Source organism: Pseudomonas sp. zfem001, assembly GCF_032621725.1.
GTDB lineage: Bacteria > Pseudomonadota > Gammaproteobacteria > Pseudomonadales > Pseudomonadaceae > Aquipseudomonas > Aquipseudomonas sediminis.
The window spans coordinates 552,830-779,423 of record NZ_JAVYJI010000001.1 but is presented as its reverse complement, the minus strand read 5'-3'; the positions used below and the strand labels follow the sequence as shown (position 1 = coordinate 779,423).

The following is a 226,594-nucleotide window of genomic DNA, read 5'->3' as shown; positions in this document are numbered from 1 at the left end:
GAAACCATGAATTCCAGTCGTCCCTATCTGGTTCGCGCCCTCTATGAGTGGATCGTCGACAACGATTGCACGCCGCATCTTCTGGTCAATGCCGAGTATCCGGGGGTCCAGGTGCCGCCTGGCTTTACCAGCGACGGCCAGATCGTGCTCAATGCGTCGCCCAGTGCGGTGCGTCACCTGCACATGGACAATCAGGCGGTGAGTTTCGAAGGGCGCTTCGGCGGCGTTGCGCACAGCCTTTACATTCCGGCGGCGGCGATTCTGGCGATCTATGCGCGGGAGAATGGCCAGGGCATGGTTTTCGACATGGAGCCGTCGATGGCGGGCAGCCCTGAGGAATCGGGGCCGGACGATGATGGGCCGTCTGATGACGAGCCGCCGCGTCCCAGCGGCCGGCCGAGTCTGAAGGTGGTCAAGTAAACAATGAAAAGGGCGCCCATGGGCGCCCTTGTCGTTTCTGCGTTTGGATCAGTTGGTGTATTCGAACAGGCGCACGACCCGCTGCACACCTGACACGCTCTGTACCACGCGGGTAGCGGCGTTGGCTTCTTCGCGGGTGACCAGACCGAGCATGTAGACGATGCCGTTCTCGGTGACGACCTTGACCCGTGCGCTCGGTACGCTGCTGTCGGCCAGCATCTGCGTCTTGATCTTGGTGGTCAGCAGCGAATCGTTGCTGCGTGCCAGCAGGGAGGCGGGTTGCTGCACCTGCAGTTCGTTGTAGACCTTCTTCACGCCCTGTACACCGCGGGCGGTCTGAGCGGCGCGATCCTTGAGTTCGCTACGCGGGGTTTGCCCGGCAAGCAGTATCACGCCGTTATAGCTGGTGACTATGATGCGCGAGGTCGGGGTGGACAGGTCGGCGTGCGCATTGCTGATGCGTGATGCGACTTCCGGACCGAGGAACTGGTCATCGATCTTGTTGCCGATGCTGCGGCTGCCGCAGCCCGCCAGGGTCAGGGTAACGGCCAGAGCGGCCAGAATCAGGGCGGAACGCTTCATTCTTCACTCCCAAACAATTGACTATCGATCAGGTCGCAGAGGCAATGGATAGTCAGCAGATGGACTTCCTGAATGCGTGCGGTGACTTTGGCTGGAACACGGATTTCGACGTCTTCCGGCAGCAATAGCGACGCCATGCCGCCGCCGTCGCGGCCGGTGAGGGCGACCACGGTCATCTCGCGATCATGTGCAGCTTGAATGGCCTGGATGACATTCGCTGAGTTGCCGCTGGTGGATATCGCCAACAGCACATCGCCGGGTTGGCCGAGTGCGCGGATCTGCTTGGAGAATATCTCGTTGTAGCTGTAGTCGTTGGCGATCGAGGTAATGGTCGAGCTGTCGGTGGTCAGGGCGATGGCCGGCAGGCTCGGACGTTCACGCTCGAAGCGGTTGAGCAGCTCGGATGAGAAATGTTGGGCATCACCGGCAGAGCCGCCGTTGCCGCAGGTGAGAATCTTGCCCTCGTTGAGCAGGGCCTGGACCATCACCAGACTGGCGTGCTCGATATAGGGTGCCAGGACGTCCATGGCCTGTTGCTTGGTGTCGATGCTGGCTTGGAACAGTTGGCGGATTCGGGATTGCATGTCCATCGGTTAAACCTTGAATGTACGGCCGTCAGGCATCGAAGGCGTTTTTGATCCAGTCGAGGCGAGTGGCGCCGCCAGTGCTGATGGCGACCACATCGAAGCGGCAGGGGTAGCGGGCCCAGCGTGAGTGTTGCTGAAGGAAGAGTTCGGCGGCGATGACCAGCTTGCCACGCTTGCGCGCATCGATGCTCTCCAGGGCGCCGCCCCAGGCGCTGTGGCGACGGGCGCGGACCTCGACGAATACTACTGTATCGCCGTCAAGCATGACCAGATCGAGCTCGCCACGCCGACAGCTCCAGTTCTGTTCGATCAGTTGCAGGCCGTTACGTTCCAGATGCTGGCGAGCCGCCTGTTCGGCGGCTCGTCCCAGATCGTTGTGTGCGCTCAATTGATGCTGTCGGGGAGGCGTTGCACCTGGCCGCCACGGAACTCGGCCCAGGGCAGCTGGCGCTCGATGCGCTGGGTGGCGTTCAGACTGAGGCTGCCCGACAGGCCGTCGATACGCGACTCCGGCAGTGCCTTGAGCTGGCCCAGACGTGGTGCCAGGCGGTAGGCGTCGGCACCCATGGCATAGAGGCGGCCGAGGCTGCCGCCGGCCTGCGGCCACTGGTTGCTGACCTCCTGACGCAGTGGTGCGTGGGTATCGAGCAGCCAGGGGGTTTCGCAGAAGCGGATGCCTTCCAGGTCCTGATACTGGGCCTGGCTATGAGCACCGGTGAACAGGTGCGAGGTGGCGTAGACCGGCACGTCGCCGGCGTACTGGAAGGCCAGGGTCGGTTTGATCTGCTGGGCCTGTTGCGGGGTGGCGGCGAGGAAGATGAAATCGATGTCCTGGCGGCGCGCCGGCTGTGCATCCAGGCTGGTGCCCAGGGTGTTCTGCAGGCGGCGGGCGCGGGCTTCGCTTTCACGCAGCTGGAACAGATCGGCGATCTGGCGGGCCAGCTCGACCGGTTGATCGACGTGCTCGGCGGCGATCAGGGTGCCGCCCTGCGCCTGCCAGCTCTGGCGGAAGGCATCCAGCACACGGTCGCCCCAGTCGCCGCGCGGCACCAGGGCCACGGCGCGGCGCATGCCGTCGTTCCAGGCGCGGCGAGCTACTTCGCGGGCTTCGTCCTCGGCGGCCAGGCCAAACTGGAACAGTTGTGCCGGACCTTCCTGGCCTGCATCGCTGTAGTTCAGGGCAAGGGTGGTGATTGGCAGTTGCTCGCGGTCGCTGAGCTGCTTGACCAGCGGTTTTTCCAACGGGCCGACTACCAGTTGCACGCCGTCGGCTTGTGCCTGTTGGTAGAAAGCGTCCAGCGAGCCGATGCGGGAGCTGTCGTACAGTTTGATGTCTGGCGGATTCTGTCCAGCTTGCTGGGCTTCGTAATGCGCGGCGAGGAAGCCGTCGCGCAGGGCGCGGGCAACGCTGGCCAGTTGGCCTTCCTGCGGCAGCAGCAGGGCGATGCGGGTCAGTGGCTGGCTGGCCAGTTCGCGCAGTTTGCCGAGGGCCTCGGGCAGTTGTTCGGCAGCCGGGTGCTGCGGATTCTGTGCTACCCACTGGTCGATGGCCGCTTGCTGCTGCTCCAGTGTGGCGCTGCTTTTGGTCACTTGGGCCAGCTCCAGCCAGCCAGCCAGGTCACTGTCGGCCCCGGCGGAGGTTTGCGCCGGCAGGGTGGAGACCAGAGCCCAGATATTCTCGTGGTTGTCGTGGGCGGCCTGGCCGCTCAGCAGGGGGGCGATGAATACGCGTTCGCGGGCGGCGGCCAGGGTCTGACCGTCGGCTTCGAGGGCGCGGGCACGGACCAGTTGGGTGCGGATCTGCTGCTCGACCGGCAGCTCTGCGAGGCGTTCGAAGCTGGAGTGTTGCAGGGCTTTAAGCGCGCTCTTGGGTTGCTTGCGGGCCATCGCCAGCTCGGCCTTGAGGGTGCTGGCGAAGATCTGTTGGGCAGGTTGCAGGCTGGCGATGTCGACCTGCTCGAGAATGCGGGTGGCGCGCGCCACGTCATTCTGCTGGTAACTCTGGTCAGCTGCCGACAGGCGTAGCAGGGCAGCCTGTTCCGGTTTGCTCTCCGCGGCTTGCTGAAGCATCTGCTCGATGCTGGCTTGTGGCGTGCGCGGCAGTTGGCCCAGATTGTTGGAGGGCGAGCTGGCGCAGGCGGCGAGCAGGCCGGCCAGAAAAAGAGCAGACAGAGGGCGCAGGCTAGCGATCATCGGGTCATCCTGATACTTGAGCAAAACGAGCGGCGATTGTACCCAAGGGGCGACATCCGTGCGATGCCACTGGGGCGGAACCGGCTAGAATGAGCGCTCTTTCAATTAACGAGGTGTTTCCAGTGAGTCAGCCCGCAGTCGCAAGCGTCCAGCCAGGCAGCCTATATGTGGTCGCCACGCCTATTGGCAATCTGGATGACATCAGCGCGCGGGCCTTGCGGATTCTGCGTGAGGTGGCGCTGATCGCGGCGGAGGACACCCGGCACTCGGCGCGCCTGCTGCAGCATTTCGGCATCGAGACGCCTCTGGCTGCCTGTCATGAGCACAACGAACGCGATCAGGGTGGCCGCTTTCTGGCGCGGCTGCAGGCAGGCGAGGATGTGGCGTTGATTTCCGATGCGGGCACGCCGCTGATCTCCGATCCGGGTTATCACCTGGTGCGTCAGGCGCGTGCCGCAGGCGTCGCGGTGGTGCCGGTGCCCGGTGCCTGTGCCTTGATCGCGGCACTGTCGGCCGCTGGTCTGCCGTCGGATCGCTTTATCTTCGAGGGCTTTCTGCCGGCCAAGGCGGCGGGGCGCCGTGCGCGTCTGGAGCAAGTGCGGGAAGAGCCGCGTACGCTGATCTTCTATGAGGCGCCGCACCGTATTCTCGAATGTCTGCAGGATATGCGTGATGTGTTTGGCGGTGATCGCCCTGCACTGCTGGCGCGCGAGCTGACCAAGACCTTCGAGACCCTGCAGGGGCTGCCGCTGGCCGAGCTGAGCGAGTGGGTGGCTGCAGACAGCAATCAGCAGCGCGGCGAGTGCGTAGTGCTGGTGGCAGGCTGGCAGGCGCCGGAGGGCGAGGAAGCAGTCAGCGCCGAAGCCCTGCGGGTGCTCGATCTGCTGATGGCGGAAATGCCGCTCAAGCGGGCCGCGGCGCTGGCGGCGGAGATCACCGGAGTGCGCAAGAATCTGCTTTACCAAGTCGCCTTGGAGCGTAAGGCCTAGCGCGTTCGCCATCGGTCTAGCTTGCAGCTTGCCATCACGCCCGGTACCCTTGCCGGCGGAGAGTCGATCGGACAGTCGCTGCCTTCGCAAGAAGGGGGAGGAAAGTCCGGGCTCCATAGGGCGGAGTGCCAGGTAACGCCTGGGGGGCGTGAGCCTACGGAAAGTGCCACAGAAAATAACCGCCTAAGCGCTTCGGCGCCGGTAAGGGTGAAAAGGTGCGGTAAGAGCGCACCGCACGGCTGGCAACAGTCCGTGGCTAGGTAAACCCCACTCGGAGCAAGACCAAATAGGGTTCCATCGGCGTGGCCCGCGCTGGAACCGGGTAGGTTGCTAAAGGCGTGCAGTGATGTACGTCGTAGAGGAATGACTGTCCTCGACAGAACCCGGCTTACAGATCGACTCTCCTCCTTCCTTTCTCGTGTTGTGCTTCTATCTCCCTCCTGTTTGATACCGAAAAATTCTTACTCTTAACAAATTACTTTAAGTTCGAATTTCAGCTGGCTGGAATGGTTGAGATTTATCTGCAAAAAGCCGGTTCCGGCATCCCTTTTCCCCTCGCTTTTGTTCGCTAAATCTCCGTCCTGTAAGGATTTTTCCCTTCTGGAGCGCCTTGACGGTGGGGCGTGCGCGTTCCTATAGTGTGCGCAAGTGGTAAGAAGTGGCACGAAGTGGGTTTTTTTGGGCATGGAAAGCTAATTACAGGGGAAGCGCAGCCGTGTTTCGCGGAGCTAACGCCATCAGTCTCGACGCCAAAGGGCGCCTCGCGATGCCGAGTCGGTATCGTGACGAGCTCGTTGCGCGTTGCAGTGGCCAGCTCATCGTGACCATCGACGCCGTTGACCCCTGTCTTTGCGTTTATCCACTGGCCGAGTGGGAGCTGATCGAGAACAAGCTGCGTGAGCTGGCTTCCTTTCGTGAAGAGAACCGCCGCCTGCAGCGTCTTCTGATCGGTAATGCCGTCGATCTCGAGCTGGATGCCAGTGGCCGCTTTCTGGTGCCGCCGCGTTTGCGTGAATACGCCAAGCTGGACAAGCGAGCGATGCTCGTCGGTCAGCTGAACAAGTTTCAACTCTGGGATGAAGATTCCTGGAATGCCGTAGCCGAAGCCGACCTCGCTGCCATCAAGCAGCCGGGCGCCCTTTCCGATGACCTGCGTGACCTGATCCTGTGACCATGACCGATAGCAACTTCCGCCATATCACCGTGCTGCTCGACGAAGCCGTCGAGGGGCTGGCTGTGCGCGGTGATGGTCGTTATATGGATGGCACCTTCGGCCGTGGCGGGCACAGTCGGCTGATCCTGCAGAAGCTCGGGCCAGATGGACGGCTCTTGGGGTTCGACAAGGATCCCCTGGCGATAGCCACCGGAGAAGCATTGGCGGCCGAAGACGGCCGCTTTGTCGTTGTGCAGCGCAGTTTTGCGGAACTTGGCGAAGAAGCTGTTGTCCGCGGCATCAGTGGTCAGGTCTCCGGCATTCTTCTCGATCTCGGAGTGTCGTCGCCGCAACTGGATGACCCTGAGCGTGGCTTCAGCTTCCTTAATGACGGCCCGCTGGACATGCGCATGAATCCGGACGTCGGCGTCAGCGCCGCTGACTGGATCGCCACGGCGGATGAAGACGAAATCGCCCGTGTGCTCAAGGATTACGGCGAGGAACGCTTCGCCAAACGTATGGCGCGTGCCGTGGTGCAGCGCCGCGCCGAGCAGCCATTCACCCGCACCGCTGATCTGGCGCAGGTGCTGACCGTTGCCAATCCGGCCTGGGAAAAGGGCAAGAATCCAGCCACTCGCGCCTTCCAGGGCATCCGCATATACGTCAACAACGAGCTCGGTGATCTCGAGCGCGGCCTCGAAGCAGCGCTCGAGACGCTGGAAGTAGGCGGCCGTCTGGTGGTGATCAGCTTCCACTCGCTGGAAGATCGCATCGTCAAACAGTTCATGAAGCGTCAGGCCAAGGGCGAGGCGGACAAGCTGCCGCGTGACCTGCCAATCATTCCGAAAGCCTTCGAGCCGCGTCTGAAGCTGATCGGCAAGCCGGTCTACGCCGCTGAGGCCGAACTCAAAGCCAATCCGCGCTCGCGCAGCGCGGTGATGCGCATCGCGGAGAAGTTGCGGTGAGCCGTCGGCTGATCAAGTCCATGCCCAACGGCAGCTTCCTGATGCTGCTGTTGTTCATCGCCATCCTGGTTTCCGCAGTGGCGGTGTCGTACAGCGCGCATTGGAATCGTCAGCTGCTCAATGATCTGTACGGCGAGCTGAGCGTGCGCGATAAGACTCAGGCCGAGTGGGGGCGACTGATTCTCGAACAAAGTACCTGGACCGCACACAACCGCATCGAAGCGCTGGCCAGCGAGCAGCTGAAAATGCACATCCCTGACCCTGCCGCCGTGCGCATGGTGCGTCCATGATCGGGCTCGAAGGCGCACTCTACCCGTGGCGCTTCCGTCTGGTGCTGGTGTTGCTGGCGCTGATGGTCGGCGCCATCGCCTGGCGCATGCTCGATCTGCAGGTGCTCGATCATGACTTCCTCAAAGCGCATGGCGATGCCCGCAGCGTCCGGCATATCCCGATTCCTGCGCACCGCGGCCTGATCACCGACCGCAATGGTGAACCGTTGGCCGTCAGTACCCCTGTCACCACGCTCTGGGCCAATGGCAAGGAACTGCAGGCTGGTCGTGAGCAGTGGCCAGCGTTGGCTGCTGCCCTGGGGCAGGACCCGGCCAACTTCGCCGCACGTCTGGAGCAGAACAAAGAGCGCGAGTTCATGTATCTGGTGCGTGGCCTGACCCCGGAAAACGGTCAGCGCGTGCTGGACCTGAAAGTGCCGGGCGTTTATGCCATCGAAGAATTCCGCCGCTTCTATCCGGCTGGCGAAGTGGCGGCTCATGTCGTCGGCTTCACTGATATCGATGATCGCGGTCGTGAAGGCATGGAGCTGGCCTACGAAGACTGGCTGGCCGGTGTGCCAGGCAAGCGTCAGGTGCTCAAGGATCGCCGTGGCAAGTTGATCAAGGATGTCCAGGTCGCGCAGAACGCCAAGGCTGGCAAAGCCTTGGCGTTGTCCATTGACCTGCGTTTGCAGTATCTGGCCCATCGTGAGCTGCGCAATGCGCTGCTGGAAAACGATGCCAAGGCCGGCAGCCTGGTGATGGTCGACGTGAAGACCGGCGAAGTGCTGGCGATGGTCAACCATCCCACCTACAACCCGAACAATCGCCGCAACCTGACCCCGGCAGCCATGCGCAACCGCGCCATGATCGATGTGTTCGAGCCCGGCTCTACCATCAAGCCGCTGTCGATGTCCGCTGCGCTGGAGACCGGTCGCTGGAAGCCCAGCGACATAGTTCAGGTTGGCAACGGCACCCTGCAGATCGGCCGGTACAGCATTCGTGACGTTTCCCGCACGCAAGGCCCTGCGTTGGACCTGACCGGCATCCTGATCAACTCCAGCAACGTCGGCATGAGCAAGATCGCGTTCGACGTGGGTGGAGAGAATATCCATCACGTGCTGAGCAATCTGGGCTTCGGTCGCGATACCGGCCTGGGTTTCCCGGGTGAGCGTGTCGGCAATCTGCCCAACCATCGCAAATGGCGTGAGGCGGAGACCGCCACGCTGTCCTATGGCTACGGCCTTTCGGTGACTGCCGTGCAGTTGGCGCACGCCTACGCGGCGCTGGCCAATGGCGGCGGCATGACGCCGCTGTCGATGATTCGCGTGGACAGTAAGCCGAGCGCCATGCAGGTCATGTCACCCGACGTGGCCAAGACCCTGCAGGGCATGCTGCAGCAGGTGGTCGAGGCGCCGCGCGGCGTGTTCCGTGCTCAGGTGCCGGGTTACCACGTGGCCGGTAAGAGTGGTACCGCGCGTAAGACCAATGCTGGTGCCAAGGGCTACCAGAGTAACTCCTACCGGTCTCTGTTCGCCGGCTTCGCCCCAGCGCAGGACCCGCGCATTGCTCTGGTCGTCGTCATCGATGAGCCCGGCAAGGGCGCTTACTACGGCGGCCTGATTTCCGCGCCAGTGTTCAGCCGGGTGATGGCGGGTTCGCTGCGCCTAATGAACATTGCGCCAGACAATCTGCCGCCACCCGAGCAGAAGATGGCCGTTGTTGGACAGGGAGGGCGCAACTGATGCCCATGCCGCTCAATCAATTGTTGCCAGCTGCCGAGGGCAGCGTGCTGATTCGTGAACTGACCCTGGACAGCCGCAAGGTGCGTCCGGGTGACCTGTTCCTGGCTGTGCCGGGCACCCAGCAGGATGGCCGCGTGCACATCGCCGATGCCATCGCCCGCGGTGCGGTAGCAGTGGCCTTCGAGGCCGAAGGCGCTGCGCCCATGCATGCCGAAAGTGCGGTGTTGGTGCCGGTCAAGGGTCTCGCTGGACAGCTGTCTGCCATCGCCGGGCGTTTCTATGGCGAACCGAGCCGTGCCCTGCATCTGGTCGGCGTTACCGGCACCAATGGCAAGACCAGCGTCAGCCAATTGCTGGCCCAGGCATTGGATCTGCTCGGTCAGCCCTGCGGCATCGTCGGTACCCTGGGCACTGGATTCTATGGCGCGCTGGAGCAGGGCAAACACACCACCCCTGATCCGGTCGGCGTGCAGGCCACCCTGGCCTCGCTCAAGCAGGCCGGCGCTCGCGCTGTAGCGATGGAAGTTTCTTCTCATGGCCTGGACCAGGGCCGTGTCGCGGCGCTGGAATTCGATATTGCGGTGTTCACCAATCTGTCGCGTGATCACCTCGATTATCACGGCAGCATGGAGACTTATGGCGCGGCCAAGGCCAAGCTGTTCGCCTGGCCAAATCTGCGTTGCCGGGTGATCAACCTCGATGACGCCTTCGGTCGTGAGTTGGCCGGGCAAGCGCACGAGTCGCGCCTGATCGGCTACAGCCTGAATGATGCCGGCGCCTTCCTTTATTGCAGCGAAGCGCACTTCGACGATCACGGCGTACGCGCACGTCTGGTGACCCCGCGTGGCGAAGGCGTGCTGCGCAGCAATCTGCTTGGTCGCTTCAACCTCAGTAATCTGTTGGCAGTGGTCGGTGCGCTGCTGGGGCTGGACTACGGCCTCGACGAGATTCTCAAGGTTCTGCCGCAACTGCAGGGGCCGGCTGGCCGCATGCAACGCCTCGGTGGCGGCGACAAGCCCTTGGTGGTGGTCGACTACGCGCACACCCCGGATGCGCTGGAAAAAGTTCTCGAAGCCATGCGTCCACACGTCGAAGGTCGCCTGGTGTGCCTGTTCGGTTGTGGCGGTGATCGTGACCGCGGCAAGCGTCCGCTGATGGCTGCGGTTGCCGAGCGGTTGGCCGATGTGGTCTGGGTGACCGATGACAACCCGCGTACGGAAGAGCCGGCGCAGATCGTTGCCGATATTCGCGCAGGCTTCGCCGCGCCGGAGCAGGTGCAATTCATTCACGGCCGTGGCGATGCCATCGCACGGCTGATCGCCCAGGCTGAAGTCGCCGACGTGCTGGTGTTGGCTGGTAAGGGCCACGAGGATTACCAGGAAATCATGGGTGTGCGTCAGCCGTTCTCCGACCTGATCGAAGCGAACAAGGCTCTGACGGCCTGGGAGGCGACTCATGCTTAAGCCTTGGCTGCTCAGCGAAGTCGCCGCCGACCTGAGCGCGCGCGTGATCGGCGCCGATGTGGCGTTCTCCGCCGTTGGTAGCGACAGTCGCACCATCGCTGCGGGTCAGTTGTTCGTGGCGTTGACCGGTCCACGCTTCGACGGGCATGACTATCTGGCCGAAGTCGCTGCCAAGGGCGCGGTCGCCGCGCTGGTCGAGCGTGAAGTGGCGAATGCCCCGTTGCCACAATTGCTGGTGGCTGACACCCGCCTGGCCCTCGGCCAACTTGGGGCGTTGAATCGTCAGGCTTTCACCGGCCCGCTGGCTGCCGTAACGGGTTCCAGTGGCAAGACCAGCGTCAAGGAAATGCTCGCCGCCATCCTGCGTGCCGGCTTGAACGGTGCGGTACTGGCCACTCGCGGCAACCTCAACAACGATCTTGGTGCGCCATTGACTCTGTTGGAGTTGGCGCCGGAGCATCGCGCCGGGATGATCGAGCTGGGCGCCAACCATGTGGGTGAAATCGCCTACACCGTGAGCCTCACCCGGCCGCAGGTAGCGATCATCACCAATGCCGGTAATGCCCACGTCGGCGAGTTCGGCGGCCCGGAAAAGATCGTCGAGGCCAAGGGCGAGATCCTCGAAGGCCTGCCGAACGATGGCGTGGCCGTGCTCAACCTGGACGACAAGGCCTTCATCACCTGGCAGCGCCGCGCAGCCGGACGCAAGGTGCTGAGTTTTGCCTTGCGCGACACCCGCGCGGACTTCCACGGCAGCGATCTGGCCCGCGACGAGCGTGGCTGCCAGGGCTTCACCCTGCGTAGCCCGGCCGGTAGCGCACGCATTCAACTCAACCTGCTGGGCGAGCATAACGTGGCCAATGCGCTGGCTGCCTGTACTGCCGCTCATGCCCTGGGTATGCCGTTGGTCGCCATGGTCGAGGGCCTGGAAAACCTGCAGCCGGTCAAAGGCCGCGCCGTAGCGCAGCTGGCGCCGAACGGCGTGCGAGTCATCGATGACAGTTACAACGCCAACCCGGTGTCCATGTGCGCGGCGGTGGATATACTCGCCGGCTTCTCCGGTCGCACCGTTCTGGTGCTGGGAGACATGGGCGAGCTGGGCGAGTGGGCTGAACAGGGCCATCGCGATGTCGGCCGCCATGCCGCGGGCAAGGTCGATGCACTGTATGCCGTCGGCCCGCTTATGCGTTTTGCGGTCGAGGAGTTTGGCTCAAAAGGCCGTCACTTCGTCGATCAAGCCGAGCTGATCGAAGCGCTTCGCGCCGAGCAGGCCGGCAGCACACTACTAATCAAGGGTTCACGCAGCGCTGCCATGGACAAGGTCGTGGCGGCGCTGTGTGGCGTATCTGGGGAGATTCACTAAATGCTGCTGCTGCTGGCGGAGTACCTGCAACAGTTTCACAAGGGCTTCGCGGTCTTTCAGTACCTGACTCTGCGCGGCATCCTCGGCGTGCTCACCGCCCTGGCGCTGTCGCTGTGGCTCGGCCCGTGGATGATCCGCACCCTGCAGGTGCGTCAGATCGGCCAATCCGTGCGCAACGATGGTCCGCAGTCGCACCTGTCGAAGAAAGGCACGCCGACCATGGGCGGCGCGCTGATCCTCACCGCCATCGCCGTCAGTACCCTGCTCTGGGCCGACCTGTCCAACCGCTATGTGTGGGTGGTGCTGGCCGTGACGTTGGCGTTTGGTGCCATTGGCTGGGTCGACGACTACCGCAAGGTGATCGAGAAGAACTCGCGTGGCCTGCCGAGCCGCTGGAAGTATTTCTGGCAGTCGGTGTTTGGCCTCGCTGCGGCCGTCTTCCTTTATATGACCGCGCAAAGCCCGGTGGAGACCACCCTGATCCTGCCGCTGCTCAAGGATGTCGCCATTCCCCTGGGCGCCGGCTTCGTGGTGCTGACCTACTTCGTCATCGTCGGTACCAGTAATGCGGTGAACCTAACCGACGGTCTCGACGGTCTGGCCATTCTGCCGACCGTGATGGTCGGCGGTGCGCTCGGGATCTTCTGCTACCTGTCGGGCAACGTGAACTTCGCCGAATACCTGCTGATTCCGTACGTTCCGGGTTCTGGTGAGTTGATCGTGTTCTGCGCCGCGCTGGTCGGTGCCGGTCTGGGCTTTCTGTGGTTCAACACCTACCCGGCGCAGGTGTTCATGGGCGATGTCGGCGCGCTGGCGCTCGGCGCTGCGCTGGGCACTATCGCCGTGATCGTCCGCCAGGAAGTCGTGCTGTTCATCATGGGCGGGGTGTTCGTGATGGAAACCCTGTCGGTGATCATCCAGGTCGCCAGCTTCAAGCTGACCGGCAAGCGCGTGTTCCGCATGGCGCCGATTCATCACCATTTCGAACTCAAGGGCTGGCCTGAGCCGCGCGTGATCGTCCGTTTCTGGATCATCACCGTGATTCTCGTGCTGATCGGCTTGGCCACCCTGAAACTGAGGTAATGAGCGTGTCATTGATCGCTTCCGACCAGTTCCGCATCGTTGTCGGCCTCGGCAAGAGCGGCATGTCCCTGGTGCGCTTCCTTGCGCAGCAGGGCGTGCGCTTTGCCGTGGCCGATACGCGCGCGAACCCGCCGGAGCTGGAGACGCTCAAGCGTGATTACCCGCAGGTGGAAGTACGTTGTGGCGAGCTGGATGTGGACTTCCTCTGCCGCGCCTCGGAGCTGTACGTGAGCCCCGGCCTGGCGGTGGCGACTCCGGCGCTGGCCGAAGCGGCGGCACGTGGTGTGAAACTGTCCGGCGATATCGACCTGTTCGCGCGTTACGCTAAGGCACCGATCGTCGCTATCACCGGTTCCAACGCCAAGAGTACCGTCACCACCCTGGTCGGCGAGATGGCGGCTGCGGCTGGCAAGCGCGTGGCGGTGGGCGGCAATCTCGGTACGCCGGCGCTGGACCTGCTGGCGGATGACGTCGAGCTGTATGTGCTGGAGCTGTCCAGCTTCCAGCTGGAAACCACCGATCAGCTCAACGCTGAAGTGGCCACCTGCCTGAACATCAGCGAAGACCACATGGACCGCTACAGCGGTCTGCCTGCCTATCATCTGGCCAAGCATCGAATCTTCCGTGGCGCCCGTCAGGTGGTGATCAACCGTGACGACGCATTGTCGCGTCCGCTGATCACCGATCAGGTGACCAGTTGGGAATTCGGCCTGGGCAAACCGGACTTCAAGCGCTTCGGCCTGCTCGAAGAGAACGGCGAGAAATCCCTGGCGTTTCGTTTCGAGGCGCTGCTGCCGGTGAGCGAGCTGAAGATCCGCGGCGCGCACAATCAGTCCAACGCCCTGGCGGCGCTGGCGCTCGGCCATGCCGTCGGCCTGCCGATGGAGGCGATGCTCGCCACCTTGCGCCAGTTCGCTGGTTTGCCGCATCGCTGCCAGTGGGTCGGTGAGCGCGGCGGCGTGAGCTACTACGACGATTCCAAGGCCACCAACGTCGGTGCGGCGCTGGCGGCCATCGAAGGTCTGGGCGCGGATATCGTCGGCAAGCTGGTGCTGATCGCTGGCGGTGACGGCAAAGGCGCTGATTTCTCTGCGCTGAAAAATCCGGTCGCGCGCTTCTGCCGTGCGGTGGTACTGCTCGGTCGTGATGCCGGGCGCCTTGCCGACGCGTTGGGCGATGCGGCGCCGCTGGTGCGGGTCGAGACTCTTGACGAGGCCGTGCAGCGTTGCGGCGAGTTGGCAGAGGCCGGCGACGCCGTGCTGTTGTCGCCAGCGTGCGCCAGCCTCGACATGTTCAAGAATTTCGAAGAACGCGGGCGTCTGTTCGCCCAGGCCGTGGGAGGGCTTCGCTGATGCTCGGCTTCCTGCGCGTGCGTCCCTCGCCGCTGTTCGGTCGCGGTTTAGATGTCGATTTCCCGATGCTCGCGGGCTGCCTCGGCCTGCTCGGCCTGGGCCTGGTGATGATCACCTCGGCGTCGTCGGAAGTCGCAGCGGCGCTGTCCGGCAACCCGCTGTATCACATGATTCGCCACCTGATTTATCTGGTCATCGGTCTTGGCGCCGCCGGCATCGTGCTGATGATTCCGATGAGCTTCTGGCAGCGCTATGGCTGGATGCTGCTGCTGGCGGCGTTCGGTTTGCTGGTGTTGGTGCTGATCCCCGGCATTGGTCGCGAGGTCAACGGTGCGCGGCGCTGGATCGGCTTCGGCGCGTTCAACGTGCAGCCCTCGGAAATCGCCAAGGTCTTCGTCGTCGTCTACCTGGCCGGCTACCTGGTGCGCCGTCAGGAAGAGGTGCGCGAGAGCTGGATGGGCTTCTTCAAACCGTTCGTGGTACTGCTGCCGATGGCTGGTCTGCTGCTGCTGGAGCCGGACTTCGGCGCCACCGTGGTGATGATGGGCTCGGCCATGGCCATGCTGTTTCTCGGCGGTGTCGGCATGCTGCGCTTCGGCCTGATGGTGGCCCTGGCAGTCGGCGCCGTGTTCGTCCTGGTGCAGACTCAGGAATATCGCCTGCAGCGTCTGATCACCTTCACCGATCCCTGGGCCGACCAGTATGGCTCGGGCTACCAGCTGACTCAGGCACTGATCGCATTTGGTCGTGGCGAGTGGTTTGGTGTGGGCTTGGGTAACAGCATCCAGAAGCAGTTCTACCTGCCCGAAGCGCACACCGACTTCGTCTTCTCGGTCCTGGCCGAGGAACTGGGCTTCGTCGGCGCGCTGGCGACCCTGGCGCTGTTCGTCTTCGTCTGCGTGCGCGGCCTGTACATCGGCCTGTGGGCCGAGAAGGCCAAGCAGTTCTTCTCCGCCTACGTGGCCTACGGCCTGTCCTTCCTGTGGATCGGCCAGTTCCTGATCAACATCGGCGTGAACACCGGCCTGCTGCCAACCAAGGGTCTGACCCTGCCGTTCCTCAGCTACGGCGGCTCGTCGCTGGTGATCTGCTGCGTCAGCCTGGCAGTCCTGCTGCGTATCGAGTGGGAGCGGCGCAACGTACTGGGCAACGAGGATATCGAGTTCAGCGAAGAGGATTTCGCCGAGCCGAACAAGGAGGTCGCCCATGCGCGGTAATGTCCTGATCATGGCTGGCGGCACCGGCGGCCACGTGTTCCCGGCGCTGGCCTGTGCGCGCGAGTTCCAGACCCGTGGCTATAGCGTGCACTGGCTGGGTACGCCGCGTGGCATCGAGAACGAGCTGGTGCCGCAAGCCGGCTTGCCACTGCACCTGATCAACGTCAGCGGTCTGCGTGGCAAGAGCAAGCTGGCGCTGCTCAAGGCGCCATTCCAGTTGCTGCGCTCGTTGCTGCAGGCACGCCGCATCGTGCGCGAGTTGCAGCCGGTGTGCGTGCTGGGCATGGGCGGTTATGTCACTGGCCCGGGCGGCCTGGCCGCGCGCATGGCCGGCGTACCGCTGGTGATCCACGAGCAGAATGCCGTTGCTGGTACCGCCAACCGCTTGCTGTCGCGTATCGCCGTGCGCATCTGCGAAGCCTTCCCGAATACCTTCGGTGCATCCGACAAGCGGCGCACCACCGGTAACCCGGTACGTGAGGAGTTGTTCCTGGAAACGCCGCGCGAGCCGCTGGTCGGTCGCAAGCCGAAACTGCTGGTACTGGGCGGTAGCCTGGGTGCCGAGCCACTGAACAAATTGTTGCCGGCTGCACTGGAGAAAATCCCCGCTGACGTCCGTCCGCAGGTGTTTCATCAGGCCGGTAAACAACATGCCGAAATCACTGCGGAGCGTTATCGCGATGCCGCGGTCGAAGCCGAGGTCGCGCCCTTCATCAAGGACATGGCACGTGCCTACGGTTGGGCCGATCTGGTGGTGTGCCGCGCTGGCGCGTTGACCGTCAGCGAACTGGCGGCAGCAGGTCTGCCATCGTTCCTCGTGCCGTTGCCGCACGCGATCGACGACCACCAGAGCCGCAATGCCGAATACCTGGCGAAGGAGGGCGCCGCTGTCCTTCTTGCGCAACATGCCACTGACGCGGACACGCTTGCCGCGCAGCTCACCGAGGTTCTGATGCACCTGGAAAAACTCAATGTCATGGGCGCCACCGCGCGTCGCTTGGCCAAGCCCGATGCAACCCGCACGGTGGTCGACATCTGCCAGGAGGTGATGCGTGGCTAAGTCTCCTGCTGCGGTCAAGGCTGAAGTACGGCGTATGCGCCGTATCCGCCGCATCCACTTCGTCGGTATCGGCGGCGTGGGCATGTGCGGTATCGCCGAGGTGCTGCTGAACCTGGGTTACGAAGTGTCCGGTTCCGACCTCAAGGCATCGGCCGTGACCGAGCGCCTGGAAAACTTCGGGGCGACCATTTTTATCGGGCACCGCGCGGAGAACGCCGAGCAGGCTGATGTACTGGTGGTCTCAAGCGCCGTCAACACCAGCAACCCGGAAGTCGCCACCGCGCTGGAACGGCGTATTCCGGTGGTGCCGCGTGCCGAGATGCTCGCCGAGCTGATGCGCTACCGTCATGGCATCGCCGTCGCCGGTACCCACGGCAAGACCACTACTACCAGCCTGCTGGCATCCGTGTTCGCCGCTGGCGGCCTGGATCCGACGTTCGTTATCGGCGGTCGCTTGAATGCTGCCGGTACCAACGCCCAGCTCGGCTCCAGCCGCTTCCTGATTGCCGAGGCCGACGAGAGCGACGCCAGCTTCCTGCACCTGCAACCGATGGTCTCGGTGGTCACCAACATCGACGCCGACCATATGAGCACCTATGGCGGTGACTTCAACAAGCTGAAGAAGACCTTCATCGAGTTCCTGCACAACCTGCCGTTCTATGGCCTCGCCGTGCTCTGCGTGGACGATCCGGTGGTGCGTGAGCTGCTGCCGCAGGTTGGCCGCCCGACCATGACTTACGGCTTCGCCGAAGACGCCGACGTGCGTGCGATCAACGTGCGCCAGGAAGGCATGCGCACCTACTTCACCGTGCTGCGCCCTGACTGCGAGCCGCTCGACGTGTCGGTCAACATGCCGGGTAACCACAACGTTCTCAATGCGCTGGCAACCATCGCCATTGCTACCGATGAAGGCATCGATGATGCAGCCATCGTCAGCGGCCTGGCGGGCTTCCAGGGCGTCGGTCGACGCTTCCAGGTCTACGGGGAACTGCCGGTGGATGGCGGCAGCGTGATGCTGGTCGACGACTACGGCCATCACCCGCGTGAAGTGGCTGCGGTGATCAAGGCTGTGCGCGGTGGTTGGCCGGAGCGTCGTCTGGTGATGGTCTATCAGCCGCACCGTTACAGCCGCACCCGCGACCTCTACGACGATTTCGTGCAGGTACTCGGCGAGGCCAATGTGCTGCTGCTGGTCGAGGTCTATCCGGCTGGCGAGGAGCCGATTCCCGGTGCCGACAGCCGTCAGCTGTGCCATAGCATCCGTCAGCGCGGACAGCTCGACCCGATCTATGTCGAGCGTGGCGCCGACCTGGCGCCGCTGCTCAAACCGCTGCTGCGTGCCGGCGACATCCTGCTGTGCCAGGGCGCTGGTGATATCGGCGCAGTGGCGCCGCAACTGATCAAGCACCCACTGTTCGTGGGGGAGTCGAAATGAGTTTGCACAGTACCCTCGATCCCAAGGCTTTCGGTCGCGTCGCCGTGCTGTTCGGCGGCAAGAGCGCCGAGCGCGAGGTGTCGCTGAAATCCGGCAACGCCGTGCTCAGCGCCCTGCGGGCAGCTGGCGTGGACGCCTTCGGCATCGACGTGGGGGATGATTTCCTGCAGCGCCTGAACAGCGAGAAGATCGATCGCGCTTTCATCGTGCTGCACGGCCGTGGTGGCGAGGACGGCTCCATGCAGGGCCTGCTCGAGTGCGCCGGCATTCCCTACACCGGCAGCGGCATCCTCGCCTCGGCGCTGGCCATGGACAAACTGCGTACCAAGCAGGTCTGGCACAGTCTCGGCCTGCCGACGCCGCGCCATGCCGTGCTGACCTCGCAGGCCGACTGCGAGGCTGCGGCTGCTGAGCTGGGCTTCCCGCTGATCGTCAAACCAGCCCATGAAGGTTCGAGCATCGGCATGGCCAAGGTCGAAAGCGTCGAGGCGCTGATCGCTGCCTGGCAGGATGCCGCGCGCTACGACAGCCAGGTGCTGGTCGAACAGTGGATCGCTGGCCCCGAGTACACCATCGCCGTGCTGCGTGGCGAAGTGCTGCCGCCCATTGGGCTCGGCACCCCGCACACTTTCTACGACTACGACGCCAAGTACCTGGCCGATGACACCCAGTACCGCATTCCCTGCGGCCTGTCCCCTGAGAAGGAAGCAGAGCTGAAAGCGCTGACCGCACGCGCTTGCGAGGCTGTGGGCACTCAGGGCTGGGCACGCGCCGACGTGATGCAAGATGCCAGCGGCCAGTTCTGGCTGCTGGAAGTGAACACCGTACCAGGCATGACCGATCACAGTCTGGTGCCAATGGCCGCGCGTGCTGCCGGCCTGGATTTCCAGCAACTGGTGCTGGCGATCCTGGCTGACAGCGTCGAGGCGAGGGGTTAAGCGATGAGCATCGCTCTGCGCCATCAAGACTCGCTGAGGGCTCCGCAACGCGGCAAGCCCGCGCCACGTGGCGCCAGCCGTCTGGTGACCAAGGAGCCGATGCGCCTGCGTCTACCCAAGCCGGATTTCTCCTGGGTGGGCCGCTTGCTCTGGCCGCTGGCGCTGGTCGGTCTCGGTTTTGCTGCCTACGAAGGTGCTCAGCGTCTGCTGCCCTACGCCGACCGCCCGATCGCGCGCATCAGCGTGCAGGGTGATCTGGCTTACGTCAGCCAGCAGGCGGTACAGCGGCGGATCGCGCCTTTCATCGAGGCGAACTTCTTCAGCGCTGATCTGCGCGGCATGCGCGAAGAACTCGAACGCATGCCCTGGATCGCTCATGCCGAAGTGCGTCGCGTCTGGCCGGATCAGATCGACGTGCGCCTCGAAGAGCAGTTGCCTATCGCCCGTTGGGGTGACGAAGCGCTGCTCAACAATCAGGGCCAGGCGTTCGCGCCGCAGGAGCTGGACAACTATCAGCATCTGCCGCAGCTGTCCGGCCCGAAGCGGGCGCAGCCGAAGGTGATGCAGCAGTATCAGATGCTCAGCCAATTGCTGCGGCCGATGGGCTTCACCGTGGTCGGGCTGCAATTGCGCGAGCGCGGCAGCTGGTTCCTCTCGGCCACCGAGAACGCCAGCGGGCAGCGTATCGACATCCTGCTGGGACGTGATCACGTGGTGGAAAAAATGCGTCGGTTCGCCGCCATCTATGAGCGGGAGCTGAAAGAACAGAGCGCGAACATCGCGCGCATCGACCTGCGTTATGCCAACGGCCTGGCCGTTGCCTGGCGTGAGCCGGTGGAGCCGGCTGCGGCCGAGCAGAAAGTGAATTGAGGAGAGGCAGGACTAATGAATAGCGCGCAGAGCGGCAAGATGATCGTTGGCCTGGACATCGGCACCTCCAAGGTGGTGGCGCTGGTGGGCGAGGTGACGGCCGATGGCCAGCTGGAAATCGTCGGTATCGGCACTCATCCCTCGCGCGGGCTGAAGAAGGGTGTCGTGGTCAATATCGAGTCCACCGTGGCCTCGATTCAGCGCGCCGTGGAAGAGGCGCAACTGATGGCGGGCTGCCGTATTCACTCGGCGTTCGTCGGTGTGGCCGGCAATCACATCCGTAGCCTGAACAGCCACGGCATCGTTGCCATCCGTGATCGCGAAGTTAGCCCGGCCGATATCGAACGCGTGCTCGATGCCGCTCAGGCCGTCGCCATTCCGGCGGACCAGCGCGTGCTGCACACCCTGGCGCAGGATTACGTGATCGACAACCAGGAAGGCGTGCGCGAGCCGCTGGGCATGTCCGGAGTGCGTCTGGAAGCCAAGGTGCACGTGGTTACCTGCGCCGTGAACGCCGCGCAGAACATCGAGAAGTGTGTGCGTCGCTGCGGTCTGGAAGTCGACGACATCATCCTCGAGCAGCTGGCATCCGCGTATTCGGTACTGACCGAAGACGAGAAGGAGCTGGGCGTGTGCCTGGTGGATATCGGCGGTGGCACCACCGATATCGCCATCTTCACCGAAGGTGCGATTCGTCATACCGCGGTGATTCCGATTGCTGGTGACCAGGTTACCAACGACATCGCCATGGCCCTGCGTACGCCGACCCAGTACGCCGAGGAAATCAAGATTCGCTACGCCTGCGCCCTGGCCAAGCTGGCCGGTGCTGGCGAAACCATCAAGGTGCCGAGCGTAGGTGATCGTCCGCCGCGTGACCTCTCGCGTCAGTCCCTGGCCGAAGTGGTCGAGCCGCGTTACGACGAGCTGTTCACCCTGGTTCAGGCCGAGCTGCGCCGCAGCGGCTACGAAGACCTGATCCCGGCCGGCATCGTCATGACTGGCGGCACGGCGAAGATGGAAGGCGCGGTCGAACTGGCCGAGGAAATTTTCCACATGCCGGTTCGACTGGGCGTACCGCACAGCGTCAAGGGCATGGGCGATGTGGTGCGCAACCCGATTTATTCCACCGGTGTGGGCTTGCTGTTGTATGGGCTGCAGAAGCAGAACGACGGCATTTCCATGTCGGTGGGCAGTCCTTACCAGGACGAAAACAAAACCCCGGTACTCGAACGCATCAAGCGTTGGGTGCAAGGCAATTTCTAAATTTGCAGTAGGCGTTACAACTAGAAAGGAAGGAGAGGGATCATGTTCGAACTAGTAGATAACATTCCGCAAAGCGCGGTTATCAAAGTAATCGGTGTCGGTGGTGGCGGCGGCAACGCAGTCAATCACATGGCGGTCAGCAACATCGAGGGCGTCGAGTTCATCTGCGCCAACACCGATGCGCAGGCGCTGAAGAACATCGGCGCACGTACCGTGCTGCAACTCGGCCCGGGCGTGACCAAAGGCCTGGGCGCTGGCGCCAATCCGGAAGTCGGTCGTCAGGCCGCGCTGGAAGATCGCGAGCGCATCGCTGAAGTGCTGCAAGGCACCGACATGGTGTTCATCACCACCGGTATGGGTGGCGGTACTGGCACCGGCGCTGCGCCGGTCATCGCCGAGGTGGCCAAGGAACTGGGCATCCTCACCGTGGCTGTGGTCACCCGCCCGTTCCCGTTCGAGGGCAAGAAGCGCATGGTCATCGCCGATGAGGGCATCCGCGCGCTGTCCGAGAGCGTCGACTCGCTGATCACCATCCCCAACGAAAAACTGCTGACCATCCTCGGTAAGGATGCCAGCCTGCTGTCCGCCTTCGCCAAGGCTGACGACGTGCTGGCTGGTGCCGTGCGCGGTATCTCCGACATCATCAAGCGTCCGGGCATGATCAACGTCGACTTCGCTGACGTGAAGACCGTGATGAGCGAAATGGGCATGGCGATGATGGGCACTGGCTGCGCCAGCGGTCCGAACCGTGCGCGTGAAGCCACCGAAGCGGCCATCCGCAACCCGCTGCTCGAAGACGTCAACCTGCAGGGGGCGCGCGGCATCCTGGTGAACATCACTGCCGGTCCGGACCTGTCGCTGGGTGAGTACTCCGATGTGGGTAACATCATCGAACAGTTCGCTTCCGAGCACGCCACCGTCAAGGTCGGCACTGTGATCGACGCCGACATGCGCGACGAGCTGCACGTCACCGTGGTCGCTACTGGCCTCGGCGCGCGCATGGAGAAGCCGGTCAAGGTGGTCGACAACACCGTTCAGGTCGCTGTCAGCCAGCCGGTTGCCCAGCAGCCTGCCGCGCAGCCGCGCAGCGAGCAGTCGGTCAACTACAAGGACTACGAGCGTCCGACCGTGCAGCGCCAGAGCCACGGTGGCGCCGCCACTGCAGCCAAGCTCAATACCCAGGATGATCTCGATTACCTGGATATCCCGGCTTTCCTGCGTCGACAGGCTGATTGATGGAATTTATCAGGAGCATATGGGTGATTGGTGTTCAGCAAAGGTCGGTTCTGCTATTATTCCCGACCATTGTTGAAAACAATTCGCAACTAGCGATATAGCGGCCAAGCCATGATCAGACAACGCACCCTGAAAAACATCATCCGTGCCACCGGCGTTGGCCTGCATTCGGGGGAGAAGGTTTACCTGACCCTGAAGCCGGCTCCGGTGGATACCGGTATCGTGTTTCGTCGTACCGACCTCGACCCCGTGGTGGAAATCCGCGCGCTGGCCGGGAATGTCGGTGAAACCACCATGTCGACCACGTTGATCAATGGTGATGTCAAGGTGGATACGGTAGAGCATCTGCTTTCGGCCATGGCAGGCCTGGGCATCGATAACGCCTACGTCGAGCTCTCCGCGTCCGAAGTACCGATCATGGATGGCAGTGCTGGTCCCTTTGTGTTCCTGATTCAATCCGCTGGCCTGCAGGAGCAGGAAGCGCCGAAGAAGTTCATCCGCATCCTGCGTGAGGTGACTGTGGAGGAGGGCGACAAGCGCGCCACCTTCGTACCTTTCGACGGTTTCAAGGTGAGCTTCGAGATCGACTTCGATCACCCCGTGTTCCGCAATCGCACGCAGAGCGCCAGTGTGGATTTCTCCAGCACGTCTTTCGTCAAGGAAGTCAGCCGGGCCCGCACCTTCGGTTTCATGCGTGACATCGAGTTCCTGCGTTCGCAGAACCTGGCGCTCGGTGGCAGTGTGGAGAACGCCATCGTGGTCGACGAACATCGTGTGCTCAACGAAGACGGCCTGCGTTACGAGGACGAGTTCGTCAAACACAAGATTCTCGATGCCATCGGTGACCTGTACCTGCTGGGTAACAGCCTGATCGGCGAGTTCAAGGGCTTCAAGTCTGGTCACGCGCTCAACAATCGTTTGCTGCGCACGTTGATCGAACAGACCGATGCCTGGGAAATGGTGACCTTCGAGGACGCCAAACTCGCACCGATCTCTTACATGCGCCCGGTTGCGGCGGTGTAAACACACTCTCTTTCCAGCTTCAATTGAGGCCACCTTCGGGTGGCCTTTTTTATGGCGCGTGGTTGAGTCGGTGGTGAGTGCCGCAACGATTCATGGCGCCAATCATCTGGCGAAAGCGGCAAAAAAGACGTTTACCGACGAACGGAATTAGGGGTCATTCGTCTTTCTGCGTATGGCTGGCCAGGCGCTCAAGCGCGGCGCGTAGCCTGGGATCGCTGATGCCTTCGGCTGTCGCCTGGATGCTTTGTGCGGCGCTATTGGACAAGTGCAGGGTGCGACCGGTTCCACGATTCTGGCCGCCTTGAGGTTGCACCTTGAATATGATTTTCGTTAAGGTCGCGAATTCTTCGAGTGCCTGTAGTTGTCGTTGCAGTCTTCTTTGCTGATAACGCAGGCGTGTTGCCCAGTGGCCATCGGTCACGATCAATAGCAAGCAGCCGTCTCGCCAGGACGCTACATGACAGTGTTCCCGGGCGGCAGGCTGTAGCTGGCTATCGACAAGACGCTGTAGGTGAGTAAGGCGTTGCGCCTGACCGAACAGCGCTTTCAGGGGCTTGGCTTCGCGTAACAGCTTAGCGGGTGCCTGAGCCGGCAAGGGACGAAACGTCATGGCAGGAAGCCTTAAGTTGCAGAGCCGTCATGGTAGCAGAGCGTGCTGCCGGCCTGTGCTCTGCGAAAAGGGGAAGCCATGCATATCATTCTACTAAATAGCCGTCACGGTTCGGCGCGAACGATCAATCTGGACCTGCGCTGGTTGCTGCTGTCGGCTGTCCTGCTGCTGGTCCTGAGCCTCGGTGCCGGTGCTGCAATGGGTGCCAAGTGGTTGACCGCCGAGCCGGTGGTCGACACCTCGCTGGCCGAAGCACTCGATCTGCAGCGTGAACAGGTTGGCGTGGTACGCCAGGACGCACAACGTCAGCTCGACGCCTTTGCCGTGCATGTCGCGGAACTGCAGGCGCGCCTCACGCGGCTCGATGCTCTGGGCGAGCGCCTGACCGAATTAGCGGAGCTGGACGCAGGCGAATTCGATTTTTCCCTCAGTGTCGGGCAGGGCGGCGCGGAAGATGCGTTGGGCGCTTCGGCCTATGCACCGCCACCTTTCATGAGTGCGCTTGACAGCCTGGCGCTGCGAGTGGAAAGCCGCGAGCAGCAGTTGGAAGTGCTGGAGCAACTGCTTGGCGAGCGTCGCCTGAGTGAAGCTGAAACACTTTCTGGTCGCCCGGTTTTGCAAGGTTATGTGTCGTCGCCTTTCGGGCGTCGTGTGCACCCGCTGACCGGTCGCGTGAGTGTCCACAAGGGCGTCGACTTCGCTTCCAAGCCGGGGAGCGATGTGGTGTCGGTGGCGGCGGGTATCGTCACCTTCTCCGGCAAGAAGAATGGTTATGGCAACGTGGTTGAGATCAGTCACGCCGATGGCTACGTCACTCTCTATGCCCACAACCAAAGCAACACTGTGCAGATCGGTGATCTGGTGCAGCGCGGCGAGACCATCGCCAAGGTCGGCCGCAGTGGTCGCTCCACCGGTTATCACGTGCATTTCGAAGTCAGCAAGGATGGCCGACAGGTCAATCCTGCCCTTTATATCGCGCGCGCCAACGGCGTCGAGTGAGTCGGGGCAACAGGCTGACCTTGAATTGCCAGCATTCATCCCCATATAAAGTTTTACGCCGCGCCCCTGGCTGACCGGGGATGCGTGGCCTGCGCCATTATGCGGCAGCAACGGGCTGACAACGTCACTTTCCTCCCTGAGTTTTCCGGGTAGAATGCCCCCTTCGCCCGCAGCCATGCTGGCTGCCAGGTCGCGATTTGCGCCGACCTCCATCCATTCGCCGGAAGATCCTGTCGATATGTTTGCGCCTCTGTTTAAAAAACTTTTCGGAAGCAAGAATGAGCGTGAAGTCAAACGCTTGGTCAAGGCGGTGCAGTCCGTCAACGTCCTCGAAGAGCAGATGATTGCTCTGTCGGACGAGCAACTGCGTGGCAAGACCGAAGAGTTCAAGGGCCGTCTGGCTCAGGGCGAAACCCTCGACAAGCTGCTTCCCGAAGCCTTCGCTGTGGCCCGTGAGGCCGGTAAGCGAGTGATGGGCATGCGCCACTTCGATGTGCAGCTGATCGGCGGCATGGCCCTGCATGAAGGCAAGATTGCCGAGATGCGTACCGGTGAGGGCAAGACCCTGGTAGGTACCCTGGCGGTCTACCTCAACGCGCTGTCCGGCAAGGGCGTGCACGTGGTCACGGTCAACGAATACCTGGCCCGCCGCGACGCCAACTGGATGCGTCCGCTGTATGAATTCCTGGGCTTGTCGGTGGGCATCGTTACCCCCTTCCAGCCGCCGGAAGAGAAGCGCGCTGCTTACGCCGCCGACATCACCTATGGCACCAACAACGAATTCGGTTTCGACTACTTGCGTGACAACATGGCCTTCAGCCTGGAAGACAAATTCCAGCGCGAGCTGAATTTCGCCGTGATCGACGAAGTCGACTCCATCCTCATCGACGAAGCCCGTACCCCGCTGATCATCTCTGGTCAGGCTGAAGACAGCTCCAAGCTGTACATCGAGATCAACAAGCTGATCCCGCGCCTCAAGCAGCACATCGAGGAAGAGGAAGGCGTGGTGACTCAGGAAGGTCACTACAAGGTCGACGAGAAAACCCGCCAGGTCGAGCTCAACGAAGCTGGCCACCAGTATGTCGAAGAGATGCTTACCGCAGCTGGCCTGCTGGCTGAAGGCGAGAGCCTCTATTCCGCGCACAACCTTGGCTTGCTGACCCATGTTTACGCCGGCCTGCGTGCGCACAAGCTGTTCAACCGCAACGTCGAGTACATCGTGCAGAACGGTCAGGTGATCCTGATCGACGAGCACACCGGTCGTACCATGGCCGGTCGTCGCCTCTCCGAGGGCCTGCACCAGGCCATCGAGGCGAAGGAAGGGGTGAACATCCAGGCCGAGAGCCAGACTCTGGCCTCGACCACCTTCCAGAACTACTTCCGCCTTTACAACAAGCTGTCCGGCATGACCGGTACCGCCGATACCGAGGCCTTCGAGTTCCGTCAGATCTACGGTCTGGACGTGATGGTGATCCCGACCAACAAGCCGATTGCGCGTAAGGACTTCAACGACCTGGTCTATCTGACCCAGGAAGAGAAGTACCAGGCGATCATTGCTGATATCAAGGATTGCCAGGCCCAAGGCCGGCCGATCCTGGTGGGTACCGCCACCATCGAGACCTCCGAGTACGTCAGTCAGTTGCTGAATCAGGCAGGCATCGAGCACAAGGTCCTCAACGCCAAGTTCCACGACAAGGAAGCCGAGATCATCGCCCAGGCCGGTCGTCCGGGCGCACTGACCATTGCCACCAACATGGCGGGTCGTGGTACCGACATTCTTCTCGGCGGTAACTGGGAAGTGGAAGTGGCAGCGCTGGAAAACCCCACCGACGAGCAGATCGCGCAGATCAAGAGCGAGTGGCAGAAGCGTCACCAGCAAGTGATCGAAGCCGGCGGCCTGCATGTGATCGCCTCCGAGCGCCACGAATCGCGTCGTATCGACAACCAGTTGCGTGGTCGTGCCGGTCGTCAGGGTGACCCGGGCTCCAGTCGCTTCTACCTGTCGCTGGAAGACAACCTGATGCGTATCTTCGCCTCGGATCGGGTGAAGAATTTCATGAAGGCCCTCGGCATGCAGTCCGGCGAGGCCATCGAGCACCGCATGGTCACCAACGCCATCGAGAAGGCCCAGCGCAAGGTCGAGGGGCGTAACTTCGACATGCGTAAGCAACTGCTCGAATTCGACGACGTGGCCAACGAGCAGCGCAAGGTGATCTACCACATGCGCAACAGCCTGCTGGCTGCCGAGAGCGTTGGCGACACCATCGCCGAGTTCCGCGAGGAAGTGCTGACCACCGCAGTCAACAACCATATTCCGCCGCAGTCGATGCCGGAGCAGTGGGACGTCGCCGGCCTGGAGTCCACCCTGCAGAGCGATTTTGGCATCAAGCTGCCGATCCAGCAGTGGCTGGATGAAGACGACAAGCTGTACGAAGAAACCCTGCGTGAGCGCATCCTTGCCGAGCTGCTGGCTGCCTACAACGAGAAGGAAACCCAGGCCAGCGCCGAGGCTCTGCGTACCTTCGAGAAGCAGATTCTGCTGCGTGTGCTGGACGATCTGTGGAAAGACCACCTGTCGACCATGGATCACCTGCGTCACGGGATTCACCTGCGTGGCTACGCGCAGAAGAACCCCAAGCAGGAATACAAGCGCGAGTCGTTCGCCCTGTTCCAGGAGCTGCTGGAGTCGATCAAACGCGATGCCATCCGCGTGCTCAGCCACGTTCAGGTGCGTCGCGAAGATCCGGCCGAAGAAGAAGCTCGTCTGCGCCGCGAAGCCGAAGCCATGGCCGAGCGTATGCAGTTCCAGCACGCAGACGCCTCGGCACTGGCGGCTGAAGAGAGCGATGGCGCAGAAGGCGACGTTGCCATGGCCGCCGCTCCGGTACGTGCCGAGCAGAAGGTTGGCCGTAACGAGCCGTGCCCTTGCGGTTCGGGTAAGAAGTACAAGCACTGCCACGGTCAGATCGGCTGATCGGATCGCTTGCAGTAGCGGGCGCTTCGGCTATGCTGCCAGCGCCCTGACAACGCCGCGAACGGCCCAGCCGCTCGCGGCGTTTTACCATCTCATTCGGTCGCCGAAGCGATCACCGTTTATCTGAAGGAGCGCATCTCATGGCTGTTGGTCTTGGCCCGCTGTCTACCCTGCACCCGGTTCCTGGTTTCGAGCTGGGTATCGCCTCGGCCGGCATCAAGCGTCCAGGGCGCAAGGATGTGGTGGTGATGCGCTGTGCCGAAGGTTCGCGTATCGCCGGGGTGACCACCACCAACGCCTTCTGCGCGGCCCCTGTGCTGATCACGCGCGAGCGTCTGGGCGGCGAAGTGCGTTACCTGCTGACCAATACCGGCAATGCCAACGCGGGTACCGGCGCTGATGGCCTGGCCCGTGCGCGTCGCTCCTGTGCGCGCCTGGCTGAACTCACCGGTGTTACCGAAAGCGCCGTGCTGCCGTTCTCCACCGGTGTGATCGGCGAGCCGCTGCCGGTCGAGAAGATCGAATCCGCGTTGCAGGCCGCGCTGGATGATCTCAAGGCTGACAACTGGGAAGCTGCCGCCACCGGCATCATGACCACCGACACCCTGCCCAAGGGCGCCAGCCGTCAGTTCCAGCACGATGGCGTGACCATCACCGTGACCGGCATCTCCAAGGGCGCCGGCATGATCCGCCCGAACATGGCCACCATGCTTGGCTACATCGCCACCGACGCCAAGGTCGCGCAGGGCGTGCTGCAGGATCTGGTGCGCGATGCGGCGAACAAGTCGTTCAACCGCATCACCATCGACGGTGACACCTCCACCAACGACTGCTGCATGCTGATCGCTACCGGCCAGGCCGCACTGCCTGAGATCAGCGACGCCTCCGGTGAGCTATTCGCCAAGCTCAAGCAGGCGGTGTTCGAGGTGTTCATGGAAGTGGCGCAGGCCATCGTCCGTGACGGCGAAGGTGCGACCAAGTTCGTCACCGTGCAGGTCAACGGCGGTGGCACCCATCAGGAGTGCCTGGACGTGGCTTACGCCGTCGCCCACTCGCCGCTGATCAAGACCGCGTTGTTCGCTTCCGACCCCAACTGGGGGCGTATCCTCGCGGCTGTCGGCTATGCCGGTGTGCCGCAACTGGATGTGAGCAAGATCGACGTGTTCCTTGGCGAAGTCTGCATCGCCAGCAAGGGTTGCCGTTCGACCACCTACACCGAAGAGCAGGGCGCAGCAGTGATGGCGCGTGAGGAAATCACCATCCGCATCGAGCTGGGTCGCGGCAGCTGCAGCGAGACCATCTGGACCACCGACCTGTCCCACGAGTACGTCAAGATCAACGCCGAATACCGCACCTGATCAGTCCCGGCCGTACACTATTCCCGCGCCTCATGACCCCATGACGCGCGGGAATTTGCTATTCGGTGGTCGGCCTTTTAACGTCGAGCGACTTCGGGGTATTTCCAGGAACGTAGGCGAGGACACGCAAGATGGCACTGCAACTGGTGATTGGCGACAAGAACTATTCCTCCTGGTCTCTACGTGGGGCGCTCGCGGTCGATCTGGCCGGTGCCGACTGCGAAGAGCTGCGGGTACGTTTGTTTCAGCCTGACAGCCGCGCACAACTGTTGCGCTATTCGCCCACCGGCAAGGTGCCGGTTCTGCTGACCGAACAGGGGGCGGTGTGGGACTCCCTGGCGATTGCCGAGTACCTGGCCGAGTGCTATCCAGAGGCGCAGCTGTGGCCGCAGGACTGTCAGGCTCGCGCGCTGGCACGCAGTATCTGTGCAGAGATGCACAGCGGCTTCACTGCGCTACGCAGTCATATGCCCATGGATCTGGCACGGGACAAGGCGCTGGCCGAACTCCCTGACGAGGTACAGGCCGATATCGATCGCATCTGCGCTATCTGGGCCGGCTGCCGTGAGCGTTACGCCAGTACCGGCAACTACCTGTTTGGCCAGGTCAGCATTGCCGATGCCTTCTTCGCGCCGGTCGCCGCGCGACTGCGCAGCTATCGTGTGGCGCTACCGACAGCGGCAGCGGCCTATGTCGAAACCATCTATCGTTGGCCGGCGTTCCAACGCTGGTATCAGGCAGCATTGCAGGAGGTGAAGGAGTGAAGCGTGTTCATGTCGCCGCAGCGGTGATTCGGGGTGTCGATGGACGCATCCTGATTGCCAAGCGCCCGCAGGATAAGCACCAGGGTGGTCTGTGGGAGTTTCCCGGCGGCAAGGTGGAAGAAGGCGAGGCAGTGCACGTCGCCCTCGACCGTGAGTTGCAGGAAGAGCTTGGCATCCGTCCGCAAGCGGCGCGTGCGCTGATTCAGATTCGCCACGATTACCCGGACAAGCAGGTGTTGCTGGATGTCTGGGAAGTCTCGACCTTCAGCGGTGAGCCGCATGGCGCAGAAGGCCAGCCGCTGGCCTGGGTCAGCGAGCGGCAACTGCTGGAGTACGAGTTTCCCGCTGCCAACAAGCCCATCGTCGCCGCCGCGCGCCTGCCAGATCGTTACCTGATCACCCCGGACGGCCTGGAACCGAGCGAGCTGCTAGCCGGCATCCGCAGTGCCCTGGCGCAAGGTGCCCGGTTGATTCAGCTGCGTGCGCCGAACATGTTCGACCCGCAGTACCGCGACCTGGCTGTCGACGTGCAGGGCCTGTGCGCCGGCAAGGCGCAACTGATGCTCAAGGGACCGCTGGAATGGCTGGGCGACTTTCCGGCGGCAGGCTGGCACCTGACTGCCGAGCAACTGCGCAAGCATGCCGCTGGCGGCCGGCCTTTCCCGGAGCATCGCTGGCTGGCAGCGTCCTGCCACAATGCCGAGGAGCTGGCGTTGGCAGCGCAGATGGGTGTGGATTTCGTCACCTTGTCGCCGCTGCAGGCGACCGCAACGCATCCCGAAGCGCTGCCGCTGGGCTGGGAGGCAGCAAGCGAGATGCTGACCCATTTCAACCTGCCGGCTTACCTGTTGGGCGGCATTGGCCCGGCCGATATCGAGCGCGCCTGGCAGATTGGCGCCCAGGGCGTTGCGGGCATTCGCGCGTTCTGGCCGCGGTAGGGTCCGTACCTAGCATTCAGCGCGGTATTTTCCCGGTGCGCACGGCGCACCCTACGGCTTACCGAGTGATCAAGGCTTGTCCGCAGCTTTCCACAGAACTTCGGCAATGCCCTGGCGCTTGGCAATCAGTCGGGCGGCGACGAACAGCAGGTCAGAGAGGCGATTGACGTAGGCCAGGCCCTCGGCGCGTAGCGGCTCGACGGCATTGAGGTGTTGGCAGCGGCGCTCACTGCTGCGTGCGAGGCTGCGGCACACGTGGGCCTGGGCGATCAGCCTCGAGCCGCCAGGCAGGATGAAGTTCTCAAGAGGCCCGACCTCTTCGTTCCAGCTGTCGATGGCGGCCTCCAGGCGCTGCACCTCCCTCTGTTGCAGTGCCTGATACTCGGGCATCGCCAGTTCGCCACCGAGGTCGAACAGGCGGTGCTGGCAGGAGCTCAGCACTTCGCTGATTTCCTTGAGCCCTGGCCAGGTCGTGGCCGCCTCGTCGAGCTCGGCGAGTAGCAGGCCGAGCTGACTGTTGAGTGTGTCCAGCTCGCCGATGGCCTCGATACGTGGGTGGTCCTTGCCGACCCGGCGGCCGTCGGCCAGACCGGTTTCACCCTTGTCTCCGGTGCGGGTATAGATCTTCGAGAGGCGAAAGCCCATGGCTCAGAGTCCTGTGTGCTCGGGCAGCGAGGCGAGCGGCAGGCGCAGGGTGAAACAGGTGCCCTGGCCTGGTGTGGAGTGCACCTCCATCTGCCCTTTGTGATTGTTGGTGATGATGAAGTAGGAGACCGCCAGGCCGAGCCCGGTGCCCTGACCGACTTCCTTGGTGGTGAAGAAAGGCTCGAAGATGCGCTTGCGTACCGCCTCGCTCATGCCGGTGCCGTTGTCTTCCACCTGTACTTCTGCCCAGCTGCCGACCTGCCTCGTGCGCAGGGTGATGCGGCCGGATTCTACACCCTCATCGCGCTGGTGAATGGCCTGGGCAGCGTTCTTCAGCAGGTTCAGCAGTACCTGCTCGAGCTCGTTGGCGGTGCCTGCCACCGGGCCTAGCAACGGGTCGAACTGACGCACGATCTCCAGGGTCTTGAAGTCGAAGCTGTCGGTCAGATCGAAGTCGTTGCCGGCGATCTCCAGGGCCTGATCGATCAGCGCCGGCAGATCGCAAGGCGATAGCTGGCGGTCGCTACGGCGGCTGAAACTGAGCATGTGGCTGACGATTTTGGCCGCACGCTGGCCGGCCTGCTGGATGCCGTCGAGCAGGCGTGGAACCTCGCGCGCCTCCATATAATGCTCAATCGCAGGCAAGCTGACGCCGGCCTGCTCGGCCTGTTCGAGGTTCTTTTCCAGCCCCGGCGACAGGCGCCGACGAATGTTCTGCACGTTATGCAGGATGGCGCCGAGCGGGTTGTTGATTTCATGCGCCATCCCAGCTGCCAGGCCGCCGACCGAGAGCATCTTCTCCGACTGCACCATCATTTCCTCCAGGGCCAGGCGCTGGGTGATGTCGTCGATGCGGATCACCACGCCTCGGCCGGCGCCGCCCATCAGCGGGTAGAAGGTCAGGGCGTAGTGGTGAGGCTCTTCGTCCTTGTGCCAGGTGACGCGCTCGATTTTCTCCACGCGATGCTGCTCGGCGGTGCGTTTGAGCTGCGCGAGAAAGGGCTTCAGCGGCGGGAAAGCGAGAAATACCGGCTGATTCAGCGCTTCTTCCAGGCGTGTCCCGGAAAGGGCGCTGGCTTCCTGATTCCACTGCGTCACGTAGAGCTGTTCGTCGAGGGCGATCAGCGCCGAAGGCATGGAGTCGATGATGCTGTTGAGGTAGTTCTGAAAGCCGGTGAGTTTCTTCTCGATCTTGCTGCGCACCTGCACTTCCAGCTCCAGCTTGCGGTTGGAGTGACGGGTTTCCTCGGCCAGGCTCTGCGCCTGATCGAAGGCCTGCTGGGCGTCGTCGCGGGCACGTTTGAGCTGTTGTTCGCGAGCTTCCATGCGCATCAGCATGGTATTGAACGCATCGGCCAGGCTGCCGATTTCATCCTGGTTGCCGCGATTGGCGCGTAGCGCATAGTTCTCTTCGCGGGTGACCTGGCGTGACAGCTCTTCCAGCCGGCGAATGGGCTTGGTCACCAGGCGTTTGATCTGCCTGGCTACCAGCATCCACAGCAACACGCTGAACGCCAGAATGACCAGGCTGGCTGTCAGCGTTCCGGTATAGAACGCGCCAGGCAATTCGCTGGAAGCCACCAGCAGCAGGGCTCCGGGATGACCGCTGGGGTGCGGCAGGTCGACCAGCAGGTTGGTGCGAAAGGCTGTTTCGCGCCAGTGTGGCAGTTGGCTGAGCTCTTGCGGCAGCTGCAATTTTTCGCCGCGCTGCAGTTGCGCCAGGCTGTCTCCGTTGCTGTCGTAGATCACCGCGGCACGCAATGGCGCGTATTCATCCAGGCGCTTGAGCAGGGCCTGGGCCGAGGCTGGAGAGTTCAGTGCCTCTTTACTGAGCGTCGGGCTGGCGATGAGTCGACCGAGGGTGTGCAGAGCCTGCGGCGCCATGCTCTCCTGGGTGATCCAGTAGGCTGCGCTGATGAAGGCCAGGTTGGCCACCAGCATCACAGCGGCGAGCAATACCAGCAGCGCAGCGAGCAGTTTGCGGCCTACGGGCAGATTTTCGAGGCGCTGACGCAGTCTCATGAGGGTATCGCTGTGGCGAGTTAAGAAGGCAGGTTAGCGCGCCAGGGCTGTCATTGCCACGGCCAGGGCCGCTAGCTCAGGGGCAAGCCGCGTTCGTCGAGATGCCTGAGCAGGCGCTGTTGCAGATGCTGCAGGTGCGGCACATGCAACTGATGACGCTGCGCGGCAGCGCAGGCATAGCCAAGCAGGTAACTGATCTCGGTGCGACGTCCCTGCGCTACGTCCTGGTGCATGGACGAGTAGTTAGCCGCGGTGGCGAGAATCACGCGCTGGACTTCCTCATGCAGATTCTCCGCCGCCGCTGGTTGGCCGCAGCGCTGCAGCAGTTCGCCGAGCTCGGCGCACAGGGTGGCAACTTCGGCCGGATGTTCGCTCAGGCCTCCATTGCGGCAGTCGTGTAATACGCTGAGCGGGTTGATTGCGCAGTTCAGCGCCAGCTTGCGCCACAGGCGCGTGAGAATATCCGGGCTCCACTGGTGAGCGATGCCCGCGTGCTGCAGCTCGTCCAGCCAGGCTGGCGGCTGGGGATCGTTCGGGTCGCCCAGCCAGTTGTAGCCGTTGCCGGCGAACACCACCTGAAAGTCGGCAGGGCGAAAGGCCCCTTCGGTGCTGGAGACGAACAGGCAGCGCTGTCTGGGTAGGCGTTGGGCGACTTCATCCTGGCTGCCCAGGCCGTTCTGCAACAGCAGCAGCTCGGCGCCCGGGGCCAGACGCTCGGCGATGGTCGCCACCGCGCTTTGCGCGTCATAGGCCTTGCACGCCAGCAGCAGGCGATGGATGGGCGCGTCGGCCTGTGGCAACTCCGCGGCAATGGCGTACTGCTGGGCCTGGCCTGCTTCGATCAGGGTTAGGCCGCCGGCCTGCTGGTAGGCTGCGAGGCGTTGCGGGTTGCGCAGAATCAGCCTGACCGGCAGGCCGGCACGGGCCAGGCGTGCGGCCCAGAGGCTGCCGAGGCTACCGGCGCCGAGGATGTGCCAGGTCACGGCAGAGGTAGGCGCATGGCTGCGACCCGGCCGCTGACGTAAGACTCTGGCAGCAGATTTTGCGCATGCTGAATCAGTTGTTCCGGGGTGGTGGGTAGCGCCTTGGCGTCCAGGCCGACCAGGCTGATGCCGGCTTTCAGCGTAATGAACCCTTCGCTGGTCTTGAAGGCCTTGAAGTTGAGCCCTTCGTGCAGGCGCTTGAAGCTGCTAGGCGAGCATTCGTGCAGGTCTTCGAGCAGGGTGATCAGGCCGAAGTGGTTGTCATCCAGGCGGGTCAGCACGTCCAGTGGTCTGACGAGCTGCTGCAGGCGTCGTGCGACGCCATGTAGCAGTTCGTTGAAGAAGCGGTCGCCGTACTGGCTGCGCAACTGACTGGCGTCCTGCAAGCCGATCAACAGGTAGCAAACGGCACCGCCACGTGATTCGATCTGACGCAGGCTGTCGGTGAGCTTCTGCTGCAGGTAGCGTGGGTTGCCCAGGCCGGTGAGCGGATCGACCAGGTTACGCCGCTCCAGGCTGGCGATGTTGTGCGTGAGCATGCGGTTTTCGTGTAACAGGCGCTGCAGGGTGTTGCACAGGCGATCAGCGGCGTACACACGGGGCACCAGCTGTTCGTTCATCGCCGCCTTGCTGATGAAGTCATCGACGCCGCGGTCGAAGGCTTCGCTCAAAACGTTTTCGCCTTCCTTGCCGGTAAGCAGGATGATGTAGGTGTAGTGATCGGCGGTTTCGTCCAGCTGGCGCACCCTGGCGGTCAGCTCCAGGCCGTCGATCTCGGGCATCAGCCAGTCGGCCAGCAGCACGCTGGCGGGGCGCTGCTCGAGCAACTGCAAGGCTTCGCTGGCGCTGTTGGCGAAGCGCACATCCTGATAGCCGGCCTGGCTCAGTGCGCGGCCGATCATGGCGCTGGAGAACTTGGCGTCATCCACCACCAGGATGCTGAGATGGGGGTTGGGCATGGGGCAGGCTCGCAGACAGAGAGGAAGGACGCCAAACGGCGCGTATCAGTCTGGATATAATGGGCTCGCCATAGTTATCGTCAAGTCAGGCGCGTTCACTCCGTGAAGAGGATCGCGCCGTCCATCAGGAGCCCACTCATGCCTTCGTTCGACATCGTGTCTGAACTGGACAAACACGAACTGACCAATGCGGTCGACAATGCCATCAAGGAGCTCGACCGTCGGTTCGACCTGCGTGGTAAATGCAGCATCGAGAGCAAGGACAAGGCGCTGACCTTGACTGCTGAGGCCGAGTTCATGCTCGAGCAGATGCTCGACATCGTGCGCAGCAGCCTGATCAAGCGCAAGATCGACTGCCAGTGTATGGAAACCAAGGAACCCTACGCATCGGGCAAGGTGATGAAGCAGGAGGTCACTTTCCGCGAAGGCATCGACAAGGAACTGGCGAAGAAGATCGTCGCTCATATCAAGGACGCCAAGCTCAAAGTGCAGGCCGCCATCCAGGGTGAGCAGGTGCGCGTTACCGGCAAGAAGCGTGATGACCTGCAGGAAGCCATCGCCCTGCTGCGGGGTCACGAGTTCGGCATGCCGCTGCAGTACAACAACTTCCGCGATTGAACCTTTGTGATGCTGAGTCGTCGCAGGCTAGGTTGCTAGCATTCTGACCGCCATGGCTTGCCATGGCGGTTTCGTTTCATGTACGGGAAAACAGGAGCACCCTATGGAGATGAACGTCGAGGAACTGGTGAAAATGTCCGAGGCCTGGCTGCCGGTGGTGTTGGAGTACAGCGGCAAGCTGACCCTGGCAGTGATCACTCTGCTGATCGGCTGGTGGCTGATCAGCCGGCTGACGTCGAGCATCGAGAGCATGCTCGCAGCGCGTAAGGTGGACCGCGCGTTGAGCAGCTTCATTGGCAGCCTGGTCAGCATCGTGCTGCGTATTCTGCTGCTGATCAGCGTGGCTTCGATGATCGGTGTGGAGACCACTTCGTTCATCGCCATGATCGGTGCCGCGGGTCTGGCCATCGGCCTGGCGTTGCAAGGCAGCTTGGCCAACTTCGCCGGTGGCGTACTGATCATGCTGTTCCGTCCGTTTCGGGCTGGTGATTGGATCGAGGCACAGGGTGTCTCCGGTAGCGTCGACAGCATCCAGATCTTCCATACCACGCTGAAGACCGGCGATAACAAGGTCGTCATCGTGCCCAACGGCAGCCTGTCCAACGGCCACATCACCAACTACTCGCGTGAGCCGCGTCGGCGCGCCGATATCAATATCGGTATCGATTACTCCAGCGACATCAAAAAAGCGCGCGAGGTGCTGCTGGAAATTGCCCAGGACCCGCGCGTACATGTCGATCCTGCGCCGGTGGTGTTCGTGACCGGGCTGGGTGACAGTGCGGTGAACCTGTCGCTGCGTGTGTGGGTGGCTACCGGCGACTTCTGGCCGGTGACCTTCTCCTTTACCGAGCAGGCCAAGGAGCGTTTGACCGAGGCGGGCATCGGTATTCCGTTCCCGCAGCGGGTGGTGCATTTGGCCAAGGCCGAGTGAGGCGCGCTGAAATGAAAAAGCCCCGGTCGATCCGGGGCTTTTTTTGTCTGCCAATCAGGTCTTGTCGAGTGCTGGTGGCGTCGCATCCGGCAACGGCTGGCGTTTGTCACGCCGCCACTGGACGATGATCAGCAGCAGTGTCGGTATACCCATCAGTGCTGTGGCCAGGAAGAAGTGGGCGTAGCCGAGGCTTTCCACCATCACGCCGGAATAGCCGCCGATCAGACGCGGCAGCAACAGCATGATGGAGCTGAGCAGGGCGTACTGGGTGGCGGAGAACTTCAGGTTGGTCAGACTCGACAGATAGGCCACGAACGCCGAGGTAGCCAGGCCGGCGCTGAAGTTGTCGCAGCTGATGGTGACGATCAGCATGTTCAGGTGCGGACCCATGCCCACCAACAGCATGAACATCAAGTTGGTGGCCGCCGATGCTGCAGCACCTATCAGCAGAATCGGCATGATGCCGAAGCGCACGATCAACAGGCCACCGACGCCGGCGCCGAGCAGGGTCATCACCAGGCCGAAAACCTTGCTGACGCTGGCAATCTGCTCCTTGGTGAAACCCTGGTCGATGTAGAAGACGTTGGCCATCACGCCCATCACGGTATCTGACAGGCGATAGGTAGCTATCAGGCTAAGTAGCAGCAACGCTTGCCAGCGATAGCGCACGATGAAGTCGTTGATCGGCGTGAGCACCGGGGCCATGCCGCCCCAGAACAGGCTGGAGACCGACAGGCTGGTGAGCAGGGTATAGAGCAGTGCACGCAGGAAGGCGCGGTCGTAGTAGAGCAACTCCTGCAGGCTTATCTGACCCTGGAACACTAGCATCAGGTCACTTTCGTAGAACTGGGTGACCATGGCCGGGATGGCGATCAGGAGAATGATCAGCAGCAGTACGGAAAGCAGTTGGTGGAAGAACCCGTACCTGGCGGCAGCCGTTTTAAGGACCGGTGCCAGCCCGCCCCAGAACAGCCCGGATGCGCAAACGCAGGCCAGAGTGCTGTAGAGCATGGCGCGCAGGAAGGCGCGGTCGTTGTAGAGCAGCTCGTGCATGCTGACGTCGCCGAGCAGCATGAGCATCAGATCGCTCTGATAGAACTGGATGAACATGGTCGGCACGGCGATGATCAGCACGATGACCGCGCTGATCGCCAGCAACTGGTGGAAAAAACCATGCTTGGGTGGCGCGACATTGATGTGCGGAGGTGCTGGCGGCTCGCGCATCCAGATGGAGGTGAGCAAGCCAGGCAGCATCAGCAGGGCGAAGACCATGTAGGTGCCGGTCCAGGCGCTGAATTGGTAGTCCTTGGCGGTCGAGCCGAAGCCTTCGGCGAAATACAGCGCACCGGCGGTGGCCAGCAGCGCGGCAACCCGGTAGCCGGTCATGTAGGCGGCAGCCAGTGCAGCCTGATGCTCGTCGCCGAGAATTTCCAGGCGATAGGCATCGATGGCGATGTCCTGAGTGGCCGAGGCGAAGGCCACTAGCACGGCGAGTGCGATCAGCGAGGACAGGTGCGTCTGCGGATCGTAATAGGCCATGCCGATCAGACCGATGGCAACCAGCGCCTGTGACAGCACCAGCCAGGAACGGCGCCGGCCAAGTTTGCCCAGTAGAGGCAGGCGCCACTGGTCGAGCATTGGCGCCCACACCCATTTGAAGGCGTAGGCCAGGCCTATGAGGCTGGCGAAACCGATGGTTTCGCGCGCTACTCCGGCTTCGCGCAGCCATACCGAAAGGGTCGAGAACACCAGCATGTAGGGCAGGCCGGCGGCGAAGCCCAGAAGCAGCAGAGCCAGGGTGGCGGGATTGGCGTAGGTCGCGAGGGCTTCTCGCCAGGATTTGCGTGGCATCAGGCTCGAATCTGGGCAGGGGGGAGTCTTGGTAGGGCGCACTCTAACTGCTGTGCTCCATCGGGCGCCAGCCGTGGCGACGTATATCCACACGTTCGTTCAGGATGCTGATGCCCTCTGCGCGCAGACGTGCCCGTTGTTCGGCACCGGAAGGGCTGCCGGCAGCCAGGCTGAGGCGCCCGCCTGCGGCGATAACCCGGTGCCAGGGGAGTGTGGTGCCATCCGGCAACTGGCTCAGCGTGCGGCCAACCCAGCGCGCGGCGCGGCCCAGGCCGGCCAGCTGCGCCAGTTCACCATAGCTGACGACCTTGCCCTCAGGCACCTGCGCCAATACCAGATACAGCGCCTCGCGACGCGCTTCCACGCTTGCCGGTGGTGGTGCCGGCCATGCAGACTCTGGCGGTTTCGTCTTGCCCATAGGGTTCGTCCTTATCATGCGCGTACTAATCGCCTTATTCCTTTTTACCCTGGCAGCCCCGATCTGGGCCGATACCGTCTGGCTGGACAACGGTGATCGCCTCAGCGGTGAAATCATTCTGCTCGATGGCGGCAAGTTGGCGCTCAAGACCAAATACGCCGGCCAGGTGCTGATCGACTGGAAGGATATCGATACCCTCAGTTCGGACAAGCCCCTGCTGGTGCGCCGCAGCGGTTTCGACAACGAACGTAGCGAAAGGTTGGCGGCCGCCGGTAGCGGCATGGTGCGGGTGGAGGGCGAGCGCGAGTACACCCTGCCGCTGGCGCAGATCAAGCGCCTGGTGCCGCCGCGGCCACTGCTGGAGGATCGTCTCTGGGAGGGCAACCTCGACGCCAAGCTGGACATGAAGCGCAACCAGAACGACGTCGACGAGTGGAAGCTCAAGGGCAATACCCGTGTCGAACATGGGCGCTGGCGCCATGTACTCAGTGGCGAGCTGGAGCGTGAAACCAAGAACGACAGGAAGGTCGAGGACAACTGGGAACTGGAGTACGACCTTGACCGTTTTCTCACCGAGCATTGGTTCTGGCGGGTGGGTGTAGAGCAGGCCGAGGATGAGTTCGAAACCATCGACCGTCAGCGCATCGTCGGCACCGGCCCGGGTTATCGTTTCTGGGATGACGAGCTGGGGCGTTTCGACCTGATTGGCCAGTTCAACCGCGTGCGTCTGGAGTCGGATGTGGCCGACCTGGCATTCAACACCACGTCACTGGAGCTGGATTACAAGCGCCTGCTGTGGGGTACTCGCCTGGAGTTCTATGCCAACGCCCAACTGCAGATTCCACATATCGAAGAAATCGACTACGTGCTCGATAGTGAATTCGGCTTGCGCTATCGACTCAACCAATGGGCACGCCTGTCGCTGCTCTATGAACTGGATCAACTGCGCGCGCAGGGGCAGACCGTGTCGGACCGGCATTACCTGATCGGTGTTGGCGTCGGCTGGTGATGCCTGTCGACGGAACGCCGCCCGACGGAAAAAGCTGAACTCTGAGTATCCTGGTCGGTCAGCTGTTGCTCTGGCGCCGGGGTTGCGGATAATGCCCGGCTTTCGTCCACCAACGCCATTGCCCAACTTATGTCGCGCTCTACATCGCTGTCCCTGCTAGGCCTGAGCATCGCTCTGTGCAGTTCCGCCGCCTTCGCCGATACCGTCTGGCTGAAGAACGGAGACCGTCTCTCCGGCACCATCCGCTTCTTCGACGGCAGCAAGCTGCTGCTGGAAACCGACTATGGCGGCTCCATTCCGCTGGACTGGAAGAAAATCGCCACCCTGGAAAGTGATCACGAGCTGCTGGTCAAGCTCGGCCCGGTGGATGGTGAGCGCGCCAAGTCGCTGCTGGCTGCCGAACCTGGCAAGGTGACCCTGGCCAATGGCGAAGCGCCGAAGACCATCGAGCTGACGCAGATCGAGCAGATCATGAAGCCCAAACCGCTGGTGGAGGATTTCACCTGGAAGGGCAACGTCGACCTCGGTCTCGACTACAAGCGTGGCGAGCGTGACTCCGACGACTACGACGTCGATATCAAGACTCAGGCCCGTCATGGACGTTGGCGGCACAACGCGATTGCCGACTACAATCGCGAGCTGAAGAACGACGTCGTCAGTACCGACAACTGGAGCGCCGAATATGCGCTCGACCGCTTCCTCACGGAAAAGTGGTTCTGGCAGGGGCGTTTCGAGTACAAGCGCGACCGCATCGAGGAAGTGGAGCGTCAGCGCACCCTCGGTACCGGTCCCGGTTACCAGTTCTGGGATGACGAGCTGGGCGCGTTCTCCATCGCCACCCTGGCCAACCGCAGCGATTACCGCTACAGCAACGGTGAGCAGGACCGTTTCTACGCCATGAGCGTGAAGTGGGACTACAACCGCTATCTGATCGGCAAGACCGTCGAGCTGTTCACTGTCGGTGAGGTCGGTCGTCCGCTCAGTGGCGCGGCGGACTACAGCCTCGATGCGGAAGTCGGCCTGCGTTACAAGGTGACCGACTGGGCGTCGCTGAACATGAAAGCCGAGAAAGATATCGTCAGCGGTGCTGAGGGCGATCTGAACGAAACCCGCTACACCCTGGGGTTCGGCGTCGGCTGGTAAGCCGGTACCAAAAAAAGCCCGCGATCATCGCGGGCTTTTTTGTTGGCAGCTGAATCAGGCTTCTTCCGCGTCCCGCTTCTTCCAGCCGGCGCCACCTGGCAGCACCAGGTTGAGCAGCAGCGCGCTGATGGCGCACAGGGAAATCCCCGACAGAGCGAATTCCTTACCGCCGATGACCATGCCGCCGATGCCGAATACCAGGGTCACCGAAACGATGATCAGGTTGCGCGCTTCGGAGAGGTCGACCTGGTGGCGAATCAGGGTGTTGAGGCCGACCACGGCGATGGAGCCGAACAGCAGGCACAGAATGCCGCCCATCACCGGGACCGGAATACTCTGCAGGGCTACACCAAACTTGCCGATGAAGGCCAGGGCGATGGCGAATACCGCGGCCCAGGTCATGATCTTCGGGTTGTAGCTCTTGGTCAGCATCACCGCGCCGGTGACCTCGGCGTAGGTGGTGTTGGGTGGGCCGCCGAACAGGCCGGCTGCCGAAGTGGCCAGGCCGTCGCCGAGCAGGGTGCGATGCAGGCCAGGCTTCTTGACGAAGTTCTTGCCGGTGACGTTACCGATCGCCACCACACCGCCGATGTGCTCGATGGCTGGTGCCAGCGCTACCGGCACCATGTACAGAATGGCGCCCCAGTGCAGCTCCGGGGTGACGAAGGCGGGTACGGCGAGCCAGGCGGCTTGTTCAACGGCGCTGGTGTCGATCACCCCGAGCACTGCAGCGATGGCGCAGCCGACCGCGATGCCGGCGAGGATCGGTACCAGGCGGAAGATGCCGCGGCCCAGCACCGCGACCAGCAGGGTGGTGATCAGCGCGGGCATCGAAATCATCATCGCCGTGCTGTAAGGCACCAGCTCGATGCTGCCGTCACCGGCCTTGCCCATGGCCATGTTCACCGCCACCGGCGACAGCGCCAGGCCGATGGATATGATCACCGGGGCGATCACCACCGGCGGCAGCAGGCGGTCGATAAAGCTGGGGCCGCGCAGTTTGACCAGTGCCGAGAGCAGGATGTAGACCACACCAGCCGCGATCACGCCGCCCATTACCGCAGGCAGGCCGAATTCGCCCTTGGCTGCCAGGATCGGTGCGATGAAGGCGAAGCTGGAGGCCAGGAACACCGGGACCTGACGTTTGGTCACCAGTTGGAACAGCAGCGTGCCGATACCGGCGGTGAACAGCGCGACGTTGGGGTCCATGCCTGTGATCAGCGGCATCAGCACCAGGGCGCCGAAGGCCACGAACAACATCTGCGCACCGGAGATACCCTGGCGCCATAGCGGATCGTTGAATTCCGTCTGCGACATGTCAGGCGTCCTTCTGCTTGGTGCCGAAGATCTTGTCACCGGCATCGCCCAGGCCGGGGATGATGTAGCCATGCTCGTTCAGGCACTGATCGATGGAGGCGGTGAAGATGGTCACGTCCGGGTGGGCCTTCTCGACAGCCTTGATGCCTTCGGGAGCGGCGACCAGAACCATGGCGCGAATGTCCTTGCAGCCAGCTTTTTTCAGCAGGTCGATGGTGGCGACCATCGAACCGCCGGTGGCGAGCATCGGGTCGATGATCAGCGCCAGGCGCGAGTCGATTTCCGGCGCCAGCTTTTCCAGGTAAGTGTGCGCTTCCAGGGTTTCCTCGTTGCGCGCGACGCCCACGGCGCTGACCTTGGCGCCGGGGATCAGGCTGAGCACACCGTCGAGCATGCCGATGCCGGCGCGCAGGATGGGCACCACGGTGATTTTCTTGCCGGCGATCTTCTCCACCTGCACGGTGCCCGCCCAGCCTTCGATGTCGTAGGTTTCCAGCGGCAGGTCGTTGGTGGCCTCATAAGTCAGCAGGGCGCCCACTTCCTGGGCCAGCTCACGGAAATTCTTGGTGCTGATATCGGCGCGGCGCATCAGGCCGATCTTGTGACGGATCAGCGGGTGGCGGATCTCGCGAGTGGGCATGGACTGGGATCTCCAACGGGGCTCTGGGAAAAATCGCGTTAGATTAAAGCATTGCTCATGCCAAGTGGTGGGTGACTGATGAGTCACGATGCCCTGCGCTGTGCGTCGGCTACGCTGGTCAGTCGATACTTGGCAAGCGCTGCATGGGTCTGTACCTTTGCCCGCTTTTATTTGACGGCTCGATCAGCTTTCAGGCTGTTCGCCGCCATTCATCAGTCCGATCAAGAGAGAACACATCATGTCCGCCGATCTCGCGCACATTCGCCAAATCATGGCGGAAGCCGACTGCCTGTTCACCGAAGCCGAGGTTGAAGCGGCCATCGACAAGGTCGCCAGCCAGATCAATGCCGAGCTGGCCGAGTGCAATCCGGTGGTGTTCTGCGTGATGAACGGCGGCCTGATCTTCTCCGGCAAGCTGTTGACCAAGCTGAACTTCCCGCTCGAGGCGTCCTACCTGCACGCCACGCGTTATCGCAATGAGACCAGCGGGGGCGAGCTGTTCTGGAAGGCCAAGCCGGAAGTCTCGTTCATCGACCGTGATGTGCTGATCATCGACGACATCCTCGACGAAGGGCACACCCTGGGCGCGATCATCGATTTCTGCCGCCATGCCGGCGCGCGTGCCGTGCACACCGCGGTGCTGATCGACAAGGAGCACGAGCGTAAGGCGCGCCCGGACCTGAAGGCCAACTATGTCGGCTTGCAGTGCATCGACCGTTACATCTTCGGTTACGGCATGGACTACAAGGGCTACTGGCGCAACGCCGCAGGCATTTTCGCGGTCAAGGGGCTGTAAGCGCTTGTAGCGCGTAGGGTGCGCTGCGCGCACCTGCTTTCCTCGGTGCGCAGGGCGAACCTATTCGGCTAGCGGTTTTGGCGCTCTGTCATCCAGCCAGCGCAAGGCTTTCTCCCGCGCTTGTGGCAGATCGTGCACGTAGGCCAGCTGCCCGCCGCGCCGGTGAATACCGGCGTGGCGCAGTTGCAGCCGTACCTGCGCGGTGGGGCCGCTGAGGATCAGCGCCACACCCTGCTGGCGGTAGTCGCGCAGCACGTTGTCCAGCGCGGCAATGGCCGTCATGTCCAGTAGCGGCACGGCGCTGATGTCGACGATGACTATCTTCACCCCCGGCGTGAAACGCCGCAGCACGCTCAACGCCTTTTCTGCCGCGCCAAAGAACAGCGGGCCGCGAATGGCGTAAGCCAGCACGTGCTCGGGCAGATCCAGCAAGGCCTGACGTTGCTGTCGGCTCAGCGCTGCGGTGTCGGTCAGCTCGCTCATGCGCTTGATGAACAGCCCTGCCGCCAATAGCAGGCCGACGCCGACAGCCAGCACCATGTCGAACAGCACCGTCAGCACCAGGCAGGTCAGCAGTACCAGCACATCACTGCGTGGGGCGATGCGCAGGGTGTGGACGACGTGGTGGGGCTCGCTCATGTTCCACGCCACCATCAGCAGCAGCGCTGCCAGGGCGGCCATGGGCAGATAGCTGAACAGGGGCGCGAGCAACAGAATTGCCGCTAGCACCACGCCCGCGTGAATCAATGCTGCCAGCGGTGAAAAGGCGCCGGCGCGGACGTTGGCAGCGGTGCGGGCGATGGCAGCGGTAGCGGTGATGCCGCCAAAGAACGGCGCGGCCAGGTTGCCGAGGCCCTGGCCGATCAGTTCGGCGTTGGGGTCATGTTTGCTGCCGGTCATGCCGTCGGCCACTACCGCGCACAGCAGTGACTCGATGGCGCCGAGCATGGCGATGGCGAATGCCGGCGCCAGCAGTTGGCGGATCAGTTCGAATGAAAGCACCAGCGGCTGGCCGTCGGCGCCCGGCAGGTTCCAGGGTAACGCCAGGTCCGGCAGGAAGGGCGGGATGCCGGGATATTCGATACCGTCGAGCTGATAGTTGAAGCGCTCGCCCAATGTCGCCACGGGCAGCCCCAGGCGTTCCAGGGCCAATGCCAGCAGCGCGCCAATCGCCAGCGCGACCAGGTGTGCAGGAATCTTCGGTATCAGGCGTGGCCAGATCAGCAGTATCGCCAGGCACGCGGCGCCCACCAGGCTGTCGCCGAGTTGCAGGCTGGGCAAGGCGCGGATCAGCAGGTTCACCTGTTCCAGAAGATGCTGGGGTGTGCCGGCCAGGTGCAGGCCGAACAGATCCTTGATCTGCAGAACGGCAATGACGATGCCAATGCCGGCGGTAAAGCCCAGTGTTACCGGATAGGGCACAAACTCGATCAGGCGTCCGGCGCGTAGCAGCCCCAAGGTGATCAGGATCACACCAGCCATCAGCGTACACAGCAGCAAGCCGCCGAGACCGTACTGCTGGGTGATTGGCAGCAGGATCACCACGAAGGCGGCGGTGGGGCCGGAAATATTGAAGCGCGAGCCGCCGCACAGGGCGATCAGCGGTGCAGCGATCAGCACGGTGTAGAGGCCGTGCTGCGGTGCCACGCCCACGGCAATAGCCAGCGCCATGGCCAGTGGAATGGCGATGATGCCCACCGTCAGGCCGGCGCTCAGGTCGCCGCGCAAGGCCTTCCAGGAGTAGCCCGCGCGCAGGGTCTGGCGCCAGGCGGCGAACAGCGGCAACGATAGACGTGACATGCTGGCTCCCTAATGGCTTGGCGCATTATAGGAGCCAGTTCGTCGGGTGCGGCATGACCTAGGTCGGCTGTTGTGTCGATTGATCGCGTGTTAGCCTGCCCGGCTGCGCGTTGAGCCGCGCGCGGCTCGGCGGTACACTGCCGGCCCTCTGTAATGCTGGCGGGAGCGGGCGATGCGTAAAGACAAGAAGCAGGTGATTGGCGAAGAAATCAGCGACGACTCGATCAAGCTGTTCCTTGCGGTGGAGCCAGCGGACGCCACGCCGCCTTCGCTGCACAAGCTGGTCAAGGCTTATCGCGGTCTGCGTATCGATGACTTCGAGCGTTTCGTGGGTTTCTTCGTCGCTGAAGGCTACGATCTCTCGGCCACCGATGCACAGGGCAATGATTTCATCGCGCTGATTCAGGATCAGCGCAATGCCGAGCCTTACATCGAAGTGATCAAGGCTGCTCGCGGCTGATCTTTGCTGTTTTCGAGAATGCCCGCATTCCGCAAGGAGGCGGGCATTTTTCATGGCTGCACGGCTGCGGACTTGAATTCAGGGCAATAAAAAACCGGCCACCAGGGCCGGTTTTTCAAGAACCTGTCGCGATTAAGCGGCAGCAGCTTCGCCCAGCGCCTTGATGTGCGCGTTCAGGCGGCTCTTGTGACGAGCGGCTTTGTTCTTGTGGATGATGCCTTTGTCAGCCATGCGGTCGATGACCGGAACGGCTGCAGTGTAAGCGGTTTTGGCAAGCTCGAGATCTTTGGCAGCAATAGCCTTGACTACGTTCTTGATGTAAGTACGAACCATCGAGCGCAGGCTGGCGTTATGGCTACGGCGCTTCTCAGCCTGTTTGGCGCGTTTTTTGGCAGAAGGTGAGTTGGCCACCGTCAAGCTCCTCGAAAACTGGGGGGTTACGACAAATAAGGCCGCGAATCATGCCGATCCATCTGCCTGCTGTCAAGTCTGATGACGCTTTCCTGTGCTGGCCTGACCAGTGGTGGCTCGCTACACTCGACGCCTTCGTTGGGCGGCGGATTGTCCGCTACTGCACCTCTTTATGGAAGCCGAAATACCCCATGAATCTCCTCAAGTCCCTGGCTGCCGTCAGTTCACTGACCATGGTTTCGCGCGTGCTGGGGTTCGTGCGCGACACCATCATCGCCCGCACCTTCGGGGCCGGAGTGGCGTCGGACGCCTTCGTGGTGGCCTTCAAGCTGCCCAACCTGCTGCGCCGTATTTTTGCCGAAGGGGCGTTCTCTCAAGCCTTCGTACCGATTCTGGCCGAGTACAAGATGCAGCAGGGCGAGGAGGCTACGCGCACCTTCATTGCCTATGTATCAGGGTTGCTGACCCTGGTACTGGCGCTGGTCACGGCCATCGGCGTGCTCGCAGCGCCCTGGATCGTCTGGGCCACGGCGCCGGGTTTTGCCGATGAGGCCGAGCGCTTCGAGCTGACCGTCGATCTGCTGCGGGTGACCTTTCCTTATATATTGCTGATCTCCCTGTCATCGCTGGCCGGGGCCGTGCTCAATACCTGGAACCGTTTTTCGGTGCCGGCATTCGTGCCGACGCTACTCAACGTCAGCATGATCGTCTTCGCGCTGTTTCTGACGCCCTATTTCGACCCGCCGATCATGGCGCTGGGCTGGGCGGTACTGGTCGGCGGCCTGGCCCAACTGCTCTGGCAACTGCCGCACCTTAAAAAGATCGGCATGCTGGTGCTGCCGCGCCTGAGTTTCGGTGATCTGGGCGTCTGGCGCGTGCTCAAGCAGATGGGGCCGGCGATCTTCGGTGTCTCGGTGAGCCAGATTTCGCTGATCATCAACACGATATTTGCCTCCTTCCTGGTGGCTGGCTCGGTGTCCTGGATGTATTACGCCGACCGCCTGATGGAGCTGCCCTCAGGTGTGCTGGGCGTGGCGCTGGGCACCATCTTGCTGCCGGCACTCTCTAAGACCTATGCCAGCAAGAATCGCGACGAGTACCGTCGTCTGCTCGATTGGGGGCTGCGTCTTTGCTTTCTGTTGGTACTGCCCTGCACGTTGGCACTGGCGATTCTCGCCGAGCCGCTGGTGGTGTCGCTATTCCAGTACGGCAAGTTCGGTGCAGAGGATGCGCTGATGACCCAGCGGGCGCTGGTGGCCTACTCGGTCGGCCTGCTGGCGTTGATTCTGATCAAGATCCTCGCGCCAGGCTTTTATGCCCAGCAGAACATCAAGACACCGGTGCGCATTGCCATCATCAGCCTGCTGGCCACCCAGGTGATGAATGCGCTGTTCGTGTTTGGCCTGGAGATGGCGCACGTCGGCCTGGCGCTGGCTATCAGCCTGGCGGCCTGCCTGAATGCCGGCCTGCTGTACTGGCAGCTGCGCCGCGCCGATATCTTCCAGCCGCTGCCGGGCTGGGGACTGTTTCTGTTCAAACTGGTGGTGGCGGTGACGGTAATGGTCGCTGTGCTGCTGGGACTGCTGCAGGTCATGCCTGTCTGGGCAGAAGGGGAGATGCTCGTGCGCCTGTTGCGTCTCGGTGCGCTGGTGGCCGCCGGGCTGATTGCCTACTTCGGCATGCTGCTGATATTGGGCTTCCGTCCGCGTGATTTTGCCCGGCGGGCGTTGTAGCGGTTTCCCCCATCGCGATGCCTGTTGTGCATGGCGTGCTGTGCGTATAATCGGCCACTTTGTGAACAAGAAGCGTGTTATGCAGCTGGTTCGAGGTCTTCATAACCTGCAGCCCCAGGCGCGGGGCTGTGTGGTCACCATCGGTAATTTCGACGGCGTTCATCGTGGGCACCAGGCCATCCTGGCGCGCTTGCGCGAGCGTGCCGCGGAATTGGCCGTGCCCAGCTGTGTGGTGATCTTCGAGCCGCAGCCGCGTGAATTCTTCGGTCCGGACACCGCGCCGGCGCGTCTGACCCGCCTGCGTGACAAGCTCGCCCTGTTGGCCGCCGAGGGCGTCGACATGGTGCTATGCCTGGCCTTCAATCGCCGCCTGCGCGAGTTGTCGGCTGCCGAGTTCGTTCAGCGCGTGCTGGTCGATGGGCTTGGCGTGAAGGATCTGGAAATCGGCGACGATTTCCGCTTCGGCTGCGACCGCGCCGGCGATTTCGAATTTCTCAAGGCCGCCGGCCAGCGTTACGGCTTCAGCGTCGATGCGTCTACGACTGTGGAAGTGCTCGGTGGCCGAGTCAGCAGCACGCGCGTGCGGCAGGCCCTGGCCGATGGCGATTTCGAACTGGCCGAAGCCTTGCTCGGGCGGCCGTTCCGTATCGCCGGGCGGGTATTGCATGGGCAGAAGCTCGGTCGCCAGCTCGATGCACCGACTGCCAATATCCAGCTCAAGCGGCGCAAGGTGCCGCTGACCGGTGTTTATCTGGTGAGCTGTGAAATCGATGGCGTGATTCAACCGGGCGTCGCCAATATCGGTGTGCGCCCCAGTGTTGCCGGTGACGGCAGCGCCCATCTGGAAGTGCATCTTCTGGATTTTGCCGGCGATCTGTATGGCCGGCGTCTCTCGGTGGCTTTCCACCACAAGCTGCGTGATGAGCAGCGTTTCGCCTCGCTGGAGGCCCTGAAGGCGGCGATTGCCGCTGATATCGCCGCTGCCCGTGAATATTGGCAGAGCCACCCGCTGATGAAGAGCCCGAAATGACCGACTACAAAGCTACGCTGAACCTGCCCGATACCCAGTTCCCGATGAAGGCCGGCCTGCCGCAACGCGAGCCGCAGACCCTGCAGCGCTGGAACGAGATTGGTCTGTATAGCAAGCTGCGCAAGATTGGCGAAGATCGGCCGAAGTTCGTCCTGCACGACGGCCCGCCCTATGCCAACGGCAGCATCCACATCGGTCATGCGGTAAACAAGATCCTCAAGGACATCATCACCCGCTCCAAGACCCTAGCCGGTTTCGACGCGCCCTACGTGCCGGGCTGGGACTGCCATGGCCTGCCGATCGAGCACAAGGTCGAAACCACCTTCGGCAAGAATCAGCCGGCGGATCTGACCCGCGAGCGTTGCCGCACCTATGCTGGCGAGCAGATCGAAGGGCAGAAGGCCGACTTCATTCGCCTCGGCGTGCTGGGTGACTGGGACAACCCCTACAAGACCATGGACTTCGCCAACGAGGCCGGTGAGATCCGCGCCCTGGCCGAGATGGTCAAGCAGGGCTTCGTGTTCAAGGGCCTGAAGCCGGTGAACTGGTGCTTCGACTGCGGCTCGGCGTTGGCCGAAGCCGAGGTGGAGTATCAGGACAAGAAGTCCGATGCCATCGACGTGGCCTTCCCCATCGAAGACGCAGACAAGCTGGCCGCCGCCTTCGGTCTGAGCGAGCTGAGCAAACCGACCGCCATCGTCATCTGGACCACCACGCCCTGGACCATCCCGGCCAACCAGGCGCTCAACGTGCATCCGGAGTTCACCTACGCCCTGGTCGACACCGGCGAGCGTCTCCTGCTGCTGGCCGAGGAGCTGGTCGAGTCCTGCCTGCCGCGTTACGACCTGCAAGGTCAGGTAATTGCCACCGCTCCCGGCGCGGCGCTGGAACTGATCCGTTTCCGTCATCCGTTCTACGAGCGTTTCTCGCCGGTGTACCTGGCCGAATACGTCGAGCTGGGCGCCGGTACCGGTATCGTCCACTCGGCGCCGGCTTACGGTGAGGATGACTTCCGCACCTGCAAAGCCTATGGCATGAGCAACGACGACATTCTCAGTCCGGTGCAGAGCAATGGCGTCTACACCCCGGACCTGCCGTTCTTCGGCGGCCAGTTCATCTGGAAGGCCAACCCGGCCATCGTCGAGAAGCTGGCCGAGGTCGGTGCGCTGCTCAAGCATCAGCCGATCCAGCACAGCTACATGCACTGCTGGCGCCACAAGACGCCGCTGATCTACCGCGCCACCGCACAATGGTTCGTCGGCATGGACACTCAGCCGAAGCAAGGTGCGCCCCTGCGCGAGCGTGCGCTGGCGGCCATCGAGCAGACTCAGTTCGTCCCGGCCTGGGGCCAGGCGCGCCTGCACAGCATGATCGCCGGTCGTCCCGACTGGTGCATCTCGCGTCAGCGCAACTGGGGTGTACCGATCCCGTTCTTCCTACACAAGGCCACTGGCGAGCTGCACCCGCGCACCGTCGAGCTGATGGAAGAGGTCGCCAAGCGCGTCGAGCAAGAGGGCATCGAAGCCTGGTTCAAGCTTGACGGCGCAGAGCTGCTTGGCGCTGAAGCAGCTGACTACGACAAGATCAACGACACCCTCGATGTGTGGTTCGACTCCGGTACCACGCACTGGCACGTGCTGCGCGGCTCCCACGACATGGGCCACACCGACGGCCCGCGCGCCGATCTGTACCTCGAAGGTTCGGATCAGCATCGCGGCTGGTTCCACTCGTCCCTGCTGACTGGCAGCGCCATCGATGGCCACGCGCCGTACAAGGCGCTGCTGACTCACGGCTTCGTGGTCGACGAGAACGGCCGCAAGATGTCCAAGTCGCTGGGTAACGTGGTCGCCCCGCAGGAGGTCAACGACAGCCTGGGCGCCGACATCATGCGCCTGTGGGTTGCATCCACCGACTACTCCGGTGAGATGGCCGTGTCCAAGGTGATCCTGCAGCGCAGTGCTGATGCCTACCGCCGTATCCGCAACACTGCGCGCTTCATGCTGGCCAACCTCAACGGTTTCGATCCGGCCAAGGACCTGCTGCAGCCCGAGCAGATGCTCGACCTCGACCGTTGGGCCGTTGACGCGGCCCTGCGCCTGCAGGAAGAGATAATCGAGGCGTACGCCGACTACCGTTTCTGGAACGTCTATTCCAAGGTGCACAACTTCTGCGTGCAGGAGCTGGGCGGCTTCTACCTGGACATCATCAAGGACCGCCAGTACACCACCGCCGCCGACAGCGTGGCGCGTCGCTCTTGCCAGAGCGCGCTGTTCCACATCAGCGAGGCGCTGGTGCGCTGGATCGCACCGATCCTGGCCTTCACCGCCGAGGAGATCTGGCAGTTCCTGCCGGGCGAGCGCAACGAGTCTGTCATGCTCAATACCTGGTACGCCGGCCTGGAGCGCCTGCCGGAAGGCTTCGAGCTGGATCGTGCCTACTGGGATCGCGTCATGGCGGTCAAGGCGGCGGTCAACAAGGAGCTGGAGAACCTGCGTACGGCCAAGGCCATCGGTGCCAGCCTGCAGGCCGAGGTCACCCTGTTCTGCGATGAGGCCAAGCAAGCTGACCTGGCCAAGCTCGGTGACGAGCTGCGTTTCGCCCTGATCACCTCGGCGGCGCAGACCGCACCGCTGACCGATGCTCCGGCCGATGCGGTAGTGACCGAGGTTGAAGGTCTGAAGCTGAAGATCCTCAAGTCCGCACACGCCAAGTGTGGCCGTTGCTGGCACTTCCGCGCGGATGTCGGCAGCCATGCAGCGCATCCGGAGCTGTGCGGTCGCTGCGTGAGCAACATCGAAGGCGAAGGTGAGGTGCGCAAGCATGCCTGAGTCCTCGCGTTTCGGGCATCTGCCCTGGCTGCTGTTGAGCGTGCTGATCCTGGTCGTCGATCGCGTGACCAAGGACATCTTCGAGGGCGGGCTGAGCATGTATCAGCGCATCGAAGTCATCCCGGGTTACTTCGACTGGACCCTGGCCTACAACACTGGCGCTGCCTTCAGCTTCCTGGCTGATGCGGCCGGCTGGCAGCGCTGGTTCTTCGCCGCCATCGCCATCGTCGTCAGCGTCGTGCTGGTGGTCTGGCTCAAGCGCCTCAAACGTCATGAAACCCTGCTGGCCGTGGCATTGGCCATGGTGCTGGGCGGCGCGTTGGGCAACCTGTATGACCGTGTGGTGCTTGGCCATGTGGTCGACTTCATTCTGGTGCACTGGCAGAGTCGCTGGTTCTTCCCAGCGTTTAACCTGGCCGACACCTTCATCACCATCGGCGCGATCCTGCTGGCGCTGGATATGTTCAAGAGCGACAAGTCCGCGAAGGAGGCTGCGCAATGACAGACGTACGCATCGGGCCGGACAGGGAGGTGACCCTGCACTTTGCCCTCAAGCTGGAAAACGGCGATGTGGTCGACAGCACGTTCGACAAGCAACCGGCGACCTTCAGGGTCGGTGATGGCAACCTGCTGCCTGGTTTCGAACAGGCACTGTACGGCTTCAAAGCCGGCGACAAGCGCAGCGTGCAGGTGCAGCCGGAGCAGGGCTTCGGCCAGCCGAACCCGCAGAACGTGCAGATCATGCCGCGCGGCCAGTTCGAGGGCATGGAGCTGTCCGAAGGCCTGCTGGTGATCTTCAACGATGCCGCCAATACCGAGCTGCCAGGCGTGGTGAAGGCGTTCGATGACAAGCAGGTCACCATCGACTTCAACCACCCACTGGCGGGCAAGGTGCTGGATTTCGATGTGGAAATCATCGAGGTCAAGGCGCTTTAGCGCCGTGGCGCCGCTCTTGTAGGGGCGGCTTCAGCCGCGAAGCTCATGTTGCAGCCTGCACTGATCCCGCGCAGGCTGTACCTTCCAGGAGCGACCGATAGCGTCGTTTCGTTCCTCGATCAATACCGAGACAGCCAGCATGCATATCAAACTCGCCAACCCCCGCGGCTTCTGCGCCGGTGTCGATCGCGCCATCGAAATCGTCAACCGTGCGCTGGAGGTGTTCGGCCCACCGATCTACGTGCGCCATGAGGTGGTGCATAACAAATTCGTGGTCGAAGACCTGCGTGCACGCGGCGCGGTATTCGTCGAAGAGCTGGACCAGGTGCCGGACGGCGTCATCGTCATCTTCAGTGCTCACGGCGTCTCCAAGGCTGTGCGTGACGAGGCCGCGCGTCGGGGGCTCAAGGTCTTCGACGCGACCTGCCCGCTGGTGACCAAGGTGCATATGGAAGTGGTGCGTTACAGCCGCGAAGGGCGCGAGTGCATCCTCATCGGTCACGAAGGTCACCCGGAAGTCGAAGGCACCATGGGCCAATACGACGCCAGCAATGGCGGCGTCATCTACCTGGTCGAGGATGAGGCCGACGTCGCCGAACTGCAGGTGCGCAACCCCGAGAACCTGGCATTCGTCACCCAGACCACCTTGTCCATGGATGACACCAGCAAAGTGATCGACGCTCTACGTGCCAAGTTCCCCGCCATTGGCGGCCCGCGCAAGGACGACATCTGCTACGCCACCCAGAACCGCCAGGATGCGGTCAAACAACTGGCCAGCGAGTGCGATGTACTGCTGGTCGTCGGCAGCCCGAACAGCTCCAACTCCAACCGCCTGCGTGAGTTGGCCGAACGCATGGGCACTCCAGCCTACTTGATCGACGGCGCTGAGGACCTCAAGGTCGAATGGTTCGAAGGAGTGGGTGGAGTAGGCATTACCGCAGGCGCTTCTGCGCCGGAGGTGCTGGTGCGTGGCGTGGTAGAGCAGTTGCGCGCCTGGGGGGCTACTGGTGAGACGGAGCTTGATGGGCGGCCGGAGAACATTACGTTTTCTATGCCGAAGGAGCTGAGGGTCAAGGCGATATAGACTAATGGGTAAATAAAAAGGCGATCCGTGGATCGCCTTTTTATTGCTTAGCGCCAGCAGTCGTTCACGCTGTTGCTCCCGCTCTTACCTTTTACACCTTGATCGTTAAGAGTCAGGTTTCCACATTTTGTGTCCCGCGTTTGTGCCCCCAATGGAGCGGCTGTCAGTAGGTAGCCCGCAGTGCCTGAGCGCGCAGCCACCGTTAGGGTGTATTTCCCCGTGGCAGAGCGGACAGTTTTAGTTGATGACTCTCCTTCGCCTGTCGTTTCTGCGCTCAAGCCGAGCTTGTCGATATCGTTCTGGGAGTTCACGTAGCGATTGGTTTGAGCGTAGTAACGCTCTTGCCGAGCCGCTGCGTCGTTCAGTAAAGCCATGCCTTCAGCTCGATTGCCCCGTAGTACATATTCCTGATAACTGGGGTATGCGATCGCCGCCAGGATGCCGATTATCACAACAGTGATCATGACTTCCAGCAAGGTAAAGCCTGCTGCTGACCTAGCACTCATTAGTCATTCTCCGGAAGGATTTGCCAGCTCTGCCGGCCTGATACGGATGGCCCATAGTTGACATCGATGGATGTGCCGTCAGTGCTGAAAAGGGTGCCCCCACTGAGAGTAAAGCCGCCAGCGGGTGTCTTGAAGCCAGAGATGCTCTGACCCTCATAGTTATCGTTAGCATTCACCACTCCATCGTTGTTGAAGTCGAAGATTGCAAAATTTGCACGTCCTCCAGTGAATGGATTTATGCCATAGGTCCAGCCTTCGAGACCGGCAGAGCAGGGGTCGCTGGAGGGGGTAAGAGAGCTGACGAACAATACTTGTCCTCGTGCTGCCATCTCATTGACGATGCGCTCTCCGTCAATGGTATTGCCTACTCGTAGGTCCAGGTACCAGCCGTACTTGCCCTGATCACCGTTTCTCCAAGCGACCGATTGCTCGCTGAGCGTTCTCACCGTACGTGAGATCGTTGTCGCACCATTCTGGAAGGTGGCAGTAGCATTGGTAAATTCCTGCGCTTGGAGATCAGAGCGTGTGAGAGTTGGTGCATCGCTGGTGTTGGTGGTTTCTCCAGCTGTTTTCCTATCCCAGATCCCGTAAAGCGATTGAACGATGGCGTTCTCTTCGTTGGACTTATCTGCCTCGCGGAAATAACGACCCGTGCCGAACATCACGATGTACCCATTCATGCTCGGATGGCGAACCAAAGACGGGGGCGCTGTGATGGGTTGAGCCTCTCCGCTGGCGTTGCGGGCGGTATATAACGGGTTGCCACCAAAGGAAACTTTGAAGTTGTCGGGGTTAATGTCGGAGCTACGGGTCAATGGGTTATCGGAGCCCGAGTCTATTAGGTCGAAGCGCCACAGGTTACCTTTGAGATCACCAGCGTAGACATAGTCGGCAAAACCATCGCTGTTGTTATCCGCGACCCTTACGGTGGACAGACCATTATTGGTATCGGCAGCGGCTGTTGGAATCTTCTTGATCAGGCTCCCGGTTTCAATATCGATTAACATCAATACTGCACGCCCGCTATCGCTGTCGTAACCATTACCAGTAACGACGGCCCATTGGCCACTATGCAGTTTGGCAACAGTCGGAGTGGGGAAGCTATAACCTAGGTCGCTGGGTGTATTCGCAGGTGCGTCATTAGGTATGTCTTTACCAACATTGAACTCCCAAAGCAGGCTGATATTGCTTGGTTCGGTGATGTCCAATGCAAAGATAGCGCGTCCCCCAGCACGCAGGGTGCCAATCAATACGGTGCGCCATTGGTTATTTATAAATACATCGCGAACTACCGGTGTTCCATCCACATAGAACTTGTGTACGCCGCCTTCTTCATTGAAGTCGGGGTCTGCCAGTCGGTACAGCTCTGGGATGACGGCAGTGGGCACAAAAGCAAACTGCTCGTTTCCGTTATCGTCGAAGGCATGCAGCATGCCGTCATTTGCGCCGACATAGATGCGCTTGCTGCGAGAGCTTTGTGATTGGGCAAAAGAGGAGTAACTGCCACTCGGCTCGATGCTATCCGCCAGGTAAGCAAGGTACTGAGCGCCACCAACTACAGTAGGGTTGGAGTTGATGATGTCACCAAGCAAAGAGTCTCTGCGGCGGAAATTTGCATTTGCTGTGCCTTTGACAAAGTTGAGTCGATTTTGGCCTAGGGTTGTGTTCGCGTTGCTAAGGCCCGTCTGGGCTAGTGGCGCGGGTGTCCCGGTTGCAAGATCTGTCGCCATGGCAGCCTGAAGATTCACCAACGTCCCCGCGTTGTTATAGGCTTGGCGATTGGCCAGATTACTCCAGGTCAAATCCTGAAGACCATTTCCTGCGGTGTTGGCCATGCTGATGGTGCGGCCAGCAGATGTCAGTTTGGAGCTAGCGCTCCACAGCTGAGTTCTGGTGCCTGTCGTTCTATCGAGTTGCTCCTTAATCAGGTCACCACTCCAGGTATTGATCTTGTAATCGGTGCGATAAATATACACGTCATCCGACGCCTCGTTGCCTGCTACCGAAATGGCAGGACTGGTTACCGAGTTATTGGACTGTTCCAGGTTGTTGAACGCTTTGGTCAATTGCTCTTTCAGTGTCAGGGCATTGGTGACCAGGAAGTAGTTGTCAGGGTCACCTTGAACCGTCCTCGGATCGCGATCGGGCATGCCGTACTTGGCTGCGTACCACAGCGGACTCCTCAGTAATTCAGCATTGCTGGAGTTTGGGGAGGCAGTAAAGGTACGTGTGGCGGTAGGAGGCAGGCCCGCACACTCAGCGTTGTTAAGATTCGCTACACACCAGCCAGCAGGCCTATCCGGTGGCGTATTGAGTCGATAGCGGGTCTGTGCTTCGCAACTCGCTCTGTCTCCACCGTTGGTACCGCCGGTTCGCAGATCACAGATCTCCAAGTAAATGCCATCGGTAGCCGCGCCTGTACCTGAGATTACATAGCCCATGTGCTGCTGAATACCGCCTGCGGCATATTCCGAGAACAAATCAATCTTCAGTTCATTGCTGGCATTGACGGAGAGTGTGTAAAGAGCAATGGCATCCATATCATGGTCTGCGCCTTGCTCTACGTCCTCGTAGTTGATACGAAATTCAGCATAAGGACGGCCGCCATTGACCGAGGTGTCACGATCACTGCCATCGGGGTCCGTGTTTGCAATTTTCTGTACATAGAAGTCTACGATCTGGTTGGTCGGTTGGAAGCTACCTGTATTGCTGATACCACTTCCGCCAACAGACTTAGCGAACGGCACCAGTGTTATGCGGTTATTGCCGACCGGGAAGTCAATTTGTGGCAAGGGCGAGGCAAGCGCTACTGCGTAAGTTTGCAGCATGCGGCTACCACCTATCGCATTATTCGCGGCAAAGCGCGCAACGCCCGCTGAATAATAGGTACCCTGCTTGCTCGGTTCTTCAGGTGCCAGACCGCGTACGGTCGCTAGGTCTGCGATGACTTTAGCGGTTGGCGCGTTATCCGATACACCATTTGATTCGCCAATAAATACGTTCTTGCCGACCAAGCCTTCACTCACGCCGATTGCGTTAGTTTCGGTCGATACATCCAAATTCTGAATGGAGGCCGGATCATTCTGATTTGAGAAGGCAGTGTTATTGGTTTGCCAGCTGGTGGTTCCGCCTGGGAGTTTATAGTCATAGGACGGGTTGATGTCGCTGATCACCGTCATAGCAGGGATGGAGCAGGCAGGGTAATTGCTGCCTGATCTGGCATAGGGCGATACCCAGCTAGGTTTGGCCAAGCCAAGAGTTTCATCGGCCCCGCCAGAATAATCATAGAGAGAGGTTGGTGAGCCAGCGCCTGCAAAATAGCGAAGGGTCTCGTACATCATTTCGCCGACAGGGTTGCCCCACATGTAGCAGTTGTTGCTCTGGGACATTGCGCTCGTTGTAATCCAGCCGCAGCCATACTGGTTGTTGCTGTAATTGAAGTCGTAGATGCGTAGTTTGTTGATCGTTGCAACTATACCATTACGCTCAGGCGAGGGATTATTGATCTGATTGGAGCAGTAACTATTGTCGGAAGAGCAGAATTGCCCGGTATACGGATCCACTTCACGCGTGAAACTGCCCATGTTGGCACGCAGCGTGCCACCGCTCATGTGCTTCCCGTAGGAGCCAGTGAGCAATCCGAAATGCATTTTGTTGGTTTCGCCGAAATCATGAAGAATACCGGTCGGCTTAACTGCGCCACTACCATAAACTTTACAGTTATCCTCTCGTAATGAGGCGTTACTTGGTGAACAGACCTCTACACGGACATTATATTCAGTCATCGTGCTTGGGGCGTTTCCGGCGTTGCGCCAGTAAACATACCAGTTGTCATCGCCCGCATTTTCTCTGTGGCGCAGCCTAATGTTGTAAGTTTTTCCAGCGGTCAGCGTTACGGTTGCAGTTGTTCCTTGCCCGCCTTGGTTCGCACGACCGTTATTTCCATAGCGAGAGGCGGTAGCCAGTACCAAGGTTCCATCTAGTATGGAGAAGTCAACTGCGTCATCGCCGTCCACAGAAAACTGATAAGTGACAGTGTTTGTTGGAGTGAAAGTGCCAGTAATTTGAGTATGATAATAATCATGCCTATTAGTTTGGCAGGCGCCAGCAACATCGAAGATGTTGTTGTTATTGGTCAGCGGTGACTGGATGTAGCTAATGTTTTGGGTTCCGCAGAGGGTATAGGCGTTACTTGAAAACAGACTGTTCATCTGCGTGATATTGCTAGGGGTGGTCAGTGCGCTTGTATTTTTCCAGATTTTTATTTCTTTGTTAGAAAATGCATTGTTTGGAATCTGATTCCAGCCGCTGTCTACCGGGCCGCCAGATGTGCAGGAGACTTCACTGCCCGAGCTGCCGATACAGTTATCCATGGCGACCGGTCGTTCTTTCGATACCCAGTTCCAGACCCGAAAAGACGTGTTCGTGAGTACCCTCAACTGAGGAATACCTGTGTCCTGTGTTTTGGATACTACCGCGAACATATGATGGTAGCCCGAAGACGGCTGGGCCAGAGGGGTATAGTCAGTGATGTTATAGCCATCACGGGTGTTGTATTCCTTCCCCCAGGCATGAGCATCGCGGGGAATATATGCTCCCTGAAGAAGGGTGCTACCTTCTGTATCGGTTACCCGATAGCCGCCATATAGAACCTTGCGTAAGGCATCCATGCGCGAGGTTGTCAGATAGTTAAGGTAGTCACCGCTCCATTGACCCGAGCAGCGCTTGTTGCTAGCTACCGCGGTAGGTACAAATGTGCCACTGGTGTATGTGTAACAGACGTTTGAGTTGAAGTAGCCAAAATAATCAATGCCACCCTGATTGGCAGCCAGGTGTCCCTTATAGCCGACATCGATGACGCCGTCACCATTGAGATCTGAGGCATCGTTATAGGCTTCATAATAGAGTTTGTGATCCCTTCCCATCACCAGCATGTTAAGTGGTGTGGTAGAGCGGCTGACGAATAGCGGCGATTGAGCAGGATTATTCTCTCCGCCTGCTGCTAAAACCTGCCCGGTAGGAAACGCTATGGCCATTGCAAGAAGCGTTGCCTGAAGGAAAGAGTGAGTACGCATTTTGATCTGTCCCTTCAGTTAAATACTTTGGCTGTGGTTGAGCGAAGATTAGCTTTATGCTCGGTGGTGGAGTTTTCTGCTTCCGCGTTAATCTCGTAGCGGAAGGTTCCAATGCCGAGCATCATATTGCCGTACTCAGGGTTTTCAGCCTGTCCCTGTGCTGCGCCAGAGGGCGCTGCTACGGCGTACCACCGGATCGACTCTTCACTTTGGCCTGCAAGAGCTGAATAGCCTAGAGCTGTCTCGAAATCTTGCAGATAGGTTGGGTCAGTGCTTAGGAAACAATAACTACCGCTGCAATCGTTCTGCTCCAGCGGTTTGTTGGGCGCGGTTAGGCGTTTCTCACCTTCGCGTAGGGCTGCTTCTGCATAGTTGATCAGTTGTTGCTGCTCAGAGAGGTTGCCAGTAATTCGTCCTTCTAGCGTTGTTTCTCTAGCGCCAGAAAGAGCAAGAAGAGTGATGACAAGCAGCATAATCAATGCGATGAAAAGTGCGGCACCGCTTTCTTTCTTGGGAAGTTTTTTGCTCATGGCATCAGGTTCCTCAACATCACATTGCTTTGTGATACTTGGTAAATTTGTCCCTTGTCGTCTGCCTTGATTGCTGCGACCAGAGAATCACTATTTTCTAACCCTGTTAAGGCTTGCCAGTTAGCCAAAGCATCCGACACATCGACAGACTCACGCAGACGAATGCCGGAGCTACGGAGTAGTGCGGTATAACGCACGGCGAGGATTGGCAAGGTAGTCGCAGTTGTGGTGTATTGGCTGATATTGCGAGGGTCTGCCGCGCTGCCTACGCCCAGTTCATAGCGAAGGTCGACAATGCCGGACACGAGTTCGCCTGTTTGTACGTTTCGGCCACTGAGCACCGCACCTGAAGGGTTGGTGTGTACCCGAGTGCACTTGAGTGCTCCGGCTTCGCTATCTGGATCTTTTTCGAAATAAAGCCGCTCGATCACTATCTCCGGAGAGCTGGTGTAGGGCCCCGTTTGCAAGGTCGAAGCAGTCGCTGGTAGCTCCCCGAGGCAATTGCGCTCGAGATTGTCGCGTGGCTGATAACGAATGCAGAGTGAGCTCAACGCTGTTCTTTTTACCGTCTCTCCAGCTGCGAATGCTCCGCAACCCAGGCCAGATATGTCCGTAACCGAGGGAAATGCAGCACTTGGTTGTTCATCGGGACGGCGCCGATATCCCGCCTTGGTAAGCTCTTGCTGCAGCATAAGCAGGGCATAGCGGCCTGCCTCAAGGTTCTCGGTCTGGTTCTGTTGAAATGAATAACTGCGCTTGTTATCAATGTAGATCTGAGTGACACCCAGAATAAGGAAGCTGCTGATGGCGAGTGCCACCATGAGCTCGACCAGCGACAGGCCAGCCTGAAAGCGTTGGTATGTCATCTCAGTCCCTCAAATCTGGGTTCGCAGGCGATAGTGGCAAATGCTCGATGCCGCACCGTTCGAACCGATGCATTCACCTGCCTTACCTCGCCAGGCAATTTGAATTTCAACTGTCGTGCCTGTTCCGGTACAGCTGTTGGCGGTGTTCGTACGGCAAATATGAAAGTCGCTTTTGAGCAAGCTGTCTCCGTCATCTGTATCTGCGGCGACAGGAAGCATTTTCTCGACTTTGTCAGCCCAACACGCCAACTGGCCGGCGGCATTATTTGGCAGGGGTGTACAGTCATCAGGTTTCTCCGGGAAATTCGCCCCTCCTGCTTTATAGAAACCTGAAGAGTTGGGGAACCCTGTTGGCATCGCGCGCATCATTTCTGCCAAATCATTGGCCAGGATGATCGCCACGTTGCGTTGAGCGGAATCCTGAGTGTATTGAATGGTCCTGGTTTGGAGCGCCACCATGCCAAGCACCCCAACGCTAATCAGCACCAGGGTGACCAATACTTCAATCATGCTGAAGCCATTTTCAGCCTTGCGTTTCATCGTCGCCTCCCTGCGGTGCCTGATAGGTACAAGTTGCCATCTGGTCATTATCGCGAGGACCATTCTTACCTCTTGCCCAGGTTCGAATGCTTCCGCTTGATTTGACGTCGATGGTGTAGCCGTTTGCAGCCTGATCATCGCTACAGGTCAGAAGGACGGCTTCGCTACCAGTGCCGTTGTAGCGAAAGGTCAACTCATCGGTACTGGAACTTATGCTTGCTCCGTTGGGGAGTGTCACCGAACGCAAGGTTTCTGACGAATCGAGGCAATCAACCTTCACTGTCCATTCGGACTCCCCTTGGCAGACCCTGACCAGAATTCTGCGCTCTACGGCGGTACTGCGTGCGAACTGCAGCAAAGAGAGCATTTCGTTGTTCAGCGACTGGGTACGGTTGTCGGCGATAAATTTAGTGAAGCTTGGCACTGCGATCATTGAGAAAATGCCGAGCAGTGTGACGATGATCATAAGTTCGATCAGGGTGAAGCCCGCCGCCTGTTGCTTGCCTAAGGGGCGGGCGTTGGCGTGCTGAGAGGTAATAGACATGGGCATTCATTCTAGATGAGGGGAGGCAGCTAAATGCTGCCTGCTCTGCTTGCCTATGTCTTTCTATGAGGGATGACTGGCTCAACTGCCGGTATGACTGGTCGAGCAACAGTTCGCGTTGCTATCTGCGCTGGCCACCTTGAAGCGACCCTGACGATTTATCACTATTTGCCATGCGGGCTGCTGCTTCCGACAAAATGAAAATCTTCCATTGCTAGCGCTACTCATACCGTTTCCACGGAAGGTGACCTGACTTCCTCCAAAGCCGCGCCAGCATAGGTCGGGTCGCGTATCTGGCACGAATTTTCTGAGTACGTATCGATCATGGGGCCTAAGCACAAGCCAACCATGCTGCCAGTCGCCGGTGCATGTTTCCCCGTCTGCCGATCCGCACAGGATGTGCGCGCGCCTCGTACTTATGGCTTGTGTTCGAGTGAAATGCAGATGGGAGAGCAGTTCGTCACGTATGGATTGTTCCCGGCTGCGTTCCACCAGGTGGCTGTACGAAGGAGGAGCAATGCTGAGCAAGACCGCTATCACTGCCAGTGTGGTGAGTAGCTCAAGTAGGGTAAGTGCTTTCTGTTGATTCCGATTCATGAAAGGGCATCCTCTGCGCGTATCATCATGGCCCTCCTGGCCGTCTACTTCTGTTTAGACCTTCAGGGTGAGCTGTCAAGATTCTTTAAGTTGGGGTGAGAGTTGAACGCTGATATTGCAGTGCTTGGTGGCGGGGCTATTGGGTTGTTGTCCACCCTATTGCTGGCAAGAAGCGGTGTTTCGGTGAGTCTTGTCGAGGCCGGTGAGTCAGGCCGCGAATCCTCCTGGGCCGGTGGCGGTATCGTTTCTCCGCTCTATCCCTGGCGTTACAGCGCGGCGGTGAATGCGTTGGCGCATTGGTCGCAGGATTTCTATCCGGGCTTCGGTCAGCGTTTGCTGGAGGACACCGGCGTCGATCCCGAGGTGCATGTCACGGGGCTGTATTGGCTCGATCTGGATGACGAGGCTGAGGCGCTGGCATGGGCTGCGGGCGAGGGGCGTGCGCTGTTACCAGTGGATATTGCTGAGACTTATCAGCAGGTGCCTGTTCTGGGTGGTGGTTTCAAGCGCGCCATTCATATGCCGGGCGTGGCCAATTTGCGTAACCCTCGATTGGTCAAAGCGCTGCGGGCCGCTTTGGCGGCTATGCCGAACGTAGAGTTGCGTGAACATTGCCCGGTCACTGGTTTCATTCAGGAGAATGGGCAGATTCGGGGTGTGACTACCGCTGGTGGCGAGATTCGTGCCGAGCGCGTGGTTCTGGCGGCCGGTGCCTGGAGTGGTGAGTTGCTCAAGACGCTTGGGCTGGAGTTGCCGGTCGAGCCAGTGAAAGGGCAGATGATTCTCTACAAGTGCGCCGAGGATTTTCTGCCAAGCATGGTGTTGGCCAAGGGGCGTTATGCGATCCCGCGGCGCGACGGGCATATCCTGATTGGCAGCACGCTGGAGTATGCAGGGTTCGACAAGACGCCGACCGATAACGCGTTGGAAAGCCTGAAAGCATCGGCCGAAGAATTGTTGCCTGCACTCAAGGACGCCGATGTGGTTGGGCATTGGGCAGGCTTGCGGCCCGGCTCGCCGGAAGGCATTCCCTTTATCGGGGAAGTGCCCTCGTATCCAGGTCTATGGCTGAATTGCGGGCATTTTCGCAACGGGCTGGTGTTGGCCCCGGCATCCTGCCAACTGCTCGCTGATCTGATGCTTGGGCGTGAGCCGATCATCGACCCGGCGCCTTATGCGCCGGCAGGGCGCCTGCAGTAGTGGACCGTAAAGGGGGGCAGGACTCGACGCAGGCCTGTCTTGATCGCCGGCGAGCCGGCTCCTACAAGAGCGTGATTTGTGAATGCTGGGGTCAGTCGATCCCCAGCTTCTTCAGGCGATAGCGCATCGAGCGGAATGTCAGCCCCAGGCGCTGTGCCGCGGCCGTGCGGTTCCAGCGTGTTTCTTCCAGGGCTTGCATGATCAGCTTGCGCTCGATGTCTTCGAGGTAATCTTCGAGATTGTCGATCTGCGCCAGGCTGGCTTCGCCGCCTTCGTTGCTGGGGCCACTGGCGTCAGCCAGGCGCAGGTCGCTGGGCGTGATCTGGTCGTCTTCGCACAGGGTGTAGGCGCGTTCGAGCATGTTTTCCAGCTCGCGCACGTTGCCGGGGAAGCGATAGTTTTTCAGCTTTTCCAGCGCATCGGGGTGCAGTTTGGCGGCGGCCAGGCCAGTACCTTCGGCCAAGCGCACGAGCATCACGCTGGCCAGCTGGGCGATGTCTTCGCGGCGTTCACGCAGTGGCGGAACCCGCAGTTCGATGACGTTGAGACGGTAATAGAGGTCCTGGCGGAAACGGCCGGCAGCGACTTCCGCTGCGAGGTCCTTGTGGGTGGCGCAGAGGATGCGCACATCGACCACCACTTCCTGCTGACCACCAACAGCGCGTACGGCTTTTTCCTGAATCGCTCGCAGCAGTTTGACCTGCATCGGCAGCGGCAGGTCGGCGACCTCGTCGAGGAACAGGGTGCCGCCGTTGGCGGCCTGGAACAGCCCCTGCTTGTCTTCGATGGCGCCGGTGAAGCTGCCCTTCTTGTGGCCGAAGAACTCGCTTTCCATCAGCTCCGAGGGTATCGCGCCGCAGTTGACCGGCACGAACGGTTGTTCGATGCGTGGGCCCTGCTCATGGATCAGGCGGGCAACCAGCTCCTTGCCACTGCCCGATTCGCCGCTGATATAAACCGGCGCCTGACTGCGCGAAAGCTTCAGGATCTGCTTGCGCAGCGACTTCATCGGTGGCGAGTCGCCGAGCAGGCGACTGTCGACCGGTGTTTCCTCACCTTCGGGCGCGCGAATGCGCAGGGCGGTCGCCACCAGTTCGCGCAGACGCCCAAGGTCTACCGGTTTGGTAAGGAAGTCGAAGGCGCCGGCCTTGAGCGAGTTGATCGCGGTATCCAGGCTGCCGTAAGCGGTAATCATCGCCACCGGCACCTGTGGATGACGCTGCTGGATATGTTGCACCAGATCCAGGCCGGTGCCGTCGGGCAGGCGCATGTCGGTCAGGCACAGGTCGAACGGCTCGCGCGCCAGCCATTCGCGTGCTTCCTTGACGTTGCGGGCGCTGCGGGTGTCCAGCTTCATGCGTCCGAGGGTGATTTCCAGCAGCTCGCGGATATCGGGCTCGTCGTCGACGATCAGGGCTCTCTGACGGTTCATGCTCAGCTCAGTTTGCGCGGATGGGCGAAGGTGATACGGAAGCAACTGCCGCCACCTTCACGAGGTTTATAGTCGAGGCGGGCCTGGTTGCCCTGACACAGCTCGCGAGAAATATACAGGCCGAGGCCGGTGCCCTTGTTCTCGGTGGTGTAGAACGGCTCGAAGATGTGCTGCTCCTGCTCGGGCGGCACACCGGGGCCGTCGTCGAGGATTTCCAGCACTGGCAGGTCGCTGCTCTCGTCGCGGAACAGGCGTAGCCAGACCTGGCCGAGTCGGTGTTTCTGCGCGCTGTAGCGCAGGCCATTTTGCACCAGATTGGTCAGCACCTGGGTCAACTGGTGTGGGTCCATGCGTGTTTGCAGGCTGCCGCCCTGGGTCTCCAGATGGATCTGTCGATCAGCCGGTGCCGAGCTGCGGAATTCGCTGGCGAAGCGGTGCAGCCAGTATTTCAGGTCGAGCAGTTGCGGCTCGGCCTGGCGCCTGCGCGACAGTTGCAGGACGTTCTCGATCACCATGTTCATGCGCTTGGAGTGGTCCTGGATGATCTGCGCCAGGCGCTGATCCGGGCCGTGCAAATCCTCCGATTCCTGCAGTAGCTGTGCTGCGTGGCTAATGGCGCCGAGCGGATTACGAATTTCGTGAGCGATGCCGGCGGTCAGTCGGCCGAGCGAGGCCAGCTTGAGTTGTTGCGCCTGCTGGGCGATCTGCGAGATGTCATCGAGAAACACCAGGGTGTGCTGCTGATCGCCGCGTTGCAGGGAGATGAAACTGGGCTGTAGCACCGGACCGTCGACCTGCGCCTGCAGGCTGTCCGGGCGCAGGGTTGGGTTGTGTAGCCACTGCTGCAGGCGTTTGACCAGTTCCGGGCAGTGCGGGTCGATGATCTTGCCGCTGAGTTCACCTCGCCCGAGCAGCTGCGTTGCGCCCTGGTTGGCCAGCAGTACTCGATGTTGGGTGTCGAGAACCAGAATGCCGGTGCGCATGCGCTGCAGGATCTGCTCGTTGAGTTCTTCCAGGCTGGCGACGTCGGCTGCGCGTTGTTCGGCCAGGCTTTCGCTGACCTGCAGGCGACGCGTGATGCCCTGGATGAACAAGGCGCCGGCGAAGCACAGCGCGCCGAGGGCGCCGGCCTGGACGTACTGTGCGGCAGCAGCGGGGCGGCTGAGGCTGAGGTAGAAGGTCAGGTAGATCAGCGCCATCGCGGCGATGGCAGCGATCAGCAGGCCGATGCGGCCGCGTAGCAGGATATTGGCAATGGCCACGGCGACCACCAGCAGGTTGCCGATGCCGCTGGGCGTGCCGCCGGCTGCGTAGAACAGGGCCGAGAGAAAGATCACGTCGACCAGTGCCAGGCTGAACAGCTGCACCAGGTGCTTGGGCTTTTGCACCAGTACGGCGATGAAGATGTTGAGGATCAGGTAAACCCAACTGCCGGTGCGAAACAGCTCGATATGCACGACATCCAGCAACTGCTCGTCGAGGTTGCTGGAGATCAGCAGGATCAGCGCCAGGCCGATGCTCAGGCGATAGAAGTGGTAGAGCCTGAGGATGCGCTGCCCTTGTTTGCTGTTCTGTACGCTGGTGTCAGCGATCACCGGTGTGTGGGCCTTGCTCAAGGTGTTTCTGGCTGCAGTACCAGCGCTGATCCTGGCTCAGTGCCTGGGTCTTGGGGATATGCACGCCGCAGTTCTCGCATCGCACCATGGGGGCTGCGGTGTCCTCGGTGGGGCGAGTAGGTTTGGCTTTGCTGATGAAACGACGCCAGATCCAGATTGCGGCGAAGATCACGGCAACCCAGAACAGCAGGCGGAACAGGCCCATGGTGTGCTCTTTTATCCGGTTAAAGCCGGCAGTTTAGCCAAGCTGAGACCATCGGCACAGAGGGGCGGTGGCAGGCTGTGAGCTGATTCCGGGGCGGCGAGCTGCAAGTCAGAGCGGCGGCACTGAGCCTGGATGACATCCGCAGGCACAAAAAAGGGAGGCCGAGGCCTCCCTTGTTCTGTCGTGCATCGATCAGTCGAACAGACCGAAGGTCAGGTAGCTCCAGATCGACCGCTTCTTGGCGGTTTCGCCGGTCTTGGCATCTTGCTGTAGTTCGCGCGGAATCTGCTGTGCGGCGTCTTCGTACTGGCGGATCACGTCCTGGCTGGCGCGGGTTTCGCCCGGCGGCAGCGGCGTGTCGGTTTCGATCAGGCCCAGAGTGGCCTTGGCCAGCCAGGAGCGATTGTCGGCTTCCTCTTCGAGCGGTACGAACTGGCCGCTTTCCAGGCTCGGGTGGTCAGGGTAGTTGAGCTTGAGGGTTTCCAGGCTGGTGGCAGCCAGGTCGTCCAGAGACAGACGCTGATAAGCCTCGGTCATGATCGCCAGGCCATCACCGACCGACGGGGTTTCCTGGAAGTTTTCCACCACATAGCGGCCACGGTTGCCGGCAGCTACATAGGCTTGGCGGGTCAGGTAGTAGTGGGCTACGTGGATCTCATAGGCGGCCAGCAGGTTGCGCAGGTAGATCATGCGCTGTTTGGCATCCGGGGCGTAACGGCTGGTCGGGTAACGGCTGGTGAGCTGCGCGAACTCGTTGTAGGAGTCGCGTGCGGCGCCCGGGTCGCGCTTGGTCATGTCCAGCGGCAGGAAGCGAGCCAGCAGGCCGCGGTCCTGGTCGAACGAGGCCAGGCCCTTGAGGTAGTAGGCGTAGTCGACGTTGGCGTGCTGCGGGTGCAGGCGGATGAAGCGCTCGGCGGAGGACTTGGCGGCTTCCGGCTCGGCATTCTTGTAGTAGGCGTAGATCAGTTCCAGCTGCGCCTGCTCGGCGTAGCGCCCGAACGGATAGCGCGACTCCAGCGCCTTCAGTTTGGCGATGGCCTGGGTGTAGCTGCGGTTGTCCAGGTCGGCCTGGGCCTGCTGGTACAGCTCCACCTCGCTGAGGTTTTCATCGACCTCCGGCTGCTTGGAAGAGCAGGCGGCGGTAAGGGCGAGGATGGCGATCAGCAGCAGGTGTTTCACTTGCATGGCGGCTTGCGTCCCTGTGACGGCCGCGCGGCCGTCCTGTTATGATGAGCGCCCCCGGAAACCCCTGGGGCAAAGACGCCGTATTTAACCACAAGCCTGTCGCCGAAACCAAAGGCCAGGCTCCCGCCGTTGCCGAAGATGACTTCTATAAACAAGCAGCTGATTCAACTCCAGGCCGTCGTCCCCTTTGAACAGGGCGGTCAACGCCTCGACCAGGTGGCTGCGCAGCTGTTTGGCGAGTTCTCCCGTTCGCGCCTTTCCACCTGGATCAAGGAGGGCCGCCTGACTGTCGATGGCGCCGTGGCGCGCCCGCGCGATACCGTGCATGCCGGTTCGACGCTGGTGCTCGATGCCGAGCAGGAAGCGCAGGGCGAGTGGATCGCGCAGGACATCGAACTGAACATCGTCTATGAAGACGAACACCTGCTGGTCATCGACAAGCCCGCAGGCTTGGTGGTGCATCCGGCAGCCGGACATGCCGACGGTACCCTGCTCAATGCGCTGCTGCACCATGTGCCGGACATCATCAACGTGCCGCGTGCCGGCATCGTCCATCGTCTGGACAAGGACACCACTGGCCTGATGGTGGTGGCCAAGACCCTGCAGGCGCAGACCAATCTGGTCGAGCAACTGCAGAAGCGCTCTGTCAGCCGCATCTATGAATGCATCAGCATCGGTGTGATCACCGCTGGCGGCACCATCGATGCGCCGATTGGGCGCAGCTCCAGCCAGCGCCAGCGCATGGCGGTGACCGATGGCGGCAAGCCGGCGATCAGTCACTACCGTGTGCTCGAGCGCTACCGCTCGCACACCCATGTGCGGGTCAAGCTGGAAACCGGGCGTACCCATCAGATTCGCGTACACATGACCCACGTTGGCTATCCGCTGGTGGGCGACCCTGTCTACGCCGGGCGTTTCCGCATTCCGCCAGCTGCCAGCCCGACTCTGGTGCAGAGCCTCAAGGAGTTTCCGCGTCAGGCCTTGCACGCGCGCTTTCTCGAGCTGGATCACCCGGCTACCGGCAAGCGCATGAAGTGGGAGTCGGCGCTGCCGGATGATCTGGTGTGGCTGTTGACCCTGCTGCGTCAGGATCGCGAGGCCTTCGTCGGGTGAGTGTCCACGATTGGCTGACGCCCGACTGGCCTGCGCCAGCCAACGTGCGGGCTTGCGTCACCACGCGCAGTGGCGGTGTCAGCGCTGCGCCGTTCGATACCTTCAACCTGGGCGATCATGTCGAGGACGACCCGATTGCGGTAGCGAGCAATCGTCAGCATCTGGTTGAGGCTCTGGGTTGCCAGCCTGCCTGGCTGCGTCAGGTGCATGGCATCGTGGTGGCCGAAGCCGATCCGGCGACAGTCATTGAAGCCGATGGCAACTGGACGGCCACCCCAGGTATCGCCTGCACAGCGATGACCGCCGATTGCCTGCCAGCATTGTTCTGTGACCGCGCCGGTACCCGCGTGGCAGCGGCCCATGCCGGTTGGCGCGGGCTGGCTGGTGGTGTGCTGGAGGCGACCGTCAAGGCGCTGAACGTTGCACCGCAAGAGCTGCTGGTCTGGCTCGGCCCGGCCATCGGCCCGGCTGCGTTCGAGGTTGGGACTGAAGTGCGCGAGGCCTTCGTGCAACAGCATGCCGAGGCTGCCAATGCATTCGTACCTGGTGCCAACGCCGGCAAATTCATGGCTGATATCTACCAGCTGGCGCGTATTCGCCTCGCTGCTATCGGTGTGACTGCCGTCAGCGGTGGCGGGCTGTGCACCTACGACGATGCGCGCTTCTATTCCTACCGCCGCAGTGCCCGCACCGGGCGTTTCGCCTCGCTGATCTGGCTGCAGCCCTGATCTGTAGGAGCGAGCTCTGCTCGCGAATCCTGTAAGCCAAAGGCTTCGCGAGCAGAGCTCGCTCCTACCTGTTCTGTCGTGGGCATTCGTGTTGTGTTTTCTAATCCTTAATCACCAATATTAATAGTGCTGTCGCGAGCGAGACGACCGGTCATATGCTCGGCGCCATGAACAGCATTCGACTCGACAAGCGCGACCTGATTCTGAGCAAAGGCTCGGCGGTGATGACCCGGCGCGGCTACCACGGCACTGGCGTGCTGGAGATCGTCCAGGCGGCCGGGATTCCCAAGGGCAGCTTCTATCACTACTTCGCCAGCAAGGAAGACTTCGCCCTGCAGGCGCTGGCTTTCATCTATCGGCCTCGGCTGGCGCGTTATGCCCAGGCGCTGAACGACCCGGCGCTGAGCCCGCGTGCACGCATCCTCGCTTACTACCGCGATCTGCTGGCGCATTTCGCCAGGCAGGACACGCCGCAGTACCACTGCTTCATCGGCAGCCTGAGTTTCGAGATGAGCGAGATGCTGCCGGCGATCGGCGCCGAGGTTGCGGCGATTCAGCAGGCCTCGGTGGACATCCTGCGCGACTGCCTGGAGCAGGCGCAGGTCGCCGGTGAACTGCCGGCCGATGAGGATTGCGGCAACCTCGCCACCTTTATCAGCGACGCCTGGCAGGGCGTATTGGCTCGCCTCAAGGTGGGCCGCAACCTGCAGCCGTTGCACGCTTTCGTCACCCGCCTGGAGCGTTTGCTGCAGGCCTGATCAACCGTTCAACCCCAGAGGAAAGATGATGAGCGCTCCCGTTCAAGCCCTGTTCGCCCCGTTCCGCCTCGGTAACCTGGAGCTGCCGACCCGTGTGGTCATGGCGCCGATGACCCGCTCCTTCTCGCCCGGTGGCGTGCCCAACGCCAAGGTCGTCGAGTACTACCGTCGCCGTGCAGCCGCAGGTGTAGGCCTGATCGTCACCGAGGGCACCACCGTCGGGCACAAGGCGGCCAACGGCTACCCGAACGTGCCGCGTTTCTACGGCGAAGATGCCCTGGCCGGCTGGAAGCAGGTGGTCGACGCCGTACATGCCGAAGGCGGCAAGATCGTCCCGCAGCTCTGGCACGTGGGTAACGTGCGCAAACTGGGCACCGAGCCGGATGCCAGCGTGCCCGGCTATGGCCCGATGGAGAAGCTCAAGGACGGTCAGGTGGTGGTGCATGGCATGACCCAGGCCGATATCGATGAGGTGATCGCCGCCTTCGCCCAGGCTGCAAGCGACGCCAAGGCCATTGGCATGGACGGCGTGGAGATCCACGGCGCCCACGGTTACCTGATCGACCAGTTCTTCTGGGAAGGCAGCAACCAGCGCACCGACCAGTACGGTGGTGATCTGGCGGCGCGTTCGCGTTTCGCCATCGAGCTGATCCAGGCCGTGCGTGCCGCGGTCGGCCCGGACTTCCCGATCATCCTGCGTTACTCGCAGTGGAAGCAGCAGGACTACACCGCGCGCCTGGTGCAGACCCCGGAACAACTGGAGGCCTTCCTCAAACCGCTGTCCGATGCCGGCGTGGACATCTTCCACTGCTCGACCCGCCGCTTCTGGGAGCCGGAGTTCGAAGGCAGCGACCTCAACCTGGCCGGCTGGACGCGCAAGCTCACCGGCAAGCCGACCATCACCGTCGGCAGCGTCGGCCTGGATGGCGAGTTCCTGCAGTTCATGGTCAAGACCGACAAGGTGGCCGAGCCGGCCAGCCTGGAGAACCTGCTTGAGCGCCTGAACAAGGAAGAGTTCGACCTGGTTGCCGTAGGCCGTGCGCTGCTGGTCGACCCGGATTGGGCGCTGAAGGTGCGTGAAGGCCGCGAGCAGGACATCCTGCCGTTCAGCCGCGATGCGCTGACCACGCTGGTCTGAGGCCGTTTCTATCGGGCGTCGCGATCCGACGCCCCGTTTTCAGCCCCGGCACATCGGGGCTTTTTTACGTCTGTATGTTATGAGCGGATGTGCTGGCGTAGGGCGGGTGAAACCCGCCAGCCCTTTACCAATGGCGGTTTTCACCCGCCCTACGGTTTAGCCATCTTGCATCCCGCCTCGGATTTCATCCGGGCTACTGACATGAGCGATCTTTGGGCGTGGCTGCATGGCACTGCGCAGGTGCTGTTCGAACAGCGCGACGATGCCGTCCCAGCTCAGATGGCTGGCATGTCGGCGGGCGTTGAGGCGGATATGCCGCAGTACCTCCGCATCACCCAGTAATTCACAGGCGGCTTCGCAGAAGCCTGCCTCGTCACCGGGACGGGCGAGCAGGCCGTTGTGGCCGTGATGGATATGTTGGGCGGCCGCTGCCTGGTCGAATGCCACCACGCCGAGGCTCGAGGCCAGGGCTTCCAGCACCACGTTGCCGAAGGTTTCCGACAGGCTGGGAAACAGAAACAGGTCACCTGACGCGTAGTGCTCGGCCAGCGTTTCACCGCGCTGCAGACCGCAGAACAGCGCTTCCGGTAGCTGCGCCTGCAGGCTGGCGCGCAGTGGTCCGTCCCCCACCAGAATCAGGCGCATACGGCGTTGTGGGTGAGCCTGCTGCAAGGCTTTGAAGGCCTTGACCAGCAGACCGAGATTCTTCTCTGCAGCCAGGCGTCCGACATGCAGCACGGCCAGATCATCCGGCCCCAGGCCCCAGTTTTCGCGCAGGGCGTCGCTGCGCCGGCGTGGATGGAACAGCTGGCTGTCGACGCCGCGGGCGAGCAGGGCCAGCCGCTCGAAGTCGCGGCGTTCGAGGTCGACCTTCTGGCCAATGCTCGGCACCAGGGTCAGTTGCGTGCGGTTGTGAAACCAGCGCAGGTAGTTGGTCATGGCCCGGGTCAGCAGGCCGATGCCGTAGTGCCCGGTGTACTGCTGGAAATTGGTGTGAAAACCGCTGACCACCGGGATCGCCAGGCGCCTGGCTGCGCGCAGGGCGGAGAGCCCCAGCGGACCTTCGGTGGCGATATAGAGCACGTCGGGGCGTTGCCGCTGCCAGCGCCTGAGCAGCTTGTGCAGCGACGACTGGCCCCATTGCAGGCCGGGGTAGCCAGGTAACGGCCAGCCGCGGGTCAGCAGCAGGTCATCGTCGGCGTCCTGCGCGTGGTCGATGTCCTGGCGCGGCCGTATCAGTTGCACGCGGTGGCCACGGCCACGCAGGCCGTCGACCAGGCGGCCGAGGGTGTTGGCCACGCCGTTGACTTCCGGCGGGAAGGTTTCGCTGATCAGCGCGATATGCAGAGACGGTGCGTTCATAAGCCCAGTCTCTGCCCGGGTCATGTAGTGCACATGACGTTTCGATTGCGGTTATGTGTCAGGCGAGCAGGCCGTGCAGTTGTTCGCGTAGCCAGACATGTGCCGGGTCGTGGTGCTGCTGGCGATGCCAGATCAGGCTGATCTGCACGGCGGGCATGTCGAAAGGCAGCGGCGCGACCTGTAGGGCGAACAGCGGCGCGAAGGCGTCGGCCAGGCGTACCGGTACGGTGCCGAGCAGATCGGTGTGAGCGACGATAGCGGGAATCGGCAGGTAGTTGGGCAGATGCAGCGCAGCCTGGCGCCGAACCTTGGCCGAACCCAGGACGATTTCCAGTGGTGAGCCACGTCCTGCTCGCGGCGTCACGATCACATGGCGGGCCTGTTGGTAATTCTTGAGGCTGAGGCCGCCGACGAAGGCTGGATGATCCTTGCGCCCGATCACCACCAATGCCTCCTCGCGCAGGGGCGCGTAATGCAGGTCGGGCGAATCGACGTGCAGATAATCGATGGCCAGGTCCAGGGCACCGCTCTCCAGGCGCGGCAGCAGGTTGTCGGCGTCGTCGCTGTGCGCGACAACCTCCACCTGTGGCGCGACACGGGCCAGATGCGCCTGCAGCATCGGCAGCAGCGCGGCCTGGGCGTAGTCGTTGAGCGACAGGCTGAACACGTGTGGCGCCTGCACATCGAAAGGCTCTGCCGGGCCGAGGCCGGCCTGCAGCAAGTGCAGCGCCTGACGCACGGGTGGGTAAAGCGCCAGAGCGCGCGCGGTCGGCGTCATGCCGCGCGCGGTGCGCTGGAACAACTCCTCGCCCAGTTGCTGACGCAGACGGGCGAGGGCGTTGCTGACCGTCGACTGGCTCAGGTGCAGACGCTGGGCCGCGCGGGTCAGATTGCCCTCCTGCATCAAGGCATCGAAGACCAGCAGCAGGTTGAGGTCGAGCTGGCGCAAATTCTTTATCAAGGATAATGCTCTTTTCAAATATCCATTATTCGAATGATTTGGCCAGGCCTAGACTTCTGTCAATCCACAGGAGAGCACCATGGCCTACAACAACGACAACGCCCAGGCTTTTCGCAGCGACTACCGGGCTGCCATCCATCCGCGGTACAACCCCTGGCTGCACGCGGTTTTCGTGCTGGCCTACGGGCTACTCTGCATCGGCTGGCTTGGGAGTACGCTGGAGGCCGTGGCGTCCTGGCAGTGGCTGCTGGTGCCGACGACGCTGGTGTTCTTCAGCTGGGGCGAATACCAAGTGCACAAGCGCCTCGGCCACAACAAGACGCGCTTCGGCAAACTCTTCTACAAGCGCCACACCGGTGATCACCACAGCTTCTTCGTCGAGACGCTTATGCCCTACGAAACGGCGCGCGACTGGCGGGTGATCCTGTTCCCGGCCTGGCTTATCGTTCTGTTCGGCCTGCCCACTTTCGCCGCCTGGTGGCTGCTGTCTCAGCTCGACGGCAACTTCGCCGCACTGTTCGCCGGCAGCATGCTGCTGGGTTATATGACCTACGAAGTGGTGCATGCCTGCGAGCATCTTCCGGCCGAACACCCGGTGTCACGCTTGCCGTGGATTCGCCAGATGCGCCGTCTGCATGCGCTGCACCATCGCCGTGAATTGATGCAGGCGCGCAACTTCGGCATCGTCCATCCGCTGATGGACTGGTTGTACGGGACTCTGCACTGGGAGCCGGAGGCGATTCATCAGCAGAACCGCCAGCAACACCGGATCACTATCGCCCAGCCTGCCGAGCACGTGCTGGCCTACGCCGCAGCGCCAAGCCACTGGCCGCAGTGGCACCCATCGTCACTGCGCATCTATGGCCGCGAGGGTGTGTTGCTTGCGGGCGAGCGTTTCGAGGAGGACATCCATGCTGGCGGTCGCGCCGGGCATCTGCGCTGGGACGTGCTCGACTATCAGCCGGCCCAGCGTTGGCAGGCCAGCGCCCAGGGCGAGCATGGCCTGCATTTGCTGCTGACCTACGAATGCCTGGCGGTGGAGGGCGGCTGCGAGTTTGTGCGCACCCTCGAATACGGTTTCGCTGGCTGGCCGATGCGCCTGGCCAATGGCCTGTTCATGCGCCGGCGCATCGAGCGCGAGTCGCAGGCGTCGATGCAGGCCTTACACGATGTCCTTGCGCGAACCTAGCGCCTGCTCGCCGCGCTCGCGCACCCAGAACAGCGTGGCGCCGGCCACGGCGGCCGGCATCATCAGGATATTCAGCCCCGGCACCAGCAGCGCGGCGTAGGTGATGCCGCCGAAGCTCAGGCTTTGCCAACGTTTCTCGCGCAGCCAGGCGAGCATGTCCTGCCAGCTCATCTTGTTGTTGTCCGCCGGGTAGTCGATGTACTGCACGGCCATCATCCACACGCCGAACAGCAACCACAGTGGCGCGGCGACCAGGTTCACCACCGGAATGAAGCTGAGGATCAGCAGGCCGATGGCGCGTGGCAGGAAGTAGGCCAGCTTGCGCATCTCGCGGCCCATGGTGCGCGGCACCATGGCGGCCAGTTCGGCCCAGCTGAACGGCGGGAAGTGATCCTCGCCACGCGCAACCACCTCGACCTTTTCCGCGAGAAAGCCATTGAAGGGCGCGGCGATGATGTTGGCCAGCAGGGTGAAGGTAAAGAACACCATCAGCAGTACCAGCACCACGAATAGCGGCCAGAGGATGTACTGCAGAAAGCTCAGCCAGCTCGGCAGAGTGGGCATGAAGGTGTCGACCCAACCGCTGAACTGCTGCACGGCAAAGCTGATCATGGTGACGAACAGAATCAGATTGACCGCTAGCGGCAGCAGCACGAACAGGCGCAGGCCGGGGCTGAGTACCAGCCTCAGGCCTTCTCGCAGGTATTGCGGGCCGGACAGGACGGGAGCGGCGGGCATGGCGGTCTCCTGAGTGGTTGATGCGCGCGACCATACCGACTTCGCCGCCGAGGCGAAAGTTCAGATGGGCGCCTGGCAGCCATAGTCGGATTCTATTCGCGGAATTGGTAATGGATATTTCCGCTGGCCCGGCGGCCTGGATAGCCTTGCGCACAGTTTCGCTTTTGCGGGGCTCTCATTCTTCCAAGCCTTCCCCTAGTGCTTCGAGAGTCCCTTTTTATTCTGGCCTGCCGGCCCTGTGGGCCTGCGAGGAGTTAGCGATGTCCGCCGTTCGTCATGCCCGCGTCATCATCCTGGGTTCAGGCCCTGCCGGTTACAGCGCGGCGGTGTATGCCGCGCGCGCCAACCTGAAACCGCTGCTTATCACCGGTATCCAGGCCGGTGGCCAACTGACCACCACCACCGAAGTGGACAACTGGCCGGGCGATCCCCATGGCCTGACCGGGCCGGCGTTGATGCAGCGCATGCAGGAGCATGCCGAGCGTTTCGAAACCGAGATCGTCTTCGACCATATCAACGCCGTGGATCTGGCCGGCAAGCCGTTCACCCTGGTTGGCGACAGCGGTACCTATAGCTGCGACGCGCTGATCATCGCTACCGGTGCCAGCGCGCGTTACCTGGGGCTGCCCAGTGAGGAGGCGTTCATGGGCCGCGGCGTTTCGGCGTGCGCGACCTGCGACGGCTTCTTCTATCGCGGTCGCGAGGTCGCGGTGGTCGGTGGCGGCAATACGGCTGTGGAAGAGGCGCTGTACCTGGCCAATATCGCCAGCAAGGTCACGCTGATCCATCGCCGTGAGACCTTCCGTGCCGAGAAGATCCTGCAGGACAAGCTGCGTGCGCGTATTGCCGAGGGCAAGATCGAGCTGCAGCTCAATGCGGAGGTGGACGAGGTGCAGGGCGATGCCAGCGGCGTTACCGGCGTGCGCCTGAAGCAATACGGCGGCGCCTACCGCGAGCTGAGTGTCGAAGGGCTGTTCGTCGCCATCGGTCATACCCCCAATACCAGCCTGTTCGAAGGCCAGCTGGCGCTGAAGGATGGTTACCTGGTGGTCAATGGCGGGCGCGAGGGCAATGCCACCGCGACCAGCATTCCTGGCGTGTTCGCTGCCGGCGACGTGGCCGACTCGGTCTATCGCCAGGCGATCACTTCGGCCGGTGCAGGCTGCATGGCGGCGCTGGATGTTGAGCGCTATCTCGACGGGCTGTGAGAACACGTAGGCTGCGCTGTGCGCACCGCGCTTTGCAGGACCGTAGCTGATAGCGATCAGAAGCCGGTGCGCGCGGTGCACCCTACGGACGTCTTAATCCGGCCAATGCCAAGGCGGCTCGTCGAGCATGCCCTGGCCGCGGATGCAGGTCTGACCGAGCTGCTTGTCCAGCTCCAGGGTGTTGCAGTCGGGGCTTTCCTTGAGCGTGGCGATCAGGCGGCTGGCATGGGAGACGACCCATACCTGGGTCTGCTTCGAGGCGGCGATGATCAGGCGACCGAGTGCTGGCAACAGATCCGGATGCAGGCTGGTTTCCGGCTCGTTGAGCACCATCAATGAAGGCGGCCGTGGCGTGAGCAGGGCGGCGACCAGAAGTAGGTAGCGCAACGTACCGTCGGACAGTTCTGCAGCGCTCAGCGGGCGCAGCAAGCCTTCCTGGCGCAGCTCCACGGCGAAGCGCCCGCCCGCTTGAAAGTCGATATGCAGACGGCTGCCGGGAAAGGCGTCGTCGATGGCGGCGTCCAGTGCGGCGCGGTCGCCTATCTCGCGGATGGTCTGCAGCGCGGCTGCCAGGTCACGGCCATCGTGATGCAGCACTGGCGTACGCGTGCCCAGTTGCGGTTGGCGCGCGGGTGCCTCGGCATCGCTGCGAAAGTGATCGTAGAAGCGCCAGCGGCGGATGGTTTCGCGTAGCTGGAAGACTTCCGGGCAATTCGGGTCGTTGCCGATCTGGTCGAACAGGCTGTCGTAGTTCGGCACGTGCTGGGCCAATACCTGCCAGCTGCGTCCTTCACGCATTCGCACCATGGGCCCGGCGCGATCCACCAGCAGTGAGGCGGGGCGATAGCTGGCGCCGGCCCAGATGCATTCGCGCTTGATCTCCGGGTCGAGGGCGAAGGCCGAAGTGCTCGGCTCGGGCAGACCCAGGGCGATGGCATAGCCGAAATCATCACCGGCAAACCCCAGGCGTAGACGCATCACGTTCTGCCGTGGACCGCCCTGTACGGGCACCTCACCGCTGCGCATGCGCCGGGAAATCTTCTCCGGCCCGGCCCAGAAACTCGACTCCAGCCCGCCTTCGCGCGCCAGCGCGTTGACCACGCCACCTTGTGCGGTTTCCGCCAGCAGGCGCAGGGCGCGGTAGAGGTTGGACTTGCCGCTGCCGTTGGCGCCGGTGATCAGGTTGAGCTGGCCCAGCGGCAGGATCAGGCTGTTGATCGAGCGGTAGTTGGCGACGGCGAGGGTATGCAGCATGCAGATGGTTTCCTGGCGGAATCAGCGGCCATAACGTGGCGAAAACGCCAGCCAGGCCAGCACCGGGTAGCAGAGGTAGTGCAGGCTGAACAGAAACAGGCCCATGGGGCTGGGCGTGTCCTGCAGGTACATCATGCCCAGCAAGCCGAGGTAGAGCAGCCCGAGCGCGCCGCCATAGAGCAGGGTTAAGCGCCAGCGCTCGGTGTTGCTCGGCGCGCGCCCGCTTCGCCAGTGAAACACCAGTGCCAGACCGGCGGCGATGGCGGCGGCGATCAGCAGGGTGGTGAACACACCGCCCAGACGCACGAAGGTGCGCAGCAACAGGTTCAGCAGCACGGCGGCGATCACTCCCGCAACGGCGTAGTAGCGCACGGGCAGGCGCTGGCTCACAGCTGCTGCGCCAGGCCGAAACGTTTGCGCAGAACCCGTTCCAGCAGCGCCTTGGGCAGCAGTGTGGCGAGCAGCGGCAGGGCGCGACTGCCATTGCCCAGGCGCAGCAGGCGTGGGCGTGTGTCGCGCTGCACCGCGGTCAGCAGTTGCGCGGCAAAGTCGTTGGCCGGGGTCGGGTTGTCCTGCGAGGCGCGAGCGCGGGCGCGGATGCCGTCGCGCAGCGGCCACCAGGGCGAATCCTCGCGGATCAGCGCCTCGGCCTGCTGGCTGGCATTGGCGCCGAAACTGGAGGCGATGGCGCCTGGCTGCACTTCCATCACCTCGATGGAGAAGGGCGCCAGCTCCATGCGCAGGGCATCGCTCAAGGCATGCACCGCTGCCTTGGAGGCACAGTAAGCACCGGCGAAGGGCGTTACCAGTACCGAGGAAACGCTGCCGATATTGACCACCAGGCCACGGCTGCGACGCAGCAGGGGGAAGAAGGCGCGGGTGACGCCGACGATGGAGAACACGTTGGTTTCGAACTGTCGCTGCATGGCTTCCACGCCGCCGTCGAGCAGCGGGCCCATGGCGCCATAGCCAGCGTTGTTGATCAGTACATCGAGGCCGCCGATTTCCTCGCTCAGGCGTGTGGCTAGCTGCTGCAGCGCGCTGCCATCGTTGACGTCGAGTTGCACTGCGTGGAACCCCGCCTGCTCGAGCGCCGCAAGGTCACCATCCTTGCGTGCCGTGGCCCACACCGCGTAGCCAGCCGCCTTGAAGGCGTCGGCCAGGGCGCGGCCGATGCCGCTGGAACAACCAGTGATGAGAACGCTGGGTTGAGGCATGCGCGGGACTCCCTGAGACGCGAATGGGGCTGCAGCTTAGCAGGCTTGGCTTGAGGTGATGGCGGACAGTTCGCCTAGGCTCCTGAGTCCGCCCTACGGGGCTGGCAACGGATGTCGAGCTGTAGGAGCGAGCTCTGCTCGCGAACGCGTATGACGCCGCAAACTTCGCGAGCAGAGCTCGCTCCTACAGGTTATCGAATGAATTTGCCTTGCAGGCGCTCGGCGCGAAACTCCAGCGTAGCCGGGCGATAGCCGCTGCGCAGGTCGGGCAGGGGCATGCAGTCGCTCCAGCTGGCGTCCGGCAGCAGCTCGCCGGGGCCGCTGTAGCGTGGCGACTCGTAAAGGCGCTGGGCCAGGTTGGTGGCGTTGCCTGGGCGGTAGGCGGCGACTTCCCAGCGCAGCTCCAGCAGGGCGGCGTCGCTGCCGTTTTTCAGGTCGATGGCCAGTGGGCGATCAGCGTGGCAGCGCTGCGGGTCGTAGCTCAGGCGCAGTTCGAGATGGGCGAGGTAGCGCTCGTCCTGGCTTTCCTGCCAGAGCACCCAGGTGGCCACCAGGCCGAGCCCGACCAGCGCGGCCATGGACACCGGCAGGGCCTTGGTCGGGTAGCGAATCAGCAGGATCAGCCAGGTGATGACGAGTACGACACCGAACAGCATGAGGGCAGCCTTTTTGCGAAGTCTGCGTTCATCCTACACAAGGTGCTTTGTCAGGGTAACCGCGTGGGCTGTCGCAGGGTGTGACAGCTTGGGAGGCAGGCATGAGCAGTGGGAGGGGCTTTAGCCGCGAACGTCATCGCGGATAAAGTCCCTCCCACGGTTCATTCAGTGTGCGGCACCGGCGGCTACTGCATCGCTGCGACCGTATACATCTTCCAGGCGCTCGATATCGTCCTCACCGAGGTAGGTGCCGGACTGCACCTCGATGATCTCCAGCGGGATCTTGCCCGGGTTGGACAGGCGGTGTACCGAGGTCATCGGGATGTAGGTGGACTGGTTCTCGGTGAGCAGGAACTCTTTATCGTCGCAGGTCACCTTGGCGGTACCGGACACCACGATCCAGTGCTCGGCACGGTGGTGGTGCATCTGTAGCGACAGCTGCGCGCCCGGTTTGACGGTGATGTGCTTGACCTGGAAGCGGCCGCCCATGTCCACCGAGTCGTACGAACCCCAAGGGCGGTAGACCTCGCAGTGGTTCTGGGTCTCGCAGCGACCCTGCTCGTCGAGCTTGCCAACCAGCTTCTTGACGTCCTGCACGCGGTCCTTGTGCGCCACCATCATGGCGTCCTTGGTTTCCACCACGACGATGTCGTCCAGGCCGAGCACCGACACCAGCTTGCCATTGCCATGGATCAGGCAGTTGCGGCTGTCCTCGATCACCACGTCGCCCTTGGTCACGTTACCGGCGTCGTCCTTGTCGTGTACTTCCCAGATCGACGACCAGCTGCCGACATCGTTCCAGCCAGCGGCCAGCGGCACCACGCAGGCGCGGCTGGTCTTCTCCATCACCGCGTAGTCGATGGAGTTGTCCGGACAGCAGGCGAAGGTAGCTGGGTCGATGGCGATCTGCGTGCCGTCGCGCTGGCTGCGTTCCAGCGCCAGCAGGCAGGTGTCGTAGATGTCCACATCGTGGTGCTTGAGCTCTTCGAGGAAGCGGCTGGCGCGGAACAGGAACATGCCGCTGTTCCAGTAGTAATCGCCGCTCTTCACGTACTCGGTGGCGCGCTGGGCGTCGGGTTTCTCGACGAAGTTGGCCACACGCGCCACGCCGTCGGGCAGGGTGCCGTCGGCCTGGCCGCGGATATAGCCGTAGCCGGTTTCCGGACGGTCGGCCGGCACGCCGAACAGCACCATCTCGCCTTTTTCGGCGGCCACGGTGGCCAGCGCCAGGGCCTGGCGGAAGGCTTGCTGATCGTCCAGCACATGGTCGGCTGGGAGCACCAGCATCAGCTCGTCACGGCCTTCGGCGATCAGTTGCAGGGCCGCCATGGCTACAGCCGGTGCCGTGTTGCGGCCGAAGGGTTCGAGCAGGAGCATTTGTGCCTGCAGGTCGATCTGCTCCAACTGCTCGAGCACGATGAAACGGTGCTCCTGGTTGGCCACCAGCACGGGTGGTTGCATGCCCTCGATGGAAAGGCGCTGCAGGGTCTGCTGGAACAGCGTCTGCTCACCGGTCAGGGCGAGGAACTGCTTGGGATACAGCTTGCGCGAAAGAGGCCAGAGTCGCGAGCCGCTGCCACCGGAAAGGATGATGGGGGTCATGGTTGTGTCTCTCCTGAGCGATTGATCAAGTGGTTTGCCCGTGTCGTGTCGGTGCGACGTGTACCCGCCGTTTTCCTTGTTCTCAAAAAACTCGCTGCCTTAAGAAGGTTCTGAAAAAAGCCATTTATCGTCACTCCCGCGAAGGCGGGAGCCCAGGGACTACGCAGGTTCTGGATTCCCGCCTGCGCGGGAATGACGGCTATTTCAGAGTCTCCTTAACCGTCGATGGGGCGCTTGACCCATACCGGTGACAACTTGCCCTGACCGCCAGTGACGAACAGGCTGACGACTTCGCCGCGCCCGAGGGTGACCGGTTTCAGGTCGGCGACCTTGCGCTCACCGTCGAACAGCGCCAGGCCAACCTTCACCGGGTTGATCTCGCGGTCGCCACGGCCGTCAGGTTTGACGTCGGCGACCACGGCAGTCTTGCCGTCTGCGGTCTTCAGGCTGAGGGTGCTGTCAGTCAGGTTCTGTACACGCAGCAGCGCTTTCTGGCGGCTGGTGAAGGGCGGCTCCTCGACCAGGCGCGGCTCGGCGCCGGTCTGGCTGACCAGGGTGTAGTAACGCGCGGCCTGCAGATCCACCGCCATCTGTGCGTTACCGACCTGGGCCTGATAGCTGCCGGCCGGAAGGAACTTGAAGTCGCTGGAGCCCAGCGGCGAGATCTGCTTGAGCTGGGTCTGGCCGACGCTGACATCGAGTTCGGCGCTGCTGGCGTTGTAGGCGCGGACGAAGGCCGAGCCTTTCGGTGCCTTGGGCCCGTAAAGGGCGCCGTCATCGGCCTGTGCCTGGAACATGCCGAGGCCGAGGGCCAGGGCGCAGGCGCCCAGGGTGAAGCGGCGTAGGGTGGTTTGAGTTGTCATCGGATAGTCCTCCTTGGGGGATGAATCAGTGACTGGCAGCAGCCAGCCCCTGGCGCTCGCCGCCGTCTTTGAGTGCGGCGAGCCATTGCGGGTCGAAATCGGTGAAATCGCTGGCCATCGGCAGATAACGCTCGGGGAATTCCCAGATCACCAGCTGTGGCGGGTGGTCCTCAAGCTCGTCGCTTTGCAGGTACTTGAGCATCGGCACCAGCGGGCCGCCGCCTTCCTCGGCGTGGTTGGCCAGATCGCGCTGCAGGTGCTCACGCAGGGCGCCTGCGAAGTTCCAGGCCGGGTTGGCGCTGTAGCTGGTGCCGACCAGCGTCACCGGCAGGTCGCTGTCGCCGAACAGGTCGTCGCTACTGCTTTCGGCGGCTTGGGTCTCACGCTGCTGCAAGCGGTCGGCCTGCGGCATCAGGTTTTCGAACAGCGGTGCCAGCGGCAGAAAGCGAGTCAGGTCGCCTTCGTGCGTGCGGGTTTCCACGGTTTCGGTGACGAACTGCTGTGGCTCGCCACGCAGTTGTATGGCGCTGTGCACCACGTCACTCAGCGCCTTGGCTGTGACGTCGGCGCCTTCCGGAGTCCAGTGGGTGTCGGTACGCAGGAACACCGGGGCGTCGGCTTTGGCTGCCTGCAGCGGTGCGAGCAGATCCGGCGCGGCGATCCCGGCGTTGCGCACCGCGCGGTGAAAACGCGGGTACAGGCTGCGCTGCAGAGCGCTGGGGCGATGGCTACCGGTGTGCTCCGGGTACAGACGCGTCTTGGCCGGGACGATGGCCAGAATCAGTTGGATATCGCGCTCCTCGAGCTGACGCTGTACACCACGAATCAGCGCCAGGTTGTCGCGCAGCTGACGCTGACCGTCGACCACCGGATCGAACTCTTCGTCCGAATACAGCCAGCCGTCTTCGCCGATCACCAGGCCACTGCGGCCCTCGCCGAATGCCAGGTATTCCACGGCGGCCCAGAGGTTGATGCCGGCCTGCTTGAGCGGGAAGTTCTCGTCGTAGTGACGCTCGAAGCTCTTGGCCAGGCCGCCGTCGAGCACACTCGGCTGCGCTGGCATGTGGTAGTCGGCGAGCTTGGTCAGGGCGAGCAGGCTGGCCGGCAACAGCAGCAGGGCGAACAGCGCGACATACAGGGTCTTGATGGGGCGATTCATTGTCGGCCTCCGCTCAGAACTGGAAGTACAGGAAGGGGGAGTAGCTCTGCGCCGAGAGCTTGAGCAGCGAGACGCAGAACAACAGCAGCAGGGCGCCGCGCATGGCCACCAGGCGCAGGTCGACGGCTTGCAGGGCAATGCCGGCACTGGCCAGGGTCAGGCCCGGCTCATGGTTGCGGCTGGCGAGGAACTGGCGGGCGCCGTTGACAGCGATCACTACCCAGGCCAGCACCAGCGTGACCATCTGCAGCCCGGTGATGCGCGCCAGGGTCAACTCGCTCAATTGCCAGTCAGCAAAGCTGAACAGCGCGGCATACATGCGCCCGGCCACCTGCAGATTCTCGGCGCGGAAGATCACCCAGCCGAGCATCACCAGCAGCAGGGTGAAAGCCCATTTCAGCGGGTTGAACACAATCGGTGCGGCTTTCACGCCGAGGGCGCGTTCGATGGCCAGCCACATGCCGTGCCAGGCGCCCCAGATCAGGAAAGTCCAGTTGGCGCCGTGCCAGAAACCGCCCAGCAGCATGGTCAGGAACAGGTTGCGGTAGGTGTTAAAGGTGCCGTGGCGGTTGCCGCCCAGCGGTACGTACAGGTAGTCGCGCAGCCAGGTGGACAGGCTGATGTGCCAGCGCCGCCAGAACTCGGTGATCGACTGGCTGATATAGGGCTGGTTGAAGTTCTCCATGAAGCGAAAGCCCATCATCAGGCCCAGGCCGATGGCCATGTCGCTATAGCCGGAGAAGTCGAAGTAGAGCTGCGCGGTGTAGGCGATCATGCCCAGCCAGGCATCGCCGGTGCTGGGGTTTTCCAGGGCGAAGCAGTGGTCCACCAGCGGTGCCAGGCTGTCGGCGATGAATACCTTCTTGACGAAGCCCTGCATGAAGCGCGTGGCGCCTTCACTGAACTTGTCGAGGCTGTGGGTGCGGTCGGTGAACTGGTCGGCCAGGTCCTTGTAGCGCAGCACCGGGCCGGCGATCAGTTGCGGGAACAGAGCAATGAAGGCCGCGAAGTTGATCAGGTTGCGCGTTGGCTCGGTATCGCGGCGGTACACGTCGATCAGGTAGCTGATCGACTGGAAGATGTAGAAGGAAATACCGATCGGCAGGATCACCGCCGTGAGGACGAAGGGCTCCATCCCCATCGATTCGAGCACGGCGTTGATGTTGGCCACGCCGAAGTTGGCGTACTTGAAGTAGCCCAGGGTGGCAAGGTTGCCGACCACACCTGCGACCACCCAGCGGCGCGCCGCCTCTGTGCCGGCATGCGCCTGGATGCGCAGGCCGAAGACGTAGTTCCACAGCGTCACGGCGGCGAACAGCAGGAGGAAATCCACCCGCCACCAGGCATAGAAGGCGTAGCTGCCAATCAGGATCAGCAGGTTGCGCCCGCGATTCGGGCACAGGTAGTACAGGCCGAGAAAGATCGGCAGAAACAGGAACAAAAAGACGTTGGATGAAAAGACCATCCGTGCTTCTCCGTGAACAGCCGGGGCAGCGCCCCCCTTTCCCCCCGCGAGCGGAGGGTTTGTGTTTGCCCTGCTTACCGGGCGTAGGGAGTGGTTCTTGCCCTCTCCCCAACCCTCTCCCATGAATGGGAGAGGGAGCTTGAACGGTGTGTAGCTTTCTCCCCTCGCCCGCTTGCGGGAGAGGGGCCGGGGGAGAGGGCTAGCCGCCCCCGCCGAATACCTGGGTCACCTCGCCACCGAGGCGGAAGCTGTTGAACGGCCCCATCTCCTGGTTCAGTTCGCGGGTCTCTTCACTGCAGGCGTAGAGGCTGCAGTAGGGCGCCAGCCAGGCGTACTTGAAGTCCTTGCGCAGCTCGCTCATGTCCTGCTTGGAGCCGGTGCGCTGGGCGAACGCAGCCGGGTCGCGCGCACCTTGCAGTACGCGTTCGGCCAGGCGCTGCAGGGCGCCATGGTTCTCGCCGCGCAGGTCGACTTCATTGGCCTCGGCGAACGCAGCGATCATCGCCAGCGGCGGCAGGGCGTAGTTGTGGTAGGCCAGGGCGCGTTGGCTACGGCGCATCTCGTTGGCCAGGTAGCCTTCGTCATCGACCTGGTTGGCGGCGATGCGGAACTGACTGACGGACCAGTCGAACAGGTCGCGACGATCATCGATGACCGCCACCGCCATCACCGACCAGGCGGCCCAGTAACTGTGGTTGTTGATCTTGCGCAGAGGCAGGTCGCTCCACTCGCGTACCGTGTGTTCGGCCAGGCGGGTGAACCAGGCCTCGATGCGTGCGCTCTGCTGCGGGTAGGCGGCCAGTGGCTGCGACTCGGAAAACTTCAGGCGCAGCCAGGCGCCGGCCAGGCTGCCGAGCGCCCATTTGCGCATCGACTTGCCTGTGTGGTTGAACTGCTCGGACTCCAGCGCATCGGCACTGGCCCACTGGTCGAGCCATTCGATGGCGCACTCCAGGCGCTCCGGCTGACCGGTGCGCATGTAGCTGGTGATCATCCGTCCGCCTTCCTTCTCCAGACGGACGATGCCCTCGGTCTGCTTGCGGAAGTTCTTCTCCGCCTGGCGGTTGAGCGTGGCGCGCGCCTTGTCGGAGCCCTCGTACTTGCTGGTGAACTGCAGCTCACCGGTATACGGCTGCGGCACCGCCGGGCAGGCGGGGGCCTTGCCGTCGCGCTGGCCGACGGCGGCGTAGTAGCCCGCTGGCGGTTGCAGTTCGGCAAAGGCCGGGCCGCTGAGCAGCACGGCCATCAGGGTCAAGGGAGCGAGTCGTATGGGCATGGTGGCCTCCTCAGTCGTGCTGCGCGACTTGCTGGCTGGTGCCGCTCGGGCGTTGGCACAGGCTGGCCTGGACTTTCAGGTCGTCGGCGCTGTCTTCGGGCTTCTGGATTTCCAGGGCGAAGAAGTTCTGCTCACCCCAGCCCGGCTCGTCGCGCAACTCGACGGTGAAACGGCCGTCGGTATCGACGGTGTTGGGTTTCTCCAGCTTGAGCTGTTCGCGGCGGCCGTTGAGGTACCAGATGGTGGCGTCGACGCGCTTGACCGCAGGGTCGCTGAAACGCAGGTCGAGCTGGTGGCGATTGCCGGCCAGGGTCAGCAGCTTGTTCTCGCCATTGACGAGGATTTCGTTGCTGCCCGGATGCAGGCGCTTCTCGCTGGCGAGCACCTCGGTCTGGCCGCTGCAGCCATTGCTCAGGCTGGCCATCAGCTGGCGGTGGATGCGGTCGGAAGCCAGGTCGTAGAGCGGCGAGAACTCCCAGATGAGGACTTGCGGTGGGTCGTTCTGGAAGGCATCGCTGGCCAGGTACTCGAGCATCGCGCCTTCCAGGCCGCCACCCGGGAAGGCTGCGTTGAGCACGTCGGTGCCCAGGTACTCTTCGAGAAAGCCGCCGAAGTTGTAGTTCTTGCCGCTGTGGCTGGTGCCGACCAGGGTGATCTTCGGGCTGCTCTCGTCGCCGAACAGCGCGTCGCCATCGCTGGCGTCCTTCGGTTCGGTGATGAACTGATCGACGTATTGCACCGCGTAGCCGGTGCCGCACAGCTGGCTGGCGACGTTCTGCATAGTGCCGGTCTTGCCCATCAGGCCGATGCGTTCGGTGACGAATTCCTTCTGCGGAATATCTTCGAAACCGGGGATGCGCTTGACCGTCTCGGCCACCAGCCGTGCGGTGCGCTCGGCACCGTAGGGCGTCCAGTGCTGGTCGCGGCGGAAGTAGAACTCCTTGTCGCTGTTTTCGTCGGTCAGCGGCGTCAGGTCCGGCACCCAGATACCCAGTTGCTCGAAGCGGGTCAGCGCCTGGCGGTAGTTGCGCAGCGCCTTGTCGTAGTCGAAGCGCTGGTAGTCGGCGGGCGACAGCTTGTTGCGATTGACCAGGCCGCGGGTCGGTTGGTAGACCACCACCAGTTCCACGCCGCGTTGCTTGAGGCCGTCACGTAGCTCCTTGAGGCGTTGGTAGCCGACTTCACTGGTGCCGAACTCGGTGCGCAGGTCTTCGACGCTGCGAAACAGCCAGCCTTCCTCGGCATCGAGCAGGGTGACGAAGTTCTTCATGTAGTTGGTGGTGTAGCGGCTGGCGTCGTGCGCAGCCGGGCACAGCGAGCAGCAGTCTTCGACCTGATACTGCGGCGCCTGGCGCTCTTGCGCCTGCAGGGCGGTGCTGGCCAGGGCACAGGCCACGGCCAGGGAAAGGGACTTGAAGGGTGATGGGATCATCGTTGGCCTCATCAATTGGTCAGTTTCTCGGGCTCGATCGGATCGATCAGCACGGGTAGGCGCTGGCGCACCATGAGGTCGAGGATTTCGTCCTGTTTTTCGCCGAGGATGCCGGCGAGCTGGATGCCGCTGCTCTTGCGCGGGGCAAGCATCTTCACGCGGTACAGCTCGACCGACAGCGGCGAGTCGATGTTGATCGGGCTGGAGCCGTTACCGGCCAGGGTGCCGCCGACGATGATCATCGAGATCTTGGTATCGAACGGGTCGAGGTCCAGGTCGCGGTCGGTGTCGGAGAGGTCCTTGATATGGCCGTACACGCCGGTCAGCTGGTTCATCGCCGAGAGGTTGTCGTACAGGCGAATGTTCTCGCTGTTGCGGATGCGGATGCCATGGCGCTGGTTGCGCAGCACCTGGTTGCCCCACAGCAGGTTGTCGCCGCTTTCGTACAGGGTGATGCCGTCGGCATGGTTGCCGTGCACGCGGTTGTAAGCGATCAGGTTGTGCTCGCTGCTACGGTCGATAACGATGCCGGAGAGCTTGTTGTCGTAGCTTTCGTTGTTGATGATCCAGCTGTCGTTGACCTCGCGCGAGATGATGATGCCGTGCTTCTTCTTGGTACCGAACACGGTGTTCTCGGCGATGATCAGGCCGTGCGAGCGGTCATGCGGGTCGATGCCGTAGACGATGTTGTCGCGGTAGGTGTTGCCCTTGATCACCACGTTCTGCGCTTCGTAGCAGTAGAAGCCGTACCAGTGATCGACGAACTCGGAGTCGATCAGCCAGCCGGTCGGCTCTTCACGTTGCAGGCGCTCGTGCATGCTCGGTGTGTACTGGGTGATCGATACGCCGTAGGACTTGGAATTGTCGTAGCCCAGGCTGGTCAGCACGCTGCTGGCGATATACAGCTCGCTGCCGCCCCAGGACACCAGAAACGGGCGGAACTCCTTGCCGTTGTCGCGCATGGTCGCCGGGCCGTTATCGGCCTCGCGCCAGGCGGTGACGCGGGTGTCGGTGATGAACATCTGACCATCGTTGACCAGGAACGAACCGCGCTCCTGCGACAGGCGCAGCTCGCGGGTTTCCTTGCCCACATGCAGCGTCGCGCCCTCGGCGACGACGATGGGCAGGCGGGCGATGTACACGCCCGGCTCCTGCTCGGCGAACTGGCTGTCGGGCAGCGCCTTGGCCAGATCCTGGGCGGTGACCAGGCCACCTTCGATGAAGATCGCCTGGGGCATGCCCTGCTGGCGTTTGATCCACTCGCGCAGGCGCTCGTTGCCACCGGTGAAATCCTTCAGCGCGTCCTGGCGCAGCATGCGCCGCACCACCACCTGACCGCGTTGTTCACGCGGGATCTTGGCCAGCACGGCCTCCTTGGTGTAGCCGGATAGGTCCGGCAGTTTGGGCGCTTCCATATGCAGTTCGTCCGCCGGGGCGCTACGCACGCGGTAGTCGAACTGGTGCTGCGTCGGGTTGGCCTGGGCCAGGGGCGCGGTGAGGCACAGTGCGCCGAGCAGCAGGGGTAGGGCTAAGCCGTTGGGTTGCATGGTCCGATCCCTCAGAAGCGCCAGATGAAGTCGACGAAGGCGCGGTGCATCACCGAATCGGTGCCGCTGCCGTAGGCGTCGCCCGGCAGGAACACGCCGGCGCGCAGGCGTACCAGCGCCGAACGATCATCCAGCTGTTCGGCGACGGTGGCCGGCAGCAGGCCCTGCTTGAAGTAGCGGGTCAGCACCAGGTCGACTTCCTGGCCGATGTCTTTCTCGCCCGCTACCAGCGGTGCGGTGATGCCGCTGTCGCCGACGTCCTGGTCGCCATCGACGCGCCAGAAACGGTGATAGACGACGCTGGCGTCGTAGTCCTCGCCCAGTTGCCAGGAGCTGAACGCACTGGCCACCTGCAGGTTCGACAGTTCGCCGCGGAAGGCCTCGCCGTAACGGTGCAGGCGTGATTCGACGCCGGTGAAGTTGGCGCGGTTGCTGTGCAGTCCTGTCTGCATGAACTGGCGTGACTTGCCTTCATCGCCACCGCCGCTACCACGGGCATAGGCGGCGCCGATCTTCCAGTTGTCATCGAGGCTGTAGCGCAGGCCAAGGTCCATCGCCCAGGCGTCGACATCCTGGCTACGCGAGCCGGTGGCGATACGGTCATTGCCGATCACTTCCTGCTGCAACTGATCGGTATCGCCCTGCAGCCAGGTCAGCTGCGCCCAGTAGTTGAGGCGATTGCGCGAATTGCGCTCGAAGAAGCCGCCGTCGGCGTGCAGGCCGAACCAGGTCAGGTCACCGGTGTAGCGTTTGCTCAGTTCGTCGACACGCTCGCCAGGATTGGCCAGGCGGCCGTCGTCGCGGCTGTGGTGCAGCTTGGCGCCGATGCGGTGGCCGGGCGTCCACTGGTAGTCGAGGCCGGCGAAGAAGTGCTGGCGATCTTCGTCTTCGGGCGCCAGGTCATCGAGGTCGGTGCGGTAATCGGAGAAGCGCTCGGCAACGCCGACCGTGGCTTGCAGCAGGGTGGTATCGAAGCGCCAATTGACGGCTTCGATATTGGTGTCCCACCAGGTGCCTTCGTTGCTGCGCAGGCGCTGACGGCCGACGCGCAGGTGTTCACCCGGGTAGGCGGTGAGGCCGGCGTAATCGACCCAGAATTCGCGCATGGCCAGGTAGCTCTTGTCCGGCTGGCGTGCGTCGCTGCGTTGTTCGCTGCCTTCGCCGTCATCCTGCAACGGGTCGGTTTCGATGGTGTCGGTGGCGGTAACCGCCTGGCCCATGGCGAAGGCGCTCCAGTCGCCACGCTCGCCGTAGACCCAGGGGCGCAGGTCGAGACCGATACCGTTGACGTCGCCACCCGAGCGGGTGCCGAGGTCGCGGTCGTCTTCCGATTGCGCGGTGATCTTCACATCCAGGCCGAAATTCTTCGGCGCATCCGCCGCCCAGGCAGCGCTGGCTGCCAGCAGGCTGGCGCCCAGCCCCAATTGGCTGACGATACGGTTTAGCTGCATGCGTGCATCCTTGTTCATGGCTGGCTGACCTGCAGGGCGGCCTGCTGCTGCAGGACGATGCCGCGGGCATCACGCTCCTCGCGCAGCAGGCGTTGGCCCTCGGCCAGTTGTGCCGGGGTCAGGCTCTCGGCCACTTCATGCGCCAGCTCGAAGGTCGGTGGCGTATTGCGCGGCAGGGCCAGTTGACTGAATACGTAGGCGTTGACCGGGTTGGGTTTAACCCCACGGCCCTGGCTGAACATCTGCGCGAGGGCGAAGTCGGCGCTGAGCTGGCCAGCACGGGCGGCGCTAAGCAGGTGGTCGAGCGCCTGCTGGGCGTAGACCTCGCCGAGGTAGCCGCGCAGGTAGATCTGCCCCAGGTAGTAATTGGCGCTGGGTTCGCTAGGCGCTGCCTTGCGCAGGTGTTCTTCGGCTTTCTTCGGCTCCTGCGGCAGTAGCTTGCCTTCGTAGTACAGGCGTCCGAGCAGCAGCTCGGCGCGCGGCAGGGCCGCTGCACGGCCCTTGTCCAGATAACCGAGCAGGGTGTCGGTATCGCCCTGGCCCGGATAGTCGTAGAGCAGACGCGCGAGGCTGACCCAGGCGGCCGGATAGTTCGGCGCGATGGCTTCGAGCAGGTCTTGTGCCTGCTGCGGTTGTGGCTGGCCGACCTCAGGGTCGCTGAGTACCTGGGCCACGGAGTCGACCTGGTTGGGCGAAACAGTGCCGGCGCGATAACCCGCCAGCAGTTGCTCGATCAGCGCCTGACGGTCGTCTTCGCGGTTCTGCTTCTGGTACACGGTGGCCAGTTCGGCGTAGCAGGCGTCGTTGCTGGCCAGGCGTGCCTGGCAGATACGCTCGATCTCGCCCAGGTGCTGGTCGTAGGTGCCATCGGTGCGGTACAGAAGAATCTGCGCCAGTTCTGCCTGGGGCAGACCCTGCTGGCGCCAGTCTTGGATACGTTGCGCAAGGTTCATGGCGGGGAAGTCCTGTGGGTAGAACAGATAGAGTTCGGTCAGCGGCAGCAGCGCACTGGGCTCGTGAGCCTGCGCTGCGCTCTCCAGCAGCTCGGCGGCCTCCTGGCGCTCGGCCAGGCTGCTGCCGGGCTTGCGCGCCAGCAGCTTGCCGAGGCGCGCCTTGGCGCGCGGTGAGCCGTCGAGGGCCTGACGGTAAATACGCTCGGCCTCATCCAGATCCTGAGTCTGGCCATTGGCTGCGTAGATGTCGGCCAGGCCGATCTGCGCGTCGCTGTAGCCCATTTCGGCGAGCTGGCGGAAATGCCATTCGGCCGTCTGCTGGTCGCCGCTCTGCAGGGCTTCGCGCGCCAGGCGCTCATCCGGCAGACCGGTGCAACCGGCCAGCGTGGCGCTGACGGCGAGGCCGAGCAGGGCAGGGCGAAGAAGGGGCATGCTCACGGCGATCTCCTTAGCGACCCGCCGCGACGGCGCGATCGACCAGGCCGCCGAAGGACGGACCACGGTCGATGACCACGTCCACCGGTTGCCCGGCGAGGCTGGCCGGCAGAGTTTCTTCCGGCTGGATCACCACGCGGATGTCCGAGCTCAGGCCGCCGTCATGCAGTGCACTGCTGACGATCTCGCCGCGACGCGACTGGTCTTCGCCGGCCACCTTGAAGGTCACCGGGGTGCCAGGACGAGCCTGCTCCAGGTGGCGATAAGGGAAGCTGGCGGCGACGGTTGCCACGCCATCCTGCGGCACCAGTTCGAAGATCACGTCGCCCTTGCTGGCGAACTGACCGTCGGCCACCAGTTGGCGGGAGATCTTGCAGTTGCACGGGCTGGTCAGGGTGCCCTGCATCTCGCGGGCGAACAGCGCTTCGATCTGGCTCGGCTCGAGCTGATCGTCGCCCAAGTGGCCCTTGAGCATTTCCAGCATGCTGGTGGTGAAGGTGGCGATTGGCGCGCCTTTCTCGACGATGCCATCGGGCTGCGCCAGGCTCTGCACGCTGCCTTCACGCGGCATGGTCACCTGCAGTGCCGGCAGGCTGATCTGCGCCGACTGCGCGTGAGTGACGAAGTACAGGCCGTAGATCGACTTGCCGATGTAACCGAAGGCGGCCAGGCCGATAAGGAAGATCGCGCCGCTGAAGGTCACCGCGCGCAAACGGCCGAACATGCCCATGCCACCGGCTGCGCCACTCTTGCGCGCCTTGGTGAAGTTGTCGCGCTGCAGGATGTGCAGCACCTCACCGACGTTGACCAGCTCACCGGCCAGGTGCGCGCTGATCAGGTGGCGCAGGGCTGCAGCTTCACGCGCGCCGATGTTGTGGAACTGGCAGCCGACGCGGTTTTGCTCGGACTGCACGGCATTGACCTGGAATTCCACGTCCAGCCCCAGCACCAGGCTGTCGAGCTGGAACTGCAACTGGCCGCGATGAAAATCACCGACCTTGTGCGTGGTCTTCTCGTTGGTGAAGCTGAAACCGCCAGCAGAAACATCCTGCAGGCGTGCGTCGATGCGTTCGCCCTTGGCATTGGTAAAGCGCAAGCGTCCTGGCAGCTTGACGCGGGCATGCTGGCGCTGGGCCTCGGACTCATGGACGACGTTGTGATTGGCGACGGAGTTCATGGTGGTTAATTCCTATTCGAGTACGGTCACACCAGCGCCAGCAGCGCGGCGATGAAGACAGAGGCGGCAGAGAAGGTCATGGCACGCGACGACCAGCTGTTGAACCAGTTGGCGAAGCTGGACAGGCCGCGGTTGAGCTTGGTGTTCTGGCGCGTCCAGGATTGCTGGTCGAGGCGGAAGAACACGTAGATCTTCACCAGCGCGCCGACGATCTGGTTGTAATAGAGCAGCACCGGGTAGGCCGGGCCGATGCGGTGGCCGGAGCACATCAGCAGCAGCGTGAGGATCAGCCGCGTGCTGCCGATCCACAGCAGGTAGATCAGCAGGTACATCAGGCTGTACTTGATGCTGGCGATGATCGCTACGGATAGGCCCAGCAGGCAGGTCCACATCGACACACGCTGGTCGAACAGCACCAGGCTGGTGAAGGCGCCGAGGCGGCCCATGCCCAGACGCAGGGCGCGCGAGTTCTGCCGCAGGTTGTTGCCGTACCAGCGGAACATCAGCTTGCGGCTGGCCTTGATGAAACTCTTCTCCGGCGGGTGCTCGACCGTGTTGATCGCCGCATCCGGCACGTAGAAGGTGTCGTAGCCCAGGCGCATCAGGCTGTACCAGCTGGACTTGTCGTCACCGGTGAGGAACTGGAAGCGCCCCAGGCGCCAGTGCTCGAGGTGATCGCTTTCTACGTCGCGGATGAACTCGGGGTCGGTCACCACGCTGGCGCGGAACACCGACATGCGCCCGGTCATGGTCAGCACGCGTTTGGAGAGCGCCATCGAGCACATGTTGAGGTGGCGCTGAGCGAAGCGCAGCTTGTGCCACTCGCTCATCAGGTAACTGCCGCGTACCTCGCAGAACTCGTTGGTGGTCAGCCCGCCGACGTTGGGGAAGAGCTTGAACCAGGGCACGGTCTTGATCACTACGCCCGGCTCGAGCACGGTATCGCCGTCGATCACCGCCACCACCGCATCGCGGTCCGGCATCTGCCGGGAAATGGCGCGGAAACCATAGGCCAGACCATCACGCTTGCCGGTGCCGGGGATACGTACGATGTCCAGGGTGACATGCGCCGGCGGCTCGGCCTGAGCCCAGAGGTTCTTGATCAGCAACTCGTCGGAGAGCTCGACGATCGAGCACACCACGGTGCAGGGATACCCGCAGTCGATGGCTTCGCGAATCACCGAGCGGTAGACCATGGCGGTGGTCAGCGCCTCGATGCGAAAGCTGGTGACCAGCAGGAACACATGAGAGGGGTCGGCGTCCTTGCCGAGTTTTGTAACCTTGCGGCGATACCAGGGGTACACCAGGTAAAGGAACAGGCAGCCGCGCACAAAGTGCATGGCCCCCATGGAATAGCGCCAGATGCCGACGATGCCGATGAGCAGGATGAAGTCCCGCGCTTCGGGGTCGAGCACCGTGCGTGGCAGGGCCAGTGCCAGCAGCATCAGCAGGCTGAGATAGAGCATCCAGCCGCTGGCTTGGTTGAGGCCGTTCTTGAGCTTGTCCATATGCGTCTCCGAGTACCTGCGCGCGCTGGGCGCGCAGGTACGTTCGGGTCCTTACCAGCAGATGCCTTCGGCCACGCCATTGCTGGCGTGGGGCATGAAGCCGACCAGGTCGATCACCCGCTTGCCGCTCGGCGCCTGCTCAGCCAGCTTGGCGAAACGCTCGTCGCTGTTGCCCAGAACGATGATGTCGGCCTTGGCCACGACGTCTTCGAGGTCGCTGTTGAGCAGCGAGGAAACGTGCGGGATCTTCGACTCGATGTATTCCTTGTTGGCCCCGTGGACACGGGCGTATTCGACGTTGCGGTCGTAGATGCTCAGGTCGAAACCCTTGCCGATGAGCATTTCCGCCAGTTCCACCTGCGGGCTTTCACGCAGGTCATCGGTGCCGGCCTTGAAGCTCAGGCCGAGCAGGGCGACCTTGCGCGAATCCTGGCTGGCGATGATGTCGAAGGCCTTCTGCACCTGGGCGGCGTTGCTGCGCATCAGCGAGCCGATCAGCGGGGCTTCCACGTCCAGGCTACCGGCGCGGTAGTTCAGCGCGCGTACGTCCTTGGGCAGGCAGGAGCCGCCGAAGGCGAAGCCGGGTTTCATGTAGTACTTGGAGAGGTTGAGTTTGTGGTCCTGGCAGACCACGTCCATCACCTCGCGACCATCGACGCCGACGGCCTTGGCGATGTTGCCGATCTCGTTGGCGAAGGTGACCTTGGCGGCGTGCCAGACGTTGCAGGTGTACTTGATCATCTCGGCGACTTCGATGTCCTTGCGGATGATCGGCGCGTCGAGCTCGCTGTAGATGCTTTCCAGCAGGTCGCCGGAGGCTTTGTCCAGCTCACCGATGACGGTCATCGGGGGGAAATCGTAGTCCTTGATCGCGGTGCTCTCGCGCAGGAACTCGGGGTTAACCGCCAGGCCGAAGTCGACGCCAGCCTTCTTGCCCGAGCAGTCTTCGAGAATCGGCAGTACCACGTTCTTCGCGGTGCCCGGCAGTACGGTGCTGCGAACCACTACGGTGTGGCGCTCTTTCTTGTCGCGCATGGCGAAACCGATCTCGCGGCACACGCCTTCGATGTAGTTCAGTTCCAGGTCGCCGTTCTTCTTGCTCGGCGTACCGACACAGATGAACGACACATCGCTTTCCAGAACGGCAGCGGCAACGTCGGTGGTGCCACGCAGGCGGCCCTGACGCAGACCTTGTTGCAGCAGTTCTTCCAGGCCCGGTTCAACGATGGGCGATTTGCCGTTATTGATCAGGTCGATCTTGTTCGCGGAGATATCCACGCCAATCACGTCGTGACCCCGTGCCGACAAACAGCCGGCACAAACAGCACCTACATAACCCAAACCAAAGATACTGATTCGCATGGTATTAACCTCGTCCGTTTGATGCAGTTTTAAATAATGGCCTTATGGCCAAAACTCGTCCGTGAACTCACCGTTTTAATAGGTTTGAGTTCATTCAGGCATAAGTAGAGTGGGCGCCGGAAGTGGCACCAAGTGCGGGCCTTTATATTGAAGGCTGGCCCTTTGATGTTGTCGCTGTCGCCTCGCTTGGGGCCTCTATATCGGTACTGTGGCGGGTTGCCATCTCTCCCTTTGACGCGCACAAACTTTCTTTTGGGTGAAACTGTTCTGCAAAACTTAATTCGCTATCTGGCAGGTTCAAGTGTTCAGAAAGTTATGTATTGAAATGTGTTACGGGCTGTATGAGTGGCGGTCCTTTCGGATAGTTCCTACCGTTCGTCCTGAAGCTGAACCGGAGCTGAACGGATAATTTGATTGCAATATAATGGCAAGTTGCAAAATGCATGATGGCAATATGTTCATTAATATGCTTGAAACTATCGGATAACTAAGCCGTGCAATAAGTTCGCGAAGAAGTGCAGTTGCGCTGAAAGTGTGACGCCAAGCAGGTTTTCAGGTGCAGGCCTGTGGTCGCAGGAACCACGGGCAAGCGCAACGCTCGCGCTGCAGCTAAGCGGCAGGCGAGAGAGAGGCGGAAGAGGGCAAGCGCAGCGGCCAAGCCCATGCGACAACCGATGAGCGGTGCATGGGCTTGGCTGGAGGAGGGGTCAGTCTTGCGGCTGGTCGCGCAGGAAAACCAGACTGTCGGTCTTGGAATGCTCGGCCGAATAACGGTAGCCCTGATAGTTGAAGTCCTTCAGGCCTTCAGGGTTGGTCAGGCGCTCCTTGATCACGTAGCGCGCCATCAGGCCGCGGGCCTTCTTGGCGTAGAAGCTGATGATCTTGTACTGGCCGTTCTTCAGGTCCTTGAACTCGGTGTCGATGAGGCGTGCGCTCAGCGCCTTGCGTTTGACCGCGCCGAAGTACTCGTTGGAGGCCAGGTTGAGCAGCACGTCATCGCCTTGGGCCGCCAGCGCTTCGTTGAGCCAGCCGCTGATGCGCTCGCCCCAGAAAGCGTACAGATCCTTGCCGCGGCCGTTGGCCAGCTTGGTGCCCATTTCCAGGCGGTAGGCCTGCATCAGGTCCAGCGGGCGCAGCACGCCGTACAGGCCGGAAAGCATGCGCAGGTGAGTCTGAGCGAAGTCGAAGTCCTCTTCGGAGAAATCCTCGGCGTTCAGCCCGGTGTACACGTCGCCCTTGAACGCCAGCAGCGCCTGCTTGGCGTTGGACGGGTTGAACGGCCGCTCCCAGCTGCCGAAACGCGCGGCATTGAGGCCGGCAAGCTTGTCCGACAGATGCATCAGCTCGGCGATCTGCGCCGGGCTGAAATCGCGCAGTTGGGCGATCAGTTCCTGGGCGTGGTCGAGGTGTTCGGGTTGGGTGAAGCGCGGGGTGGCGGGCGGCGTCTCGTAGTCGAGGGTCTTGGCCGGTGAAATCACCATCAGCATGTGCGGAATCTCCAGAAAGCGTGACGGCGATTCTAGCAGGCCGTTGAAAAACGTAGGCGAGGCAGTCAGTGCAAGGCAAAAACAGGCGAAAAAGCGGAGTTTACGAGTTGTAAATGAGCATTTTGAGCCGGTTTTTAACGCAGCAATGGCAACGCAGGTAGTTTTTCAACAGCCTGCTAGAGGGCAGGGGAGCGGCAAGACCACTTATCGGGGCGATTGAGGAACGCGTGGTAGGCACGAGCCCTGCTCGCGAAGCGCTCGCGGGCAATTGAGCACAGGCGGAGCGTTACCTGCACCTGATTGGCGCGGCATGCTGCAAGAGGGGGCGGGGTAGAGAAGGGAGTGACAGCAGGTAGGACTTCGGACTGTAACGGGGTGCTGGCGGCTCGCCAAGCACTATCTGTCGCGTCTGCAAATAAACCTGCATGACGATAAAAAAACGTTTTTCTGTCATGTGAATTGGAGTAATAAAAAAGCAAGACCGCCGAAACCTGCATACAGGTGGCGGCCATTGGCCCTCACCTTGCTTGCCACCTTTCGGCCCCGACCTGAAAAAGTCGGCGGTCTCTGTCCGGCGCAGCACCGCCCAGGTATTGCGTCGCCTGGCTACTACAAGAAGGTGACCGAGTATGGATGACCACGGACGCTCCAAGCCCACCGCTCCAACCCTCTACGCCCTCGACACCAATGTTCTGATCCACGATCCCAACGCCTTGCTCAACTTCGAAGAACACCACGTCGCCATCCCGATGACGGTGTTGGAGGAACTCGACAAACTGAAATCCGGCAAGCATGGCGTTGCCGCCGAATGTCGCCAGGCCATCCGCCTGATCGATCAGATTCTCGCCGGTGCCGAACCTGAGGACGTCGAGTACGGGGTACCCATCCAGCGCGGCAAGAGCGGCCCCTGCGGTCGTCTTTCCATCCTTATGAGTAAAAGTGCGGCGCCGGTCACCTGGCTGCCGGAAAACCTCAACGACAACAAGATCATCAACCAGTTGGTGGAGCTGAAGTCGCGCAACCCCGGCCTGTCCGTGGTGCTGGTGACCAAGGACATCAACATGCGCCTGAAGGCGCGCGCTTGCGGGATCGACGCCGAGGACTATCACACCGACCAACTGGTCGATGACGTCTCGCTGCTGTCGAAGGGGTATCACGACATGCCCGGCTCGTTCTGGGATCGCGTGAGCAAGGTCGACACCCGTCAGGATCACGGCCGTACCTGGCACCGCGTGCAACTGACCGACAACCTGCCGGCCGTGCACGTCAACGAGTTCATCCTCGATGAGCAGGGCTTCGTCGGCTGGATCAAGGCGATCAAGGGCGATGAACTGGTGATCCTCGACATGCACCAGGAACCGCTGCTGCACCAGGAAGCCTGGGGCCTGAAACCGCGCGACATCCATCAAGCGCTGGCGCTGTTCGCGCTGCTCGATCCGGACATTCACCTGGTCAACCTGTCCGGCGCCGCCGGCTCGGGCAAGACCATCCTGGCGCTGGCCGCGGCCATCGAGCAGACCATGGTCAGCAAGCGCTACCGGCGCATCATCGCCACCCGCAGCGTGCAGGGGCTGGATCAGGAGATAGGCTTTCTGCCCGGCACCGAGGCGGAGAAGATGGAGCCCTGGCTCGGCGCGATTACCGACAACCTCGAGGCGCTGCATATGGAGGATGAGAGCACTCACGGTAGCGTCGACTACATCCTGCAGAAGGTGCCGCTGCAATTTAAGTCGTTGAACTACATCCGCGGGCGCAGCTTCCAGCAGAGCCTGATCCTTATCGACGAATGCCAGAACCTCACCCCGCACCAGATGAAGACCATCATCACCCGTGCCGGCAACGGCTCGAAGGTGGTGTGCCTGGGCAACCTGGCGCAGATCGACACCCCCTACCTGTCCGCGCCCAGTTCGGGCCTGACCTACCTCACCGAACGCTTCAAGGACTTCCCGCACGGCGTGCACATCACCCTGCAAGGCGTACCGCGCTCGATCCTCGCGGAGTACGCGGAAACCCATATGTAACCCTCCAGCTGTGAAACACTGGCGCCCCTGCTCGCAAGAGCAGGGGCGTTTTAGTCTGCATTGATGAATTTCTGTATGCCCCGTGGGAGCGGCTTCAGCCGCGATGATCGCGGATAAATACGCCGCTGCAGTTGTGTAGCCGAATCTAGTCAGTAGCCAGGATGAAATCCGGGGCGTTTTGCCACTCTGGCCCTGGATTTCATCCGGGCTACGAAATCCTGACCTGCAGGTTTACAATCGGCCGATTCCCGCCAGGAGCTTTCCCGTGCTGACCCACCTCGATTCCCAAGGCCGCGCGCACATGGTCGACGTCACCGACAAGGCGACCACCTTCCGCGAAGCCACCGCCGAAGCGCGCGTGCGCATGCTGCCCGCCACCCTGCAGATGATCGTCGCCGGTGAGCACCCCAAGGGCGACGTATTCGCCGTGGCGCGTATCGCCGGCATCCAGGCCGCGAAGAGAACCAGTGACCTGATCCCCCTTTGCCACCCGCTGATGCTCACCGGCGTCAAGGTCGAGCTACGCGCCGAAGGCGACGACAGCGTGCATATCACTGCCCGTTGCAAACTGTCCGGGCAAACCGGTGTCGAGATGGAAGCACTGACTGCCGCCAGCGTCGCCGCGCTGACCATCTATGACATGTGCAAGGCCGTGGATCGCGGCATGGTCATCGAGCAGGTACGCCTGCTGGAAAAGCTCGGCGGCAAGAGCGGTCACTACAAGCTGGAGGAACAAGCATGATCCGCGTGCAATACTTCGCCCGCTACCGTGAAGCCCTGGGCCGTGACGACGAGCAACTGAGCGGCGACTTCGCCACACTCGACGACGTGCGCCTGCACCTGGTTGCCCGTGGCGGCGAATGGGAAGTGCTGGGTGAGCAGAACCTGATGTGCGCGCGCAACCAGGAACTGTGCAGCCTCGACGAGCCGCTGACCGAAGGCGATGAAGTCGCCTTCTTCCCCACCGTTACCGGCGGTTAATCGCCGGGTGACTCTACCAGCGATGCGCTCCGATTCTGTAGGGGGGGCTTTAGCCCACCATTTCGAGCAAACGAGATCCTCATGACCATCCGCGTCCAAGCCCAACCCTTCGATCCTGGCAGCGAGCTCAACGCCCTGCATGCCACCAACCTCGGTATCGGCGCGGTGGTCACCTTCGTCGGCTACGTGCGCGATTTCAATGATGGCCGCGAGGTCGGTGGCATGTTCCTCGAGCACTTCCCCGGCATGACCGAAAAGGCTCTGGCCAGGATCGCCGATGAGGCGCGCGAGCGCTGGCCGCTGCTGGGCATCGAGATCATCCACCGCATCGGTCGCCTGGAGCCGGGCGAACCTATCGTCTTCGTCGGCACCAGCAGCGCCCACCGCCAGGCATCGTTCGATGCCTGCAACTTCATCATGGATTACCTGAAAACCCGCGCGCCGTTCTGGAAGAAGGAAGACACCAGCCAAGGCCCGCGCTGGGTCGAAGGCCGCTGCAGCGACCAGAGCGCCGCCGAGCGTTGGCAGCGCCCGTAGGGTGCGCCGCGCGCACCGACCCTTCGCTACACCGCGCTCGAATAGACAGCGACATCATCAACATCGCTCGGTGCGCATGGCGCACCCTACGGTGCCCTGAGCCCTACGCCAGCGCCAGATGCACCCGCAACGCAATCGGCACCAACATCAGCAATACGCCCAAGCCCAGTACGCGCACGCCCCATTCGTGCTCGCGGAAGTTGAAGCCGACGCCCAACAGCAGAAAGCCACCGATCAGCAGCATCAACATCAGGTGATAGTGGTCCATGGCGCTTCTCCACGTTGCAGTCCTGATTACAGCTTAGTCCCGCCGTTTGGCTTGGGGGCTGACCTAGGGCAATGAATACCTGACTCGATTGGCGACAAAGGGCGTCTCGATTGGTCGCTGTCTGGCGCCAGGGCCTGCTCCATACTGTGCGCAGTCATCGTCAAGGATCGTCCATGCGCCTGTTCCCCTCACTCCTGCTCGCCGGCCTGCTGGCCGCCACGCCGCTGGTCGCTGCCGAGCGCAGTTTCACCATCCTGCACAGCAACGACTGGCAGTCGCGCCTGCTCGGTTTCGGCCCCAACAACGAATACACCCCGGCGACGGTGAACGATGACGACACCGTTGGCGGCGTCGCGCGCCTGGCCACCTTATTGAACGAACGCCGCGCGGCAGCCGGCGAAGAGCCTCTGCTGCTGCTCGACGGCGGCGACTTCACCATGGGGACGCTGTTTCACACCATCGCCCGCGAGATGGGCAGCGAACTGCGCCTGATGAGTGAGCTGGGCTACGACGCGGCAGTAATCGGTAACCACGAATTCGACTTCCGCCCGGTCGGGCTCGCCGCGATGATCAGCGCCGCGCACAAGGCCAAGGGCGATGCGCTGGTGCCGCTGCTGTCGAGCAACATGCGTTTCGATCCGACCAGCAAGGCCGACGACAGCCTCCAGGCACACGCCTACGCCGGGCGCATCCTGCCGTACAAGCTGATCGAGCGCGGTGGCATCCGCTTCGGCCTGTTTGGCCTGCTCGGCAACGATGCTGTGGCCGTCAGCCCGATGATCAAGCCGCTGACCTTTGCCGACCCGGTGGCCACCGCCAGGGATACCGTGGCCAAGCTGCGCGAGGAGGGCGCCGAGGTGGTCATCCTGCTGTCGCACATGGGCGTTACCCAGCAGGCCGATGGCAGCTGGCGCGGTGAGGAAGTAGAGCTGGTCGAGCAAGTGCCGGGCATCGATATCGTCGTCGGCGGCCACTCGCACGTGGCCCTGCCGCAGCCGGTGCTGGTCAACGGCCACACCCCAGTGGTGCAGGCCGGTTCGGAAATCCAGTACCTCGGCGAACTGCGCATGACCCTCGGCGACGACGGCGTACCGCGTGTGCGCGACTACCGCCTGCATCCGGTCAACGACAGCATCGCCGGCGATGCCGCCATCACCGCCAAGGTGGAAGACTTCAAACAGGTGGTCAGCGAGCGCATGCTCACGCCCAAGGGCTACCGGTTCGACCAGCCGCTGGCCAAGGTCGACCAGAGTCTGGGCCGTGATTTCACCGACCAGACCCTGGCCAACCTGGTGACCGATGCGCTGCGTCATGCCGTCGATGCCGACCTGGCGTTCACCGGCAACGGCACCATCCGCGATGACCTGCTCAAGGGCCGCAACGGTGTGCAGGACGTCTCCGACCTGTTCCGCATCGCCCCGCTGGGCATCGGCGAGTTCGACGACGAGCCCGGCTACCCGATGATCAAGGCCTACATCAGCGCGCGCGAAATCAAGTCGCTGCTGGAAGTGCTACTACTCGCCTATCAACTGCGTGACAGCCAGAGCTATTACCCGCGCGTTTCCGGCGTGCGCTTTACCTACAACCCCTGGCGCGTGCCGTTCGACCGCGTCAGCCGCATCGAGATCGGTGATGCGGTAAAGGGTTACCGCGACCTGGATCTCGACGACACGCGTCTCTATAGCATCGGCGCCACCAGCTACGTTGGCAGTTTCACCTGGCTGGTGCCGGAGTTGACCAAGGGCCTGCTCGACGTCATCCCCAAGGACGCCGAGGGCCGCCCACTGCCGCGTATCGAAGACGCCATCGTCGACCAGGGCCCGGATAAAGAAGGCGTGCAGGAACTCAAGGAATGGCAGGTGTTGCTCGACCATATCCGCAGCCTGCCGGATCTCGACGGTGACGGCCTGGCCGACATTCCCACCACCGGCGCGGCAGCCGAAGCGCGCATGATCCGCGCGCCGAGCCTGCATCCGGCCGATATGTTCCGCCTGGCCGGGCCAATGCAGTGGGGCACCAGTGCCGTGATCCTGGCCGGCGTGCTGCTGATTCTCTGGCTGCTAAGCCGCCCGCTGCGCCGCCGCCGAATTCAGCGTTGACGGCCGCAGGGTGCACCGCGCGCAGCGGGAATGACGCGCTACTCGACCTTCAAGCTCGCACAACGCGCCCATAGTTTCCGGGCGCGCCGGCCTGAACGTCATGACTCCGTTGGCTTGGCAAGGTGGCGCACCCTAGGGTCCGCCACCTTGCCAAGCCTTGCGTGCCTCCGTATGGTGCAAAGCCGCCTGATTCGGAAGCTACGCAATGATCGCTCAGCACTGCCTGCTCGGTGACCGTGCTCAACCGTCCAACCCTCGCCCGGATAAAGGCCGCGCCAACGGCGCGGTGCTCGCCTTATGAACACACTCAATCATTCGCGCCCGCTGGCGCTGTTCGGCCTGCTGCTGGCCAACCTTTGCTGGTCGGGCAACGCTCTGGTGGCGCGCGCCTTTGCCGGTGAAATCGCGCCGTTCACGCTGTCGTTCTGGCGCTGGTGCCTGGCGTTGGCATTGCTGCTGCCCTTCGTTGCCGTGCCGCTGTGGCGTCACCGCGCAGCCCTCCGTCATGCCGGCTGGCGCCTGCTGGTGCTCGGAGCGCTGGGCATCGCCGGCTACAACTCGCTGCTCTACTGCGCTGCGCAGACCACTGCGGCGATCAACATCTCGCTGGTCAACACCTGCCTGCCGCTGGTGACCTTCATCGGCGCCGGGCTATTGCTCAACGAATGGCCGGCGCGCCGTGCCTGGTGGGGCATGCTGGTGGCCGTGGCGGGGTTGGCGGTGTTGATCAGCCAGGGGCAATGGAGCCGTCTGGCCAGCCTGTCGTTCAATCAGGGCGACCTGATCATGCTGCTGGCCGTGGTCGACTGGGCGTTGTATTCGCTGCTGCTGCGGCGCTGGGCGGCCTACCTGCAGCCGATTCCGCCGCTGGCGCTATTGGGGGCATTCATCCTGCTCGGCGTGCCGCTGATCCTGCCGTTCTATCTCTACGAGCTGAGCCAGGGCGCGCACCTGGCGTTCAACGTCGCCAACCTCTCGGCCATCACCTACACCGCTGTATTCGCCTCGCTGCTGGCCTACCTGGCCTGGAACCACGGTATCCGCGTGATCGGTGCGGCCAAGGCGGCGCTGACCAACTATGTCATGCCGGTATTCACTGCATTGCTGGGCTGGGTGCTGTTGAACGAGAGCCTGCAGGTATACCACTGGCTGGGCGCCGCGATGATCTTCGGCGGCCTGCTGCTGGCCACGCGGCCTGGCAAAAGCGCCTGAAAATCCCCCCGATTAGCGAAACGCTTTTCACATAAGGTCCTGCGCGCTTTGCTCCCCTCTCCCATTTATGGGAGAGGGGTTGGGGAGAGGGCTGAAAACGCCGTCAGTCTGCCGGCACCCCCGTCGAACGTGGCTCGAGGGAGAGGATGCTAGTTCTTTCACTCCGGCTTCAGCATCACGAAGGCTTCACCGCCTTCGCGATCATGCATCAGGATGAACGGCTGCCCGGCGATCATCAGCTTCACCGGCACCTTGCGCGGCACCGTGGTGCCGGCGTTGATCGCCGCGGCGCTGAGCAACTGGCGAGTCAGGGTGTCATCCTCCTGCGCCTCACTGGTCACCACGCATTCGTGGCTGACCTTCACCTGAATGCTCAGGCTCTTGTCCGCATTGAAGCCGATGGTGGCGAAGCCCATGTCGGTCATCTCGGTGACGCCATACTGCCGCGCCACGCGATGCGCCTCGGCAAAGCTCGGCGCCGTCTGCAGGCAGATATCGCGAAAGGCCTGCACCACGGGTGAAGTGACCGGCACCGGTGGCTGCGAACCTAGGTTGGCGCAAGCGCCGAGAAGGCCAAGGCTGACAAGCAAGGCGAACTGTTTCATCACATCATTCCTTAATGAAGGTTGTTCAGGGTTGCTGGCAAAGATCATGCCCCAGCAACTGCGAAGCCAACCCTTTGGCGAGATAGGTTTCAACCACGCGGCCATCGCCGCATTCGGTCTTGTGGCCGATGGCAAAACCGATGGAAAGCACAACGAATAGCGCCAGGCCGATATTCTGGATGGGCGTCATGACAGGGCTCGCTGGGTAAACAATGGGGCAGGATGAAGAGGCGGGCAGGGGATGGCAAGTGCCAATGCCCCGCTCTGGATTTGTCTGCGCGGCGAGCCAATACTGGCAACCACCGAAACCGGCAAGGGACTGTGCAATGAAGAAGCTGATCATCATTCTGCTGCTGGGCGCCGCTTTCTGGCAGTTCTACCTGAGCAAGCCTGGCAGCCCGATCATCAGCAATATTGCCAGCGATGGCTCGGCGATGGACAACCCGGTGGTCACTCAGCCCGGCTCATCCAGCTTCTCGCTGGACAGCCTGCGCCCCTCACCCTCGATCAGCCAGCCCACAACCCAGGTCGCCAGCAAGCAATATCGCTGCGATGGCCGCACCCACTGCTCGCAGATGACCTCCTGCGACGAAGCCACCTTCTTCCTGCGCCACTACCCCGGCACCAAGATGGACGGCGACAACGATGGCGTGCCCTGTGAAGGGCAATGGTGCGGGCGTTAAGGCAGGGTGATCGACATACCACTCAGCGCAACCTGGGCGACAAGCATCCAGGCAACCGCGCTGAGGATGCCCAACACGCTGTAGCCGACGACGATGCCAATCGCGATCTGCTTCCACAGCCCGGCATGGCGGTTGGGTTCGTTGCGGTAATGCGTCGGCATATCACGCTCCGCCCGCAGATCGTCGAAGTCGTCTCTCGCTCTCAAGGTGCTCTCCTGGTTCATGGGCCAGCGCGCGACGGCGCTGCAGCCTGCTGGAGGTGGATTTTCCGGCATCGCCCGACAGCCCCGCAAGCACCGTCCGAGCAGTTGAGAGGTCAGCCGCAGGCTCAGAAACCGGCGATTCAGCGAGTCGCCACCCGCGAAGCCTAACCGCTTGATAAAACGTAAATTTATCGATGATCTGGGGTTGACAGCGATAGGCGAGACGCGGACAATGCGCGCCGTTGGCTACATAGCTCAGTTGGTTAGAGCGCAGCATTCATAATGCTGATGTCCCAGGTTCAAGTCCCGGTGTAGCCACCATAAATTTCAAGGGGTTAGCGCAAGCTAACCCCTTTTTATTTGTCCAATGAAAAGGCGCCAGAATGGCGCTTTTTTCGCTTAGCTGCCGATCGCTCCCTCGCATGAGGTGTAGCGCTTGGCGATAGCGATCACCTCGGCCTTGCTGGCAAAGCTCTGAGGGGACTGGCCAAAGATGCGGTTCTCGCACATTTCCCGATAGTTCTCGTAACGCGCCATGCAGTTGGCAGGCGTTGAGCCGCCGGTTACCTGATAGCTGGGATCGCTGCAGATGAATGCCGCAAGGTTGTTGGCGCCGAGCTTCACTTCATCGAGGCTGACACTTGTGGCTTCTGCCTTCTTCAGCAAAGCCTGGTAGCTATCGACCGTGATGGCGGCAACGGAAAAGTGCTCGTTATAGACGTAATAGCCACCGGCGGCGATGGCGATCAGCAGTAGCAGTGTTTTCACATTATTCATCCTTGATGGCGAAAGGCCGGCAGATTAGTTGCTCGCATTTAGATTGTCGATGGTGTTTAGAGGCGTGGTGAGTCCATCGGCATGAGCGCTAAATAAATCTGTCCCCTTTTTGCTTTAGCTGATGAAAATCCTTCACCCCTAGCCTTCAGGCCACGTCTGCCAGCAAACTTTCATAGGGGATACGCAGGCCGTCATGCAGGCGTCTGATCATCGCCAGGCTCAATTTTCGCTTGCGGTTCAATACTTCGGAAACTCGACCGCTGGAGCCAATGAATGGCTCAAGGTCGCGCGGCGTCAGGCCTTGCTGATCCATACGAAATTTGATGGCTTCGATAGGGTCGGACGGCGGCATCGGAGCGTGCTCGTCTTCGTATTTGCTCACAAGTAGAGCCAGCACTTCGAGTTCATCACCTTCAGGCGTACCAATCTCTGCGCCCCACAGCTCGTCAATGCGCGCCATCGACGCTGTGTAGTCTTGCTCGTTGCGAATGGGCTTGATGTTCATCAGACAGTCTCCGCGTCAACTTGGTCGTACTGGGCATGAGTGCCAACGAAGCGCACCTTGGCCAATTGTCGTTGATAGTCGATGGCAAGAATTATCCGGTACTTGTTTCCCGCAATGTTGAACACCACTCGACTCCCCTTGAGAATGCTGGCTGTGCGCAATTCGGCCTTCAGCTCCTGTGGCGTGCGGTATGTAGCCTTCTCCATATGCCTGTACCACTCGACCATGGGTGACTGAGCATCGGCATAAGTAGGGCTGCTCTCCCAGAATGTTCTGAGTGTCCCTCTCGAAATGACATGCACTAGCTTTCTCCCGTTTTGGGAGATGTTAGGTTGTTCGCGCTGCCAGGGCAAGTCCCGTAAAACTCAGGCGCGACGGCCGGTGGGCTTGGTTGCTGGTGCATGAGTGCTTCACGCAGCATCTGCCGCACCTCCTCCGCCATCGAGCGCCCATTGCGAACTGCCTGGGCGCGCAAGCGTTGCTTGAGGTAGTCGTCCATGCGGATGGTCAGGCTGGCCATCAGCCCCACCAGCGATTGAGCAGGGTGCACAACGAGCGCTCGCCGGGTGGAGAGGGTGGGGCGAAGCGCGGCATGTCGCGCAGGGCGATCCACAGATCGCCTTGCCATTCCAGCAGGCTGATGCGTTGAGCGGTGAGTGCGTGTTGGTTTTGGGGCTGGCCGAGCGCTATCATCCGACGAATCTGGGTCAGAGCATGATCACGTCGCCTTATGGTGACGTGATATCTGAGCATGGTTGACAGTGGGATAAATAAATCTGTCCCCTTTTCTTCGGTCTTCATCGGCACCTACAGCACCGAGTACCGGCTCAAAGAGCCATCGAGCCTAGAGCAGCTTCCAGGCTTCCCCACTCTAACGGCAACAAAGATCAGCACGCTTGATGCTGCCGATGAAATCTATCTCGACGTAATCCACTTCACCAATAAAGACAGAGCGCTTGGCTTCAGGCAGGCCTGTGGGCATCTAGGACTTGAGCCAGAACACGTTTGCTCGTTCAAAGATGAACAAGGCGTGTTCCTATTGCTGCGAAGGGATGATGCTCCCAAGAAGTTAGGGCACATCATCTATCGAAGTAGTGATGTTCAGTACATCCATGGCCTTGGGGCTAGGATGGAATGTGAGTATGTGGCGGCTTTTAGTGTAGAAGGAAATATTGTGCCGATGAATTGCATTGAAGAGTGTGATTCTTAGTCGGTGGTCTGTTTTTATTTGGTTTTTATACCTTTGTCGTATCCCTTGAGAGAGATGGCTCTTCTATATGGCTAGATTCCTCAGGTTTTTCTTGTTGAGCATATGCCGAAATGTAAAGCATTGCATGAAGGGCACCGCATAGAAAGCTTAATGAGCCTTTAAAGCTTGGCTCTTCTTGTAAAGGTTTACTACGATTCTCATTGTTTATCTTGATTATTGTTTCTTTTATTTCTTCTGCTTTGCTATGACTTGGCTCTAATTCGTGGGCAAGCATGTTTCTAAGTTTGTTTATCTGGTTTAGTGAATTCCAGACCCAGTCAAAGGGTAGGCCCTGAACGAGGGGGCCTAACAGCGACCTTGTAAGTAGCATGGTCTGTTTGAACGTGAGGCGAGCTTCTCTTAGGAATAGAGGGTTAGGAACTACCTCTAAACAAAAATCTCTTAACATTTCCTCAATTAAAAGGTGCGCTTTAAGGAGTGCAGATTCGTCGTCTAGATTTTTTTCAAAATGTTTTCTGAATAAGTCGCCATGTTTTTCGGAGAAATCTTGCTTCATGCTGGGGTTAGTCCTTCTTGTTAGAAATTATAAAGATAGGAGTCTAGGGTGCGTATTTACTGGTATGAGTCCTTATTCTTTGTAGTACTGTTGCATATTGCCGGCGTCTTTTCCTCGCAGGGTCACATCAACATAATCCCCTCGTTCAACTTGTGCGCGAAAGCGTTTGCCCAATATTTTTCTAGTTGTAGGCGGTATTTTGAGCCAGTCCTCTTGTCCGAAAAGCTGATTCAGTCTAAAGGTTCCTGTTCTACGCATGTCTAGCAGTTGTTCGATATGTTTGTCATATTGCTCAAGGTCTTCTGAAGGCTCTTCTTCTTCAATGATTTCATTATAATCTTGAGAGATTTCGGCTGATGAGGTTTTGTAAGTGTTTTCGAGTTGTAGGCTGAGGCTTGATATTTGATTGTTAAAGTGATCAACCTCTTCTTGATGCTTTGATTGCATTTGAGCTAGGCGGCGATATAGCTCTCTAGATTCCTCTACACTCAATAGTCTTTGGTTTTCTTGCTCCTGCTTGATGCTCATTAGCTCCTTTTGCTTCTTTAAGCTGTGTTCATAGACAGGTTTGGCAAGGAATGGATATATATAGATGTATGAAATGGCAAGGAGGGCGGGAATGAGTGCTCCGTTAAAAAAAGTGCCGTTGATGAATATTTCGTAGTTGCTGATTTTTAAGTATATATTTTTAAAATGATGGTCAATTAATAAGAATTTTTCTTCTGGGCTGGGTGGGGTGGAGGAAAATAAAATTAGAAAAAAACGGTAATTCCACAACACCCAAGCGGAAAAAAAGCTCCAGTTAATGGGCTTACAGCGCGGTCGTATAGATAGGCTTTTGTTGATGTCAGGATGTCTTGCATTTATTTGCTGAGCTCAATTAGAGAAAGGGACAGATTTATTTTCTACCAGAGCCATATCAGGGATAGATGCTCTGGAAGTCCGCAACGGTGAATCCGTTCAAGCGCTTGTTTCCGACCAATATGACGGACACGCCATTGCCGCCAATTGCGTCATAAGCTTTGCGGGCGTTCTGGTTCTTCTCAACGTCGTATTCGACGAAACTGATGCCGTTGCGCCGGAAGTACGGCGGGCCTGCTTGCAGTAGCCGCACCAGGCAGCGGAATACATGATGACGCGCTTCGATGTCGCGCCTTGGGTGGGAGTGAGGGATTCGTAGCTGACGCTTTCGTAGGAATTGATTTTGAGCGAGAGCTGCTCGGCTTGGTCTTTGTCCTTTGGCTTGTCACCGAAATGGACACGCCCGTTCTCATCCGTCCACTTGTAGACTTCCGCAGAGCAGATCAGCGGCAGGATGGCGATAAGGGCAAGGAGGAATCGGTTCAAGCGGCAGCTTCCATGCAGGGGAGGGCGTGCTGGCTGACCCAGGAGCGCCACGGTTAAGGCAAAGGGGTGTCCCCTTTCTGCCTCAAAACACCATGCAATGGATACTAGCCAATAGCCGGCACTGGCGAAAGCCCCGTTTTTACAGGCTTCCAGCTTCTACCGAGGGAGGTGGCGCTTTTTCATAATGCTGATGTCCCAGGTTCAAGTCCCGGTGTAGCCACCATAAATTTCAAGGGGTTAGCGAAAGCTAGCCCCTTTTCATTTGGGTCGGTGCCCCTGACAGTTCCTTTCTTATCCTCGCTTACGACTGCCCCGACAAGCGATCTGGTACTGCATCCATGCTGGTGCACATCTCCTCAAGCAGCTCAGAGAATGCACTCATAGCAGTCATCACTTTTTGATACTCAGAAAGACTAGCTGAGTATGCGTCGCTTAGAGGAAAGGGCTCCAAGACTCTCATCGTATAGCTCACACCTTTCTTCGTCGGATGATCTACGAGTAGGTACCCGCCGCACGGTTGTTTCACGGTCTCTTGCCAGGGCTCAATTGACCGAACTGCACGCATGATTTGCCCGACCATGAGTCTAGGCGCAAACGAGTGAACAGATAGGTCGCGGAAATTGCGACTAAGCTTTCGATAAGCCGAATCATTCATCGTATCCAGAGCAGCCAGAAACACATTAAATCGTGTCCAGCGTTGACCAAGGCGAATGACTTGTTTTCTACGATCAGAGCGCCGAAGCCCTTGTCCGGGCCTCAAGCGATCCTGGTCAAGGCGATCAACGTAGCCTGGCTCTACAAGACGGTTGGCCTGATGTAACAGTGTCTCGGTAAGAAGCATCAGGCGATCACTGACTGCGCTAGGTTGATGCATGCAGAAGAAAGCTAGTGGCTCAACGAAGTGATGCAGCAGCTGCCCTCTATCTTCATCTGTCTCATATGACTCCACAACGGCATTCCAAGCGCACCAATCATGCAGGTGCATCCCCCACGAATTTACCGTATTGATAGTCTCCTGAATCTCAGCAGCTGCCCCCCAAGACCAGGCAAAGTTCCCATTAGCTGCCCTTGCACGCTCCGCTGCCTCGTAGCCCACCAAGCCCGGGAACCCGGAAACATTCGCAATAAGCTGCTCGTAAAAGTGCTCCATGGCTTCAGTGGTGAGTTTTCGCCATGAAATCCAGCCTTCAGTATTGGCGAAATTATCCTCCGGCTGACCGGACGAGCTGGCGGGGCGTTCAGTCATGACGCAACCAACATTGCAGTTCAAAGAGGGCTTAACTCTGTCGTGCTTTCCGACTAACCGCAAGAATCCGCCCATAGGAAAAAACAGAGAAGATCGTTACGAACTGGTTCACCAGTCTCAAGACGTCTCAAGCAAAACCAGCGTGTGATTGCGAAGTAATCCAACAATTCCCCACCCAAAAACAACAAAACCCCGCTTTCGCGGGGTTCTGTTTACGCACTGCTTACAACAATCAAACGTTAAAGCGGAAGTGCATCACGTCGCCGTCCTTGACGATGTAGTCCTTGCCTTCCAGGCGCCATTTGCCGGCTTCCTTGGCGCCGGCTTCGCCCTTGTACTGGATGAAGTCGTTGTAGGCGATGACTTCGGCGCGGATGAAGCCTTTCTCGAAGTCGGTGTGGATCGCTGCAGCCGACTGCGGGGCGGTGGCGCCGACTTTGACGGTCCAGGCGCGTACTTCCTTCACACCAGCGGTGAAGTAGGTCTGCAGGTTGAGCAGGGAGTAACCGGCGCGGATCACGCGGTTCAGGCCCGGCTCTTCCATGCCCATGGTCTCGAGGAACATCTGCATCTCTTCGAGATCGTCCAGTTCGGCGATCTCGGCTTCGATCTTGTTGCACACCGGTACGACGATGGCGCCTTCTTCTTCGGCGATGGCGTTGACCACGTCGAGGTGCGGGTTGTTCTCGAAGCCGTCTTCGGCGACGTTGGCGATGTACATCACCGGCTTGGTGGTGAGAAGGTGGAAGGTCTTGGCCAGGCGCTTCTCGTCGTCACCCAGGTCTTTGAGCAGGCTGCGCGCCGGCTTGCCTTCGGTGAGGTGGGGGATGAGCTTTTCCAGCAGGGCCTTCTGCGCCACGGATTCCTTGTCGCCACCCTTGGCGGTACGAGCCACGCGCTGCAGTTGTTTCTCGCAGCTGTCGAGGTCGGCCATGATCAGTTCGAGGTCGATGATCTCGATGTCGCGCTTGGGGTCGACGCTGTTGGCGACGTGGATGACGTTCTCGTCTTCGAAGCAGCGCACCACGTGGGCGATGGCGTCGGTCTCGCGGATGTTGGCGAGGAACTTGTTGCCCAGGCCTTCACCTTTCGACGCGCCCGCTACCAGGCCGGCGATGTCGACGAATTCCATGGTGGTGGGGATGACCTTCTCGGGTTTGACGATCTCGGCCAGGGCATCCAGGCGCGGGTCGGGCATGGGCACGATGCCGCTGTTCGGCTCGATGGTGCAGAAGGGGAAGTTTTCTGCGGCGATGCCGGACTTGGTGAGGGCGTTGAACAGGGTGGACTTGCCGACGTTGGGCAGGCCGACGATGCCGCAGTTGAATCCCATGATGTGTCCCTCGGGGGAAAGGTGGTTACTTGGTGGCCTTCTGGCTATGCAGTTTGCGCATGGCTACGGTCCAGTCGCCGGCGAGTATTTCCGGCAGGACGTCCAAGGCGAAGTCGATGCTCTGCTCGAGCAGTTCCTGTTCGCTGCGTGGGGCGCGTCCGAGTACGTAGCCGGAGACCAGGCTGGCGTGCCCCGGGTGGCCGATGCCGAGCCGCAGGCGATGGAAGTTATTCTGGTTACCGAGCTGGGCGATGATGTCGCGCAGGCCGTTGTGCCCGCCGTGGCCGCCGCCCTGTTTGAGCTTGGCGACGCCGGGAGGCATGTCGAGTTCGTCGTGGGCCACCAGAATCTCTTCAGGCTTGAGCTTGAAGAAATTGGCCAAGGCCGCCACGGACTGGCCGCTGCGGTTCATATAGGTGGTGGGGATGAGCAGACGAACTTCGCGCCCCTGATGGACGAACTTGCCCACCAGGCCGAAATATTTGCGATCTACGGAGAGGTTGGCGCGCTGGCTGGCTGCCACGCGCTCAACGAAAAGGGCCCCTGCATTGTGCCGGGTCTGGTCGTATTCGGGGCCGGGGTTACCCAGGCCAACGATCAGTTGTACGGCAGTCATACAGGAGCCCTTTCGTGAACATGGCCCGGCGTGATCGCATGCCGGGCCAGCTACTGACGATTACTCGGCAGCGCCTTCGCCGGCAGCTTCTTCACGAACGCGCGGCAGGTGGATGCTGGCTACCGGCAGGTCACTGCCGTGGGCCAGAGCAACCAGCTCAACGCCTTTCGGCAGCTTGATGTCGGACAGGTGAACGGTCTGGTCAACAGCGACGGCAGCCATGTCGACTTCGATGAATTCCGGCAGGTCTTTCGGCAGGCAGGAAACTTCGACTTCGTTCAGGGCGTGCAGAACTTCGCCGCCGCCTTGCTTGACGCCAACGGAGCTGGCTTCGTTGATGAAGTGCAGCGGTACGTGGGCGGTCAGTTTCTGGCCGGCAACGACGCGAACGAAGTCAGCGTGCAGAACGAAGCCTTTGGCCGGGTGGCGCTGCAGGGCTTTGATCAGTACGTTTTCTTTGGTGCCGGCAACGTCCAGGCTCAGGACGTGGCTGAAGGCAGCTTCGTTTTCCAGCAGCTTGGCCAGGTCTTTGGCCAGCAGGCTGATGGATTGCGGGGCTTTGTCGCCACCGTAGATCACGGCAGGCACCATGGACACGTTACGACGCAGGCGGCGGCTCGCACCTTTCCCCAGGTCGGAACGCACTTCGGCATTCAGGGCAAATTCAACAGTCATTTCACTTCTCCAAAATAACCAAACCGCCTTGTGGCTTGCGACCAGCCTCGGGCGGTAGGGCAAAAAGCCCCGCACGAGGCGGGGCGCTTAACGTCAGCGGGTTCCTTAGCGGAACATCGCGCTGATCGATTCTTCATTGCTGATGCGGCGAACCGCTTCGGCGACGACCGGGGCGATGTCGAGCTGGCGAATACGCGAGCAAGACTGCGCTGCTGCGGACAGCGGGATGGTGTTGGTGACCACCAGCTCGTCCAGCGACGAATTTTCAATGTTCTCGATGGCGCGGCCGGACAGCACCGGGTGGGTGCAGTAGGCGTAGACCTTGGCGGCACCGCGCTCTTTCAGCGCTTTGGCGGCGTGGCACAGGGTACCGGCGGTGTCGACCATGTCGTCGACGAGGATGCAGGTACGGCCTTCGACGTCACCGATGATGTGCATCACTTCGGACTGGTTGGCTTTCTCACGACGCTTGTCGATGATCGCCAGGTCGACGCCCAGGCTCTTGGCCACGGCGCGGGCACGAACGACGCCGCCGATATCGGGGGAGACGATCATCAGGTTGTCGAAGCGCTGGTCTTCGATGTCGTCGACCAGGACCGGGGAGCCGTAGATGTTGTCCACCGGAATGTCGAAGAAGCCCTGGATCTGGTCAGCGTGCAGGTCGACGGTCAGCACGCGGTCGATACCGACCACGGTGAGCATGTCGGCCACTACCTTGGCGCTGATCGCCACACGTGCGGAACGCGGGCGGCGATCCTGACGGGCGTAGCCGAAGTAGGGGATGACTGCGGTGATGCGAGTCGCCGAGGAACGGCGGAAGGCATCAGCCATCACGACCAGTTCCATCAGGTTATCGTTGGTGGGTGCACAGGTCGGCTGAATCAGGAAGACGTCCTTACCGCGGACGTTTTCGTTGATTTCGATCATGATTTCGCCGTCGGAGAACTTACCGACCGACGCATCGCCGAGGGGAATGTGCAGCTGACGAACGATCCGTCGCGCCAGATCGGGGTTTGCGTTCCCCGTGAAGACCATCATCTTGGACACGCGCAGTACCTGCCGGCTGGGGGTATACCTGGATGGGTATGGAAAATGGCAGGGGCGGCTGGATTCGAACCAACGCATGCCAGGATCAAAACCTGGTGCCTTACCGCTTGGCGACGCCCCTATATTCAGTATCGAATGCTGTTTGACTCGGTTTGCGATGCCTCCCGGAGGAGGTTATGGCAGGGGCGGCTGGATTCGAACCAACGCATGCCAGGATCAAAACCTGGTGCCTTACCGCTTGGCGACGCCCCTGTATCGTATAACCGAATGCTGAGCATTCACTTCTTGGCCAATGCTTGGAGCCTGCGGTGCAGCATCGAAATGTTGCGACCTTGAGCGACAAAACTCGGCAGAGTGCCTGGAAGTTGGCGGGCGACTTTATCAGCATCGTCCCTATTTGGGAAGCTCCCAAATATGCAAGCTCCAGTGCCGGTCAATCTAGCCTGAACAAATTTGTTCAACAAGATCAAAGCGTTACGAACTTCAGGGTAACGCTTCTCTACGACCGGCTGGCAGTCGTTTCGACCACCCCCCGCAAGAAGGCTGCGAACTTTAATGGGCGGCGTATCCCGTGTCAACTCGGGCGAGCCGAAAACTTCTGCTGTGCTTACAAAGACTTGCGGCGCGGCGACGAGGAACCAGGGTTCCTCCAGTTCGACGGGCGTCAGACGCTCGCCAACGCCTTCGGCAAAGGCCGCGCGACCGCGCACGAATACCGGTACATCGGCGCCCAGGGCCAGGCCCAGTTCGGCCAGGCGATCTTCGCCCAATTGGGTGTTCCACAGATGGTCGAGGCCGAGCAGGGTGGTGGCAGCGTCCGAGCTACCGCCGCCTATGCCGCCGCCCATGGGCAGGCGTTTGTCCAACCAGATATCGGCGCCGAGCTTCGTGCCGCTGGCTTCCTGCAGTCTTTTGGCCGCGCGCACGATCAGGTTGCTGTCATGTGGCACGCCGGCGATGGGCGTATGCAGGTGGATTTCGCCATCCTGGCGGACGCTGAAGCCAAGCTCGTCGCCGTGGTCGAGAAACTGAAACAGGGTCTGCAGCTCGTGATAGCCGTCGGCGCGACGGCCGAGGATATGCAGCATCAGGTTGAGCTTGGCAGGGGCGGGGAGGATCAGTTCGGCGTGGGTGGGGATGGCGGTGTTGGTCATGGGGGCGCTGAAGAGTCGTGTTAGGGGCTTGTCTCTCCTCTCCCGCTTGCGGGAGAGGGGCGGGGGAGAGGCGCGGCAAATCACCCTCTCCCCGGCCCTCTCCCATAAATGGGAGAGGGAGTGGTCCGCGGAAGTAGTTGGCCGCGCGGCCTATCCACCGGCTGTGTGCTATGGGAGACGCTGGACAAGCTGTCGCGGCTAAAGCCCCTCCCACTGGGAATGGGGTCGTCTACTGCCCCAACTGTCGCGGCTGCCAGTCCTTGATCACCAGGGTCACTTCCAGGTCCTGGCCGTAGAGCTTCAGGCGCTCCGGCAGGGTGTAGCCGTTTTGCTCGGTGTAGCGTTGGTATTCGACCTTCCAGCCGTCCTGCTCCAGCTGCGCCAGGTGGCTTTCGCCATCGAGGGTGATGCGGCTGCGGCTTTCCGGGGCGGGCAGGCCGCGAATCCACCAGAGCAGGTTGGACACCGGCAGGTCCAGGCGCAGTTGCTCGCGCAGCAGGTCTTCCGGTGATTCGGCGCGGTAGCGGCCACGGTTGGACACTTCCAGCAGGATGTCACCCGGGCGGCCGGTCAGGCGGGCGGCGCCGCCACCGAGTGGGCCGGACAGGCGAATGTCGTAGTAATCCTGGCGCTGCAGCCAGAACAGCGTGGCGCTGCCCGAGTCTTGCGGGGCACGAATGCCAATCTTGCCGTTGATCTGCCAGCCATCGAGCTGGGTGATCTGCTGCTTGTGAGCCTTCCATTTGGTCGGGTCGCCCTGGCCTTCCAGCGCTTCGCGCGAGGTAAGGCCGGCGCAACCGGCTAGCAGGGCGATAAGGCTGAATACGAGTAGGTGACGAAGCATCAAAGAGTCTCGGAACCGGTCAGGCGCAACAGCGTGTCACGCAGAATGGGGCTGTCTGGCGCATCGGCGAAGGCGTCGCGCCAGACGCGTTTGGCTTCGCGCTGTTTGCCCTGGGCCCAGAGCACTTCACCGAGGTGTGCAGCCACTTCGTGGTCGGGGAATTTCTCCAGGGCCTGGCGCAGCAGGCGCTCGGCCTCGTCGAGGTTGCCCAGGCGGTAGTTGACCCAGCCAAGGCTGTCGAGAATCGCCGGGTCGTCCGGGTTGAGCTGGTGCGCTTTCTCGATCAGCTCGCGCGCTTCTTCATAGCGCGTGGTGCGATCGGCCAGGGTGTAGCCGAGCGCATTGAGTGCCATGGCGTGTTCCGGCTCGCGCTGGATGATGTAGCGCAGGTCGGTTTCCAGCTGGGCCAGGTCGTCGCGCTTTTCCGCGAGCATGGCGCGGGTGTAGAGCAGGTTGAGGTCGTTGGGATACTGCTCCAGGCCCTCGTTGATCACTTTCCAGGCCGGCTCGACCTGGCGGCGATTGCTCAGGCCTTCGGCTTCGATCAGGTACAGCTGGATGGCGTAATCGGGCTGCGCGTCGCGTGCCTGGGCCAGGCGCGCGCTGGCTTCGTCGATGCGCTGTTGAGCGAACAGCAGTTCGGCCTGGCGTTGCTGGGCCGGCAGATAGTCGTTGCTCGGACCGACCAGGGCGTATTCCTGCAGGGCGCTGTCGTTGTCGTTCAGTGCCTCATAAGCGCGGCCAAGGTTGTAGTGCGCGGCATCGACATGGCTGCGGCGTTCGACCAGCTCTTCCAGATAAACGATGGCTTCTTCCCAGGCTTCGGCTTCCAGGCACACCAGGGCCAGGGAGAAACGCAGGTCGTCGTCGTTGGGGTTTTCCTGCACCAGCTTGGAGAATTCGCCCTTGGCGTCGTCGAGGCGATCCTGCTCGACCAGCAGGCGCGCGTAGGTCAGGCGCAGGCGTTTGTCTTCGGGGTTGTTGCGAATGCCTTTCTGCAGCAGTGGCATGGCCTCTTGGCCGCGCCCGAGGCTCTGCAGCAGGCGAGCGCGCAGCAGGATCGGCGACACCTCGTTGGTGCTCGCAGCGCTGTCTTCGAGCAGTTCCAGTGCCTCTTCGGCGCGGCCGTCCTGTTGCAGCAGGATGGCCTTGCCGAACAGCAACTGACTGTTGTCCGGGTTCTTGCTCAGCAGGCGGTCAAAGCCCTGCAGCAGCCCGGCGCGGGTGTCCGGGTCGGTTTCTGCGGCGGACAGAGCGAGGAAATCGAAGTGGGTATCGCCCTGGCGCTGCAGCACCTGCTCCATAAAGGTCATGGATTCGTCGTAACGGCCGGCGCGGGCCAACTGCACGGCGGCGGCGCGTTGCGCATCGATGTTGCTCGGCGCGTTACGGGCCCAGATCAGTGCGCTATCGAGCGCAGGCTGTTCGGCGCCGAGGTATTCGGCAATGCGGAAGGCGCGTTCGGCAACGCCGGCGTCGCCAGTGGCGTTGGCCTGCTGCACATAGTTACCGAGGGCAATATCGAAGCGATTGCGCTGCCCGGCCAGCTCCGCAGTGAGCAGGGCGAACAGGGTTTCCTGGCTGAAAGAGCCGTATTCGCTCGGCTCCAGCTGGGTGGTCTGGTCGGCTTCCTGTACCGGCGGCGTACCGTCCGGCTCGCTGGGGGCGAAGGTTTGGCAGCCGCTGAGGAAGGCGAATGCAGTGAGCAACGCGAGGGGTCTGTTCATAGTGCCTTGTCGTGCGTTATTCCGGGGCGGGGGCCGTGCTGGCGCGTGCCCTGCGACGTTCGCGGCATCATGACACAAGCCTTGGAGCAAGCCCACTGGCCAGGACGATGCGGCGAACTGTCTATTGGGACAATAGGTCGCGGGAGTTGTTCTCTCGGGGGCGAAGTAGGACAATTGCCGGCTCCCGTATTGCCCCTCAGCGACCCTGCATGGCCTTTATCGCCCTCGGTATCAACCACAAGACCGCCTCGGTAGAGGTGCGCGAGCGCGTTGCCTTTACCCCTGAGCAACTGGTCGAGGCGTTGCAGCAGCTGTGTCGGCTGACGCCCAGCCGTGAGGCAGCGATCCTCTCCACCTGCAACCGCAGCGAGTTGTACCTGGAGCAGGATCAGCTGAGCAGCGACGAAGTGCTGCTGTGGCTGGCCGACTATCACCGCCTGAGCGTCGACGAACTGCGTGCCTGCGCCTACGTGCACAGCGAGGACGATGCGGTTCGGCACATGATGCGTGTGGCGTGCGGGCTGGATTCGATGGTACTGGGCGAGCCGCAGATTCTCGGCCAGCTCAAGTCCGCCTACGCCGTGGCGCGTGAGGCCGGCACCGTAGGGCCATTGCTCGGGCGCCTGTTCCAGGCCACCTTCAGCACCGCCAAGACCGTGCGCACCGATACCGCCATCGGCGAGAACCCGGTGTCGGTGGCTTTCGCTGCGGTCAGCCTGGCCAAGCAGATCTTCGCCGACCTGCATCGCAGTCAGGCGCTGCTGATCGGCGCCGGTGAAACCATCAGCCTGGTGGCGCGCCATCTGCACGATCAGGGCATCAAGCGCATTGTCGTTGCCAACCGTACCCTGGAGCGTGCCAGCCAACTGGCCGAGCAGTTCGGCGCCCATGCGGTGCTGCTCTCGGATATTCCCGACGAGCTGGCGCACAGCGACATCGTCATCAGTTCCACCGCTAGCCAGTTGCCGATTCTCGGCAAGGGTGCGGTGGAAAGTGCGCTGAAAAAGCGCAAGCACAAGCCGATCTTCATGGTCGACATCGCCGTGCCGCGCGACATCGAGTCGCAGGTGGGCGAGCTGGATGACGTCTACCTCTATACCGTTGATGACCTGCACGAAGTCATCGAGGAAAACCTCAAGAGCCGCCAGGGCGCAGCGCAGGCTGCCGAGGAGCTGGTAGCTGCCGGCACCGACGACTTCATGCAGCGCCTGCGTGAGCTGGCCGCGGTCGACGTGCTCAAGGCCTACCGTCAGCAGGCCGAGCGCCTGCGCGACGATGAGCTGGCCAAGGCCCAGCGCATGCTGGCCAACGGCAGCAACCCCGAAGACGTGCTGGCGCAACTGGCGCGAGGCCTGACCAACAAGCTGCTGCACGCGCCCAGCGTGCGCATGAAGAAACTTACCGCCGAGGGGCGCGTCGACGCGCTCAGCCTGGCCCAGGAATTGTTCGCCCTCGACGAGAGCGCGCCGCAGGACAAAGGTCTGCAATGAAAGCTTCACTGTTGAACAAGCTGGACAACCTCAGCGACCGCTTCGAGGAACTCACGGCGCTGCTCGGCGATGCCGAGGTGATTTCCAAGCAGACGCAGTTCCGCGCCTATTCCAAGGAATACGCCGAAATCGAGCCGGTGATCGCCACCTTCCGTGAGCTGCGCAAGGTACAGAGTGACCTCGAGGGTGCCCAGGCACTGCTCAAGGACAGCGACCCGGATCTGCGTGAGATGGCCGAGCTGGAAGTGGATCAGGCCAAGGAGGCGCTGGTCGGCCTGGAAGACAAACTGCAGCGCATGCTGCTGCCGAAAGACCCCAATGACGGCCGCAACGTCTATCTGGAAGTGCGCGCCGGCACCGGCGGTGACGAGGCGGCGATCTTCTCCGGCGACCTGTTCCGCATGTACTCACGTTACGCCGAGAGGCAGGGTTGGCGCGTCGAGGTGCTGTCGGCCAACGAAGGCGAGCACGGCGGCTTCAAGGAAGTGATTGCCCGTGTCGAGGGCGACAACGTCTACGCCAAGCTCAAGTTCGAGTCCGGTGCTCATCGCGTGCAGCGCGTGCCGGAGACCGAATCCCAGGGCCGCATCCACACCTCCGCCTGCACCGTGGCGGTGCTGCCGGAGCCGGACGAACAGGCCGCCATCGAGATCAACCCGGCCGATCTGCGCGTCGATACCTATCGCAGCTCCGGCGCCGGCGGTCAGCACGTCAACACCACCGACTCGGCGATCCGCATCACCCACATCCCCACCGGCACCGTGGTGGAATGCCAGGAAGAGCGTTCGCAGCACAAGAACCGCGCCAAGGCCATGGCCTGGCTGGCGGCCAAGCTGCAGGACCAACAGGAAGCGGCGGCGCACAAGGAAATCTCCGAAACGCGCAAGCTGCTGGTGGGCTCCGGTGATCGCTCCGAGCGCATCCGTACCTACAACTTCCCGCAGGGCCGGGTGACCGACCATCGCATCAACCTGACCCTGTATTCGCTCAATGAAGTGATTGCCGGTGGCGTGGAAGCGGTGATCGAGCCGCTGCTGGCCGAATACCAGGCCGACCAGTTGGCGGCACTGGGCGATTGAGTTTCGCTTGATCTCGTTGCGGTGCGCCGTGCGCACCGTAGCCCGGAGCAATCCGGGAGGAGCTGACAGCAAGCGCTAACTTAGCGCCGAACAGTCCCCTCTCCCCTCGGGGAGAGGGTTAGGGAGAGGGGGCGCAATGGTACACCCTCTCCCCCGGCCCCCGCTCTGCGCCCCAGCCCCTCGCAGAGCTCAGGGCGCTTGAGCGGGCGAAGCGATGCTTCGCTATTTCCGCTCAAGCCCCGCAAGCGGGAGAGGGGAGAAGAATGCCGCCAGGATGAACCATGGCCACCATCGAATCCCTGCTCGACACCGCTGACCTGCCCGACTCGCCCACACCGCGGCTGGATGTGGAACTGCTGTTGGCCGCCGCGCTGAACAAGCCGCGCAGTTACCTGCGTACCTGGCCGGAGCGTGAGCTGGATGACGAGCAGCTGGCCCTGTTTCAGAACCACCTGCAACGTCGCCGCGAGGGTGAGCCGGTTGCTTATATCCTCGGTCATCAGGGCTTCTGGAGTCTCGATCTGGAGGTGGCACCACATACCCTGATTCCTCGCCCTGACACCGAGCTGCTGGTGGAAACCGCGCTCGAACTGCTGCCTGCAGCGCCGTTGGCCGTGCTTGATCTGGGCACTGGCACTGGCGCCATCGCCCTGGCCCTGGCCAGCGAGCGCCCGGCCTGGCAAGTGACCGGCGTGGATCGCGTCGAGGACGCCGTGGCCCTGGCTGAGCGCAATCGTCAGCGCCTGCAACTGGGTAACGCCCGCTTTGTGCACAGCCACTGGTTTTCCGCCCTGGCTGGGCAGCGCTATGGCTTGATCCTGAGCAACCCGCCTTATATCCGTGAGGACGACCAGCACCTCGAGCAGGGTGACGTGCGTTTCGAGCCGAGCAGCGCTCTGGTCGCCGGCTGCGATGGCCTGGACGATATTCGTGCGATCATCCAGGCCGCGCCGGACCATCTGCTATCCGGAGGCTGGCTGCTGCTGGAGCACGGCTTCGACCAGGCCGAGGACGTACGCAGCTTGCTTGGCGAGGGCGGCTTCGTCGAGGTCGAGAGCCGGCGTGACCTGGGCGACCACGAGCGCATCAGTTTGGGACGTTTCGACCATGAGTGATCAGATGCTGAGCGATGATGAACTGCTGCGTTACAGCCGGCAGATCCTGTTGAAACAGATCGATGTGGAGGGCCAACTGCGCCTCAAGCAGGGTCGTGTGCTGATCGTCGGCATGGGCGGGCTGGGTTCGCCCGTGGCGCTGTACTTGGCTGCAGCTGGCGTCGGTGAGTTGCACCTGGCTGACTTCGATACGGTGGATCTGACCAACCTGCAGCGGCAGATCGCCCACGACACCGCCAGTATCGGCCAGGCCAAGGTGGATTCGGCCATGGCGCGTCTGGCGGCGATCAACCCGCAGGTCACGCTGGTGCCGCATCGCCAGGCGCTGGACGCCGATTCGCTGGCCGCCGCCGTGAGTGCCGTCGATCTGGTGCTGGACTGCTCGGACAATTTCTCTACCCGCGAGGCGGTCAATGCCGCCTGCGTCGCGGCCGGCAAGCCGCTGGTCTCCGGTGCTGCGATCCGCCTGGAAGGGCAACTGTCGGTGTTCGATCCGCGCAATGACGCCAGCCCTTGCTACCACTGCCTGTACGGCCACGGTAGTGAAGCCGAGCTGACCTGTAGCGAGGCCGGCGTGGTTGGGCCGCTGGTTGGCCTGGTCGGTAGCCTGCAGGCACTGGAGGCGCTCAAGGTGTTGGCCGGTTTTGGCGAACCGCTGGTGGGCCGCCTGCTGCTGATCGACGCGCTGGGCACACGTTTTCGCGAGTTGCGGGTCAAGCGCGATCCGGCCTGCGAGGTGTGCGGTGGGCGTTAAGAATAGGCTGCAGAACTGTAGGAGCGAGCTCTGCTCGCGAAGCTTCTTGCGTCGGCAGCACCATTCGCGAGCAAAGCTCGCGCCTACGAGGATGATTTGAGATGAATCAGTCGCAGGCGCCGATCGGCGTTTTTGACTCGGGCGTTGGCGGCCTGTCGGTGCTGCGCGAGATTCGTCAATTGCTGCCCAACGAAACGCTGCTGTATGTCGCCGACAGCGGTCATGTGCCTTATGGCGAGAAAAGCCCGGAATACATTCGCGAGCGCTGCGTTGTGATCACCGAGCACCTGCTGGCGCAGGGCGCCAAGGCCCTGGTGCTGGCCTGCAATACGGCTACTGCCGCTGCTGGCGCTGAGCTGCGCGCACGTTATCCACAACTGCCCATCGTCGGCATGGAGCCTGCGGTGAAACCGGCTGCGGCGGCGACCCGCAGTGGCGTGGTCGGCGTGCTGGCAACCACCGGTACGCTCAAGAGCGCCAAGTTCGCCGCGCTGCTTGATCGCTTCGCCAATGACGTGCGGGTGATCACTCAGCCCTGCCCGGGGTTGGTGGAATGCATCGAGGCGGGCGAGCTACAGGCACCCGCCACGCGAGAGTTGCTGCAAGGTTATGTCACGCCGCTGTTGGCCGAGGGCTGTGACACGCTGATTCTCGGCTGCACCCACTACCCCTTCCTGCGTCCGTTGCTGAGCGAGCTGGTGCCGGCCTCGGTGACCTTGATCGATACCGGCGCGGCTGTGGCGCGGCAGCTACAGCGTTTGCTTGCTCAGCACAACATGCTGGCAACCGAGCCCGCTCAGGCCACGCGCTATTGGAGCAGCGGAACAACTGCACAGCTTTGCCGCGTATTGCCGATTTTACTGAGCGAAGAGGCCGAAGTTCGTTCGATATAGTGAATCTTTTTCAAATTAGGCGTTCTCTGATATCGAATTCTTCTATATTTTTGCAACGAGCCTAATAAAAACCTCTCGCTATAAAGGAATGACTCATGAAGAAGTTTTGTGCCTTTGCTGCAGCAGCGGCCCTGACGTATGGAGCTATGGGTGCTGCACAGGCTGCAGATGTAACCGCGGCTATTGGTCAGAGTGGTGATTCAACGATGGTTTATCGCCTGGGCGCGCAGTGGGATTGGAACCACAGCTGGCTGGAGAGCAGCTACGGCCGTCTGACTGGCTACTGGGACCTGGGTTACACCTACTGGGATGGTGACGACACGGCGAGCAACCACAGCGTTTCCTTCGCGCCGGTATTCGTTTACGAGTTTGCCGGGCAGAACGTGCGTCCTTACATCGAAGCCGGTATCGGCGTTGCAGCCTTCTCCAGCACCGAGCTGGAAAGCAACGAACTGGGTTCGTCGTTTCAGTTCGAAGACCGCATCGGCGTCGGCCTGCGTTTCGCCGGGCAGGAAATCGGCCTGCGTGCGATCCACTATTCCAACGCCGGTCTGAAGAAGCCAAACGATGGCGCAGAAGCCTACACCGTGCACTACCGCATGAGCTTCTGAACAAGAAGACCGGGCAAGCCCTGATGCCGATCAGATAAGACTCAATGTCTGGTACGGATGGCCTTTGTAGAGTGCGCTGTGCGCACCAATGAAGGCAAAACAGGTATTTCGGTGCGCACGGCGCACCCTACCTAACTGAATAAAAAGGCCGGGCAAATGCCCGGTCTTTTTTATTCAGCAGAATAGTTACCGCTCTGTGCGCATCTTGGCTTGGGATAGCCGGGGCAGGCGTAGGCGGTGGCTCGCTATTGATAGGCCTGAGCGATGCCGCGACGCTCTTCCAGGCACTCGCTGGCGCCCAGTTCGAACTCCCGGCAGATCAGTGGGCGCACTTCGTAGATGGTGCAGCGCATGCTGTTGCGGTCCAGCGCTGCGCACCAGTTGTCGTCCAGGCGACGCATCACTTCGCTGCCCCACTGGTCGGTATCGATAAAGTGTTGCGGCACGCCTTCATCGCCGAACAGCATCACTTCCAGCTGGCAGCAGCAGGCCGCGCAGGTGCTGCAACTGACTTCGGGCTCGGTTGGCAATTGGGTATGGGGAATGGTTTGGCTCATGGCGCGGCAGTGTACGCCATGCGCTGGTGATCATGGGCCTGGGCTGACAGGGTGCAGCGGGGCAGGCCGCTTTTCGTAGGAGCCCCGCCTCGGGGGCGAAGCTTTTCGAACCCGAGCCGAAGCGGTTCGCGGCGAGGCGCCGCTCCTACAGAGGCTGACGGCTACGCAGGCGCTGCTCGTATTGCGCTCGATACAGCTTGGCGAAGCCATGCAGCACTGGCATCACCACGGCCCAGACCAGCGCCAGAATGGCCAGGGTCTGCCAGGTGCCGAGTGGCAGGGTGACGCCGGCGATCTTGGCGCCGCCGTAGTAGGACAGCGGTGCGGCAACCGCGCCGAGCAGGCTGGCTCGCCACCAGGGCTGGGCCGTCCAGGCCAGGCAGTGATTGAGGGTGCTGGCCAGCAACAGCCAGAGCAAGGCCAGCCACAGGGGGATCAGCTGGCGCTCTTCGCCGAAGTCGAACACGCCGAGGTTGAGCAGAAAGCTGTCCAGCGCACTGCCGGCGAGAAACACGCTGAGCAGCAACTTGCCTTCGGCAGCCCAACTGCTGACCCACAGCAGGTGCACGGCAATGATCGCCGCCACCACCAGCAGCCAGGGGCTGTCGCCGGCAAAGACGCAGACCAGCCAGCCGAGCTGGAACAGGAGGGCGTTGGCGATCAGCTTAGGCATCGAAGTTTCCTAACAGAGGCGCAGGGCGAGCGGCCGGTTTGGCCAGCAGCAATTGCGCGGTGCCAATGGTGCGTTCGAGGAAGCCGCCTTCGCAATAGCAGAGGTAGAACTCCCACAGGCGATAGAAGTAATCGTCGTAGCCCAACTGCTCCAGGCGCTGCCGCGCGTGACGCAGGTTGTCGTGCCACAGGCGCAGGGTGCGCGCGTAGTGCAGGCCGAAGTCTTCCATGTGATGTAGGTTGAGGTCGGTGTGTCGGGTTACGACATCGAGCATCTTGTTTACCGAAGGCAGGGCGCCGCCGGGGAAGATGTAACGCTGGATGAAGTCCACCGACTTGCAGGCTTGCTCGTAGCGTTGATCACGAATGGTGATGGCTTGCAGCAACATCAGGCCATCGGCTTTGAGCAGGCGCGAGCATTGCTCGAAATAGGTGGGCAGGAAGCGGTGGCCGACGGCTTCGATCATCTCGATGGACACCAGTTTGTCGTACTGGCCATCGAGGTCGCGGTAGTCCTCCAGCAGCAGGGTGACGCGATCCTCCAGGCCCAGCTCGCGAATGCGTCGCTCGGTGTGGGCGTGCTGCTCGCGCGACAGTGTGGTTGTGGTCACCCGGCAGCCGTAATGGGTCGCGGCGTAGATGGCCATGCTGCCCCAGCCCGTGCCGATTTCCAGCAGATGGTCGGACGGTTGCAACGCGAGCTTCTGGCAGATGCGTTCGAGCTTGTTGAGCTGAGCCTGTTCCAGAGTGTCCTCCTCGCTGGAGAACATCGCCGCGGAGTACATCATGGTCGGGTCGAGGAACTGTTCGAACAGGTCGTTACCCAGGTCGTAGTGCGCGGCGATGTTGCGACGCGAGCCTTGCCGAGTGTTGCGGTTGAGCCAGTGCAGGCCCTGGATCAGCGGGCGCCCCAGGCGTGCCAGGCCGCCTTCCATGGCGTCCAGCACATCGAGGTTGGCGACGAAGATGCGAATCACCGCAGTCAGGTCCGGCGTGCTCCAGTAGCCATGTATGTAGGCTTCGCCCGAGCCGATCGAGCCATTGCCCGCCACCAGACCCCAGACCGCAGGGTCATGCACGGTGATTTCGGCGCGCAGATGAGCCTGGGGGTTACCGAAGTGCAGGCTGTCGCCGGCTTCGTGTATCACCAGCAGGCCATGTTGCAGGTTCTGTAGCTGGCGCATCACGGCACGCCGCAACAGGCCGGCACCAATGCCGTTGCCACTGCGTACCAGGCTTCTCGTTGCGGTCAGGCTAGAGCTCTTCATGGGGCATGTCCTTCACGTGTGGGCGGGCTACACGGAAGCTGCCTTCCGCGGGCTTGTGGTCGAAAATCGGGATGCGCTTGAACAGCAGGCGCATCGCCTGCCAGTAGATGGCGGCCAGGGTTTTGCCGGTCATCCAGGGGAAACTGAGCAGATAGCGGTGCAGGCTGGTGCGGTCGAGGGCCTCACGGTGAAGGCTGAGGCTGGCGTCGAACATTTTGCTTTCGCCCTGCCAGTCGGCCATGTGCACGCCAAGGCGCTCGCCGACGGCGCTGAAACTCATGCGGTATTGCAGCTCGCGCGGCAAGAAGGGCGAGACATGGAAGGCCTTGTCGACGCTGACCTGGTGGCGGCCTTCGCCCTCTGCCGGCAATACGTAGTGATAACGCTCACGCCACGGCGTATTGCTGACTTCGCAGAGAATCGCCATCAGGCGCTGGTCGGCGTCATGGCAGTAGAAGATGCTGACCGGGTTGAAGGCCAGGCCCCAGCTGCGCGGCTGCGTCAGCACGCAGATGCGACCTTGCGGGCGTGTGCCCAGTGCCTGCTCCACACGATCACGCACTGCCTCATGCAGCGCCACGCCCTGGCGGGTGAATTCGGGCAGGTAATCGCTCTCGCGAAAGGAGAATGGCGCAAAGCGGCTGGAGCCGGCCAGCTTTGACAGGGCGAACAGTTGCGCCTGTTCGCTCAGGTCGAGGTACAGCAGGCCCATGCGATAGCGAAAGGCATGGGCGCGCGGGGCGAAGCGACGATGCTGCACCCAGCCGCTGTACAGGGCGCTGTGCATCAGAGCGTCTCTCCAAAGGCACGCGCGACGCGCAACGCGCTGACCACGCCATCTTCATGGAAGCCATTGGCCCAGTAGGCGCCGCAGTAGTAGGTGTGCTGGGCGCCCAGCAACTCTTCCCAGCGCGCCTGTGCGGCGGTACCGGCCAGGCTGTACTGCGGGTGGGCGTATTGGAAGCGTGCGAGGATCTTGCTCGGGTCGATGGCGGCAGTCTGGTTGAGGCTGACGCAGAAGGTGGTATCGCTGTCGATGCCCTGCAGGATGTTCATGTCGTAAGTCACTGCCGCCGGCTGGTCGCTAGGCCCACCCAGACGATAGTTCCAGCTGGCCCAGGCCAGCTTGCGCTTGGGCAGCAGGCGCGTGTCTGTATGCAGTACCACGTCGTTGTTGGCATAGGGCAAGGCGCCGAGAATCTCCCATTCCTTTTCGCTGGCCTGATCGAGCAGGGCCAAGGCCTGGTCGCTGTGGCAGGCGAAGATCACCTTGTCGAAGCGTTCGCTGCCGGCTGCGCTGTGCAGAGTGACGCCGTCCTCATCGCGCACGACGCGGCTGACCGGGCAGTTGAGGCGAATGCGCTCGGCGAAGCTGGCGGTCAGCGGTGCCACGTAGCTGCGCGAGCCGCCTTCGATCACCTGCCAGGTCGGGCGGTCGCTGACCGAGAGCAGGCCGTGGTTCTTGCAGAAGCGCACGAAGAACTGCAGCGGAAAACCGAGCATGTCGGCCAGCGACATCGACCAGATGGCCGAGCCCATCGGCACGATGTAATGCTCGATGAAGCGTCGGCCGTAGCCGTTGCTGTCGAGGTATTGACCGAGCGTGGTGTCGGCGTCGATGCGATTGCTGGCCAGGTCATCCAGCGACTGGCGATTGAAACGCAGGATATCGCGCAGCATGCCCCAGAACGCCGGCGACACCAGGTTGCTGCGCTGGGCGAACAGGGTGTTGAGGTCGTGGCCGTTGTATTCCACGCCGGTGGCGGGGTCGCTGACCGAGAAGCTCATTTCGGTGGGCTTGAAGCCGACGCCGACTTGTCCCAGCAGGCGGATGAAGTTGGGGTAGGTCCAGTCGTTGAAGACGATGAAACCGGTATCTACCGCATAGCTGCGGCCTTCCACCTGCACGTCGACGGTGTGGGTGTGGCCGCCGATCCAGTCGCTGGCCTCGAACACCTGAATGTCGTGCTGGCGGTTGAGCAGGTAGGCGCAGGTCAGGCCGGCGATGCCGCTGCCGACGATGGCGATTTTCATGCGTTGTCCTCGTTACGCGCCAAGCGGCGACCTATGGCCAGTTGCAGGCTGCTGGGCAGGCTGCCGAGCAGTTTCAGGATGGCGATGAAGGGGGTGGGGAAAGCGATCTCGTGCGGGCGCTTGTCCAGGCGTGCGGCGATGTGCCGTGCGGCGCGCTCCACCGGCCAGCGCATGGGCATGGGGAAGTCATTCTTCTGCGTCAGCGGGGTATCGACGAAACCCGGACTGACCAGGGTGACGTCGATGCCTTCTGCCGCCAGGTCGATGCGCAGCGTCTGCATCAGGTAGCGCATCGCCGCCTTGGACGCACCATAGGCCTCGGCGCGTGGCAGCGGCAGGAAGGTGACCGAACTGCCGACGCCGACCAGGTGCGGGCGGTTCCCTCGGCGCAGCAAGGGCAGGGCAGCCTCGATGCAGTAGCTGGCGGCGAACAGGTTGGTGCTGACCACGCGTTCGATCATCGCCGCCTCGAACTGGCGCACCTCGATGTATTCGCAGGTGCCGGCGTTGAGGATCACGCAATCCAGCGCGCCCCACTGTTGAGCGATGCGCTCGCCAATCGCGCGCACCTGCTCGGCGTCGGTTAGGTCACCCGGGGCGACCAGTACCTGATCGCCATAACGCGCGGCGAAATCCTGCAATGGGCCGCTGCTGCGTGCGCTCAGCGCCAGTTGATGGCCGGCCTTGAGCAACTCCTCGGCCAGTGCGGCACCGATACCGCTGCTGGCGCCCGTGAGCCAGATACGTTTCATGCCAGCCTCCGCTTCAACCAGGCGATCACGCTGCCGAGTACTGGCAGATGTTCATAGAGCAGTGCGCCAGCATCGAAGTAGTCACGGTGTTGATAAACGCGCTCACGCCAGAGCAGGTGCGAGCAGCCTTCGACGGCGATTTCCTCGCCGCCACGTACGCGTGGGTGGCGATAACGCATGGTCCAGCGCAGGTAGCCTTCACCTTCGGCGACCTGATCGAAACCGTGGAACTCGAAACGCAGCGCCTCGACGTTGGCGTAGAGTTCGGCGAAATAGCGGCGCAGCGCCGTCAGCCCATGCACTTCATGCAGCGGGTCGCGAAACAGCACATCGTCGCTGTACAGCTCGCCGAGCATATCGAGGTTGTCCTTGTTCAGCGCGGCGAAACGCTCGGCGAAGTCGTGAAGAAATGCACTCATGCCGGAACCTCCCGCGAAGACAGGTTCTTGAACGCCGCCAGCGCGCGTTCACGCGAGCGTGACAGATCGACGATCGGGCGTGGATAACCGGCGGGCGCGAACAGGCCGCCCAGTGCGGACGGGTCATGAATATCGCGCTTGTTCAGCCCGGCCAGTTCCGGCACCCACTGGCGAATGAACTGGCCATCGGGATCGAATTTCTGCGACTGGCTGATCGGATTGAAAATGCGGAAGTAGGGCGCCGCATCGGTGCCGGTGGAGGCGCTCCACTGCCAGCCACCGTTGTTCGCCGCCAGGTCGCCGTCGATCAGGTGGCGCATGAAGAAGCGCTCGCCTTCGCGCCAGTCGATCAGCAGGTTCTTGGTCAGGAACATGGCGACGATCATGCGCAGGCGGTTGTGCATCCAGCCGGTTTCCAGCAGTTGGCGCATGGCCGCATCGATGATCGGCAGGCCGGTGCGGCCCTCTTGCCAGGCGGCCAGGTCTTCGGGGGCGTGGCGCCATGGCACAGCCTCGGTTTCCAGGCGGAAGGCGCGGTGGCGCGATACTCGTGGATAGCCGACCAGTGTGTGCTTGTAGAACTCACGCCAGAGCAGCTCGTTGATCCAGGTGACGACGCCTGGGTTGCCACTGTCGAACTCGCCCTGATTGGCCGCCAGTGCGGCATGCAGGCATTGCCGTGGCGATACCACGCCGGCGGCCAGGTAGGCCGACAGCTGGCTGGTGCCAGGCTTGGCAGGGAAGTCGCGTTCGTCCTTGTAATAGGCCATCTGCTCATCGGCAAAGCGCTCCAGGCGCTGCAGCGCGGTGTGCTCGCCGGCGGGCCAGAGCAGACGCAGGCTATCGCTGGGTGTGGCGAAACCCTCTGCGGTTTCGGGAACGGCGTCACTGCTGATGGCCAGCGGCGTTTGTGCCTTCGGTGCGGCGATCAAGGCCGGCAGGGACGTGTGCAGGCGCTCGTAGCACACCTTGCGGAACTGGCTGTAGACCTGGAAGTAGCCGCCGGAGCGGGTCAGTACGCTGCCAGGCTTGAACAACAGTTGATCGAGGTAGCTGTGCCAGGCGATGGCCTGCTGGTTGAGGTAGGCGCAGACCCGCTGATCGCGCAGGCTTTCGTTGATGCCGTATTCCTCGTTGACGTGCACGGCGCAGATATTGTGAGCGTGGCAGACCTCGGCGATGTGCGCCGGTGCCTCGCTCCAGTCGTCACAATGACGCACCAGTAGCGGCACATTGAGCGCCGCCAGTGACTTGCTAAGCTCCGCCAGGTTGCGCAGCCAGAAGTCCACCTTGCTCGCGGCATCGTCATGGCGCTGCCACTGGCCGGGCGTGACCAGATACAGGGCGATGGTCGCGCCGCTGCTCATGGCGTGGCTCAGGGCGGTGTTGTCCTGGGTGCGCAGGTCGCTGCGAAACCACATCAGTTGCTGCATGGGGGGACCTCTTGGGTGCCGAGCAAGCCACGGCGCAATAGCCAGGCGTGCGCGGTGAGCGGGTCGCTGGCCGATTCCAGATTAGTCAACGAGTCGCGGTGAATGTGGGCGGCGGGGCCAGCGAGCAACAACGGCACCTGGCATTGTTCGGCCAGGCGGGGTAACTGGCGGCGCACCAGGGCACCGTCCAGGGCTTCTTCGGCGTACAGCAGCACGGCGCGTGGGTCGATATGCTCCACCGCCGTCAACAGTTCATTGGGCGGTAGTGGCCAATCGAAGACCTCTACCGGGCAATCACTGGCGCTGGCCAGCCAGGCGCACAACCACAGGCCCGGCTCCATCGGTGCTTCGCCGAGGTTGATCAGCAGCAGCGGCGCGCCACCGACCTGGCGATTGCAGTGGTAGATACGGGTGGCCAGCTTGCTGCGCAGCCAGGAGAGGAAGAACACCTGCTCGGCGCGGGCACCGAACTGGCCTTGCCAGCGCTGACGCAAGTCACCTAGCAGCGGCCACAGCAGTTGTTCCACCAGGGTGCTGGCCGGGTAGAGCGCCAATGCCGAGTTGAAACGATCGTCGAGCCGTCGCTCGTTGAGCTGGGCGATGCAGCCGAGCAGTTCGTTGCGCTGACGTGACCAGATATCGGTATGAGCTGCTTGTGGCACCTGCCCATGGTCGAGCAGCGCCTTGACCTGACCGACTGCAACGCCGCGCGCCAGCCAGGCGAGGATGGCGTTGATGCGCGCGAGGTTGGCCGGCGAGTAGAGGCGGTGTCCCTTGGGCGTACGGTACGGCACGATCAGGCCATAGCGGCGTTCCCAGGCACGCAGGGTGACGGCGTTGATGCCGGTGCTGCGGGCTACCTCGCGGATCGGCAGGTAGCCCTCGTCGAGCGCCTGGCGGTAGTCGTGGCCGGTTTCTTCTTCGGCGATGGTTTCGCTGGTCATGGCATCACAGCGCGTTGCGCAGGCTGAGTGGCTCGGGGTGCGGCTGCAGATACGCCTGTTCGGCGATGTAGCGATCCGGGTGACGGCGGAAGTGGTGCTTGAGCAGCGTCAGCGGTACCACTAGCGGCACGATGCCCTCGCGATATTGGCCGATCAGTTGCTGCATCTCCTGCTTCTCGTCGGCACTCAGGGTGCGTTTGAGGTAGCCGCTCAGGTGCTGCAGCACATTACTGTGGGTGCCACGGGTGGCGCATTTCTTCAGCGCGCTCATCAGTTCGCTGAAATAGCGCGGCGCCAGTTCGCCCAGGTCGTGCTGGCTGAGGTCGCCGAGCATGCGCCCGAGCGACTTGTAGCGCACCGGATCGGTGGCCATCAGCAGGTACTTGTAGCGCGAGTGGAAGGCGATCAGTGAACGGCGCGTCAGGCCTTGCAGCAGCAGGCGTTGCCATTCGGCGTGGGCGTATACGCGGGTGATGAAGTTCTCGCGCAGGACCGGGTCGTTGAGGCGACCGTCTTCTTCCACCGGCAGATCCGGGTGCCGCGCGCAGAAGGCGGCGGCGAAGATGCCGCGGCCCGGCTCGCTCGGGCGTCCGCCTTCCTGGTAGACCTTGACCCGCTCCAGGCCGCAGGAGGGCGACTGCTGCATGAAAATGTAGCCGCTGATGCCTTGCAGCTCGTTGGCCATGCGCTCGCCGTAGGCGGCCAGGGCATCGGTGACGTCGCGCGAGCGGTCGACGCTGCCGACAGCGCGCGGCGCGTTCGGGTCGCCAACCAGACGAATCGGTTCCCTCGGGATCGACATGCCGATGCCGACCTCGGGGCAAACCGGGATGAAATCGAAGTGTTCGGTGAGGCTGCGGCTGCACAGGCGCGACAGCTTGTGGCCGCCGTTATAGCGGACTTCGGCGCCCAGCAGGCAGGCGCTGATGCCCAGTTTGGCTTTGCTCGCTTGCATAACCTGACCTCGTTAGACCTTGTACATGCAGTAATCCATGTACAACTTGCGTCTATCATAGGTGTGTAGTTATACAAGTCAAATGCTTTGTATAGGTTTGGTATTGGTTTTCTTGTGTGGGTAAGTGGTGTCTGCCCGAGGTGGCATCACAAGCTATCGCCTTGGAGGTCAGCGCCAACCTTGCAGCCAGCGCTCGGTATCTTGCAGTTGACGCCAGTCGAGCTGCTGGCTGCGTTGTGTGAGCACCGCTTGCAGCTCGACGCCGAGGACGTTGTCTTGCTCGTCGCGGATCAGTTCGGTCACCAGGAAATGACGCTCGCGATTCTGCGGCTGCGCGGCCGTCCATTTCGACAACAGCAGTTTGCGTGGGTTGAGACGGCGCTTGTCGGGCGTGCTCATTGCAGGTGCTCGAGCAGGCGGCGTGCAGCATCCTGGCCGCTGATCCAGGCACCTTCGACGCGGCCCGACAGGCACCAGTCGCCACAGGCGTACAGGCCGAGGTCGGCGTCGGCCAGTGCCCCCCACTGATGCGCCTGTGCCGGGCGGGCATACAGCCAGCGGTGGGCGAGGGTGAAGCTCGGGGCCGGCACGGCGCAACCGATGAGCTCGGCGAAGGCGCCGTGCAATTGTTCGATCACCGCTTCCTTGGGCATATCCAGGTTCTGTCGGCTCCAGGCGCTGCTGGCGTGCAGCACCCAGGTGTCGAGGTGGTTGTCGCGGCCGGGTTTGCTGCGATTGCGCGCCAGCCAGTCGAGCGGACTGTCCTGCACGAAGCAGCCTTCCACGCGGGTATCAAGCGGGCGTTCGAAGCCCAGCGCCACCGCCCAGGTCGGGTCCATGATCACGCTCGCTGCGGTGCCAGCCAGTTTCGGCGCGGCTGCCAGCAGGGCACTGGCTTGGGGCGCGGGCGTAGCAACGATCACATGGCTGAAGGGGCCGTGGCTGTTGCCTTCGGCATCGAGCAGGCTCCAGTAGCGGTCGCCACGGAACACTTCGGTGATACGGCAACTGAATTTGACCGGCAGGGCGCCGAGCATGGCTCGGGTGATGGCGCTCATGCGCGGGCTGCCGACCCAGCGCAGTTGCTCGTCAGGTGAGGCGCTGAGCTGGCCGTCCTGGGCGTTGTACAGGCTCGGTTGCCACTCGGCGACCCAGCCACGCGCTTGCCATTGCTGCACCACCTCGACAAAGCGGCGGTCGCGTGCGGTGAAGTATTGTGCGCCGAGATCCAGGCTGCCTGCGTCACTGCGCTTGCTCGCCATGCGCCCGCCGCTACCACGGCTCTTGTCGAAAAGTTCGATATTCTGGCCGGCGGCGTGCAGGGCCTGGGCGGCGGATAGCCCTGCGATGCCGGTGCCAATGATGGCGATGGGTGCGTTCATGGTTACCTCGTCAGCACTGAATGCTATACAGGCTAAGGTTTGGACAAAAGCTATACAAGAGTGTTTTCATGTACAGCTGTCGCCGAAAGCGGCGCTCCCTTGCTTTAGGTTTAGGACAAACGCGACAGGTATGCGCGTCATGAACCAGACTAAAGGTGAAGTTTCTTCCATTGCCATGCGAGGACGATGCCATGCATATCCTGCTGACCGGCGGCACCGGTCTGATCGGACGAGCGCTCTGCGCGCACTGGAGCGAGCAGGGCCACCGCCTGACTGTCTGGAGTCGTGAGCCAAGCAAGGTCGCGCGCCTCTGCGGGGCCGATGTTCGAGGCATTGCCCGGCTTGAAGAGCTGGGTGAAGAACCACTGGACGCGGTGATCAATCTGGCCGGCGCGCCCATTGCTGACCGCCCCTGGAGCAGCAAGCGCAAGGCGCTGCTATGGTCCAGCCGTATTGGGGTGACCGAGCAGTTGCTGGCCTGGCTGCAGGGGCGTACACAGCGTCCAGCGGTGTTGTTGTCGGGCTCGGCGGTGGGGTGGTACGGCAACGGCGGTGAACGTGAGCTGAGTGAAGATACGCCGCAGGTCACCGATGATTTCGCCGCCCAGTTGTGTGGCGCCTGGGAAGAAACTGCACAACGCGCCGAGGAGTTGGGGGTTCGTGTGGTACTGGTGCGCACCGGCCTGGTGCTGAGCCCTGACGGCGGCATGCTCAAGCGTTTGTTGCTGCCGTTCAAGCTTGGTGTTGGCGGCCGGATAGGTGATGGCCGGCAGTGGATGCCCTGGATTCATATCGCCGATCAAATCGGGCTGATCGAGTTTCTCTTGCAGCACGGAGATTCTCGCGGTCCTTATAATGCCTGCGCGCCGCTACCGGTGCGTAATGCCGAGTTCACCAAGGCGTTGGGACAAGCGCTGAGTCGCCCGACCATTTTCCCGGCGCCGGCCTTCGTCCTGCGCGCTGCATTGGGCGAGATGTCCGAGTTGCTGCTGGGCGGTCAGCGCGCCGTGCCGACGCGTCTGCTGGAGGCAGGTTTCAGTTTTCGTTTCACCCATCTGGATGTGGCACTAGCCGATCTACTGGGCCACCAATAGCTAGGATTTCGCATGACCGATCACGCATTGTTGCTGGTTAACCTGGGTTCGCCCGCGTCCACCGAAGTAGCCGATGTTCGCCGTTACCTCAATCAGTTCCTGATGGATCCCTACGTGATCGACCTACCCTGGCCGCTGCGTCGATTGCTGGTGTCGCTGATTCTGATCAAGCGTCCTGCGGCATCGGCGCACGCCTATGCCTCGATCTGGTGGGAAGACGGTTCGCCGCTGGTAGTGATCAGCCGCCGTCTGCAGGAAGCGATGAAGGCTCAGTGGACCCAGGGTCCGGTGGAACTGGCCATGCGTTATGGCGAACCGTCCATCGAGTCGACCCTGCAGCGTCTGGCCGCGCAGGGGATTCGTGAAGTGACCCTGGCGCCGCTGTATCCGCAGTTTGCCGACAGCACCACCACCACGGTGATCGAGGAGGTCAAGCGGGTGGTGCGTGAGCGTGGGTTGGACATGCGCCTGTCCACGCTGCCGCCGTTCTACGATCAGCCGGAGTATCTTGACGCCCTGGGCGCTAGTGCCAAGCCTTACCTGGAGCAGGAATTCGATCACCTGCTGCTGAGCTTCCACGGCCTGCCGGAACGTCACCTGCATAAGCTCGATCCCAGCGGTCACTGCCTGAAAGGCGACGACTGCTGCAGCAGCGCTTCGCCCGCGGTACTCGCCAACTGTTACCGCGCGCAATGCCTGCGCAGCGCCGAGCTGTTCGCTCAGCGCATGGGCCTGCGCCCGGAGCAGTGGTCGGTGAGCTTCCAGTCGCGCCTGGGGCGCGCCAAGTGGATCGAGCCCTACACCGAGACGCGTCTCGACGAGTTGGCGGCGCAGGGCGTGAAGAAGCTGCTGGTGATGTGCCCGGCGTTCGTCGCCGACTGCATCGAAACCCTGGAGGAGATCGGCGACCGTGGCTGCGAGCAGTTCGTCGAGGCCGGTGGCGAAAGCCTGCAGCTGGTGCCCTGCCTGAACGATCATCCTGACTGGGCGGCGGCGTTGAAGGTGTTGTGCGAGCGCGCGCCCGTCATGGTCTGAGGGCCCGTTGACCGTCGGGGCGAGCCATTCGCCTCGGCGGGTATGAAGCATTCGCCGACCTGATAACACCTTCGAGCGATACTCACTGCTGTTTATATCGTCCTAAGCTGGCGACTCTTTCAACCGTCGCGCATCGCGTCAAGGGCACTTCTAAAAACTATCTGCGTTGTCATCGCTGCGTTAAAAACAGGCTGGAACGCCAGCCCGGTCAAATGCTCATTTACAACTCGTAAAGTCGAGCGCGACTCCGAGCGTTTTTCGCCTGTTTTTGCGGGGCCGCCATCGGTATTGCGCTGACTGCCTCGCCTACGTTTTTAGAAGCCCCCCTAAGCGGTGCCGAGGAGAGCGTCCGTGCATAACAAAAATAACGGCTATCCCTCCAGTGCCCGAGCCTGGACCACTGTTGCCATCCTGATGGTGGCGTATGTCCTGTCCTTCGTTGATCGGCAGATTCTCAACTTGCTGGTCGAGCCCATTCGCCGCGATCTGGCGATCAATGACACGCAGATGAGCCTGCTGATGGGCCTGTCGTTCGCTCTGTTCTATACCGTGTGCGGCATTCCGCTGGGCCGTGTGGCCGATACCCGCAGTCGGCGCGGGCTGATCGCTGTCGGCATTCTGTTCTGGAGCGCCGCTACCGCCGCTTGCGGCATGGCCAAGCTGTACTGGCAGTTCCTCCTGTGCCGCATCGGCGTGGGTGTGGGCGAGGCGGCGTTGTCGCCCGCCGCCTATTCGCTGATTGCCGACAGCTTTCCCGCCGAGCGCCGGGCCACGGCCATCAGCGTCTATTCCATGGGCGTCTACCTCGGCTCGGGCCTGGCCTTTCTGGTTGGCGGCCTGGTCATTCAGTTTGCCTCTGCGCAGGGCGACGTTACGTTGCCGGTGCTGGGTGAGGTGCGTCCCTGGCAGCTTATCTTCCTCATTCTCGGCGGTGCCGGCGTGCTCTTCACGTTGTTGATGCTCGCGGTCAAGGAGCCTGCTCGGCGTGGCGCCGGTGCTGGGGTGGCGGTGCCGCTCAGCGAAGTGGGGCGCTACATTCGTGCCAATCGACGTACCGTGCTGCTGCACAACTTCGGCTTCGCCGGTTTGGCCTTCGCCGGTTACGGTAGCGCCGCCTGGATACCGACCTTCTTCATCCGTACCCACGGTTGGGATGCCGGCCAGGTCGGCATCGTCTACGGCAGTATCGTTGCGGTGTTCGGTTGCCTGGGGATCGTCTTTGGTGGGCGACTGGCTGACTGGATGGCCAAGCGCGGGCGCAGCGATGCCAACATGCGTGTCGGCCTTTACGCGGCCCTGGGGGCCTTACCCATGGTGGTGCTGTATCCCTTGGTGGACAGCGGATTCTGGGCCAGCGTGCTGATGGCCCCCACGGTGTTCTGCCTGAGCATGCCGTTCGGCGTGGCGCCAGCGGCGATCCAGGAAATCATGCCCAATTCGATGCGCGGCCAGGCGTCGGCCATCTATCTGTTCGTCATCACTCTGATCGGCTTGGGAGTGGGGCCGACCGCCGTGGCGCTGGTCACCGACTTCGTCTTCGCCGATGACGCCGCGCTGCGCTATTCGCTGCTGATCATCACCACCCTGGCAGTGTCGACGTCGATCATCCTCCTGGCCAAGAGCCTCAAGCCGTACCGCGAAAGCGTCACGCGGTTGGAGCAATGGGCCGCTAATCCGGCCTGAGCAGGCGCATTTTCCTGCCGTGTCGTGCGTTGATCGGCACGATTTATGCGCCAGGGCACAGGCAATGTGGAATTTTTGCGCTTTACTGAGGTTCTGAGTGTTGCGCGCGCCATTGGGGCGCGTGCCAGCCAGGGAACCTCTGCATGGGAGCGAGGCCAGCGTCTGCTGCACACGGCAGGCCAATCAACAACTCGGTATGTTTGCAGCGGTTAGTGCTGCCGGTGCTGGCTGTGCTGTTGCTGCTCAGCGGCTGCAGTGGTCGTCTGGATAACGATTCCATCCTGCACACGCGCAATCCGCTCAAACCCACCGAGGTGCTGCAGACGGACGTCGATCGCATGGCTACCCTGGCCATGCGTAACAACCTCAACAGCCTCTATCGGCTGATGAACAAGCTGTATCAACGTAACCCACGCGAATGGCGCAAGAATTCCCTGCCCGACGCCGCTGCTGCCGAGCGCGCTATCCAGTACGCCATCGAACATAACCAGGACTGGCCAACCTTGGGCGGCCGACGTGATGTCGCTGCGCTGGATTATTCGCTGAGCCCGGCATTTCAAGGCGACCGCGTGGCAGCCTTCACCTATGCCATTGGCAGCATGCTGGTGACGGCTCACGGTGGCCGCACTGAGTTCTACCTGACCGACAGCTTCAATGCGCAGTTCATCCACAACGCCGCGCGCAATCTGGAGAAGGCCGGCTGGATGCTCTCGCAACGGCGTGATGCCACGGGTCAGCCGATGCTGCTATCCAACGAGTTCTCCGAGCAGGGCAACAACCTCAGCTATGCAGTGGAGTTCGGCAAGATGGTGGCGCGCCTCGATCTGCTCACCCATGTGCTGGAAGAGCGTTACCGGCGGATGGGCGCCAACTACGCCCAGAGCCTGTTCCTGCTGAATTTCCTGCCGGTGCAGTAGCGCGTCACTGGTGCCAGCGTTGCTGAATCTCATCCAGCGTGCCGGCCTTGCGCAGGCGCACCAGCGCTTCGGAAAACTGCCGGGCGCGCTCGGTATCACCCTTGGCGAAGGCGACGAAGCGCGGCATCTGGATCAGCGGGCGAGGTAGCACGCGTACCTGTTCCTGGGCGCGCTGTTCGCGAATGAAATAGAGCAGTTGGGTATGGTCGCCGACGATGATGTCGATGCGTCCGGCCAGCAGCATCGACACCAGTTGCCGTGGATTCTGGGCGCTGGTGTCACGGGCCAGATCGGTGCGGTCGAAGTTTTCTTCATAGGCATAGCCGCGAACCTGGCCGATCACGTACGGCGACAGGTCATCCAGCGTCTTCCAGTCGCTGATCGCGGTCTTGGCAGTGGTCATGAACACGGTCGAGCCGCTGCGCAGCGGACCGACCAGCTCGTATTGCTGCTGACGTTGCGGTGTGCCGGCGAACTGGAAGGCCATCTGTACTTCCCCGCGGTCGAGCATGCGCTTGACGCGCTCCCAGGGGTAAAGGCGGATTTCATACGGCACCTGCGCTTCGCGCAGTACCGCGTCGACCAGTTCGACATCGAGCCCGTGCGGCGTATCGTCCTCGGCGGTGACGAAGCTGTAGGGGGCGAACTGTTCGTCGCCCACTACCCGCCAGGGCTGTGCTGCCAGCGAATGGGTCAGAGCCAGTAGAGCGAGCAGCAGATAGCGCATGACGGCGTTCCTCATGACCGGCCTGTTTTCAGGCTAGTCAATTTCTGCGAGGGACGGCTGTAAATCAGACCTTACGGACGAACTCGGACTTGAGCTTCATCGCACCGATGCCATCGATCTTGCAGTCGATATCGTGATCGCCGTCGACCAGGCGGATGTTCTTCACCTTGGTACCCACCTTAACCACCAGCGACGAGCCTTTGACCTTGAGATCCTTGATCACGGTGATGGTGTCGCCGTCCTGCAGCAGGTTGCCGACCGAGTCCTTGATCACGCGCGCATCATCGCTGTTCTCGGCGCTCTCGCCGGCTTTCCACTCGTGGGCACATTCGGGGCAGACCAGCTGCGTGCCGTCTTCGTAGGTGTATTCGGAGTTGCATTTTGGGCAGGGCGGCAGAGCGGTCAAGGCTTGTCCTCGGTGAGCAGGAATAAACCGCAGATTATATAGGGTTTTGTTCGCGGGCGCCGCTCTAGGACGTGGAACCTCCGAGATACGGGTGTTTTAAATATTGGACTTTTCATTGGTAGGTGATTTGCCTGTATTTCCCTTGAAATGCCTTTTTATGGGCGTTCACTTGATATGCAATCAATGAGGTATCAGAAAATCTCGAGCAGATTTGTTTGACATATTTTACGGCTCGGGCAGACTGGCTGCAGATTCCGTTGCCGAACCGGGTAACGGGCAGCGTCGCTGCAGCCCCTCTCTGGATGGAGTTGACCCGGTTCGAGCCGCCGTCGGAAGGCGGCACTCAGGCTCAGGATGAGTCTCGGTGCGCGGGGTTAGCCAAACAGGCCGCACGTGCTACAGCAGGGTGTTCTGCTGGCCAGCGGTCTGCACAGCAACGATAGGCCCGGCCTGTCCCAAGGTGACGTATGTCCGACAACAAGATCCGCAATACCCCCAGCAAGAACAATCTCCGCAAGCCCATCGTGTTGATGTCCATGGGCGCTCAAGAGCGCAAGGGCCACGACTATCAGGTAATGACCCACAAATACATTCAGCCCCTGGTCGAGTTCTCCGGGTGCGTGCCGGTGCTGGTGCCCACCTGCTGTGGCATCGACGACCTCGAACAGTACCTGGACATGGCTGATGGCGTGTACCTGACAGGTGCCGGCAGCAACATCGACCCGGCGCTCTATGGCCAGGAAAACGAGACGCCGAACAAAGGCCAGGACCGCGATCGCGATCTGTTCGATCTACCGTTGATCCGTGCCGCCATCGCTCGCGGTCTGCCGATCTTCGGTATCTGCCGCGGCATGCAGGAAATCAACGTGGCGCTGGGTGGCGACATCTACCAGAAGGTCTACGCCGAGCCGGGTTTCAACGACCATCGCGAGAATCCCGAGGACCCGGTCGAGGTGCAGTACGCGCCCAGCCACAGTGTGCGCCCGGTAGCCGGTAGCTGGTTCGCCGAGCTGATGGGCAAGGAAGAGATTCAGGTCAACTCCCTGCACGGCCAGGCCATTCGCAACCTGGGCAAGGGGCTGGAAGTGCTGGCCACCGCCGAGGATGGTCTGATCGAGGCAGTGCATGCGCCGAGCCTGTCGCCCTTCCTGTTCGCGGTGCAGTGGCACCCGGAATGGCAGGCTGCACTGAACCCGGATTCGGTGAAGATCTTCCAGGCTTTCGGTGACGCCTGTCACCGCCGAGTCGCCTCGCGCAACAGCCGTCAGGCTGCCTGATCCGCGCCAAACGCGCCGCTGGTCCCTGCGTCAGTAGGGGCTTGGCGGTTGCGGCCAGTTCAGGGTGCCGCTGTCGCTGAAGCGACGCGTGCCGAACAGGCCATCGGCGAGTTTACCGCGCAGCACGTAGGGCACTTCCTGGCCGGGTTGATAGCCGGCCGCGCCCCAGGCCTGACGCACCACTGAAAACGCCGAAATGCTCACCGGGACGCTCAGTACCGTCTCGCCGAAGCGTGGCACGCTGCCGCTCTGGTCGCTGACGCCACTGGCCAGCGGCTGGCCGTTTACGTCCAGATCCAATGCCATGCCGTTGAAGCTCACCGCGCTGTCATTGGGGTTCTGCACTCGCAGCTTGACCGCGAAACGCACTTCCAGGCCCTGACCGGGCAAAGGTTCCAGGCCGACCAAATCAACCCGTAGCGGATCACGATTGCTCAGGCTGGCGCAGGCGCCCAGGCTGGCCGCGAGCAGGCTGATGAGGCAGAGACGGAGCAGACGAGGCATGACGATCTTCCCTGGACTTGATGGGTTCAGGATAGAAGACCGCGGTGCGCGCCATTAGCTCCCGGCACGTTGCCGGCTGCCCAGCACCAGTGCGATGCCGCCGAGCACGGCGATGGCGCTCAAGGTCAGTCGCAAAGACAACGCCTCGCTCAGCAGCAGGCTGCCGCCGAGAGCGGCGAGAATCGGCACGCTCAGTTGCACCGTGGCGGCCTGGCTGGCGCGTAGTCCTGGCAGGGCGCTGTACCAGATGGCGTAGCCAACGCCGGAGGTCAGGGCGCCGGACAGCAAGGCGTAGAACAGGCCTGGCCCGTCCCAGTCGAGCTGTGGCAGCAGCACCAGCGCCAGCAGCAGGGCCAATGGGGCTGCACGCAGGAAGTTGCCAGCGGTCACGGCCAGCGGATCACCCTGGCCACGCCCCAGCAGTGAGTACGCTCCCCAGGCGATGCCGGCCAGCAGCATCAGCAAGGCCGCCAACAGTGGTGGCGCACTGGCGCCGGGCAGCAGCAGCGCCAGCAGGCCGGCCGTCGCCAGCGCCGTGCCGAGGCTGGCGCCCAGCCCCAGGCGTTCGCCATGCAGCAAGCCCCAGAGCAGCATGCTCAATTGCACCGAGCCGAACAGCAGCAGGGCGCCGATGCCGGTATCCAGCTGCAGATATGCGAAGGAAAACGTTGCGGCGTAAGTGAACAGTGCCAGTGCGCCTGGCCAGTTGCCTGCGACGGGTTGCCTGGCCTGCCTCAGCCTGAGCAACAGCCAGAGCGTCAGAGCGCCGGCGAGCAGGCGGATCGCCGTGAAGCTGGCGGCATCGATGTCGGTTTCACGCAGTGCCAAGCGGCACAGCAGCGAGTTGCCGGCGAAGGCCAGCATGGCAAGGCAGGTAAGCAGCAGGATACGCGGTGGCATCGTCCATCCTTGGGTGAAGGTCTGGTGATGCCGTGCAGCTAACCACGCCAGGCTGGTCGATGGCATTGGCAGAAGGTCGCAAGTGGCTGCGACCTTGGCCATTCAGGAAGGGGGCAAACGATCAGAAGTGCGCTTTGACCAGCAGGCTGGCGGTGTTCTGATCGGTAGAACCTACGAAGTTCTCGCTGACGAATCCGCCGTCCTTGATGCCGTACTTGTTCTTCCAGTAGTCGTATTCGATACCGACGTAGAGCTGCTTCTCGCCCCACTTCAGCGCCTTGCCCAGGTCGTACTTGATCTGTGGGTTGAAGTGCAGGTTTGCGTGGTAGTCGCCACGGCGGTTGCTGTCGTTGTCCACCACCCAGTCCATGAAACCATCGATGAGGATGTCCGATTCGCCGACGGGGATGGTGTAGCTCCACACCGGGGTGATCTGCCAGACGTTGCTGCCGGGGCGGCTGCCGTCGGTGGTGCGCAGGTAGGTGTTGAGCTGGAAGTAATCGAAGCCGGGGATGTCCAGGTCGACCGCCGGGCCGATCAGGTAGGACTCGACGTCGTCTTCACCGAATTCGTAGGTGGTGGAGATCAGCACGTCCTTGATCGGCCCGAAGGAGAAGTCGGCACCGGTGATCTTGCCCAGCGAGAAGCGCGGGCTGAATTCGCCATAGAAGGTATGGCCGTCACCCGCGCCGTTGGTGGCGTCGGTGTTGTACTTGATCACGTCGACGAACAGGAACAGGTCACCGAAGCTCCAGCCGCTGGCGTGCTCGAAGGTGATGGTCTGCTGGATTTCCGGGTCGATCTTGAAGTCCTGGCCATAGAGGTAGGTCAGGCTGTTGTTCTGCCACTGCATCAGGTCACCGGCAATGGCCTGGCCGCCGGCCAGCAAACCGCCGGCCAGTGCCAGCGAAGAGAGAGTGCGATTCATGAAAGCTCCTGGTGGTTAAGACGTGTCGTTATGGTTTTTTGCCTGCCATTCATGGCGGTCGCCCTTGCGGAGCCGACGTCAAAAATCGCTCCCGGCGTTTTTAAACCTGTCCGTCTGGTCAGGCTGGTGCTGCTAGAGCAAAAACGGCGCCAATTCTCTTGATTGTGAATATCCCTTGCAAATCAAAAGGATGCGCGGAATTTTCAGGTTTGCTCCAGTGCCATCGATGCACCTTTTTCTGACCAGAAGGACAAAAACAGCCATAACTTGGTGCGCCACCGTCTGGCGGCTGCTGTGATGCTTTTCCAGCGCTGTGCTTGATTAGTTTGATTATGGTCGTAATATAATTTTTTTAAATTATGACTGTAATCTTATTGGTGAGAGGATGCCTTCTCACTCATCACACTCCCTGGAGACTTGCCATGAATACCCAATCCGCCCTCGGAACTGCCCTGATCACCGGAGCCTCGTCTGGCATCGGCGCCACTTATGCCGAGCGCCTGGCCCGGCGCGGCCATGACTTGCTGCTGGTGGCGCGTGATGCTCAGCGTCTGCAGACCCTTGCCAAGCGCCTGGGCGCCGAGTACGGCGTTGCGGTCGAGGTGATGCCGGCGGATCTCACCCTCAAGGCCGATGTGCTCAAGGTGGAAAAGCGTCTGCGCGAGGACTCGAATGTCGCTTTGCTAGTGAACAACGCCGGTGTCGCCATGAACGGTCCATTGGCGTCCGCCGATCTTGACCAGGCCGAGACCATGATCCAGCTCAACGTGGTGGCCTTGACGCGTCTGGCGGCCGCGGCTGCAGCCAATTTCTCCGCGGCTGGGCGTGGCGGCATCATCAACCTCGGCTCGGTTGTGGCGCTGGCGCCGGAAATGTTCAACGCCGTGTACAGCGCGACCAAGGCTTATGTGCTGAGCCTGACCCAGACCCTGGCTGGCGAATTGCGTGGTTCGGGGGTGCAGCTGCAGGCGGTGATGCCAGGCGTGACTCGCACCGAAATCTGGGAGCGCAGCGGCACCGATGCGTCGGCGCTGCCGCCGTCGATGATCATGGAAGTGGGCGAGATGGTCGATGCAGCGCTGGCTGGTTTCGATCAGGGCGAACTGGTGACCATACCCTCGCTGCCGAATGCAGCCGACTGGGACGCCTTCGTCGCTGCCCGCGCTGCCTTGGGGCCGAACCTGTCGCGCAACCAGGCGGCTGCGCGCTACAAGTGAGTCCGAAGCAGTCTCTTTATTGGCTATGTGCACGTGAGTGACGTTGTAGGAGCGGCTTCAGCCGCGAATTTCGCGGATAAATCCGCTCCTACGAATGCACAGTTAACTCAGGCATAGCCTTGTCATTACGCGTCCTGCGCCTGCTCGATCAGCAGGCGACGGGTGGTTTTCAGCAGGCGGTCGGATAGCTCAGGATCCTTGACGCTACGCGACAGCAGCAGGGCGCCGACCATGGCCGAAAGCATCAGCACGCTTTCGTCTTCCGCGTCTTCGCCTTTCAGGTTGTTCTCGATCAGCGCCAGGCGGTTGCGCACGATCACATCGCTGGTGGCGCTGGGTTCGCCGCGCTGGCCGAGCTCCGCAGAGATGGTCGGCAGTGGGCAGCCAGCGCCAGGGTTGGCGCGATGCAGGCTGGACAAGTAATGCTGGATGAACGTCTGCAGCGGCGCTTCGGCTCCTTCCAGCGACTCGGCTGTGCTGCTTTCCAGCGTCTGTACGGCGTGCTGCAGCGCGGTTTCGACCAGGTCGTCCTTGGATTTGAAGTGCGCGTAGAAACCGCCATGGGTCAGGCCGAGCGCTTTCATCAGTGGCTGCAGGCCGGTGGCCCCGACTCCATCGCGGCGAAAACGCAGGGCCGCTTCTTCGATGATGCGTTGATGAGTCTTGGCCTTGTGGTCTTCCGAATAGCGCATGGCGGGCCTCGTCTGTCTATCAAATGGTGCTTGTCATCTTACACTGGCGTCGCTGTTCTGGCGCGGCGCATTCATATCGAGAATCAGGCAAGTGGTGGAGGCAACGGCATACAGGCGTTCGTCGACATCATAGAGACGCCCTTCAGCCAAGGCGGTGGAGCGACCGACATGAATGATCCGGCCTTCCGCGCGCACCGGTCCGGTCTCGCTGCGCAGCGCGCGGATGTAGCTCACTCGCAGGTCTGCGGTGGTGTAGCCCTGCCCCGGTTTGAGCAAGGTATGTACGGCGCAGCCCATGCAGGAGTCGAGCAGGGTCGCGATGTAGCCGCCGTGCACGCTGCCCAGCGGGTTGTAGTGGCGCTGATCCGGCGAGCCCTGGAACACGAACAGGCCGCTGGCCCATTGCACCGGAGTGAAGTCGAGCACGGCGTTGATCGGCGGGGAGGGCAGGTCGCCGCGGCCGATGCCGTCGAAGAAATCCATCGGCGACATGGCGGCCACTTCCGCCAGGCTGAGGGTGCCCGGGGCGGCGAGTTGATTGCGAATGGCCTGTTCTTCGGCGATCCAGGTGGCGAGGCGAGCGTCTCGGGATAAGGCAGTCATACGGGCTCCGAATAAATATGATGGACGACATTCAATGTTTCATATTATGGTTGAAATATAAACAGCCGCCAGTCGCTGTCGATCGGAGCCTTGTCATGCAGCCTTCCCGCGTTCTGTTGATCATTCTGATGCTGCTCACCGCGCTGGGAGAGACGTCCACGCAGTTACTGATTCCCGCCCTGGGTGAGCTGGAGCGTGGGCTGCAGGCCAAGCCTGGCAGCAGCCTGCTGGCGCTGTCGCTGTTCGTCGGCGCCTTCGGCTTGGGGCAATTGGTGCTGGGCCCGCTGTCGGATCGGCTCGGGCGGCGCCCGGTGTTGCTCAGCGGTTTGAGCCTTTATCTGCTGGCGACCCTGGGCATGCTGCTGGCGCCGAACATCGAGGTGTTGATCGGCATGCGTGTGCTGCAGGGGCTGGGCGCCTGCGCGGCGCTGGTGCTGGCGCGGGCCATCGTCCGTGACGTGTGGCAGGAGCAGGCGGGGCCGGCCCTGGCGCTGACGGTGCTGGGCATGTTTGCGGCCATCGTGCTGTCGCCAGTGGTCGGTGGCCTGCTGACCCAATACGGCGGCTGGCGCGCGCCACTGCTGGCGACCGTGGTGCTTGGTAGCCTGGCGTTGCTCTCCGTGTTCACCCGCTACCGCGAGACGCACCTGCAGCGCGATCCCCAGGCTGGCCGGCTCAACGGCCTGTGGGCCAGTTACCGGCTGGTGTGGCCCAGTTGCCGCGCGCTGGCACTAACCATTGCCTGCACCTACGGCTCGATGTTCGTCGTGGTGGCCGGCTCGTCGTCGGTGTACATCGGCCTGCTGGGGCTGAGCGCCGCGCAATATGGGCTGACTTTTGCTCTGGTCGTTTCCGGCCTGCTCGGCGGCGCGCTGTTCACCCTGCGCAATGTGCAGCGCTTGGGGCCACAGCGGGTGGTAGGCATCGGTGTCGCGCTGGTGCTGCTCGGGTCGTTGCTGACCTTGACGATCTACCTGCTGTTTGGCCTGTCGCTTCTGGGGCTGTCGCTGCCGCAATTATTGGTGACGCTGGGCGGCGGCATGTTGCTGCCGGCCGCCGTTGCCGGTGCGGTGATCCCCAACCCGCAGCGTGCCGGATTGGCGGCGGGGCTGATGGGCTTCTCGCAGATGGCTGGCGCCACCCTGGCTGGTCTGCTGCTGGGCGCCCTGCAGGATGGCTCGGCCTGGCCTATGGTTGCCTTGAACGCGCTGTTCGCCGTGCTGGCGTTTCTGTTCTTCCACCTTCTGCGCACCCGCCCGGTCGTCACGGCTGCGGTGGCCGGCAAACTTCCCTGATTCGAGGACAAAGCAATGAGCAGCTATGACGTGGTCATCATTGGCGCCGGCCCTGGCGGTTACAACGCGGCGATTCGTGCCGGCCAATTGGGTCTCAAGGTGGCTTGTGTGGAAGGCCGCGAAACCCTCGGTGGCACCTGCCTGAACGTCGGTTGCATGCCGTCCAAGGCGTTGCTGCATGCGTCCGAACTCTACGAGGCCGCTGCCGGTGGTGAGCTCAGTGCCCTGGGCGTTGAGGTCACGCCGACGCTCAATCTGGCGCAGATGATGAAGCAGAAGGCCGACAGCGTCGCAGCGCTGACCAAGGGCGTGGAGTTCCTGTTTCGCAAGAACAAGGTGGAATGGGTCAAGGGCTGGGGACGTATCGACGGCCCCGGGCGTGTACAGGTCAAACTGAGCGAAGGCGGCGAGCGCCTGCTGGAGACGAAGAACATCGTCATCGCCACCGGCTCCGAACCGACACCCTTGCCGGGCGTAAGCATCGATAACGCGCGCATCCTCGATTCCACCGGTGCGCTGTCGTTGCCCGAGGTGCCCAAGCACCTGGTGGTGATCGGCGCCGGGGTGATCGGCCTGGAGCTGGGCTCGGTATGGCGTCGCCTGGGTAGCGAGGTGACCGTGGTGGAATACCTCGACCGCATCTGTCCAGGCCTGGATGGCGAGACGGCCAAGACCCTGCAACGCACACTGGGCAAGCAGGGCATGAGCTTCAAGCTGGGTACCAAGGTTACCGGTGCTAAGACGAGCAAGTCCGGTGTGACCCTGACGCTGGAACCGGCGGCAGGCGGCGCGGCTGAAGTGCTGGAAGCAGACTACGTGCTGGTGGCCATCGGTCGGCGTCCGTATACCAAAGGGCTCGGGCTGGAGAACGTCGACCTGAACACCGACAAACGCGGCATGCTCGCCAACGAAAGGCACCAGAGCGGCGTGCCGGGCGTGTGGGTAATCGGCGACGTCACCTCCGGGCCGATGCTGGCGCACAAAGCCGAAGACGAGGCAGTGGCCTGCATCGAACGCATCGCCGGGCATGCGGCAGAGGTCAACTACGGGGTCATACCCGGGGTGATCTACACCCGCCCGGAAGTCGCCAGCGTTGGCAAGGGTGAGGAGGAGCTGAAGGCAGAGGGCCGAGCCTACAAGGTCGGCAAGTTTCCTTTCACGGCCAACAGTCGGGCGAAGATCAACCACGAGACTGAAGGCTTCGTGAAGATTCTGGCCGACGCCAACACCGACCAGATTCTCGGCGTGCACATGATCGGCCCGAGTGTAGGTGAACTGATCGGCGAGTACTGCGTGGCCATGGAGTTTTCTGCCTCAGCCGAGGACATCGCGCTGACCTGCCACCCACACCCGACCCGCTCGGAGGCAGGGCGCCAGGCGGCGATGGGTGTGCATGGTTGGACGATGCAGGCTTGAAAACGGGCAGGGCGTTGTGCGCAGAGCGGGTGTTACGTCGTTTGAACGAGCGCATCTGAAAAAGCCGTCATGCCCGCGCAGGCGGGCATCCAGAACCTAGGAATCATCTGGGCTCCCGCCTTCGCGGGAGTGACGATAAATGGCTGTTTCTGCGCGTAGCCCGGATGCAATCCGGGAAATGAGCGAGAGCCCCGGATTGCATCCGGGCTACGTCATAGGATGTGATCGAGATTGACCGGCTCGCCCGGTTGGACATTGAGTTTGCTGCGGATGTCGGCGAACACCTTGTCGTACTCGTCGTGGCCGCGCATCACCGGGCTGGCGTTGGGAGGCAGGCCATGGCGGGCGGCGATGCGGGTCGCCACGCTGGCGAAGTTGAAGGCGACATCGCGATGCAGTTCAAACGCTTCCTCAAAGTGCCGACCGTCGACGTCGCCGACCAGGCGCATATGCAGCATCGGCCCTTGCTGCGGGTCCTTGCGGACTTCGTAGTAGAAGTCCACCGAGAAGGGCGGCAGCAGGCGCATGTGCTCGGGGCGGTCGTGGTTGTCGCGGTGCAGGTGACCGGGTGTGAACATGATCATGCCCTCTCAGCGATAGACGATGCCCTTGCAGTCCAGGCTGATGCGTGTGCCTGAACGACCCTGGACGATGGCTTCGATATTTTCCAGCGAACCGATCACCGCGCTGCTGCCGGTATTGCGCGCGAACTCGCAGGCGGCCTGCACCTTTGGCCCCATGGAGCCGGCGGCGAAGCCGAGCGTTTCGATGGCATCGGGATGAGCTTCGGCGATGGATTTCTGCGAGGGTTTGCCCCAGTCGACATAGGCTGCGTCGACATCGGTGGCGATTACCAGCAGGTCGGCATTGAGCTGTTCGGCCAGTAGCGCCGAGCACAGGTCTTTGTCGATCACCGCCTCGACGCCGCGTAACTGGTTGCCGTCGTACATCGTTGGAATGCCGCCGCCACCGGCGCAGATTACTATGCTGCCCTTTTCCAGCAGCCATTTGATCGGGCGGATTTCGAAGATGCGCTGCGGGCGCGGGCTGGCCACCACGCGGCGGAACTTGTCGCCGTCCGGGGCGATACTCCAGCCTTTATCGGCGGCCAGACGCTCAGCATCTTCTTTGCTGTAGACCGGGCCTATGGGTTTGCTCGGTTTCTTGAAGGCAGGGTCGGCGCTGTCCACTTCCACCTGGGTGAGCAGGGTGGCGAAGGGCACTTCGAACGGCAGCAGGTTGCCCAGCTCCTGTTCGATCATGTAACCGATCATGCCCTCGGTTTCGGCGCCGAGCACGTCAAGCGGGTAAGGGTTGGCCGCGTCATAAGCATTGCCCTGCAGTGCCAGCAGGCCGACCTGCGGGCCGTTGCCGTGGGCGATGACCAACTCCTTGCCATCTGCCACCTTAGCGATCTGTTCGCAGGCGACGCGCACGTTCTCTCGTTGATTTTCCGCAGTCATGGCTTCGCCGCGACGAAGCAGGGCGTTGCCGCCCAGGGCGATGACGAGTCGCATGGTGTTCTCCTTGTTGCTCGGATTGAATCCGGGGCTTGTGGTCTGGGGTTCGGCTTCGCCGGTCAGACCCTCTCCCCCGGCCCCTCTCCCATAAATGGGAGAGGGGAGACAAGCTCATCCCCGGATTGCATCCGGGCTACGTAAACCTAAATATCAGCCAGGGTAGCGACCAGAATCGCCTTGATGGTGTGCATGCGGTTTTCCGCCTGCTCGAAGGCGATGTTCCAGGGTGACTCGAAGACCTCTTCGGTGACCTCGATGCCGTTCTTCAGGTGCGGATACTGCTCGGCAATCTGCTTTCCGACCTTGGTTTCGCTGTTGTGGAAGGCCGGCAGACAATGCATGAACTTCACCCGTGGGTTGCCAGCGGCCTTCATGATCTCGGCGTTGACCTGATAGGGCAGCAGCTCCTGGATGCGCTCACCCCAGGCTTCCACCGGCTCACCCATCGATACCCAGACGTCGGTGTGGACGAAGTCGACGCCTTTGACCGCCTCCTTCGGGTCTTCGGTGAGCAGGATGCGTGCGCCGCTTTCCTCGGCGAATTTCTGGCAGGCGGCTACGTGTTCGTCGCTCGGCCACAGCGCCTTGGGCGCGGCGATGCGTACGTCCATGCCGAGCTTGGCGCCGATCAGCAGCAGCGAATTGCCCATGTTGTTGCGCGCATCGCCGAGGTAGGCATAGGCGATGTCGTGCAATGGCTTGTCACTGTGCTCGCGCATGGTCAGCACGTCGGCGAGCATCTGCGTGGGGTGGTATTCGTCGGTCAGGCCGTTGAACACCGGCACGCCCGCATAGGTGGCCAGTTCCTCGACGATCTCCTGCTTGAAGCCGCGGTACTCGATGGCGTCATACATGCGCCCGAGTACGCGGGCAGTGTCCTTCATGGTTTCCTTGTGGCCGATCTGCGAGGAGTTGGGGTCGATGTAGGTGACGTTGGCGCCCTGGTCGTAGGCTGCCACCTCGAAGGCGCAGCGGGTGCGGGTCGAAGTCTTCTCGAAGATCAGCGCGATGTTCTTGCGGGTCAGGTGCTGCTGCTCGGTGCCGGTGTATTTGGCGCGTTTGAGGTCGCGTGACAGGTCGAGCAGGTAACGCAGCTCACGGGTGCTGTGGTGCATCAGGCTTAGCAGGTGACGGTTGTGCATGTTGAACGCCATGGTTCTTTCTCCTTTTGGGCAGTCGAAACGTCCCGGCGACGGTTGGCCGCCGGGGCTGGCTGGATCAGTAATCGATGGGGTCGCGGATGATCGGGCAGGTCATGCAGTGACCGCCGCCGCGACCGCGTCCCAGCTCGCTGGCGCTGATGGTGATGACCTCGACGCCGGCCTTGCGCAGCAGGGTGTTGGTGTAGGTGTTGCGGTCGTAGCCGATGACCACGCCCGGCTCCAGGCAGACCACGTTGTTGCCGTCGTCCCACTGCTCGCGTTCGGCCTCGTAGGCGTCGCCGCCGGTTTCCACCACACGCAGTTTTTTCAGGTTGAGGGATTCGGCGACCACATCGACGAAGGGTTTGTCCTCGCGGCGTACGTCGATGCCGCCTGGGCGGCTCTCGTCTGGGCGAAGGATGAAGGGCACGATGCTGTTGGCCACTTCCGGGAAGATGGTCACCAGGTCGCGGTCGCAGAAACTGAATACGGTGTCCAGGTGCATGGCGGCGCGCGAGCGGCCAAGGCCGGCGACAATGACCTTGTCTGCCGCGCCCTTGGCAAACAGTGCGCGCGCCACCTGGCCGATGGCCTGGTGCGAGCTGCGTTCGCCCATGCCGATCAACACGGTGCCATTGCCGATGGGCATGACGTCACCGCCTTCCAGAGTGGCTGAGCCGTGCTCTTGGTCCGGGTCGCCGTACCAGATCTCGAAGGGCTCATTGGCGAAGTCCGGGTGGAAGGTGTAGATGGCGCTGGCGAGCAGGGTTTCCTGACGGCGCGCTGGCCAGTACATGGGGTTCAAGGTGACGCCACCATAGATCCAGCAGGTGGTGTCGCGGGTGAACTGGGTGTTGGGCAGCGGCGGGAAGATGAAGCTGGCTTCGCCGAGGTAGGCGTTGAACATCTTCGCTGCCTCGGAATCCTTGTGCTTGACCAGATCGGCGCCGGATACGCCGCCGATCAGGAACTCGGCGATCTTGCGTGGCTCCAGTCCTTCGATAAAGGAACGCACTTCGTTCTGCAGGCCGAGGCCGACGCTGTTGGGGGTGATCTTGCGGTCGAGAATCCATTTCAGCGCGTTGGGGTCGCTGACGGTCTCTTCCAGCAGGTTGTGCATCTCCACCACTTCGATGCCGCGTTCGCGCATCTTGGTCATGAAGTCGAAGTGGTCGCGCTTGGCCTGGGATACCCAGATCACATCGTCGAACAGCAGTTCGTCGCAGTTGGCGGGGGTCAGACGCAGGTGGGCGAGGCCTGGTGAACAGACCATCACCTTGTGCAGTTTGCCGGCTTCGGAATGAACGCCGAGGGCTTTCTTGGACATGTCGAACTCCTTCTCTCACAGACTCAGGAAACCGTCATACAGCCCGTAGGCAGCGATGGCGGCACCGACCAGTACGGCGACAAAAATCAATTTCTCGACGGCGGTGAAGATGGGCTGACCCATCTCGCGCTTGGCCTTGGCGAAGAGAATCGCGCCAGGGGCATAGAGCAGCGCCGAGAGCAGCAGGTACTGCACGCCGGCGGCATACACCAGCCACACTGCGTACAGGGTGGATATTGCGGCGATCAACAGATCCTTGTTGCGCTCGCCGGCCGCGCTCTCGTAGGTCTCGCCGCGCACCGCCAGCAATACCGCGTAGGCGCTGGACCAGAAGTACGGCACCAGAATCATCGAGGTGGCCAGGTACAGCAGGCTGAGGTAGGTGGAGGCGTTGAACAGCGTGATGATCAGAAACAGCTGGATCAGTCCGTTGGACAGCCACAGCGCATTGGCCGGAACGTGGTTGGCATTCTCCTTGCGCAGGAACGCCGGCATGGTGTGGTCACGGGCGCTGGCGAAGAGAATCTCGGCGCACAGCAGCGTCCAGGACAACAAGGCGCCTGCCAGTGAGACGATCAGGCCGATCGAAATCAACTGTGCACCCCAGGGGCCGACCACCTGCTCCAGCACGCCGGCCATGGATGGGTTCTTAAGCCCGGCCAGTTCGGCCTGGGCCATGATGCCCTGAGACAGGATGTTGACCAGGACCAGCAGCAGAAGCACACCGACGAAGCCGATCACCGTGGCCTTGCCGACATCGCTGCGCTTCTCGGCGCGAGCGGAGAAGATGCTCGCGCCTTCGATGCCGATGAACACCCAGACGGTGACCAGCATCATGTTGCGCACCTGATCCATCACGCTGCCCAGCTCTGTATTGCCGCGGCCCCAGACGTCCGCAGTGAATACGTCGAGCTTGAAGGCGATGGCGGCGATGGCGATGAATAGCGCCAGGGGCAGCATCTTGGCGATGGTGGTCACGGTGTTGATGAAGGCCGCTTCCTTGATCCCGCGCAGCACCAGAAAGTGCAGCAGCCAGAGCAGCACCGAGGCGCAGATCACTGCCGGCAGGGTGTTGCCTTCGCCAAATACCGGGAAGAAGTAACCCAACGTGGAAAACAGCAGCACCATGTAGCTGACGTTGCCGATCCAGGCGCTGATCCAGTAGCCCCAGGCTGAGGAGAAACCCATGTAGTCGCCGAAACCAGCCTTGGCGTAGGCATACACCCCACCATCGAGTTCGGGCTTGCGATTGGCCAGGGTCTGGAATACGAACGCCAGGGTCAGCATGCCGACCCCGGTGATCAGCCAGCCGATCAGGGTGGCGCCGGCGCTGGCGCTGGCTGCAATATTTTGCGGAAGAGAGAAGATACCGCCGCCGACCATGGAGCCGACGACCAGCGCGATCAGCGCGCCGAGGCGGAGTTTTTGCGTCGAGTCAGACATCTCAATTACCTCCGTGTCACAAGGGGACATAGGTATTGAGCACGTTTGGCGAGCACAGCATCCTGACTTGAATCAATAGTCAGGATTCGTCAACGCACATCCTTGTTCCAGGCGTTGTCGAGCACCTGATGAGCGTCAGGACTGCTGCTCTGTCTGGCACGGGGTGGCGCCAGTCCAATCAACATAGACCGAACTTTCTGTTCCGCAATGATGGCCAGTTGCGATGGAGCCGATAGCGGGGAAAGGGGATGGGCGGGGCGGTTGGCCCCGCTCGACGCGCTGGCCGGATAGGCTGGCGCAGACCCGAAGGCCAAAGGGAGAAGCATGACGCCGGGCGGGTAGCCCCTGCAGGCAGTTGCGTCATGTGGTTACAGCATGCCGCGGAAAGCTTTCATCCAGCTTTCCGCGGTGTTATCGGCTGCGATCAGCCGATGGTCATCAGGCTGGCGTTGCCGCCAGCCGCAGCGGTGTTGACGCTCAGGGCGTGTTCCACCAGCAGACGTTCCAGAGCGATGTCGGTCTCGCCCTTGTTCAGGCCGTGTACACCGACGATGGCGCCCTTGCGCTGTGCCGCCTGCTCGCTGACTGCGCGCAGCTGGTCGGAGTCGCCGTGGTGCAGGATGGCGTCCAGCTCCACGTCGACGCTGTTCCAGTCGGCCACCAGCTGGATGTGCTTCTGCACCTCCTTCGGCAGTTCGGCGTACAGCGGGCGTTGGCCGTCCAGCCAGATCGCCCGGCTGCCGACGGCAAGGGTGGCAGCCAGCTGAGCCAGCAGATCACCACGCTCGTCGGCCAGGTTCAGCACGTGCTCGCGCGGCAGCAGGGTGTAGCTGTTGCGCTCGCCGGTCGGGCCGGTCAGCGTGTGGCTGCTGTAGCTCTGCGACAGGCCGCGGTACTGCTCGAACAGCGCGGCGATGGCTGGCTCCTGCTTGGCTGCCCATTCGGCGAAGGCGGCACGTACCTTGTCCAGCTCGGTCGGAACCGGCAGGGCCTGCACCTCGGCCTGTTGCAGATACTGGGCGACGGCCTCCTGTGGACGGGTCGACAGCAGGCGGAACAGGTACAGCGGGCCACCGGCTTTCGGACCAGTGCCGGACAGGCCTTCGCCACCGAACGGCTGCACGCCGACCACGGCGCCTACCATGTTGCGGTTCACATACAGGTTGCCGACCTTGGCGGTGCCGACCACCTGGGCGATGGTCTCGTCGATGCGTGTGTGCACGCCGAGGGTCAGGCCGTAGCCGCTGTCGTTGATCTGCTGCAGCAGCTTGCCCAGGTCCGCGCGCTGGTAGCGCACCACGTGCAGCACCGGGCCGAAAATCTCGCGCTTCATCTCATCGAAGCTATCCAGCTCAATCAGGGTCGGTACGACGAAGGTGCCGCGTTTGATCTCCTCACCGTTGACGCGCGCCAGTTGGGTGACCTTGCGGCCTTTTTCGCGCAGCTTGGCGATGTGGGTGTCGATGCCGGCCTTGGCCTCGGCGTCGATCACCGGGCCAATGTCGGTGTTCAGACGCTCCGGGTTACCCAGGCTGTATTCGGCCATGGCGCCCTTGAGCATGGTCAGCACACGGTCGGCCACGTCGTCCTGCACGCATAGCACGCGCAGCGCCGAGCAGCGCTGGCCGGCGCTGTCGAAGGCAGAGGCGACCACGTCCATCACCACCTGCTCGGTCAGTGCCGAGGAGTCGACGATCATGGCGTTGAGGCCGCCGGTTTCGGCGATCAGCGGGATGGTGCGGCCCTGGGCATCCAGGCGCCCGGCGATGTTGCGCTGGAGGATGCCGGCCACTTCGGTGGAACCGGTGAACATCACGCCACGCACACGCTCGTCACCCACCAGGCGCGCACCAACGGTCTCGCCACGGCCCGGCAGCAGTTGCACGGCGCCAGCCGGCACGCCGGCCTCGCGCAGGATGCGCACGGCCTGTGCGGCGATCAGCGGGGTCTGTTCGGCGGGCTTGGCCAGCACGGTGTTGCCGGCGGCCAAGGCGGCAGCCACCTGACCGCTGAAGATCGCCAGCGGGAAGTTCCACGGGCTGATACACACCACCGGGCCCAGCGGGCGGTGGCTGTCGTTGCCGAAGCTGCGGGCCTGGATCGCGTAGTAACGCAGGAAGTCCACCGCCTCGCGCACTTCGGCGATGGCGTTGGCGAAGGTCTTGCCGGACTCACGCACCAGCAGGCCCATCAGTTGCTGCAGCTCGGCTTCCATCAGGTCGGCGGCGCGCTCCAGCACGGCGGCGCGTTCGGCGGGCAGGGTGGACTGCCAGATCTGCCCGCTGGCCAGGGCGCAGAGGATGGCGCTGTCGACATCCTTGACGCTGGCTTCGCGTACATGGCCAACCAGATCGCGGTGATCGGCTGGATTGCGCACTGGCTCCGGCTCGCCCGGATTGACGCCATCGCAACCGAGCATCGGCTCGGCCAGGTAGCTCTGGTTGGCGGTCGACAGCAGCGCCGAGGACAGCGAGCCGAGACGGTGTTCGTTGGCCAGGTCCAGGCCGGAGGAGTTGACCCGCTCCTTGCCGTACAGGTCACGCGGCAGGGCGATGCGCGGATGCGGCAGGCCGATGGTGCCTTCCTGCGCGGCCATCTGCTCGACCTGCAGCACCGGGTCGAGCACCAGGTCTTTCAGCGAGATGCTGTGGTCGGCGATGCGGTTGACGAAGCTGGTGTTGGCGCCGTTTTCCAGCAGGCGGCGCACCAGGTAGGCCAGCAGGGTTTCATGGCTGCCCACTGGCGCGTAAATGCGGCACGGGCGGTTCAGCTTGCCGTCGGAGATCTTGCCAACGACCTGCTCGTACAGCGGCTCACCCATGCCGTGCAGGCACTGGAACTCGTACTGACCCGGGTAGTAGTTCTGCCCGGCCAACTGGTAGATGGCCGACAGCGAGTGGGCGTTGTGGGTGGCGAACTGCGGGTAGATGGCTTCCGGCGCGGCCAGCAGCTTGCGTGCGCAGGCCAGGTAGGACACGTCGGTGTACGGCTTGCGGGTGTACACCGGGTAGCCTTCCAGGCCGTTGACCTGGGCCAGCTTGATCTCGCTGTCCCAGTAGGCGCCTTTTACCAGGCGGATCATCAGGCGGTGGCGGCTGCGCTTGGCCAGGTCGATGACGTAGTCGATCACGTATGGGCAGCGCTTCTGGTAGGCCTGGATGACGAAACCGATGCCGTTCCAGCCGGCCAGGCTCGGCTCGAAGCAAAGGCGCTCGAGCAGGTCCAGCGACAGCTCCAGGCGGTCGGCTTCCTCGGCGTCGATGTTGAGGCCGATGTCGTACTGCTTGGCCAGCTGGGTCAGGCCCAGCAGGGTCGGGTACAGCTCGTCCATCACGCGCTCGTACTGGGCGCGGCTGTAGCGCGGGTGCAGGGCGGACAGTTTGATCGAGATGCCCGGGCCTTCGTAGATGCCACGGCCATGGGAGGCCTTGCCGATGGCGTGGATGGCCTGCTCGTAGGAGGCCAGGTAGCGTTTGGCATCTTCTTCGGTCAGCGCGGCTTCACCGAGCATGTCGTAGGAATAGCGGAAGCCCTTGGCTTCCAGGTTGGAGGCGTTGGCCAGGGCTTCGGCGATGGTTTCGCCGGTGACGAACTGCTCGCCCATCAGGCGCATGGCCATGTCCACGCCCTTGCGGATCACCGGCTCACCGCTCTTGCCGATGATGCGGTTGAGCGCCGAAGTCATGCCGGCTTCGGTGTGGGTCGAGACCAGCTTGCCGGTGATCAGCAGGCCCCAGCTCGCCGCGTTGACGAACATCGACGGGCTCTGGCCGAGGTGCTGGCTCCAGTTGCCGTTGGCGATCTTGTCGCGGATCAGCGCGTCACGGGTGGCCTTGTCAGGAATGCGCAGCAGGGCTTCGGCCAGGCACATCAGCGCTACGCCTTCCTGCGACGACAGCGAGAACTCCTGCAGCAGCCCCTGCACCAGGCCTTGACGACCGCTGGCGTTCTTCTGGTTGCGCAGCTTTTCGGCGATGCCCAGGGCCAGCTTCTGCGAGGCCTCGGCCTGCTCCGGGTTCAGGCGCGCCTGCTCCAGCAGCATCGGTACCACTTCGGTTTCCGGGCGGCGATAGGCGCTGGTGATGGCGGCGCGCAACACCGACTGCGGGAGGATGCTCTCGGCGAAATCGAGGAACACCTGCAGACCCTGTTCGGTCAGCGATTCCAGGGCTTCCTCGCCGGCGGCTGCGGCCAGGCCGGCATGCTCGGCGGGCGTCAGGCCACTCTCGACTTGCTCCAGATAATTGAAGATCGCCTGCTTGATCATCCAGTGCGGCGTGCGGTCGATCTGCGCGGCGGCCTTTTTCAGGCGTTCGCGGGTGGCATCGTCGAGTTTTACGCCAAGAGTGGTAGTAGCCATGGGGAGTCCTACTTATTGTCAGGTTATGCACGGTAAAAACTGCCGGAGCAGTTTTTGACGTCGCTTGCGACGGCCCGAAGCGGTGCCGCCATGAATGGCGGGCAACAAAAAAGCTGCGGGAGATTAAACCCGCTTCGGTGCTTGGTGCAACTAGGTGCAACCAATTAGCTCGGCATCCCGACGGACGTTCATTTCGTCCACATGGCTGCCGCTGTAGCGCCTGAAGATGGCGGTTTCAGGGCATGAATGCATTCCGCAGCGTGGACGTTGGCACGCTAGCACGCGCTCGTGTTATCCAGCGTACCGATGCGCTGCGTCATCATGGTGCAACCTTGGTGCTACCCCTTGTGCGGGTGCTCCGCGCCGGGACGGTCAAGGCGTCGATCACGATCGCGACTGAGTTACACCTATTCAGCATAGACCGCGGGATTGCAGCAGTGTGGCTCCCGGTCGTCTGAAGGGGACTGCGCTATCCCTGCCCGCGGAGAATGGAGATGAACGCCTGCAGTGGCGCCGGAACGTGGCGATAGCTGGAGTAGTAGAGGCACAGGCCGGGGCATGGTGGTGTCCAGTCTTCGAGAAGTAGCACCAGCTTACCGCTCTCCAGCGCCTGGCGAGCGAAGGCCTGGGGGACGTAGGCGATGCCCTGGCCGGCGCAGGCCGCTTCGACCAGCAGGTCGTTATCGTCCAGGCTCAATGCGCCTGGTACGTCGAGGGCGAGGTGCTGCGTGCCGCGCTCGAACTCCCAGCGATAGCGCTTGCCGCTGGGCATGCGCTGGCGGATGCAGCGATGAGCGCGCAGCTCGTCAGGTGTGCCAGGACGCCCAAAGGTGGCGACATAGGTGGGTGAAGCCACGGTGACGAAGCGCACTTCGCCGCCGAAGGGCACTGCCACCATGTCCTGAGGCACTGACTCGGCCAGGCGCACGCCGGCGTCGAAGCCCTCGGCGACGATATCCACCAGCCTGCCCTCGCTGACCAGGTCGAGCTCCACATGGGGATGGCGTTGCAGGAACGTCGGCACCACATGTTCCAGCAGCCAACGCGCGCCGCCCTTGCTGGCATTGATGCGTAGGGTTCCGGCGAGCTCGTCGGGGCCATGGCTGACGGCATCCAGTGCGTCGTCCAGATCCCGGAGTAGGGGCGTCAGGCGCTGCAGCAGTTGTTCTCCTGCCTCCGTCACGGCAACGCTGCGGGTGGTGCGGTGCAGCAGGCGAACCCCCAGGCGTTGTTCAAGCCCCTTGATGGCGTGACTGAGAGAGGAGCGTGATACCCCTAAGGCGTCGGCAGCCTTCTGGAAACTGCGCTGCTGAGCGACCTGAATGAAGGCCTTGAGATCAGCGAGGCTGGCGTTGCTCATTGGTGAGTATTCTTCACGAAGGTGTTCGTATTGGTGCGTCTTATCATAGCTTGACCCGCGCCATACCATCGGTTTCATCGTTAGAGGAGATGACTGATGAAAAACGAATCGAATACCCGCGCTTGTGTCTGGATCGATCTGCCGCAGTGGCGCCGGCACTTGTCGCGGCCGTTACTGGTGGTCGGCTTGCTGGCGCTGAGCTTGAACGCCACGGCCCGCGAGTCCGAGGCTCACGCTGCCAACCAGGTGGTTGGCACCTGGCGTATGGTTTCCGCCACCCTGGAGGCAGATGGAAAAGTCGAGCGTCCGTACGGTGAAAACCTGCAAGGCATGCTGGTGTTCACGCCTGATATGCACTTCGTCGAAGTGCTGACCGACGGCGATACGCCGCGTTTTGCATCCGATGCGCGCGGCGGCGGCAGCGACGAAGAAAATCGTCGTGCCATGGCGTCGAGCATCGGCTTCTTTGGCACTTACAGTGTCGATGAGCAGGGACGGTTCGCCGGTAACCGGGTCGAGGGCGCCACCTTTCCCAACTGGGTCGGCGGTGTCCGGACGACGAAGGAGTTGCAACTGAGGGTCGAGGGCGATCGGATGTACGAGACCTTCACGCGCCCGGATGGCGGGCGCTTCAGTGCCGAGTTCGTGCGCGCCAGGTAAGGCCGGGATGTGTGGTGCGTGCGGTGGTCAGTAGCGGCAGTTTTCGCCGATACGTTGGTAGATAAGCGTGTGCTGCTCACCTTTGGAGTCCAGGTAGACCATGCGGGCTTCACCCGCTTCGCAGCCTTGCGGCAGGGTCTGGCTGATGACCTTGGCAATGTCCAGGTGCATGCCGTAGTGGTAGTGCTCGGGCGTTTCGGCATGTGCCAGGGTTGCGGCGCAGCCGAAAGCGAGCAGGCAGGCGATACGTTTCATGATGGCCTCGGTGCGGGAAAAAGGGCCGTTTCAGCGGCCCGAGGGGCGCCGGTCAGGAGCGCGGCCGGCGCCAGGTAAGCTCTGGGTCAACCGTGCTGATCGCTGTTCTGCGTGCTCGCGGCATGCGCCTGCTGGGTGGCTGTGGCGTGCGGCTGTTGCTGGTGGGCCTGCTGATGAGCGACGAAGGCCGCCGACTCTTCGGCGAAGCAGGCTTGGGCGGCCAGCAGGGTGGAAAGGGACAGGACAGTGGCAGTGACAAGGTTCTTCATTGGGGCGATCCTCTTGGGATTCTTCGTGGGTTCGAAGTCATCCTAGTGAGGCATCGAGGTCGGAAAAAGCGCGCTTTGAGTGAATGACCATTACCTTTCGCGCAACAATTTCTCCGGGCTTGCCCAGTGTTGTGCGTCGTCCAGCACCGCTTCGTCGCCAAGCAGTAACGGCGGCAGTTCGGCCTTGAGAAACTCTACCCAGGTGCGCGTCTTGGCATCGAGAAAGCGTCGCGATGGATACATCGCATAGATGTTCAGTGCGCGTAGCCGGTGCTGCGGCAGGATGCGCAGCAGGCGCCCTTCACGCAGCGGCTGGCTGGCGACGAAGGAGGGTAGCAGGCAGAAACCCATGCCGGCCTGGGCTGCCTTGACCAAGGCCTCGGCGACGTTGACCTGGAAGCATTCGGCCGGCAGCGCCTCCAACTGGTCGTCACCGAAATCCCATTGACCGCGATACAGCGGGTCGGTCAGGCGCAGGTGACGATGTCGTTGCAGGTCAGCCGGGTGTTCGGGAATGCCGTATTGAGCCAGATAGCTGGGCGCCGCGCAGATGACGCTGTGGATTGCGCCCAGGCGTTGCGCAACCAGTTGCGAGTCAGGCAGGTCGCGGGCGAAGGCGATGGTCACGTCATGGCCGTCTTCGAGCAGGTCTGGAGTGCGCTGGGCCAGGGTCAGTTCCACCACGACCTGAGGATGATGTTCGGCATAGCGGGCAATCAGCGGGGTGATGTGCTGCAGGCCGAGACCGGTCATGGTGTGCACGCGCAGGCGACCGCTGGGGGTGCGGTGCGCGCCACGTGCTTCGGCGTCGGCTTCGTCGATCTGGCCGAGAATCTGCCGGCAGCGCTCGAGGTAACGCTCACCGGTTTCGGTCAGTGCCAGGCGCCGCGTGGTGCGCTGTAGCAGGCGTGCCTCGAGATGTTGCTCGAGGTCGGTGATCAGGCGCGACACCTGCGCGGTGGACAGATTCAGTGCCTGGGCCGCAGCGGTGAAGCTGCCACGTTCGACCACCTGAACGAACACGCGCATCGCATGCAGGGTATCCATTGTTGCTCCTGGCGTAATTAGCCAGACGCATTATGCGCGATTACAACGCGCCGAGAATCAACTGCGCCGCCACCGCGAACATCATCGCCGCCACGCCGAGGTCGATCAGGCGCCAGGTCAGTGGCCTGGCCAGCCAGGGTGCGAGCCAGGCGGCGCCAAGTGCCAGAGTGGCAAACCAGAGAAAGGAGGCGCTGGCAGCTCCTGCCGCATAGGCGCCGGGTTCTGGTTGCTGGGCGCCGAGCGAGCCGATCAGCAGTACGGTATCCAGATAGACATGTGGATTGAGCAGGGTGACCGCCAGTGCTGCGAGCATCACCGCGCGCAATGAGCGCGGCTCGCTACCTGCCGCTTGCAGTGATTGCGGGCGCGCAGCGCGCAACAGCGCCTGGCTGCCGTACCAGAGCAGAAAGGCAGCACCGCCCCAGCGAGCGATGGCCAGCAAGGTCGGGCTCTGCGCCAGCAGGGTGGCCAGGCCGAACACGCCAGCGGCCACCAGCAGGGCATCGCAGACGATGCACAGGGCGGCCACCGGCAGATGGTGTTCCCGGCGCAGGCTCTGCGCCAGGACGAAGGCATTCTGCGCGCCGATGGCCATGATCAGGCCGATGGCCACCAACAGGCCGTTGCTATAGCTCTGCCACATCACGCCGGCTCCGGAATGGACGCCGCCGACAAGGCGCGCAAGGTGGACAGCGCCTGCTCGGCGCGCTCGCTGGGCATGAAGATATGGTCGTGATGAAAGCCGGCGACCACGTTGCAACTGATTCCCGCCTGCGCCAGGGCGGCAGAGAAGGATGCTGTGAGGCCCACGGCAGCCAGCGACGAATGCACCTCAAGGGTGATCCAGGCAGCGACGTAGTCGTAGTGCAGGCCATGGGCGTCGGCGACTTCGCGCGGTAACACCAGGCTCAGGCCTTCGGTTTCGCGCAGGCTGGCGATGGGCTGCAGGCCGCTGCAGTCATGCTCGGTCGGGACGCAACAGAACACGTACTGACCGGGATTGAGCCGCGGCGTCATGCTCTGCAGCAGACGCGCGAGGTTGGTTTCTCCAGACATGGCGGGCTCCTGATTGGACTGAATGCTGGCGAGTCTGCGGTGGCTGGATGTATAAGAGAAACCAATATTGCTGATCACTCATTAGGAAAATCGATTGTTCGATTACAAACTTCTCGCTGCGCTGGCTGCGGTGGTGGAACAGGCCGGCTTCGAGCGTGCGGCGCAGGTGCTGGGGCTGTCGCAGTCGGCGGTGTCGCAGCGCATCAAGTTGCTCGAAGCACGGGTCGGCCAGCCGGTGCTGGTGCGCGCGACGCCACCAGCGCCAACCGAAACCGGTCGACGTCTGCTCAACCACGTGCAGCAGGTGCGCTTGCTCGAGCGTGACCTGCAGGGCCAGGTTCCGGGGCTGGACGAGCAGGCCTTGCCCGAGCGCCTGCGCATCGCCATCAACGCCGACAGCCTGGCGACCTGGTGGGCGACGGCGACGTCCGAGTTCTGCGCCGATCAGCAAGTGCTGATGGAGTTGGTGGTGGAAGATCAGGAAGTGGGCCTCAAGCGCATGCGCGCCGGAGAAGTGGCCGGTTGCGTGTGTGCTGCCGAGCGCCCGGTGGCGGGTGCGCGCAGCCTGGCGCTGGGGGCGATGCGTTATCGCGCGCTGGCCAGCCCGGCCTTCATTGCTCGGCATTTTGCCGCTGGCGTCAGCGCCGAAACCCTGGCGCGGGCACCGGCCATCGTCTACGGCCCGGATGATCAGTTGCAGCATCGCTACCTGGCGAGCCTCGGTGTCATGGGTGCCTTCGCCTATCACCTGTGCCCCTCGTCCGAAGGGTTCGTGCGCCTGACCGAAGGCGGCCTCGGTTGGGGCCTGGTGCCGGAATTGCAGGTGAGAGAAGAGCTGGCCAGCGGCAGGCTGGTGGACCTGGTGCCCGAGCGCTGCATCGATGTGCCGTTGTATTGGCATCACTGGCGCAATGGTGGTGAGTTGCTGGCAGGGCTCACCGAGCATCTGCGCCGTGCCGCCGGCATTACGCTAGTCCAGACGCAACCCGGTCCGTAGGGTGCGCCATGCGCACCAACTGCAAGGTGACATGGCGGGGGATCGGCATAGCATTGGATGAAGATCGATATCCCGCCAAGGGCTGGTGCGCACGCGCACCCTACGAGTCCAGGCAGGGCAGGCTTTCCGGGTCGTCGTTCTGGCCGCCACTGACAGCGCAGGTCAGGCTGAGCACTGCTAGAGTGCGGCAACTACAAGAATCAAGGGTAGGGGATGACGATGAAGATTCTGGTCACTGGCGCGAGTGGCTTCATCGGTGGGCGCTTCGCTCGTTTTGCGCTCGAGCAAGGGCTGGCCGTGCGGGTCAACGGCCGTCGCGCCGAGGGCGTGCAGCACCTGATCAAGCGCGGTGCCGAGTTCGTTCAGGGCGATCTCGGTGATGCCGAGTTGGCCCAGACGCTGTGCCAGGATGTCGAGGCGGTGGTGCACTGCGCCGGCGCGGTCGGCGTATGGGGCGATTACGCGCATTTTCATCAGGCCAACGTCACGGTCACCGAGAATATCGTCGACGCCTGCCTCAAGCAGAAGGTCCAGCGCCTGGTGCATCTGTCCTCGCCGTCGATCTATTTCGATGGCAAGTCCCATGTCGATATCCGCGAGGAGCAGGTGCCCAAACGCTTCTCCGATCACTACGGCAAGACCAAGTACCTGGCCGAACAACAGGTGTTCGCCGCGCAGGAATTCGGCCTGGAGGTGATCGCCCTGCGTCCGCGCTTCGTCACTGGCGCGGGCGATACCAGCATCTTCCCCCGGTTGATCGGTATGCAACGCAAGGGTCGTCTGGCGATCATCGGCAATGGTCTGAACAAGGTCGACTTCACCAACGTGCACAACCTCAACGATGCTTTGCTCAGCTCGTTGCAAGTGGGCGGAGCGGCGCTTGGCCAGGTGTACAACATCAGCAATGGCGCGCCGGTACCGCTGTGGGACGTGGTCAATTATGTGTTGCGTCGCCTGGAGCTGCCGCCGGTGACGCGGCATGTGCCATTTCCGCTGGCCTACGCTGCGGCGACGCTCAACGAAGGCGTGTGCCGGGTACTGCCCGGGCGGCCAGAGCCAAGTCTGTTTCGCCTCGGCGTGGCGGTGATGGCCAGGGATTTTTCCCTGAACATCGATCGCGCCCGCGAATACCTTGGCTACGAGCCCCGGGCCAGCCTGTGGGATGCACTGGATGAGTTCTGCACCTGGTGGCAGGCGCAGATGGGGCCTCAGGCGTAGATGCGCTGGCCGCGATAGACGCGTACCGAGCCGGTTGGCGTGCCGACCGGTAGCTCGACTGCGGCCAGTGGCGTCACTGTTGCACGCTGCGGTTGATCGGACAGTTCGGCCAGACGTTGGCCGAGGCGGCGGGTTTCTTCATCGTCGGATTTCAGGCTGCCATCGAGCATGGCGACGATCGCGTTGGGCTGGCTCATGCGAATATCCACGTCCTGCTCTTCGCGTAGACGGCGACGCAGCGCTTTCATGCAGTCCAGTACTTCTTTGTTCAGTTCCATTGCCACTTCCCCCGATTGGTTGAAGGATCACGGGCTTCGGCGTTCCACGCCTTCCGCGATCTGAGCAGCCTCTTCCCAGCGGCTGTAACACGAACTTGTGCTGTATTGCTTTGCAGAACTTTTCAGGCCGCCTGCTGGCTCGTTAGCGACGCTCTATCGGCGCGTTCACGACAGGATCAAAAGCAAACTGCGTACCAGTTCATGTTTTGCGGAACTGCTGGGCTGCAGGCGAGTCGATGGCCCTGTCGCGCCCTTTGTCGGTGCATCGCGCACCCGCTTGGCGCGACGCTGATGGTGTAATGGCGAATCGGTATACTGCGCGGCATTTCTGTTTATTCGTTCCAACCATAGGTCCGACCATGCGCAACGACGCCAACGACGAACTCGACAATCTGCCCAGCCTGACCCCGGAGCGCCGCGAGGAGTTTGCCGAGCCACGCGAAGAGCCAGCGCCGCGCAGCAGCCGCGCTACCAGCAGCAAGGCTCCAGTAGCCAAGGGCGCCAGTACCGGGCCGCTGTGGGCGCTGGTTGGTGCCCTGAGTTTCGCTCTGGCTGGACTGGGCTGGTGGAGCCTGCAGCAGATCGGCTTGATGGAGCAGCGCCTGGTGGCGACCCAGGAGAGCTTCGCTCGCATCAGCGAGGAGGCGGCAGGACGCATTCAGGATATTTCCGGCAAGGTGGTGGCGACCGAATCCAACGTCACCAGCGGTAGCGAGGCGCTCAAGCTGCAGGTCAAGCAGCTGGAAACGCGTCTGGCCGAGCTGGGCAAGCAGCAACAGCAGAGTGCCACGGCGCAAGCCGCGCTGGACAAGCGCGTCGAGCAGTTGGGCACAGAGCTAAAAAGCGGCATCGGCGCCAGCGCCGATTTCGACAAGCGCCTGCAGGCACTCTCCACCGAGCAGGCGGCGCTGAAATCCGCACAGAGTGATGCCAAGGCCACCCAGGCCGAGCTGGCCAAGCTCGATACCCGTATCAAGGCTCTCGGCGGCGATATCGAAACGCTGAAAAAGCAGGGTAATCCGGCGCAATCCATTCGCAGTCTGGAGCAGGATCTGCTGGTGCTGCGCAGCGAGCTGGACAATCGACCGGCCGCCAGTGCCGGTCCGAATACCGCCGAGTTCGATGCCTTCCGTGCGCAGATGACGCGCAACATCAACACCCTGCAGAGCCAGGTGGTGAATCTGCAGCAGCAGATCAATCAGCGCTAAGGCAATTCGCTAAATGAACAAGCCCCGCAATGCGGGGGTTGTTCATTTATTGGTCGCGGCTAAAGCCCCTCCCACGGGATATCGCTTGCGGGAGGTGCTTAAGCTGCGATCTTACAGACGCGGATAGTCGATATAACCTACCGGGCCGGAACCGTAGAAGGTTTCCGGGTGCGGCTCGTTCAGTGCGGCGTTCTGCTCCAGGCGCTGCGGCAGGTCCGGGTTGGCGATGAAGGGGATGCCGAAGGCCACGGCATCGGCATTGCCTTCTGCCAGCCAGGCATTGGCTTGGTCCTTGGTGAATCGCTCGTTGGCGATGAACACGCCGCCGAATTCCTTCTTCAGTTGCGGTGTCAGGCTGTCGTCGCCGGATTTCTCACGGGCGCAGATGAAGGCGATGCCACGTTTGCCCAGTTCACGGGCGACGTAGCCGAAGGTTTCGGCACGGTTGGCATCGCCCATGTCGTGGGAGTCGGCACGCGGCGCCAGGTGCACGCCGACGCGACCGGCGCCCCACACGGAAATCGCAGCATCGGTCACTTCCAGCAGCAGACGCGCACGGTTTTCGACGCTGCCGCCGTAGCGGTCGGTGCGCTGGTTGGTGCTGCTCTGCAGGAACTGATCGAGCAGGTAGCCGTTGGCGCCGTGGATTTCCACACCATCGAAACCGGCAGCCATGGCGTTTTCGGCGCCCTGACGATAGGCCTCGACGATGTCGGCGATCTCTTCGGTTTCCAGTGCACGTGGGGTGACGTAGTCCTTGATCGGACGTACCAGGCTGACATGGCCGGCCGGCTGGATCGCGCTCGGGGCAACTGGCAGCTCGCCGTTCAGGTAGATCGGGTCGGAGATGCGGCCGACGTGCCACAGCTGCAGGACGATCTTGCCACCGTTGGCGTGTACGGCCTGGGTGACGTTGCTCCAGCCGCGAATCTGCGCGTCCGACCAGATGCCGGGGGTGTCCGGGTAGCCAACGCCCATCGGCGTGACAGCGGTGGCTTCGCTGATGATCAGCCCAGCCGAGGCGCGCTGGGTGTAGTACTCGGCCATCAGCGCATTGGGCACACGGCCTTCGTCGGCGCGGCAGCGGGTCAGCGGTGCCATGATGATGCGGTTGTTCAGCTGCAGGTCGCCGATCTGGATGGGGTCGAACAGTGTGGGCATGGTGGTTTCTCCGGAGGAAAGGTCAAATCAGAGTTGCTGGCCGAGGCGCTCGACGAATACCTGAATCAGCTCGTCGTTGCGCTTGAAGAAGTGCCACTGGCCAACCTTGCGGCTGGTCACCAGGCCGGCGCGTTGCAGGGTGGTCAGATGGGCAGAAACGGTGGACTGCGACAGCCCCGTACGCTGAAAGATCTTGCCGGCGCACACGCCGATTTCCAGCGGGTGATCCTGTTCGGCGAAGTTCAGCTCGGGTTCCTTCAGCCAGTCGAGGATGTCACGGCGTACCGGATGGGCGAGAGCCTTGATAATGGCGTCGAGGTCGATTTCCATGGCGGTGTGGGTCTGTATCGTCATGTGGCGAACCTTATATCGTCTCTGATCGATATACAGATTGATTGTTCCAATAGTCTCCATCAACGGCTTCGATTGTTCTGCCCACGGCGGTAAGCTCGCGGGATGAACTATCTGGCCCATCTCCATCTTGGTGGCGACGCACCACCGCAGTTACTTGGCAGCCTCTACGGCGATTTCGTCAAAGGCCCGTTGAGCGGGCGCTGGCCGGCACAAATCGAGGCGGCCATTCGCCTGCACCGGCGCATTGATGCCTTCACCGACAGCCACCCACTGCAAGCCCGCGCACGGGCGCGCTTTCCTGTCGAGCGGCGAAGAACGGCCGGCATGCTGCTGGATCTGTTTTTCGATCATTGCCTGGCCCGTGACTGGTCGGCGTACGCGTCGCAACCGCTGGATCACTTCACCGGTCGGGTATATCGCGTGCTGGCGGCCGAGCCCGAGTTGCCCGGGCGCCTGGCGCTGATGGCACCGCGCATGGCTGCGCAGGACTGGCTCGGCAGCTACCGCGAGTTCGCGGTGCTGGAGCAGGTGATTGCCGGTATGCAGCGGCGCCTGTCCAAACCGCAGTTGCTCTATGGCAGCCTGGCGGAACTGGAGCGCCTGTACGAACCGCTCAGCGAGGACTTTCGCGCCTTCTATCCCGAGTTGATGGCTTTCGCCGAGGCTGAGCTGAACGTATCGGGGTAGAGGCGGTGCGCATGGCGCACCCTACGGGAGTTTCCCTGCATCCGTAGGGTGCGCTGTGCGCACCAGGGCTTTCGCCGCTTCAACAGTTGCTGCCAAAGCGCCTCCCACCAGGTTTCGCGTCGGGCGCTGTGGTAGGGGCTTCAGCCGCGACGACCATCACGGCAACCTCTCCTCCAGCGGCTCAGGCCGCCTGAGCATGCAGGCCAAAGCGCCGCACTACCCATTTCTCCAGCTCCGCCACGGCGAACAGTGCCAGGCCTGCCAGCAGTACCCGCAGCCATTCCTCCAGGCTCAGGCCGACCGAGCCGAACACTCCCTGCAGCGGCGGTGCATAGGTGAACAGCAACTGCAGCACCACGCAGATGGCGATGGTCACCAGCACCGCGCGATTGCCCAACAGGGCGTCGCGGTTGAGCACCGAGCCGAAGATGCTGCGGCTGTTGAACAGGTAGAAAATCTCGCACATCACCACGGCATTCACTGCGATGGTGCGGGCGCTTTCCAGGCTGTTGCCAAGCTTCAGCTCCCAGAGGAACAGGCCGATGCCCGCGCCGGCAATCAGCAGCGAAACCATTACCACGCGCCAGACGAAGAAGCCGGATAGCAGGGGCTCGTTCGGCGCGCGTGGGGCGCGCTGCATCAAACCGCGTTCGCTGGGTTCGAAGGCCAGCGCCAGGCCCAGGGTGCTTGAGGTGACCATGTTGATCCACAGCACCTGCGCCGGCGACAGTGGCAGCACCACCTGGAACAGGATGGCGAAGATCACGATCAGCGACTGGCCGCCATTGGTCGGCAGGGAAAACAGGATGAATTTCTTCAGGTTGTCGTAGATCGCTCGGCCTTCGCGCACGGCCCCGGCGATGGTGGCGAAGTTATCGTCGGCCAGCACTACTTCGGCTGCTTCCTTGGCCGCTTCGGTGCCCTTGTTGCCCATCGCCACGCCGACGTCGGCGCGCTTCAGGGCCGGTGCGTCGTTGACGCCGTCGCCGGTCATGGCCACGACCTCGCCGCTGTCCTGCATGGCCTGCACCAGGCGCAGTTTGTGCTCGGGGCTCGCTCTGGCGAATACTTCGACGCCGGGCAACACCTCGCGCAGGCGGCGGTCATCGAGCAGTTCCAGCTCGGCGCCGGTCATCGCCGGCAGGCCGACGCCGATGCCCAGCTGCGCACCGATGGCGCGGGCCGTCTCGGCATGGTCGCCAGTGATCATCTTTACCCGGATGCCGGCACGCTGGCATTCGGCGACGGCGGCGATGGCCTCCTCGCGTGGCGGATCGATGATGCCGACCAGCGCGAGCAGAGTCAGCCCGCTTTCGACGTCGTCGAAGCTCAGATTGCGTTGCTCGGTCGGTGCCGTTTTGCTGGCCAGGGCCAGCAGGCGCAGGCCACGGGCAGCCAGATCGGTCGCCTGGCGTCGCCAGTAGTCGGCATCCAGAGCCGTGTTAGCGCCGTCGGCGCTGCGCTGGCTGGCGCACATTTCCAGCACGCGCTCGGGGGCGCCCTTGAGGTAGACCAGGCCATGGCCGGTGTGGTCGTGGTGCAGGGTGGCCATGAAGCGGTGTTCGGATTCGAACGGAATTGCGTCGCTGCGGGGCAATTGTGTGCGCAGCGACTGGATATCGAGACCGCTTTTCAGCGCCAGGGTCAGCAGCGCGCCTTCGGTTGGGTCGCCATGCAGTTGCCAGTGGCCGCCGTCGTCCTGTTGCAGGCGGGCGTCGTTGCACAACTGTGCGGCACGGGCGATCTCCAGCAGTTCGGCATCGGGCTCGAGCAGCTTGCCGTCCTGGTGAAAGGCGCCTTCCGGGGCGTAGCCGACACCGGAGACATCGAGGATGCGGTTGGCGCTGACCATGCGTTGCACGGTCATTTCGTTGCGGGTCAGGGTGCCGGTCTTGTCCGAGCAGATCACCGTCACCGAACCCAGAGTTTCCACCGCCGGCAGGCGACGGACGATGGCATTGTGGCCGGCCATGCGCTGCACGCCGAGGGCGAGGATCACCGTCATGATCGCCGGCAGACCTTCGGGGATGGCCGAGGCGGTCAGCGCCACCACCATCATGAACATCTCCCCCGGATTCTGGCCGTGCCAGAGGATGCCGAGGATGAAGGTGGCCAAGGCCAGGATCAGGATGATCACCGCCAGCCAGCGGCTGAACTGTTCGATCTGTCGCAGCAGCGGCGTGGACAACGCCTGCACCTGCTGCAGCATCGCGCCGATTCGGCCGAGTTCGGTGTCGGCGCCGCTGGCCACCACCACGCCGCTGGCCTGGCCGCTACTGACCAGCGTGCCCGAATAAGCCATGCAGCGGCGGTCGCCGAGCGGGGCATCGGCGTTGCAGTGCGCCACGGATTTTTCCACCGGCACCGATTCGCCGGTCAGCGCCGCTTCTTCCACCAGCAGGTTCTTCACGCTGGTCAGGCGCAGGTCGGCTGGCACCTTGTCGCCGGATACCAGCAGCACGATGTCGCCGGGCACCAGGCGTTCGGTATCGATTTCATGGCGTTCACCGCCACGCAGCACCATGGCGTGGGGCGAGAGCATGCTGCGGATGGCATCCAGCGCGTTCTCCGCCTTGCCTTCCTGGATGAAGCCGATGATCACGTTGATCAGCACGGCGGCGAGGATCACCGAGGTATCGACCCAATGGCCGAGCAGGGCGGTGATCAGCGCTGCGACCAGCATCATGTAGAGCAGCACGTTGTGGAACTGATAGAGCAGGCGCAGTAGCGGCCCACGGCGTTGCGGCGGCGGCAGGCGGTTGGCGCCGTAGCGCTGCAGGCGCTGCTCGGCTTCCTCCTGGCTGAGGCCGCTGGCACTGCTGCGCTGCTCGTCGAGCGCTTGTTGTGCAGTCAAACCGTGCCAGGCGTGGTCACTATGTTGTGAGGGGGGATTGCCCATGGGGCGCGTCTCCTTGGTTGGGCCGGCTGCGCCTGTCGATGGCCGACGGCCGGCGCACCCCGCAGTCCTTACTAACCTAGACCGCTTTAGCGCGTCGGACCTGACCTGCATCAAGGAGTACGAGGTCGCGAGGCGCTTGAATGTAACGCGGTGTTAAACCCATGGAGGAACACGAGATGATCAAGATTCTGGTAGCGACCGATCTGTCCGAACGTTCGGCGCACGCGGTACAGCGCGCCGTGCAATTGATCCGCCGCCAAGGTGGTGGCGAGTGGGCTCTGCTGCACGTGATCGATGACGATGCGCCGGCTGCGCATGTGCAACGTCAGGTACAACAGGCCGAAACCCTGTTGCAGGCGCAGGCCGAACGCCTCGGCGAGCAGGCCGGCAGTGTGCCGCGGGTGATCGTGGGCACTGGCGAGGCCGCCTCGGTCATTGTCGAAAGCGCGCAAGGCATGGGCGCCGACCTGCTGGTGGTGGGCGCGCATCGCAAGTCGGCACTGCGTGACTTCTTCGTCGGTACCACGCTCGAGCGGGTGGTGCGCAGCAGTCATCTGCCGGTGCTGCGGGTCAATGGTCCGGTGACCCATGAATACCGTCATGCGTTGCTGGCGATGGACCTCTCGCGCACCTCGCAGCAAGCCCTGAAGCGGGTGCGTGAGCTGGGTCTGGCGAGCCTGGACGAGCTGCACGTGGCCAGCGCGGTCGAGCCGGTTGTGGCGGGCGCGATGATGGAGGCGGGTATCAGCGCCGAGGTGCTGGAGAATCAGCGCGAGCTGCAGCGTCAGCAACTGGTGGAGCGCCTGAGTGCAGTCGGCGTGAGCCTGAGTCACGAGCGTCTGCTGGTGCAGATCGGCTCGCCGGAAGGGGTGATCGGCGAGGCCTTGCGTCAGTCTGGTGCGGACCTGTTGGTGCTCGGCACCCATGCCCGCGAAGGGGCGTCGCGTTTCTTCCTGGGCAGCGTTGCCAGTCGCTTGCTGGCCTCGCTCGACAGCGACGCCTTGATCGTACCGCCGGCTGGCTGAGTCTAGGCCGCTGCGGCCGATTGCACCTCGGTTGCATCCAGCTGCAGTGCGCTGGCGATGATGGCCTGGCTGTGCCGGGCCAGTTCGTTGCGGCTGCGTGATTCGCTGGGGATCGGTGCGAGCAGGCGGATCTCGACCTCGCAGGCCGAGCCCGAGAGCAGGCGCAGCAGATGCGAGAGCATGTCGTCGTCGCCCACGAACGGTGCCACCGTGCAGGGTTGGCCATCGCGCAAATAACGGATGGCCACTGGTTGCAGCGCCACGCCGCTGTCGATGGCGCTGCTCAGCAGACGACCGTGAAAGGTGCGCAGGGCCAGGCCGTCAGTGGTGGTGCCTTCGGGAAAGATCAGCAGGTGATGGCCCTGCTGCAGGTGGCGGGTGAGTTGCTGGCTCACCTGGCTGCTGTCGCCTGCACCGCGGCGGATGAACAGCGTGCCGCCCTTGTGCGCCAGCCAGCCGGCCAGCGGCCAGCCGCGTACTTCCGCCTTGGACAGAAAGGACAGCGGCTGCAGGGCGCCCAGCAGCGGAATGTCGGTCCACGACACGTGGTTGGCGACCCACAGCATCGGTTGCGTGGGCAGCTGGCCCTCCACCCGTACGCGAAACGGCAGGGCGCCGCCCAGGCGTGCCAGGAACCAGCGGGTCAGGCGTTGGCGCAGCGGCATCAGGTCGTGCCGAACTACCCGCTCGAACAGGCTGACGATGCCGGCCAGCAGGGCGCCGAAGGCGATTACCAGGGCCAGATGAAAGAGGCGCAGGGACAGACGCAGTTTGGCCATTGAGGCCTCCGCTTGAGAACGAGTGCCAGCATTATCCACGGGCAGCGCCGTTTGGCCATTATCGTGATTCATGCCGGCCTGTAGGGGCGAGCTCCTACAGGCCGGGTTTCAGACTGCCGCCTTGAAGTGCCGGGCGTAGCGTGGGCACAGCTCGTCGCGCTTGAGCAGGATGAACACGTCGGCCACCTGGAAGTCCTTGTCCCAGCAGGGTTCACCGCAGATCTTCGCGCCCAGGCGCATGTAGGCCTTGAGCAGCGGCGGCATTTCGGCGATGACGTTGCCCGGCAGGTCCAGCTGCGGCAGCGGGTGTTTCGGCTCGGCACGCAGATGCTCGGTGCACAGGTAGCGTTCACGCAGGCGCTGCATGACTGCATGGGCCTGGATGCCGCCGTCCTGCATGGAGATGCTGGCGCAGCCCATCAGGTAGCGGTAGCCGCCTTCGTTGAGCACCTCGGCCAGCTCGCCCCAGAGTACGGCGATGGTGGCACCGTTGCGGTAGGCGACATCGACGCAGGTGCGACCGATCTCCAGCACCGGGCCTTCGAGACCGGCAAGGCCGTGCAGGGCGAATTCCTCTTCGCTGTAGTAGCGACCAAGACCGGCAGCCGCCTGGTGGTCGAGCAGGCGGGTGGTGGCCACCAGCTCGCCGCTTTCCAGATCACGCACGCCGATATGGCGGCAGTGAATGTCGTAGTCGTCCATGTCCAGACCCAGTTCGGCGCCGTTGAGCTTGGCGTCGAATTCCGCGCTGAATACGCGGTAGCGTAGGGCCTGCGCTTCACGCAGGGCGGCGGGGCCTTGCAGGCGTTCGGCCTGCAGTCGGCGAGCGGTTTGAGTCATGCCAGATCCTCCGTGTGCCGGCTGGATGCTTGCAGCCGGTCGATCTTGTTGGGCAAGCTCAGGCTAGGTAGCTGCGGTGTCACCACCGTGAAGCTTTTTTGATGCTTATGTGACGGCGGCTCAGTTGCCGCTGTGAGGAGCCGATGCGATGCCTTGGTCGAGCCTTTTTCAGCCTATCGAGCGCCTGACTGCCGAGGCGGGGTTGGAGGACTGGTACGCTCGCCTGCTGGCGCGTCTGGGTGGCACGCCACAGTCATTCGAGCTGGCGCTGGTGGGTGGCCTGCAGGCGGCCACGCCTGGGCTGGCGTTTCTCGCCGGTTACCAGGCTGCGCTACGTGTGCTGTGGCCGGCAGCGCCGTGGACGGCTGGCGCGCTGTGCGTGACGGAGAACCGCAGCACTCGCCCGGCGGATATGAGTACGCGCATCGATGGTCTGCAGATCACCGGCCGCAAGGACTTCGTCACTGCTGCCGAATGCGCTGACTGGTTGCTGGTGGCGGCGCGTGAGGAGGGCGAAGGGCAGGCACCGCGTCTAGCCCTAGGTGTGGTGCGTCAGGGCGCACCCGGCGTGCGCATTGAGCCACTGCCAGCCTTGCCGCTGATGCCAGATATCGGCCATGCCCGTTTGCATCTGGATCAGGCGCTGGGCGAGCGCTTGGCAGGCGATGGCTGGGACGACTACGTCAAACCCTTTCGCACGCTGGAAGACGCGCACGTCCTCGCGGCAGTGGCGGCCTGGCTGTTCGGCGTGGGCCGCGAAAGCGCCTGGCCCGAATCCCTGCAGTTGCGTTTGCAGGCACTGCTGGCCGGCTGCGCCGAGGTGGCGCGGCAAGCGCCCAATGCTGCCACTACTCATCTGCTGCTCGCCGGCCTGTTCGCCCAACAGCAGGCGCTGGCTGGTGAATTGAATGATGCTTTCGCCACGGGGCCTACGCACTGGGCCGCGCTGTGGCAGCGCGACAAGGGTTTGCTGCGTATTGCCGAGGCTGCACGCAGCAAACGCCTGGAGAAAGCGCGGCAGATTGTCGCCGGCTCTTGATCCATATCAGTACGCTGCCGAGGGTGTGCGCATAAGGTTGCCTCGCGATTCATCTAAGAGGTTTCCATGCGCCGCGAGCCCATCGTGCTGTTCGATAACGGCAGCCACCAATGCCTGATGTTCGATGACCTGGTCAGCGGCGAAGGCGTGCAATCCAACCAGTTCCTGATCACCGACAACGAGCAGTACCTGCTGCTCGATCCAGGCGGCGACCTGACCTACACGCCGCTGTCGCTGGAGCTGTCCAAGCACATTCCGGTGCAGGACCTGACCTACATCTTCGCCTCGCACCAGGACCCGGACATCATCGCCTCGCTCGACAAGTGGCTGCTGCACACCCGCGCACGGGTGATCTGCTCCAAGCTGTGGGCGCGTTTTCTGCCGCACCTGACCGCCAACTACCTGGTGCTGAGCCGCGGCATCAATACCTTCGACCGCATCATCGCGCTGCCGGACCGGGGCCAAAGCATCCCGCTGGGCAAGTGCTCGCTCAAAGCCGTGCCAGCGCACTTCCTGCACTCGGTGGGCAACTTCCAGGTCTATGACCCGGTGAGCAAGATCCTCTTCTCCGGCGACATGGGCGCTTCGCTGGTGGATGACGCCACGCCGGTGCGCGACTTCGTCAACCATGTGCCGAATATGGAAGGGTTCCACCGGCGTTACATGGCTGGTAACAAGGCCTGCCGCCTGTGGGCGGCGATGGTGCGGCAGATGGACGTGGCGATGATCGTGCCGCAGCATGGCCGGCCCTTCGTCGGCCCGGAAATGATCAGCGCTTTTCTTTACTGGATCGAGAACCTCGAATGCGGTCTCGACCTTATGGGGCCGGAGGATTACCAACTGCCCAAATGAAGGTGGGATCAGACCGTGTGAAAACGTAGCGAGCGAAGGTCAGGCAAGGCAAAAATAGGCGAAGAAGCGCAGTTTACGAGTTGTAAATGAGCATTCTGAGCCTGTTTTTAACGCAGCATGGCCGAGCGTAGTAGTTTTCACAGCCGTCTGAGATGGCGCTTTCGTCGCTTCAAGCAGTCATCGACGCCGTGCTAGGGTGCGCCACGATTTCTGATCGAGGCCTCTCATGCCTACTTCCTTTCTACGCCGACTGAGCCTGGTATTCGGCCTCAGCCTGCTCGCCAGCACCGCCCAGGCGGAGAATTGGCCGCAAGCCGATTGGCAGAGCCAACCCGCACCACCGTCCACCGCCATCGCCGAGCTGGAGGCCTATGCTTTTGCTCCGCGCGACGATGCCGAGCGCAAGGGCGTGCGCACCGATGCGTTGTTGGTGATCCGCGATGGGCAGATCGTCTACGAACGTTACGCCGAGCCGACCACCGCGCAGACGCCGCACCTCTCCTGGTCGATGGCCAAGAGCCTGCTCGCCACCACCCTTGGCGTGGCCTATGGCGAGGGCCGCTTCAAGCTCGATGCGCCAGTGGCGCAGTACTACCCACCGATGGCGGACCACCCGCAGATCAAGATCGGCCACCTGCTCAACTGGGCCTCGGGTCTGGCCTGGCAGGAGGACTACGAGTACGCACCGCTTAAATCCTCGGTGGTGGCCATGCTCTATACACGGGGGCGCGACGATATGGCCGCGTTCACTGCTGCGCATGAGGCCGACGCCGCGCCGGGAACGCGCTTTCGTTATTCCAGCGGCGACAGCAACCTGCTGGCTGCCGCGTTGCGCGGCATGGTCGGCGAGCAGGCTTACGCCGACTATCCCTGGACGGCATTGTTCGAGCCGCTGGGTATCAGCAGCGCGACCTGGGAGCGCGATGCCAGCGGCACCTTCATCGCCTCGTCCTACGCTTACATGACCGCGCGTGACCTGGCTCGTGTCGGCCTGCTGATGCAGCGCGACGGCCGTTGGGGCGAGCGTCAGCTGCTGCCAGCGGCCTGGATCGATTTCGTTGCCACGCCCTTTGCCGGTTACCAGGTGCAGCTGGGCAAGCCGGGCGATGCGGTACCCGGTGGGCACTGGTGGCTCAACGCCGAACTGCCGGGCAGCGCGCGGCCCTGGCCGGATGCGCCGGCCGACACAATTGCCGCACTCGGGCACTGGGGGCAGGGGCTGTATGTGATGCCGCAGGAGAACCTGGTGGTGGTGCGTTACGCCGATGACCGCGACGGCAGCTTCCAGCACAACGAACTGCTCAAACGCGTGCGTGCGGCCTTCGCCGCGGAGGTGCAGCCATGATCCGTCGCCACCCGATTCTCAGCGTGCTGGCGCTGCTGCTGATTTTGCTGCTGGCCTGGGCCTGGCCGAACCGCGTTTACCTGCAGGCGTTTCCGGACATCATCAGCGCCTACACGGCCAAGGAGTACTGCTCCTGCCGTTACGTCAGCGGCAACCCGGCAGCCTACTGCGAAGGTTATGTCGCGCAGTACGTGCCGATCAGCCGCCTGCTGGATGACGACAGCGCCAAGCGTGTGACCGCCAGCGGCCTTGGCCGTACCCACAGCGCTGCCTGGCTGGGGCAGCGCCAAGGCTGCCAGTTGTTGCCGAGCAAGTAGGGCGGGTGAAACCCGCCGCCTCGGAAACGGCGGGTTGCACCCGCCCTACGGTGCTGTGGGCGCCGGGCTTTGCAAGCCTCGCCATGGCGACTATCGTTGCCGCCTGGTCATGCCGTTTTCGAGTTCTCATGCGCCGTTCGCTTTTCGCCCTGCTGCTTGCTGCTGCCTTGCCCGTTCATGCCGATTGGTACCTGGACAACGAGTCCTCACGGCTGTCGTTCATTTCCACTCACTCTGGCAGTCAGTCGGAGGTGCATCGCTTCCTCACCCTGCACGGGCAGATCGCTGCTGATGGGCGTGCGCGCCTGCGGGTGGATCTGGATTCTGTAAGCACCGGTATCGCGCTGCGCGATGAGCGCTTGCGCAGCCTGCTGTTCAATACCTCGCGCCTGCCCGAGGCGCGCATCAGCGCTCAGGTCAACCTGCCACAACTCACCGACCTGGCGCCCGGCGCGCAGCTGGAACTGCGCCTGCCGCTGCAACTGACCCTCAACGAGCACAGCCGCGAGCTGGACAGCGAGCTACTGGTGACTCGCCTGGATGATCGACGCTTTCAGGTGGTGACACTGGCTCCGCTGGTGTTGCACGCCGAAGACTTCGCCCTGGCCAGTGGCGTCGAGGCGCTGCGCAAGGTCGCCGACCTGCCGGCCATCAGCCTTTCGGTGCCGGTGGGCGCCGTGCTGATCTTCACGGCGCGTTGAGCGTGCACAAGCGCGGCCGCATCTTTCCCTGGCAGGGCGGCAATCGCTTCGAATTGCTGCTGGACGGGCCGGCGTTCTTCCCACGCATGCTGGCGGCCATCGAGGGCGCCAGCCAGCAAGTGGAGATCGAGCTTTACCTGATCGAGGACGGCCGCTGCAGTGAGCGCCTGGTCGATGCCCTGTGCCGGGCGGCCGAGCGCGGTGTGGCGGTGCGCGGCCTGTTCGATGCCTATGGTGCGGCGGGGCTGGGTGCTGCGCTGCGTGAGCGGATGGCGGCCGCGGGCGTGCAGCTGCGCTGGTACAACCCGGTGCGCTGGCGGCGTGGCATCCGCAATTTTCACCGCGACCACCGCAAGCTGCTGCTGGTGGACCAACGCCTGGCTTACGTCGGCGGCACCGGTTCTACCGACGAGTTCTGGCTGCCAGACGAGCCCCGCAGCCCCTGGCACGAAGTCATGGTGGAAATGGAAGGGCCGCTGGTGGGCGACTGGCAGCAGTTGTTCGAGCAACTCTGGCTGGCGCGCTTTTCCTGGCGCCCTAGCCATCAGCCGGCTGCGCTGAGCCTGCCCGAATGCCCGCCAGCAGGGATTGGTCTAGGGCGTGTGGCCTATGCCGACGCGGCGCAGCACCGCGACATCCTGCTGTCGCTGCTACGTGCCTTGCGCGGGGCCAAGCAGCGGGTCTGGCTGGCCACACCGTACTTCCTGCCGACCTGGAAAATCCGTCGTGCCCTGCGCCGCGCCGCGGCCCGTGGCGTCGAAGTGCGCTTGTTGCTGGCTGGGCGCCACACTGACCATCCTCCAGTGCGTTTTGCTGGCCAGCGCTACTACCCCAAGTTGCTCAGGGCTGGGGTGCGTATCTTCGAATACCAGCCGCGGTTTCTGCACCTGAAGATGGTGCTGGTGGACGACTGGGTCAGCGTTGGCTCGTGCAACTTCGACCACTGGAACCTGCGCTTCAACCTCGACGCCAACGTCGAGGCGCTCGACCCGGACTTTACCCAGGCGGTAACGGCCAGCTTCATCGAGGACTTTGGCGTCAGCCGCGAAATCACCCTCGACGACTGGCGTCAGCGCCCCTGGTGGCGCCGTGCGCAACAGCGGTTGTGGGGCTGGCTGGATCGGCTGGCGGTGAATCTGTTGGATCGCTGGCGTTAGGCTGCGGATGCTTGCCGTCTCGTCAAGTAGTGCTTAAGGTGCCGTGCCAACATGATGGTTCTCGGCGACTTTGACCGAGCCCTACACCATAAGGACTGTGGTATGTGCGCTATGCGCTTTCCCGCTGACGGGCGTTTCCCGTCTCCTCGATCGTTACCGATGCATCGTTCCGAACCTCATGAAGAGCAGAGTTGGTGGAGGTCCGAATGCCTTCACTGATCCTCCTCAACAAGCTGACAATTTTCCTGCTCTATCTTGCTGCGCTGCTGTTCGTAGGGGGTGTCAGCCTGGCCCTGTTCGTCAGCCCCGGCCATGTTCCCCAAGTCCTGGCCGCTTCACTTCTAACGGTGATTGTCACTATCCCGGTTTCACTGTTCTGTCTGGTCAGTGCCTGTAAAAAAGGCTGCATCAGCCACAGTTACGTCGTGTTTTCCGTGCTGATCTCGTTTTTGATCGCCGGGCTCGGTTGGGTCGTCATCCCCTTTGCATTGAGGCGGGACCTGCGGGATCACCTGAACGGATCACCTGTCACTGATTAGCTTGGCTGACACCCTGTTTCAGCCGGACCTGGAACCCTCAATATAAGGATTTATTGTAGTGAGAGAGAGATTCGAACCCGTACTGGAGTCGGCCACCACCGTAGATGAGGAGCCAGATTACTACCGGGTCAGTGAGACTGCATTGAGCCTTGACGAGCCGGCTTACTCGCCTCTGCCGAGACTCTTCGACTTCTCCGGACGCCTTTCCCTGTCGCGCTACTGGCTGTTCCACGTGCCCTTCGTCTTCGTCATACCGACTGCGTTGATCACTTTCCTCGTGTTGGGGCTCCGGCATCAGCTGGTGGTTATGGGAATCGTCCTGGCTGTGGTGCTGGTGGTCTCGTGGCTGCTGTTCTGCTCTTTGCTGATGCGTCGTGCACGGGATCTGGGCTGGAGCCCGATATGGGGTGTGATTGCCGCGCTGCTGCCGGCGCTGGGAACCGTGGTTCTTCTGCTGTTGGTTGTGCTGCCTGGACGGGAGCGCAGCAACCGTTTCGGTCCGCCGAATCCGCCTATGAGCCGTATTGCCAAGCTGCTGCTTGGCTTGCTGGTACTGGGTGCATTCGCGGCGGCGTTTCTGCTGGCGCTCTATCTGCCGCAATACCTGCCGACCACGCTGCTCGGCGAGCTCAGTGTCTTTGCCGAGGCGCCGGAAACGGTGGCGCCCTGAAGCCATTTTTGCTCGGGTGTGCACCGGCAGTCCGATCCACACCCGGCATGGCCTTACACGAATAGTTCCCCACCTGCCTGATGGCTCGTCATTCAGCAAGCTGAGGTCGGCCCGTACGCGCCCGTGTCAGGGCGTGATTCATCCTTTCGGGCGACAGGTGAAATCCCTCCTTGGTGCGCTTATCCGAGGTGTGGTCGCTGCGTAGGGTTTCCTGCAGTTGCACCCCACTTCAGGAGACCCGCATGACAAGAACAACAGGGCCCGGACTATTCCAGCCGCACACCTTGGCTTTGGCCGTCGCCGTCGGTTTCGCCGCCCCGGCGCAGGCCGTCAATTTCAATATCGGTGAGATCGAAGGGCAGTTCGACAGCTCGCTGTCGGTCGGTGCCAGTTGGTCGATGCGCAGTCCGGATCGCGATCTGATCGGCCCTAACAACGGTGGACAGGGCCAGGCGCAGACTGGCGATGACGGCCGCTTGAACTTCAAGAAGGGCGAGACCTTCTCGAAGATCTTCAAGGGCATCCATGACCTCGAACTGAAGTACCGCGATACCGGCGTCTTCGTGCGCGGCAAGTACTGGTACGACTTCGAGTTGAAGGACGAGGGCCGCCGCTTCAAGGACATCGACGACCATAACCGCAAGGAGGGCGCCAAGTCCTCGGGGGCGGAAATCCTCGATGCCTTCGTCTACCACAACTACGCCATCGGCGATCTGCCCGGCACGGTACGGGCCGGCAAGCAGGTGGTGAGCTGGGGCGAGAGCACCTTCATCGGCAACAGCATCAACTCGATCAACCCCATCGACGTGGCCGCCTTCCGCCGCCCGGGGGCGGAGATCAAGGAAGGGTTGATTCCGGTGAACATGCTCTACCTGTCGCAGAGCCTGACCGACCGCCTGAGCATGGAGGCCTTCTACCAGTTGGAGTGGGACCAGACCATCATCGACAACTGCGGCACCTTCTTCTCCACCGCCGATGTGGCCGCAGACGGCTGCGACAGCGGCTATCACATCGGCTCGCCGGCCATCGCGCCGCTGCAGCCGGTGGCTGCAGCGTTCGGTCAGGGTTTTCGGGTCGACAGCGAAGGGGTGATCCTGCCGCGTGCCGGTGATCGCGATGCGCGTGACAGCGGTCAGTGGGGCCTGGCCCTGCGTTGGCTGGGCGATGAGACCGAGTACGGCCTGTACTTCATGAACTACCACAGCCGTACGCCCATCGTCAGCACGCAGAACGCCGGGCAGGCGACTCTGAATGCGCTGCCGGGGATCATCGGCACCGCCAACGGGATCGTGCCGGGCAGTGGCGCTGGTCTGGCGCAGAGCGTGATGCTCGGTAACGGTCGTTACTTCCTCGACTACCCCGAGGATATCCGCCTCTACGGCGCGAGCTTCTCCACCACGCTGCCTACCGGCACCGCGTGGAGCGGCGAGATCAGCTACCGGCCGAACCTGCCGCTGCAGATCAATACCACCGACATGACCCTGAGCTTGCTCAACCCTATCGCGCCGGGCACCGCGCCGGTCACCGCTGGGCCGGGTCAGGACAACGTCGGCTACCGGCGCAAGGAAGTGACCCAGGTGCAAACCACCTTCACCCACTTCTTTGATCAGGTCATGGGCGCCGGGCGCTTCACCCTGGTGGGCGAGATCGGCATGGCCCATGTCGGTGGGTTGGAAAGTCGTGAAGACCTGCGCTACGGCCGTGATTCGCTGTTCGGTGCCTACGGCTTCCGCGGCGATACCCATGGCTTCGTCACCAGCACCTCCTGGGGTTACCGCGTTCGCGGTATCTGGGAGTACAGCAACGTGTTCGCCGGGGTGAACCTCAAGCCGAACGTGTCCTGGTCGCATGACGTGGACGGCTACGGTCCCAACGGCCTGTTCAACGAGGGTGCCAAGGCGGTGAGCTTCGGCATCGATGCCGACTACCGCAACACCTATACCGCCAGCCTGTCGTACACCGACTTCTTTGGTGGTGAGTACAACACCGCGGTCGACCGCGACTTCCTGGCGCTCAGCTTCGGCGTGAGCTTCTAGGCCATCAGGACCAGTTGAGGAATGCAGATGAATACAACCCTGAAGATGCTCGGCGCGCTGTCCCTGAGCCTGCTGGCCGGTAGCGTGCTGGCGGCGGTCAGCGAGCAGGAAGCAGCCAAGCTCGGTAACAGCCTGACCCCTCTGGGTGCGGAGATGGCCGGTAACAATGCTGGCACCATTCCGGCCTGGACCGGCGGCCTGGCCATTGATGCCGGGCAGGTCGACGCCCGCGGCTTTCTGAGTGACCCCTATGCCGGCGAGCAGCCGCTGTTCACCATCACCGCGCAAAACCTGGATCAGTACCGCGACCAGCTCACACCCGGCCAGTTGGCGATGTTCAAGCGCTATCCGGAAAGCTACCGCATGCCGGTCTACCCGACCCATCGCAGCTCGGCTGTGCCGGAGCGGATCTACGAGGCTGCCAGACGCAGCGCGCTGAATACCGGGCTGGTGGAGGGAGGCAACGGCCTGACCAATTTCAATGACAGCCGCTACTACGCTTTCCCGATCCCGCAGAACGGCCTGGAGGTGGTATGGAACCACATCACCCGTTATCGCGGTGGCAACCTCAAGCGCAGCATCGTCCAGGCGTCGCCGCAGACCAATGGCGCCTACACCCTGGTGAACTTCGAGGACGAGGTCGCCTTCCCCGACAACGTTCCGGATATCGACCCGGCGAAGGCGGAGAACACCCTGCTGCTGTTCAAGCAGCGGGTCACTGCGCCGTCGCGTCTGGCCGGCAACGTGCTGCTGGTGCACGACTCGCTCGACCAGGTGCGCGAACCGCGCATGGCGTGGATCTACAACGCCGGCCAACGCCGTGTGCGCCGTGCGCCGCAGGTGGCGTACGACGGTCCGGGTACCGCCGCCGACGGCCTGCGCACCACCGACAACTTCGACATGTTCAGCGGTGCGCCGGATCGTTACGACTGGAAGCTGGTGGGCAAGCGTGAGGCGTTCATTCCCTACAACAACTTCCGTCTGGCCTCGCCGCAGGTGAAGTACAGCGACATCCTCAAGGCAGGCCATATCAATCAGGATCTGGCGCGCTACGAGCTGCACCGGGTCTGGGAGGTGGAAGCCACGCTGAAGAGCGGTGAGCGCAACATCTACGCCAAGCGGCGCTTCTTCGTCGACGAGGACTCCTGGCAGATCGCTCTGTCCGAGCATTACGACGGCCGTGGTCAGCTCTGGCGTGTGGGTGAGGCGCTGTTGTTCCAGCAGTACGACAAGCAGGTGCCGGTGTACGCGCTGGAAGCCCTCTACGACGTAATCGCTGGCCGCTACATCGCCATCGGCATGGCCAACGAGGAGCGCACCGCGGTGCAGTACGGCACCCAGGCTTCGGCCAAGGACTTCACCCCGGCCGCGCTGCGTAACGCCGGCGTTCGCTGACCCGGCAGCAGTCTGAACAAGCCGGTGGCGCCCTGCGTGCCACCGGCTTTTTTCTGCCTGCTTCTCTCACGTGAATCTCACGCCATAAGCGTCAAGGGATGGTCGTGAGCGGTGAGCGGGGTACCATCACCGGGTGGTTCAACAATGACAAGCAGAGAGAACCGCTGCCATGCCGACCCTCGCCATCGCCCGTCCGAGTGCGCTGCAGGTGCAACCAGCCGATCTACCACGGCTGCCACCGTGCGTCGTTTCCCGTCCCGTCCTGCTGCAGCGTCTGCTCGCCAGCGAGTCGCGTCTGCGCCTGCTGTGCGCGCCTGCCGGAACCGGCAAGAGCGTGCTGCTCGGCCAGTGCGCGCGGCACACGCCTGCTGCCGTCGAGCGGGTCTGGCTCGATCTCGCGGGATGCAGCCTGACGCCAGCGCAGTTGTGCAAGCGACTGGCGGTTGTCTTGCAACTGCCGAACGATGATGCCAACGAAGCAGGGCTGATCGAGCGGTTGCACGAGCGCGCGGGGCGCTTGTGGGTCTTTATCGATGACTACCCGCGGCAGGCCGACGAGGCGCTCGATGCCTGTCTCGACCGCCTGTTCGCCGCGGCGCCGGCTCAGGTCACCTGGTGGGTCGCCAGCCGTCGAACGCCAGCCTGGAACCTTCCACGTCTGCTGCTTCAGGGTGATCTGCTTGAGCTCAAGGGCGAAGAGCTGGCGTTGGATGAATCGGCGCTGAGCGAGCTTCTCGCCGCGCTGCGGATCGAGCTGGCCGATGATCTCCGGCAGACCTTGCTCGCACACAGCGAGGGTTGGCTGGCGGCGATTCGTCTACTGCTGCTCGATGCCGACGAGGGCGCGCTGCGCCAGCGTTTGCAGGATGGTTGTCCGATGCTGCGCGATTATGTGCAGCGTGAGGTACTGGCCGATCTGGATGAGGAGCTGCGCAGCGATCTGCATGCACTGGCCTTGCTGCCGCGTTTCTCCCTGTCGCTCTGTAAGCACCTGCTGGAGGGGCGTGCTGCCGAGCTGTTGAGTGAGCTGCAGCGGCGTCAGCTGTTCGTGCGCAGTCTCGACAGCAGCGGCACCTGGTTCCGGATGTGGCGACCGCTGGCCGAAGTACTGCGGCGCTTGCCGGGGGCACCGGCGCCGGCTCCGATCCATGTGCGGGCCTGCCAGTGGTTCGCTCGGCATGGCGACATCCGTGAGGCGGTCGAGCATGCCTTGCAGGCGGGTCAGGTCGAGGTCGCAGTCAACTATCTGCAGCGCTTCGATCAGGAGCAGTTGCTCCAGGGCCATTCGGTAGCGCAACTGCTGCAATGGCGCGAGGAACTGCCGGACTGGTTGTTCGCCAGCTCGCCGCGTCTGATCGTGCTGCAGGCCTGGGCGCTGATCATCTGCGCCCGATTCGACGAGGCCAGTGCCTGCATCAAGGGGTTGGCGAATTTCATGCCGCAACCCGATGCGCGGCGCCAGCGCAAGTTGATCGCCCATTGGCAGGCACTGACGGGCGTGCTGGCGCGTCAGTGCGGGCGGCGCGATGCCCGCTTGCACTGCCAGGAAGCGCTGCAGATGCTGGATGAGGGCAGCTGGTCGCAACGTGTGCTCTGTTATCAGGCGCTGGCTCAGCAGCATATGGCCGAGCACGCCCTGGATCAGGCCAAGCAGGCGCTGGATCAGGGCCTGCGCCTGGCACGACTGCATGGCAGTTTGATTTTCGAAGCCCTGATCAATACCGATCACTGCCTGCTGCTGCAAATGCGTGGCGAGGCTGGGCGCGCTGCGGAGCTCGCCGAACAGTCGCTGGGACTGCTGCGCGAAGGCTTCAGCCATAGCCCGGTGGTTGCCCGTCTACTGCTGGTGCGGGCCAGCCTGCTGGCGCGCCAGGGCCTCGACGAAGCGGCGCAGCAGGCCTATCGCCTGGGGCTGCAGGAAGCCGAGCACTGCGAGGATGCCTACATCATTTCCGGCTACCTGGGGATGCTGGAACTGGCCGAGAGCCGTGGCGATCTCGACGAGGCGCACCAGTGGTTGCAGAAGGCCGAGCGGGTGATGCAATGGTCGCATGTGCCGGAGGTACGTTACCGCTGCGTGTTGCAACTGCAGGCGGGGCGCTTGCTGCTGCGTCAGGGGCAGACGGGGCGTGCGCGGGAGTTGTTCGCCCAGACGCTGCAGCAGTTGCAGCAGCGCCAGCAACTGGCGCCTTCCGAGTTCTATGATCTGCTGCCGCGCTTGCGCCACTGCCTGGCCATCAGTGACCTGCTGCTCGGCCACCATGCGGCTGCCGAGCATGCATTGCGTCTGTTGCTGGATGAAAGCCAGCTCGCCGGACATCGCAGCCTGGCCTGTGAATGCCGGGTCAGCCTGGCTGAAGCGCTGCTGGTACAGGGCCAGGTGGAACAGGCCGATGGCCTGTTGCAGCAAGTCATCGGCGAGGCACGGCAACTGCGCCTGCTACGGCCTTTGCAGGATTTGCAGCAGCGTCAGGCGCAATGGCTCGAACGCCTGCTGCCGGGGGAGGCCGGGCAGAGCCTGCATCAGCGGCTGTTCGAGCCGGCACCGCGGTTGGATGAACCCGCCAGTGCCGGTACCGCGCTGCTCAGCTCGCGTGAGCTGGCAGTGCTGCAGTTGATTGCGCAGGGCTGTTCCAATCAGGAAATTGCCGATCACCTGTTCATCTCGCTGCATACGGTCAAGACCCATGCGCGGCGGATCAACGTCAAGCTCGGTGTGCAAAGACGCACCCAGGCCGTGGCCATGGCCAAGGCACAGGGGCTGATGGGAGATTGAGCGGGCGTGGCCGCTTGGGGGATGCCCGCTCTTTCAGGAGGCGAGCTCTGTGGGCCGCCGCTGCTGGGCTGAAGCGGATTGCCGCCCGGCCCACCCTACAGATTGAAGCTCACCCCAGGGTGGGTTGGCTGCATGAGAGTGGTGCAGGCCAGCCCGTAGGGTGGGCTTTAGCCCACCTGAGTTGGTCAGCGTGGACCGAAGCGGATCCCCGCCCAGCCCACCCTGCAAGGCCTAGCTGCCTGGTCAGCCGAGGAAGTAGAACGCGCCGCAGATCACCACGCCCGAGTACAGCAGCATGATCAGGCAGTAGCCCATGATGTCGCGGGCGCCGAGGCCGACGATGCCAAGCAGCGGCAGCGCCCAGAACGGCTGGATCATGTTGGTCCAGGCGTCGCCCCAGGCAATTGCCATGGCGGTGACGGTCGGCGAAACACCCAGAGCCTGGGCGGCTGGCAGCATGATCGGGCCTTGCACGGCCCACTGGCCGCCACCGGACGGGACGAACACGTTGACCACGCCAGCGCTGAGGAAGGCCAGCAACGGGAAGGTGTCGGCCGAGGACCAGGAAATGAACGCCTCGGTGATCTGCCGGCCGAGGGAGATGCCATCGGCGTTGGCGCCCATCATCATGCCCATTATCCCCGCGTAGAAGGGGAACAGCAGGACGATGCCGCCGATGCCGCGCACGCTCTCGTCCACCGCGCGCATATAGCGCTCCGGGGTGCCGTGCATCAGCAGGCCGCTGAACAGGAAGATGGCGATGACCACGTCCAGGCCAAGCACGAAACCCTTGGTGGCGAAGTGGTTGAACAGGTAGATACCAGCCATGGCCACCAGTGCCAGGCCGAGGATGCGGCTGTCATCCAGGCGCTGCGCCGGGGTTTCACGGGCCGGCAGTTCCGCTTGCGACTCTACCAGTTTGGCTGGGTCGGCAACCTTGGCGCCCTGACGCGGGTGCATGGCGCGGTTGAGCAGCGGCAGGCCGATCACCAACAATGCGACAATGGTCAGGTTGAGGGTGCTGAACAGGGTTTCGGTGATGCTTACCGGGTCGGTCAGTACGCCTGCAGTGATGCGCGCCAGATCCGGGCCGCCGGTGGCCAGGGAGAGCGGCACCGAGCCGGCCAGGCCGCCGTGCCAGACCAGGAAGCCTGAGTAGGCCGACGCCACCAGCAGCGGATAGTCGACGCCATCGACCTTGCGCGCCAGGGCGCGGGCGAACACCGCGCCGATCACCAGGCCAAAACCCCAGTTGACCCAGCAGCCGACCAGCGCCACCAGGGTGACCATGATGATTGCCTGACCGGGGGTGCGGGCCATACCGGCCAGGCGGTCGAGTTGGCGGTTGATGATTGGTGCGCTGGCCAGTGCATGGCCGGTGACGAAGATCAGTGACATCTGCATGGCGAAACCGAGCAGTGTCCAGAATCCGCCGCTCCAGTGCTGCACCATGGCCGGCAACGATTGGCCGGTGGAGAGGATACCAGCCAGTAGAACTCCCAACGTCAGGAGCGCAGAGAACACGAAGGGTGAGGGCAGGTACTTCTGTACCAGGCTCACGCTCATGCGGGTGAGGGTGTTGAACATGGGAAACGCCTCTTTCTTATGGTTGTGTAAGGGCTAACCGGGCATTCAGAGTTGGCTATGCCTGGGTGTTGCGGTGGATATGACAAAGCTCGGCCGAGGCCGAGCTGGTGGTGTAGCCCGGATGAAATCCGGGAGGTCCATGTCAGGTTTCCCTGGATTGCGTCCAGGCATACCTCTTTATAAATCGTCGCGGCTAAAGCCCCTCCCACAGGAGCCGGGCGGGCAGTGTGGGAGGCGCTTCAGCGGCCATTGTCTGGCGCTCAGGCGCGCTCGATAGCCAGCGCCACGCCCTGTCCGCCACCGATGCACAGGGTCGCCAGGCCTTTCTTGGCATCGCGGCGGATCATCTCGTGCAGCAGGCTGACCAGCACGCGGCAGCCCGAGGCGCCGATGGGGTGGCCGAGGGCGATGGCGCCGCCGTTGACGTTGACCTTGTCAGCGTCCCAACCCAGCTCCTGACCGACCGACAGCGCCTGGGCGGCGAAGGCCTCGTTGGCTTCGATCAGATCCAGGTCGGCCAGGCTCCAGCCGGCCTTGTCCAGGCAACGGCGGGTAGCCGATACCGGGGCGATGCCCATGATCGCCGGATCGACACCGGCATTGGCATAGCCAGCGATCTTCGCCAGTACCGGCAGACCCAGCGCCTGCGCTTTGGCCGCGCTCATCAGCAGCACGGCAGCGGCACCGTCGTTGAGGCTGGAGGCGTTGCCGGCGGTGACGCTGCCGTCCTTCTTGAATGCGGGTTTGAGCTTGGCCAGGGATTCGGCGGTGGTGCCGGCGCGTGGCTGCTCGTCACGGGCGAAGGCGACTGGGTCGCCCTTGCGCTGCGGGATCAGCACTGGAGTGATTTCAGCGTCGAAGCGACCGGCCTCGATGGCCGCCACGGCCTTTTGTTGCGATGCAGCGGCAAAGGCGTCCTGGGCTTCACGGCTGACGCCGTATTTGTCCACCAGATTCTCGGCGGTGATGCCCATGTGGTAGTCGTTGAAGGCATCCCACAGACCGTCGACGATCATGCTGTCGAGCATCTGTGCGTGACCCATGCGCAGACCGGTGCGGGCTTTGGGCAGCACGTAGGGCGCCAGGCTCATGTTCTCCATGCCGCCGGCGATGATCACCTCGGCGTCGCCGCAGCGAATGGCCTGGGTCGCCAGGTGCAGGGCTTTCAGGCCCGAGCCGCAGACCTTGTTCAGGGTCATGGCCGGTACGGCGTGGGGCAGGCCGGCGCGGATGGCGGCCTGGCGTGCGGGGTTCTGGCCGCTGCCTGCGGTAAGCACCTGGCCGAGGATCACTTCATCGACCTGGGCAGCGTCGAGGCCGGTCTGCTCCAGCAGGCGCTTGATGACGATGGCGCCGAGTTCCGGCGCGGGAATATCGGCCAGGCTGCCCTGGAAGCTGCCGATGGCGGTGCGGGTGGCGGCAACGATGACGACGTCTTGCATGGGAAATCCTCTGGGTGCGGTAGGACGGAACGCTTCGCGGATGAATCCGCTCCTACAGGGAGTGCAGCAGATAACACCAAATAAAAACACCCCGCAAAACGCCAGGCGTGGTGGCGTTCTGCAGGGCGGTAGACAACCTAGAACTGCATTTCCGGCACGTGCTCGGGGACGATCAGCTTACCGGCGGTCTTGGCGACGATTTCCTCGACGCTAACGCCCGGTGCACGCTCGCGCAGGACGAAGGCGTTGTTCTCGATCTCCAGGTAGGCCAGGTCGGTCAGCACCTTGCGAATGCAACCGCTGCCGGTCAGTGGCAGGCTGCAACGCTCGAGCAGTTTGGACTCGCCATCCTTGGACGCGTGGGTCATGGTGACGATGATGTTGTCGGCGCCGGCCACCAGGTCCATGGCGCCGCCCATGCCTTTGACCAGCTTGCCGGGGATCATCCAGGACGCGATGTTGCCGTGTACGTCCACCTCGAAGGCGCCGAGCACGGTCAGATCGACATGGCCGCCACGGATCATGGCGAAGGATTGCGACGAGTCGAAGATGGCCGCGCCCTTGATCGCGGTGACGGTCTGCTTGCCGGCGTTGATCATGTCGGCGTCCACTTCGTCCTCAGTGGGGAAGGCGCCCATGCCGAGCAGGCCGTTCTCCGACTGCAGCATCACCTGCATGCCCTCGGGCACGTAGTTGGCCACCAGGGTGGGGATGCCGATGCCGAGGTTGACGTAGAAGCCGTCCTGCAATTCGCGGGCGACGCGCTGGGCCATTTGTTCACGGGTAAGAGCCATGGTCTTTCTCCTCAGGCGCGCAGCGTGCGTTTTTCGATGCGTTTCTCGAAGCTGCCGCAGATCAGCCGGTCGACGTAGATGCCGGGGGTGTGAATCTGCGTCGGGTCGAGTTCACCGGGCTCGACGATCTCTTCGACCTCGACCACGGTGATGCGCCCGGCGGTGGCGACCACCGGGTTGAAGTTCTGCGCGGTGTGGCGGTAGACCACGTTGCCGAAATGGTCGGCCTTCCAGCCTTTGACGATGGCGAAGTCGCCGGTGATGGCCGGTTCGAGGATGTAGTGGCGGCCATTGATCTCGCGCGCTTCCTTGCCTTCGGCGACCGGGGTACCGTAGCCGGTGGCGGTGAAGAACGCGGGGATGCCGGCGCCGCCAGCGCGCAGCTTCTCGGCCAGGGTGCCTTGCGGGGTCAGTTCGACTTCCAGCTCGCCGGACAGCAGTTGCTGCTCGAACAGGGCGTTCTCGCCGACGTAGGAGGCGATCATCTTGCGGATCTGCCGGTCTTCCAGCAGCACGCCGAGGCCGAAACCGTCGACGCCGCAGTTGTTGGACACCACGGTCAGATCGCGCACGCCACGGCGGCGGATCTCGGCGATCAGGTTCTCGGGGATGCCACACAGGCCGAAACCGCCGGCCAGCACGGTCATGCCGTCCTGCAGGCCGTCCAGGGCTTCTGCATAGCTGCCGACGCGTTTGTCGAGTCCGCTCATTAGAGGCTGCCTCTTTTGTTGTTATCTGGGGTGAGACCAAGCTTCTGCGCTATGGGCTTATTTGTTAAGTTTGTTTTTCCTCTCGATTGATCAGGTAAGTAAATCAATGACCGTCAAGCAGCTACGCGCCTTTCTCGCCGTGGCGCAGAGCCTGAGCTTCGCCCAGGCCTGCGAGCGCCTGCATCTTTCGCAGCCAGCACTGAGCCTGGCGATCAAGAACCTGGAGCAATCACTCGGCGGTCAATTGCTGGTGCGCACCACCCGCAGCGTGGCGCTGACGCCGGAAGGCGAGACGCTGCTGCCGATTGCCGTACGCCTGCTGGCCGACTGGGACAACGCCGAGGACCTGCTGCGTCAGCACTTCACGCTGCAGATGGGCAAGGTGGCGGTAGCGGCCATGCCGTCGTTCGCCGGCAACCGTCTGCCGGCGGCGCTGCGCGCCTTCCGCGATGCCTACCCACGAGTCAACGTGGCGGTGCACGACGTGATCAACGAACAGGTGATGGAGATGGTGCGCGACGGTCGCGTCGAGCTGGGCATCGCCTTCGAACCAACGACACTCGATGGTTTGCAGTTCACACCCCTATACGAGGACCGTTTCGTCGCCGTGGTGCCGGTCTCCAGCGAGTTGGCCGAGCAGTCCGCGCTGACCTGGGCACAGTTGCTGGAACAACCCTTCATCACCCTGCAGCGGCCCTCGGCGGTGCGTTTGCTGCTGGAAGACAGCGTGACCGCCAGCCACGGCAAGCTGCCGGTGGCGTTCGAGAGCCATCAATTGGTCACGGTCGGGCGCATGGTCGCCGAGGGGCTCGGCGTCAGCGCCGTGCCGCAGCTGTGCCGGCAACAGATGGAAGAACTCGGCGCGCGCTGCCTGCCGTTGAGCGAGCCGCAGGTGTCGCGCCGCATCGGCTTGCTGCACCAGGCTAGGCATCAGCTGTCCAGCGCGGCGCAGGCGTTGAGTGAGACCTTGTTGAGACAGGAGCAGTGATGTCAATCACCCAATAGTTCCAACAGTCGCTCACCGAACACCTCGGGCCGGCCTTCGAACAGGCGCTGCAACGGCTGTCCATCCGCCAGATAGCGGTAGAGCCGCTGGCGCTCGCTGAAGTCTCCGGCCAGGCGTGCGGCAGCGCTGATGTAGTCCTCGACGCTATCGGCGATCAGCCACTCGGGCAGGCCAGCGCGGCGCAGCAGCCCTTCATCGATATGTTCGAACACTTCAGCACCGGTCTTGCACACCCCCGGCAGGCCGACGGTCAACGCATCGATGAGGCCGTTGGTATTGCCGAACGGAAACGGGCTGAGGAACAGGTCGCAGCGGCTGAAGGCGCCCAGGTACTGCGGGTAGGGCTGGTGTGGGTAGATTCGCGCATCGGGCAGATAACGTCGGATCAGGCGCTGCAGCTGCGGGAAGAGCAGGCCCTGCGCCTGGCCGATGAGAAAGTGAAAACGCACCTGCTTGCCGTACTGACCTTGGGTGAGCTGGGCGATCTGCTGGCAGGCCTGCAGAAAACGCGGGTTGAGCTTCATGGTGGTGGCGGCGATGGCGATTGCAACTTCGTTGCCGTCGCAACGCTTGGGCAGTGAAAGCTCCACGGGGATGGCCGAGGGGCGGTAGGGCTGGCCGTCGCTGGGTAGCAGAAGCAGTTTCTCGTCGAAACAGGCCGGATCACCGACGAAATCCTTTTCGACGCTGATGTAGTCGATATGCTTTGAACCGGTGGTCGCCGGATGCCCCAGTGCTGCGACCTGCAAGGGCGCCAGGCGCAGGTTGGCGAGAAACAGGGTGAGCGGGAACATGCCCACGCTGGGCATGTACAGCACCTGCGGTTGCAGCTCGGCGGCCAGCTCACGCACCTGGCGTACGCAGGCCAGTAGATCGTTCGGTGCGCTCAGCTCGGTGAACGCGTCGAACACGGCGCGTCCCAAATCGTCGACATTGCTGGCATAGCCCACGGCATGCAGGTCGAAGTGCTGCCGAGCGGCTTCGAGCGTTCTGGAGTGGGTGCGGTAGATCGAATGGCCACCGGAGAACCACTCCAGTACCACCAGCATCTTGCGTTTACCGATGGTAGGGCGAGGTGCGGTCATCGGTAGCGAGTCGATGCCGTTGTTCGCCAGTTTGCGTTCGACCAAGCGGCAGATGGAGCGCTTGATGCGATGGCGCTGCGGCAGGTCGGCGTAACTGCAGTGCATGTAGACGTCATGGATGATCGCCACCGGCAACTGATCCAGGCTGTCGAGGCTGTCCAGTCGTTCCGGCAGCCAGGCCAGCAGCGCCTCACGCTTGGAGTGCGCGGCGGGCGTGCCGAGAAAGCGCGGCGACAGCAGCGCCATGCACAGCGCCACGGTCAGGTTGCGGTTCTGTTGCCAGAGCAGTTCCACGTCCAGCGGCAGCTGCGACTCGGACGAATAGAGCACGCAGAACTTCACCAGCTCCGTCGGCGCCACTTCGAACCGGCCGTCTTCACCGCCATACAGGTTGAGCGCACGCAGGATATGGTCGGCGTTGACGAAGGCACTGGCGGCGAACAGCGAGGACAGCCAGCGCTGGAAGTTGATTAGTTGATCGAAACCGGTGGGGCTGATCTGGAAGCCGGGGTCGGAAAACAGCGTGGTGATCGCGCTGGTGATGCGGGTCAGTACATGGGCTTCGAGATCCGCCGCGGAAATCGCCGGCGATACCGAGAGCACGAACTGGCCGGATAGCTTGCCGTAGTGGCGGTCGATGATCAGCAGCAGGCGAATCAGCTCGCGTGCGGCCGCCTCGTGCTGGCGCGAGTAGCAGAGCTGCTCGAAGTGTTCGAGGGAAAACTTCTCGTCGGTCATGGCCTGGCCTTGTTGCGTCTGGGCGGGCGCGACGTGGGTGGCGTCGCGCCGCGCCTTTTCAGTTTTCGCTGGGTGCCGCTGCCTGCAACTGCGACAGATCCAGATCGATCAGGTCGATACGCGGCGCCAGCGGTGTCTGCCGGTAGTCAGGATACAGAACCTGGCTCCAGGCGCTGCCGGCGATCTGCTGCTGCAGGTGACTGCGCGTCGCCTCGCCATCGCTGCCGAGGATACTGGCGTTGATCAGCCCGCCGAGACGATAGACCACCGCGCCACTGCCGCTGGCACCGATGCTGGTGTTGTCGCTGCCGTTGGCGATGTAGGTGCCGCCAGGTGCCTGCGCATCGATGAGCAGGATGCCGTTTTGGACGCCGAGGCGGTTGTTGCCGCTGACGAAGTTCAGCGCCGTGCCGCCGCGGCTGAAGGCTTCCAGGGTCAGGTTGCCGCCAGCGCCGGTCAGCAGGCTGTTGCTGCCGCTGCTGGTACCGTTGAAGGTGATGCCGCTGGCGCCGTTCTCACCACGGCCGCTGACCTTGATATCGCCACTGGCCGAACTCACCGAGATGCTGTTCGAGCCGCTGCGTATGAACACCCCGCTGGCCTCGTTGCCGCCGTCAGTGCGACCGTTGAGGCTGATGTCACCGCTGTTGCTGGCGATGGTCACCGAGCTGCCATTGCTGGACGGGTAGAAATGGATGCCGTTGCCCGTTCGCGAATAGCCGTCGAGGCTGATCGAGCCGCTGCCGGTGGCACGCAATTCGGTTTGCCCGGTGAGCACGCTGAGGCCGTTGGCATTGTCGGCCTGGCCAGTGATGCTGAGTCTGCCGTTCTCCACGCTGAGCAGGTTGTTGCCGTTGCTGTAGAAGTCCACGCCATCGCCCGAGCCGGTCGAGCGGCCGATCAGGGTGACGTTGCCGTTGCCGGTGGTCTGGATGATGTTGGTCACGCTGAGCAGGGCGATGCCGTGATCCAGCTCGCTGGTGTCAGGCGAGTGGAAATGCCCGTCGAGCAGGATGTTGCCGCCCTGTGATGCGATGCGGTTGGTCGAGGCCTGTCCGCTACCGCCGAGAGCGATGGCGTCGGAGGTACCCACGCTGTCACCGCGCAGGGTGATGTCGCCGGTCTGCGTAGTGATACTGACGCCCTGCGAGGCGCCGCTGGAGTTGAGGAAGATGCCGTAGCCACCGAAGCTGCTGGTGCTGTTGCCGTTGATCTGGATGTCGCCGGAGGTGGTCGACAGTTCGATGGCCGCGCCGCTGCCGGAGGGCGCGAGGTCCACGCCCCGACCGGAGATGCTGTTGCCTTCCAGGGTCAGGTTGCCGCTCTGGGTGCCGACGCGGATCGCGGAGTTGCTGCCGCTGGCATCCAGGAACAATGCGCGGAACGAGCCGCTGCCGGTGTTGATCACGCTGTTGTCGGCGGCCAGGCGCACGTTGCCGGCAGTGCTGGTGATGTTGATGGCGCTACCACTGCCTGAGGTGATCAGGCCGAGCGAGGGCGTAGTGCCGCCGGAGCTGTTGCCTTCGACGGTGATGTCGCCATCGCTGAGCAGGTTGATCGAGGCGCCAGCACCGGTGACGTTGAGCACTGTGCCGTAGCTGCCGCCACTGTCACCGGCCAGCACGATCTTGCCCGAGTCACTGGCGGTCAGGTTGATCGCACCATCGCCTGCGGCTGCCAGATACAGCGCGCGGCCGCTCTGGCTGTTGGCCTTGACCGTCAGGGTGCCGCTGCCGACACCGATGTTCTGCGTCGAACCACTGCCGGTGGAGCAGATCAGCACGCCGAAGCCGGAGACGGCATTGCCACTGAGGGTGACGTTGCCCGAGCCGCTGGCGGCGATGGTATTGCTGGTGCTGAAGAGACGCGTGCCGTTGCCCGAACCCAGGTTGTCGGCGCTGATGTCGATGGAACCGGCACCTTCTGTCAGCAGGTTGCTGCCGCCATGCAGAATGAAGGCGTCACCCGTGCCGCTGCTGCTGGCCTGCACGGCGGTGATATTGATATCGCCGCCGCCGGCATCGATGGTGCTGGCGGAGATGTTCATCGCGGTAGCGCTGGAGCCGGCAGCGAGGCTGGCCGAGGTGGCGCCGCGAATGGTGACGTCGCCACCGTTGGTGTCGATCAGGCTGGAGCGAATGAACACCCCGGTGCCGCTGCTGACGTTGGTGCTGGCGAACGAGCCGCTCGGGTCGACCGCACCGCTGATGGTCAGGTCGCCACCGTTGGTGCGGATGGTGGCGTTGTTCAGCGCCACCGAGCCGTTGCCGCTGTTGTTGAAGTTGGACAGCAGCGACACGTTCAACGTGGCGCCATCTGCATGGGTAATGCTGGTGCCGGTCATGTTGACGTTACGGTGGGCGATCAGCGTCAGGCTGGCGTTGCCCTGCGCCTGGACGTTGTCCAGCACGTTGATGTCGCCGGAAGTGCCTGGGCCGGACGAGGTCTGCACGATGATGTTGGCACCCTCGCTCAGAGACGCATTGAGCGTGGCCGAGCTGAGGGTCGAGCTGCCGCCGGCGTTGGGGGTGAACGGGCTCTCGCTGGAGGTGCCGGAGCTGGCGCCGCTGGTGATATTGATGTTGTACGGGTCGAGCAGCCAGGTGCCGCCCTTGCCGGAAGCGGCGCTGAGGTTGACGCGGCCGGTGGCATCCAGGGCATGGGCTGAGGTTTCCACGAACCCGCCATTACCGCCTTCGCCACCGCCGATCACGCTGATATTGCCGTGGAACTGAGTGCTGTCGGTGGCCCAGAGAATGACCTTGCCGCCATCGCCACTATTGAGCGCGTCGGCCTCGATGCGCGCGTCCTTGCCCATATGGGTGGCGCTGGCGTGCTGCAACGGGCCGGTACCCTGGTAGTCGCCGCCGAGCAGCACGGTACCGCCGCCGGCATCGCCGCTCGCGTCGATAAGCGCATCGTCGAACAGGCCGACGTATTCGCCGGTCATGGTCACTTCGCCGCCGCGTTCGCCGGCATTGCGGCCGGAGACATCGAGCACGCCGCTGCTGGCCACCACGCCGCTGTCACCGCCGTCGAGGACGATACGGCCATTGCGTTGCTGCAGGCTGCTGGCCTCGATCACGCCTTCGTTGTTGACCACCTTGCTGAGCATGGCGTCGCTGGCGCGGGCGCTCATGATCACGGTGCCGCCGTTGGCTTGCAGCAGGCCCTGGTTGACCACGCTGGCATCGATGACGGCCTCGTCGACCTGCATGTTGATCAGGCCGTCGCCGTGGTAGTCGAGGGTGATCTTCTCGCCGCCGCCGAGCACCACCGAGCCCATCTTCGCGACCACGGTACCTTCGTTGCGTACCTGGGCGCCGAGCAGGGCGACCGTGCCGCCATCAGCCGCGCGGATGGTGCCCTGGTTTATCACCGCACCGCCTGCGCCCTTGCCATCGAACTGCATGCGCCCGGCCATGAAGTCGTTATCGGCGATGTCCAGGGCGCTGGCCACCAGGCCGCCGACGTTGACCGCGGCGCTGCTGCCGAACAGCACGCCGGTGGGGTTGATCAGGTAGACCTGACCGTTGGCATTGATCTGGCCCATGATCTGCGAGGCGTCGCTGGACAGCACGCGATTGAGTGCCACCGACGAGGCGCCCGGCTGGTGAAAATTCACCGTGGCATCACGGCCGACATTGAAGGTGTCCCAGGTGGCGATCAGCTTCTGGCTGTTCTGGTTCACATCCAGCACATTGCCGGACTGGCTGATGCTGCCGCTGCCTGCGGTGATCTGGCCGTTGCTGGGCAGGGCGTTGTTGTCCAGCGCCATGGCGTTCAGCGGCATCAGGCCGTGCATCACGCACAGCACGGCGTAGCTCAGCGGCTTGAGAGAAGGCTGTTGCGGACGACGGCCGCGACGGGCGTTTTTGTTGTTCACGGTCATCTCCTCAGAATGAATAGTTGAAGCCGGTGCCGATGGCGTTGATGGTGGTGCCGACGCCTGGCGAGTAGCCGCTGGCCGCGTAGGCGCCGGCCACGGCGAAGTTGTAGTTCGACAGCGAAGCATTCTTCAGCAGCACGTAGTGGGCGAACACCTCGGTGTTGCGGGTGAAACGATAGCCAACGCCCAGGGCGTACTGGCGTGCGCCCATGCCGCTGGTGTCGCACTCGATTCCACTGGCGGAGATCATCGAGCACTCGCCAGGCAGTGCGCGGGCATAGCTGGCGCGCAGGCGCCAGGCGCCGATGCGGTGGCTGACGCCAAGCATGTAGGCGCGACGGCGGTACTCGGAGAGGTCGCTGAAGCTGACGCTGTTGTTGATCACGTCGTCTTCCGAGTAGTAGAGCTCGTCGGCTACCAGCGACAGCTGGGTGTTGCCGAAGCGGTAACCCAGGCCGAAACGGAAACTGTAGTCGTTCGATGAGGTGCCTTCGGTGACGTGGGTGTTGCTGCCCACGCCGCGGGCATTGCGGCCCAGGTTGGCGATACCGAAGTAGTTGACGTGACGTTCGGCGGCGGCGACTGCGGTGAAACCGCCGTTCTTGTAGGTGACGCTACCACCGTAGATGTAGCCCCGGTCGACGTCTTCTGCTGCTCGCATGCCGTTGTTGGAGTAAGCCAGTTTCACCTGCAGGCCATGCCACTCCGGCGACCACCAGGCGACCACGCCGGACTGGCGACGGTTGAACGCGGCGTCGGAGTTGACGCTCTCGTCGGCTTGGCTGAGCGGGCCGGACACGTTGCTGGCCAGGCTGCTGTTGAAACCGGGCGAGCCGATGATGTTGTAGTAGGCCGCGCTGGTCTTGCCGAAGAACGGGTCGAGGCTGGTGGTGCTCTCCTTCAACGGCATGTCCCAGACGCCGTAGAGCAGGGTGCCGAAGCGATCATCATCGAGCGCTACGCCGGAGTTGCGCAGGCGTGTGTTGGGTGAGATCGACAGCGGGGCGCTGTCGTCGCCACTCAGGGTGTAGTTCACCGAGATGCCGTATTCCAGCTGCCACAGAAAACGCGTGTCGTCGTTGATCGGGATGCCAGCGTGGGCACCAATGTAGGAGACGTTGTCGCGAGCACGCCAGTAGCTGGACATGTTGCGGCCATTGGCCGTGGCCAGCTTGCTCTGGTCAGCTGGGGAGGCACGGGTGGAGTCACGACGGTCGATGTATTCCGGCACCAGGCCGAGCGATCCGTAGAGCACCAGTTCGGTGTTCTTGCTGCGGAAGTCCTCGCGACTGCCGACGTCCTTGGCCAGGCCGGCGAAAGCCTGCGGTGTACCGGTGACCGACAGCCAGAAGCGCTTGTTGTCGCGCTCGTCGCTGATCGGGTCGTCGCCTGGTGAGAAGGCCAGGCTGGCATTCATCACTAGGTCGCGGTGGTAGACGTTCAGGCCCACACCGTAGCCGTAGCGGGTCAGGTGATTCTCGCTGTCGTCCCAGGGATTCTTGTTCACCCGCACTCGGCCTCCATCGGCGAACAGGGTGGCTTCGGCAATGGCGCCATAATAGCGGCCGAGGTATTTGCGCAGCTCCAGGCGACCGAGCAGGCCTTCATCGCCTGCGGCTTCGCCGACCGGGTAGGCACGCACGCCGTTGGGGCCGCCGAGGCTGAATTTCTCCGAGGCATCGAGGTTCTTGTCCGCCCACTGGCCGCTGAGAGAGGCGAACAGCGAGTAGCCACCGCCCAGCTCCTGCAAGCGGCTGAATGCCAGATTGGCCTTGCGATAACGGCCGGCGGCATTGGCGGTCAGTTGGTCGAGGGCTTCATCGAGCGGGGTGTCCTTGTTCAGCTTGCCGATGCCATAGGCCAGGCTCCAGCGGTTGCTGCCGGCCCAGTCGTCACGCCAGTCGCCATAGAGCGTGGCGCTGCGGAATACGGCGGATTTCTTCACCGCGAAGGCGCCGGCTTCGTCCTCGAAATGACGATGCTCTTCGGCCAGGTTGAACGAGATATTGGCATCGCGGCTGCGCAGCAGCGAGCTGTCGAGAAACACCGAGGAAACGATGGCGGTGCCGCTGGCGTCAGCGGTCTTCAGGCTCTTGCCGATGGCGTATTCCATCTCCGCGTAGTTGGCGCCCAGGGTGACACCGCTGGCGCCCAGCGGCTGGCGGTAACCGAGGCCGCGAATCTCCAGGCCTTCGAAACTGTTCTGGCCATTGAAGAACAGGCTTTCGCCGAAGCCGAAGGCGTCGTTGAGGCTGACGTTACTGGTGACTCGGTTGGAGCCGGTGTAGTAGTTGCCGTGGTTGTCGAAGCTGACGCGGCCCGTCCAGGCGGTCATCTCGCTGAGCTTGAGGACGATGTCGGAGGCGCCAGGTTCGCGCGACGGTTGCAGCACGGCCCGAACCGAAACCCCGGCGATGTCGGACAGGCGCAGCAGCACGCGCTCCAGGTCGGCCTCGCGGATCACGCTGCCGCTGGGAATGGCGTCGATGAAGCGTTGCTGCATGCCAGGGCGCAGGCGCACATTGCTGTCGGCTTCGGCGCGCACGCTGCCGACGCGGCCTTCCTGCACGCCGATGGTGACCACACCATCGCTGATCTCCTGAGCGGGCAGATAGGCGCGGGCGACCAGATAGCCGCGACTGCGGTACAGCTCGGTGACGCGCGCAGCGGCCTCGCGCAGGCCGGCGAGATTCAGCTCTCGACCGGCATAGGGGGCAAGCTCCTGCTGCAGGCGCGATTCGCTGATCTCACGGTTACCGCTGAGTTTGAAGGCATTCACGCGAAAGGCGGCAGAGGCCTGTTCGGCCGGATTGGCGGCGGCCTGGCCACGGTCATCCTGGGCTTCGATGCGTACATTGCCGCGCGGCGCATCCTGAGCTCGTTCGGCCGGGCGCAGGATGTCGCGGTTGTTGTCGAACAGCGTACCGGCGGAGGGCAGGGGTTCGGCCTGAGCCTGGGCAGCGAGGATCGCCGCGGCCAGCAGGGTCAGATTGCGCGGGTGCAGCACCCGGCGTACCTGGGCGGAGGTGAAGGTCGAAGTCATGGCAAGCTCGTTGTTGTTTTTGTGAGTCGGGCAGACGAGGTATCAGCGTTTCGGGAACAGCGTGTTGGCGACAATCTCCGTGGCCAGCAAACGGGCCGCGTTGTGGCCGATACCGGCGACCGTGATCTGTGGGTGATGGATCGGCACCCCCCACTTGCTGGAAAGGAAGGCTTCGTAGCGCAGGTAGTTGAGCTGGCGCTCGACCCGATGTGCGCCCTGCATGTTGGCGCCGCAGGTGCGATCCAGTACGCGGTGCCACGGGTCGTTGTCGCGCTCACCGACCATGAAGGTCACGTCGCGAGCGGCGTAACGGCGAAACAGCTGCTCGGCGCCGAGGTTCTGCCGGGTCAGATAGAAGGGTGCGCGATCCAGGCCATAGCGATAGCGGCTGAAGCTCGGGCACATGACTGTGCGCACTGGCTTGAACGAACCATCCTGCAGGCGGCTGTCTTCGATGTAGACATAGGAAGACGGAGCGGAAATGGCGTAGCGAACCTTGATCCCGGTAGTGGCGAGGCGCTCATCGCCGTCGCCGAGAATGCTGTAGCGCTGCATCAGCTGGCCACCGGCGGAGTGACCGATCAAAACGACTTCCTTCATTGCCGGGAAACGCTGGCGGTCGGCCAGGTACAGCAGCAGATCATCCAACACGGCGAAGGCGTCGATACCGCGGCGACCTTTGCTCGATGCGGTGCCATGCATCCATTTGTCACGTGCCCACAGCGGCATGTCACTACCGGCGCGGCTGTCCTCGGCGGTAAGGAAATTCAATGACAGCAGCAGGGTGTCGTTGGCGTCGAATCCGGCTTTTTTCAGCAGGCTCTGACCGTATTGGTAGTAGTCGTCGGCGTTACGACGCACACCGTGGATCACCACCACGGCACGTGAGGCCGGGCTGGCACCATTCAGGTCGGCATTGGCGAAGGCGAGGAAGTTGTAGGGCTCGTTCTGGCCCAGGCGCAGCAGTTGCTGGTTGGCGCTGGCGAGGCCGCAGTACAAGGCGCTGGTCAGTAAAGCGATAGCCAGGACGGCCTGTCTGCGGAGGTTCGGGACTCGCTTGAGCAGAGAACCCAGGGGCCAGAGAACGTCGTACGGCATATTCCACCTCGGCAGAGAGCGCGGCACACCTGCACAAGGCATTGGCATGTCGCTAAGTCGTACCCGCTGGTTGGCAGCGCAGGTCGACCTGATTGATTGGAGTTATGGCGACGATGCTAACAGCGGTTTTTCACTAGATAAAATATCTTGAAAATAGCCATTCAATACTTTTTGAATATTGAATGATGAAAGCTGCATACGTTGGGCGTAGCACGTGTAGGGTGCGCTGTGCGCACCAGTCGTTGGGGCAATCTCGAAGCTTGCGGTTGGTTCGGTGCGCACGGCGCACCCTACCGGCAGCGGCGGTCGGTAAGATCTTTTTGGTACTTTTAAGGTATTGACTGGATATTTTTAATATATTTCATATCTCTCATGTATGCCGCTAGCATCGGTGGGCTGCTGCTTTTCAAGGCAGCCGAGCCCTCACTGATACCGAGCGGAACTGAAAACCATGAGAACAAGAAAGACTCTGCTTCACCTCGCCGTTGTCTATGCGCTGTTTGCTTCATCCAGCGCCCTGGCGGCCAACACTGCCGAACTGCCTTGCCGCACCACTGCCGAATGCGCTGAGCAGGCGCGCAAGATCGGCGCGACGGTGGACAAGTCGGCGCTCAAGGGCGGCGCCTACGAAAGCCAGTTCTCCTGGTTGAACCGCATCAACAAGGCATCGATCGTCATGTTGACCGAGGAGGGCATCGTTTCCGCTCCTCAGGGTCGACGCATCGCCGGTGGCGTGCAGCATGTGATCGATCAGGCTGCTCAGCCCGACGGCAAGAGTCCCAGTGACGTGCTGCAGGTCGAGCAGATCATGATCGACAAGATCGGTCCTGAAGCCTCGCTGATTCATTCCGGGCGCAGCCGCCAGGACATGTACGCCACCTATCGCCTGGCCGTGCTGCGTGCCCAGGTGCTGGACTACAGCGATGCGCTCAATTCGTCGCGCGCCCGCCTGCTGAAGATCGCCGGCGACAACGTCGACACCTTGATTCCGGCCTACACCAACGGTGTGCAGGCCATGCCGATCAGCTACGCGCACTACCTGCTGGCATTCGAAGCGGCTTTCGAGCGCGATGCGCAGCGCATCCATGAACTCTATGCACGCCTGAACCTGAGCCCGATGGGCACCGCGGTGCTGGCCAACTCCGGCTGGCCGCTGAACCGTGAGCGTCTGGCCACGCTGCTGGGCTTTGATGGCGTGCGCGAGAACTCGCTGGATTCCAGCCAGGTATCGACCTTCGACATTCCTCTGGAAGCGGCGGGCATCGCTTCGTCCTCGGCCATCCGCGTCGGTGCGCTGATCGGCGATATCCACACCCAGTACCACCAGACGCGTCCCTGGCTGCTGCTCGAGGAAGGCTCGACCTACACCAGCAGCGCCATGCCGCAGAAACGCAATCCCGGCCTGCTGATGCGCACCCGTGAGTCGGCCTCCGATGTGGTTGGTTTGGCGGGTGCTACCACTATTCGCGCACACAACGTCACCACCGGCATGACCGACTACAAGGCTGCGTTCGAGGACTTGGGCCTGTTCAAATCGGCCACCGATATGTTCGAGCGCCTGGACATGGTGCTCGATGCGCTGGTGATCAATCCCGAGCGCGCCATGGAAGAGCTCGACGCCGACTGGACGACCTCGATGGAGCTGGCCGATACGCTCGAACGCGAGCACAAGGTGCCGTTCCGCATCGGCCACAGCTTCGCCTCGCTGATCGTTGGTCAGGCGCGTGATCAAGGCCTGCTGCCGAAGGAGTTCCCTTACGCCGACGCGCAGAAGCTCTATACCAAGGCTGCGCAGAAGTACAGCTGGAAGGACCAGAGTTTGCCGCTGAGCGAGAGTGCCTTCCGCGCCACCCTGTCGCCGCGCACCATGGTCGAGACACGCAAGGGCACTGGCGGCCCGCAACCTGCCGAGGTCAAGCGCATGCTGGCCGAGGCCGGCAAGCGTTTGCAGGCGGACAAAAGCTGGATGGGCGAGCGTCGTCAGCAACTGATCAAGGCGGACGAGGCGCTGGACAAGGCCTTCGCCAAGCTCTTGCCAGCTTCCCGCTGATTTCGGGTGGCGAGGCCTTGCGGGCTTCGCTGCTCATTTTCTTCAGGAGCGTGAAAGATGGAACGTGTGCGCCGCTACGCCTTGCTGCTCTGTTCGGTCGTCATGGCCAGCATGGCATTCAGTGACGCAGTGGCGCGTCGTTCCGACTCCAGCGCTCCGGTTGAAGCAGGGGCGCAGCTCGTGCGGCTCGACGCGGTCGCTGACAGCTTCGCCCTTGCATTGGTGGCCAACGCCGATCTGTACAACCTGCCGAGAGGTATTCGACGCGTAGTCGTGCTTGTCGAGGGCGACTTGAACTCCAGCGAGTCGCAACTGGATGAGCAAGGCGATACGTTGATCCTCGTGCCGCAGTTCAGCGTCGCCGATGGCCGCAAGCGACCTGTGGATCTGCCCGTATGGCACAGCGAGCAGGCCTGGGTTGAGGGTGAGGTGTCGAGTGAAGGGCATGTCGGGCTATCGGCATTCACGGTACTCGATGCATTGGTGAGTTACCTGGGGCGCAGCAGCCATTTTCCGCAATTGCAGGAAGTGGTTTTTGTCGGCCGTGGCACGACGGCCGACCTGGTTGCGCAGCATCGCTTGCGCCCACAGGTAGCCACTTCTTTTCACGTTCGGCACGTGAGTACGCGACTGGCTCGGCACTGATCTCAGCCCAGCCTTTCTCGCAATTTCTGTTTGTCCACCTTGCCATCCCAATGGGCGATGACCACGCAGGCTACGCAGTTGCCCAGCACGTTGGTCACCGAACGACATTTCATCAGACGCTCTACGCCGATCAGGATGCCGATGCTCTCCAGCGGCAGGATATTCAGCACGCTGAGCGTCGCGGTGAGCGTGACGAAGGCCGAACCGGCGACGCTGGTCGAGCCCAGTGAGGTCAACAGGCATACCAGCACGATGGTGCCCAGTTGCAGGACGTCCAGTTCGACGTGAGCCAGTTGTGCGAGAAACACGACGGCCACCGCCAGGTAGAGGTTCGAGCCGTTGAGATTGAAGCTGTAGCCGGCAGTGAGCGTCAGGCGTACGGTCTGGCTGTCGCAACCGGCTGCCTCCAGTTTGTCGATCAGGCGCGGCAGGGCTGCGACCGAAGAGCCTGTCGCGGCCACCAGTAGCAGCTCTTCCTTGACGTAACCGATCAGTCGCCACAATCGACAACCCGCCAGGCGCAGGGCGATGGCCGGTACCAGCAGCAGGTAAACCAGGCAGGCCACATAGGCCACTACCACGAACTTGGCCAACGGCAGCGCCGCTTCCAGTCCGTACTTGCCGATGATGAAGGCGATGGCACCAAACGCCGCCAGTGGCGCGAAGCTGACGATCACTTGCATGGCGCGAAATACCAGCTTCACCGCCTGATCGAGCCGCTGCGTCAGGCGTTGCCCCGGTGCGCCACTGCGACCGAGCAGCAGGCCGCAGATGACGGCAACCAGCAGCACCTTGAGGATGAAACTCTGTTCGAGCGAATCGAGCAGCAGGCCCGGAAGTTGAGAGAAGAATGGGCCACTTGTGGTTTCAATCGTCGCCCAGTCGCTACCCATGTGGTGCAGGCCGCCGCCTGGGTGCAAGAGCAGGGCCACGAGCAAGCCGGTCAGCAGCGACAGCAGTGACATCAACTGCCAGTAACCGACGGCCTTGAGACCCAGGCGCGCGGTGGCGCGGTAGTCGCTAAGGGCGGCGACGCTGGAACAGACCAGGACGAACATCACCACCGGCGCGCACAGACCGATGGCGGAGATGAACAGGTCGCTGAGCGGCTTCATCTCTACCGCCAGATCAGGCCGCCAGACACCCAGCAGGGCGCCGAGAACCAGCGCCAGCAGAAGCAGGGCAATGCCTGTTCGAGAATGCCTGAAGATCATTGGAGCCTGTTTTATTCTTGTTCGTCGTCGCGGCGTCGAGGCCGCGCGTGAGCGTTCATCCTACCCCATCGGCACGCGGATTCGGTATCGTGTGCCGGCCTGATCAACCTTCTAAGGGCCTGCATGGAACTTCGTCATCTGCGCTACTTCGTCATGGTTGCCGAAGAAAAGCATTTCACCCGCGCTGCGGCCCGTCTGAACATGCAGCAGCCGCCGTTGAGCCAGCAGATCCGGGCGCTGGAGCAGGAGCTTGGCTTCGACCTGTTCATCCGCCATGCCAAGGGCGTCGACCTCACCGTCGGTGGCGAGGTGTTCCTGCGCGAGTCGCGCGATATTCTCCAGCGGGTATCGCAGGGCGCATTGAAGGCGGCGCGTACGGCCAAAGGCATCGAGGGGCGCCTGAGCGTCGGTTTCACCAGTTCGGCGGCCTCGCATCCGCTGATTCCACGGATCATCCGGCGCTATCGGGATCTGTATCCGGGTGTCGATATCGGCCTCAACGAAGGCAACGCACAGGAGCTGACCGACGATGTCAGCGGCGGCGATGTGGATGTCGGCATCCTGCGGGCGCCGGTGGGTAACCCTCAGGGCGTCGCCTATCACCGTCTGCTCAACGAAGAGCTGGTGCTCACCTTGCCGGTCGGGCATCGGCTGCTGGTGGGCAAGGGCGCGGTTTCGTTGAAGGATCTGGCTGGCGAACCGTTGATTCTGGTGCGCCGCCCCGGTGCGCCGGGGATGTACGCCAATTTCCTGCAAGCTTGTCGCAATGCTGGGTTCGAGCCGCATGTGGCGTTCGAGGTGGAGCGCATGCTGACCAACGTCAGCCTGGTGGCCGCTGGTGCCGGGGTTTCGGTGGTGCCGGCATCGATGCGCGGCTTCCACGAGCACAGTGTGGCCTATCGCTCGATTCGCGACGCCAAACCGCGCCTGGTCGCGCCGATCACCCTGGTCTGCCGTGAGTTGCACCAGTCACCGCAGGTGGCCAATTTCATCGCCCTGGCTCGGGAGTTGGGCAGCGATTACCGCAAGGAGCCGCACTGAGAGGTCAGCGTGTGCTGAGGCATTGCCAGTCTTCCTGAGTATCGACGTCCTGCAGCACACCAGGGTCGTCCAGTTCCACGATGCGCACGGCGTCGGGGTTCTGCTGCAGCACTGGCTTGGCGCCGGCATCGCCGCTCAGCGCCGCGAGCTGCGGCCAGAAATCGCGGCCGAACAGCACCGGATGACCGCGCTTGCCCTGATAGCTGGGCAGCACGATGTTGTTCGCGCTGGAGTGGGCGATCAGGGTTTCCAGGCTGTCCCGATGTATCGACGGCATATCGGCGAGAAAGATCGCCACGACGTCAGCGTTGGATTCGGCCAGTAGACACTCGGCACCTGCCGCCAGGCTGTGGCCCATGCCCTCGGCTGTTAGCGGATGCTGGACGAGCTTGATGCTGACGGGTAATCCCAGCTCCGCGATGGACTCGTCCGGGCGCAACACCAGCCAGATTTCTTCGAGCATTGAGAAGGGCAGCTCCAGGCTGGCGGCGAGCAGTGAGCGCCCGTCGCTGAGTGTTGCTCGCCGCTTGTCGCCGCCGAAGCGGCGGCTGTAGCCGGCCGCCAGCATCAGCGCTGCGACGCTCTGGATTGCGAGCTCGCTGGCCATGCTCAGCCAGCCAACCCCGCCGCCTTGGCGCGCGCGGCGTGGAGCTTCTTGTAGCTGTCGATCAGGCGCAGGTGCTTGTCCAGGCCTTCGAGCTGCATGCTGGTTGGGGTCAGGCCATGGAAGCGCACGCTGCCGTCCACCGAGCCGATCACCGCGTCCATGCGCTCGCTGCCGAACATGCGCCGCAGGTTGTGCTCGTAGTTGGCCAGCTCAAGCTCGTCGTCCAGCTGGATCTCCAGCACGGCGTTGACCGCCTGGTAGAACAGGCCGCGCTCGACGGTGTTGTCGTTGTACTGCAGGAAGGCCTCGACCAGTTCCTTGGCGTCGTCGTATTTCTTCAGCGCCAGGTTGATCAGCAGCTTCAGCTCAAGAATGGTCAGCTGGCCCCACACCGTGTTGTCGTCGAACTCGACGCCGATCAGTGTGGTGATATCGGTGTAGTCGTCGACCTCGGCGTTGTTGAGGTTGCGCAGCAGCGATTTCAGCTCACGGTCGCTCAGGGCGTGCAGGTTGAGGATGTCCTTGCGAAACAGCAGCGCCTTGTTGGTGTTGTCCCAGATCAGATCCTCGACCGGGTAGATCTCCGAGTAACCCGGCACCAGGATGCGGCAGGCGTTGGCGCCAAGGTCGTCGTAGGTGGCGACGTAGACTTCCTTGCCCATGTCTTCGAGGATGCCGAACAGGGTCGCGGCTTCCTGTTCATTAGAATCTGCGCCCTGGCCGGAGAAGTCCCACTCGACGAATTCGAAGTCCGGCGTGGCGCCGAAGAAGCGCCACGACACCACGCCGCTGGAGTCGATGAAGTGCTCGACGAAGTTGTTCGGCTCGGTCAGCGCCAGGCTGTCGAAGGTCGGTTGCGGCAGGTCGTTGAGACCCTCGAAGCTGCGCCCCTGCAGCAGCTCGGTGAGGCTGCGCTCCAGCGCCACCTCCAGGCTCGGGTGCGCGCCGAAGGAGGCGAACACGCCGCCGGTGCGCGGGTTCATCAGGGTCACGCACATCACCGGGAATTCACCACCCAGCGAGGCATCTTTCACCAGCACCGGGAAGCCTTGTTCCTCCAGGCCCTTAATGCCGGCGACGATGCCCGGGTACTTGGCCAGTACATCCTGGGGCACGTCCGGCAGGCACAGCTCGCCTTCGAGGATTTCGCGTTTGACTGCCCGCTCGAAGATTTCAGACAGGCACTGCACCTGCGCCTCGGCCAGGGTGTTGCCGGCGCTCATGCCGTTGGACAGATACAGGTTCTCGATCAGGTTGGACGGGAAGTACACCGTCTCGCCGTCGGACTGACGCACGAACGGCAGCGAGCAGATGCCGCGCACCGTGTTGCCGGAGTTGGTGTCGTACAGGTGCGAGCCACGCAGCTCACCATCCGGGTTGTAGATAGCCAGACAGTGCACGTCGAGAATCTCTTCGGGCAGCGCATCCTTCGGGCCCGGCTTGAACCAGCGCTCGTTGGGGTAATGGACGAACTCGGCGCTCGCGATGTCCTCGCCCCAGAACTGGTCGTTGTAGAAGAAGTTGCAGTTCAGCCGTTCGATGAACTCGCCCAGCGCCGAGGCCAGGGCGCTTTCCTTGGTCGCACCCTTGCCGTTGGTGAAGCACAGGTTCGACTGCGCGTCGCGAATGTGCAGCGACCAGACGTTGGGCACGATGTTGCGCCAGGAGGCGATCTCGATCTTCATCCCCAGATCCGCGAGGATGCCCGACATGTTGGCGATGGTCTGCTCCAGCGGCAGATCCTTGCCCGGGATGTAGGTGGTGGTGTCACTCACCGGCATCAGCAGCGCCTGGGCGTCGGCGTCGAGGTTTTCCACCTCTTCGATGATGAACTCGGGGCCCTGCTGCACCACCTTCTTCACGGTGCAGCGGTCGATGGAGCGCAGGATGCCTAAGCGATCCTTCTCGGAAATGTCCGCCGGCAGCTCGACCTGGATCTTGAAGATCTGCGCGTAGCGGTTCTCCGGGTCGACGATGTTGTTCTGCGACAGGCGAATGTTCTCGGTGGGAATGTCGCGCGTCTGGCAGTACAGCTTGACGAAGTATGCCGCGCACAACGCCGAGGAAGCCAGGAAATAGTCGAACGGCCCCGGCGCCGAGCCATCGCCCTTGTAGCGGATCGGCTGATCGGCGATCACCGTGAAGTCATCGAACTTGGCTTCGAGGCGAAGGTTGTCGAGAAAGTTGACCTTGATTTCCATGGGGCAATACCAGCGAGCGAAACAAAATGGCCGCCATTATCCGGGTTTTCGGCGGCCTGTCTTGCTCGGTGGCTGCTGATGAAAGCGCGTCGGACCAGCGGCCTCCATGGCGTAGGCCCGGATAGCGGCTCAGCTTTCGAGTTCGGTGGGATTGCTGGTGCCGATGGAGGTATAGCTCGGCCATTGCCGCAGCAGGGTTTCGACGAACTGTTCGGCTGCCGGTGACAGTGAAGAACCACGGCGGCGCACCAGACCCAGAGTACGGCTGATTACCGGATCGACCAGCGGCCGGCTGACCAGAATCGGATGATCTTCGGCCGGCATCGCCAGGCTGGGCAGGGCGGCGATGCCCAGGCCGGCCTCGACCATACCGAGTGAAGTCGACAGGTGCTGCACCTCGTAGAACCAGCTTGGGCGCCAGTCGAGATGGGCCAGGCCGTGATCGAGCAGCACGCGGTTGCCACTGAGACGGCCGACGCCGATCAGGCGGTAGTCGCTGAGCTCGCGCCAGGCCACTTCCGAGCGTTTGGCCAGGGGATGATCGCGCCGGCAGGCGAGCACGAAAGGCTCGTTGACCAGCGGCGTGAAGTCGATTTCCGCGCTCTGCCCGCTCTGCATGTTGATGCCGAAATCCGCCTCGCCACGTATCACCGCTTCCAGCCCTTCATGGGCACTGAGGTCGAGGATACGGATGCGGATCTTCGGGTACTGCAGGTTGAAGGCGCGGATCACCGTCGGCAGGAAATAGAAGGCGGCCGTCGGGATGCAGGCGAGGGTGACCTGGCCGGACTGGCGCTCGGCCAGTTCGCGGATGCCGAGGATCGAGCGCTCGAAGTCGTCCAGCAGGCGCTGTGCCTTGGGCAGAAAATCCCGGCCCACGGCCGTCAGGCTGACACGGCGCGTGGTGCGATCCAGCAGCTGCGTGCCGAGGCTTTCCTCCAGCTTCTGCATGCGCCGGGTCAGTGCCGGCTGGGACAGGTGGATGGCGTTGGCGGCCTCGTGAAAGTTGCCGAACTCGGCGATTTTCACGAAAGCACGAATATCTTGCAGTTCGTAATTCATGCGCTTGGGTTATCAGTCGTGCGTATTTTTGTTTGAAAGTTACCAATGAACCCTAGTCTTTCCGTTTCCGGCTGGCAAGCAGGGAAATACGAGCGTGCATTAATGCGTTAAATGGAATAAATATTGAAATATATGCATTTTACAGAATAAAAGTTCGCTCCTCATAATCGACGCAAAGCAACAATCATTGGTTTTATTGCGTTGGAGGCATCATGCGGACGGTACCTTGTGTACTCATGCGAGGCGGTACTTCGAAAGGGCCGGTCTTTCTGGCCAATCATCTGCCCACGGACCCGCAACAGCGCGACGAGGTACTGCTGAGCCTGATGGGCTCCGGCCATGAGCTGGAAATCGACGGTATCGGTGGTGGCAGCCCGCAGACCAGCAAGGTGGCGATCGTCAGTCGCTCGCCGCATCCGGACGCCGATGTCGACTATCTGTTCGTGCAGGTCATGGTCACCCAGCGCCGTGTCGACACCGCACCCAATTGCGGCAACATGCTCTGCGCCATCGGTCCTTTCGCCATCGAGCATGGCCTGGTCAATGCCGGCTCGCCGATGACGCGGGTGCGCATTCGCAACCTCAACACCAACACCTTCGTCGACTCCGACGTAATGACCCCAAACGGTCGCGTGCGCTACGACGGCGACACCGCCATCGACGGCGTGCCCGGTACTGCCGCGCCGATAAAACTGACTTTCCTCAATGCCGCTGGTGCCAAGACCGGTCGCCTGCTGCCCACAGGCCGCGTACGTGACGAGTTCGACGGTGTCGTGACGACCTGTATCGACATGGCCATGCCCATGGTGCTGATGCATGCCGAGGCGTTGGGCAAGACCGGCTACGAGTCTCCTGCCGAGCTGGATGCCGACAGCGCGTTTCTCCAGCGCCTGGAGCGCATTCGCCTGCAGGCCGGCCTGGCCATGGGGCTTGGTGACGTGTCGCAGATGGTCATTCCCAAGCCGGTGCTGCTGGCTCCTGCACGCCATGGCGGCACGCTGAGCGTGCGCTATTTCATGCCGCATACCTGCCACCGCTCGGTCGCTGCCACCGGTGCCATCGGCCTGGCCACGGCCTGCGCGCTACCCGGCAGCGTCGCCCATGACGTCGCGCCCATCGAAGGCGAGGCGCTGGTACGCCTGGAGCATCCGGGCGGTCAGATCGAGGTTTCCCTGCAGCCTGCCGCCGATGGCGACCCCGAGAAGCTGCGCGCCTCGCTGGTGCGCACGGCCCGTCGTCTGTTCTCGGGCGAGGTGTACATCCCCAGCCTGCGGCGCACCGGCACCTGATTTCGCTTCACTACAACCACACCCGTAGGGCCAATCACAATGACAAGAAAAAAATCCCTTAGCTGCTCCGTCGTCGGTATTACGGTCATGGCACTGCCTGCAGTTGGTGCCAACGCTGCCGGTTTCATCGAGGACAGCAAGGCCAGCCTGGAGCTGCGCAACTTCTACCTCAATCGTGATTTTCGCGAGAATGCCGGGCAGAACAAGCGCGAAGAGTGGGCGCAGGGCTTCATCCTCAACCTGGATTCCGGCTACACCCAGGGCACCGTGGGCTTCGGTGTCGATGCCATCGGCATGCTGGGTCTGAAACTCGACTCCTCGCCTGATCGCAGCGGCACCGACCTGTTGCCGCGCGACAGCAAGAATCGCCCCGAGGACGACTACAGCAAGCTCGGCGTGACCGGCAAGGTGCGTTTTGCCGAGAGCCAGCTGCGCGTGGGTACGCTGCTGCCGAAGATGCCTTATCTGCAGCACAGCAACGCGCGTCTGCTGCCGCAGGTGTTCGAGGGTTGGCAGGTGCAGAGCAAGGATCTCGAGCGCGCCACTTTCACCCTGGGCGAGATCGACCGTGTGGTGCAGCGCAGCGTGTCCGGCTCCGAGAAGCTGGCCCTGAACAACAAGAACGGCCGATTCGGCCGTAGCCCCGAAAGCGACGAGCTGCGCTTCGCTGGTGTCGATTACGCGATCAACCCGCAGTTGCTCGCCAGCTATCACTATGCCGAGCTGAGCGATGTCTATCGCCAGCATTTCCTCGGCCTGCAACATACCCTGGCGCTGGGGCCTGGCAAGCTGAAAAGCGATCTGCGTTATTTCAACAACAGCGAGGCCGGAAAGGAGCTGGTTGGAGATATCGACAACCGGGTCATCAACGGCATGTTCACCTACAGCGTTGCTGGCCATGCTCTGGGCCTGGCTTACCAGAAGATGCTTGGTGAAGATGGCTTCACCTATGTGGACGGTGCTACGCCTTACCTGACCAACTTCCTGCAGATCAACGATTTCGCCGGTCCCGACCAGCGCTCCTGGCAACTGCGCTACGACTTCGACTTCGCCAGTGTCGGTGTTCCGGGCCTTAAATTCATGACTCGCTACGTGCGTGGCGACCAGGTCGATCTCGCCGCAGGCGAGGGTCGTGAATGGGAGCGCAACACCGATATCGCCTACACCTTCGGTCAGGGTGCCCTGAAGAATCTGACCGTGACCTGGCGCAACGCGACTTACCGCTCCAGCTTCGTCCGTGATCTGGACGAGAATCGCCTGATCCTGAGTTACATCGTGCCGCTGTGGTAACCCAGCGCCCTTGCCGACAAATCTAATAAGAGGAACCCACCATGATCACTCGCTCCATTCGCCGTATCCTGCCGCTTTCCCTGGCTGCGCTGCTGGCCAGCGCCTCCGCTATGGCCAATGAACCGGCGCGTCCGGAATGCATCGCCCCGAGCAAACCGGGCGGTGGTTTCGACCTGACCTGCAAGCTGGCTCAGGCCGGTTTCAAGGATGAAGGCCTGCTCAAATCGCCGATGCGTGTGACCTACATGCCGGGCGGTATCGGCGCCGTGGCCTATAACTCGATCGCCGCCAACCGCCGTGCCGAACCTGGCACCCTGGTGGCCTTCTCGGGCGCCTCGCTGCTCAACCTGGCCCTGGGTAAATACGGCCGATTCGATGAAAACGCCGTGAAGTGGCTGGCCGTGATCGGCAATGACTACGGCACCCTGGCTGTACGCGAGGATTCGCCCTACAAGAACCTCGATGATGTGGTGCAAGCCCTGAAGAAAGACCCGAAAAGCATCGTCGTCGGTGGCGGCGGCAGCATCGGCGGGCAGGGCTGGATGAAGATCGCGCTGTTGGCCCGCGCTGCCGGTGTCAATCCGCGCGACCTGCGCTACGCAGCCTTCGAAGGCGGCTCCGAGCACTACATGGCGCTGATGGGCAAGCACGTCGACCTGGTTACCGGCAGCGCCAGCGAGATCCGTGCGCAGCATGGCAACAAGATCCGCACCCTGGCGATCTTCAGTGAGGAGCGTCTGGGTGGCGATCTGGCCTCCATCCCCACCGCGCGCGAGCAGGGCTACGAAATTCAGTGGCCGTTGATCCGGGGTTATTTCCTTGGCCCGGACGTAAAGGAGGAAGACGTCGCCTGGTGGCACGCGCAGTTCGACAAGCTCAATGCCTCCAAGGACTTCCAGACCTACCTGGCTGACCGTGACGTACTGCCTGATTACGTGACCGGTCCGGCGCTGGAGCAACTGGTCAAGGCGCAAGTGCAGGAATACCGAAAGCTGGGCGAAGAGTTCGGCCTGGTTGAGTGATAGTCCTATGCGCCGCCTCTGCGCGGCGCATCGCTGCGGAGCAACACCATGCATGATCGTATCTTTGCGGGGGTGACCCTGCTGCTTTGCTGCATCCTGGGTTTTTTCGCCTGGGGTTACAGCGCCCCGTTTTCCTACGAACCGGTCGGGCCCAAGGCCTTCCCGTTGCTGCTGTTACTGCTGATCGCCTTTGCTTGCCTGCAACTGCTGCTCAAGCCAGCCGGTGATGCGCAGAGTGAAGAGCCGCCCCTGAACCGTGAAGTGATGGTCAAGGCGCTGGTCTTTCTCGGCCTGATGATCGGCTATGCCGCGCTTTTCGAAACCATCGGTTTCATCCCCGCCAGCGTGCTGTTCGGCATCGGCATGGCGCGTCTGTATGGCGGCAGTTGGCTGCACAGCCTGATCAGCGGCGTGGTGTTGGCCATCGGCCTCTACCTGCTGTTCGACAGGGCACTGGCCGTACCGCTGCCGCTTGGCATTCTTTCAACCCTGGAGAGCTGAACCCATGGATACTCTCGGTTATCTCAGCCATGGCTTCGGCGTGGCGCTGAGCCCCTACAACCTGGTCACGGCCCTGTGCGGGACCCTGATCGGTACCGTCGTTGGCCTGCTGCCGGGGCTTGGCCCGATCAACGGTGTGGCCCTGCTGATTCCCGTTGCCTTCGCATTGGGGCTGCCGCCGGAAACCGCCTTGATCCTGCTGGCGGCTGTGTACCTGGGCTGCGAATACGGCGGTCGTATTTCCTCGATTCTGCTGAACATTCCGGGTGAGGCATCCGCCGTGATGACCACCCTCGATGGCTACCCACTCGCCCGCCAGGGCCAGGCCGGCGTCGCGCTGTCCCTGTCGGCCTGGAGCTCGTTCATCGGTGGCCTGATCGCGACCGTCGGTGTCGTGCTATTCGCACCGTTGCTGGCCAAGTGGGCGGTGGCATTCGGCCCCGCTGAATATTTCGTGCTGATGGTCTTCGCCATCACCTGCCTGGCCGGCATGGCTGGCAATAAACCCCTTAAAACTGCCGTTGCGGCGCTGATCGGCCTGCTGCTGTCGTGCGTGGGCATCGACGCCAACAGTGGCGTCTATCGCTTCACCTTCGGCAGCCTGGGGCTGGCCGATGGCATCCAGTTCGTGGTGCTGGTGCTGGGGCTGTTCTCGGTCAGTGAGCTGTTGGTGCTGCTCGAACGTACCCATCACGGGCAGAAGGCGATCAAGGCCAGCGGACGCATGCTGTTCAATATGAAGGAGGGCGGCTTCGTACTCGCCACCAACCTGCGTAGCGGCGTGGTCGGCTTCGTCCTCGGCGTACTGCCGGGTGCAGGCGCGACCCTGGCCAGTGCGGTGTCGTACATGAGCGAAAAGCGCATGGCAGTGAAGGACAACAAGTTCGGCAACGGCGACCTGCGCGGCCTGGCCGCACCGGAAACCGCCAACAGCGCCGCTGCCTGCGGCTCCATGGTGCCGATGCTGACCCTCGGTGTACCAGGCTCGGGCACCACGGCGGTGATGCTCGGCGCCCTGACGCTGTACAACATCACCCCGGGGCCGTTGCTGTTCCAGAATCAGCCGGACATCGTCTGGGGCCTGATCGCCTCGCTGTTCGTCGCCAACGTCATGCTGATCATCATGAACGTGCCGATGATCAAGGTCTTCACCAAGGTGCTGGCCGTGCCTTACTGGGCGCTGGTGCCGGCAGTGGCGATCATCACCGCCATCGGCGTGTATGCGGTGCACGCGACCACCTTCGACCTGTACCTGATGATCGCCATCGGCATCTTCGGCTACGTCCTGCGCAAGCTGGATTTCCCGCTGTCGGCGATCCTGCTCGGTTTCATCCTTGGCGGGATGATGGAGCAAAACCTGCGTCGCGCTCTGTCCCTGTCCAGCGGTGATCTCGGTATCCTGTACGCCAGCCCGATCACCTGGGTGGTCTGGGCGCTGGTGGCAGTGATGATCGTGCTGCCGTTCTGGCGCGCCTGGCGTGCGCGCCGTCAGCAGAGCCCCGTTGCCAGCGAGGCCTGATTCGGAGACTTGGCATGCGTATCGTGATACCGGATGACTATCAGCGCGTCGTTCAACAGCTCGATTGCTTCGGGCTGTTGGAGGGTTTCGATGTTCGCGTGTATCACGATGCCGTCAGTGACCCGGATGTACTGGTCGAGCGCTTCGCCGATGCCGATGCGCTGGTGTTGACCCGCGAGCGCACGCATATCGACGCCGCGCTGCTGGCACGTTTGCCCAATCTGAAGCTGGTCAGCCAGACCGGGCGAGCCGGCCCCCATCTGGATGTGGAGGCTTGCCGCGAGCGCGGTGTGACCGTCGCCGAGGGCACTGGCTCACCCATCGCGGCGGCCGAGCTGACCTGGGCACTGATCCTCAATGCCCGGCGTCAGCTGCGCGAAGCCATGAACGGCCTGTATGCCGGGCACTGGCAGGTCAACCTGGGCCAGCGTCTGTATGGTCAGACGCTGGGCATCTGGGGTTACGGCAAGATCGGCCAGCGCCTGGCACGTTATGCACGTGCATTCGACATGCAGGTGCTGGTGTGGGGCAGCGAGGCCTCGCGCCAGGCCGCCATCGCCGATGGCTACGAGGCCGCATCGACGCGCGAAGCTTTCTTCGAACAGTCCGATATTCTCACTCTGCACCTGCGTCTGGTGCCCGCCACGCGACATTGCGTAAGCGCCGCTGACCTGGCGCGGATGAAGCCTGACGCCCTGCTGGTCAACACCAGTCGCGCCGAACTGATCGCCCCCGGGGCATTGCTCGCTGCGCTGGACCATGGCCGTCCTGGCCAGGCCGCGCTGGACGTGTTCGAGCAGGAGCCGATCCTGCAGGCCGATCACCCGTTGCTGACCCACCCGAAAATCCTCTGCTCGCCGCACCTGGGCTACGTTGAAAAGCACAGTTACGAAGCCTACTTCGGCGAGGCATTCGCCAATGTCAGGGCGTTTGCGGATGCGAGGGCAGCAGGGCGCAAGGCGTCGGATTGCTGAGTTCCCCGTCTCGCGAGTTCTTCGCTGTTCTTGCTGCGCAGTTATTTCTGATCGGCGCCCAGATACTGCTGGCGCTGGACGCGGGCGTGCTGCGTAAAATTCGCCACACCTTCAGGGGATGAGCGCGAGCAAGGCATCGCGGTTTGTTTTTGGGCGCGACGGGCTCTGCTCTGAACACCGGCACAGCCGCCATGCATTAGAGGAAAGTCGGTACCCTGAAAACACAAAACCCTTGACCCTCATAAAGGGAGCCAAGGGTTTATGCTTGCTTCAATTGGTGGAGCCGGGGGGATTTGAACCCCCGTCCGCCAGTTCTCCACTGTCGGTACTACATGCTTAGCCGTGTCTATTGAGTTAACCCTCAGCCGCCCGACGGGCAGGGTGCATTGGGCGAGTTGTGTAAGTTTTAGCCACTTCGTCCACAACGTACTACGCGGCGATCCTGTTCTGCATGACAATCACTTCAGGTTTACAGGCATCCCCTAGTGATCGCTGGAGCCGAAGCTACCAGAAGGACTAGTCGCGCCGCTTACGCAGCGAGAGCGTAGCCCTCGTAGTTTTCGTCATTGGCAACTATAGAAAGTTGCAACAGTTTATTTACGACTTCTGTTACCAAGTCGGCATGCACCTCGAGCTTCGCTACCGGCGTCGAATCCTAATCGGCCCCAAAACTTTTCGGTTACAGATAGGACGTGAAGTGTACGGCAAAGGTTCCTCAGCGTCGACTGCGGATTCCGTCCGGGGAGGCTATGATGGCGCCTCGCATCTGCCTGCGCCCTCAGCAAAGGAGCCGTAATGCCGAGTTCTAGCCGCTACCCTCTCCGTCAGTGGATCTGGCGCGCGTTTGTGCAAAGCGCACTGATCCCGCTGATTCTGGTGGAGTCGGTGTTGATTGCGGTGTATCTGCTAAGCAACCAGGCGATTCGCGATGCGCAGATCGGCCATCTGCAGGAGACGGCGGTCAAGGACCTGGCTAGCGCGGCGTTGCGTGAGGGGCAGATCATTGACAGTCGCCTGCGCTCGATCGAGTCGCTGGTGCAGGTGTACCGTGATGCCACCCACAAGGCCCTGCTCGATACCCGCTTTGAGGCTGACGAACTCGAGCGTCAGCGTCATGCTGTGACCGACGGCGTCTTCTATACCCGCAGCGATGACGGGCGTGCGGCCTCCTTCTATGCCAACAGCACGCCGCTGGCACAGCAGGATCACGCCAAGGTGATGCGCCTGTCGCAGCTCGATCCGCTGATGAGTTCTATCCGCCAGGCCAACCCGCTGGTGGCAGCCCTGTATTTCAACACCTGGGATAGCTACAACCGCATTTACCCCTGGTTCGATACGCCCGCGCAGTATCCCCACGACATGGTGATACCTGATTACAACTTCTATTACCTGGCTGACGCCAAGCACAACCCGCAGCGCAAGGTGATGTGGACCGAGGTGTATCTCGACCCCGCCGGCCTAGGCTGGATGATGTCGGCTATCGCCCCGGTGTATCGCGACGATTTTCTAGAAGGTGTGGTCGGTCTCGACGTGACCATCGGCCAGATCCTGGGTGAAATCGCCGAGCTCAACGTGCCCTGGCAGGGCTACGCGATGCTGGTCAGCCATGACCACAACATCATGGCGTTGCCGAAGGCCGGGGAACGGGACTTCGGTCTGCGTGAGCTGACCCAGTATTCCTACGATGAAGCCGTGCGCCGTGAGGTGCTCAAGCCCGAAGACTTCAACCTCACCAAGCGCGAGGGCATGGCGTCGCTATTGCAGGCGATGAATGAAGGTAATGGCAGCGCGCAGGAGGTGATGCTCGGTGGCCGCAAACAGTTGGTGGCCTGGAGCGAGATTCCACAGACCGGCTGGCGCCTGTTGCTGGTGGTGGACGAGGAGCAGATCTTCCATGACACCAACCAGCTGGCCGAGCGCTACATGCAGATCGGTTACCTGCTGATCGCAGGCCTGGCCGGGTTCTACCTGTTGTTCTTCGCCCTGATGTGGCTGCGCTCGCGCCACCTAAGCGACCAGCTGTCGAGGCCCATCAATGGCATTGTCGACATGGCCGCCAGTCTCGGTCAGGGCAAGTATCTGCCCGCCGCACCGGACAGCCATATCGCCGAGGTCAGCCGCCTGGCCGATGCCGTGCAGCAGGCCGGCAAACAGCTAAAAGCCAGCGAGCATGAGCGACAGGAGGCGCAAAGCATCCTGCAACTGGTGCTGGAAAGCACCACCGAAAGTCTCTGGCAGATCGATACCGCTGCACTGACCATCGAGCTCAGCGAGCGCTTCGTGCGGCGTTTCGGGTTGGGCGCGTCGCTGCTGACCTTGAGCGAGTTCAATCAGCGTGTGCACCCGGACGATCTGGAGCGCTTGCGTCACCTGCGCAAGCTGTTCGCCGACAGTGGCGAGGAATACTTCGACGCCGAGTATCGTTATCTCGATTGCCGTGGCGAATACCTCTGGCTGCTCAGCCGTGGCAAGGTGCTGTCGCGTGACGAGAGCGGCTGGCCGCTGCGCATCGCCGGTACGCACGTCGATATCACGCGGCTCAAGCAGGTGCAGGAGGAGTTGCGTCACGCCAGCCTGGAAGCGCTTGCCGCCAGTCAGGCCAAGAGTCGTTTCCTGTCGAGCATGAGCCATGAGCTGCGCACGCCGCTCAACGCTATCCACGGCTTCGCCCAGTTGATCGAGATGGAGGTGCAGGACAAGAAGGATGCCACGCTGGAGACCGATTACTCGCGTGAGATCGTCAGCGCCAGCCGGCATCTCACCTCGCTGGTCGATGACATCCTCGACTTGTCGAGCATCGAGAGCCGGCGCCAGCAGTTGCAATTCCAGCCGATCGAGATCGGCAGCCTGCTCAAGGGCTGTGCCGAGCTGGTGCAGCCCGAAGTGCAACAAAAACAGCTGCAACTGCAGGTGATGGAGGCGGCCGATCCGCCATTGTTCGTACAGGGCGACCCGCGCCGGGTAAGGCAGATTCTGCTCAACCTGCTGTCCAACGCGATCAAGTACAACAGCCCGCGCGGGATGATCCGCATGGGCTACGAGGTGCGTGCCGACTGCGTGCGCCTGTGGGTCGACGACACCGGGCCGGGGCTATCTAGCGAGCAGTTGGCGCAGCTGTTCCAGCCATTCCAGCGCCTCGGCCGCGAAAGCTCTAATATTCCCGGTACCGGCATCGGGCTGGTGCTGTGCCGCGAGTTAGCCACGTTGATGGATGGCGAGATCGGCGTGCGTAGCGAGGCGGGAGTGGGCAGCCGTTTCTGGCTCGACATTCCCAGTGCGGCAAGCCCTGAAGGGCTGGGCGACGAGGTTGACGACGTACCAGCGCAGAGCGTGCAGAGCCTGGTGCAGGTGCTGTGCGTCGAGGATCACCCGGCCTGCATGAGGATTCTTCAGGCGTCATTGCGTGAGTTTGCCGAAGTCAGGGGCGTGAGCTCCTGCCAGCGGGCACTGGCTGAGTTGCAGGACAATGAACCAGCGCTGGTGCTGCTGGATATCGACTTGCCCGACGGCAGCGGACTCGAGGTGCTCGATGCCATGCGCGCCGAGCCTCGCTTGCGTGATGTCCCGGTGATGGTGATCAGCGCAGTGGCCGACGCCCGGTTGTTTGAGGATGCTCGGGCACGCGGAGCGTCAGCCTGCCTGAGCAAGCCGGTGGATCTGCAAGAGGTCAGGCAGGTGGCGCTGGGTCTGCTTTACAGCGGCTTCTGAGCGCTCACTCGCTGGCCGACAGCAGGTCCAGGGCTTCGCCGAGTACCTTGACCGACTCGGTGTGATCGCCAGCCTTGTGCAGGGCTTCGCCCTCGGCGCGCAGCTCCTTGACCTTGGCCAGCACCTCGGGGTCGGACGGTGGATCGCTTTGCAGCAGTGCATCGATCTTGGCCATGTCCTGCGGGCAGTGCATGGCCCACAGCGGCAGGCTGATCAGGGCAGCGGCGAGAAACATGAGCGTGCGACGCATGATGACTCTCCTGAAACGGGTGAAGGAGATTTCAGTATAGAAGCGCGCCTTCTGCGTGCTGCCCTTTAGTAGTGATACCAGCGCAGCTCCAGTTTCACTTCATTGACCGGGCTGGCCATCTGGCTGAATTCGCGCTGGGTGCTCAGGCGCAGGCCGAGGTTGCGCGAGACCTCCCATTGTTGATTGAGCGATAGACGTCGGCGTACTTCGCCGTTGTGGAAGTAATCGCCTGCAGCTTCCAGGGTCATGTTGCCCAGCGGGTTGCGCCAGAGCAGTCCGCTGTTGAATCCGAGTGCCGGAGAGATGACGGCGGCAAAGTCCTCGTTGTATTCCAGGCGTGCGGTGCCGAGGGCAAAGCCCAGTAGGTCGTCGTGCAACTGCCAGGTGGCGCCGGCGCCGCCGCTGATATGGCCGACCAGCCGGCTATCGCCATCTTCGCCTAGCACCCGCTCCAAACCGCCGCCGATCTGCCAGGACAGCGGCTGCAGCAGGGCCTTGCGTGGTGTCAGCGAGCGGATATTGGCCAGATCCAGGCGTTGCAGCTGCCAGTGGTTGTTCTCGTACTGGCGCAGCTTGAGCTGGAAGATCTCGATCTGCGCGCCAAGTGGGAAGCCGTCGAGGTTGTCGGTGAGGTCGTGGTAGGCCATGCGCAGGCCGTACTCGGCAAAGGCGCGATCATCGCGGCTGCCGCCAGCCAGTTGCCAGGTGCGTGATTCGTGGCCTTCCTCAGGCAGCGGCGGGCGCTCGACTGCCAGTGGCGGTGGCGGGTTACGATTGATCGCGCCGAGTAGCTGGAAGCTGCGCTGGGCGTTGCTGCTGCGCTCTTCATCGTTGGCGTGGTAGCGCACCAGACGGAAGGCGGCGTCCTGGATCAGGGCACGGCGTTCCGCCGGCAGGGCGAGGAAGGCGCTGTCGTCGAGTTGCGTTGGGTCTTGGCTCAGGCGCAGCACCCAGGCCTGTTCGTCGCGCTCCAGCGGTTCAGCGCGGGCCAGCAGTTCGCCCTCGCGCGAGGGGCGGTAGTCGATGCGTTCGATCAGCCCGGCATCCTTGACCGCGCGCACGGTGTCGGTGGGGATGGCAGTCAGCGGGAAATGTTCGGTCAGCTCGATGCCAGGGCGGGCGATTTCCAGCAGCTCCAGCAGGCGGTACGAGCAGTTCTCGTCGAAGAAGAAGTAGTCGAAGCGGATCTGCTTGAGTTCCCAGACGTGCTCGACCATGCGCGCGGTTTCTTCCGGCGTCAGGTTCAGCCGGTATTCCCATAGGTCGCGATTTTCCAGGCGGTTGTATTCGCTGAGTTTTTCGCGGTACGGCACCAGGGCGAACAGGCCTGGATAGCCACCCATCAGGCCGCGCCAGGCGTAGAGGATGCTGTTGTCGTTACCTTCGATGAACGCGCCGAAATTCAGCGCGTAGCTGAGCAGTGCGGTGTTGTGGCTGTCGATATCGGCCTGGTCGATGCGCAGCAGTGTGTGGCCGAACATTGATGACGGGCTATTCAGGTACGCCGCCGGGAACACCAGCACCGTGCTGTGTGGATTGACGTCGGCGAACCAGTTTCGATATTCGGCGCAGTCGGGGCTGGGCAGGTCATCGAGTTGCAATTGCGCCTTGAGCCAACGAG

At 62.5% G+C, this 226,594-nt stretch carries 208 protein-coding genes, 3 tRNA genes, 2 other RNA genes and 1 pseudogene (1 of these 214 only partly in view); 94 read left to right on the top strand and 120 right to left on the bottom strand.

What is annotated here, in order from left to right; genetic code table 11:
• Positions 1-6 precede the first annotated feature (6 nt).
• Positions 7-420 carry a ClpXP protease specificity-enhancing factor gene (locus RTH74_RS03825; RefSeq protein WP_316913798.1) on the top strand — a complete coding sequence of 138 codons (414 nt, stop codon included), beginning with the start codon at positions 7-9 and terminating at the stop codon, positions 418-420.
• A 48-nt stretch (positions 421-468) separates the two neighbouring features.
• Here the strand turns inward: RTH74_RS03825 and RTH74_RS03820 are convergent, their stop codons facing one another.
• The 4 genes from RTH74_RS03820 to RTH74_RS03805 are packed head-to-tail and all read right to left on the bottom strand — an operon-like array spanning position 469 to position 3,782.
• The gene (locus RTH74_RS03820) at positions 469-1,002 is read right to left on the bottom strand and encodes a BON domain-containing protein (RefSeq protein ID WP_106732769.1); all 534 of its coding nucleotides are present in this window, start codon (positions 1,000-1,002) and stop codon (positions 469-471) included.
• Positions 999-1,592 (bottom strand): phosphoheptose isomerase, encoded by a 594-nt coding sequence (locus RTH74_RS03815; protein ID WP_099522457.1) that lies wholly within the window; start codon positions 1,590-1,592, stop codon positions 999-1,001. The genes RTH74_RS03820 and RTH74_RS03815 overlap by 4 nt, the downstream gene beginning before the upstream one ends.
• A 25-nt stretch (positions 1,593-1,617) precedes the next feature.
• A complete protein-coding gene (locus tag RTH74_RS03810; protein WP_099522456.1) occupies positions 1,618-1,977 on the bottom strand; it encodes a YraN family protein in 360 nt (119 codons plus the stop codon).
• Positions 1,974-3,782, bottom strand: a complete 1,809-nt coding sequence (locus RTH74_RS03805; protein WP_316913797.1) for a penicillin-binding protein activator — start codon at positions 3,780-3,782, stop codon at positions 1,974-1,976. The genes RTH74_RS03810 and RTH74_RS03805 overlap by 4 nt, the downstream gene beginning before the upstream one ends.
• An 89-nt stretch (positions 3,783-3,871) precedes the next feature.
• Between RTH74_RS03805 and rsmI the strand changes: the two genes are divergently transcribed.
• The 18 genes from rsmI to lpxC all read left to right on the top strand — a co-directional run bounded on the left by rsmI (position 3,872) and on the right by lpxC (position 23,206).
• Positions 3,872-4,771, top strand: a complete 900-nt coding sequence (gene rsmI, locus RTH74_RS03800; protein ID WP_099522454.1) for a 16S rRNA (cytidine(1402)-2'-O)-methyltransferase — start codon at positions 3,872-3,874, stop codon at positions 4,769-4,771.
• A gap of 59 nt (positions 4,772-4,830) precedes the next feature.
• Positions 4,831-5,178, top strand: an RNA gene (gene rnpB, locus RTH74_RS03795) — RNase P RNA component class A.
• Positions 5,179-5,486: 308 nt separating this feature from the next.
• Positions 5,487-5,942 (top strand): division/cell wall cluster transcriptional repressor MraZ, encoded by a 456-nt coding sequence (gene mraZ / locus RTH74_RS03790; protein ID WP_003459315.1) that lies wholly within the window; start codon positions 5,487-5,489, stop codon positions 5,940-5,942.
• Positions 5,943-5,944: 2 nt separating this feature from the next.
• A complete protein-coding gene (rsmH, locus tag RTH74_RS03785) occupies positions 5,945-6,889 on the top strand; it encodes a 16S rRNA (cytosine(1402)-N(4))-methyltransferase RsmH (protein ID WP_099522453.1) in 945 nt (314 codons plus the stop codon).
• Positions 6,886-7,179 carry a cell division protein FtsL gene (ftsL, locus tag RTH74_RS03780; protein ID WP_099522452.1) on the top strand — a complete coding sequence of 98 codons (294 nt, stop codon included), beginning with the start codon at positions 6,886-6,888 and terminating at the stop codon, positions 7,177-7,179. Before rsmH ends, ftsL begins: the two co-directional genes overlap by 4 nt.
• Positions 7,176-8,903 (top strand): penicillin-binding protein 2, encoded by a 1,728-nt coding sequence (locus RTH74_RS03775; protein WP_316913796.1) that lies wholly within the window; start codon positions 7,176-7,178, stop codon positions 8,901-8,903. The genes ftsL and RTH74_RS03775 overlap by 4 nt, the downstream gene beginning before the upstream one ends.
• A complete protein-coding gene (locus tag RTH74_RS03770) occupies positions 8,903-10,366 on the top strand; it encodes a UDP-N-acetylmuramoyl-L-alanyl-D-glutamate--2,6-diaminopimelate ligase (protein ID WP_316913795.1) in 1,464 nt (487 codons plus the stop codon). The genes RTH74_RS03775 and RTH74_RS03770 overlap by 1 nt, the downstream gene beginning before the upstream one ends.
• Entirely contained in the window at positions 10,359-11,729 is a 1,371-nt protein-coding gene (locus RTH74_RS03765; RefSeq protein WP_316913794.1) for a UDP-N-acetylmuramoyl-tripeptide--D-alanyl-D-alanine ligase, read from the top strand. Before RTH74_RS03770 ends, RTH74_RS03765 begins: the two co-directional genes overlap by 8 nt.
• Entirely contained in the window at positions 11,730-12,812 is a 1,083-nt protein-coding gene (gene mraY / locus RTH74_RS03760; protein ID WP_099522448.1) for a phospho-N-acetylmuramoyl-pentapeptide-transferase, read from the top strand.
• Positions 12,813-12,817: 5 nt separating this feature from the next.
• Positions 12,818-14,164: a UDP-N-acetylmuramoyl-L-alanine--D-glutamate ligase gene (gene murD / locus RTH74_RS03755; RefSeq protein WP_316913793.1), complete on the top strand. Its 1,347-nt coding sequence runs from the start codon at positions 12,818-12,820 to the stop codon at positions 14,162-14,164.
• On the top strand, positions 14,164-15,381 hold the full coding sequence (ftsW, locus tag RTH74_RS03750; RefSeq protein WP_099522447.1) for a putative lipid II flippase FtsW: 1,218 nt from the start codon (positions 14,164-14,166) through the stop codon (positions 15,379-15,381). Before murD ends, ftsW begins: the two co-directional genes overlap by 1 nt.
• Positions 15,371-16,441 carry an undecaprenyldiphospho-muramoylpentapeptide beta-N-acetylglucosaminyltransferase gene (gene murG / locus RTH74_RS03745; RefSeq protein WP_316913792.1) on the top strand — a complete coding sequence of 357 codons (1,071 nt, stop codon included), beginning with the start codon at positions 15,371-15,373 and terminating at the stop codon, positions 16,439-16,441. Before ftsW ends, murG begins: the two co-directional genes overlap by 11 nt.
• Before the next feature lie 34 nt (positions 16,442-16,475).
• Positions 16,476-17,876 carry a UDP-N-acetylmuramate--L-alanine ligase gene (murC, locus tag RTH74_RS03740; protein WP_218238949.1) on the top strand — a complete coding sequence of 467 codons (1,401 nt, stop codon included), beginning with the start codon at positions 16,476-16,478 and terminating at the stop codon, positions 17,874-17,876.
• Positions 17,873-18,814, top strand: coding sequence for a D-alanine--D-alanine ligase (locus RTH74_RS03735; RefSeq protein ID WP_316913791.1), 942 nt, complete (start codon positions 17,873-17,875; stop codon positions 18,812-18,814). Before murC ends, RTH74_RS03735 begins: the two co-directional genes overlap by 4 nt.
• 3 nt (positions 18,815-18,817) lie before the next feature.
• Positions 18,818-19,684, top strand: coding sequence for a cell division protein FtsQ/DivIB (locus RTH74_RS03730; RefSeq protein ID WP_092380089.1), 867 nt, complete (start codon positions 18,818-18,820; stop codon positions 19,682-19,684).
• Between the two features lie 15 nt (positions 19,685-19,699).
• Positions 19,700-20,947 carry a cell division protein FtsA gene (ftsA, locus tag RTH74_RS03725; protein WP_017678973.1) on the top strand — a complete coding sequence of 416 codons (1,248 nt, stop codon included), beginning with the start codon at positions 19,700-19,702 and terminating at the stop codon, positions 20,945-20,947.
• A gap of 42 nt (positions 20,948-20,989) precedes the next feature.
• Positions 20,990-22,183, top strand: a complete 1,194-nt coding sequence (ftsZ, locus tag RTH74_RS03720) for a cell division protein FtsZ (protein ID WP_021488111.1) — start codon at positions 20,990-20,992, stop codon at positions 22,181-22,183.
• A gap of 111 nt (positions 22,184-22,294) precedes the next feature.
• Positions 22,295-23,206 carry a UDP-3-O-acyl-N-acetylglucosamine deacetylase gene (lpxC, locus tag RTH74_RS03715; RefSeq protein ID WP_092380093.1) on the top strand — a complete coding sequence of 304 codons (912 nt, stop codon included), beginning with the start codon at positions 22,295-22,297 and terminating at the stop codon, positions 23,204-23,206.
• Positions 23,207-23,360: 154 nt separating this feature from the next.
• Here lpxC and RTH74_RS03710 read toward each other — a convergent pair whose 3' ends face one another.
• Positions 23,361-23,816, bottom strand: a complete 456-nt coding sequence (locus RTH74_RS03710) for a DciA family protein (protein WP_316913790.1) — start codon at positions 23,814-23,816, stop codon at positions 23,361-23,363.
• A gap of 78 nt (positions 23,817-23,894) precedes the next feature.
• Here RTH74_RS03710 and RTH74_RS03705 point away from each other — a divergent pair, with 78 nt between their 5' ends.
• The 5 genes from RTH74_RS03705 to RTH74_RS03685 all read left to right on the top strand — a co-directional run bounded on the left by RTH74_RS03705 (position 23,895) and on the right by RTH74_RS03685 (position 30,849).
• Complete coding sequence (locus RTH74_RS03705; protein WP_106732782.1) at positions 23,895-24,815, top strand: M23 family metallopeptidase; 921 nt, start codon at positions 23,895-23,897, stop codon at positions 24,813-24,815.
• A gap of 238 nt (positions 24,816-25,053) precedes the next feature.
• Positions 25,054-27,789 (top strand): preprotein translocase subunit SecA, encoded by a 2,736-nt coding sequence (gene secA, locus RTH74_RS03700; RefSeq protein WP_316913789.1) that lies wholly within the window; start codon positions 25,054-25,056, stop codon positions 27,787-27,789.
• Between the two features lie 140 nt (positions 27,790-27,929).
• The gene (gene argJ / locus RTH74_RS03695) at positions 27,930-29,147 is read left to right on the top strand and encodes a bifunctional glutamate N-acetyltransferase/amino-acid acetyltransferase ArgJ (RefSeq protein ID WP_316913788.1); all 1,218 of its coding nucleotides are present in this window, start codon (positions 27,930-27,932) and stop codon (positions 29,145-29,147) included.
• A 131-nt stretch (positions 29,148-29,278) separates the two neighbouring features.
• Entirely contained in the window at positions 29,279-29,911 is a 633-nt protein-coding gene (locus RTH74_RS03690; protein ID WP_316913787.1) for a glutathione S-transferase family protein, read from the top strand.
• Complete coding sequence (locus tag RTH74_RS03685) at positions 29,908-30,849, top strand: Nudix family hydrolase (RefSeq protein ID WP_316913786.1); 942 nt, start codon at positions 29,908-29,910, stop codon at positions 30,847-30,849. The genes RTH74_RS03690 and RTH74_RS03685 overlap by 4 nt, the downstream gene beginning before the upstream one ends.
• A gap of 69 nt (positions 30,850-30,918) precedes the next feature.
• Here RTH74_RS03685 and RTH74_RS03680 read toward each other — a convergent pair whose 3' ends face one another.
• From RTH74_RS03680 to RTH74_RS03665, 4 genes and pseudogenes are all read right to left on the bottom strand, one after another.
• Positions 30,919-31,494, bottom strand: coding sequence for a cob(I)yrinic acid a,c-diamide adenosyltransferase (locus tag RTH74_RS03680; RefSeq protein ID WP_316913785.1), 576 nt, complete (start codon positions 31,492-31,494; stop codon positions 30,919-30,921).
• A gap of 3 nt (positions 31,495-31,497) precedes the next feature.
• Positions 31,498-33,516: an ATP-binding protein gene (locus RTH74_RS03675; protein WP_316913784.1), complete on the bottom strand. Its 2,019-nt coding sequence runs from the start codon at positions 33,514-33,516 to the stop codon at positions 31,498-31,500.
• 71 nt (positions 33,517-33,587) lie between these two features.
• Entirely contained in the window at positions 33,588-34,499 is a 912-nt protein-coding gene (locus RTH74_RS03670) for a putative 2-dehydropantoate 2-reductase (RefSeq protein ID WP_316913783.1), read from the bottom strand.
• Positions 34,496-35,461: pseudogene (locus RTH74_RS03665) on the bottom strand (response regulator); the annotation flags it as partial. The pseudogene RTH74_RS03665 and the gene RTH74_RS03670, both read right to left, overlap by 4 nt.
• 135 nt (positions 35,462-35,596) lie before the next feature.
• Between RTH74_RS03665 and RTH74_RS03660 the strand changes: the two are divergent.
• On the top strand, positions 35,597-36,076 hold the full coding sequence (locus RTH74_RS03660) for a YajQ family cyclic di-GMP-binding protein (protein ID WP_017678988.1): 480 nt from the start codon (positions 35,597-35,599) through the stop codon (positions 36,074-36,076).
• A gap of 103 nt (positions 36,077-36,179) precedes the next feature.
• Positions 36,180-37,007 carry a mechanosensitive ion channel family protein gene (locus RTH74_RS03655; RefSeq protein WP_125836021.1) on the top strand — a complete coding sequence of 276 codons (828 nt, stop codon included), beginning with the start codon at positions 36,180-36,182 and terminating at the stop codon, positions 37,005-37,007.
• 54 nt (positions 37,008-37,061) lie between these two features.
• Here the strand turns inward: RTH74_RS03655 and RTH74_RS03650 are convergent, their stop codons facing one another.
• Positions 37,062-38,858: an AmpG family muropeptide MFS transporter gene (locus RTH74_RS03650; RefSeq protein WP_316913781.1), complete on the bottom strand. Its 1,797-nt coding sequence runs from the start codon at positions 38,856-38,858 to the stop codon at positions 37,062-37,064.
• Positions 38,859-38,901: 43 nt separating this feature from the next.
• Positions 38,902-39,276, bottom strand: coding sequence for an MGMT family protein (locus RTH74_RS03645; protein ID WP_179545705.1), 375 nt, complete (start codon positions 39,274-39,276; stop codon positions 38,902-38,904).
• Between the two features lie 16 nt (positions 39,277-39,292).
• Between RTH74_RS03645 and RTH74_RS03640 the strand changes: the two genes are divergently transcribed.
• Entirely contained in the window at positions 39,293-40,285 is a 993-nt protein-coding gene (locus tag RTH74_RS03640) for a DUF481 domain-containing protein (RefSeq protein WP_316913780.1), read from the top strand.
• A gap of 129 nt (positions 40,286-40,414) precedes the next feature.
• Complete coding sequence (locus RTH74_RS03635; protein WP_316913779.1) at positions 40,415-41,428, top strand: DUF481 domain-containing protein; 1,014 nt, start codon at positions 40,415-40,417, stop codon at positions 41,426-41,428.
• Between the two features lie 54 nt (positions 41,429-41,482).
• Here RTH74_RS03635 and RTH74_RS03630 read toward each other — a convergent pair whose 3' ends face one another.
• Positions 41,483-42,745, bottom strand: coding sequence for a uracil-xanthine permease family protein (locus tag RTH74_RS03630; RefSeq protein WP_316913778.1), 1,263 nt, complete (start codon positions 42,743-42,745; stop codon positions 41,483-41,485).
• 1 nt (position 42,746) lies between these two features.
• Positions 42,747-43,385, bottom strand: coding sequence for a uracil phosphoribosyltransferase (gene upp, locus RTH74_RS03625; protein WP_106732796.1), 639 nt, complete (start codon positions 43,383-43,385; stop codon positions 42,747-42,749).
• 238 nt (positions 43,386-43,623) lie between these two features.
• On the opposite strand from upp, the gene RTH74_RS03620 reads away from it, so the two are divergent.
• Positions 43,624-44,181 carry a hypoxanthine-guanine phosphoribosyltransferase gene (locus RTH74_RS03620; RefSeq protein WP_106732797.1) on the top strand — a complete coding sequence of 186 codons (558 nt, stop codon included), beginning with the start codon at positions 43,624-43,626 and terminating at the stop codon, positions 44,179-44,181.
• A 60-nt stretch (positions 44,182-44,241) separates the two neighbouring features.
• On the opposite strand, the gene dauA is transcribed toward RTH74_RS03620, so the two are convergent.
• Complete coding sequence (gene dauA / locus RTH74_RS03615) at positions 44,242-45,981, bottom strand: C4-dicarboxylic acid transporter DauA (RefSeq protein ID WP_316913777.1); 1,740 nt, start codon at positions 45,979-45,981, stop codon at positions 44,242-44,244.
• A 172-nt stretch (positions 45,982-46,153) separates the two neighbouring features.
• On the opposite strand from dauA, the gene RTH74_RS03610 reads away from it, so the two are divergent.
• Entirely contained in the window at positions 46,154-46,441 is a 288-nt protein-coding gene (locus RTH74_RS03610; protein WP_092380120.1) for a PA4642 family protein, read from the top strand.
• A 132-nt stretch (positions 46,442-46,573) separates the two neighbouring features.
• On the opposite strand, the gene rpsT is transcribed toward RTH74_RS03610, so the two are convergent.
• On the bottom strand, positions 46,574-46,852 hold the full coding sequence (rpsT, locus tag RTH74_RS03605) for a 30S ribosomal protein S20 (protein ID WP_003243036.1): 279 nt from the start codon (positions 46,850-46,852) through the stop codon (positions 46,574-46,576).
• 191 nt (positions 46,853-47,043) lie between these two features.
• On the opposite strand from rpsT, the gene murJ reads away from it, so the two are divergent.
• The 6 genes from murJ (at position 47,044) to ispH (ending at position 54,463) form a co-directional block, all read left to right on the top strand.
• Positions 47,044-48,585: a murein biosynthesis integral membrane protein MurJ gene (gene murJ, locus RTH74_RS03600; protein WP_316913776.1), complete on the top strand. Its 1,542-nt coding sequence runs from the start codon at positions 47,044-47,046 to the stop codon at positions 48,583-48,585.
• 79 nt (positions 48,586-48,664) lie between these two features.
• A complete protein-coding gene (gene ribF, locus RTH74_RS03595) occupies positions 48,665-49,615 on the top strand; it encodes a bifunctional riboflavin kinase/FAD synthetase (protein WP_125880008.1) in 951 nt (316 codons plus the stop codon).
• Entirely contained in the window at positions 49,612-52,443 is a 2,832-nt protein-coding gene (ileS, locus tag RTH74_RS03590) for an isoleucine--tRNA ligase (RefSeq protein WP_316913775.1), read from the top strand. The genes ribF and ileS overlap by 4 nt, the downstream gene beginning before the upstream one ends.
• The gene (gene lspA, locus RTH74_RS03585; RefSeq protein WP_099522419.1) at positions 52,436-52,945 is read left to right on the top strand and encodes a signal peptidase II; all 510 of its coding nucleotides are present in this window, start codon (positions 52,436-52,438) and stop codon (positions 52,943-52,945) included. The genes ileS and lspA overlap by 8 nt, the downstream gene beginning before the upstream one ends.
• Entirely contained in the window at positions 52,942-53,379 is a 438-nt protein-coding gene (locus tag RTH74_RS03580; protein ID WP_099522418.1) for an FKBP-type peptidyl-prolyl cis-trans isomerase, read from the top strand. The genes lspA and RTH74_RS03580 overlap by 4 nt, the downstream gene beginning before the upstream one ends.
• A 139-nt stretch (positions 53,380-53,518) precedes the next feature.
• Positions 53,519-54,463 (top strand): 4-hydroxy-3-methylbut-2-enyl diphosphate reductase, encoded by a 945-nt coding sequence (ispH, locus tag RTH74_RS03575; protein WP_316913774.1) that lies wholly within the window; start codon positions 53,519-53,521, stop codon positions 54,461-54,463.
• 47 nt (positions 54,464-54,510) lie between these two features.
• Here ispH and RTH74_RS03570 read toward each other — a convergent pair whose 3' ends face one another.
• The 7 genes from RTH74_RS03570 to RTH74_RS24105 form a co-directional block, all read right to left on the bottom strand.
• Entirely contained in the window at positions 54,511-54,969 is a 459-nt protein-coding gene (locus RTH74_RS03570) for a type IV pilin protein (RefSeq protein ID WP_296232501.1), read from the bottom strand.
• Positions 54,969-60,044, bottom strand: coding sequence for a PilC/PilY family type IV pilus protein (locus RTH74_RS03565; RefSeq protein ID WP_316913773.1), 5,076 nt, complete (start codon positions 60,042-60,044; stop codon positions 54,969-54,971). The genes RTH74_RS03570 and RTH74_RS03565 overlap by 1 nt, the downstream gene beginning before the upstream one ends.
• Positions 60,045-60,058: 14 nt before the next feature.
• Positions 60,059-60,574: a pilus assembly PilX family protein gene (locus tag RTH74_RS03560; RefSeq protein ID WP_296232505.1), complete on the bottom strand. Its 516-nt coding sequence runs from the start codon at positions 60,572-60,574 to the stop codon at positions 60,059-60,061.
• Entirely contained in the window at positions 60,571-61,440 is an 870-nt protein-coding gene (locus tag RTH74_RS03555) for a prepilin-type N-terminal cleavage/methylation domain-containing protein (RefSeq protein ID WP_316913772.1), read from the bottom strand. The genes RTH74_RS03560 and RTH74_RS03555 overlap by 4 nt, the downstream gene beginning before the upstream one ends.
• A 9-nt stretch (positions 61,441-61,449) precedes the next feature.
• Positions 61,450-61,980 (bottom strand): type IV pilus modification protein PilV, encoded by a 531-nt coding sequence (pilV, locus tag RTH74_RS03550; RefSeq protein ID WP_316913771.1) that lies wholly within the window; start codon positions 61,978-61,980, stop codon positions 61,450-61,452.
• The gene (locus RTH74_RS03545) at positions 61,964-62,524 is read right to left on the bottom strand and encodes a GspH/FimT family pseudopilin (RefSeq protein WP_316913770.1); all 561 of its coding nucleotides are present in this window, start codon (positions 62,522-62,524) and stop codon (positions 61,964-61,966) included. Before RTH74_RS03545 ends, pilV begins: the two co-directional genes overlap by 17 nt.
• Positions 62,525-62,605: 81 nt before the next feature.
• On the bottom strand, positions 62,606-63,121 hold the full coding sequence (locus RTH74_RS24105) for a GspH/FimT family pseudopilin (RefSeq protein ID WP_420713113.1): 516 nt from the start codon (positions 63,119-63,121) through the stop codon (positions 62,606-62,608).
• A 102-nt stretch (positions 63,122-63,223) separates the two neighbouring features.
• On the opposite strand from RTH74_RS24105, the gene thiO reads away from it, so the two are divergent.
• Positions 63,224-64,321: a glycine oxidase ThiO gene (gene thiO / locus RTH74_RS03540; RefSeq protein ID WP_316913769.1), complete on the top strand. Its 1,098-nt coding sequence runs from the start codon at positions 63,224-63,226 to the stop codon at positions 64,319-64,321.
• Between the two features lie 91 nt (positions 64,322-64,412).
• On the opposite strand, the gene RTH74_RS03535 is transcribed toward thiO, so the two are convergent.
• The 4 genes from RTH74_RS03535 to RTH74_RS03520 all read right to left on the bottom strand — a co-directional run bounded on the left by RTH74_RS03535 (position 64,413) and on the right by RTH74_RS03520 (position 68,759).
• Positions 64,413-65,753: a sigma-54 dependent transcriptional regulator gene (locus RTH74_RS03535; protein WP_316913768.1), complete on the bottom strand. Its 1,341-nt coding sequence runs from the start codon at positions 65,751-65,753 to the stop codon at positions 64,413-64,415.
• Between the two features lie 2 nt (positions 65,754-65,755).
• Positions 65,756-67,348 carry an ATP-binding protein gene (locus tag RTH74_RS03530; RefSeq protein WP_316914310.1) on the bottom strand — a complete coding sequence of 531 codons (1,593 nt, stop codon included), beginning with the start codon at positions 67,346-67,348 and terminating at the stop codon, positions 65,756-65,758.
• The gene (locus tag RTH74_RS03525) at positions 67,338-67,574 is read right to left on the bottom strand and encodes a PP0621 family protein (protein WP_316913767.1); all 237 of its coding nucleotides are present in this window, start codon (positions 67,572-67,574) and stop codon (positions 67,338-67,340) included. The genes RTH74_RS03530 and RTH74_RS03525 overlap by 11 nt, the downstream gene beginning before the upstream one ends.
• Before the next feature lie 192 nt (positions 67,575-67,766).
• Positions 67,767-68,759 carry an outer membrane protein assembly factor BamD gene (locus tag RTH74_RS03520; protein ID WP_106732812.1) on the bottom strand — a complete coding sequence of 331 codons (993 nt, stop codon included), beginning with the start codon at positions 68,757-68,759 and terminating at the stop codon, positions 67,767-67,769.
• A 138-nt stretch (positions 68,760-68,897) separates the two neighbouring features.
• Here RTH74_RS03520 and rluD point away from each other — a divergent pair, with 138 nt between their 5' ends.
• The 4 genes from rluD (at position 68,898) to RTH74_RS03500 (ending at position 72,496) form a co-directional block, all read left to right on the top strand.
• On the top strand, positions 68,898-69,872 hold the full coding sequence (gene rluD / locus RTH74_RS03515) for a 23S rRNA pseudouridine(1911/1915/1917) synthase RluD (protein ID WP_106732813.1): 975 nt from the start codon (positions 68,898-68,900) through the stop codon (positions 69,870-69,872).
• Entirely contained in the window at positions 69,869-70,600 is a 732-nt protein-coding gene (gene pgeF, locus RTH74_RS03510; RefSeq protein WP_316913766.1) for a peptidoglycan editing factor PgeF, read from the top strand. The genes rluD and pgeF overlap by 4 nt, the downstream gene beginning before the upstream one ends.
• A gap of 167 nt (positions 70,601-70,767) precedes the next feature.
• Positions 70,768-71,358, top strand: a complete 591-nt coding sequence (locus RTH74_RS03505) for a TetR family transcriptional regulator (RefSeq protein ID WP_316913765.1) — start codon at positions 70,768-70,770, stop codon at positions 71,356-71,358.
• A gap of 28 nt (positions 71,359-71,386) precedes the next feature.
• A complete protein-coding gene (locus RTH74_RS03500; RefSeq protein ID WP_316913764.1) occupies positions 71,387-72,496 on the top strand; it encodes an NADH:flavin oxidoreductase in 1,110 nt (369 codons plus the stop codon).
• A 156-nt stretch (positions 72,497-72,652) separates the two neighbouring features.
• Here RTH74_RS03500 and RTH74_RS03495 read toward each other — a convergent pair whose 3' ends face one another.
• Both RTH74_RS03495 and RTH74_RS03490 read right to left on the bottom strand, forming a co-directional pair.
• Positions 72,653-73,882 carry a glycosyltransferase family 4 protein gene (locus RTH74_RS03495; protein WP_420713112.1) on the bottom strand — a complete coding sequence of 410 codons (1,230 nt, stop codon included), beginning with the start codon at positions 73,880-73,882 and terminating at the stop codon, positions 72,653-72,655.
• Positions 73,883-73,916: 34 nt separating this feature from the next.
• Complete coding sequence (locus RTH74_RS03490; protein ID WP_316913762.1) at positions 73,917-74,819, bottom strand: LysR family transcriptional regulator; 903 nt, start codon at positions 74,817-74,819, stop codon at positions 73,917-73,919.
• 79 nt (positions 74,820-74,898) lie between these two features.
• On the opposite strand from RTH74_RS03490, the gene RTH74_RS03485 reads away from it, so the two are divergent.
• Positions 74,899-76,008, top strand: a complete 1,110-nt coding sequence (locus RTH74_RS03485) for an SRPBCC family protein (RefSeq protein WP_316913761.1) — start codon at positions 74,899-74,901, stop codon at positions 76,006-76,008.
• On the opposite strand, the gene cysZ is transcribed toward RTH74_RS03485, so the two are convergent.
• Positions 75,982-76,746, bottom strand: coding sequence for a sulfate transporter CysZ (gene cysZ / locus RTH74_RS03480; protein WP_090336985.1), 765 nt, complete (start codon positions 76,744-76,746; stop codon positions 75,982-75,984). The genes RTH74_RS03485 and cysZ overlap by 27 nt on opposite strands.
• A 260-nt stretch (positions 76,747-77,006) precedes the next feature.
• On the opposite strand from cysZ, the gene trxB reads away from it, so the two are divergent.
• Positions 77,007-77,954 (top strand): thioredoxin-disulfide reductase, encoded by a 948-nt coding sequence (gene trxB, locus RTH74_RS03475; protein WP_112210471.1) that lies wholly within the window; start codon positions 77,007-77,009, stop codon positions 77,952-77,954.
• Between the two features lie 93 nt (positions 77,955-78,047).
• Here the strand turns inward: trxB and RTH74_RS03470 are convergent, their stop codons facing one another.
• From RTH74_RS03470 to yaaA, 17 genes are all read right to left on the bottom strand, one after another.
• Positions 78,048-79,208, bottom strand: a complete 1,161-nt coding sequence (locus RTH74_RS03470) for an AAA family ATPase (RefSeq protein WP_316913760.1) — start codon at positions 79,206-79,208, stop codon at positions 78,048-78,050.
• Positions 79,209-79,229: 21 nt separating this feature from the next.
• Positions 79,230-79,598: a hypothetical protein gene (locus tag RTH74_RS03465; RefSeq protein ID WP_316913759.1), complete on the bottom strand. Its 369-nt coding sequence runs from the start codon at positions 79,596-79,598 to the stop codon at positions 79,230-79,232.
• Positions 79,595-80,425: an SDR family oxidoreductase gene (locus RTH74_RS03460; RefSeq protein WP_316913758.1), complete on the bottom strand. Its 831-nt coding sequence runs from the start codon at positions 80,423-80,425 to the stop codon at positions 79,595-79,597. The genes RTH74_RS03465 and RTH74_RS03460 overlap by 4 nt, the downstream gene beginning before the upstream one ends.
• 191 nt (positions 80,426-80,616) lie before the next feature.
• Positions 80,617-81,081 carry a multidrug transporter gene (locus RTH74_RS03455; protein WP_316913757.1) on the bottom strand — a complete coding sequence of 155 codons (465 nt, stop codon included), beginning with the start codon at positions 81,079-81,081 and terminating at the stop codon, positions 80,617-80,619.
• 165 nt (positions 81,082-81,246) lie between these two features.
• Positions 81,247-82,683, bottom strand: coding sequence for a mannose-1-phosphate guanylyltransferase/mannose-6-phosphate isomerase (locus RTH74_RS03450; RefSeq protein ID WP_316913756.1), 1,437 nt, complete (start codon positions 82,681-82,683; stop codon positions 81,247-81,249).
• A 215-nt stretch (positions 82,684-82,898) separates the two neighbouring features.
• Entirely contained in the window at positions 82,899-83,546 is a 648-nt protein-coding gene (locus RTH74_RS03445; RefSeq protein WP_099522390.1) for an alginate O-acetyltransferase AlgF, read from the bottom strand.
• 25 nt (positions 83,547-83,571) lie between these two features.
• The gene (locus tag RTH74_RS03440) at positions 83,572-84,705 is read right to left on the bottom strand and encodes an alginate O-acetyltransferase (protein ID WP_316913755.1); all 1,134 of its coding nucleotides are present in this window, start codon (positions 84,703-84,705) and stop codon (positions 83,572-83,574) included.
• A gap of 13 nt (positions 84,706-84,718) precedes the next feature.
• Positions 84,719-86,170 carry an MBOAT family protein gene (locus tag RTH74_RS03435; protein WP_316913754.1) on the bottom strand — a complete coding sequence of 484 codons (1,452 nt, stop codon included), beginning with the start codon at positions 86,168-86,170 and terminating at the stop codon, positions 84,719-84,721.
• Between the two features lie 199 nt (positions 86,171-86,369).
• Entirely contained in the window at positions 86,370-87,446 is a 1,077-nt protein-coding gene (locus RTH74_RS03430; protein ID WP_316913753.1) for a mannuronate-specific alginate lyase, read from the bottom strand.
• 10 nt (positions 87,447-87,456) lie between these two features.
• The gene (locus tag RTH74_RS03425; protein ID WP_316913752.1) at positions 87,457-88,878 is read right to left on the bottom strand and encodes an alginate O-acetyltransferase; all 1,422 of its coding nucleotides are present in this window, start codon (positions 88,876-88,878) and stop codon (positions 87,457-87,459) included.
• Positions 88,879-88,889: 11 nt separating this feature from the next.
• Positions 88,890-90,425, bottom strand: a complete 1,536-nt coding sequence (gene algG / locus RTH74_RS03420) for a mannuronan 5-epimerase AlgG (protein WP_316913751.1) — start codon at positions 90,423-90,425, stop codon at positions 88,890-88,892.
• 11 nt (positions 90,426-90,436) lie between these two features.
• Positions 90,437-91,876 carry an alginate export family protein gene (locus tag RTH74_RS03415; protein ID WP_316914309.1) on the bottom strand — a complete coding sequence of 480 codons (1,440 nt, stop codon included), beginning with the start codon at positions 91,874-91,876 and terminating at the stop codon, positions 90,437-90,439.
• A 14-nt stretch (positions 91,877-91,890) separates the two neighbouring features.
• Entirely contained in the window at positions 91,891-93,267 is a 1,377-nt protein-coding gene (algK, locus tag RTH74_RS03410) for an alginate biosynthesis TPR repeat lipoprotein AlgK (protein ID WP_316913750.1), read from the bottom strand.
• A 10-nt stretch (positions 93,268-93,277) separates the two neighbouring features.
• Positions 93,278-94,441 carry an alginate biosynthesis protein Alg44 gene (locus RTH74_RS03405; protein WP_316913749.1) on the bottom strand — a complete coding sequence of 388 codons (1,164 nt, stop codon included), beginning with the start codon at positions 94,439-94,441 and terminating at the stop codon, positions 93,278-93,280.
• Between the two features lie 26 nt (positions 94,442-94,467).
• Positions 94,468-95,949, bottom strand: coding sequence for a mannuronan synthase (alg8, locus tag RTH74_RS03400; protein ID WP_316913748.1), 1,482 nt, complete (start codon positions 95,947-95,949; stop codon positions 94,468-94,470).
• 51 nt (positions 95,950-96,000) lie between these two features.
• Positions 96,001-97,311 carry a GDP-mannose 6-dehydrogenase gene (algD, locus tag RTH74_RS03395; protein ID WP_099522380.1) on the bottom strand — a complete coding sequence of 437 codons (1,311 nt, stop codon included), beginning with the start codon at positions 97,309-97,311 and terminating at the stop codon, positions 96,001-96,003.
• A 707-nt stretch (positions 97,312-98,018) separates the two neighbouring features.
• Positions 98,019-98,798 carry a peroxide stress protein YaaA gene (yaaA, locus tag RTH74_RS03390; RefSeq protein ID WP_316913747.1) on the bottom strand — a complete coding sequence of 260 codons (780 nt, stop codon included), beginning with the start codon at positions 98,796-98,798 and terminating at the stop codon, positions 98,019-98,021.
• A gap of 629 nt (positions 98,799-99,427) precedes the next feature.
• On the opposite strand from yaaA, the gene RTH74_RS03385 reads away from it, so the two are divergent.
• The 4 genes from RTH74_RS03385 (at position 99,428) to moaE (ending at position 102,337) form a co-directional block, all read left to right on the top strand.
• Positions 99,428-100,819: a PhoH family protein gene (locus RTH74_RS03385; RefSeq protein ID WP_037005508.1), complete on the top strand. Its 1,392-nt coding sequence runs from the start codon at positions 99,428-99,430 to the stop codon at positions 100,817-100,819.
• A 265-nt stretch (positions 100,820-101,084) separates the two neighbouring features.
• Entirely contained in the window at positions 101,085-101,561 is a 477-nt protein-coding gene (gene moaC, locus RTH74_RS03380) for a cyclic pyranopterin monophosphate synthase MoaC (protein ID WP_316913746.1), read from the top strand.
• On the top strand, positions 101,558-101,800 hold the full coding sequence (locus RTH74_RS03375; protein WP_099522377.1) for a MoaD/ThiS family protein: 243 nt from the start codon (positions 101,558-101,560) through the stop codon (positions 101,798-101,800). The genes moaC and RTH74_RS03375 overlap by 4 nt, the downstream gene beginning before the upstream one ends.
• A gap of 81 nt (positions 101,801-101,881) precedes the next feature.
• Positions 101,882-102,337, top strand: coding sequence for a molybdopterin synthase catalytic subunit MoaE (gene moaE / locus RTH74_RS03370; protein WP_316913745.1), 456 nt, complete (start codon positions 101,882-101,884; stop codon positions 102,335-102,337).
• A gap of 103 nt (positions 102,338-102,440) precedes the next feature.
• Here moaE and RTH74_RS03365 read toward each other — a convergent pair whose 3' ends face one another.
• Positions 102,441-102,605 (bottom strand): hypothetical protein, encoded by a 165-nt coding sequence (locus RTH74_RS03365; protein ID WP_003459472.1) that lies wholly within the window; start codon positions 102,603-102,605, stop codon positions 102,441-102,443.
• A gap of 173 nt (positions 102,606-102,778) precedes the next feature.
• Here RTH74_RS03365 and RTH74_RS03360 point away from each other — a divergent pair, with 173 nt between their 5' ends.
• Positions 102,779-104,704: a bifunctional UDP-sugar hydrolase/5'-nucleotidase gene (locus tag RTH74_RS03360; RefSeq protein WP_316913743.1), complete on the top strand. Its 1,926-nt coding sequence runs from the start codon at positions 102,779-102,781 to the stop codon at positions 104,702-104,704.
• Positions 104,705-105,001: 297 nt separating this feature from the next.
• Complete coding sequence (locus tag RTH74_RS03355; RefSeq protein WP_316913742.1) at positions 105,002-105,916, top strand: DMT family transporter; 915 nt, start codon at positions 105,002-105,004, stop codon at positions 105,914-105,916.
• Between the two features lie 158 nt (positions 105,917-106,074).
• Here RTH74_RS03355 and RTH74_RS03350 read toward each other — a convergent pair whose 3' ends face one another.
• Both RTH74_RS03350 and RTH74_RS24100 read right to left on the bottom strand, forming a co-directional pair.
• Positions 106,075-106,521 carry a hypothetical protein gene (locus RTH74_RS03350; RefSeq protein ID WP_273258910.1) on the bottom strand — a complete coding sequence of 149 codons (447 nt, stop codon included), beginning with the start codon at positions 106,519-106,521 and terminating at the stop codon, positions 106,075-106,077.
• 25 nt (positions 106,522-106,546) lie between these two features.
• Positions 106,547-106,864, bottom strand: a complete 318-nt coding sequence (locus RTH74_RS24100; RefSeq protein ID WP_420713111.1) for a hypothetical protein — start codon at positions 106,862-106,864, stop codon at positions 106,547-106,549.
• Between RTH74_RS24100 and RTH74_RS03340 the strand changes: the two genes are divergently transcribed.
• Positions 106,848-107,204, top strand: coding sequence for an excalibur calcium-binding domain-containing protein (locus tag RTH74_RS03340; RefSeq protein ID WP_316913741.1), 357 nt, complete (start codon positions 106,848-106,850; stop codon positions 107,202-107,204). The two genes, RTH74_RS24100 and RTH74_RS03340, sit on opposite strands and share 17 nt — an antisense overlap.
• On the opposite strand, the gene RTH74_RS03335 is transcribed toward RTH74_RS03340, so the two are convergent.
• Positions 107,201-107,428: a hypothetical protein gene (locus RTH74_RS03335; protein ID WP_143506860.1), complete on the bottom strand. Its 228-nt coding sequence runs from the start codon at positions 107,426-107,428 to the stop codon at positions 107,201-107,203. The two genes, RTH74_RS03340 and RTH74_RS03335, sit on opposite strands and share 4 nt — an antisense overlap.
• Positions 107,429-107,651: 223 nt before the next feature.
• Between RTH74_RS03335 and RTH74_RS03330 the strand changes: the two genes are divergently transcribed.
• Positions 107,652-107,728: transfer RNA gene (locus tag RTH74_RS03330), tRNA-Met, on the top strand.
• Between the two features lie 78 nt (positions 107,729-107,806).
• Here the strand turns inward: RTH74_RS03330 and RTH74_RS03325 are convergent.
• The 5 genes from RTH74_RS03325 to RTH74_RS03305 all read right to left on the bottom strand — a co-directional run bounded on the left by RTH74_RS03325 (position 107,807) and on the right by RTH74_RS03305 (position 109,382).
• A complete protein-coding gene (locus tag RTH74_RS03325; RefSeq protein ID WP_316913740.1) occupies positions 107,807-108,175 on the bottom strand; it encodes a hypothetical protein in 369 nt (122 codons plus the stop codon).
• A gap of 154 nt (positions 108,176-108,329) precedes the next feature.
• Positions 108,330-108,689: a helix-turn-helix domain-containing protein gene (locus RTH74_RS03320; RefSeq protein ID WP_003459491.1), complete on the bottom strand. Its 360-nt coding sequence runs from the start codon at positions 108,687-108,689 to the stop codon at positions 108,330-108,332.
• Positions 108,689-108,991, bottom strand: a complete 303-nt coding sequence (locus tag RTH74_RS03315) for a type II toxin-antitoxin system HigB family toxin (RefSeq protein WP_316913739.1) — start codon at positions 108,989-108,991, stop codon at positions 108,689-108,691. The genes RTH74_RS03320 and RTH74_RS03315 overlap by 1 nt, the downstream gene beginning before the upstream one ends.
• The gene (locus tag RTH74_RS03310; protein ID WP_316913738.1) at positions 108,991-109,209 is read right to left on the bottom strand and encodes a FitA-like ribbon-helix-helix domain-containing protein; all 219 of its coding nucleotides are present in this window, start codon (positions 109,207-109,209) and stop codon (positions 108,991-108,993) included. The genes RTH74_RS03315 and RTH74_RS03310 overlap by 1 nt, the downstream gene beginning before the upstream one ends.
• A complete protein-coding gene (locus RTH74_RS03305; RefSeq protein ID WP_316913737.1) occupies positions 109,209-109,382 on the bottom strand; it encodes a hypothetical protein in 174 nt (57 codons plus the stop codon). The genes RTH74_RS03310 and RTH74_RS03305 overlap by 1 nt, the downstream gene beginning before the upstream one ends.
• 58 nt (positions 109,383-109,440) lie before the next feature.
• On the opposite strand from RTH74_RS03305, the gene RTH74_RS03300 reads away from it, so the two are divergent.
• Positions 109,441-109,899 carry a hypothetical protein gene (locus tag RTH74_RS03300; RefSeq protein ID WP_316913736.1) on the top strand — a complete coding sequence of 153 codons (459 nt, stop codon included), beginning with the start codon at positions 109,441-109,443 and terminating at the stop codon, positions 109,897-109,899.
• 25 nt (positions 109,900-109,924) lie between these two features.
• On the opposite strand, the gene RTH74_RS03295 is transcribed toward RTH74_RS03300, so the two are convergent.
• The 13 genes from RTH74_RS03295 to RTH74_RS03235 form a co-directional block, all read right to left on the bottom strand.
• Positions 109,925-110,455: a hypothetical protein gene (locus RTH74_RS03295; protein WP_316913735.1), complete on the bottom strand. Its 531-nt coding sequence runs from the start codon at positions 110,453-110,455 to the stop codon at positions 109,925-109,927.
• 72 nt (positions 110,456-110,527) lie between these two features.
• Positions 110,528-111,232, bottom strand: a complete 705-nt coding sequence (locus RTH74_RS03290; RefSeq protein ID WP_316913734.1) for a DUF1413 domain-containing protein — start codon at positions 111,230-111,232, stop codon at positions 110,528-110,530.
• Positions 111,233-111,415: 183 nt separating this feature from the next.
• Complete coding sequence (locus tag RTH74_RS03285) at positions 111,416-111,802, bottom strand: DUF4124 domain-containing protein (protein ID WP_316913733.1); 387 nt, start codon at positions 111,800-111,802, stop codon at positions 111,416-111,418.
• 301 nt (positions 111,803-112,103) lie between these two features.
• Positions 112,104-113,048 (bottom strand): hypothetical protein, encoded by a 945-nt coding sequence (locus tag RTH74_RS03280; RefSeq protein ID WP_316913732.1) that lies wholly within the window; start codon positions 113,046-113,048, stop codon positions 112,104-112,106.
• Positions 113,049-113,280: 232 nt separating this feature from the next.
• Complete coding sequence (gene ychF, locus RTH74_RS03275; protein WP_316913731.1) at positions 113,281-114,381, bottom strand: redox-regulated ATPase YchF; 1,101 nt, start codon at positions 114,379-114,381, stop codon at positions 113,281-113,283.
• 25 nt (positions 114,382-114,406) lie between these two features.
• Complete coding sequence (pth, locus tag RTH74_RS03270; RefSeq protein ID WP_099522360.1) at positions 114,407-114,997, bottom strand: aminoacyl-tRNA hydrolase; 591 nt, start codon at positions 114,995-114,997, stop codon at positions 114,407-114,409.
• 60 nt (positions 114,998-115,057) lie between these two features.
• Positions 115,058-115,672 (bottom strand): 50S ribosomal protein L25/general stress protein Ctc, encoded by a 615-nt coding sequence (locus RTH74_RS03265; protein ID WP_099522359.1) that lies wholly within the window; start codon positions 115,670-115,672, stop codon positions 115,058-115,060.
• Positions 115,673-115,777: 105 nt separating this feature from the next.
• Positions 115,778-116,719, bottom strand: coding sequence for a ribose-phosphate pyrophosphokinase (locus tag RTH74_RS03260; protein WP_106732851.1), 942 nt, complete (start codon positions 116,717-116,719; stop codon positions 115,778-115,780).
• Between the two features lie 46 nt (positions 116,720-116,765).
• Positions 116,766-116,840: transfer RNA gene (locus tag RTH74_RS03255), tRNA-Gln, on the bottom strand.
• A gap of 56 nt (positions 116,841-116,896) precedes the next feature.
• Positions 116,897-116,971: transfer RNA gene (locus RTH74_RS03250), tRNA-Gln, on the bottom strand.
• 26 nt (positions 116,972-116,997) lie between these two features.
• Positions 116,998-117,873: a 4-(cytidine 5'-diphospho)-2-C-methyl-D-erythritol kinase gene (gene ispE, locus RTH74_RS03245; RefSeq protein WP_316913730.1), complete on the bottom strand. Its 876-nt coding sequence runs from the start codon at positions 117,871-117,873 to the stop codon at positions 116,998-117,000.
• A gap of 229 nt (positions 117,874-118,102) precedes the next feature.
• A complete protein-coding gene (gene lolB, locus RTH74_RS03240; RefSeq protein ID WP_316913729.1) occupies positions 118,103-118,720 on the bottom strand; it encodes a lipoprotein insertase outer membrane protein LolB in 618 nt (205 codons plus the stop codon).
• Entirely contained in the window at positions 118,717-120,444 is a 1,728-nt protein-coding gene (locus RTH74_RS03235) for a tetratricopeptide repeat protein (RefSeq protein WP_316913728.1), read from the bottom strand. The genes lolB and RTH74_RS03235 overlap by 4 nt, the downstream gene beginning before the upstream one ends.
• 209 nt (positions 120,445-120,653) lie before the next feature.
• Between RTH74_RS03235 and hemA the strand changes: the two genes are divergently transcribed.
• From hemA to RTH74_RS03205, 6 genes are all read left to right on the top strand, one after another.
• Positions 120,654-121,934, top strand: coding sequence for a glutamyl-tRNA reductase (hemA, locus tag RTH74_RS03230; protein ID WP_316913727.1), 1,281 nt, complete (start codon positions 120,654-120,656; stop codon positions 121,932-121,934).
• A complete protein-coding gene (prfA, locus tag RTH74_RS03225; protein ID WP_099522353.1) occupies positions 121,931-123,013 on the top strand; it encodes a peptide chain release factor 1 in 1,083 nt (360 codons plus the stop codon). Before hemA ends, prfA begins: the two co-directional genes overlap by 4 nt.
• A 281-nt stretch (positions 123,014-123,294) precedes the next feature.
• A complete protein-coding gene (gene prmC, locus RTH74_RS03220; RefSeq protein ID WP_316913726.1) occupies positions 123,295-124,128 on the top strand; it encodes a peptide chain release factor N(5)-glutamine methyltransferase in 834 nt (277 codons plus the stop codon).
• A gap of 4 nt (positions 124,129-124,132) precedes the next feature.
• Complete coding sequence (locus RTH74_RS03215; RefSeq protein WP_316914308.1) at positions 124,133-124,882, top strand: molybdopterin-synthase adenylyltransferase MoeB; 750 nt, start codon at positions 124,133-124,135, stop codon at positions 124,880-124,882.
• Positions 124,883-124,983: 101 nt separating this feature from the next.
• Entirely contained in the window at positions 124,984-125,775 is a 792-nt protein-coding gene (gene murI, locus RTH74_RS03210) for a glutamate racemase (RefSeq protein WP_316913725.1), read from the top strand.
• 95 nt (positions 125,776-125,870) lie between these two features.
• On the top strand, positions 125,871-126,386 hold the full coding sequence (locus RTH74_RS03205) for an acyloxyacyl hydrolase (RefSeq protein ID WP_316913724.1): 516 nt from the start codon (positions 125,871-125,873) through the stop codon (positions 126,384-126,386).
• Positions 126,387-126,631: 245 nt separating this feature from the next.
• Here the strand turns inward: RTH74_RS03205 and RTH74_RS03200 are convergent, their stop codons facing one another.
• From RTH74_RS03200 to RTH74_RS03145, 12 genes are all read right to left on the bottom strand, one after another.
• A complete protein-coding gene (locus tag RTH74_RS03200) occupies positions 126,632-126,943 on the bottom strand; it encodes a YkgJ family cysteine cluster protein (RefSeq protein ID WP_316913723.1) in 312 nt (103 codons plus the stop codon).
• 145 nt (positions 126,944-127,088) lie between these two features.
• Positions 127,089-127,616 carry a DUF2878 domain-containing protein gene (locus RTH74_RS03195; protein ID WP_316913722.1) on the bottom strand — a complete coding sequence of 176 codons (528 nt, stop codon included), beginning with the start codon at positions 127,614-127,616 and terminating at the stop codon, positions 127,089-127,091.
• Positions 127,609-128,883, bottom strand: coding sequence for a cyclopropane-fatty-acyl-phospholipid synthase family protein (locus RTH74_RS03190; protein WP_316913721.1), 1,275 nt, complete (start codon positions 128,881-128,883; stop codon positions 127,609-127,611). Before RTH74_RS03190 ends, RTH74_RS03195 begins: the two co-directional genes overlap by 8 nt.
• Positions 128,870-129,670, bottom strand: a complete 801-nt coding sequence (locus RTH74_RS03185; RefSeq protein WP_316913720.1) for a DUF1365 domain-containing protein — start codon at positions 129,668-129,670, stop codon at positions 128,870-128,872. Before RTH74_RS03185 ends, RTH74_RS03190 begins: the two co-directional genes overlap by 14 nt.
• Positions 129,670-130,917, bottom strand: coding sequence for an FAD-dependent oxidoreductase (locus RTH74_RS03180; RefSeq protein WP_316913719.1), 1,248 nt, complete (start codon positions 130,915-130,917; stop codon positions 129,670-129,672). The genes RTH74_RS03185 and RTH74_RS03180 overlap by 1 nt, the downstream gene beginning before the upstream one ends.
• The gene (locus RTH74_RS03175) at positions 130,914-131,669 is read right to left on the bottom strand and encodes an SDR family NAD(P)-dependent oxidoreductase (protein ID WP_179545645.1); all 756 of its coding nucleotides are present in this window, start codon (positions 131,667-131,669) and stop codon (positions 130,914-130,916) included. Before RTH74_RS03175 ends, RTH74_RS03180 begins: the two co-directional genes overlap by 4 nt.
• Entirely contained in the window at positions 131,666-132,088 is a 423-nt protein-coding gene (locus RTH74_RS03170; protein WP_316913718.1) for a nuclear transport factor 2 family protein, read from the bottom strand. Before RTH74_RS03170 ends, RTH74_RS03175 begins: the two co-directional genes overlap by 4 nt.
• Complete coding sequence (phrB, locus tag RTH74_RS03165) at positions 132,085-133,521, bottom strand: deoxyribodipyrimidine photo-lyase (protein ID WP_316913717.1); 1,437 nt, start codon at positions 133,519-133,521, stop codon at positions 132,085-132,087. Before phrB ends, RTH74_RS03170 begins: the two co-directional genes overlap by 4 nt.
• Positions 133,509-134,465 (bottom strand): MerR family transcriptional regulator, encoded by a 957-nt coding sequence (locus RTH74_RS03160; protein WP_316913716.1) that lies wholly within the window; start codon positions 134,463-134,465, stop codon positions 133,509-133,511. The genes phrB and RTH74_RS03160 overlap by 13 nt, the downstream gene beginning before the upstream one ends.
• A gap of 4 nt (positions 134,466-134,469) precedes the next feature.
• Positions 134,470-135,420, bottom strand: a complete 951-nt coding sequence (locus RTH74_RS03155) for a DUF523 and DUF1722 domain-containing protein (RefSeq protein WP_316913715.1) — start codon at positions 135,418-135,420, stop codon at positions 134,470-134,472.
• Positions 135,421-135,588: 168 nt separating this feature from the next.
• The gene (locus RTH74_RS03150) at positions 135,589-135,819 is read right to left on the bottom strand and encodes a TIGR02450 family Trp-rich protein (protein ID WP_036999188.1); all 231 of its coding nucleotides are present in this window, start codon (positions 135,817-135,819) and stop codon (positions 135,589-135,591) included.
• The gene (locus RTH74_RS03145) at positions 135,816-136,802 is read right to left on the bottom strand and encodes an NAD(P)/FAD-dependent oxidoreductase (protein WP_296230799.1); all 987 of its coding nucleotides are present in this window, start codon (positions 136,800-136,802) and stop codon (positions 135,816-135,818) included. Before RTH74_RS03145 ends, RTH74_RS03150 begins: the two co-directional genes overlap by 4 nt.
• 191 nt (positions 136,803-136,993) lie before the next feature.
• Between RTH74_RS03145 and RTH74_RS03140 the strand changes: the two genes are divergently transcribed.
• The 4 genes from RTH74_RS03140 to RTH74_RS03125 all read left to right on the top strand — a co-directional run bounded on the left by RTH74_RS03140 (position 136,994) and on the right by RTH74_RS03125 (position 141,531).
• Positions 136,994-137,896, top strand: a complete 903-nt coding sequence (locus RTH74_RS03140; protein ID WP_316913714.1) for a TIGR01777 family oxidoreductase — start codon at positions 136,994-136,996, stop codon at positions 137,894-137,896.
• A gap of 12 nt (positions 137,897-137,908) precedes the next feature.
• The gene (gene hemH / locus RTH74_RS03135; protein WP_316913713.1) at positions 137,909-138,931 is read left to right on the top strand and encodes a ferrochelatase; all 1,023 of its coding nucleotides are present in this window, start codon (positions 137,909-137,911) and stop codon (positions 138,929-138,931) included.
• A gap of 351 nt (positions 138,932-139,282) precedes the next feature.
• Entirely contained in the window at positions 139,283-140,614 is a 1,332-nt protein-coding gene (locus tag RTH74_RS03130; protein WP_316913712.1) for an MFS transporter, read from the top strand.
• A gap of 143 nt (positions 140,615-140,757) precedes the next feature.
• Entirely contained in the window at positions 140,758-141,531 is a 774-nt protein-coding gene (locus RTH74_RS03125; protein ID WP_231976562.1) for a hypothetical protein, read from the top strand.
• Positions 141,532-141,535: 4 nt separating this feature from the next.
• On the opposite strand, the gene RTH74_RS03120 is transcribed toward RTH74_RS03125, so the two are convergent.
• Both RTH74_RS03120 and RTH74_RS03115 read right to left on the bottom strand, forming a co-directional pair.
• On the bottom strand, positions 141,536-142,258 hold the full coding sequence (locus RTH74_RS03120; RefSeq protein ID WP_099522334.1) for a substrate-binding periplasmic protein: 723 nt from the start codon (positions 142,256-142,258) through the stop codon (positions 141,536-141,538).
• Between the two features lie 64 nt (positions 142,259-142,322).
• Entirely contained in the window at positions 142,323-142,664 is a 342-nt protein-coding gene (locus tag RTH74_RS03115) for a zinc ribbon domain-containing protein YjdM (protein WP_058487120.1), read from the bottom strand.
• A gap of 467 nt (positions 142,665-143,131) precedes the next feature.
• On the opposite strand from RTH74_RS03115, the gene RTH74_RS03110 reads away from it, so the two are divergent.
• Entirely contained in the window at positions 143,132-143,941 is an 810-nt protein-coding gene (locus RTH74_RS03110; protein WP_316913711.1) for a type 1 glutamine amidotransferase, read from the top strand.
• A gap of 30 nt (positions 143,942-143,971) precedes the next feature.
• Here RTH74_RS03110 and RTH74_RS03105 read toward each other — a convergent pair whose 3' ends face one another.
• The 3 genes from RTH74_RS03105 to RTH74_RS03095 all read right to left on the bottom strand — a co-directional run bounded on the left by RTH74_RS03105 (position 143,972) and on the right by RTH74_RS03095 (position 146,273).
• A complete protein-coding gene (locus tag RTH74_RS03105; protein ID WP_074860180.1) occupies positions 143,972-144,445 on the bottom strand; it encodes an LEA type 2 family protein in 474 nt (157 codons plus the stop codon).
• Between the two features lie 54 nt (positions 144,446-144,499).
• Positions 144,500-145,345 (bottom strand): EamA family transporter, encoded by an 846-nt coding sequence (locus tag RTH74_RS03100; protein ID WP_316913710.1) that lies wholly within the window; start codon positions 145,343-145,345, stop codon positions 144,500-144,502.
• 121 nt (positions 145,346-145,466) lie between these two features.
• Positions 145,467-146,273 (bottom strand): outer membrane protein OmpK, encoded by an 807-nt coding sequence (locus RTH74_RS03095; RefSeq protein WP_099522331.1) that lies wholly within the window; start codon positions 146,271-146,273, stop codon positions 145,467-145,469.
• Between the two features lie 422 nt (positions 146,274-146,695).
• Here RTH74_RS03095 and RTH74_RS03090 point away from each other — a divergent pair, with 422 nt between their 5' ends.
• Entirely contained in the window at positions 146,696-147,490 is a 795-nt protein-coding gene (locus RTH74_RS03090) for an SDR family NAD(P)-dependent oxidoreductase (protein WP_280078788.1), read from the top strand.
• Between the two features lie 125 nt (positions 147,491-147,615).
• Here the strand turns inward: RTH74_RS03090 and RTH74_RS03085 are convergent, their stop codons facing one another.
• Positions 147,616-148,182 carry a TetR/AcrR family transcriptional regulator gene (locus RTH74_RS03085; RefSeq protein ID WP_316913709.1) on the bottom strand — a complete coding sequence of 189 codons (567 nt, stop codon included), beginning with the start codon at positions 148,180-148,182 and terminating at the stop codon, positions 147,616-147,618.
• 33 nt (positions 148,183-148,215) lie between these two features.
• Positions 148,216-148,785: a PaaI family thioesterase gene (locus tag RTH74_RS03080; protein ID WP_296230779.1), complete on the bottom strand. Its 570-nt coding sequence runs from the start codon at positions 148,783-148,785 to the stop codon at positions 148,216-148,218.
• A gap of 95 nt (positions 148,786-148,880) precedes the next feature.
• On the opposite strand from RTH74_RS03080, the gene RTH74_RS03075 reads away from it, so the two are divergent.
• Positions 148,881-150,080, top strand: a complete 1,200-nt coding sequence (locus RTH74_RS03075; RefSeq protein WP_316913708.1) for a Bcr/CflA family efflux MFS transporter — start codon at positions 148,881-148,883, stop codon at positions 150,078-150,080.
• Positions 150,081-150,095: 15 nt separating this feature from the next.
• Positions 150,096-151,496, top strand: coding sequence for a dihydrolipoyl dehydrogenase (gene lpdA / locus RTH74_RS03070; RefSeq protein WP_316913707.1), 1,401 nt, complete (start codon positions 150,096-150,098; stop codon positions 151,494-151,496).
• A gap of 212 nt (positions 151,497-151,708) precedes the next feature.
• Here lpdA and RTH74_RS03065 read toward each other — a convergent pair whose 3' ends face one another.
• From RTH74_RS03065 to RTH74_RS03035, 7 genes are all read right to left on the bottom strand, one after another.
• On the bottom strand, positions 151,709-152,074 hold the full coding sequence (locus tag RTH74_RS03065) for a DUF5064 family protein (protein WP_179545630.1): 366 nt from the start codon (positions 152,072-152,074) through the stop codon (positions 151,709-151,711).
• 12 nt (positions 152,075-152,086) lie between these two features.
• Positions 152,087-153,013, bottom strand: a complete 927-nt coding sequence (gene arcC, locus RTH74_RS03060) for a carbamate kinase (protein WP_316913706.1) — start codon at positions 153,011-153,013, stop codon at positions 152,087-152,089.
• A gap of 146 nt (positions 153,014-153,159) precedes the next feature.
• Entirely contained in the window at positions 153,160-154,170 is a 1,011-nt protein-coding gene (locus RTH74_RS03055; RefSeq protein WP_316913705.1) for an ornithine carbamoyltransferase, read from the bottom strand.
• A 64-nt stretch (positions 154,171-154,234) separates the two neighbouring features.
• Positions 154,235-155,485, bottom strand: a complete 1,251-nt coding sequence (arcA, locus tag RTH74_RS03050; protein ID WP_316913704.1) for an arginine deiminase — start codon at positions 155,483-155,485, stop codon at positions 154,235-154,237.
• Positions 155,486-155,500: 15 nt separating this feature from the next.
• The gene (gene arcD, locus RTH74_RS03045) at positions 155,501-156,928 is read right to left on the bottom strand and encodes an arginine-ornithine antiporter (protein ID WP_316913703.1); all 1,428 of its coding nucleotides are present in this window, start codon (positions 156,926-156,928) and stop codon (positions 155,501-155,503) included.
• 424 nt (positions 156,929-157,352) lie between these two features.
• On the bottom strand, positions 157,353-161,288 hold the full coding sequence (gene putA, locus RTH74_RS03040) for a trifunctional transcriptional regulator/proline dehydrogenase/L-glutamate gamma-semialdehyde dehydrogenase (RefSeq protein ID WP_316913702.1): 3,936 nt from the start codon (positions 161,286-161,288) through the stop codon (positions 157,353-157,355).
• 469 nt (positions 161,289-161,757) lie between these two features.
• Positions 161,758-162,648: a LysR family transcriptional regulator gene (locus tag RTH74_RS03035; protein ID WP_316913701.1), complete on the bottom strand. Its 891-nt coding sequence runs from the start codon at positions 162,646-162,648 to the stop codon at positions 161,758-161,760.
• Positions 162,649-162,744: 96 nt separating this feature from the next.
• Here RTH74_RS03035 and RTH74_RS03030 point away from each other — a divergent pair, with 96 nt between their 5' ends.
• On the top strand, positions 162,745-163,308 hold the full coding sequence (locus RTH74_RS03030; protein WP_316913700.1) for a lipocalin-like domain-containing protein: 564 nt from the start codon (positions 162,745-162,747) through the stop codon (positions 163,306-163,308).
• A gap of 27 nt (positions 163,309-163,335) precedes the next feature.
• Here the strand turns inward: RTH74_RS03030 and RTH74_RS03025 are convergent, their stop codons facing one another.
• The 5 genes from RTH74_RS03025 to RTH74_RS03005 form a co-directional block, all read right to left on the bottom strand.
• Positions 163,336-163,563: a DUF2790 domain-containing protein gene (locus tag RTH74_RS03025; protein ID WP_106735596.1), complete on the bottom strand. Its 228-nt coding sequence runs from the start codon at positions 163,561-163,563 to the stop codon at positions 163,336-163,338.
• An 86-nt stretch (positions 163,564-163,649) separates the two neighbouring features.
• Positions 163,650-163,832 (bottom strand): hypothetical protein, encoded by a 183-nt coding sequence (locus RTH74_RS03020; protein WP_316913699.1) that lies wholly within the window; start codon positions 163,830-163,832, stop codon positions 163,650-163,652.
• A gap of 90 nt (positions 163,833-163,922) precedes the next feature.
• Positions 163,923-164,879, bottom strand: coding sequence for a LysR family transcriptional regulator (locus RTH74_RS03015; RefSeq protein WP_316913698.1), 957 nt, complete (start codon positions 164,877-164,879; stop codon positions 163,923-163,925).
• A 40-nt stretch (positions 164,880-164,919) separates the two neighbouring features.
• Positions 164,920-165,522 carry a LysE/ArgO family amino acid transporter gene (locus RTH74_RS03010; protein ID WP_125881056.1) on the bottom strand — a complete coding sequence of 201 codons (603 nt, stop codon included), beginning with the start codon at positions 165,520-165,522 and terminating at the stop codon, positions 164,920-164,922.
• On the bottom strand, positions 165,522-165,935 hold the full coding sequence (locus RTH74_RS03005; protein ID WP_316913697.1) for an ACT domain-containing protein: 414 nt from the start codon (positions 165,933-165,935) through the stop codon (positions 165,522-165,524). The genes RTH74_RS03010 and RTH74_RS03005 overlap by 1 nt, the downstream gene beginning before the upstream one ends.
• A gap of 94 nt (positions 165,936-166,029) precedes the next feature.
• Here RTH74_RS03005 and RTH74_RS03000 point away from each other — a divergent pair, with 94 nt between their 5' ends.
• Together RTH74_RS03000 and RTH74_RS02995 are read left to right on the top strand one after the other, a co-directional pair.
• Entirely contained in the window at positions 166,030-166,932 is a 903-nt protein-coding gene (locus tag RTH74_RS03000) for a LysR family transcriptional regulator ArgP (protein ID WP_316913696.1), read from the top strand.
• A 219-nt stretch (positions 166,933-167,151) separates the two neighbouring features.
• Positions 167,152-168,150 (top strand): NAD-dependent epimerase/dehydratase family protein, encoded by a 999-nt coding sequence (locus tag RTH74_RS02995; RefSeq protein WP_099522311.1) that lies wholly within the window; start codon positions 167,152-167,154, stop codon positions 168,148-168,150.
• Here RTH74_RS02995 and RTH74_RS02990 read toward each other — a convergent pair.
• Positions 168,141-168,428 (bottom strand): hypothetical protein, encoded by a 288-nt coding sequence (locus RTH74_RS02990; RefSeq protein WP_316913695.1) that lies wholly within the window; start codon positions 168,426-168,428, stop codon positions 168,141-168,143. The two genes, RTH74_RS02995 and RTH74_RS02990, sit on opposite strands and share 10 nt — an antisense overlap.
• 359 nt (positions 168,429-168,787) lie before the next feature.
• Here RTH74_RS02990 and RTH74_RS02985 point away from each other — a divergent pair, with 359 nt between their 5' ends.
• Entirely contained in the window at positions 168,788-169,636 is an 849-nt protein-coding gene (locus tag RTH74_RS02985) for an ATPase (RefSeq protein ID WP_106735591.1), read from the top strand.
• Positions 169,637-169,747: 111 nt separating this feature from the next.
• Here the strand turns inward: RTH74_RS02985 and RTH74_RS02980 are convergent, their stop codons facing one another.
• Both RTH74_RS02980 and RTH74_RS02975 read right to left on the bottom strand, forming a co-directional pair.
• Positions 169,748-170,797, bottom strand: coding sequence for an alkene reductase (locus RTH74_RS02980; RefSeq protein WP_099522308.1), 1,050 nt, complete (start codon positions 170,795-170,797; stop codon positions 169,748-169,750).
• Positions 170,798-170,824: 27 nt separating this feature from the next.
• On the bottom strand, positions 170,825-171,127 hold the full coding sequence (locus RTH74_RS02975; RefSeq protein WP_099522956.1) for an ArsR/SmtB family transcription factor: 303 nt from the start codon (positions 171,125-171,127) through the stop codon (positions 170,825-170,827).
• Between the two features lie 126 nt (positions 171,128-171,253).
• On the opposite strand from RTH74_RS02975, the gene RTH74_RS02970 reads away from it, so the two are divergent.
• Positions 171,254-171,838, top strand: coding sequence for an ACP phosphodiesterase (locus RTH74_RS02970; RefSeq protein ID WP_316913694.1), 585 nt, complete (start codon positions 171,254-171,256; stop codon positions 171,836-171,838).
• 181 nt (positions 171,839-172,019) lie between these two features.
• On the opposite strand, the gene RTH74_RS02965 is transcribed toward RTH74_RS02970, so the two are convergent.
• A complete protein-coding gene (locus tag RTH74_RS02965; RefSeq protein ID WP_316913693.1) occupies positions 172,020-174,737 on the bottom strand; it encodes a cation-transporting P-type ATPase in 2,718 nt (905 codons plus the stop codon).
• Positions 174,738-174,913: 176 nt separating this feature from the next.
• Between RTH74_RS02965 and RTH74_RS02960 the strand changes: the two genes are divergently transcribed.
• Positions 174,914-175,762: a universal stress protein gene (locus RTH74_RS02960; protein ID WP_316913692.1), complete on the top strand. Its 849-nt coding sequence runs from the start codon at positions 174,914-174,916 to the stop codon at positions 175,760-175,762.
• 2 nt (positions 175,763-175,764) lie between these two features.
• Here the strand turns inward: RTH74_RS02960 and RTH74_RS02955 are convergent, their stop codons facing one another.
• Both RTH74_RS02955 and olsB read right to left on the bottom strand, forming a co-directional pair.
• Positions 175,765-176,541: a lysophospholipid acyltransferase family protein gene (locus RTH74_RS02955; protein WP_316913691.1), complete on the bottom strand. Its 777-nt coding sequence runs from the start codon at positions 176,539-176,541 to the stop codon at positions 175,765-175,767.
• A 108-nt stretch (positions 176,542-176,649) separates the two neighbouring features.
• Positions 176,650-177,381, bottom strand: a complete 732-nt coding sequence (gene olsB, locus RTH74_RS02950; RefSeq protein WP_099522304.1) for an L-ornithine N(alpha)-acyltransferase — start codon at positions 177,379-177,381, stop codon at positions 176,650-176,652.
• A 148-nt stretch (positions 177,382-177,529) separates the two neighbouring features.
• On the opposite strand from olsB, the gene RTH74_RS02945 reads away from it, so the two are divergent.
• The 11 genes from RTH74_RS02945 (at position 177,530) to RTH74_RS02895 (ending at position 190,208) form a co-directional block, all read left to right on the top strand.
• Entirely contained in the window at positions 177,530-178,420 is an 891-nt protein-coding gene (locus RTH74_RS02945; protein WP_316913690.1) for an acyl-CoA dehydrogenase family protein, read from the top strand.
• Positions 178,421-178,486: 66 nt separating this feature from the next.
• Entirely contained in the window at positions 178,487-179,272 is a 786-nt protein-coding gene (locus tag RTH74_RS02940; protein WP_125836323.1) for an MBL fold metallo-hydrolase, read from the top strand.
• Between the two features lie 226 nt (positions 179,273-179,498).
• Positions 179,499-180,617, top strand: coding sequence for a serine hydrolase (locus tag RTH74_RS02935; protein ID WP_316913689.1), 1,119 nt, complete (start codon positions 179,499-179,501; stop codon positions 180,615-180,617).
• Positions 180,614-180,934 carry an amidase gene (locus RTH74_RS02930; RefSeq protein WP_179528447.1) on the top strand — a complete coding sequence of 107 codons (321 nt, stop codon included), beginning with the start codon at positions 180,614-180,616 and terminating at the stop codon, positions 180,932-180,934. The genes RTH74_RS02935 and RTH74_RS02930 overlap by 4 nt, the downstream gene beginning before the upstream one ends.
• Before the next feature lie 128 nt (positions 180,935-181,062).
• Positions 181,063-181,635 carry a YceI family protein gene (locus RTH74_RS02925; protein ID WP_316913688.1) on the top strand — a complete coding sequence of 191 codons (573 nt, stop codon included), beginning with the start codon at positions 181,063-181,065 and terminating at the stop codon, positions 181,633-181,635.
• 2 nt (positions 181,636-181,637) lie between these two features.
• The gene (locus RTH74_RS02920) at positions 181,638-182,792 is read left to right on the top strand and encodes a phosphatidylserine/phosphatidylglycerophosphate/cardiolipin synthase family protein (RefSeq protein WP_316913687.1); all 1,155 of its coding nucleotides are present in this window, start codon (positions 181,638-181,640) and stop codon (positions 182,790-182,792) included.
• A 206-nt stretch (positions 182,793-182,998) separates the two neighbouring features.
• The gene (locus RTH74_RS02915; RefSeq protein ID WP_316913686.1) at positions 182,999-183,331 is read left to right on the top strand and encodes a hypothetical protein; all 333 of its coding nucleotides are present in this window, start codon (positions 182,999-183,001) and stop codon (positions 183,329-183,331) included.
• 142 nt (positions 183,332-183,473) lie between these two features.
• Positions 183,474-184,001: a DUF805 domain-containing protein gene (locus RTH74_RS02910; RefSeq protein ID WP_316913685.1), complete on the top strand. Its 528-nt coding sequence runs from the start codon at positions 183,474-183,476 to the stop codon at positions 183,999-184,001.
• 242 nt (positions 184,002-184,243) lie between these two features.
• Positions 184,244-186,037: a DUF1302 domain-containing protein gene (locus tag RTH74_RS02905; protein ID WP_316913684.1), complete on the top strand. Its 1,794-nt coding sequence runs from the start codon at positions 184,244-184,246 to the stop codon at positions 186,035-186,037.
• A 27-nt stretch (positions 186,038-186,064) separates the two neighbouring features.
• Positions 186,065-187,432, top strand: a complete 1,368-nt coding sequence (locus RTH74_RS02900; RefSeq protein WP_256672480.1) for a DUF1329 domain-containing protein — start codon at positions 186,065-186,067, stop codon at positions 187,430-187,432.
• Between the two features lie 169 nt (positions 187,433-187,601).
• Positions 187,602-190,208: a LuxR C-terminal-related transcriptional regulator gene (locus RTH74_RS02895; RefSeq protein ID WP_316913683.1), complete on the top strand. Its 2,607-nt coding sequence runs from the start codon at positions 187,602-187,604 to the stop codon at positions 190,206-190,208.
• A gap of 243 nt (positions 190,209-190,451) precedes the next feature.
• Here the strand turns inward: RTH74_RS02895 and RTH74_RS02890 are convergent, their stop codons facing one another.
• The 4 genes from RTH74_RS02890 to RTH74_RS02875 form a co-directional block, all read right to left on the bottom strand.
• Complete coding sequence (locus tag RTH74_RS02890) at positions 190,452-191,795, bottom strand: short-chain fatty acid transporter (RefSeq protein ID WP_099522293.1); 1,344 nt, start codon at positions 191,793-191,795, stop codon at positions 190,452-190,454.
• A 260-nt stretch (positions 191,796-192,055) separates the two neighbouring features.
• Positions 192,056-193,237, bottom strand: coding sequence for an acetyl-CoA C-acetyltransferase (locus RTH74_RS02885; RefSeq protein WP_013714328.1), 1,182 nt, complete (start codon positions 193,235-193,237; stop codon positions 192,056-192,058).
• A 137-nt stretch (positions 193,238-193,374) separates the two neighbouring features.
• Positions 193,375-194,031, bottom strand: coding sequence for a CoA transferase subunit B (locus tag RTH74_RS02880; RefSeq protein WP_099522291.1), 657 nt, complete (start codon positions 194,029-194,031; stop codon positions 193,375-193,377).
• Between the two features lie 11 nt (positions 194,032-194,042).
• Positions 194,043-194,741: a CoA transferase subunit A gene (locus RTH74_RS02875; RefSeq protein WP_074859308.1), complete on the bottom strand. Its 699-nt coding sequence runs from the start codon at positions 194,739-194,741 to the stop codon at positions 194,043-194,045.
• A 106-nt stretch (positions 194,742-194,847) separates the two neighbouring features.
• On the opposite strand from RTH74_RS02875, the gene RTH74_RS02870 reads away from it, so the two are divergent.
• Entirely contained in the window at positions 194,848-195,729 is an 882-nt protein-coding gene (locus RTH74_RS02870; protein ID WP_316913682.1) for a LysR family transcriptional regulator, read from the top strand.
• A gap of 2 nt (positions 195,730-195,731) precedes the next feature.
• On the opposite strand, the gene RTH74_RS02865 is transcribed toward RTH74_RS02870, so the two are convergent.
• The 4 genes from RTH74_RS02865 to RTH74_RS02850 are packed head-to-tail and all read right to left on the bottom strand — an operon-like array spanning position 195,732 to position 205,600.
• Positions 195,732-197,570, bottom strand: coding sequence for a peptide transporter (locus RTH74_RS02865; RefSeq protein ID WP_316913681.1), 1,839 nt, complete (start codon positions 197,568-197,570; stop codon positions 195,732-195,734).
• Between the two features lie 58 nt (positions 197,571-197,628).
• Positions 197,629-201,456: a filamentous hemagglutinin N-terminal domain-containing protein gene (locus RTH74_RS02860; RefSeq protein WP_316913680.1), complete on the bottom strand. Its 3,828-nt coding sequence runs from the start codon at positions 201,454-201,456 to the stop codon at positions 197,629-197,631.
• A 10-nt stretch (positions 201,457-201,466) separates the two neighbouring features.
• Positions 201,467-204,502 (bottom strand): ShlB/FhaC/HecB family hemolysin secretion/activation protein, encoded by a 3,036-nt coding sequence (locus RTH74_RS02855; RefSeq protein WP_316913679.1) that lies wholly within the window; start codon positions 204,500-204,502, stop codon positions 201,467-201,469.
• 42 nt (positions 204,503-204,544) lie between these two features.
• Positions 204,545-205,600, bottom strand: a complete 1,056-nt coding sequence (locus tag RTH74_RS02850; RefSeq protein ID WP_316913678.1) for a hypothetical protein — start codon at positions 205,598-205,600, stop codon at positions 204,545-204,547.
• Between the two features lie 451 nt (positions 205,601-206,051).
• Here RTH74_RS02850 and RTH74_RS02845 point away from each other — a divergent pair, with 451 nt between their 5' ends.
• The gene (locus RTH74_RS02845) at positions 206,052-207,650 is read left to right on the top strand and encodes an argininosuccinate lyase (protein WP_316913677.1); all 1,599 of its coding nucleotides are present in this window, start codon (positions 206,052-206,054) and stop codon (positions 207,648-207,650) included.
• Between the two features lie 57 nt (positions 207,651-207,707).
• Positions 207,708-208,295 (top strand): hypothetical protein, encoded by a 588-nt coding sequence (locus RTH74_RS02840; protein WP_316913676.1) that lies wholly within the window; start codon positions 207,708-207,710, stop codon positions 208,293-208,295.
• Between the two features lie 2 nt (positions 208,296-208,297).
• Here the strand turns inward: RTH74_RS02840 and RTH74_RS02835 are convergent, their stop codons facing one another.
• Positions 208,298-209,509, bottom strand: coding sequence for a cation:dicarboxylate symporter family transporter (locus RTH74_RS02835; RefSeq protein WP_316913675.1), 1,212 nt, complete (start codon positions 209,507-209,509; stop codon positions 208,298-208,300).
• Positions 209,510-209,632: 123 nt separating this feature from the next.
• Between RTH74_RS02835 and RTH74_RS02830 the strand changes: the two genes are divergently transcribed.
• The gene (locus tag RTH74_RS02830; protein ID WP_316913674.1) at positions 209,633-210,550 is read left to right on the top strand and encodes a LysR family transcriptional regulator; all 918 of its coding nucleotides are present in this window, start codon (positions 209,633-209,635) and stop codon (positions 210,548-210,550) included.
• A 4-nt stretch (positions 210,551-210,554) separates the two neighbouring features.
• On the opposite strand, the gene RTH74_RS02825 is transcribed toward RTH74_RS02830, so the two are convergent.
• From RTH74_RS02825 to RTH74_RS02815, 3 genes are all read right to left on the bottom strand, one after another.
• Positions 210,555-211,157 carry a nucleotidyltransferase family protein gene (locus RTH74_RS02825; RefSeq protein WP_316913673.1) on the bottom strand — a complete coding sequence of 201 codons (603 nt, stop codon included), beginning with the start codon at positions 211,155-211,157 and terminating at the stop codon, positions 210,555-210,557.
• 2 nt (positions 211,158-211,159) lie between these two features.
• On the bottom strand, positions 211,160-213,358 hold the full coding sequence (locus tag RTH74_RS02820; RefSeq protein WP_316913672.1) for an OsmC domain/YcaO domain-containing protein: 2,199 nt from the start codon (positions 213,356-213,358) through the stop codon (positions 211,160-211,162).
• A gap of 129 nt (positions 213,359-213,487) precedes the next feature.
• Positions 213,488-214,420 carry a LysR family transcriptional regulator gene (locus tag RTH74_RS02815; protein ID WP_099522276.1) on the bottom strand — a complete coding sequence of 311 codons (933 nt, stop codon included), beginning with the start codon at positions 214,418-214,420 and terminating at the stop codon, positions 213,488-213,490.
• Between the two features lie 212 nt (positions 214,421-214,632).
• Here RTH74_RS02815 and RTH74_RS02810 point away from each other — a divergent pair, with 212 nt between their 5' ends.
• From RTH74_RS02810 to RTH74_RS02785, 6 genes are read left to right on the top strand one after another with little or no spacing between them, the layout of a single operon-like run.
• A complete protein-coding gene (locus RTH74_RS02810) occupies positions 214,633-215,709 on the top strand; it encodes a 4-oxalomesaconate tautomerase (protein WP_316913671.1) in 1,077 nt (358 codons plus the stop codon).
• A gap of 39 nt (positions 215,710-215,748) precedes the next feature.
• Positions 215,749-216,999 (top strand): OprD family porin, encoded by a 1,251-nt coding sequence (locus tag RTH74_RS02805; RefSeq protein ID WP_316913670.1) that lies wholly within the window; start codon positions 215,749-215,751, stop codon positions 216,997-216,999.
• 41 nt (positions 217,000-217,040) lie between these two features.
• The gene (locus RTH74_RS02800; RefSeq protein WP_316913669.1) at positions 217,041-218,021 is read left to right on the top strand and encodes a tripartite tricarboxylate transporter substrate-binding protein; all 981 of its coding nucleotides are present in this window, start codon (positions 217,041-217,043) and stop codon (positions 218,019-218,021) included.
• A gap of 48 nt (positions 218,022-218,069) precedes the next feature.
• Positions 218,070-218,522, top strand: coding sequence for a tripartite tricarboxylate transporter TctB family protein (locus RTH74_RS02795; RefSeq protein ID WP_045734297.1), 453 nt, complete (start codon positions 218,070-218,072; stop codon positions 218,520-218,522).
• A gap of 4 nt (positions 218,523-218,526) precedes the next feature.
• Positions 218,527-220,041 carry a tripartite tricarboxylate transporter permease gene (locus RTH74_RS02790; RefSeq protein ID WP_045734298.1) on the top strand — a complete coding sequence of 505 codons (1,515 nt, stop codon included), beginning with the start codon at positions 218,527-218,529 and terminating at the stop codon, positions 220,039-220,041.
• Positions 220,042-220,055: 14 nt separating this feature from the next.
• The gene (locus RTH74_RS02785; RefSeq protein WP_316913668.1) at positions 220,056-221,015 is read left to right on the top strand and encodes a D-2-hydroxyacid dehydrogenase family protein; all 960 of its coding nucleotides are present in this window, start codon (positions 220,056-220,058) and stop codon (positions 221,013-221,015) included.
• Positions 221,016-221,290: 275 nt separating this feature from the next.
• Here RTH74_RS02785 and ssrA read toward each other — a convergent pair.
• Positions 221,291-221,682, bottom strand: a transfer-messenger RNA (tmRNA) gene (gene ssrA, locus RTH74_RS02780).
• A 128-nt stretch (positions 221,683-221,810) separates the two neighbouring features.
• Between ssrA and RTH74_RS02775 the strand changes: the two genes are divergently transcribed.
• Complete coding sequence (locus tag RTH74_RS02775; protein ID WP_316913667.1) at positions 221,811-224,723, top strand: ATP-binding protein; 2,913 nt, start codon at positions 221,811-221,813, stop codon at positions 224,721-224,723.
• Between the two features lie 4 nt (positions 224,724-224,727).
• On the opposite strand, the gene RTH74_RS02770 is transcribed toward RTH74_RS02775, so the two are convergent.
• Together RTH74_RS02770 and RTH74_RS02765 are read right to left on the bottom strand one after the other, a co-directional pair.
• Positions 224,728-224,973 (bottom strand): hypothetical protein, encoded by a 246-nt coding sequence (locus tag RTH74_RS02770; RefSeq protein WP_013714364.1) that lies wholly within the window; start codon positions 224,971-224,973, stop codon positions 224,728-224,730.
• A gap of 65 nt (positions 224,974-225,038) precedes the next feature.
• Positions 225,039-226,594, bottom strand: the 3' portion of a protein-coding gene (locus tag RTH74_RS02765) for a DUF4105 domain-containing protein (protein WP_316913666.1). The gene runs 298 nt beyond the window's last position; only the last 1,556 of its 1,854 coding nucleotides appear in the window; its start codon lies beyond the right edge, outside the window; the stop codon is at positions 225,039-225,041.

Bases quoted from the DNA above. Each gene is read 5' to 3' on its own strand.
- RTH74_RS03705 (WP_106732782.1), top strand. From the start codon at position 23,895: ATGCATATCATTCTACTAAATAGCCGTCACGGTTCGGCGCGAACGATC.
- RTH74_RS03025 (WP_106735596.1), bottom strand. From the start codon at position 163,563: ATGAAACGTATCGCCTGCCTGCTCGCTTTCGGCTGCGCCGCAACCCTG.
- RTH74_RS03190 (WP_316913721.1), bottom strand. From the start codon at position 128,883: ATGAAGAGCTCTAGCCTGACCGCAACGAGAAGCCTGGTACGCAGTGGC.
- RTH74_RS02885 (WP_013714328.1), bottom strand. From the start codon at position 193,237: ATGCAAGACGTCGTCATCGTTGCCGCCACCCGCACCGCCATCGGCAGC.
- olsB (WP_099522304.1), bottom strand. From the start codon at position 177,381: ATGACTCAAACCGCTCGCCGACTGCAGGCCGAACGCCTGCAAGGCCCC.
- RTH74_RS03415 (WP_316914309.1), bottom strand. From the start codon at position 91,876: ATGCAGCTAAACCGTATCGTCAGCCAATTGGGGCTGGGCGCCAGCCTG.
- RTH74_RS02855 (WP_316913679.1), bottom strand. From the start codon at position 204,502: ATGACTTCGACCTTCACCTCCGCCCAGGTACGCCGGGTGCTGCACCCG.
- ychF (WP_316913731.1), bottom strand. From the start codon at position 114,381: ATGGGATTCAACTGCGGCATCGTCGGCCTGCCCAACGTCGGCAAGTCC.
- argJ (WP_316913788.1), top strand. From the start codon at position 27,930: ATGGCTGTTGGTCTTGGCCCGCTGTCTACCCTGCACCCGGTTCCTGGT.
- RTH74_RS03140 (WP_316913714.1), top strand. From the start codon at position 136,994: ATGCATATCCTGCTGACCGGCGGCACCGGTCTGATCGGACGAGCGCTC.
- RTH74_RS03295 (WP_316913735.1), bottom strand. From the start codon at position 110,455: ATGAAGCAAGATTTCTCCGAAAAACATGGCGACTTATTCAGAAAACAT.
- RTH74_RS02770 (WP_013714364.1), bottom strand. From the start codon at position 224,973: ATGCGTCGCACGCTCATGTTTCTCGCCGCTGCCCTGATCAGCCTGCCG.
- RTH74_RS03365 (WP_003459472.1), bottom strand. From the start codon at position 102,605: ATGGACCACTATCACCTGATGTTGATGCTGCTGATCGGTGGCTTTCTG.
- arcD (WP_316913703.1), bottom strand. From the start codon at position 156,928: ATGTCTGACTCGACGCAAAAACTCCGCCTCGGCGCGCTGATCGCGCTG.
- RTH74_RS02925 (WP_316913688.1), top strand. From the start codon at position 181,063: ATGCGCCGTTCGCTTTTCGCCCTGCTGCTTGCTGCTGCCTTGCCCGTT.
- ftsZ (WP_021488111.1), top strand. From the start codon at position 20,990: ATGTTCGAACTAGTAGATAACATTCCGCAAAGCGCGGTTATCAAAGTA.
- RTH74_RS03085 (WP_316913709.1), bottom strand. From the start codon at position 148,182: ATGCGCTATTCGGAAGACCACAAGGCCAAGACTCATCAACGCATCATC.
- RTH74_RS03120 (WP_099522334.1), bottom strand. From the start codon at position 142,258: ATGCGCTATCTGCTGCTCGCTCTACTGGCTCTGACCCATTCGCTGGCA.
- RTH74_RS02945 (WP_316913690.1), top strand. From the start codon at position 177,530: ATGCCTTGGTCGAGCCTTTTTCAGCCTATCGAGCGCCTGACTGCCGAG.
- RTH74_RS02795 (WP_045734297.1), top strand. From the start codon at position 218,070: ATGCATGATCGTATCTTTGCGGGGGTGACCCTGCTGCTTTGCTGCATC.
- RTH74_RS03205 (WP_316913724.1), top strand. From the start codon at position 125,871: ATGAAGAAGTTTTGTGCCTTTGCTGCAGCAGCGGCCCTGACGTATGGA.
- RTH74_RS03100 (WP_316913710.1), bottom strand. From the start codon at position 145,345: ATGCCACCGCGTATCCTGCTGCTTACCTGCCTTGCCATGCTGGCCTTC.
- RTH74_RS02995 (WP_099522311.1), top strand. From the start codon at position 167,152: ATGAAGATTCTGGTCACTGGCGCGAGTGGCTTCATCGGTGGGCGCTTC.
- RTH74_RS02985 (WP_106735591.1), top strand. From the start codon at position 168,788: ATGCGCAACGACGCCAACGACGAACTCGACAATCTGCCCAGCCTGACC.
- RTH74_RS03080 (WP_296230779.1), bottom strand. From the start codon at position 148,785: ATGACTGCCTTATCCCGAGACGCTCGCCTCGCCACCTGGATCGCCGAA.
- RTH74_RS03580 (WP_099522418.1), top strand. From the start codon at position 52,942: ATGACAGACGTACGCATCGGGCCGGACAGGGAGGTGACCCTGCACTTT.
- RTH74_RS03560 (WP_296232505.1), bottom strand. From the start codon at position 60,574: ATGAGCAAAAAACTTCCCAAGAAAGAAAGCGGTGCCGCACTTTTCATC.
- RTH74_RS03195 (WP_316913722.1), bottom strand. From the start codon at position 127,616: ATGCCTAAGCTGATCGCCAACGCCCTCCTGTTCCAGCTCGGCTGGCTG.
- RTH74_RS03340 (WP_316913741.1), top strand. From the start codon at position 106,848: ATGAAGAAGCTGATCATCATTCTGCTGCTGGGCGCCGCTTTCTGGCAG.
- pth (WP_099522360.1), bottom strand. From the start codon at position 114,997: ATGACTGCCGTACAACTGATCGTTGGCCTGGGTAACCCCGGCCCCGAA.
- RTH74_RS24105 (WP_420713113.1), bottom strand. From the start codon at position 63,121: ATGAATCGGAATCAACAGAAAGCACTTACCCTACTTGAGCTACTCACC.
- RTH74_RS03310 (WP_316913738.1), bottom strand. From the start codon at position 109,209: ATGGCCAGCCTGACCATCCGCATGGACGACTACCTCAAGCAACGCTTG.
- RTH74_RS03500 (WP_316913764.1), top strand. From the start codon at position 71,387: ATGAGCGCTCCCGTTCAAGCCCTGTTCGCCCCGTTCCGCCTCGGTAAC.
- rsmH (WP_099522453.1), top strand. From the start codon at position 5,945: ATGACCGATAGCAACTTCCGCCATATCACCGTGCTGCTCGACGAAGCC.
- rluD (WP_106732813.1), top strand. From the start codon at position 68,898: ATGACTTCTATAAACAAGCAGCTGATTCAACTCCAGGCCGTCGTCCCC.
- RTH74_RS03655 (WP_125836021.1), top strand. From the start codon at position 36,180: ATGGAGATGAACGTCGAGGAACTGGTGAAAATGTCCGAGGCCTGGCTG.
- hemA (WP_316913727.1), top strand. From the start codon at position 120,654: ATGGCCTTTATCGCCCTCGGTATCAACCACAAGACCGCCTCGGTAGAG.
- RTH74_RS03160 (WP_316913716.1), bottom strand. From the start codon at position 134,465: ATGACCAGCGAAACCATCGCCGAAGAAGAAACCGGCCACGACTACCGC.
- RTH74_RS03300 (WP_316913736.1), top strand. From the start codon at position 109,441: ATGGTTGACAGTGGGATAAATAAATCTGTCCCCTTTTCTTCGGTCTTC.
- phrB (WP_316913717.1), bottom strand. From the start codon at position 133,521: ATGCAGCAACTGATGTGGTTTCGCAGCGACCTGCGCACCCAGGACAAC.
- RTH74_RS03235 (WP_316913728.1), bottom strand. From the start codon at position 120,444: ATGAACAGACCCCTCGCGTTGCTCACTGCATTCGCCTTCCTCAGCGGC.
- RTH74_RS02915 (WP_316913686.1), top strand. From the start codon at position 182,999: ATGCCTTCACTGATCCTCCTCAACAAGCTGACAATTTTCCTGCTCTAT.
- RTH74_RS03030 (WP_316913700.1), top strand. From the start codon at position 162,745: ATGAAAAACGAATCGAATACCCGCGCTTGTGTCTGGATCGATCTGCCG.
- murI (WP_316913725.1), top strand. From the start codon at position 124,984: ATGAATCAGTCGCAGGCGCCGATCGGCGTTTTTGACTCGGGCGTTGGC.
- RTH74_RS03525 (WP_316913767.1), bottom strand. From the start codon at position 67,574: ATGGGCCTGTTCCGCCTGCTGTTCTGGGTTGCCGTGATCTTCGCCGCA.
- RTH74_RS03630 (WP_316913778.1), bottom strand. From the start codon at position 42,745: ATGTCGCAGACGGAATTCAACGATCCGCTATGGCGCCAGGGTATCTCC.
- ispE (WP_316913730.1), bottom strand. From the start codon at position 117,873: ATGACCAACACCGCCATCCCCACCCACGCCGAACTGATCCTCCCCGCC.
- RTH74_RS02980 (WP_099522308.1), bottom strand. From the start codon at position 170,797: ATGCCCACACTGTTCGACCCCATCCAGATCGGCGACCTGCAGCTGAAC.
- RTH74_RS02840 (WP_316913676.1), top strand. From the start codon at position 207,708: ATGGAACGTGTGCGCCGCTACGCCTTGCTGCTCTGTTCGGTCGTCATG.
- RTH74_RS03610 (WP_092380120.1), top strand. From the start codon at position 46,154: ATGCGTAAAGACAAGAAGCAGGTGATTGGCGAAGAAATCAGCGACGAC.
- RTH74_RS03095 (WP_099522331.1), bottom strand. From the start codon at position 146,273: ATGAATCGCACTCTCTCTTCGCTGGCACTGGCCGGCGGTTTGCTGGCC.
- RTH74_RS03805 (WP_316913797.1), bottom strand. From the start codon at position 3,782: ATGATCGCTAGCCTGCGCCCTCTGTCTGCTCTTTTTCTGGCCGGCCTG.
- RTH74_RS03815 (WP_099522457.1), bottom strand. From the start codon at position 1,592: ATGGACATGCAATCCCGAATCCGCCAACTGTTCCAAGCCAGCATCGAC.
- RTH74_RS03015 (WP_316913698.1), bottom strand. From the start codon at position 164,879: ATGGATACCCTGCATGCGATGCGCGTGTTCGTTCAGGTGGTCGAACGT.
- RTH74_RS03010 (WP_125881056.1), bottom strand. From the start codon at position 165,522: ATGTGGCAGAGCTATAGCAACGGCCTGTTGGTGGCCATCGGCCTGATC.
- RTH74_RS03110 (WP_316913711.1), top strand. From the start codon at position 143,132: ATGTCCGACAACAAGATCCGCAATACCCCCAGCAAGAACAATCTCCGC.
- RTH74_RS03350 (WP_273258910.1), bottom strand. From the start codon at position 106,521: ATGAAACAGTTCGCCTTGCTTGTCAGCCTTGGCCTTCTCGGCGCTTGC.
- RTH74_RS03175 (WP_179545645.1), bottom strand. From the start codon at position 131,669: ATGAAACGTATCTGGCTCACGGGCGCCAGCAGCGGTATCGGTGCCGCA.
- RTH74_RS02960 (WP_316913692.1), top strand. From the start codon at position 174,914: ATGATCAAGATTCTGGTAGCGACCGATCTGTCCGAACGTTCGGCGCAC.
- RTH74_RS02970 (WP_316913694.1), top strand. From the start codon at position 171,254: ATGAACTATCTGGCCCATCTCCATCTTGGTGGCGACGCACCACCGCAG.
- murG (WP_316913792.1), top strand. From the start codon at position 15,371: ATGCGCGGTAATGTCCTGATCATGGCTGGCGGCACCGGCGGCCACGTG.
- RTH74_RS02845 (WP_316913677.1), top strand. From the start codon at position 206,052: ATGAGAACAAGAAAGACTCTGCTTCACCTCGCCGTTGTCTATGCGCTG.
- RTH74_RS02805 (WP_316913670.1), top strand. From the start codon at position 215,749: ATGACAAGAAAAAAATCCCTTAGCTGCTCCGTCGTCGGTATTACGGTC.
- RTH74_RS03680 (WP_316913785.1), bottom strand. From the start codon at position 31,494: ATGGGCTTTCGCCTCTCGAAGATCTATACCCGCACCGGAGACAAGGGT.
- RTH74_RS02815 (WP_099522276.1), bottom strand. From the start codon at position 214,420: ATGAATTACGAACTGCAAGATATTCGTGCTTTCGTGAAAATCGCCGAG.
- RTH74_RS02890 (WP_099522293.1), bottom strand. From the start codon at position 191,795: ATGTTCAACACCCTCACCCGCATGAGCGTGAGCCTGGTACAGAAGTAC.
- RTH74_RS03280 (WP_316913732.1), bottom strand. From the start codon at position 113,048: ATGACTGAACGCCCCGCCAGCTCGTCCGGTCAGCCGGAGGATAATTTC.
- RTH74_RS03215 (WP_316914308.1), top strand. From the start codon at position 124,133: ATGCTGAGCGATGATGAACTGCTGCGTTACAGCCGGCAGATCCTGTTG.
- RTH74_RS03385 (WP_037005508.1), top strand. From the start codon at position 99,428: ATGGATGACCACGGACGCTCCAAGCCCACCGCTCCAACCCTCTACGCC.
- RTH74_RS03660 (WP_017678988.1), top strand. From the start codon at position 35,597: ATGCCTTCGTTCGACATCGTGTCTGAACTGGACAAACACGAACTGACC.
- RTH74_RS02900 (WP_256672480.1), top strand. From the start codon at position 186,065: ATGAATACAACCCTGAAGATGCTCGGCGCGCTGTCCCTGAGCCTGCTG.
- RTH74_RS03730 (WP_092380089.1), top strand. From the start codon at position 18,818: ATGAGCATCGCTCTGCGCCATCAAGACTCGCTGAGGGCTCCGCAACGC.
- RTH74_RS03430 (WP_316913753.1), bottom strand. From the start codon at position 87,446: ATGCCCATACGACTCGCTCCCTTGACCCTGATGGCCGTGCTGCTCAGC.
- RTH74_RS03405 (WP_316913749.1), bottom strand. From the start codon at position 94,441: ATGAACTCCGTCGCCAATCACAACGTCGTCCATGAGTCCGAGGCCCAG.
- RTH74_RS03090 (WP_280078788.1), top strand. From the start codon at position 146,696: ATGAATACCCAATCCGCCCTCGGAACTGCCCTGATCACCGGAGCCTCG.
- RTH74_RS02895 (WP_316913683.1), top strand. From the start codon at position 187,602: ATGCCGACCCTCGCCATCGCCCGTCCGAGTGCGCTGCAGGTGCAACCA.
- RTH74_RS02905 (WP_316913684.1), top strand. From the start codon at position 184,244: ATGACAAGAACAACAGGGCCCGGACTATTCCAGCCGCACACCTTGGCT.
- lpdA (WP_316913707.1), top strand. From the start codon at position 150,096: ATGAGCAGCTATGACGTGGTCATCATTGGCGCCGGCCCTGGCGGTTAC.
- RTH74_RS02935 (WP_316913689.1), top strand. From the start codon at position 179,499: ATGCCTACTTCCTTTCTACGCCGACTGAGCCTGGTATTCGGCCTCAGC.
- arcA (WP_316913704.1), bottom strand. From the start codon at position 155,485: ATGTCCAAGAAAGCCCTCGGCGTTCATTCCGAAGCCGGCAAACTGCAC.
- ftsW (WP_099522447.1), top strand. From the start codon at position 14,164: ATGCTCGGCTTCCTGCGCGTGCGTCCCTCGCCGCTGTTCGGTCGCGGT.
- RTH74_RS03505 (WP_316913765.1), top strand. From the start codon at position 70,768: ATGAACAGCATTCGACTCGACAAGCGCGACCTGATTCTGAGCAAAGGC.
- ribF (WP_125880008.1), top strand. From the start codon at position 48,665: ATGCAGCTGGTTCGAGGTCTTCATAACCTGCAGCCCCAGGCGCGGGGC.
- RTH74_RS02800 (WP_316913669.1), top strand. From the start codon at position 217,041: ATGATCACTCGCTCCATTCGCCGTATCCTGCCGCTTTCCCTGGCTGCG.
- RTH74_RS03180 (WP_316913719.1), bottom strand. From the start codon at position 130,917: ATGAAAATCGCCATCGTCGGCAGCGGCATCGCCGGCCTGACCTGCGCC.
- RTH74_RS03005 (WP_316913697.1), bottom strand. From the start codon at position 165,935: ATGTCTGGAGAAACCAACCTCGCGCGTCTGCTGCAGAGCATGACGCCG.
- RTH74_RS03520 (WP_106732812.1), bottom strand. From the start codon at position 68,759: ATGCAAGTGAAACACCTGCTGCTGATCGCCATCCTCGCCCTTACCGCC.
- RTH74_RS02850 (WP_316913678.1), bottom strand. From the start codon at position 205,600: ATGCCGTACGACGTTCTCTGGCCCCTGGGTTCTCTGCTCAAGCGAGTC.
- murJ (WP_316913776.1), top strand. From the start codon at position 47,044: ATGAATCTCCTCAAGTCCCTGGCTGCCGTCAGTTCACTGACCATGGTT.
- RTH74_RS03635 (WP_316913779.1), top strand. From the start codon at position 40,415: ATGTCGCGCTCTACATCGCTGTCCCTGCTAGGCCTGAGCATCGCTCTG.
- RTH74_RS02870 (WP_316913682.1), top strand. From the start codon at position 194,848: ATGACCGTCAAGCAGCTACGCGCCTTTCTCGCCGTGGCGCAGAGCCTG.
- RTH74_RS03075 (WP_316913708.1), top strand. From the start codon at position 148,881: ATGCAGCCTTCCCGCGTTCTGTTGATCATTCTGATGCTGCTCACCGCG.
- RTH74_RS02810 (WP_316913671.1), top strand. From the start codon at position 214,633: ATGCGGACGGTACCTTGTGTACTCATGCGAGGCGGTACTTCGAAAGGG.
- RTH74_RS03565 (WP_316913773.1), bottom strand. From the start codon at position 60,044: ATGCGTACTCACTCTTTCCTTCAGGCAACGCTTCTTGCAATGGCCATA.
- moaE (WP_316913745.1), top strand. From the start codon at position 101,882: ATGACCATCCGCGTCCAAGCCCAACCCTTCGATCCTGGCAGCGAGCTC.
- mraY (WP_099522448.1), top strand. From the start codon at position 11,730: ATGCTGCTGCTGCTGGCGGAGTACCTGCAACAGTTTCACAAGGGCTTC.
- RTH74_RS03065 (WP_179545630.1), bottom strand. From the start codon at position 152,074: ATGTTCACACCCGGTCACCTGCACCGCGACAACCACGACCGCCCCGAG.
- RTH74_RS03145 (WP_296230799.1), bottom strand. From the start codon at position 136,802: ATGAACGCACCCATCGCCATCATTGGCACCGGCATCGCAGGGCTATCC.
- RTH74_RS02875 (WP_074859308.1), bottom strand. From the start codon at position 194,741: ATGAGCGGACTCGACAAACGCGTCGGCAGCTATGCAGAAGCCCTGGAC.
- RTH74_RS03320 (WP_003459491.1), bottom strand. From the start codon at position 108,689: ATGAACATCAAGCCCATTCGCAACGAGCAAGACTACACAGCGTCGATG.
- hemH (WP_316913713.1), top strand. From the start codon at position 137,909: ATGACCGATCACGCATTGTTGCTGGTTAACCTGGGTTCGCCCGCGTCC.
- RTH74_RS02825 (WP_316913673.1), bottom strand. From the start codon at position 211,157: ATGGCCAGCGAGCTCGCAATCCAGAGCGTCGCAGCGCTGATGCTGGCG.
- RTH74_RS03535 (WP_316913768.1), bottom strand. From the start codon at position 65,753: ATGAACCGTCAGAGAGCCCTGATCGTCGACGACGAGCCCGATATCCGC.
- RTH74_RS03650 (WP_316913781.1), bottom strand. From the start codon at position 38,858: ATGCCACGCAAATCCTGGCGAGAAGCCCTCGCGACCTACGCCAATCCC.
- RTH74_RS03710 (WP_316913790.1), bottom strand. From the start codon at position 23,816: ATGACGTTTCGTCCCTTGCCGGCTCAGGCACCCGCTAAGCTGTTACGC.
- RTH74_RS03360 (WP_316913743.1), top strand. From the start codon at position 102,779: ATGCGCCTGTTCCCCTCACTCCTGCTCGCCGGCCTGCTGGCCGCCACG.
- lspA (WP_099522419.1), top strand. From the start codon at position 52,436: ATGCCTGAGTCCTCGCGTTTCGGGCATCTGCCCTGGCTGCTGTTGAGC.
- RTH74_RS03460 (WP_316913758.1), bottom strand. From the start codon at position 80,425: ATGCCTCAACCCAGCGTTCTCATCACTGGTTGTTCCAGCGGCATCGGC.
- RTH74_RS03645 (WP_179545705.1), bottom strand. From the start codon at position 39,276: ATGGGCAAGACGAAACCGCCAGAGTCTGCATGGCCGGCACCACCACCG.
- RTH74_RS03445 (WP_099522390.1), bottom strand. From the start codon at position 83,546: ATGACAACTCAAACCACCCTACGCCGCTTCACCCTGGGCGCCTGCGCC.
- RTH74_RS03555 (WP_316913772.1), bottom strand. From the start codon at position 61,440: ATGACATACCAACGCTTTCAGGCTGGCCTGTCGCTGGTCGAGCTCATG.
- ileS (WP_316913775.1), top strand. From the start codon at position 49,612: ATGACCGACTACAAAGCTACGCTGAACCTGCCCGATACCCAGTTCCCG.
- RTH74_RS03440 (WP_316913755.1), bottom strand. From the start codon at position 84,705: ATGAATCGCCCCATCAAGACCCTGTATGTCGCGCTGTTCGCCCTGCTG.
- RTH74_RS03455 (WP_316913757.1), bottom strand. From the start codon at position 81,081: ATGCTGTTCGGTGTCGTACTCGTCATCACCTGGCTGATCCTGCTGATT.
- RTH74_RS03820 (WP_106732769.1), bottom strand. From the start codon at position 1,002: ATGAAGCGTTCCGCCCTGATTCTGGCCGCTCTGGCCGTTACCCTGACC.
- dauA (WP_316913777.1), bottom strand. From the start codon at position 45,981: ATGTCACGTCTATCGTTGCCGCTGTTCGCCGCCTGGCGCCAGACCCTG.
- prfA (WP_099522353.1), top strand. From the start codon at position 121,931: ATGAAAGCTTCACTGTTGAACAAGCTGGACAACCTCAGCGACCGCTTC.
- RTH74_RS03450 (WP_316913756.1), bottom strand. From the start codon at position 82,683: ATGACCCCCATCATCCTTTCCGGTGGCAGCGGCTCGCGACTCTGGCCT.
- RTH74_RS03305 (WP_316913737.1), bottom strand. From the start codon at position 109,382: ATGATAGCGCTCGGCCAGCCCCAAAACCAACACGCACTCACCGCTCAA.
- RTH74_RS03170 (WP_316913718.1), bottom strand. From the start codon at position 132,088: ATGAGTGCATTTCTTCACGACTTCGCCGAGCGTTTCGCCGCGCTGAAC.
- RTH74_RS03690 (WP_316913787.1), top strand. From the start codon at position 29,279: ATGGCACTGCAACTGGTGATTGGCGACAAGAACTATTCCTCCTGGTCT.
- RTH74_RS03020 (WP_316913699.1), bottom strand. From the start codon at position 163,832: ATGAAGAACCTTGTCACTGCCACTGTCCTGTCCCTTTCCACCCTGCTG.
- RTH74_RS03265 (WP_099522359.1), bottom strand. From the start codon at position 115,672: ATGACTGTTGAATTTGCCCTGAATGCCGAAGTGCGTTCCGACCTGGGG.
- RTH74_RS24100 (WP_420713111.1), bottom strand. From the start codon at position 106,864: ATGATCAGCTTCTTCATTGCACAGTCCCTTGCCGGTTTCGGTGGTTGC.
- RTH74_RS02990 (WP_316913695.1), bottom strand. From the start codon at position 168,428: ATGGAACTGAACAAAGAAGTACTGGACTGCATGAAAGCGCTGCGTCGC.
- RTH74_RS02785 (WP_316913668.1), top strand. From the start codon at position 220,056: ATGCGTATCGTGATACCGGATGACTATCAGCGCGTCGTTCAACAGCTC.
- RTH74_RS02955 (WP_316913691.1), bottom strand. From the start codon at position 176,541: ATGGCCAAACTGCGTCTGTCCCTGCGCCTCTTTCATCTGGCCCTGGTA.
- RTH74_RS03640 (WP_316913780.1), top strand. From the start codon at position 39,293: ATGCGCGTACTAATCGCCTTATTCCTTTTTACCCTGGCAGCCCCGATC.
- algD (WP_099522380.1), bottom strand. From the start codon at position 97,311: ATGCGAATCAGTATCTTTGGTTTGGGTTATGTAGGTGCTGTTTGTGCC.
- alg8 (WP_316913748.1), bottom strand. From the start codon at position 95,949: ATGGACAAGCTCAAGAACGGCCTCAACCAAGCCAGCGGCTGGATGCTC.
- upp (WP_106732796.1), bottom strand. From the start codon at position 43,385: ATGCCCACTCGCGAGATCCGCCACCCGCTGATCCGTCACAAGATCGGC.
- RTH74_RS03495 (WP_420713112.1), bottom strand. From the start codon at position 73,882: ATGACCCGGGCAGAGACTGGGCTTATGAACGCACCGTCTCTGCATATC.
- RTH74_RS03770 (WP_316913795.1), top strand. From the start codon at position 8,903: ATGCCCATGCCGCTCAATCAATTGTTGCCAGCTGCCGAGGGCAGCGTG.
- RTH74_RS03735 (WP_316913791.1), top strand. From the start codon at position 17,873: ATGAGTTTGCACAGTACCCTCGATCCCAAGGCTTTCGGTCGCGTCGCC.
- RTH74_RS03185 (WP_316913720.1), bottom strand. From the start codon at position 129,670: ATGCACAGCGCCCTGTACAGCGGCTGGGTGCAGCATCGTCGCTTCGCC.
- RTH74_RS03355 (WP_316913742.1), top strand. From the start codon at position 105,002: ATGAACACACTCAATCATTCGCGCCCGCTGGCGCTGTTCGGCCTGCTG.
- putA (WP_316913702.1), bottom strand. From the start codon at position 161,288: ATGGCTACTACCACTCTTGGCGTAAAACTCGACGATGCCACCCGCGAA.
- ispH (WP_316913774.1), top strand. From the start codon at position 53,519: ATGCATATCAAACTCGCCAACCCCCGCGGCTTCTGCGCCGGTGTCGAT.
- ftsA (WP_017678973.1), top strand. From the start codon at position 19,700: ATGAATAGCGCGCAGAGCGGCAAGATGATCGTTGGCCTGGACATCGGC.
- RTH74_RS02865 (WP_316913681.1), bottom strand. From the start codon at position 197,570: ATGACCGACGAGAAGTTTTCCCTCGAACACTTCGAGCAGCTCTGCTAC.
- RTH74_RS03435 (WP_316913754.1), bottom strand. From the start codon at position 86,170: ATGGTCTTTTCATCCAACGTCTTTTTGTTCCTGTTTCTGCCGATCTTT.
- RTH74_RS03125 (WP_231976562.1), top strand. From the start codon at position 140,758: ATGGGAGCGAGGCCAGCGTCTGCTGCACACGGCAGGCCAATCAACAAC.
- RTH74_RS02940 (WP_125836323.1), top strand. From the start codon at position 178,487: ATGCGCCGCGAGCCCATCGTGCTGTTCGATAACGGCAGCCACCAATGC.
- RTH74_RS03470 (WP_316913760.1), bottom strand. From the start codon at position 79,208: ATGCTGCATACCCTCGCCGTCGCCAACTACCGCTCGATCAACAGCCTG.
- RTH74_RS02975 (WP_099522956.1), bottom strand. From the start codon at position 171,127: ATGGAAATCGACCTCGACGCCATTATCAAGGCTCTCGCCCATCCGGTA.
- RTH74_RS03055 (WP_316913705.1), bottom strand. From the start codon at position 154,170: ATGGCGTTCAACATGCACAACCGTCACCTGCTAAGCCTGATGCACCAC.
- RTH74_RS03570 (WP_296232501.1), bottom strand. From the start codon at position 54,969: ATGAGTGCTAGGTCAGCAGCAGGCTTTACCTTGCTGGAAGTCATGATC.
- trxB (WP_112210471.1), top strand. From the start codon at position 77,007: ATGTCCGCCGTTCGTCATGCCCGCGTCATCATCCTGGGTTCAGGCCCT.
- yaaA (WP_316913747.1), bottom strand. From the start codon at position 98,798: ATGCTGATGGTGATTTCACCGGCCAAGACCCTCGACTACGAGACGCCG.
- RTH74_RS02880 (WP_099522291.1), bottom strand. From the start codon at position 194,031: ATGGCTCTTACCCGTGAACAAATGGCCCAGCGCGTCGCCCGCGAATTG.
- lpxC (WP_092380093.1), top strand. From the start codon at position 22,295: ATGATCAGACAACGCACCCTGAAAAACATCATCCGTGCCACCGGCGTT.
- RTH74_RS03765 (WP_316913794.1), top strand. From the start codon at position 10,359: ATGCTTAAGCCTTGGCTGCTCAGCGAAGTCGCCGCCGACCTGAGCGCG.
- RTH74_RS03155 (WP_316913715.1), bottom strand. From the start codon at position 135,420: ATGCAAGCGAGCAAAGCCAAACTGGGCATCAGCGCCTGCCTGCTGGGC.
- RTH74_RS03545 (WP_316913770.1), bottom strand. From the start codon at position 62,524: ATGTCTATTACCTCTCAGCACGCCAACGCCCGCCCCTTAGGCAAGCAA.
- RTH74_RS03825 (WP_316913798.1), top strand. From the start codon at position 7: ATGAATTCCAGTCGTCCCTATCTGGTTCGCGCCCTCTATGAGTGGATC.
- RTH74_RS03620 (WP_106732797.1), top strand. From the start codon at position 43,624: ATGTCCGCCGATCTCGCGCACATTCGCCAAATCATGGCGGAAGCCGAC.
- arcC (WP_316913706.1), bottom strand. From the start codon at position 153,013: ATGCGACTCGTCATCGCCCTGGGCGGCAACGCCCTGCTTCGTCGCGGC.
- RTH74_RS02930 (WP_179528447.1), top strand. From the start codon at position 180,614: ATGATCCGTCGCCACCCGATTCTCAGCGTGCTGGCGCTGCTGCTGATT.
- RTH74_RS03035 (WP_316913701.1), bottom strand. From the start codon at position 162,648: ATGAGCAACGCCAGCCTCGCTGATCTCAAGGCCTTCATTCAGGTCGCT.
- murC (WP_218238949.1), top strand. From the start codon at position 16,476: ATGCGCCGTATCCGCCGCATCCACTTCGTCGGTATCGGCGGCGTGGGC.
- RTH74_RS03375 (WP_099522377.1), top strand. From the start codon at position 101,558: ATGATCCGCGTGCAATACTTCGCCCGCTACCGTGAAGCCCTGGGCCGT.
- RTH74_RS02835 (WP_316913675.1), bottom strand. From the start codon at position 209,509: ATGATCTTCAGGCATTCTCGAACAGGCATTGCCCTGCTTCTGCTGGCG.
- RTH74_RS03105 (WP_074860180.1), bottom strand. From the start codon at position 144,445: ATGCCTCGTCTGCTCCGTCTCTGCCTCATCAGCCTGCTCGCGGCCAGC.
- RTH74_RS02965 (WP_316913693.1), bottom strand. From the start codon at position 174,737: ATGGGCAATCCCCCCTCACAACATAGTGACCACGCCTGGCACGGTTTG.
- secA (WP_316913789.1), top strand. From the start codon at position 25,054: ATGTTTGCGCCTCTGTTTAAAAAACTTTTCGGAAGCAAGAATGAGCGT.
- RTH74_RS03775 (WP_316913796.1), top strand. From the start codon at position 7,176: ATGATCGGGCTCGAAGGCGCACTCTACCCGTGGCGCTTCCGTCTGGTG.
- RTH74_RS02820 (WP_316913672.1), bottom strand. From the start codon at position 213,358: ATGGAAATCAAGGTCAACTTTCTCGACAACCTTCGCCTCGAAGCCAAG.
- algG (WP_316913751.1), bottom strand. From the start codon at position 90,425: ATGCAACCCAACGGCTTAGCCCTACCCCTGCTGCTCGGCGCACTGTGC.
- RTH74_RS03675 (WP_316913784.1), bottom strand. From the start codon at position 33,516: ATGAGACTGCGTCAGCGCCTCGAAAATCTGCCCGTAGGCCGCAAACTG.
- rsmI (WP_099522454.1), top strand. From the start codon at position 3,872: ATGAGCGCTCTTTCAATTAACGAGGTGTTTCCAGTGAGTCAGCCCGCA.
- RTH74_RS03485 (WP_316913761.1), top strand. From the start codon at position 74,899: ATGGCCTACAACAACGACAACGCCCAGGCTTTTCGCAGCGACTACCGG.
- RTH74_RS03200 (WP_316913723.1), bottom strand. From the start codon at position 126,943: ATGAGCCAAACCATTCCCCATACCCAATTGCCAACCGAGCCCGAAGTC.
- RTH74_RS03335 (WP_143506860.1), bottom strand. From the start codon at position 107,428: ATGAACCAGGAGAGCACCTTGAGAGCGAGAGACGACTTCGACGATCTG.
- RTH74_RS03425 (WP_316913752.1), bottom strand. From the start codon at position 88,878: ATGATCCCATCACCCTTCAAGTCCCTTTCCCTGGCCGTGGCCTGTGCC.
- cysZ (WP_090336985.1), bottom strand. From the start codon at position 76,746: ATGCCCGCCGCTCCCGTCCTGTCCGGCCCGCAATACCTGCGAGAAGGC.
- RTH74_RS02775 (WP_316913667.1), top strand. From the start codon at position 221,811: ATGCCGAGTTCTAGCCGCTACCCTCTCCGTCAGTGGATCTGGCGCGCG.
- prmC (WP_316913726.1), top strand. From the start codon at position 123,295: ATGGCCACCATCGAATCCCTGCTCGACACCGCTGACCTGCCCGACTCG.
- RTH74_RS02790 (WP_045734298.1), top strand. From the start codon at position 218,527: ATGGATACTCTCGGTTATCTCAGCCATGGCTTCGGCGTGGCGCTGAGC.
- RTH74_RS02830 (WP_316913674.1), top strand. From the start codon at position 209,633: ATGGAACTTCGTCATCTGCGCTACTTCGTCATGGTTGCCGAAGAAAAG.
- RTH74_RS03150 (WP_036999188.1), bottom strand. From the start codon at position 135,819: ATGAGCACGCCCGACAAGCGCCGTCTCAACCCACGCAAACTGCTGTTG.
- pilV (WP_316913771.1), bottom strand. From the start codon at position 61,980: ATGAAACGCAAGGCTGAAAATGGCTTCAGCATGATTGAAGTATTGGTC.